The organism is Saccharothrix sp. S26 (assembly GCF_021390395.1).
Lineage (GTDB): Bacteria > Actinomycetota > Actinomycetes > Mycobacteriales > Pseudonocardiaceae > Actinosynnema.
On record NZ_JAJUWT010000014.1, the window covers coordinates 1 to 223,494 of the forward strand.

General features: G+C 72.0%; 223 protein-coding genes, 1 tRNA gene, 1 pseudogene and 1 riboswitch. Of the genes and pseudogenes, 102 read left to right on the top strand and 123 right to left on the bottom strand.

What is annotated here, in order from left to right:
* The first annotated feature begins 161 nt into the window (after positions 1-161).
* Both galE and LZG04_RS22795 read left to right on the top strand, forming a co-directional pair.
* Entirely contained in the window at positions 162-1,124 is a 963-nt protein-coding gene (gene galE, locus LZG04_RS22790; RefSeq protein ID WP_233819934.1) for a UDP-glucose 4-epimerase GalE, read from the top strand.
* Positions 1,124-3,175 (top strand): S9 family peptidase, encoded by a 2,052-nt coding sequence (locus LZG04_RS22795; protein WP_233819935.1) that lies wholly within the window; start codon positions 1,124-1,126, stop codon positions 3,173-3,175. The genes galE and LZG04_RS22795 overlap by 1 nt, the downstream gene beginning before the upstream one ends.
* 1,463 nt (positions 3,176-4,638) lie before the next feature.
* Here the strand turns inward: LZG04_RS22795 and LZG04_RS22805 are convergent.
* The 4 genes from LZG04_RS22805 to LZG04_RS22820 form a co-directional block, all read right to left on the bottom strand.
* Entirely contained in the window at positions 4,639-5,673 is a 1,035-nt protein-coding gene (locus LZG04_RS22805) for a DUF4192 domain-containing protein (protein ID WP_233819936.1), read from the bottom strand.
* Between the two features lie 115 nt (positions 5,674-5,788).
* Complete coding sequence (locus tag LZG04_RS22810; RefSeq protein ID WP_233819938.1) at positions 5,789-6,553, bottom strand: M23 family metallopeptidase; 765 nt, start codon at positions 6,551-6,553, stop codon at positions 5,789-5,791.
* Between the two features lie 129 nt (positions 6,554-6,682).
* Positions 6,683-7,195, bottom strand: coding sequence for a M23 family metallopeptidase (locus LZG04_RS22815; RefSeq protein ID WP_233819940.1), 513 nt, complete (start codon positions 7,193-7,195; stop codon positions 6,683-6,685).
* Positions 7,196-7,287: 92 nt separating this feature from the next.
* Complete coding sequence (locus LZG04_RS22820) at positions 7,288-9,129, bottom strand: Xaa-Pro dipeptidyl-peptidase (protein ID WP_233819941.1); 1,842 nt, start codon at positions 9,127-9,129, stop codon at positions 7,288-7,290.
* A gap of 159 nt (positions 9,130-9,288) precedes the next feature.
* Here LZG04_RS22820 and add point away from each other — a divergent pair, with 159 nt between their 5' ends.
* On the top strand, positions 9,289-10,290 hold the full coding sequence (add, locus tag LZG04_RS22825) for an adenosine deaminase (RefSeq protein ID WP_233820406.1): 1,002 nt from the start codon (positions 9,289-9,291) through the stop codon (positions 10,288-10,290).
* On the opposite strand, the gene LZG04_RS22830 is transcribed toward add, so the two are convergent.
* Both LZG04_RS22830 and LZG04_RS22835 read right to left on the bottom strand, forming a co-directional pair.
* Positions 10,247-11,410, bottom strand: a complete 1,164-nt coding sequence (locus LZG04_RS22830) for an MFS transporter (protein ID WP_233819942.1) — start codon at positions 11,408-11,410, stop codon at positions 10,247-10,249. The genes add and LZG04_RS22830 overlap by 44 nt on opposite strands.
* Positions 11,410-12,321 carry an alpha/beta hydrolase gene (locus LZG04_RS22835; protein WP_233819944.1) on the bottom strand — a complete coding sequence of 304 codons (912 nt, stop codon included), beginning with the start codon at positions 12,319-12,321 and terminating at the stop codon, positions 11,410-11,412. The genes LZG04_RS22830 and LZG04_RS22835 overlap by 1 nt, the downstream gene beginning before the upstream one ends.
* Before the next feature lie 71 nt (positions 12,322-12,392).
* Between LZG04_RS22835 and LZG04_RS22840 the strand changes: the two genes are divergently transcribed.
* A complete protein-coding gene (locus LZG04_RS22840; protein ID WP_233819947.1) occupies positions 12,393-13,259 on the top strand; it encodes a LysR family transcriptional regulator in 867 nt (288 codons plus the stop codon).
* Positions 13,256-14,476: a 6-phospho-beta-glucosidase gene (locus tag LZG04_RS22845; RefSeq protein WP_233819949.1), complete on the top strand. Its 1,221-nt coding sequence runs from the start codon at positions 13,256-13,258 to the stop codon at positions 14,474-14,476. Before LZG04_RS22840 ends, LZG04_RS22845 begins: the two co-directional genes overlap by 4 nt.
* Here LZG04_RS22845 and LZG04_RS22850 read toward each other — a convergent pair.
* The 3 genes from LZG04_RS22850 to LZG04_RS22860 all read right to left on the bottom strand — a co-directional run bounded on the left by LZG04_RS22850 (position 14,464) and on the right by LZG04_RS22860 (position 16,739).
* Positions 14,464-15,096 carry an endonuclease V gene (locus LZG04_RS22850; RefSeq protein WP_233819951.1) on the bottom strand — a complete coding sequence of 211 codons (633 nt, stop codon included), beginning with the start codon at positions 15,094-15,096 and terminating at the stop codon, positions 14,464-14,466. The two genes, LZG04_RS22845 and LZG04_RS22850, sit on opposite strands and share 13 nt — an antisense overlap.
* Positions 15,093-16,025, bottom strand: a complete 933-nt coding sequence (locus tag LZG04_RS22855) for a DUF3500 domain-containing protein (RefSeq protein WP_233819953.1) — start codon at positions 16,023-16,025, stop codon at positions 15,093-15,095. Before LZG04_RS22855 ends, LZG04_RS22850 begins: the two co-directional genes overlap by 4 nt.
* A 63-nt stretch (positions 16,026-16,088) precedes the next feature.
* On the bottom strand, positions 16,089-16,739 hold the full coding sequence (locus LZG04_RS22860; protein ID WP_233819954.1) for a maleylpyruvate isomerase family mycothiol-dependent enzyme: 651 nt from the start codon (positions 16,737-16,739) through the stop codon (positions 16,089-16,091).
* 62 nt (positions 16,740-16,801) lie between these two features.
* Here LZG04_RS22860 and LZG04_RS22865 point away from each other — a divergent pair, with 62 nt between their 5' ends.
* Positions 16,802-17,326 (top strand): ABATE domain-containing protein, encoded by a 525-nt coding sequence (locus LZG04_RS22865; protein ID WP_233819956.1) that lies wholly within the window; start codon positions 16,802-16,804, stop codon positions 17,324-17,326.
* A 40-nt stretch (positions 17,327-17,366) separates the two neighbouring features.
* On the opposite strand, the gene LZG04_RS22870 is transcribed toward LZG04_RS22865, so the two are convergent.
* From LZG04_RS22870 to LZG04_RS22890, 5 genes are all read right to left on the bottom strand, one after another.
* Positions 17,367-17,795 (bottom strand): CBS domain-containing protein, encoded by a 429-nt coding sequence (locus LZG04_RS22870; protein ID WP_233819958.1) that lies wholly within the window; start codon positions 17,793-17,795, stop codon positions 17,367-17,369.
* Positions 17,796-18,090: 295 nt separating this feature from the next.
* Complete coding sequence (locus LZG04_RS22875; protein WP_233819960.1) at positions 18,091-18,297, bottom strand: hypothetical protein; 207 nt, start codon at positions 18,295-18,297, stop codon at positions 18,091-18,093.
* 31 nt (positions 18,298-18,328) lie between these two features.
* Complete coding sequence (locus LZG04_RS22880) at positions 18,329-18,481, bottom strand: hypothetical protein (RefSeq protein WP_233819962.1); 153 nt, start codon at positions 18,479-18,481, stop codon at positions 18,329-18,331.
* 182 nt (positions 18,482-18,663) lie between these two features.
* A complete protein-coding gene (locus tag LZG04_RS22885) occupies positions 18,664-19,851 on the bottom strand; it encodes an MFS transporter (protein ID WP_233819964.1) in 1,188 nt (395 codons plus the stop codon).
* A 67-nt stretch (positions 19,852-19,918) separates the two neighbouring features.
* Positions 19,919-20,617: an EcsC family protein gene (locus tag LZG04_RS22890; protein WP_233819965.1), complete on the bottom strand. Its 699-nt coding sequence runs from the start codon at positions 20,615-20,617 to the stop codon at positions 19,919-19,921.
* Between the two features lie 48 nt (positions 20,618-20,665).
* On the opposite strand from LZG04_RS22890, the gene LZG04_RS22895 reads away from it, so the two are divergent.
* Positions 20,666-21,745 (top strand): Vms1/Ankzf1 family peptidyl-tRNA hydrolase, encoded by a 1,080-nt coding sequence (locus tag LZG04_RS22895; RefSeq protein ID WP_233819966.1) that lies wholly within the window; start codon positions 20,666-20,668, stop codon positions 21,743-21,745.
* A gap of 55 nt (positions 21,746-21,800) precedes the next feature.
* Here the strand turns inward: LZG04_RS22895 and LZG04_RS22900 are convergent, their stop codons facing one another.
* From LZG04_RS22900 to LZG04_RS22915, 4 genes are all read right to left on the bottom strand, one after another.
* Positions 21,801-22,649 carry an amino acid ABC transporter permease gene (locus tag LZG04_RS22900; RefSeq protein ID WP_233819967.1) on the bottom strand — a complete coding sequence of 283 codons (849 nt, stop codon included), beginning with the start codon at positions 22,647-22,649 and terminating at the stop codon, positions 21,801-21,803.
* The gene (locus LZG04_RS22905) at positions 22,646-23,320 is read right to left on the bottom strand and encodes an amino acid ABC transporter permease (RefSeq protein WP_233819968.1); all 675 of its coding nucleotides are present in this window, start codon (positions 23,318-23,320) and stop codon (positions 22,646-22,648) included. Before LZG04_RS22905 ends, LZG04_RS22900 begins: the two co-directional genes overlap by 4 nt.
* A gap of 79 nt (positions 23,321-23,399) precedes the next feature.
* Positions 23,400-24,284, bottom strand: coding sequence for a glutamate ABC transporter substrate-binding protein (locus LZG04_RS22910; protein ID WP_233819970.1), 885 nt, complete (start codon positions 24,282-24,284; stop codon positions 23,400-23,402).
* Between the two features lie 62 nt (positions 24,285-24,346).
* Positions 24,347-25,075, bottom strand: a complete 729-nt coding sequence (locus LZG04_RS22915) for an amino acid ABC transporter ATP-binding protein (protein WP_233820407.1) — start codon at positions 25,073-25,075, stop codon at positions 24,347-24,349.
* Positions 25,076-25,237: 162 nt separating this feature from the next.
* Here LZG04_RS22915 and LZG04_RS22920 point away from each other — a divergent pair, with 162 nt between their 5' ends.
* Both LZG04_RS22920 and LZG04_RS22925 read left to right on the top strand, forming a co-directional pair.
* On the top strand, positions 25,238-25,909 hold the full coding sequence (locus tag LZG04_RS22920; RefSeq protein WP_233819972.1) for a response regulator transcription factor: 672 nt from the start codon (positions 25,238-25,240) through the stop codon (positions 25,907-25,909).
* Entirely contained in the window at positions 25,910-27,289 is a 1,380-nt protein-coding gene (locus LZG04_RS22925) for a HAMP domain-containing sensor histidine kinase (protein WP_233819974.1), read from the top strand.
* 93 nt (positions 27,290-27,382) lie between these two features.
* Here the strand turns inward: LZG04_RS22925 and LZG04_RS22930 are convergent, their stop codons facing one another.
* Positions 27,383-28,396: a beta-propeller fold lactonase family protein gene (locus tag LZG04_RS22930; RefSeq protein ID WP_233819975.1), complete on the bottom strand. Its 1,014-nt coding sequence runs from the start codon at positions 28,394-28,396 to the stop codon at positions 27,383-27,385.
* Positions 28,397-28,570: 174 nt separating this feature from the next.
* Positions 28,571-29,518: a TAXI family TRAP transporter solute-binding subunit gene (locus LZG04_RS22935; RefSeq protein WP_233819976.1), complete on the bottom strand. Its 948-nt coding sequence runs from the start codon at positions 29,516-29,518 to the stop codon at positions 28,571-28,573.
* 57 nt (positions 29,519-29,575) lie between these two features.
* Between LZG04_RS22935 and miaB the strand changes: the two genes are divergently transcribed.
* Entirely contained in the window at positions 29,576-31,045 is a 1,470-nt protein-coding gene (gene miaB / locus LZG04_RS22940; RefSeq protein WP_233819982.1) for a tRNA (N6-isopentenyl adenosine(37)-C2)-methylthiotransferase MiaB, read from the top strand.
* Positions 31,042-31,518 carry a hypothetical protein gene (locus LZG04_RS22945; protein WP_233819985.1) on the top strand — a complete coding sequence of 159 codons (477 nt, stop codon included), beginning with the start codon at positions 31,042-31,044 and terminating at the stop codon, positions 31,516-31,518. The genes miaB and LZG04_RS22945 overlap by 4 nt, the downstream gene beginning before the upstream one ends.
* A 282-nt stretch (positions 31,519-31,800) precedes the next feature.
* On the opposite strand, the gene LZG04_RS22950 is transcribed toward LZG04_RS22945, so the two are convergent.
* Entirely contained in the window at positions 31,801-33,135 is a 1,335-nt protein-coding gene (locus LZG04_RS22950) for a DUF349 domain-containing protein (RefSeq protein ID WP_233819986.1), read from the bottom strand.
* A gap of 185 nt (positions 33,136-33,320) precedes the next feature.
* On the opposite strand from LZG04_RS22950, the gene LZG04_RS22955 reads away from it, so the two are divergent.
* The 3 genes from LZG04_RS22955 (at position 33,321) to dapF (ending at position 35,893) form a co-directional block, all read left to right on the top strand.
* Positions 33,321-34,022 carry a class III extradiol dioxygenase subunit B-like domain-containing protein gene (locus tag LZG04_RS22955; RefSeq protein ID WP_233819987.1) on the top strand — a complete coding sequence of 234 codons (702 nt, stop codon included), beginning with the start codon at positions 33,321-33,323 and terminating at the stop codon, positions 34,020-34,022.
* A 151-nt stretch (positions 34,023-34,173) separates the two neighbouring features.
* Positions 34,174-35,076: a tRNA (adenosine(37)-N6)-dimethylallyltransferase MiaA gene (gene miaA, locus LZG04_RS22960; protein ID WP_233819988.1), complete on the top strand. Its 903-nt coding sequence runs from the start codon at positions 34,174-34,176 to the stop codon at positions 35,074-35,076.
* Positions 35,077-35,086: 10 nt separating this feature from the next.
* Positions 35,087-35,893, top strand: a complete 807-nt coding sequence (gene dapF / locus LZG04_RS22965) for a diaminopimelate epimerase (protein WP_233819989.1) — start codon at positions 35,087-35,089, stop codon at positions 35,891-35,893.
* Here the strand turns inward: dapF and LZG04_RS22970 are convergent.
* Genes LZG04_RS22970 through LZG04_RS22980 form a run of 3 tightly spaced genes read right to left on the bottom strand, consistent with a single transcriptional unit; the run spans position 35,890 to position 39,171 of the window.
* Positions 35,890-36,747 (bottom strand): SMP-30/gluconolactonase/LRE family protein, encoded by an 858-nt coding sequence (locus LZG04_RS22970; protein ID WP_233819990.1) that lies wholly within the window; start codon positions 36,745-36,747, stop codon positions 35,890-35,892. The two genes, dapF and LZG04_RS22970, sit on opposite strands and share 4 nt — an antisense overlap.
* Before the next feature lie 11 nt (positions 36,748-36,758).
* The gene (locus LZG04_RS22975; protein WP_233819991.1) at positions 36,759-37,973 is read right to left on the bottom strand and encodes an MFS transporter; all 1,215 of its coding nucleotides are present in this window, start codon (positions 37,971-37,973) and stop codon (positions 36,759-36,761) included.
* Positions 37,954-39,171 carry an MFS transporter gene (locus LZG04_RS22980; RefSeq protein WP_233819996.1) on the bottom strand — a complete coding sequence of 406 codons (1,218 nt, stop codon included), beginning with the start codon at positions 39,169-39,171 and terminating at the stop codon, positions 37,954-37,956. Before LZG04_RS22980 ends, LZG04_RS22975 begins: the two co-directional genes overlap by 20 nt.
* 71 nt (positions 39,172-39,242) lie before the next feature.
* On the opposite strand from LZG04_RS22980, the gene LZG04_RS22985 reads away from it, so the two are divergent.
* The 3 genes from LZG04_RS22985 to LZG04_RS22995 are packed head-to-tail and all read left to right on the top strand — an operon-like array spanning position 39,243 to position 42,250.
* On the top strand, positions 39,243-39,731 hold the full coding sequence (locus LZG04_RS22985; RefSeq protein ID WP_233819998.1) for a transcriptional regulator: 489 nt from the start codon (positions 39,243-39,245) through the stop codon (positions 39,729-39,731).
* 43 nt (positions 39,732-39,774) lie between these two features.
* Complete coding sequence (gene hflX, locus LZG04_RS22990; protein WP_233820000.1) at positions 39,775-41,220, top strand: GTPase HflX; 1,446 nt, start codon at positions 39,775-39,777, stop codon at positions 41,218-41,220.
* Between the two features lie 4 nt (positions 41,221-41,224).
* Complete coding sequence (locus tag LZG04_RS22995) at positions 41,225-42,250, top strand: esterase-like activity of phytase family protein (RefSeq protein WP_233820001.1); 1,026 nt, start codon at positions 41,225-41,227, stop codon at positions 42,248-42,250.
* 6 nt (positions 42,251-42,256) lie between these two features.
* Here the strand turns inward: LZG04_RS22995 and lexA are convergent, their stop codons facing one another.
* Positions 42,257-42,934 carry a transcriptional repressor LexA gene (lexA, locus tag LZG04_RS23000; RefSeq protein WP_233820411.1) on the bottom strand — a complete coding sequence of 226 codons (678 nt, stop codon included), beginning with the start codon at positions 42,932-42,934 and terminating at the stop codon, positions 42,257-42,259.
* Positions 42,935-43,343: 409 nt separating this feature from the next.
* Here lexA and LZG04_RS23005 point away from each other — a divergent pair, with 409 nt between their 5' ends.
* From LZG04_RS23005 to LZG04_RS23040, 8 genes are all read left to right on the top strand, one after another.
* Positions 43,344-43,673 carry a LysM peptidoglycan-binding domain-containing protein gene (locus LZG04_RS23005; RefSeq protein ID WP_233820002.1) on the top strand — a complete coding sequence of 110 codons (330 nt, stop codon included), beginning with the start codon at positions 43,344-43,346 and terminating at the stop codon, positions 43,671-43,673.
* A 279-nt stretch (positions 43,674-43,952) separates the two neighbouring features.
* The gene (gene nrdR, locus LZG04_RS23010) at positions 43,953-44,411 is read left to right on the top strand and encodes a transcriptional regulator NrdR (protein ID WP_073886580.1); all 459 of its coding nucleotides are present in this window, start codon (positions 43,953-43,955) and stop codon (positions 44,409-44,411) included.
* Positions 44,412-44,515: 104 nt separating this feature from the next.
* Positions 44,516-47,365, top strand: coding sequence for a vitamin B12-dependent ribonucleotide reductase (locus LZG04_RS23015; RefSeq protein ID WP_233820003.1), 2,850 nt, complete (start codon positions 44,516-44,518; stop codon positions 47,363-47,365).
* A 177-nt stretch (positions 47,366-47,542) separates the two neighbouring features.
* Positions 47,543-47,959, top strand: a complete 417-nt coding sequence (locus LZG04_RS23020; protein ID WP_233820005.1) for a type II toxin-antitoxin system HicB family antitoxin — start codon at positions 47,543-47,545, stop codon at positions 47,957-47,959.
* Positions 47,956-48,384 carry a cytotoxic translational repressor of toxin-antitoxin stability system gene (locus LZG04_RS23025; protein WP_233820007.1) on the top strand — a complete coding sequence of 143 codons (429 nt, stop codon included), beginning with the start codon at positions 47,956-47,958 and terminating at the stop codon, positions 48,382-48,384. Before LZG04_RS23020 ends, LZG04_RS23025 begins: the two co-directional genes overlap by 4 nt.
* A 95-nt stretch (positions 48,385-48,479) precedes the next feature.
* Positions 48,480-49,040 (top strand): hypothetical protein, encoded by a 561-nt coding sequence (locus LZG04_RS23030; RefSeq protein ID WP_233820009.1) that lies wholly within the window; start codon positions 48,480-48,482, stop codon positions 49,038-49,040.
* Between the two features lie 29 nt (positions 49,041-49,069).
* Positions 49,070-49,660, top strand: coding sequence for a TetR/AcrR family transcriptional regulator (locus LZG04_RS23035; RefSeq protein WP_233820011.1), 591 nt, complete (start codon positions 49,070-49,072; stop codon positions 49,658-49,660).
* Between the two features lie 72 nt (positions 49,661-49,732).
* On the top strand, positions 49,733-50,896 hold the full coding sequence (locus LZG04_RS23040; protein ID WP_233820013.1) for an MFS transporter: 1,164 nt from the start codon (positions 49,733-49,735) through the stop codon (positions 50,894-50,896).
* 18 nt (positions 50,897-50,914) lie between these two features.
* On the opposite strand, the gene LZG04_RS23045 is transcribed toward LZG04_RS23040, so the two are convergent.
* The 4 genes from LZG04_RS23045 to LZG04_RS23060 all read right to left on the bottom strand — a co-directional run bounded on the left by LZG04_RS23045 (position 50,915) and on the right by LZG04_RS23060 (position 54,729).
* Positions 50,915-51,664, bottom strand: a complete 750-nt coding sequence (locus tag LZG04_RS23045; RefSeq protein ID WP_233820021.1) for a succinate dehydrogenase/fumarate reductase iron-sulfur subunit — start codon at positions 51,662-51,664, stop codon at positions 50,915-50,917.
* A gap of 1 nt (position 51,665) precedes the next feature.
* On the bottom strand, positions 51,666-53,543 hold the full coding sequence (locus tag LZG04_RS23050) for a fumarate reductase/succinate dehydrogenase flavoprotein subunit (RefSeq protein WP_233820023.1): 1,878 nt from the start codon (positions 53,541-53,543) through the stop codon (positions 51,666-51,668).
* Between the two features lie 9 nt (positions 53,544-53,552).
* Positions 53,553-54,314, bottom strand: coding sequence for a hypothetical protein (locus LZG04_RS23055; RefSeq protein ID WP_233820024.1), 762 nt, complete (start codon positions 54,312-54,314; stop codon positions 53,553-53,555).
* 118 nt (positions 54,315-54,432) lie between these two features.
* Positions 54,433-54,729 (bottom strand): hypothetical protein, encoded by a 297-nt coding sequence (locus tag LZG04_RS23060; protein ID WP_233820026.1) that lies wholly within the window; start codon positions 54,727-54,729, stop codon positions 54,433-54,435.
* A 225-nt stretch (positions 54,730-54,954) separates the two neighbouring features.
* On the opposite strand from LZG04_RS23060, the gene edd reads away from it, so the two are divergent.
* A complete protein-coding gene (gene edd / locus LZG04_RS23065; protein WP_233820027.1) occupies positions 54,955-56,820 on the top strand; it encodes a phosphogluconate dehydratase in 1,866 nt (621 codons plus the stop codon).
* Entirely contained in the window at positions 56,817-57,455 is a 639-nt protein-coding gene (gene eda, locus LZG04_RS23070) for a bifunctional 4-hydroxy-2-oxoglutarate aldolase/2-dehydro-3-deoxy-phosphogluconate aldolase (RefSeq protein ID WP_233820028.1), read from the top strand. The genes edd and eda overlap by 4 nt, the downstream gene beginning before the upstream one ends.
* A gap of 47 nt (positions 57,456-57,502) precedes the next feature.
* Here eda and LZG04_RS23075 read toward each other — a convergent pair whose 3' ends face one another.
* Positions 57,503-58,144 carry an HAD family hydrolase gene (locus LZG04_RS23075; RefSeq protein WP_233820029.1) on the bottom strand — a complete coding sequence of 214 codons (642 nt, stop codon included), beginning with the start codon at positions 58,142-58,144 and terminating at the stop codon, positions 57,503-57,505.
* A 54-nt stretch (positions 58,145-58,198) separates the two neighbouring features.
* On the opposite strand from LZG04_RS23075, the gene LZG04_RS23080 reads away from it, so the two are divergent.
* On the top strand, positions 58,199-58,888 hold the full coding sequence (locus tag LZG04_RS23080; protein ID WP_233820030.1) for a hypothetical protein: 690 nt from the start codon (positions 58,199-58,201) through the stop codon (positions 58,886-58,888).
* A 714-nt stretch (positions 58,889-59,602) separates the two neighbouring features.
* Here the strand turns inward: LZG04_RS23080 and LZG04_RS23085 are convergent.
* The 4 genes from LZG04_RS23085 to LZG04_RS23100 all read right to left on the bottom strand — a co-directional run bounded on the left by LZG04_RS23085 (position 59,603) and on the right by LZG04_RS23100 (position 62,068).
* Positions 59,603-60,073, bottom strand: coding sequence for a regulatory protein RecX (locus LZG04_RS23085; RefSeq protein WP_233820413.1), 471 nt, complete (start codon positions 60,071-60,073; stop codon positions 59,603-59,605).
* 114 nt (positions 60,074-60,187) lie between these two features.
* The gene (gene recA / locus LZG04_RS23090; protein WP_141978194.1) at positions 60,188-61,231 is read right to left on the bottom strand and encodes a recombinase RecA; all 1,044 of its coding nucleotides are present in this window, start codon (positions 61,229-61,231) and stop codon (positions 60,188-60,190) included.
* A gap of 170 nt (positions 61,232-61,401) precedes the next feature.
* The gene (locus LZG04_RS23095; RefSeq protein ID WP_233820031.1) at positions 61,402-61,596 is read right to left on the bottom strand and encodes a DUF3046 domain-containing protein; all 195 of its coding nucleotides are present in this window, start codon (positions 61,594-61,596) and stop codon (positions 61,402-61,404) included.
* A gap of 10 nt (positions 61,597-61,606) precedes the next feature.
* Entirely contained in the window at positions 61,607-62,068 is a 462-nt protein-coding gene (locus tag LZG04_RS23100; RefSeq protein WP_233820032.1) for a cupin domain-containing protein, read from the bottom strand.
* Between the two features lie 71 nt (positions 62,069-62,139).
* Here LZG04_RS23100 and LZG04_RS23105 point away from each other — a divergent pair, with 71 nt between their 5' ends.
* Both LZG04_RS23105 and LZG04_RS41930 read left to right on the top strand, forming a co-directional pair.
* Positions 62,140-62,979, top strand: a complete 840-nt coding sequence (locus tag LZG04_RS23105) for a LysR family transcriptional regulator (protein WP_233820033.1) — start codon at positions 62,140-62,142, stop codon at positions 62,977-62,979.
* Positions 62,980-62,988: 9 nt separating this feature from the next.
* Entirely contained in the window at positions 62,989-63,114 is a 126-nt protein-coding gene (locus LZG04_RS41930) for a hypothetical protein (RefSeq protein WP_267937654.1), read from the top strand.
* Positions 63,115-63,121: 7 nt separating this feature from the next.
* On the opposite strand, the gene LZG04_RS23110 is transcribed toward LZG04_RS41930, so the two are convergent.
* Both LZG04_RS23110 and LZG04_RS23115 read right to left on the bottom strand, forming a co-directional pair.
* On the bottom strand, positions 63,122-64,342 hold the full coding sequence (locus LZG04_RS23110; RefSeq protein WP_233820035.1) for an MFS transporter: 1,221 nt from the start codon (positions 64,340-64,342) through the stop codon (positions 63,122-63,124).
* 51 nt (positions 64,343-64,393) lie between these two features.
* Positions 64,394-66,289: an Hsp70 family protein gene (locus LZG04_RS23115; protein WP_233820037.1), complete on the bottom strand. Its 1,896-nt coding sequence runs from the start codon at positions 66,287-66,289 to the stop codon at positions 64,394-64,396.
* Positions 66,290-66,364: 75 nt separating this feature from the next.
* Between LZG04_RS23115 and LZG04_RS23120 the strand changes: the two genes are divergently transcribed.
* Positions 66,365-70,909 carry an ATP-dependent helicase gene (locus LZG04_RS23120; RefSeq protein WP_233820038.1) on the top strand — a complete coding sequence of 1,515 codons (4,545 nt, stop codon included), beginning with the start codon at positions 66,365-66,367 and terminating at the stop codon, positions 70,907-70,909.
* Positions 70,910-71,276: 367 nt separating this feature from the next.
* On the opposite strand, the gene LZG04_RS23125 is transcribed toward LZG04_RS23120, so the two are convergent.
* Entirely contained in the window at positions 71,277-72,272 is a 996-nt protein-coding gene (locus LZG04_RS23125) for a 1-aminocyclopropane-1-carboxylate deaminase (RefSeq protein ID WP_233820039.1), read from the bottom strand.
* A gap of 1 nt (position 72,273) precedes the next feature.
* Complete coding sequence (locus tag LZG04_RS23130) at positions 72,274-72,924, bottom strand: GntR family transcriptional regulator (protein ID WP_233820040.1); 651 nt, start codon at positions 72,922-72,924, stop codon at positions 72,274-72,276.
* Between the two features lie 87 nt (positions 72,925-73,011).
* On the opposite strand from LZG04_RS23130, the gene LZG04_RS23135 reads away from it, so the two are divergent.
* Positions 73,012-74,235 (top strand): epoxide hydrolase family protein, encoded by a 1,224-nt coding sequence (locus tag LZG04_RS23135; protein WP_233820041.1) that lies wholly within the window; start codon positions 73,012-73,014, stop codon positions 74,233-74,235.
* Positions 74,236-74,259: 24 nt separating this feature from the next.
* On the opposite strand, the gene LZG04_RS23140 is transcribed toward LZG04_RS23135, so the two are convergent.
* Both LZG04_RS23140 and LZG04_RS23145 read right to left on the bottom strand, forming a co-directional pair.
* Positions 74,260-75,387, bottom strand: coding sequence for a hypothetical protein (locus tag LZG04_RS23140; protein ID WP_233820042.1), 1,128 nt, complete (start codon positions 75,385-75,387; stop codon positions 74,260-74,262).
* 92 nt (positions 75,388-75,479) lie between these two features.
* Positions 75,480-76,190, bottom strand: a complete 711-nt coding sequence (locus tag LZG04_RS23145) for a VOC family protein (RefSeq protein ID WP_233820043.1) — start codon at positions 76,188-76,190, stop codon at positions 75,480-75,482.
* A gap of 23 nt (positions 76,191-76,213) precedes the next feature.
* Between LZG04_RS23145 and LZG04_RS23150 the strand changes: the two genes are divergently transcribed.
* Complete coding sequence (locus LZG04_RS23150; protein WP_233820044.1) at positions 76,214-77,788, top strand: alkaline phosphatase D family protein; 1,575 nt, start codon at positions 76,214-76,216, stop codon at positions 77,786-77,788.
* 50 nt (positions 77,789-77,838) lie between these two features.
* On the opposite strand, the gene LZG04_RS23155 is transcribed toward LZG04_RS23150, so the two are convergent.
* Together LZG04_RS23155 and LZG04_RS23160 are read right to left on the bottom strand one after the other, a co-directional pair.
* A complete protein-coding gene (locus LZG04_RS23155) occupies positions 77,839-78,606 on the bottom strand; it encodes a maleylpyruvate isomerase family mycothiol-dependent enzyme (RefSeq protein WP_233820046.1) in 768 nt (255 codons plus the stop codon).
* Positions 78,603-79,016 (bottom strand): SAV_6107 family HEPN domain-containing protein, encoded by a 414-nt coding sequence (locus tag LZG04_RS23160; protein ID WP_233820048.1) that lies wholly within the window; start codon positions 79,014-79,016, stop codon positions 78,603-78,605. Before LZG04_RS23160 ends, LZG04_RS23155 begins: the two co-directional genes overlap by 4 nt.
* A 182-nt stretch (positions 79,017-79,198) precedes the next feature.
* Here LZG04_RS23160 and LZG04_RS23165 point away from each other — a divergent pair, with 182 nt between their 5' ends.
* The gene (locus LZG04_RS23165; RefSeq protein ID WP_233820049.1) at positions 79,199-79,774 is read left to right on the top strand and encodes a YbaK/EbsC family protein; all 576 of its coding nucleotides are present in this window, start codon (positions 79,199-79,201) and stop codon (positions 79,772-79,774) included.
* A complete protein-coding gene (locus tag LZG04_RS23170; RefSeq protein WP_233820050.1) occupies positions 79,771-80,331 on the top strand; it encodes a GNAT family N-acetyltransferase in 561 nt (186 codons plus the stop codon). Before LZG04_RS23165 ends, LZG04_RS23170 begins: the two co-directional genes overlap by 4 nt.
* A 41-nt stretch (positions 80,332-80,372) precedes the next feature.
* On the opposite strand, the gene LZG04_RS23175 is transcribed toward LZG04_RS23170, so the two are convergent.
* Both LZG04_RS23175 and LZG04_RS23180 read right to left on the bottom strand, forming a co-directional pair.
* The gene (locus LZG04_RS23175; protein WP_233820051.1) at positions 80,373-80,999 is read right to left on the bottom strand and encodes a hypothetical protein; all 627 of its coding nucleotides are present in this window, start codon (positions 80,997-80,999) and stop codon (positions 80,373-80,375) included.
* Between the two features lie 82 nt (positions 81,000-81,081).
* Positions 81,082-82,761, bottom strand: coding sequence for a DUF885 domain-containing protein (locus LZG04_RS23180; protein WP_233820052.1), 1,680 nt, complete (start codon positions 82,759-82,761; stop codon positions 81,082-81,084).
* A gap of 105 nt (positions 82,762-82,866) precedes the next feature.
* Between LZG04_RS23180 and LZG04_RS23185 the strand changes: the two genes are divergently transcribed.
* A complete protein-coding gene (locus LZG04_RS23185) occupies positions 82,867-83,523 on the top strand; it encodes a DUF3153 domain-containing protein (RefSeq protein WP_233820054.1) in 657 nt (218 codons plus the stop codon).
* A 16-nt stretch (positions 83,524-83,539) separates the two neighbouring features.
* On the opposite strand, the gene LZG04_RS23190 is transcribed toward LZG04_RS23185, so the two are convergent.
* Positions 83,540-84,427 carry a methylenetetrahydrofolate reductase gene (locus LZG04_RS23190; protein ID WP_233820056.1) on the bottom strand — a complete coding sequence of 296 codons (888 nt, stop codon included), beginning with the start codon at positions 84,425-84,427 and terminating at the stop codon, positions 83,540-83,542.
* Between the two features lie 105 nt (positions 84,428-84,532).
* Between LZG04_RS23190 and LZG04_RS23195 the strand changes: the two genes are divergently transcribed.
* The 3 genes from LZG04_RS23195 (at position 84,533) to LZG04_RS23205 (ending at position 88,098) form a co-directional block, all read left to right on the top strand.
* Positions 84,533-85,600 (top strand): polyprenyl synthetase family protein, encoded by a 1,068-nt coding sequence (locus tag LZG04_RS23195; RefSeq protein ID WP_233820058.1) that lies wholly within the window; start codon positions 84,533-84,535, stop codon positions 85,598-85,600.
* Between the two features lie 2 nt (positions 85,601-85,602).
* Positions 85,603-87,096 (top strand): phytoene desaturase family protein, encoded by a 1,494-nt coding sequence (gene crtI / locus LZG04_RS23200; RefSeq protein WP_233820060.1) that lies wholly within the window; start codon positions 85,603-85,605, stop codon positions 87,094-87,096.
* Positions 87,097-87,210: 114 nt separating this feature from the next.
* Positions 87,211-88,098: a phytoene/squalene synthase family protein gene (locus tag LZG04_RS23205; protein WP_233820061.1), complete on the top strand. Its 888-nt coding sequence runs from the start codon at positions 87,211-87,213 to the stop codon at positions 88,096-88,098.
* Between the two features lie 84 nt (positions 88,099-88,182).
* Here LZG04_RS23205 and LZG04_RS23210 read toward each other — a convergent pair whose 3' ends face one another.
* Positions 88,183-88,548: an Rv2175c family DNA-binding protein gene (locus LZG04_RS23210; RefSeq protein WP_233820415.1), complete on the bottom strand. Its 366-nt coding sequence runs from the start codon at positions 88,546-88,548 to the stop codon at positions 88,183-88,185.
* A 184-nt stretch (positions 88,549-88,732) separates the two neighbouring features.
* Between LZG04_RS23210 and LZG04_RS23215 the strand changes: the two genes are divergently transcribed.
* Entirely contained in the window at positions 88,733-90,793 is a 2,061-nt protein-coding gene (locus tag LZG04_RS23215; protein ID WP_233820062.1) for a Stk1 family PASTA domain-containing Ser/Thr kinase, read from the top strand.
* Positions 90,794-90,865: 72 nt separating this feature from the next.
* Here LZG04_RS23215 and LZG04_RS23220 read toward each other — a convergent pair whose 3' ends face one another.
* The gene (locus tag LZG04_RS23220) at positions 90,866-92,254 is read right to left on the bottom strand and encodes a class II 3-deoxy-7-phosphoheptulonate synthase (protein WP_233820063.1); all 1,389 of its coding nucleotides are present in this window, start codon (positions 92,252-92,254) and stop codon (positions 90,866-90,868) included.
* 64 nt (positions 92,255-92,318) lie between these two features.
* Here LZG04_RS23220 and LZG04_RS23225 point away from each other — a divergent pair, with 64 nt between their 5' ends.
* Positions 92,319-93,335 carry a DUF2891 domain-containing protein gene (locus LZG04_RS23225; protein ID WP_233820064.1) on the top strand — a complete coding sequence of 339 codons (1,017 nt, stop codon included), beginning with the start codon at positions 92,319-92,321 and terminating at the stop codon, positions 93,333-93,335.
* Here the strand turns inward: LZG04_RS23225 and LZG04_RS23230 are convergent.
* Complete coding sequence (locus tag LZG04_RS23230) at positions 93,325-95,040, bottom strand: BTAD domain-containing putative transcriptional regulator (RefSeq protein ID WP_233820065.1); 1,716 nt, start codon at positions 95,038-95,040, stop codon at positions 93,325-93,327. The two genes, LZG04_RS23225 and LZG04_RS23230, sit on opposite strands and share 11 nt — an antisense overlap.
* Before the next feature lie 102 nt (positions 95,041-95,142).
* Here LZG04_RS23230 and LZG04_RS23235 point away from each other — a divergent pair, with 102 nt between their 5' ends.
* Both LZG04_RS23235 and LZG04_RS23240 read left to right on the top strand, forming a co-directional pair.
* Positions 95,143-95,391, top strand: a complete 249-nt coding sequence (locus tag LZG04_RS23235; RefSeq protein ID WP_233820066.1) for a DUF4242 domain-containing protein — start codon at positions 95,143-95,145, stop codon at positions 95,389-95,391.
* Between the two features lie 16 nt (positions 95,392-95,407).
* Complete coding sequence (locus LZG04_RS23240; RefSeq protein ID WP_233820067.1) at positions 95,408-95,770, top strand: cupin domain-containing protein; 363 nt, start codon at positions 95,408-95,410, stop codon at positions 95,768-95,770.
* A gap of 62 nt (positions 95,771-95,832) precedes the next feature.
* On the opposite strand, the gene LZG04_RS23245 is transcribed toward LZG04_RS23240, so the two are convergent.
* From LZG04_RS23245 to LZG04_RS23255, 3 genes are all read right to left on the bottom strand, one after another.
* Entirely contained in the window at positions 95,833-96,858 is a 1,026-nt protein-coding gene (locus tag LZG04_RS23245) for a 6-phosphofructokinase (protein WP_233820068.1), read from the bottom strand.
* An 80-nt stretch (positions 96,859-96,938) separates the two neighbouring features.
* On the bottom strand, positions 96,939-97,451 hold the full coding sequence (locus LZG04_RS23250) for a polyadenylate-specific 3'-exoribonuclease AS (RefSeq protein ID WP_233820070.1): 513 nt from the start codon (positions 97,449-97,451) through the stop codon (positions 96,939-96,941).
* 22 nt (positions 97,452-97,473) lie between these two features.
* Positions 97,474-98,208, bottom strand: a complete 735-nt coding sequence (locus tag LZG04_RS23255) for a 1-acyl-sn-glycerol-3-phosphate acyltransferase (protein WP_233820072.1) — start codon at positions 98,206-98,208, stop codon at positions 97,474-97,476.
* Positions 98,209-98,409: 201 nt separating this feature from the next.
* On the opposite strand from LZG04_RS23255, the gene LZG04_RS23260 reads away from it, so the two are divergent.
* Positions 98,410-98,892, top strand: a complete 483-nt coding sequence (locus LZG04_RS23260) for a hypothetical protein (RefSeq protein ID WP_233820074.1) — start codon at positions 98,410-98,412, stop codon at positions 98,890-98,892.
* A gap of 193 nt (positions 98,893-99,085) precedes the next feature.
* On the opposite strand, the gene LZG04_RS23265 is transcribed toward LZG04_RS23260, so the two are convergent.
* From LZG04_RS23265 to LZG04_RS23295, 7 genes are all read right to left on the bottom strand, one after another.
* Positions 99,086-100,018: a sensor histidine kinase gene (locus tag LZG04_RS23265; RefSeq protein ID WP_233820076.1), complete on the bottom strand. Its 933-nt coding sequence runs from the start codon at positions 100,016-100,018 to the stop codon at positions 99,086-99,088.
* Between the two features lie 97 nt (positions 100,019-100,115).
* Positions 100,116-101,087: an ROK family protein gene (locus LZG04_RS23270; RefSeq protein ID WP_233820078.1), complete on the bottom strand. Its 972-nt coding sequence runs from the start codon at positions 101,085-101,087 to the stop codon at positions 100,116-100,118.
* Complete coding sequence (locus LZG04_RS23275; RefSeq protein ID WP_233820080.1) at positions 101,081-101,419, bottom strand: hypothetical protein; 339 nt, start codon at positions 101,417-101,419, stop codon at positions 101,081-101,083. The genes LZG04_RS23270 and LZG04_RS23275 overlap by 7 nt, the downstream gene beginning before the upstream one ends.
* Positions 101,420-101,424: 5 nt before the next feature.
* On the bottom strand, positions 101,425-102,618 hold the full coding sequence (locus tag LZG04_RS23280) for an ArsA family ATPase (RefSeq protein ID WP_233820082.1): 1,194 nt from the start codon (positions 102,616-102,618) through the stop codon (positions 101,425-101,427).
* Positions 102,615-103,052, bottom strand: coding sequence for an SRPBCC family protein (locus LZG04_RS23285; RefSeq protein WP_233820084.1), 438 nt, complete (start codon positions 103,050-103,052; stop codon positions 102,615-102,617). Before LZG04_RS23285 ends, LZG04_RS23280 begins: the two co-directional genes overlap by 4 nt.
* A 27-nt stretch (positions 103,053-103,079) precedes the next feature.
* Positions 103,080-103,868, bottom strand: a complete 789-nt coding sequence (locus LZG04_RS23290) for a metallophosphoesterase (RefSeq protein WP_233820085.1) — start codon at positions 103,866-103,868, stop codon at positions 103,080-103,082.
* An 11-nt stretch (positions 103,869-103,879) separates the two neighbouring features.
* Positions 103,880-104,260 (bottom strand): polyketide cyclase / dehydrase and lipid transport, encoded by a 381-nt coding sequence (locus tag LZG04_RS23295; RefSeq protein WP_233820086.1) that lies wholly within the window; start codon positions 104,258-104,260, stop codon positions 103,880-103,882.
* A 111-nt stretch (positions 104,261-104,371) separates the two neighbouring features.
* Here LZG04_RS23295 and LZG04_RS23300 point away from each other — a divergent pair, with 111 nt between their 5' ends.
* Positions 104,372-106,180 carry a long-chain fatty acid--CoA ligase gene (locus LZG04_RS23300; protein ID WP_233820087.1) on the top strand — a complete coding sequence of 603 codons (1,809 nt, stop codon included), beginning with the start codon at positions 104,372-104,374 and terminating at the stop codon, positions 106,178-106,180.
* A 298-nt stretch (positions 106,181-106,478) separates the two neighbouring features.
* Positions 106,479-109,376: a BTAD domain-containing putative transcriptional regulator gene (locus LZG04_RS23305; protein WP_233820090.1), complete on the top strand. Its 2,898-nt coding sequence runs from the start codon at positions 106,479-106,481 to the stop codon at positions 109,374-109,376.
* Positions 109,377-109,486: 110 nt separating this feature from the next.
* Here the strand turns inward: LZG04_RS23305 and LZG04_RS23310 are convergent, their stop codons facing one another.
* The 4 genes from LZG04_RS23310 to LZG04_RS23325 all read right to left on the bottom strand — a co-directional run bounded on the left by LZG04_RS23310 (position 109,487) and on the right by LZG04_RS23325 (position 114,636).
* Positions 109,487-110,617: a glycosyltransferase family 4 protein gene (locus LZG04_RS23310; protein ID WP_233820093.1), complete on the bottom strand. Its 1,131-nt coding sequence runs from the start codon at positions 110,615-110,617 to the stop codon at positions 109,487-109,489.
* Between the two features lie 9 nt (positions 110,618-110,626).
* Complete coding sequence (locus tag LZG04_RS23315) at positions 110,627-111,880, bottom strand: basic secretory family protein (protein ID WP_233820094.1); 1,254 nt, start codon at positions 111,878-111,880, stop codon at positions 110,627-110,629.
* Positions 111,881-111,944: 64 nt separating this feature from the next.
* Entirely contained in the window at positions 111,945-112,988 is a 1,044-nt protein-coding gene (locus tag LZG04_RS23320; protein WP_233820096.1) for a C40 family peptidase, read from the bottom strand.
* A gap of 298 nt (positions 112,989-113,286) precedes the next feature.
* On the bottom strand, positions 113,287-114,636 hold the full coding sequence (locus tag LZG04_RS23325; RefSeq protein ID WP_374202855.1) for an NYN domain-containing protein: 1,350 nt from the start codon (positions 114,634-114,636) through the stop codon (positions 113,287-113,289).
* Between the two features lie 142 nt (positions 114,637-114,778).
* On the opposite strand from LZG04_RS23325, the gene LZG04_RS23330 reads away from it, so the two are divergent.
* A complete protein-coding gene (locus tag LZG04_RS23330) occupies positions 114,779-116,482 on the top strand; it encodes a DEDD exonuclease domain-containing protein (protein WP_233820098.1) in 1,704 nt (567 codons plus the stop codon).
* Between the two features lie 43 nt (positions 116,483-116,525).
* Positions 116,526-116,810 (top strand): Lrp/AsnC family transcriptional regulator, encoded by a 285-nt coding sequence (locus LZG04_RS23335; protein ID WP_053718754.1) that lies wholly within the window; start codon positions 116,526-116,528, stop codon positions 116,808-116,810.
* Positions 116,811-116,994: 184 nt separating this feature from the next.
* Here LZG04_RS23335 and LZG04_RS23340 read toward each other — a convergent pair whose 3' ends face one another.
* The 5 genes from LZG04_RS23340 to LZG04_RS23360 all read right to left on the bottom strand — a co-directional run bounded on the left by LZG04_RS23340 (position 116,995) and on the right by LZG04_RS23360 (position 121,812).
* Positions 116,995-117,486: an HAD domain-containing protein gene (locus LZG04_RS23340; RefSeq protein ID WP_233820101.1), complete on the bottom strand. Its 492-nt coding sequence runs from the start codon at positions 117,484-117,486 to the stop codon at positions 116,995-116,997.
* Between the two features lie 75 nt (positions 117,487-117,561).
* Positions 117,562-119,232 (bottom strand): cytochrome bc complex cytochrome b subunit, encoded by a 1,671-nt coding sequence (locus LZG04_RS23345; RefSeq protein ID WP_308199259.1) that lies wholly within the window; start codon positions 119,230-119,232, stop codon positions 117,562-117,564.
* Positions 119,229-120,353, bottom strand: a complete 1,125-nt coding sequence (locus LZG04_RS23350) for a ubiquinol-cytochrome c reductase iron-sulfur subunit (protein WP_233820103.1) — start codon at positions 120,351-120,353, stop codon at positions 119,229-119,231. The genes LZG04_RS23345 and LZG04_RS23350 overlap by 4 nt, the downstream gene beginning before the upstream one ends.
* Positions 120,350-121,159, bottom strand: a complete 810-nt coding sequence (locus LZG04_RS23355; RefSeq protein WP_141978295.1) for a c-type cytochrome — start codon at positions 121,157-121,159, stop codon at positions 120,350-120,352. The genes LZG04_RS23350 and LZG04_RS23355 overlap by 4 nt, the downstream gene beginning before the upstream one ends.
* A 44-nt stretch (positions 121,160-121,203) precedes the next feature.
* A complete protein-coding gene (locus tag LZG04_RS23360; protein WP_233820104.1) occupies positions 121,204-121,812 on the bottom strand; it encodes a heme-copper oxidase subunit III in 609 nt (202 codons plus the stop codon).
* 84 nt (positions 121,813-121,896) lie between these two features.
* Here LZG04_RS23360 and LZG04_RS23365 point away from each other — a divergent pair, with 84 nt between their 5' ends.
* The 4 genes from LZG04_RS23365 to LZG04_RS23380 all read left to right on the top strand — a co-directional run bounded on the left by LZG04_RS23365 (position 121,897) and on the right by LZG04_RS23380 (position 124,762).
* On the top strand, positions 121,897-122,289 hold the full coding sequence (locus tag LZG04_RS23365; protein ID WP_233820105.1) for a hypothetical protein: 393 nt from the start codon (positions 121,897-121,899) through the stop codon (positions 122,287-122,289).
* Between the two features lie 53 nt (positions 122,290-122,342).
* The gene (locus LZG04_RS23370; protein WP_233820106.1) at positions 122,343-122,753 is read left to right on the top strand and encodes a hypothetical protein; all 411 of its coding nucleotides are present in this window, start codon (positions 122,343-122,345) and stop codon (positions 122,751-122,753) included.
* Positions 122,754-122,760: 7 nt separating this feature from the next.
* Positions 122,761-123,813, top strand: coding sequence for an anthranilate phosphoribosyltransferase (trpD, locus tag LZG04_RS23375; protein ID WP_233820107.1), 1,053 nt, complete (start codon positions 122,761-122,763; stop codon positions 123,811-123,813).
* Between the two features lie 280 nt (positions 123,814-124,093).
* Complete coding sequence (locus LZG04_RS23380; RefSeq protein ID WP_233820108.1) at positions 124,094-124,762, top strand: 1-acyl-sn-glycerol-3-phosphate acyltransferase; 669 nt, start codon at positions 124,094-124,096, stop codon at positions 124,760-124,762.
* A 66-nt stretch (positions 124,763-124,828) separates the two neighbouring features.
* Here the strand turns inward: LZG04_RS23380 and LZG04_RS23385 are convergent, their stop codons facing one another.
* Both LZG04_RS23385 and coxB read right to left on the bottom strand, forming a co-directional pair.
* On the bottom strand, positions 124,829-125,245 hold the full coding sequence (locus LZG04_RS23385; RefSeq protein WP_233820109.1) for a cytochrome c oxidase subunit 4: 417 nt from the start codon (positions 125,243-125,245) through the stop codon (positions 124,829-124,831).
* A gap of 12 nt (positions 125,246-125,257) precedes the next feature.
* Complete coding sequence (coxB, locus tag LZG04_RS23390) at positions 125,258-126,190, bottom strand: cytochrome c oxidase subunit II (RefSeq protein WP_233820110.1); 933 nt, start codon at positions 126,188-126,190, stop codon at positions 125,258-125,260.
* A 206-nt stretch (positions 126,191-126,396) separates the two neighbouring features.
* Here coxB and asnB point away from each other — a divergent pair, with 206 nt between their 5' ends.
* Positions 126,397-128,325 carry an asparagine synthase (glutamine-hydrolyzing) gene (gene asnB / locus LZG04_RS23395; protein WP_233820111.1) on the top strand — a complete coding sequence of 643 codons (1,929 nt, stop codon included), beginning with the start codon at positions 126,397-126,399 and terminating at the stop codon, positions 128,323-128,325.
* A 51-nt stretch (positions 128,326-128,376) separates the two neighbouring features.
* Here the strand turns inward: asnB and LZG04_RS23400 are convergent, their stop codons facing one another.
* On the bottom strand, positions 128,377-128,805 hold the full coding sequence (locus LZG04_RS23400; RefSeq protein WP_233820113.1) for a MerR family transcriptional regulator: 429 nt from the start codon (positions 128,803-128,805) through the stop codon (positions 128,377-128,379).
* A gap of 81 nt (positions 128,806-128,886) precedes the next feature.
* Between LZG04_RS23400 and LZG04_RS23405 the strand changes: the two genes are divergently transcribed.
* Both LZG04_RS23405 and LZG04_RS23410 read left to right on the top strand, forming a co-directional pair.
* Positions 128,887-130,065 (top strand): MFS transporter, encoded by a 1,179-nt coding sequence (locus tag LZG04_RS23405; RefSeq protein WP_233820115.1) that lies wholly within the window; start codon positions 128,887-128,889, stop codon positions 130,063-130,065.
* Positions 130,066-130,137: 72 nt separating this feature from the next.
* The gene (locus tag LZG04_RS23410; RefSeq protein ID WP_233820117.1) at positions 130,138-130,311 is read left to right on the top strand and encodes a hypothetical protein; all 174 of its coding nucleotides are present in this window, start codon (positions 130,138-130,140) and stop codon (positions 130,309-130,311) included.
* On the opposite strand, the gene LZG04_RS23415 is transcribed toward LZG04_RS23410, so the two are convergent.
* From LZG04_RS23415 to LZG04_RS23425, 3 genes are all read right to left on the bottom strand, one after another.
* Positions 130,302-130,538: a PASTA domain-containing protein gene (locus tag LZG04_RS23415; RefSeq protein WP_233820119.1), complete on the bottom strand. Its 237-nt coding sequence runs from the start codon at positions 130,536-130,538 to the stop codon at positions 130,302-130,304. The two genes, LZG04_RS23410 and LZG04_RS23415, sit on opposite strands and share 10 nt — an antisense overlap.
* A gap of 82 nt (positions 130,539-130,620) precedes the next feature.
* A complete protein-coding gene (locus LZG04_RS23420) occupies positions 130,621-130,995 on the bottom strand; it encodes an iron-sulfur cluster assembly accessory protein (protein ID WP_233820120.1) in 375 nt (124 codons plus the stop codon).
* A gap of 91 nt (positions 130,996-131,086) precedes the next feature.
* On the bottom strand, positions 131,087-132,103 hold the full coding sequence (locus LZG04_RS23425; RefSeq protein WP_233820122.1) for a glycerate kinase: 1,017 nt from the start codon (positions 132,101-132,103) through the stop codon (positions 131,087-131,089).
* A gap of 42 nt (positions 132,104-132,145) precedes the next feature.
* Here LZG04_RS23425 and LZG04_RS23430 point away from each other — a divergent pair, with 42 nt between their 5' ends.
* Together LZG04_RS23430 and LZG04_RS23435 are read left to right on the top strand one after the other, a co-directional pair.
* Positions 132,146-132,781 carry a DUF3043 domain-containing protein gene (locus LZG04_RS23430; protein WP_233820124.1) on the top strand — a complete coding sequence of 212 codons (636 nt, stop codon included), beginning with the start codon at positions 132,146-132,148 and terminating at the stop codon, positions 132,779-132,781.
* 52 nt (positions 132,782-132,833) lie between these two features.
* Entirely contained in the window at positions 132,834-133,820 is a 987-nt protein-coding gene (locus LZG04_RS23435; protein WP_233820125.1) for an aldo/keto reductase family protein, read from the top strand.
* 60 nt (positions 133,821-133,880) lie between these two features.
* Here the strand turns inward: LZG04_RS23435 and LZG04_RS23440 are convergent, their stop codons facing one another.
* Entirely contained in the window at positions 133,881-134,633 is a 753-nt protein-coding gene (locus LZG04_RS23440) for a helix-turn-helix domain-containing protein (RefSeq protein WP_233820131.1), read from the bottom strand.
* A 333-nt stretch (positions 134,634-134,966) separates the two neighbouring features.
* Here LZG04_RS23440 and LZG04_RS23445 point away from each other — a divergent pair, with 333 nt between their 5' ends.
* Positions 134,967-135,191, top strand: coding sequence for a hypothetical protein (locus tag LZG04_RS23445; RefSeq protein WP_233820133.1), 225 nt, complete (start codon positions 134,967-134,969; stop codon positions 135,189-135,191).
* 88 nt (positions 135,192-135,279) lie between these two features.
* Here LZG04_RS23445 and LZG04_RS23450 read toward each other — a convergent pair whose 3' ends face one another.
* Positions 135,280-135,480 carry a hypothetical protein gene (locus LZG04_RS23450; protein WP_233820135.1) on the bottom strand — a complete coding sequence of 67 codons (201 nt, stop codon included), beginning with the start codon at positions 135,478-135,480 and terminating at the stop codon, positions 135,280-135,282.
* Positions 135,481-135,558: 78 nt separating this feature from the next.
* Between LZG04_RS23450 and cobU the strand changes: the two genes are divergently transcribed.
* Genes cobU through cobS form a run of 3 tightly spaced genes read left to right on the top strand, consistent with a single transcriptional unit; the run spans position 135,559 to position 137,854 of the window.
* Positions 135,559-136,116, top strand: coding sequence for a bifunctional adenosylcobinamide kinase/adenosylcobinamide-phosphate guanylyltransferase (gene cobU / locus LZG04_RS23455; protein WP_233820138.1), 558 nt, complete (start codon positions 135,559-135,561; stop codon positions 136,114-136,116).
* The gene (gene cobT / locus LZG04_RS23460; RefSeq protein WP_233820139.1) at positions 136,113-137,150 is read left to right on the top strand and encodes a nicotinate-nucleotide--dimethylbenzimidazole phosphoribosyltransferase; all 1,038 of its coding nucleotides are present in this window, start codon (positions 136,113-136,115) and stop codon (positions 137,148-137,150) included. The genes cobU and cobT overlap by 4 nt, the downstream gene beginning before the upstream one ends.
* Positions 137,150-137,854, top strand: a complete 705-nt coding sequence (gene cobS, locus LZG04_RS23465; RefSeq protein ID WP_233820141.1) for an adenosylcobinamide-GDP ribazoletransferase — start codon at positions 137,150-137,152, stop codon at positions 137,852-137,854. The genes cobT and cobS overlap by 1 nt, the downstream gene beginning before the upstream one ends.
* Positions 137,855-137,937: 83 nt before the next feature.
* On the opposite strand, the gene LZG04_RS23470 is transcribed toward cobS, so the two are convergent.
* Together LZG04_RS23470 and LZG04_RS23475 are read right to left on the bottom strand one after the other, a co-directional pair.
* A complete protein-coding gene (locus tag LZG04_RS23470; RefSeq protein ID WP_233820143.1) occupies positions 137,938-139,038 on the bottom strand; it encodes a branched-chain amino acid aminotransferase in 1,101 nt (366 codons plus the stop codon).
* Between the two features lie 166 nt (positions 139,039-139,204).
* Entirely contained in the window at positions 139,205-140,383 is a 1,179-nt protein-coding gene (locus LZG04_RS23475; RefSeq protein ID WP_233820145.1) for an APC family permease, read from the bottom strand.
* 222 nt (positions 140,384-140,605) lie between these two features.
* On the opposite strand from LZG04_RS23475, the gene LZG04_RS23480 reads away from it, so the two are divergent.
* Positions 140,606-142,102 carry a leucyl aminopeptidase gene (locus LZG04_RS23480; RefSeq protein ID WP_233820146.1) on the top strand — a complete coding sequence of 499 codons (1,497 nt, stop codon included), beginning with the start codon at positions 140,606-140,608 and terminating at the stop codon, positions 142,100-142,102.
* 289 nt (positions 142,103-142,391) lie between these two features.
* On the opposite strand, the gene LZG04_RS23485 is transcribed toward LZG04_RS23480, so the two are convergent.
* Positions 142,392-142,712 (bottom strand): oxidoreductase, encoded by a 321-nt coding sequence (locus tag LZG04_RS23485; RefSeq protein ID WP_233820147.1) that lies wholly within the window; start codon positions 142,710-142,712, stop codon positions 142,392-142,394.
* Between the two features lie 176 nt (positions 142,713-142,888).
* Between LZG04_RS23485 and lpdA the strand changes: the two genes are divergently transcribed.
* From lpdA to LZG04_RS23520, 7 genes are all read left to right on the top strand, one after another.
* Positions 142,889-144,259 carry a dihydrolipoyl dehydrogenase gene (gene lpdA, locus LZG04_RS23490; protein ID WP_233820148.1) on the top strand — a complete coding sequence of 457 codons (1,371 nt, stop codon included), beginning with the start codon at positions 142,889-142,891 and terminating at the stop codon, positions 144,257-144,259.
* 54 nt (positions 144,260-144,313) lie between these two features.
* Complete coding sequence (gene sucB, locus LZG04_RS23495) at positions 144,314-146,062, top strand: 2-oxoglutarate dehydrogenase, E2 component, dihydrolipoamide succinyltransferase (protein WP_233820149.1); 1,749 nt, start codon at positions 144,314-144,316, stop codon at positions 146,060-146,062.
* Between the two features lie 198 nt (positions 146,063-146,260).
* Positions 146,261-147,145 (top strand): TIGR01777 family oxidoreductase, encoded by an 885-nt coding sequence (locus tag LZG04_RS23500; RefSeq protein ID WP_233820150.1) that lies wholly within the window; start codon positions 146,261-146,263, stop codon positions 147,143-147,145.
* Positions 147,142-147,741: a phosphatase PAP2 family protein gene (locus LZG04_RS23505; RefSeq protein WP_233820151.1), complete on the top strand. Its 600-nt coding sequence runs from the start codon at positions 147,142-147,144 to the stop codon at positions 147,739-147,741. The genes LZG04_RS23500 and LZG04_RS23505 overlap by 4 nt, the downstream gene beginning before the upstream one ends.
* A complete protein-coding gene (gene lipB / locus LZG04_RS23510) occupies positions 147,728-148,471 on the top strand; it encodes a lipoyl(octanoyl) transferase LipB (RefSeq protein ID WP_233820153.1) in 744 nt (247 codons plus the stop codon). Before LZG04_RS23505 ends, lipB begins: the two co-directional genes overlap by 14 nt.
* Before the next feature lie 59 nt (positions 148,472-148,530).
* Complete coding sequence (locus tag LZG04_RS23515; RefSeq protein WP_233820155.1) at positions 148,531-149,382, top strand: hypothetical protein; 852 nt, start codon at positions 148,531-148,533, stop codon at positions 149,380-149,382.
* Between the two features lies 1 nt (position 149,383).
* Positions 149,384-149,860, top strand: a complete 477-nt coding sequence (locus LZG04_RS23520; RefSeq protein ID WP_233820157.1) for a helix-turn-helix transcriptional regulator — start codon at positions 149,384-149,386, stop codon at positions 149,858-149,860.
* On the opposite strand, the gene LZG04_RS23525 is transcribed toward LZG04_RS23520, so the two are convergent.
* Complete coding sequence (locus LZG04_RS23525; RefSeq protein WP_233820159.1) at positions 149,845-150,777, bottom strand: LLM class F420-dependent oxidoreductase; 933 nt, start codon at positions 150,775-150,777, stop codon at positions 149,845-149,847. The genes LZG04_RS23520 and LZG04_RS23525 overlap by 16 nt on opposite strands.
* 47 nt (positions 150,778-150,824) lie before the next feature.
* Positions 150,825-151,469: a TetR/AcrR family transcriptional regulator gene (locus LZG04_RS23530; protein ID WP_233820421.1), complete on the bottom strand. Its 645-nt coding sequence runs from the start codon at positions 151,467-151,469 to the stop codon at positions 150,825-150,827.
* A gap of 131 nt (positions 151,470-151,600) precedes the next feature.
* On the opposite strand from LZG04_RS23530, the gene LZG04_RS23535 reads away from it, so the two are divergent.
* The 3 genes from LZG04_RS23535 to lipA are packed head-to-tail and all read left to right on the top strand — an operon-like array spanning position 151,601 to position 154,042.
* Positions 151,601-152,059 (top strand): hypothetical protein, encoded by a 459-nt coding sequence (locus LZG04_RS23535; protein ID WP_233820161.1) that lies wholly within the window; start codon positions 151,601-151,603, stop codon positions 152,057-152,059.
* Between the two features lie 21 nt (positions 152,060-152,080).
* A complete protein-coding gene (locus LZG04_RS23540; RefSeq protein ID WP_233820163.1) occupies positions 152,081-153,022 on the top strand; it encodes an oxidoreductase in 942 nt (313 codons plus the stop codon).
* Between the two features lie 15 nt (positions 153,023-153,037).
* A complete protein-coding gene (gene lipA, locus LZG04_RS23545; RefSeq protein WP_233820164.1) occupies positions 153,038-154,042 on the top strand; it encodes a lipoyl synthase in 1,005 nt (334 codons plus the stop codon).
* On the opposite strand, the gene LZG04_RS23550 is transcribed toward lipA, so the two are convergent.
* Both LZG04_RS23550 and LZG04_RS23555 read right to left on the bottom strand, forming a co-directional pair.
* Entirely contained in the window at positions 154,017-155,048 is a 1,032-nt protein-coding gene (locus LZG04_RS23550; protein ID WP_233820165.1) for a trans-acting enoyl reductase family protein, read from the bottom strand. The genes lipA and LZG04_RS23550 overlap by 26 nt on opposite strands.
* 24 nt (positions 155,049-155,072) lie before the next feature.
* On the bottom strand, positions 155,073-155,363 hold the full coding sequence (locus tag LZG04_RS23555) for a hypothetical protein (protein ID WP_233820166.1): 291 nt from the start codon (positions 155,361-155,363) through the stop codon (positions 155,073-155,075).
* Positions 155,364-155,758: 395 nt separating this feature from the next.
* On the opposite strand from LZG04_RS23555, the gene LZG04_RS23560 reads away from it, so the two are divergent.
* The gene (locus tag LZG04_RS23560; protein WP_267937582.1) at positions 155,759-156,235 is read left to right on the top strand and encodes a DUF6119 family protein; all 477 of its coding nucleotides are present in this window, start codon (positions 155,759-155,761) and stop codon (positions 156,233-156,235) included.
* Positions 156,236-156,360: 125 nt separating this feature from the next.
* Positions 156,361-156,969, top strand: a complete 609-nt coding sequence (locus LZG04_RS23565) for a nucleoside monophosphate kinase (protein WP_233820168.1) — start codon at positions 156,361-156,363, stop codon at positions 156,967-156,969.
* On the opposite strand, the gene LZG04_RS23570 is transcribed toward LZG04_RS23565, so the two are convergent.
* The 4 genes from LZG04_RS23570 to LZG04_RS23585 form a co-directional block, all read right to left on the bottom strand.
* Positions 156,934-157,773 (bottom strand): hypothetical protein, encoded by an 840-nt coding sequence (locus LZG04_RS23570; protein WP_233820169.1) that lies wholly within the window; start codon positions 157,771-157,773, stop codon positions 156,934-156,936. The two genes, LZG04_RS23565 and LZG04_RS23570, sit on opposite strands and share 36 nt — an antisense overlap.
* A 12-nt stretch (positions 157,774-157,785) precedes the next feature.
* Positions 157,786-158,364, bottom strand: coding sequence for a hypothetical protein (locus tag LZG04_RS23575; protein WP_233820174.1), 579 nt, complete (start codon positions 158,362-158,364; stop codon positions 157,786-157,788).
* A gap of 16 nt (positions 158,365-158,380) precedes the next feature.
* Complete coding sequence (locus tag LZG04_RS23580) at positions 158,381-158,860, bottom strand: hypothetical protein (RefSeq protein ID WP_233820177.1); 480 nt, start codon at positions 158,858-158,860, stop codon at positions 158,381-158,383.
* A gap of 66 nt (positions 158,861-158,926) precedes the next feature.
* Entirely contained in the window at positions 158,927-159,496 is a 570-nt protein-coding gene (locus tag LZG04_RS23585; protein WP_233820179.1) for a hypothetical protein, read from the bottom strand.
* Between the two features lie 174 nt (positions 159,497-159,670).
* Between LZG04_RS23585 and LZG04_RS23590 the strand changes: the two genes are divergently transcribed.
* Positions 159,671-159,979, top strand: coding sequence for a hypothetical protein (locus LZG04_RS23590; protein ID WP_233820181.1), 309 nt, complete (start codon positions 159,671-159,673; stop codon positions 159,977-159,979).
* A gap of 5 nt (positions 159,980-159,984) precedes the next feature.
* Here the strand turns inward: LZG04_RS23590 and LZG04_RS23595 are convergent, their stop codons facing one another.
* On the bottom strand, positions 159,985-160,314 hold the full coding sequence (locus LZG04_RS23595) for an Lrp/AsnC family transcriptional regulator (RefSeq protein ID WP_233820183.1): 330 nt from the start codon (positions 160,312-160,314) through the stop codon (positions 159,985-159,987).
* A 105-nt stretch (positions 160,315-160,419) separates the two neighbouring features.
* On the opposite strand from LZG04_RS23595, the gene LZG04_RS23600 reads away from it, so the two are divergent.
* Positions 160,420-161,256, top strand: a complete 837-nt coding sequence (locus LZG04_RS23600; protein ID WP_233820185.1) for an MOSC domain-containing protein — start codon at positions 160,420-160,422, stop codon at positions 161,254-161,256.
* 7 nt (positions 161,257-161,263) lie between these two features.
* On the opposite strand, the gene LZG04_RS23605 is transcribed toward LZG04_RS23600, so the two are convergent.
* From LZG04_RS23605 to LZG04_RS23615, 3 genes are read right to left on the bottom strand one after another with little or no spacing between them, the layout of a single operon-like run.
* A complete protein-coding gene (locus LZG04_RS23605) occupies positions 161,264-161,791 on the bottom strand; it encodes a flavoprotein (RefSeq protein WP_233820186.1) in 528 nt (175 codons plus the stop codon).
* A 49-nt stretch (positions 161,792-161,840) separates the two neighbouring features.
* Entirely contained in the window at positions 161,841-162,755 is a 915-nt protein-coding gene (locus tag LZG04_RS23610) for a phosphotransferase (protein WP_233820187.1), read from the bottom strand.
* Complete coding sequence (locus LZG04_RS23615) at positions 162,755-163,978, bottom strand: helix-turn-helix domain-containing protein (RefSeq protein WP_233820188.1); 1,224 nt, start codon at positions 163,976-163,978, stop codon at positions 162,755-162,757. The genes LZG04_RS23610 and LZG04_RS23615 overlap by 1 nt, the downstream gene beginning before the upstream one ends.
* A gap of 168 nt (positions 163,979-164,146) precedes the next feature.
* On the opposite strand from LZG04_RS23615, the gene LZG04_RS23620 reads away from it, so the two are divergent.
* Together LZG04_RS23620 and LZG04_RS23625 are read left to right on the top strand one after the other, a co-directional pair.
* Positions 164,147-164,710 carry a bifunctional DNA primase/polymerase gene (locus LZG04_RS23620; protein WP_233820192.1) on the top strand — a complete coding sequence of 188 codons (564 nt, stop codon included), beginning with the start codon at positions 164,147-164,149 and terminating at the stop codon, positions 164,708-164,710.
* Positions 164,707-164,994: a hypothetical protein gene (locus tag LZG04_RS23625; protein WP_233820194.1), complete on the top strand. Its 288-nt coding sequence runs from the start codon at positions 164,707-164,709 to the stop codon at positions 164,992-164,994. The genes LZG04_RS23620 and LZG04_RS23625 overlap by 4 nt, the downstream gene beginning before the upstream one ends.
* Before the next feature lie 134 nt (positions 164,995-165,128).
* Here LZG04_RS23625 and LZG04_RS23630 read toward each other — a convergent pair.
* The 3 genes from LZG04_RS23630 to LZG04_RS23640 form a co-directional block, all read right to left on the bottom strand.
* A tRNA-Val gene (locus LZG04_RS23630) sits at positions 165,129-165,200 on the bottom strand.
* A gap of 39 nt (positions 165,201-165,239) precedes the next feature.
* Positions 165,240-165,698, bottom strand: coding sequence for a peroxiredoxin (locus tag LZG04_RS23635; RefSeq protein WP_233820196.1), 459 nt, complete (start codon positions 165,696-165,698; stop codon positions 165,240-165,242).
* A gap of 102 nt (positions 165,699-165,800) precedes the next feature.
* Positions 165,801-166,232 (bottom strand): DUF3052 domain-containing protein, encoded by a 432-nt coding sequence (locus LZG04_RS23640; protein WP_233820198.1) that lies wholly within the window; start codon positions 166,230-166,232, stop codon positions 165,801-165,803.
* Between the two features lie 295 nt (positions 166,233-166,527).
* Here LZG04_RS23640 and aceE point away from each other — a divergent pair, with 295 nt between their 5' ends.
* The 3 genes from aceE to LZG04_RS23660 all read left to right on the top strand — a co-directional run bounded on the left by aceE (position 166,528) and on the right by LZG04_RS23660 (position 172,678).
* Positions 166,528-169,278 (top strand): pyruvate dehydrogenase (acetyl-transferring), homodimeric type, encoded by a 2,751-nt coding sequence (gene aceE / locus LZG04_RS23645; protein WP_233820200.1) that lies wholly within the window; start codon positions 166,528-166,530, stop codon positions 169,276-169,278.
* Positions 169,279-169,433: 155 nt separating this feature from the next.
* Entirely contained in the window at positions 169,434-171,455 is a 2,022-nt protein-coding gene (locus tag LZG04_RS41935; protein WP_308199261.1) for a substrate-binding domain-containing protein, read from the top strand.
* A complete protein-coding gene (locus tag LZG04_RS23660; RefSeq protein WP_233820201.1) occupies positions 171,452-172,678 on the top strand; it encodes an extracellular solute-binding protein in 1,227 nt (408 codons plus the stop codon). Before LZG04_RS41935 ends, LZG04_RS23660 begins: the two co-directional genes overlap by 4 nt.
* On the opposite strand, the gene pnuC is transcribed toward LZG04_RS23660, so the two are convergent.
* Positions 172,675-173,307: a nicotinamide riboside transporter PnuC gene (pnuC, locus tag LZG04_RS23665; RefSeq protein ID WP_233820202.1), complete on the bottom strand. Its 633-nt coding sequence runs from the start codon at positions 173,305-173,307 to the stop codon at positions 172,675-172,677. The genes LZG04_RS23660 and pnuC overlap by 4 nt on opposite strands.
* Before the next feature lie 48 nt (positions 173,308-173,355).
* Positions 173,356-173,479: riboswitch (FMN riboswitch) on the bottom strand.
* Between the two features lie 143 nt (positions 173,480-173,622).
* Between pnuC and LZG04_RS23670 the strand changes: the two genes are divergently transcribed.
* Positions 173,623-174,870: a phytase gene (locus LZG04_RS23670; RefSeq protein WP_233820203.1), complete on the top strand. Its 1,248-nt coding sequence runs from the start codon at positions 173,623-173,625 to the stop codon at positions 174,868-174,870.
* 162 nt (positions 174,871-175,032) lie between these two features.
* Here the strand turns inward: LZG04_RS23670 and LZG04_RS23675 are convergent, their stop codons facing one another.
* Both LZG04_RS23675 and LZG04_RS23680 read right to left on the bottom strand, forming a co-directional pair.
* Positions 175,033-175,851 (bottom strand): hypothetical protein, encoded by an 819-nt coding sequence (locus LZG04_RS23675; protein WP_233820204.1) that lies wholly within the window; start codon positions 175,849-175,851, stop codon positions 175,033-175,035.
* Positions 175,852-176,066: 215 nt separating this feature from the next.
* Positions 176,067-177,578 (bottom strand): alpha/beta fold hydrolase, encoded by a 1,512-nt coding sequence (locus tag LZG04_RS23680; RefSeq protein ID WP_233820205.1) that lies wholly within the window; start codon positions 177,576-177,578, stop codon positions 176,067-176,069.
* Positions 177,579-177,694: 116 nt separating this feature from the next.
* Here LZG04_RS23680 and LZG04_RS23685 point away from each other — a divergent pair, with 116 nt between their 5' ends.
* From LZG04_RS23685 to LZG04_RS23710, 6 genes are all read left to right on the top strand, one after another.
* Positions 177,695-178,870, top strand: a complete 1,176-nt coding sequence (locus LZG04_RS23685; RefSeq protein WP_233820206.1) for a CdaR family transcriptional regulator — start codon at positions 177,695-177,697, stop codon at positions 178,868-178,870.
* A gap of 232 nt (positions 178,871-179,102) precedes the next feature.
* The gene (locus LZG04_RS23690; RefSeq protein WP_374202858.1) at positions 179,103-179,993 is read left to right on the top strand and encodes an ACP S-malonyltransferase; all 891 of its coding nucleotides are present in this window, start codon (positions 179,103-179,105) and stop codon (positions 179,991-179,993) included.
* Complete coding sequence (locus LZG04_RS23695; RefSeq protein ID WP_233820210.1) at positions 179,990-180,967, top strand: beta-ketoacyl-ACP synthase III; 978 nt, start codon at positions 179,990-179,992, stop codon at positions 180,965-180,967. The genes LZG04_RS23690 and LZG04_RS23695 overlap by 4 nt, the downstream gene beginning before the upstream one ends.
* Before the next feature lie 61 nt (positions 180,968-181,028).
* Positions 181,029-181,268, top strand: coding sequence for an acyl carrier protein (locus tag LZG04_RS23700; RefSeq protein ID WP_053720023.1), 240 nt, complete (start codon positions 181,029-181,031; stop codon positions 181,266-181,268).
* Positions 181,265-182,500, top strand: a complete 1,236-nt coding sequence (locus LZG04_RS23705; protein ID WP_233820212.1) for a beta-ketoacyl synthase — start codon at positions 181,265-181,267, stop codon at positions 182,498-182,500. Before LZG04_RS23700 ends, LZG04_RS23705 begins: the two co-directional genes overlap by 4 nt.
* A gap of 27 nt (positions 182,501-182,527) precedes the next feature.
* Positions 182,528-183,955 carry an acyl-CoA carboxylase subunit beta gene (locus tag LZG04_RS23710; RefSeq protein WP_233820213.1) on the top strand — a complete coding sequence of 476 codons (1,428 nt, stop codon included), beginning with the start codon at positions 182,528-182,530 and terminating at the stop codon, positions 183,953-183,955.
* Between the two features lie 132 nt (positions 183,956-184,087).
* Here the strand turns inward: LZG04_RS23710 and LZG04_RS23715 are convergent, their stop codons facing one another.
* Positions 184,088-184,666 (bottom strand): hypothetical protein, encoded by a 579-nt coding sequence (locus LZG04_RS23715; protein WP_233820214.1) that lies wholly within the window; start codon positions 184,664-184,666, stop codon positions 184,088-184,090.
* Between the two features lie 499 nt (positions 184,667-185,165).
* Between LZG04_RS23715 and lanKC the strand changes: the two genes are divergently transcribed.
* The 4 genes from lanKC to LZG04_RS23735 all read left to right on the top strand — a co-directional run bounded on the left by lanKC (position 185,166) and on the right by LZG04_RS23735 (position 191,347).
* Complete coding sequence (lanKC, locus tag LZG04_RS23720) at positions 185,166-187,697, top strand: class III lanthionine synthetase LanKC (RefSeq protein WP_233820215.1); 2,532 nt, start codon at positions 185,166-185,168, stop codon at positions 187,695-187,697.
* Between the two features lie 38 nt (positions 187,698-187,735).
* Positions 187,736-187,897 carry a SapB/AmfS family lanthipeptide gene (locus LZG04_RS23725; RefSeq protein ID WP_233820216.1) on the top strand — a complete coding sequence of 54 codons (162 nt, stop codon included), beginning with the start codon at positions 187,736-187,738 and terminating at the stop codon, positions 187,895-187,897.
* A 145-nt stretch (positions 187,898-188,042) separates the two neighbouring features.
* Complete coding sequence (locus LZG04_RS23730; protein ID WP_233820217.1) at positions 188,043-189,635, top strand: ABC transporter ATP-binding protein; 1,593 nt, start codon at positions 188,043-188,045, stop codon at positions 189,633-189,635.
* A complete protein-coding gene (locus tag LZG04_RS23735; RefSeq protein WP_233820219.1) occupies positions 189,635-191,347 on the top strand; it encodes an ABC transporter ATP-binding protein in 1,713 nt (570 codons plus the stop codon). Before LZG04_RS23730 ends, LZG04_RS23735 begins: the two co-directional genes overlap by 1 nt.
* A gap of 255 nt (positions 191,348-191,602) precedes the next feature.
* On the opposite strand, the gene LZG04_RS23740 is transcribed toward LZG04_RS23735, so the two are convergent.
* Positions 191,603-192,106, bottom strand: a complete 504-nt coding sequence (locus LZG04_RS23740; RefSeq protein ID WP_123743506.1) for a DUF3145 domain-containing protein — start codon at positions 192,104-192,106, stop codon at positions 191,603-191,605.
* A 300-nt stretch (positions 192,107-192,406) separates the two neighbouring features.
* Entirely contained in the window at positions 192,407-192,637 is a 231-nt protein-coding gene (locus tag LZG04_RS23745) for a hypothetical protein (RefSeq protein WP_233820220.1), read from the bottom strand.
* Between the two features lie 440 nt (positions 192,638-193,077).
* Between LZG04_RS23745 and LZG04_RS23750 the strand changes: the two genes are divergently transcribed.
* Positions 193,078-194,325, top strand: coding sequence for a hypothetical protein (locus tag LZG04_RS23750; RefSeq protein WP_233820222.1), 1,248 nt, complete (start codon positions 193,078-193,080; stop codon positions 194,323-194,325).
* A gap of 35 nt (positions 194,326-194,360) precedes the next feature.
* Here the strand turns inward: LZG04_RS23750 and LZG04_RS23755 are convergent, their stop codons facing one another.
* The 4 genes from LZG04_RS23755 to LZG04_RS23770 all read right to left on the bottom strand — a co-directional run bounded on the left by LZG04_RS23755 (position 194,361) and on the right by LZG04_RS23770 (position 197,738).
* Positions 194,361-194,732: a hypothetical protein gene (locus LZG04_RS23755; RefSeq protein WP_233820224.1), complete on the bottom strand. Its 372-nt coding sequence runs from the start codon at positions 194,730-194,732 to the stop codon at positions 194,361-194,363.
* Positions 194,733-194,850: 118 nt separating this feature from the next.
* On the bottom strand, positions 194,851-196,212 hold the full coding sequence (locus LZG04_RS23760; RefSeq protein ID WP_374202868.1) for an NAD(P)/FAD-dependent oxidoreductase: 1,362 nt from the start codon (positions 196,210-196,212) through the stop codon (positions 194,851-194,853).
* A gap of 54 nt (positions 196,213-196,266) precedes the next feature.
* Positions 196,267-196,833 (bottom strand): TetR/AcrR family transcriptional regulator, encoded by a 567-nt coding sequence (locus LZG04_RS23765; protein ID WP_233820228.1) that lies wholly within the window; start codon positions 196,831-196,833, stop codon positions 196,267-196,269.
* 218 nt (positions 196,834-197,051) lie between these two features.
* Complete coding sequence (locus LZG04_RS23770) at positions 197,052-197,738, bottom strand: hypothetical protein (protein WP_233820230.1); 687 nt, start codon at positions 197,736-197,738, stop codon at positions 197,052-197,054.
* 225 nt (positions 197,739-197,963) lie between these two features.
* Here LZG04_RS23770 and LZG04_RS23775 point away from each other — a divergent pair, with 225 nt between their 5' ends.
* On the top strand, positions 197,964-198,803 hold the full coding sequence (locus LZG04_RS23775; RefSeq protein ID WP_233820233.1) for an SGNH/GDSL hydrolase family protein: 840 nt from the start codon (positions 197,964-197,966) through the stop codon (positions 198,801-198,803).
* A 227-nt stretch (positions 198,804-199,030) separates the two neighbouring features.
* Positions 199,031-201,280 carry a UvrD-helicase domain-containing protein gene (locus LZG04_RS23780; RefSeq protein WP_374202861.1) on the top strand — a complete coding sequence of 750 codons (2,250 nt, stop codon included), beginning with the start codon at positions 199,031-199,033 and terminating at the stop codon, positions 201,278-201,280.
* Between the two features lie 68 nt (positions 201,281-201,348).
* Here LZG04_RS23780 and LZG04_RS23785 read toward each other — a convergent pair whose 3' ends face one another.
* The 6 genes from LZG04_RS23785 to LZG04_RS23805 all read right to left on the bottom strand — a co-directional run bounded on the left by LZG04_RS23785 (position 201,349) and on the right by LZG04_RS23805 (position 204,229).
* Complete coding sequence (locus tag LZG04_RS23785) at positions 201,349-202,053, bottom strand: hypothetical protein (RefSeq protein WP_233820235.1); 705 nt, start codon at positions 202,051-202,053, stop codon at positions 201,349-201,351.
* Positions 202,047-202,493, bottom strand: a complete 447-nt coding sequence (locus tag LZG04_RS43060; protein ID WP_374202862.1) for an ice-binding family protein — start codon at positions 202,491-202,493, stop codon at positions 202,047-202,049. The genes LZG04_RS23785 and LZG04_RS43060 overlap by 7 nt, the downstream gene beginning before the upstream one ends.
* 29 nt (positions 202,494-202,522) lie before the next feature.
* A complete protein-coding gene (locus tag LZG04_RS43065) occupies positions 202,523-202,801 on the bottom strand; it encodes a hypothetical protein (RefSeq protein WP_374202863.1) in 279 nt (92 codons plus the stop codon).
* A 318-nt stretch (positions 202,802-203,119) separates the two neighbouring features.
* A complete protein-coding gene (gene crcB, locus LZG04_RS23795) occupies positions 203,120-203,452 on the bottom strand; it encodes a fluoride efflux transporter CrcB (RefSeq protein ID WP_233820236.1) in 333 nt (110 codons plus the stop codon).
* Positions 203,449-203,802 carry a CrcB family protein gene (locus LZG04_RS23800; RefSeq protein WP_233820237.1) on the bottom strand — a complete coding sequence of 118 codons (354 nt, stop codon included), beginning with the start codon at positions 203,800-203,802 and terminating at the stop codon, positions 203,449-203,451. The genes crcB and LZG04_RS23800 overlap by 4 nt, the downstream gene beginning before the upstream one ends.
* Complete coding sequence (locus LZG04_RS23805; RefSeq protein WP_233820238.1) at positions 203,792-204,229, bottom strand: MarR family winged helix-turn-helix transcriptional regulator; 438 nt, start codon at positions 204,227-204,229, stop codon at positions 203,792-203,794. Before LZG04_RS23805 ends, LZG04_RS23800 begins: the two co-directional genes overlap by 11 nt.
* 53 nt (positions 204,230-204,282) lie before the next feature.
* Between LZG04_RS23805 and LZG04_RS23810 the strand changes: the two genes are divergently transcribed.
* From LZG04_RS23810 to LZG04_RS23820, 3 genes are read left to right on the top strand one after another with little or no spacing between them, the layout of a single operon-like run.
* Complete coding sequence (locus LZG04_RS23810; protein ID WP_233820239.1) at positions 204,283-205,635, top strand: MFS transporter; 1,353 nt, start codon at positions 204,283-204,285, stop codon at positions 205,633-205,635.
* Positions 205,620-206,426: an SAM-dependent methyltransferase gene (locus LZG04_RS23815; RefSeq protein WP_233820240.1), complete on the top strand. Its 807-nt coding sequence runs from the start codon at positions 205,620-205,622 to the stop codon at positions 206,424-206,426. The genes LZG04_RS23810 and LZG04_RS23815 overlap by 16 nt, the downstream gene beginning before the upstream one ends.
* Complete coding sequence (locus LZG04_RS23820) at positions 206,423-208,477, top strand: EAL domain-containing protein (RefSeq protein ID WP_233820241.1); 2,055 nt, start codon at positions 206,423-206,425, stop codon at positions 208,475-208,477. Before LZG04_RS23815 ends, LZG04_RS23820 begins: the two co-directional genes overlap by 4 nt.
* Here LZG04_RS23820 and LZG04_RS23825 read toward each other — a convergent pair.
* The 5 genes from LZG04_RS23825 to LZG04_RS23845 form a co-directional block, all read right to left on the bottom strand.
* Entirely contained in the window at positions 208,474-209,841 is a 1,368-nt protein-coding gene (locus LZG04_RS23825; protein ID WP_233820245.1) for an NAD(P)(+) transhydrogenase (Re/Si-specific) subunit beta, read from the bottom strand. The two genes, LZG04_RS23820 and LZG04_RS23825, sit on opposite strands and share 4 nt — an antisense overlap.
* Positions 209,838-210,200, bottom strand: a complete 363-nt coding sequence (locus tag LZG04_RS23830) for an NAD(P) transhydrogenase subunit alpha (RefSeq protein WP_233820425.1) — start codon at positions 210,198-210,200, stop codon at positions 209,838-209,840. The genes LZG04_RS23825 and LZG04_RS23830 overlap by 4 nt, the downstream gene beginning before the upstream one ends.
* Positions 210,158-211,255, bottom strand: a complete 1,098-nt coding sequence (locus LZG04_RS23835; RefSeq protein WP_233820254.1) for a Re/Si-specific NAD(P)(+) transhydrogenase subunit alpha — start codon at positions 211,253-211,255, stop codon at positions 210,158-210,160. Before LZG04_RS23835 ends, LZG04_RS23830 begins: the two co-directional genes overlap by 43 nt.
* An 83-nt stretch (positions 211,256-211,338) precedes the next feature.
* Positions 211,339-212,508: a nitric oxide synthase oxygenase gene (locus LZG04_RS23840; protein WP_233820255.1), complete on the bottom strand. Its 1,170-nt coding sequence runs from the start codon at positions 212,506-212,508 to the stop codon at positions 211,339-211,341.
* 201 nt (positions 212,509-212,709) lie between these two features.
* Entirely contained in the window at positions 212,710-213,813 is a 1,104-nt protein-coding gene (locus LZG04_RS23845; protein ID WP_233820256.1) for an FAD-dependent monooxygenase, read from the bottom strand.
* Positions 213,814-213,874: 61 nt separating this feature from the next.
* Here LZG04_RS23845 and LZG04_RS23850 point away from each other — a divergent pair, with 61 nt between their 5' ends.
* Both LZG04_RS23850 and LZG04_RS23855 read left to right on the top strand, forming a co-directional pair.
* A complete protein-coding gene (locus LZG04_RS23850; protein ID WP_233820258.1) occupies positions 213,875-214,459 on the top strand; it encodes a TetR/AcrR family transcriptional regulator in 585 nt (194 codons plus the stop codon).
* 121 nt (positions 214,460-214,580) lie between these two features.
* Positions 214,581-215,750 (top strand): macrolide family glycosyltransferase, encoded by a 1,170-nt coding sequence (locus LZG04_RS23855; RefSeq protein ID WP_374202869.1) that lies wholly within the window; start codon positions 214,581-214,583, stop codon positions 215,748-215,750.
* Positions 215,751-215,787: 37 nt separating this feature from the next.
* On the opposite strand, the gene LZG04_RS23860 is transcribed toward LZG04_RS23855, so the two are convergent.
* The 3 genes from LZG04_RS23860 to LZG04_RS23870 are packed head-to-tail and all read right to left on the bottom strand — an operon-like array spanning position 215,788 to position 217,744.
* Complete coding sequence (locus tag LZG04_RS23860; protein ID WP_033437276.1) at positions 215,788-216,027, bottom strand: helix-turn-helix transcriptional regulator; 240 nt, start codon at positions 216,025-216,027, stop codon at positions 215,788-215,790.
* Positions 216,024-216,875 (bottom strand): ABC transporter permease, encoded by an 852-nt coding sequence (locus LZG04_RS23865; RefSeq protein ID WP_233820260.1) that lies wholly within the window; start codon positions 216,873-216,875, stop codon positions 216,024-216,026. The genes LZG04_RS23860 and LZG04_RS23865 overlap by 4 nt, the downstream gene beginning before the upstream one ends.
* Positions 216,872-217,744 (bottom strand): ABC transporter ATP-binding protein, encoded by an 873-nt coding sequence (locus LZG04_RS23870; RefSeq protein WP_233820427.1) that lies wholly within the window; start codon positions 217,742-217,744, stop codon positions 216,872-216,874. Before LZG04_RS23870 ends, LZG04_RS23865 begins: the two co-directional genes overlap by 4 nt.
* Positions 217,745-217,931: 187 nt before the next feature.
* Between LZG04_RS23870 and LZG04_RS23875 the strand changes: the two genes are divergently transcribed.
* Both LZG04_RS23875 and LZG04_RS23880 read left to right on the top strand, forming a co-directional pair.
* Positions 217,932-219,131: a cytochrome P450 gene (locus tag LZG04_RS23875; protein WP_233820261.1), complete on the top strand. Its 1,200-nt coding sequence runs from the start codon at positions 217,932-217,934 to the stop codon at positions 219,129-219,131.
* Positions 219,128-219,322, top strand: coding sequence for a ferredoxin (locus LZG04_RS23880; RefSeq protein ID WP_233820262.1), 195 nt, complete (start codon positions 219,128-219,130; stop codon positions 219,320-219,322). Before LZG04_RS23875 ends, LZG04_RS23880 begins: the two co-directional genes overlap by 4 nt.
* A 42-nt stretch (positions 219,323-219,364) precedes the next feature.
* Here LZG04_RS23880 and LZG04_RS23885 read toward each other — a convergent pair whose 3' ends face one another.
* The 6 genes and pseudogenes from LZG04_RS23885 to LZG04_RS23910 all read right to left on the bottom strand — a co-directional run bounded on the left by LZG04_RS23885 (position 219,365) and on the right by LZG04_RS23910 (position 223,460).
* Positions 219,365-219,712 carry a type II toxin-antitoxin system PemK/MazF family toxin gene (locus tag LZG04_RS23885; protein WP_233820264.1) on the bottom strand — a complete coding sequence of 116 codons (348 nt, stop codon included), beginning with the start codon at positions 219,710-219,712 and terminating at the stop codon, positions 219,365-219,367.
* Positions 219,699-219,929, bottom strand: a complete 231-nt coding sequence (locus LZG04_RS23890) for a ribbon-helix-helix domain-containing protein (protein ID WP_073886438.1) — start codon at positions 219,927-219,929, stop codon at positions 219,699-219,701. Before LZG04_RS23890 ends, LZG04_RS23885 begins: the two co-directional genes overlap by 14 nt.
* A 92-nt stretch (positions 219,930-220,021) precedes the next feature.
* Positions 220,022-220,363, bottom strand: coding sequence for a hypothetical protein (locus LZG04_RS23895; protein ID WP_233820267.1), 342 nt, complete (start codon positions 220,361-220,363; stop codon positions 220,022-220,024).
* A 107-nt stretch (positions 220,364-220,470) separates the two neighbouring features.
* Positions 220,471-220,752, bottom strand: a pseudogene (locus tag LZG04_RS23900) (LLM class flavin-dependent oxidoreductase); the annotation flags it as partial.
* 23 nt (positions 220,753-220,775) lie between these two features.
* The gene (locus tag LZG04_RS23905; protein WP_233820271.1) at positions 220,776-222,227 is read right to left on the bottom strand and encodes an MFS transporter; all 1,452 of its coding nucleotides are present in this window, start codon (positions 222,225-222,227) and stop codon (positions 220,776-220,778) included.
* A gap of 159 nt (positions 222,228-222,386) precedes the next feature.
* A complete protein-coding gene (locus LZG04_RS23910) occupies positions 222,387-223,460 on the bottom strand; it encodes a sigma-70 family RNA polymerase sigma factor (RefSeq protein ID WP_233820273.1) in 1,074 nt (357 codons plus the stop codon).
* Positions 223,461-223,494 lie beyond the last annotated feature (34 nt).

Consider the following 223,494-nt stretch of genomic DNA (forward strand, 5'->3'; position numbering starts at 1 on the left):
CGATCGCGTTGGTGCCGGTGGAGCGGCATGACGAGGTGGTGCGGCGGGTGCTGGGTGCGTTCGCCGAACGCGGGTGGGCCACGCCCCGGACGTTCACGGCGGTGCCCTCCGCGGGCGCCGGCCAGGATCACTGACGATCTAGTCGAAAGCAGGGATGCAGGGTGAAGTTGCTCGTCACGGGCGGTGCCGGGTACGTGGGCAGCGTCTGCGCGGCCAGGCTGGTGGAGTCGGGGCACGAGGTGGTCGTGCTGGACGACCTGTCCACCGGGCACGCGGACGCGGTGCCCGACGGCGTGCGGCTGGTCGAGGCGGGCATCGACGACGCGATCGGCGGCGTGCTCGCGGAGGGCTTCGACGGCGTGCTGCACTTCGCGGCCAAGTCGCTGGTCGGCGAGTCCATGCAGGATCCGGCGAAGTACTGGCAGGGCAACGTGGTGACGTCGCTGCGGCTGCTCGACGCGATGCGCGAGCACGGCACGCCGCGGCTGGTGTTCTCCTCCACCGCCGCCACCTACGGCGAACCCGAGCAGGTGCCGATCGCGGAGACCGCGCCGACGCGGCCCACCAACACCTACGGCGCGACCAAGCTCGCCATCGACCACGCGATCACCTCCTACGCCGCCGCGCACGGCCTGGCCGCCGTGTCGCTGCGCTACTTCAACGTGGCCGGCGCGTACGGGCGGTTCGGCGAGCGGCACGGCGTGGAGACGCACCTGATCCCGATCGTGCTCCAGGTCGCGTCCGGCCGCCGGGACCGGGTGCAGGTGTACGGCGACGACTGGCCCACCGACGACGGCACGTGCATCCGCGACTACATCCACGTCGTGGACCTGGCCGACGCGCACCTGCGGGCGCTGGAGCACGCGACGGCCGGCGAGCATCGCATCTACAACCTGGGCAACGGCTTGGGCTTCTCGGTCAAGCAGGTCATCGACGCCTGCCGCGAGGTGACCGGCCACCCGATCCCCGCCGACGTGGCGCCGCGCCGGGCGGGCGACCCGGCGGTGCTCGTGGCCTCCAGCGAGAAGGCCCGCGCCGAGCTGGGCTGGAAGCCCGAGCGGGTCGACCTGGCCGGCATCGTGCGCGACGCGTGGGACTTCACCCGGTCACAACAGGGGGCGTGATGGCAGGCAAGATCACCGAGGCGGGGTTCGGGGACCTGACCTCGTTCACCGAGATGCCGCGGATCTCCGGGCTGGCGCTGTCGCCCGACGGCACGCGACTGGTCACCGTGGTGGCGACGCTCTCGCCGGACCGCAAGGCGTGGCAGGGCTCGCTGTGGGAGGTCGACCCGACCGGCGAGCGTCCCGCGCGGCGGTTGACGCGGGGTGCGAAGGGCGAGTCGGCTCCCGCGTTCACGCCGGACGGCTCGGTGCTGTTCCTCTCGTCGCGGCCCGACCCCGAGGCCAAGCCGGGCGACCGCGACGCCAAGGACAAGACCGCGCTGTGGCTGCTGCCGCCCGTGGGCGAGGCGCGTGAGCTGTACCGGCCCGCCGGTGGCGTGTCGGAGTTCGCGGTGGCGCGGGACGCGGGCACGGTGCTGCTCGCGGCGGGCGCGCACCCGACCGTGGAGTTCGGCGAGCAGGACGAGGAGCACCGCAAGGCCCGCGAGGACGCCGGCGTGACCGCGATCCTGCACGAGTCGTACCCGGTGCGGTACTGGGACGCCGACCTCGGGCCGAGCTTCCCCCGGCTGCTGGCCACCACGTCCCCGGTCGACGTGGACCGCGCGCGCATCGACCAGTCCTCGGACCTGGTGGACCTGACGCCCAACGCCGCCTCGCGCCTGGACGACTCGCCCGCGATCAGCCCGGACGGCCGGTGGGTCGTGCACACCGAGGGCGTCGCGGTGAGCGCGTCCTACGGCAAGCGGGTGCGGCTGCGGCTGACGTCGACCGACGGCACCGCCGACCGCGTGCTGGCCGACGCCGAGGGGCACTCGTTCCTGCAACCGGTGTTCCTGCCGGACTCGTCCGGGGTGATCGCGGTGCGGGCGCTGGACTCCACACCGGACCGGCCGTGGACGAACACGTTGGTGCGCATCGACCTCGAGTCCGGGTCGGTCGAGGAGCTGGCGGCGGACTTCGCCGAGGAGCCCGACCACCCGGTGGTGAGCCCGGCCGGTGACGCGGTGTACTTCACCAGCAGCCACCGGGGTCACCAGCCGATCTGGAAGCTCGACCTGGCGTCCGGCTCGGTGGTGAAGCTGACCGCGTCCGGTGCTTACACCGACGTGCGGGTCAGCCCCGACGGCGAGTCGGTGTACGCGCTGCGCAGCGCCTGGGACCACCCGCCGCAGCCGGTGCGGCTGTCGGCGTCCGGTGTGGACCAGCAGGCCGTGCCGCTGCCCGCGCCGGGTGCGGTCGAGTCCGTGCCGGGGACGTTGACCGAGGTCGAGACGGTGGTCGAGGACGGCCGGACCGTGCGGGCGTGGCTGGTGCTGCCTCGCGGCGCGTCGGCCTCCCGGCCCGCGCCGTTGCTGCTGTGGGTGCACGGCGGTCCGGTGATGAGCTGGAGCGGGTGGAGCTGGCGCTGGAACCCGTGGCTGATGGCGGCGCGCGGGTACGCCGTGCTGCTGCCGGACCCGGCGCTGTCCACCGGGTACGGGCACGACTTCGTGCGCGCCGGCTGGGCGTCGTGGGGCGCCAAGCCGTACACGGACCTGATGGCGATCACCGATGTGGCCGTGCGGCGGGACGACATCGACGACTCGCGGACGGCCGCCATGGGCGGGTCGTTCGGCGGGTACATGGCGAACTGGATCGCCACGCAGACCGACCGGTTCAAGGCGATCGTGACGCACGCGTCGCTGTGGCACCTGGACGCGTTCACCGGGACCACCGACGACTCGTACTACTGGATCCGGGAGATGGGCGACCCGCTGCGGCAGCAGGACACCGTGCGGGCGAACTCGCCGCACCTGCGGGTGGCGGACATCAAGACGCCGATGCTGGTGATCCACGGCGACAAGGACTACCGAGTCCCGATCGGCGAGGGCCAACGCCTCTACTTCGACCTCGTCCGGCACGGGGTGCCCGCGAAGTTCCTGTACTTCCCCACCGAGAACCACTGGATCCTGACGCCCGGCAACGCGAAGGTCTGGTACGAGACGGTCTTCGCCTTCCTCGCCGAACACGTTCTCGGCGACCCCTGGCGACGCCCGGACCTGATCTAGCGCTGCGCTGTCGCCACGGCTGATCGGTGAGGCGAGGGCTGCTTGGTGGTCCGGCGGGCTGCCCGACCCTGCGTTGCGCGGATGTCTGCCTCCGGGCGGATAACCGACTGCCCAGAGGCAGGGCGGTTGCGGTCGGGTGGGTCGGATGCGGAGAGGGCGGTGTCACGACACCTCCGTAGGCGGACTGCCCCGGCACGCGGGTCGTCCCTGATCGGGGGAAGTTGGCGGTCTTCGGCGTCGGCACGGGCCGGTTGGGGCCGGTGGGCGCGGGCCAGCGGCCGGGCGCCGGTCGGTGCAGGCCGGGAATACGGGCGGATACGCGTTGGCGGGTCGGCAGCGGATGTGAATCGGCGGTTTGTGGCTCGCGGGTGCGGGCGGTGGGGTCGGGGCCAGAGGTCGGTGGCCTCGGTCGGCGGTAAAGCGCGAACGGGCGCGCCCCCGTTGATGCGAGCGGGTGCGGTCCGAGATGGCGATCGGTGGGCGCGGGTTAGGTGGGCGTGGGCCAGCAAACGTGGGCGGGTTGGTCCGGCTGGCGATTGGTCGGGAGGTCGGTCAGCGGGCGAGGGTTGACGGGCGCGGGCGGATACGGGTTGGCGGGATGCGCGGGCGGGCGCGGAGCGCCGGGAGTCGACCTGGCTGGAGGTCGGTGGGCTCGGTCGGCTGGTGTGGGTCGGTGCGGATCGGCAGGCGCGGATCGGGAATATGCAAGCGGAAGCGCGGTGGGTTGATGAACACCGATCGGTGGGCGGTTGGTCGGTGACTGCGGGTGTCGGCCAGCAAGCGCTGGCGGGTTGGTCCAGCTGGCGGTTGGTCGGTGGGAGGGCGGTCGGTGGGAGGGCGGTCGGTGGGAGGGCGGTCGGTGGGAGGGCGGCCAGCAGGTGCGGGCCAGCGGGTGCGGGCGGATAGGGGGTTAGCGGGATGCGCTGGTGGGTGCGGAGCGCCGGACGTCGGATTGGCTGGGGGTCGGAGGGCTCGGTCGGCGGGGGTCGGTCAGCCAGGGCGGCGGGGGCGGGTCGGTGAGCGCGAAGGGTTGGGCTGGTTGGCGGTCGGTGCGGATTGGCAGGCGCGGATCGGGAAGAGGCAAGCGGGGGCGCGGTGTGGTGATGCACGCCGGTCGGTGGGCGGTGAGGTTCGGGCGGGCGATCACGGCGCGCCGAGTGGTGTGTGCGGGTCAGTGGCCATGGGTTTGAGCGGTGGGTTGGCCCAGGTCGGCAGGCGGTTGGTCGGCAGGCGGCGGTCGGCGGCGGTCGGTGGGAGGTTGGTTGGCGGGCGGGCGGTTGACCCAGGTCGGTGGGAGGTTGGTTGGCAGGCGGGCGGCGGGGTTTGGCCGAGCGATCACGCCCGCAGGTTGGTGGGTGTGGGGCGGTCGGTGAGGGGGCAGAGGTGGTGATGAGGTGGGCAGAGGTGGCGGTGAGGTGGGGAGAGGTGGCGGTGGGGTGGGGAGAGGTGCGGGGGTGAGGGGATCAGGGGGTGGTTGGGTCGGGGGGTGGGGTGGTCCAGTCGGTGGTGGCGGCTCGTTCGGCCAGTTGGCGGATTTCGGTTGGGGGGAGGCCCGCGTTCAGGGCGGCGCGCAGCAGCCTCGTCAGGCGGTGGCCCGGGTGGGATTGTTCGGCTCGGTCCAGGGCCATGTAGGTCAGTGCGCCGTTGCCTCGGATGTAGGCCGAGAACGCCAGCAGGGTGGCCGGTTCCGCGCGTTCCGGTGAGGGGCACGCCCTGGTCAGCTCCACCCACAGGGTCTCCGCGCTCGGGGCGTGGTCGCCGATGCAGTAGGCCAGGCTCGCGTCCCTGGTCAGGGGGTTGGCCAGGGCGTGGGCGAGGTCGGCGACCTCCTCGTCGGTCAGCGGGCGTTTGCGGGTGGCGGCGCGCAGCACCTCGGCTTGGATCAGGTCGAGGTGGCGGGTGGGCACGGTGTCGTCGTCGGGCAGGGGTTGGGTGGTGGCCAGGCGGTTGAGCAGGGCGGCCCGGCGGGACAGGGCTTCCGGTGGGTCCGGCCTCAGCAGGTCGCCCAGCGCCTCCCGACTCGGGTAGGTGACGTAGCCGTCGGCGGCCGAGGCGGCGGCGAACGCGGTGCTCGACGGGTCGGGCACGGTGCCCGAGGTGCCCACGTCGTGGTAGTCGAACCAGTGCTCGCCCTTGGCCGTCGCACGCGTCCACACCGCCAGCAGGAGCGGCACGTCGGCCGCGTGCAGGGCGTCGTCCAGCTCGTCCACCAACGCGTCGTGCGGCAGGTGCTCGGGCGGGTCGCTCGAACCTCCGCCGACCACCACGACCACCGCGTCGGCACCCCGGCACCCGGCCAGCGGCTCGACCAACCGGTCGGCCACGCCGTGCGGCACACCCGGCGGCGGCAGGTCGATGCGCAACGTCATCGTCACGTCGTGGTCGCGCACCACCAGCAGCACCACCGAGTCGGACGGGTGGAAGCCCAGCAGGTGCGGCACGGCGGCGATCAGGTCGCCCGGGTCGCGCAGACGGGTCGGGGGCAGCAGCTTCGTCATGGGTCCGACCCTGGCGCAGGGCGGGCCGGGACGCCGGCGGCGATCGCCGATCTGTGGACAACTCGGAAAAGGCCGCCCCCAGCGAACTGGGGACGGCCCGGCGACCTGGGGAAACTCAGCAGTCCGGTGCCACTTGACCGTCCGAGCCTGTGTACACGTACGCGTCGGAGATGTAACCCGACCCGATCTTGTCCCACAGGTTGGTGGTGCCGTACTTGCCGGTGATCGTCTGGCCCTGCGTCTGGCAGCTGATCGTCACGGTCGCGCCGTTGGCCACCGAGCCCACGGCCGCGTACTGCGTCCCGGGCCCCGACCGGATGGTCACCGACGCACCGCTGTCGGTGCCGACGGTGCCGGTAACGCCGGTGGTGCCGCACGAGTTGCGGCTGGTGTAGCTGCGCGTGCCCCAGTAGTAGATCTGCGTCCCGTTGAACGCGATCTTCTGGTCGACCCCGTTGAGCCTCTGCTCGTAGTGCAGGTGCGGTCCGGTCGACCCGCCGGTGGACCCCACGGTGCCGATCCGCTGGCCGATCCGCACGGCCTGCCCCACGGACACGGCCTGGGTGGACAGGTGCGCGTACCGGGTGCGCCAGCCACCGCCGTGGTCGATCTCGACCCACCGCCCGTAGCTCGTGCTGCCCTCGTTCGCGACCCGGGTGACGCTGCCCGCCGCCGACGCGACCACCGGGTCGCCGTCGTCGTTGGCCCGGTTGAAGTCGACCGAGTTCGCGGGGCTGTGGTTGGTGCGGGTCTGGCCCTCCCACACCTGGTTGCACGGGAACGGCAGCTGGAAGTTCGGCGCCGCCGCGGCCTCGCCCTGCGTGAGGACGAGGCCGATCAGCGGCGCCACCAAGGCCGTGACGAACACCCGTCGGCTCATCTGCCACCTCCTTGACGACTGGGGGTGATCATCCGACCACGCCCGGCCGCTTCAGTGGAAGACTTACCAGGTATTGACTTAGTGAATTACTTGCTAACCAACCGAACGGAGCAGTGAACGCCGGCCCGCTCAGCAGTTGCGGCTGGTGTAGCTGCGCGAGCCCCAGTAGAGGATCTGCGAGCCGTTGAACACGATCTTCTGCGCCACGCCGTCGAGCCGCTGCTCGAAGTGCAGGTGCGGACCGGTCGACCCGCCGGTCGAGCCGACGTCGCCGATGCGCTGCCCCCGCGTCACGGCCTGGCCGACGCTCACCCGCTGCACGGACAGGTGCGCGTACCGGGTGCGCCACCCGCCGCCGTGCCCGATCTCGATCCACCGCCCGTAGCTGGTGCTGCCGGTGTTCTCCACCCGCGTCACCGTGCCGCCCGCGGAGGCCACCACGGCGTCGCCGAGGTCGTCGGCGCGGTTGAGGTCCACCGCGTTGGCCGGGCTGTGACTGGTCCGGGTCTGCCCTTCCCACACCTGGCCGCACGGGAACGGCAACTGGAACGCGGGCGCCGCGACGGCCTCGCCCTGGGTGAGGGCGAGGCCGACCAGCGGCGCGACCAGTGCCGTGACGAAAGCGCGCCGGGTTCGGCTCATCTGCCACCTCCTTGACGACTGTGGCGCAGATCCGACCACAACCGCACCCGTCAGTGGAAGACTCCCGAAGTAGACGCTTCGTGAATTACTTTCTAACCAACCGATCGGCGCAACGCGGCGAGCCCGCCCACCACGGGGAGTTCCACCACCGTCCGGGTCAGGTCGACCGACAGCCCCGCGCCCGGCTTGGGCCGCAGCGTGTAGTCGTAGTCAGAAGAGATCAGCACGAACTCCACGCGGTGACCAGACGGGACCACGTAGTCGTTCGGCTCCAGCTCCACCTCGACCCGGTACTGCTTGCCCGGCTCGATCGGCTTGGTCCGCGACGGCGACACCCGGTTCTGCGGGTCGGTCCACCCCCGCGTGATCACGTGCGACGTGCCGTCGGGCGCGCGGTCCACCAGCAACGCGGTCACGTTGGCCGCGGGCCGGTCGAACGAGATCGCGAGGTCCACCCGGGCCGTGCCGGAGAACCGCACCGGCTCGGTGGTCGGCCGCGTCGCGTACGCGAGCCGGTTGCCGGAGCTGGGCAGGTCGACCAGGTCCTCGGCGCGCTTGGACGAGTCGTCGCGCAACGACTCCACCACCGCGTGGCCGGGCACGGGCTCGAACCGCAACGCGCCCTTGGCCGTGCCGCCCGCCCACGGGTGCACGCGAGCGGTCGACGTGCCGGGGGCGGGCCAGTCGGCCTCGTCCACCCACGTGGTCCTGTCCTCGCGCTGGATCGTCGCCTTGGGCTCGCGCTCGACGCCGTTGTCGACGCCGTAGAGGTAGTGGCTGAACCAGCGGTTGATCGTGCGCCGCCACTCGGCCGACCGCAGCGTGTCCGGGTCGGTGTGCCCGGACTGGTGCAGCCAGATCTTGTGCTCGACGCCGTGCCGCCGCAGCGCCTCGTACCACTGCGCGACGTGCTTGACCTTGACGTTCCAGTCGCTCAGCCCGTGCACGGCCAGCACCGCGGCCCGCACCTTCGACGCGTCCTTGACGTAGTTCCGCTCGTCCCAGAACTCGCTGTAGTCGCCGGTCACCCGGTCCTGCCGGGCCGCCACCTCGGCGATCACCGGCTTGCAGATCTCCCGGTCCTCGCGCGTGTAGACGTACTCGGCCAGCACGTCGAGGTCCTCGCCCTGGAACGTGCCGGGCGCGACCACCGCGCCGTCGGCCCGGTAGTAGTCGTACCAGCTGGAGATGGCCGCGATGGGCACGATGGCCTCCAGGCCCTCGACCCCGGTGGCGGCGACCGCGTTGGGCAGGGTGCCGTTGTAGGACACGCCCATCATGGCGACCTTGCCGGTGGTCCAGCCCGCCACGACCGGTGCGCCCGCCGCGTCACGCGCGGTGGTGCGGCCGTTGAGCCAGTCGACCACGGACTTGGAGCCGATGGTCTCGTTGCGCCCGCCGGAGGTGGGGCAGCCCGACGACTTGCCGGTGCCCAACGACTCGGCGTAGACCATCGCGAAGCCGCGCGAGATGAAGTAGTCCTCGTAGCGCCCGGACCGGATCGGCGCGGGGTTGGGCCCGACGGCGGCGGCGATCCGCTCGTCCGCCTGCGCCTTGAGCAGCGAGCCGTCGCGCTTGTCGTACCCGCCGCGGTGGTTGGGCACGTACAGCTCCACGTCCACGTCGTGGTTGGCCACGTCGTTGCCGCCGGAGAAGTACGGGCTGTTGAAGAACACGACCGGGACCTTGAGCCCGCGGTCGGTGGCCTGCTGGCGCACCACCTCGGTGTAGACCTCGTCGTCGTGCCCGTCGCGGTCGCTGTCGACCGGCGCGCGCACCCACACGCTCTCGCGCACCACGTCCTTCGGGTCGAAGACGGGTTGCGCCTCGCCACCGACGAACACCGGGCCCTCCGCCGCTGCCTCGGCCACGGCGGGCGTCAGCCCCAACGTGACCAGAGCGGCGAGCACCGCGGCTCTCCGTGCACCCTTCACCACCGAACCCCCATCATGTGTAGGACAGGTTTCGGGCTGACCATCCCCCGCCCCACAACGCCTGTCAAGGGTTCCCAAAGTCCACAGTGGACATAAACCGAAGACCCGACCATCGGCCCCTTGACCAGCGGCGGAGACCTGTGCAGACTCGCCCGGGCCATGCGTGATCTCATCGCCGCGCTGCCCAAAGTGGAACTGCACGTCCACCTCGTCGGGTCAGCCTCCCCCGCCACCGTCCTCACCCTCGCCCGCCGTCACCCGCAGCACGGGGTGCCGACCGACGAGGCCGACCTGCTCCGGTTCTACGAGTTCACCGACTTCGGCCACTTCATCGACGTCTACGCGGCGGTGAACGACCTGGTCACCACGGGCGACGACGTCGCGGCGCTGGTGCTGGGACTGGCCGAGGAGCAGGCGCGGCGCAACGTCCGCTACGCCGAGGTGACCGTGAGCGCGACCAGCCACCTGCGTGCCGGCATCGCGCCGGAGGAGCTGGACGAAGCCCTCGCCACGAGCCGCGCGCGGGCCAAGGCCGAGCACGGCGTCGAGCTGGCGTGGGTGTTCGACATCCCCGGCCTGTGGGACCGGGACTTCGGCCTGACCAGCGCGAAGTACGCCGTCACGCACCGGCCGGCGGGCACCGTCGGCTTCGGCCTCGGCGGGTTCGAGGCGGACGCGCCGAGGCGGGCGTTCCGCGAGGCGTTCGCCGTCGCCCGGGACGCGGGCCTGCACTGCGTGCCGCACGCGGGCGAGACCACCGGCCCGGACCAGGTCCGGGAGGCGCTCGACGAGCTGCACGCCGAGCGGATCGGGCACGGCATCAACGCGGTGGCCGACCCCGAGCTGCTGCGCCGGCTGGCCGCCGAGGGGATCACCCTGGAGGTCTGCCCGACCTCGAACCTGCGCACGGGCGCGGTGCGGGCCATCGAGGACCACCCGCTGCCCAGGCTGCTCGACGCGGGCGTGCCGGTCACCCTGGCCACGGACGACCCCGGCATGTTCCACACCGACCTGGACCGCGAGTACCTGCTGTGCCACGAGGTGTTCGGCCTGGGCGAGCCGGAGCTGGCCGAGCTGGCCCGCACCGGGGTGCGGGCCAGTTTCGCCCCGGACGAGCTCAAACGGTCACTGCTGGCCGAGATCGACGCGCTCGGTCACTGACCCCGCCCGCCACCGCCACGCCGAGCGCGGCCAGCGCCATGGCCGCGCCCACCCAGTTGGGAGAGGTGTAGCCCAACCCGGCGTCGATGGCGACTCCACCCAGCCACGCACCCGCCGCGTTGCCGAGGTTGAACGCGGCGATGTTCGCCGCCGACGCCAGCGCGGGCGCGCCCGACGCCTGTTCCAGCACCCTGGCCTGCAACGGCGCCACGGTCGCGAACCCGAACACCCCGAACACCGCGATCGTCACCGCCGCGGGCACGGCCCAGTGCGCGGTGACCGCGAACACCGCCAACACCACCACGAGAGCGCCGAGGAACGCGTACAGGCTGGGCATCAGGCGACGGTCCGCCGCACGGCCGCCGACCACGTTGCCCACGCAGAGCCCGACCCCGAACAGCACCAGCAGCCACGTCACCGCGCCCGGCGAGAACCCGGCCACCCGCGTCATCATCGGCGCGACGTAGGTGAACGACGCGAACACCGCGCCGAACCCGAGCGCCGTCGTCGCCAGGGCCAGCCACACGCCCGGCCGCCGGAACACCGCCAGCTCGCCGCGCAGCCCGGTCGAGGCGGGCTGCGGCGGCACCAGCGCCACGATCCCCACCAGCCCGGCCACGCCCAGCGCGGTCACCGCCCAGAACGTCGACCGCCAGCCGAGCTCCTGCCCCAGCGCCGTGCCGGCGGGCACGCCCAGCACGTTCGCCGCGGTCAGCCCGGTGAACATCATCGCGATCGCCCGCGCCCGCCGGTCCGGCGCGACCAACCCGGCCGCCACCACCGACCCGACGCCGAAGAACGCGCCGTGGCACAGCGCGGCGACGACCCGTCCCACCATCAACAACGCGTAGTCGTCGGCCACCGCGCACAGCAGGTTGCCCAGGATGAACAACGCCATCAGGCCGACCAGCAACCGCTTGCGCGGCAGCCGCGAGCCACCGGCCGTGATCAGGGGCGCGCCGACCACGACGCTGAGCGCGTAGCCGGAGACCAGCAGCCCGGCCGACGGGATCGAGACCCCGAGGTCACCCGCCACCTGCGGCAGCAGGCCCACGATGACGAACTCGGTGGTGCCGATGCCGAACGCGCCCACGGCCAGCGCGAGCAACGCGGGCGGCATCACCGGGCACCCAACCAGGTCCGCAGCTCGCCCAGCAGCACGCCGTACTCGTCCAGCACACCGTCCATCAACACGAACGGGTGGATCGTGCCCTCGAACTCGCGCAGCCGCACCGGCACACCGGCCGCCGCCAGCTTCGCCGCGTACCGCTCGCCGTCGTCGCGCACCGGGTCGTGCTCGGCGATGGCCACGAACGCGGGCGGCAGGCCGTCGACCGGGGCGCGCAGCGGCGCGGCCAGCTCGGAGACCTCCGAGATTTCGGACGAGCCGAGGTAGTGCGACCAGAACCACCGCATCGTCCCGGCGGACAACGCGTAACCCTCCTGGTGGTCCACGTAGGACCGCGTGGTGAAGTCGACGTCCAGCGCCGGGACCACCAGCACCTGGAACGCGAGGTCCAGCGTGCCGCGCGCCTTCAGCGCCACGGCGGCGGCGAGGTTGCCGCCCGCGCTGTCACCCATCACGCCGATCCGCGCCGGGTCCACGTCCACCGACGCGGCGTGCTCGAACAGCCACGCCGTGGCCGCGTACGAGTCGTCCAGCGGCACGGGGAACGGGTGCTCCGGCGCCTTCTGGTAGTTCACCGCGAACACCGCGTGCCCGGTGGCGTTGGCCAGCGCGCGCAGCGCCACGTCGTAGAGGTCGAGGTTGCACGTCACCCAGCCGCTGCCGTGCAGGAACACGATCGCGGGGAACGGCCCGTCGCCCTCGGGGTAGTAGATCCGCGCGGGCAGGTCGGCCGTCGGACCCGGCACGAAGAGGTGCGCGACGCGGGCCACGGGCTCCGGCGCGCCCTGGAACGCCAGGAACCCCCACTGCGCCCGCCGCGCCTCGAAGACGGTCGACTCCTCCAACGCGGGCGCGCCGGCCAGCTTCTCCAGCACCGCGCGCGCCTGTTCGTTCAATGCCATGAGCCGATCATCCGACCACCCGCCTTGATAAGTCCAAGGCATGTTCTTTCTGGTATCCATAAACTGACCTCATGAGCCTGAGGCAGTTCGAGTACCTCGTCACGGTCGTGGACGAGGGCTCCTTCACGCGCGCCGCCGAGCTGCTGCACGTCACGCAGCCCGCCCTGTCCCACCAGATCCAGGCCCTGGAACGGGCCGTGGGCGCACGGCTGCTCGACCGGCTCCCCCGCTCCGTCCGCCTCACGCCCGCCGGCCGTGCCTGGCTGCCCCACGCCCGCGCCGCCCTGGCCGAGGCCGAGCGTGCGCTCACCGCCGCACGGCGCACGGCGGGCGTGGAGTGCGGTGAGCTGCGCGTGGCCACGCTCTACTCGCTCACCCTCGGCGTGCTGCCGCCCGTGCTGCGGTGTTGGCGCGCGGAGCACCCGGACGTGCGCATCCGCCTGTTCGAGCACCGCCACGCCGACGAGCTGCGCGACGCGATGGCCGACGGGCAGGCCGACATCGCCCTCGGCCCCGAACCCGCGAATTGGGTCGGCTTCCGGCGCACGCTCGGCGTGGAGGAGTTCGTCGTCGTCCTGCCGCCCGACACGCACCACCGCGAGCCGATCGACCTGCGGGTCCTCGCCGACGTCGGCTGGGTGCACTACGCGCCGGGCAACGGCCTGGCCGACCTGGTCGACGCGGCGTGCGCGGCCCGGGGCTTCCAGCCGGGCGCGGCCGTGCGCACCGAGCAGACCGCGGCGGCCCCGGTGCTCGCCGCGTCCGGGCTGGGGCCCGCGCTCGTGCCGCGCAACATCGTGCCGGAGACGTTCGACGGCGCGGTCCTGCGCACCGATCCCCCGGTGCGCCGAACGCTCGTCGCGTACGCGCACAAAGCGCCCGACCCGCTCACGTCGGCCTTCGTGGCCTTGCTCGCCGAGGCAGGATGGGACGCATGAGGCTGGTCATCCTGGGCGGCGGGGGCTTCCGCGTGCCGCTGGTCCACAAGGCGTTGGACGAGCACATCACCGAACTGGTGCTGCACGACGTGGACCCGCGCCGGCTCGACGCGATCCGGCACGTCCTGCGGGACGGCCCGCCGGTCACCGCCACCACGGACCTGGACGAGGCGTTGCGCGGCGCGGACTTCGTGTTCTCCGCGATCCGGGTCGGCGGCCTGGCCGGGCGCGCGATCGACGAGGAGGTCGCCCACGCGCACGGCGTGCTGGGCCAGGAGACCGTCGGCGCGGGTGGCATCGCGTACGGCCTGCGCACCGCGCCCGTGGCCGACGCGATCGCCCGGCGCGTCGCCGAGCTCGCACCCCGGGCCTGGGTCGTCAACTTCACCAACCCGGCCGGGTTGGTCACCGAGGTCATGGCCCGGCACCTGGGCGAGCGCGTGATCGGGATCTGCGACTCGCCGCTGGGCCTGTGCCGCCGCGTCGCCAAGGCGCTCGACGTGGAGGATCCGACGTTCGACTACGCGGGCCTGAACCACCTGGGCTGGCTGCAAGGCGTCCACGCGGGCGCGGAGAACCTGTTGCCGACGCTGCTGGCCGACGACGAGGCGTTGACGAGCTTCGAGGAGGGGCGGCTGTTCGGCGCGGAGTGGTTGCGCGCGTTGGGCGTGATCCCCAACGAGTACCTGCACTACTACTACTCGACGCGGGAAGCGTCGGGTGACAGCCGGGGCGCTTTCCTGTTGGCCCAACAACAACGCTTCTACGACGGCGAGGTGGACTGGGAGACCACGCGGCTGGAGCGTGAAGCGACCTACATGGCGCAGGAGCGCGAACGCGACAGCCTCGAAGGCGGCGGGTACGAGCACGTCGCCATGGCGCTCATGCGGGCCATCGCGGACAACCGGACCGCGACGCTGATCCTGAACGTGCCCAACAGCTCCACGCTGTCCACACTGGACGACAGCGCGATCGTCGAGGTGCCGTGCGAGGTCGACGCGACCGGCGCGCGCCCCCTGCCGGTGAGCCCGCTCCCCGACCACGCGGCCGGTCTCGTCACGTCCGTCAAGGCCGTGGACCGGCTCATCATGGAAGGTACGCGTTCGGCCGCGCTCAAGGCGTTCGCCCTGCACCCGCTGGTCGACTCGGTCGCCACCGCCCGCAGCCTGCTGGACACCTACGCGCGACGGCACCCGGAGCTGGCCTACCTGAGGTGAGCCCGGCCCAACGCGTCGGCACGCCGCGTCGTCTCCGGCAGCCGCGTCACGCACAGCCGCAGCACCTCGGCGCACGCCCGGTCGAGGTCGACGCGGTGGCCCACGGACACGAACACCGGCTTCACGCCTTCCCGCGTCCGCAGCGCCCGCCCCACCACCTCGCCGTCGTCCACGAGGTCGGTGTGCGCGCCGCGCACGTCGTCCGGCACGTCGAACCGGCCCATCGGGGTCTTGGCCACGCCGACGCTCGGCAGGCCGGTCACCACCCCGAGGTGGCAGGCCAACCCGAACCGGCGCGGGTGCGCCAAGCCCTGCCCGTCGCAGACCAGCAGGTCCGGCGTCACGGTCAGCTCCTCCATCGCCGCCAGCAGCGACGGCAGCTCCCGGAACGCGAACAGCCCCGGCACGTACGGGAAGTCGGCCTGGCCCAGCACCACGGCGGAGTCCACCGTCCGCAACGACTCGGCGTCGAGCACCACGACCGCCGCGGCCACCCGGTCGTCGTCGGCGTAGGACACGTCGAGCCCGGCGACGTGGCGCACCACCCAGCCGGGATCGGTGCGGGTCGACACGAGCGGCCGCAGCCGTTCCTGCTCGGCGACCGCCTCCTCGGGCGTCACGGGTGCCGCACCGACGCGCGGTGCGCCGCCAGCAGGTCCTCGCCGAAGTCGCCGGAACGCCGCCGCCACACCGAGTGCGCGTGGTTGGCGTCGTTGTCGGTGTTGTCGTACTCGATGAGCAGGTCCGGGCCCTGGATCCGGTAGTAGTGGCCCGCGCCGCGCTTGTCCGAGCCCTCCCACGAGAAGTGCAGCCGGTCGAGGTCCAGCGCGTCGAACTCCTCGTCGGCCAGGTCGCTGGTGAGCCGGTCGAGGTAGTAGCGCACCAACCCGACGAGCAGGCCGCGCGACGCCCGGTCGAGCTGGGCGGGCGTCACGCCGACGGGTTCCAGGTCCCCGACCCGGCGCGCGTTGCCCGTCTTCAGGTCCGGCGGTGGCGTGTCGGCGACCACGGCCAACCCGCGGGCCGTGCGCCCCATCCGGTCCAGCAGCTCGCGCGCCAGCTCCTCCTCCAGCCGCAACGGCTGCAACACCGTGCGGCCGCGGTACGTGGTGCGGGCCGGGTGCGCGCCGAGGAAGAACGGGGTGGCCGACACGCGCCCGTCGGCCACCACCACGCTCACCGAGAGGTGGTGCCCCTCGACCCGCCAGCCCCACGGCTCGTCACCGGGCTCGCCGAGCAGCACGGTCCAGTAGTCGCCCTGGTGGCGGTCGCGGGTGCCGCCCTCGCGGTCGTCCAGCACGTCCTCCAGCGCCATGATCGCGGTCGTCTGCGCGTAGGCGTGCGGGCTGAGCACGCACGACAGCAACCGGTGCACGGCTTTGCGCTGGTCGCGGGTGAGGTCGCCGTACTCGACGCCCGGCCGCGGGCCCGGCGTGTACGCCCACCGCGTGCGCAGGTCGTCCGCCATGCTCCCCACCACCGCGGCGCGCTGCCCGTCGTCCAGCAGGTCGAGGAAGCCCTTGGTGGCTTCGGCGATCTCGTGCAGCATCACTCGAACCTATCCGCCCCCGGGGCGTGCGGCAGCAGGCGCACCGGTTCGGTGACCGTCGTACTACGGCCAGGGCTTGAGCTCGGGCTGCTGGCCGTCGACCGGACCGTGCGGCGCACGGCCGGCGAGCCACGCGGTCAGGTCGGTGTGCGAGCCGGTCAGCTCGACGTCCCGGCCCTCCCCGATGGTCCACTGGCGCCGCGGCGACCGCAGGGTGAGGCGGACGTCGTCGGGCACGCGCACGGACAGGAAGTCCACGACGTGGTCGCAGAACTCGAGCGACCACGTGACGGGCCCGAGGTCGAGGTCACGGGTGTGGATCTCGACCTCGCGCCACACGGCGTAGGCGGTGTCGGTGAGCGTGCCGTCGCGGTAGAAGACGGGGGTGTCCCAGTCGCGGACGTTCGCCCACGCCTTGGTGAGCCGGTCGACCGCGTCGGCGATCGCGGCCCGGTGCTCCGCGGCGGTGCGCCCGGCGGCCGCCTCGATCGCGGCGTCACGCGCGGGCCGCCCACCGGGGTAGACCTCGACCTTCGTGCCCTCGTGCTCGGCCTGGCCCGCGAGCCCCGCGGTACCGTTCGCCAGGTGGGCCAGCACGTGGCCGCGGGTCCAGCCGGGCAGCACGGACGGCTGCGCGACCTGCTCGTCGGTGAGGTCCGCGATCACGGCGGCCAGCCTGCGGTGGGCGTCCAGCGCGTTCGCCTGGATCGTCACAACTCTCCCTAATGGTCTATCGACTCATACGCGTTAGGGAACCTATCACTAGACTCGCCCGCGTGGCACTGGCGTTGGAGTTCGCGAGCACGGTCCGGCACGACGGGCACGGCGGCCTCGCGGACGACCTGGCCACGCCGGAGGGCCTCGCCGCCTGGGCCGGGGTACCGGCGGACGAGTCGTTGCGCCGGCGCGCGGTCGAGCTGCGCTGGGCCGTGCGATCGCTGTTCGCGCACGCGACCCGGGCCCACGAACGCACGGACACACCGCACCTGATGGACGTCGAGCGCGCGCTGGAGATCGTCAACGGGGCCGCCGCGCGAGTGCCCCGGGCGGCGCGGCTGGAGTGGGGCGAGCAGCCGACGTTGCGCTACGTCGACTCCGCGGACGAGGGCGACCGGCTGCTGGCCGGCCTGGCGACGGCGGCGATCGAGTTCCTGGCCGGCGCGGCGCGGGCGGACCTGCGCGCCTGCCCCGCGCCCCGATGCATCCGGTACTTCGTGAAGGCCCACCCCCGGCAGGAGTGGTGCAAGCCGTCGTGCGGCAACCGGGCCAGGGTCAGCCGCCACTACCACCGCGGCCGCTGACCCGCGCGGACGCCCGCGAGCGCCCGCGCGGACGGACCGGTCAGCCCTGGGAGATGTACGCGGTCAACTGGTCGTGGTCTTCCTGCAACTGGCTGATCCGGCTCTTCACCACGTCACCGATGCTGACGATGCCCACCAGCTCGCCACCGTCGAGCACCGGCACGTGCCGGATGCGTCGTTCGGTCATCAGCACCGTGAGGCTGTCCACCGAGTCGCGCGGCGTGCAGGTGAACACCTCGCTCGTCATGATCTCCGACACCGGCGCGGCCAGCAGCTCGCCACCCCGGTCGTGCAACCTGCGCACGACGTCGCGTTCGGACACGATCCCGGAGATGCCCTCGGGCCCGAGCACGACCATCGCGCCCACGTTGTGCTCGGCCAGCGCGGCGACGAGTTCCGCCACCGACGCCCCCGACTCGACCGTGGCCACGGCCGAACCCTTGTTGCGCAACACGTCAGCGATCCTCATGGGTGCCTCCCGATCTCCGCCAGACCCGGTTGCTACCCAGCTCAGGCTAGTTGGCCGGCCACGCGAGCGGCAGACCTCGCGCCCGATGGGAGCACCGGCCCCCCGGTCACCCGCTCGGCGCAACAGCGCGGTGCCAGGTGGCCGGTCGGTGCGGGAAAGCGTTGGCGGCAAAGGAGAAAGCACCACCGCGGGCGCGTGCTCGGACGCGCCCGCGACGGTGCTCGAGTTCGACCGGCTCCGGGTTCGCCAGGTGTGCGCTCATCGCGCACGGAGACCGGTCGGCGGCGCTGGTCGATCAGCCGCCGCTGGTGCGCCGGAACACGCGTCGTCCCACGAACGTGTTCTGGTGCGGCCGGCCCGGGATCTTGTTCACGCCGTCGTTCTTCTGCGCGTGACCGCGCCGGGCCGCGCGGTTGAGCGCGACGGCGGGCTGCTCGGACTCCACCTGTTCGGGCTGGTCCTGCTCGCCGCCGTCCGCCTGCGGAACGTCCTGATCGGTCATGTCTGCCTCCTGGGTGTGGCGATGTCGCTGGTCAGCGACGCCGCATGGCGTACTGGCGCGGGGTGACGGCAGCCCGACCGCCGCCGAAGCGCGGCTGCACCGCGCCGTTCGAGCGGGCGCCGCGGCGTGCGGCCCGGTTGGTCGGCTGACCGTCGTGTGGCGGTTCGTTGCGCATGGTGGGCATGCGATCGCCTCCTCGGTGTTCGAGGCGTGCAAGGAGCTACGACCCGTGGTTCGACGGGGTCGTGGGAGAGCCGCTGAGGCCACCAGGAGAAGGGCGCGGCACGGCCCGAGGCCGCTGCGGCGCTGGAGGAAGAGATCCTCAGAGGTAGATCTGGAAGAACATGGTCGAGACCGTAGCGCGGTTCACGCCGCGACGCCAACTGTTTTCGGGCGCGCCCGCCGCGACCACGCCACGGCGGGCGTCATGGCCAGCGCCGCGGCGAGGAACAGCGCGCCGAGCACGAGCCAGCCCACCGCTCCCCCGCCCAGCACCAGGGTGGTGAGCAGCAGCGGCCCGACCGTGCGCGCGACTGCCGTGCCCGTGCCGTAGAACCCCTGGTACTGGCCCTGCTTGTCGGCCGGCGCGAGACCGAACCCGATCTCCCACGAGCCCGCGCCGTGCAGCATCTCGCCGACGACCTGGACGCCCGCCGCACCCACGAGCACCACCACCGCCGCCCAATCGGGTACACCTGCCGACAACGCGAACACCGCGCAGGACGCGAGCAACAACACCCCACCGCGCCGCACCGAGCGCGTCGCCGTGCGCAGGTCGGTGACGCCGCGGGCCAGCCGCACCTGCCCGACCACCACCGCGCCCGTGTTGAGCGCGAAGAGCAGGCCGACGACCCACTTGGGTGCGGCGGTGCGTTCGGCGACCCACAGCGGCACGACCAGGCTCAGCATCGGCATGTAGAGCAGCAGGACCGAGTTCAGCAACGCCACCAGCGCGTACGGCCGGTCCCGCAGCACGCCGAGCCGACCCGTCCGGGCGACGCCCGCCACCTCCGGCACCCGGCCCAGCACCACCGCCGCGACCGCGAACCCGAGCGCGTCCACCGCGAACACCACCAGGTACGCCGCCGCCGTGTCCACGTGCAGCGCGAGCCCGCCCACCCCCGCACCCACGGCCAACCCGGCGTTGACCACGGACTGCAACGCGGCCCGCACCCGCGTCCGCCGCCCGGGCTCGACCAGCCCCGACAGCAACGCCTGCCGCGCCGCGGCCAACCCGCACTGGCCGCACGCGTACGCGCACGCGGCCGCCAGGAAGGCCCAGAACGACCGGACCACCAGGAACGACGCCAACGCGCCCGCCGTGACGACGGCCAACCCGACCGCCACGCGCCTCGGCCCGACCCGGTCGGCGAGGTGGCCCAACGCGACCCCGACCACCGCGCCGACCGCCCACGCCACCGTCAACGCCACCCCGACCCGCGTGGCCGACAGGCCCACGACCCGGGTGAAGTAGAGCGCCGAGCACACGTAGAACGCGCCGTCACCCACCGAGTTGGCCGCCTGGGCGATCGCCAGCACCTTCGTCGTCCCCATGGACGTCACGCTAGGTGGCCGATTGGCCCACGCTAAGGTCCAAGTTCAGGCCGATCCGTTGGGCCAATCAGTCGCTGACGTCGACGACCTCGCCCTCGATCACGGTGCCCTCCACGACCGCGGGCAGCTCTTCGCGCTCGGTGAAGAAGCGGGCGGCGAAAGCGCCCACCGCGCGGGTCGTGACGGCGTCGAACGTGCCGCCGATCACCCCGCCCACGATCGGTACGCCCTTGGCCAGCGTCACGGTCGCCTTGGTGGTGCCGTACTTGGCCAGCAGGGTGAAGCCGACGCGCTTGTTGATCTCGCGGATGAGCTGGGCGGGGATGCGCTCGATCAGGTTCATGGTGAGCTTGGCGCCCACCTTGATGCCCGCCTTCTTCAGCACCTCGGTCCCCGCGTTGCCCAGCAGGCACACCAGGATCGCCGTCTGCACCTCGTCGCTGTCGAGGTCGTGGCCGTGCACGGCGGCGATCGACGCGATCAGGTGGGTCTGCACGAGGTAGGAGGCGGTCAGGTTCGCCGGCAGCGTCACCGGCAACGTGATCAGGCCGCCGATGTTGGTGGCGAAACCCTGCACCCCGGCCGCCGCCACGTGCGTGCGGATCAGGTGCTTGATCGCCTCCTCCGGTGTCAGGCCCTTGTCCAGCGCCTCCGCGGCCATCTGCCGCGCGCCCTTGAACGGTCCGAACCCGTTGATCCCCACCTTGAGCAGGTGGTCAACGGCGTTCTGCTGCACCCTGGTGATCGCACCCGGTTCGTCCACCATGCCCCCGAGGTTACGCGGCGCGCGAGCGGGTAGCCGAGGCCAATGGACATGTCTTCGTTGGGAGAGCTGGTCAGGCAACGCGGCCCGTTCGCGTCGGTCTACCTGGACGCCTCGCACGACACCGAGGACGCGGCCAAGGCCATGGAGCTGCGCTGGCGCGGTGCGCGCGAGGAGCTGGCCCGGCAGGGCGCGGACGACGCGACGCTGGACGCGGTGCAGGAAGCGGTGTTGACGCCCGTGCCGGGCAAGTCCGGCCGGGCCTTGATCGCGGCGCACGGCAGGCTGCTGCTGGACCGGGTGCTGCCGCGCCCGCCCGCGGTGGAGGCGGTGCGCTGGTCGGACCTGCCGCTGCTGCTGCCGCTGGCCTCGTCATTGCAGGCGGACGTGCCCCACGTGGTCGTCCTGGCGGACAAGGTCGGCGCGGACCTGCACGGCTACGACGGCCAGGGCGAGGTCTCCGCAGAGGTGCGCGGCGAGGACCACCCGGTGCACAAGGTCCGCGGCGGCGGGTGGTCGCACCTGCGGATGCAGCACTCGGTCGAGGAGAACACCAAGCGCAACGCCGCCCTCGTCGCCGAGGAGGTCGACAAGCTGGTGACCCGCCTCAACGCCCGGCTGCTGATCCTGGGCGGCGAGGTGCAGGCGCGCAAGGGCGTGAAGGAGGAGCTGAGCACGCGGTGCCGTGACGTGCTGATCGAGGTCGAGGGCGCGAGCCTGGGCGGCGGCGCGGACGACGAGGCGTTCGACAACGCCGTGCAGGCGCTGGTCGCCCAGTACCAGGCCGACCTCGACAACGACGTGCTGGAGGAGTTCACCGCCGAGGCCAACCGCTCGGGCGGCCGGGCGGTGCAGGGCCTGCAGCCGGTGGTGGAGGCGCTGCGCGAGGCCAACGTGGCCGCGCTGCTGGTGGCCGACCCGGCGTTGGGCGACCGCACGGTGTGGTCCGGCGAGGACCCGGCCCAGGTGGCGCTGCGCGAGTCGGAGCTGCGCGGGCTGGGCATCGAACGGCCCGAGCGGCACCGGGCGGACGAGGCGCTGGCCATCGCCGCCGCCGCGACCGGCGCACAACTGCTGGTCACCGACAACGCCTCGCTGTTCGAGGGCGTCGGCGCGCTGCTGCGCCACTAGCCCGTGCCCACCGGTTCGCGCCGCGCTCGACGCAGGCGAGCGCGGCGCGAACCCGTCAGACGGCGGCGGCGACGACGTCCTCGGCCGGCTTCTGGGCCAGCTCGATGACCTTCTTGTCGCGCCGGTTGCGCTTCTCCAAGTAGGTAGCCAGCCACGTGAGCAGCAGGCACATCGCGATGTACATCGCGGCCACCACGATCGTGACGGGGACCAGCGGGCGGCCGAACTCGAAGATGCTGCCCACGTACCGGGCGTAGCGCAGCAGCTCCTCGTAGGTGATGAGGAAGCCGAGCGCGGTGTCCTTGAGCAGCACGACGAGCTGGCTGATGATCGCCGGCAGCATCGCCCGCACCGCCTGCGGCAGCAGCACGTAGTTCATGACCTGCGTCTTGCGCATCCCCACCGCGTAGGCGGCCTCGCTCTGCCCGCGGGGCAGCGACAGCACGCCGGCGCGGAACACCTCGGCCAGCACCGAGCCGTTGTAGAGGGTCAGGCCGAGCACCACCGAGTAGAACGGCGCGCCCAGGGACACGCCGTAGTGGAACACGAAGATCAGCACGACCAGCGGCACGGCCCGGAACAGCTCGACGACCACCATCGACGGCACGCGGATGACCTTGTGGTCCGACAACTGGCCCGCGGCGAAGATCGCGCCGAACAGCAGGGCCAGCACCGCGCCCGCGGCGAACGCCTTGATCGTGTTCAGCAACGCGTCGAGCAGGTCGATCTGGACCTTCTCGTACTGGATCCAGGTCCACTTCTGGCTGTCGAACTGACCGCTCTCGGCGAAGCGGTAGACCACGAAGGCGATCAGGGCGACGAGCACGGCGACGCCGAGGACGGCGTACAGGCGGTGGCGCAGCCGGGCCCGCGGCCCGGGGACGTCGAACAGGACCGAGCTCATCGGGCGATGCTCCACCGCTTCTCGAGGCTGCGTTGCAGCAGGGTCATGGGGATCACGAGCACCACGAAGAACGCCGCGACCCACAGCAGGCCGATCAGCTGGTTCTCGCCGCGCTCGGCCAGGTTGGCGCTGATGGAGCCCGCCTGGAACACCGAGAAGCCCGCCGCGATGGTGGTGTTCTTCAGCAGGGCGATCATCGTGCTCATCATCGGCGGGACGACCGCGCGGGTGGCCTGCGGCAGCACCACGGACGCGAGCATCTGGCCGAACGTCAGCCCCAGCGCGCGGGACGCCTCGGCCTGGCCCACCGGCACGGTGTTGATGCCCGACCGCACGACCTCGCAGACGAACGCCGCCGTGTAGAGGATCAGCGCGGCGAGCGCGGCGGTGAAGTAGTAGCCGGACGCGGAACCGCCGAACGTCTCCGCGTCCACGATCTTGAGCAGCGGGAACGCGAAGGCGAAGAAGAAGAACACCAGGGTCAGCGGGGTGTTGCGGACGATCGTCACGTACGCGGCGCCCATGGCCCGCATCACGGGGACCGGCGCGACCCGCAGCATCGCCAGGATCGTCCCCAACACCAGCGACCCGACCGCGGAGATCAGGAACAGCTCGACGGTGTTGAGGAACCCGGGCCCGTACAGGTCGAGGTTGTCGAGCAGGACGTCCATCGGCTTCCTCGGCTAGGTGGGGTGGTGCGGTGTGGTGCGGCCGGCCGCCGGAGCACCGACGGCCGGCCGCGACGCGCGATCAGTAGCGGTCGAGCACGGGCTTCTCGGCCGTGGAGCCCGACTTGCCCAGGGTGGCTTCGTAGGCCTTCTGCCAGTCACCGCCGTCGAGGGCGGCCTGCAGGATGTCGTTGACCTTGTCGCGCAGCGCCTTGTCGTCCTTCGGCAGGCCGATGCCGTACGGCTCGTTCGAGAACGGCTTGCCGACGACCTTCAGCGTGGTCGGCGACTGCGAGGCGTAGCCCTTCAGGATCGCGTCGTCGGTGGTGACGGCGTTGACGGCGCCCTGCTCCAGCTGCTCGACGCACTGCGAGTAGTTCTGCAGCTCGACGATGTTCTCCGGCTCGGTCAGGCCCTCCGACTTGACCTTCTGGATCGGCGTGGAGCCGGTCACCGAGCAGACCTTCTTGCCCTTGAGCGCGTCCTTGCCGGTGATCGAGTTGTCGTCCTTCTTCACCAGCAGGTCCTGGCCGGCGGTGAAGTACGGGCCGGCGAACGCGACCTGCTCCTTGCGCTTGGCGTTGATCGTGTAGGTGCCGACGTAGTAGTCCACGTCACCGTTGATCAGGGCCTGCTCGCGGCCGGCGGACGGGATCGCCTTGAAGTCGATCTTGTCGTCGCCGTAGCCGAGCTTGGCGGCGACCAGCTTCGCGATCTCGATGTCGAAGCCGGTGAACTTGCCGCTGGTCGGGTCCTTGTAGCCCAGGCCCGGCTGGTCCTCCTTGACGCCGATGACGACCCGACCGCGGGCCTTGATCTTGTCGAACGTCGGCGAACCGTCGACCTTCACGTCGGCGGCGACCTGCTGCGAGGGCGAACCGGTGTCGCCGGGGCCACCCTCCTTGCCGCATGCCGTCAGGGCGAGGCCGCCGGCCAGCAGCGCCACCGCAAGGGTGCGAACCCTCATCGTCCTTCTCCTGCTCTTGTTCGGTAGAGCGGCGCCAGGCTCAGCGCCGCGGTCGTGGGACTTCAGTGGGTCAGGATCTTGCCAAGGAAGTCCTTCGCGCGGTTGGACTTCGGCGCGGAGAAGAACGCCTCCGGCGTCGAGTCCTCGACGACCTCGCCGTCGGACATGAAGATGACCCGGTCCGCGGCCTTGCGGGCGAAGCCCATCTCGTGGGTCACCACGAGCATGGTCATGCCCTCCTTGGCCAGCGTCGTCATCACGTCCAGCACCTCCTGGACCATCTCGGGGTCCAGCGCGGAGGTCGGCTCGTCGAACAGCATCACCTTGGGCCGCATCGCCAGGGCGCGGGCGATCGCCGCGCGCTGCTGCTGCCCGCCCGAGAGCTGGGCGGGGTACTTCTCCGCCTGGTTCGCGATGCCGACCCGCTCCAGCAGCTCCATGGCCGTCTTGCGGGCCTGGGCCGCCGGGGTCTTGCGGACCTTCACCGGCGCCAGCATCACGTTGTCGACGATGCTCTTGTGGGCGAACAGGTTGAACGACTGGAACACCATGCCCACGTCGGCCCGCAGCCGGGCGAGCTCCTTGCCCTCGGCGGGCAGCGGCTGGCCGTCCACCTCGATGACACCGGACTCGATCGGCTCCAGGCGGTTGATCGTGCGGCACAGCGTGGACTTGCCCGAGCCCGACGGCCCGAGCACCACGACGACCTGCCCCTTCGGCACCTCCAGCGACACGTTCTTGAGCACGTGCAGGGGTCCGAAGAACTTGTCCACGCCCGCCATCCGGATCATCGGCGGAGCAGGAGTGGCGGCGGTCATCAGTCCTCCAGTAGGGGTTCCTGAGCGATGGCGGGAAACCTAGGTGTGAATCACCACACCAGTCCAGGCGGTTGAGCAAGACTTAGGGTCTCAACTCTGTCACAGGGTGGCGACACTTATCGGGGAGGCTCCACGGTGCGGGTGCTGTTGGTCGAGGACGACGACCGGGTGGCAGAAGCGCTGGTACCCGCGCTGACGCGGCGTGGATTCACGGTGGACCGGCAGGCGACCGGTCGGGGGACACTCGATCGGCTGACGGGGGTCGACGTCGTGTTGCTCGACCTGGGCCTGCCCGATGTGGACGGTGTCACGCTGTGCCGGCACATCCGCGCGGCCAGCGACGTGGCCATCATCGTCGTGTCGGCCCGCGGCGAGATCGACGACCGCATCCTCGGCCTGCACGCCGGGGCCGACGACTACCTGGTCAAGCCGTACGACGTGGGCGAGCTGGTGGCCCGCGTGCACGCGGTGCGGCGGCGGCGCGGCGACCCGGTCGGGGTCGGCGGCACGGGCACCGAGGTGTTCGAGGTCGCCGACGTGCGGGTCGACCTGGCCCGGCACGAGGTCACCGTGGCGGGTGAACCCGTGGCGCTCTCGCGCAAGGAGTTCCAGGTGCTGGCGCTGGTCGTGGCGGCGGGTGGCGCGGTGTGCACCCGGGAGCGCATCCTGGCCGAGGTGTGGGGGCGCACCTGGGCGGGGGCCAACCGGACCCTGGACGTGCACGTGGCCACGTTGCGGACCAAGCTCGGGCGCCCTTCGTTGTTGGAGACGGTGCGCGGTGTCGGGTACCGGTTGAGCGGGGGCTGAGTGCGGGCGCGGCTGCTGGGCATCGTGTTGACGTTGGTCGTGCTGGTGCTGCTCGGCCTCGGCGTCCCCTTGGGCCGGGGCATGGCCCAGGCCGAGCAGCAGGAGATGTTCCTCGACCGGCTCACCGACACCACCCGGTTCGCCTCGGTGGCGCAGCGGCCGTTCATCGACGACCAGCCCGAGGTGCTCAAGCCCGAGCTGCGCCGCTACTACGAGCTGTACGGCATCCGGGTGGCCCTGCTGGGGCGCGACGGACAGGTGGTCGCGGCCTCCTCGGACGACGTGGACGTGTCGGCACCCGAGGTGGCCGACCTGGTGCGCGGCGCGCTGGCGGGTCGTCAACCGGTCGCGCCGGAGCTGGTCATGCCGTGGGAGTCGACCGAGCTGGTGCTGGCCGAGCCGGTGCTGGAGGCGGGCGAGGTCCGGGGCGCGGTGGTGACGTTCTCGCCGACGTCGAAGACCCGCGGCGAGGTGCTGCTGTGGTGGTCGGTGCTGCTCGCGGGCAGCCTGCTGGTGCTCGCGCTGGGCGTGTTCGTGGCGCTGCCGCTGGTCCGGTGGACGTTGCGGCCCGTGCGCCGGTTGGACGACGCGACCGGGCGGCTGCTGGCGGCCGTGGTGTCGGGGCAGCCGGTGCAGCCGGTCGGCTCGTCCGACGGCCCGCCGGAGCTGCGCCAGCTGTCGCGGTCGTTCGACCAGATGGCGGCCAACGTGGGCGACGTGCTGGCCGCGCAGCGGGCGTTCGTCGCCGACGCCTCGCACCAGCTGCGCAACCCGTTGACCGCGCTGAAGCTGCGTCTGTCCAATTTGGAGGACCACGTGGTCGGCGAGGGCGCGGCCCACCAGGCGGCCGCGCTGGACGAGGCCAACCGGCTCAACCGGATCCTGGACGAGCTGCTGTCGATGGCGCGGGCCGGCGCCCCGTCGGTCGACCCGGTGCCGGTGGACGTCGACCGGGCCGTGGCCGGCCGCCTGTCGGCGTGGCAGCCCGCCGCCGCGGCCCGCGGGGTGCACCTCGTGCTCGACGGCGAGCCCGGCGGCACGGCGCTGGTGCCGCCGCGCGGCGTGGAGACCGTGCTCGACGCGCTGCTGGACAACGCGCTGAAGTTCACCTCCGACGGCACGCTCGTGCGCGTCGACGTGCGGCGGCGCGACGGCGTCGTGCGGCTGTCGGTGCAGGACGAGGGACCGGGCCTGGCCCCCGACGAGCTGGACCGCGCCACGGACCGGTTCTGGCGCAGCCCGGCCCACCAGAACGTGCAGGGCTCCGGCCTCGGGCTGGCGCTCGTGCGGCAGATCGTGGAACGGGTGGACGGCTCCGTGCGGCTGGAGTCGCCGGCGGAGGGCGGCCTGCGCGTGACCGTCGAGTTCCCCGCCGCCTGACCACCGGAATTCCCGACGCCGAATGCGACGAAAATCCGCATTTCCTCGCCGAGCCATTTCGCCTCACCCGGGCGGTGAATGGCGGCAACCCCATCACGACGTCACGGCCACTCCTTCGGGTTGCTTGCCGACCGCGAACGGGTCGGCCGGTTTCCCGCTCTTCGCGTCTATGACGGACACGGTCCCCGAGCCGGTGTTGGTCACGAACACGAAGCTGTCGTCCGGAGCCGCGGCGGAACCCTCCGGCAGGCGCTGCACCTTGACCACGTCGATCGGTTTGCCGCCCGGCCCGAGAATGCTCACCGTGCCGGAACCGGTGTTGGCCACGTGGACCCGACCACCGGGCGTGACCGAGACGCCCAGGGGCGCGTTGCCGACCCGGGTGGTCTCGATCGGTCGATTGCCGCCGGTGTCGATCACGGTCACGGTGTCGTCGCCGGTGTTCGCCACGTAGAGCCGGTTGCCGTCGACGGAGATCGCGATGCCCGACGGGAAGACCCCGACCGGGATGGTGGCGATCGGCGCGTTGGTCGCGGTGTCGATGACCGTGACGCTGTCCGCGCCGTTGTTGGTCACGTAGACCCGCGAGCCGTCCGGGTCGGCCACGGCGCTGTGCGGGAACTTCCCGACCGGGATGGTCGTCACCGGCGCGTTGGTCGCGGTGTCGACGACCGTGACGCTGTCCGAGCCGAAGTTCGTCACGTAGGCGTGCGTGGGGGTGACCGCGACGCCGAACGGATTGGCCCCGACGGGCACGGTGGCGACCACCGCGAGGGTCCGGGTGTCGATCACGGAAACGGTGTTCGAGGACTCGTTGGTGACGTAGACGCGGTGCCCCGAGGGGTGCGCGCCGACCCCGGCCGGGTAATCGCCCACACCGATGGTGGCGGTCACCTTGCCCAGGCGGGTGTCGTACACGGTGACGTTGTCGGAACCGCTGTTCGCGACGAATACCTGGACCCTGGTCGGCCATCGCGGTGAGGCGTCGAAACCGGTGCCCGCCACTACGGCGAGCACCACCACGACCACCCCGATCCGGGGGATTCGACTCGTTCGAGTGATGGGTGGAGAAAACGCTGCGCGAATGCGCGCGCGTACCGACTTCACGGACATGAGCTCCCCGCATCGGTGCTTGTGGATCGATCGCCGGCCGTCGCTGCTCAGCGCTTGTCATCACCGTAACGGCCCAGCGCCCGACAATGCGCCGGAAACGAGCCCTTGACCCCGACTTGGGCGAGCGTCCACGCGTGGGGTTTCCACCGTCGGAATGACGCGGAGAAGTCAAACCTTCACATCGCGGTAATAGCGCATCGCGCCGGGGTGCAGCTCGATCGGCGTCGTCTCGATCGCCGAGCGGACCTCTATCGACCTGGCCACCGGGCTCGCCGCGACCAGCGCCGGCTGCGCTTGGAACAGACCTCTGACCAGGGCCTCCGCCACGTCGTCCGACATCGTGTCGTTGACCAGGAGGAAGTTGCGCACCACGAGGGTGACGACCGGGCCGCCTTCGAGCCGGTAGGCCGACGCGGGCAGGGTCGCCGAGCCGTACACCGGGTAGCGCTCGCGCAGCTTCGGCAGCACGTCACCGAGGTCGAGCATCCGGACCTTCACCGTCGTGGCCAGGTCGGTGACCGCGTCCGTCGGCACACCGCCGGACCAGAAGAACGCGTCCAACGCGCCGGCCCGCATCGCCTCCACGCTGGTCGGCAGGTCCATGTACTGGACCTTGAGGTCCGCCTCCGGCGAGATCTCCGCCGACTCCAGCAGCCGTTGCGCGATGAGCCACACGCCGGAGTCACGCGCGCCCACGCTCACCCGAAGGCCCTTCAGGTCCGCGAGCTTGGTCGCCGGCAGGTCGTCCCGCACGATCAGCTGGAGGTAGTCGTCGTGCATCCGGGCCAGCGCGTACAGCTTGTGCCCGCCGTCGGCCTTCTGCTTCTCCTCCGCCGCGTCGGCCGCCGAGAACCCGACCTGCGCCTGGTTGGCCCGCAGCCGGTCGAGGTTGTCCACCGAGCCCGCCGTGTTCGCCACCTGCGGGCGGGGGATGCCCGGCTCCCGGGTCCAGGCGTCGGCCAGGGCCACGCCCAGCTTGTGGTAGACCCCGCCGGGGCTGCCCGCCGCCATGGTCAGCTTGACCTGGTCCAGGTCGTCGCCGCACGCCGTCAACGACAGGGTGGCCAGGGCCAATGCGGCCCCGACCGCGTGCAACCGCAGGAGCGTTCCCGACACCTGCGCATCGTCGCACGTCCACGCTCTACGCTGGACCCGACGGAAGGACTAGGTGCAGTGACTCGCAGTTACCAGATCCGCACGTTCGGCTGCCAGATGAACGTGCACGACTCCGAGCGCCTGGCCGGCATGTTGGAGGACGCGGGCTACACGCCCGCCGAAGGCGACGCCACGCCGGACGTCGTCGTGTTCAACACCTGCGCCGTGCGGGAGAACGCCGACAACAAGCTGTACGGCACGCTCGGCCACCTCGCGCCCGCCAAGTCCGCGAACCCCGACATGCAGATCGCCGTCGGCGGCTGCCTCGCGCAGAAGGACCAGGGCGAGATCGTCAAGCGCGCGCCGTGGGTGGACGTGGTCTTCGGCACGCACAACATCGGCTCGCTGCCGGTGCTGCTCGAACGCGCCCGGCACAACCGCGAGGCCCAGGTCGAGATCCTCGACTCGCTGGAGACCTTCCCCTCCACGCTGCCCGCCCGCCGCGACTCGGCCTACTCCGGCTGGGTGTCGGTGTCCGTCGGCTGCAACAACACGTGCACGTTCTGCATCGTCCCGTCGCTGCGCGGCAAGGAGAAGGACCGCCGTCCCGGCGAGGTGCTGGCCGAGGTCCAGGCGCTCGTCGACGAGGGCGTGCTGGAGGTGACCCTCCTCGGCCAGAACGTGAACTCCTACGGCGTCGAGTTCGGCGACCGCTACGCGTTCGGCAAGCTGCTGCGCGCCACGGGCGCCATCGAGGGCCTGGAACGCGTGCGCTTCACCTCGCCCCACCCGAAGGACTTCACCGACGACGTCATCGCCGCCATGGCCGAGACGCCCGCCGTGTGCCACTCCCTGCACATGCCGCTGCAGTCGGGCTCGGACCGCGTGCTCAAGGAGATGCGCCGCTCCTACCGGACCACCAAGTACCTGTCCATCCTGGACAACGTCCGCGCGGCCATGCCCGACGCGGCCATCACCACCGACATCATCGTGGGCTTCCCCGGCGAGACCGAGGAGGACTTCCAAGCCACTTTGGACGTCGTCCGCGAGGCCCGCTTCTCGTCGGCGTTCACGTTCCAGTACTCCAAGCGCCCCGGCACGCCCGCCGCCGACCTGCCCGACCAACTGCCCAAGCAGGTCGTCCAGGAGCGCTACGACCGCCTGGTCACCCTGGTCAACGAGATCGCCCACGAGCTGAACCGCGAGCAGGTGGGCCGCAAGGTCGAACTGCTGGTCGCCTCCGGCGAGGGCCGCAAGGACTTCGAGACCCACCGGATGACGGGCCGCGCCCGCGACGGCCGCCTGGTCCACTTCACCCCCGGCGACACCCACGTCCGCCCGGGCGACGTGGTGGAAACCGTCGTGACCTACGGCGCACCGCACAACCTGATCGCCGACGGCCCCCTGCTGTCCCACCGCCGAACCAAGGCAGGCGACCGCTCGGAGGCGGGCCTGAAGCCGAAGACACCGGGCGTCACCCTGGGCCTGCCGTCGTTCGGCAAGCCCACCCCCCTGCCCGCTCCGGTCGGCGGGTGCGCGGTCGGATGAGCGAGAACGACCCGGACGACCTCGCCGGCCTGCGCGAGGAGATCGACAACGTCGGCCGTTCGGCCGCCCGGCGCTTCGACCCGGGCGCGGGCGCGCTGACCATCGCCATCGCCGCCCTGGCGATCCTCGTGTCCCTGATCCTGCCGTGGGTCGACGGCATCCAGGGCCTGAACATCCTCTTCGGCCAAGGCCAGGGCCTACCCCGACTCTTCGCCTACGCCGCCGTCCTGGTGGGCGTCCTGCTCCCCGCCCTGACCCTCACCCTCCGCCGCTGGGCCCTGGCCTGGATCTGCGCCCTGGCCTCGTTCGCCACCTCGGTAGCCGGCGTCCTGTCCATCTGGACCACCCAAACGACCACGGGCCACCACCCGGGCCCAGGCCCGGGCCTCGGCCTCATCCTCGCCGTCATCGCCGCAGTGGTCCTCCTGATCAAGTGGATGAAACTGGCCGCCTCCCGCCCCCCAATGCAGTAAGAGGCCCACCCACCCACAACGGACCCGCCACCCCACCGCAGAGGCCCGATTTGACATGGGTTCGGGTGCTTTAGGCTGGTCGAAGCCAGCAGGCCTGGCGGGACGCTTTTCCCCGCCGGGCCTGCCGGCTTTGGCCTGCCTGGAGTGCCCGTAAGGGCCCCATGTCAAATCGAGCCGTACTCTCCCCCCGGCCTTCACCTCAGCACTTGACCTGGAAACGAGTCAGGGCGGACCCGGAACCACCCGACCCCGCCCTGCCCGAACCACCAGCCCTACCGGCTGTTACCGGCTGGCCACCGCCTGCTCGGCCGCCGCCAACCACTCACGCCACTGCTTGGCCTGCGCCTCCGCCTGCTCGGCCCGCCGCTTGTCCCCGGCCGACCTCGCCTTCGCGGCCTGGGCCTCGAACTGCTCCACCCGCTCGCGGAACTGCGCGACCCGTGCCTCGGCCTCGGGGTCCGACCGACGCCACTGCGCGTCCACCGCCCCGCGCACCCGCTCCTCGATCGAGCGGAGCTTTCCCTCCAGCTCCCGGACCCGCTCGCGCGGCACCTTGCCGATCGCGTCCCACCGCTCCTGGATCTTGTACAGCTGCTGCCGCGCAGCCTCCAGGTCCACCGACGGGTCGATCCGCTCGGCCTCGGCGAGCAGTTCCTCCTTCAGCTTCGCGTTGGCCGCGAACTCGGCGTCACGCTCGCTGAACGCCTCCGACCGCTTGGCGAAGAACGCGTCCTGCGCGGCGCGGAACCGCTGCCACAACGCGTCGTCGGCCTCCTTGGGCGCACGCCCGGCGGCCTTCCACTCGACCATCAGCTCCTTGTACCGACCGGCCGTGGGACCCCAGTCGTCGGACTCGACGAGCTTCTCGGCCTCTTCGACCAGCTCCTGCTTGCGGTTCTTGGCGACGCTGCGCTGCCGGTCGAGGTCCGCGAAGTGCGACCCGCGCCGGCGGTTGAACGCGTCACGCGCCTTGGAGAACCGCCGCCACAGCTGCTCGTCGGTCTTGCGGTCGACGCCCCGGATGGTCTTCCACTCGTCCAGGATGGCCCGCAGCCGGTCGCCCGCCGCCTTCCACTGCGTCGACTCGTTGGCCAGCACCTCGGCTTCCTCGACCAGCTCGAGCTTGCGCGCGCCCGCCGCCGCCCGTGCCTCGTCCTTGGCGGCCTTGGCGGCCTCCAGGCCCTTCTCGGCCAGCGCCAGCACGTACTCGACGCGCGCGGCCAGCGCGGCGAGGTCGCCGACCACCGCCGCGTCGGCGAGGCTCTCCTGGACGTGCTTCGCGCTGGTCAGCGCGTGCTTGGGGTCGCCCGCGCCGGAGGACAGCCGCGTCACCAGCAGCTCGACCTCGGTGCGGATGTCGTCGAACCGGCGCGCGAAGTGCGCCAGGCCCTCGGCGGGCTCGCCCGCCTGCCAGGAACCGACGACCCGCTCGCCGTCGGCCGTCTTGACGTAGACGGTGCCGTCCTCGTCCACGCGCCCCCAGCGGTCAGGGTGGTCCGACGCCACGGGGACCGCCGGTGGCGCCACGACCGGCGTCGTTTCCACCAGGGTCTCCTCGACCACCGCCCCCGCACCACTGTCGCCAGTGGTTCCCGGTGTCGTCTCGTGCTCCGTCATCGCCGGCTTCCTCCTCGCCTGCCCACTTCGTGGTGCCCGTGCCGACCACGGGCGCCCCGCCTACGACGGGGCCCAGCACCCGAGTACCGCGACGCTCCCTAAGAGTGCCCAGTACCTCGCGCGCATTCAAACAGGTCAAGGCTCGCATCGGTACCGGTGGTGGCCGATGAGTAGCGTGGACTGCCATGATCTCGCGCCTGGTGGTCGTGCCGCACCCTCCGCTGCTGGTGCCCGAACTGGTCTCCGGAGCCGTCACGGACACCGAGCCGGTGCGCTCGGCGTGCCTGGCCGCGGCCCGGGACCTGGCCTCCCACTCCCCGGACTGGGTGGCCGTCGCCGTCGACCCGTCCGGTCCGCGGCTGGTCGAGGGCGTCACGGGCACGTTCCGCGGCTTCGGGGTGGACGTGCGGGTCTCCCTGACCGACCACGCCTCACCAGCGGCCCCCGCCTCACCGGCAGCGGACGACCTGCCCCTCCCCGTCCTGATCGCCGCGTGGCTGCGCGAACAGGCCGGCGCACGCTCCGTCCGCGTCCACCTCGTCCCACCGGACCTGCCGACCTCCGCCTGCGCCGCCCTCGGCGGACGACTGGCCGGTTCACCCGCGCTGCTGGTCCTCGGCGACGGCTCCCACCGGCACGGCGACCAGGCCGTGGGCCGCCCCGACGACCGCGCCGAACCGTTCGACTCCGACGTCCACAAGGCCCTGGCCACCGCCGACACCGCCGCCCTGAGCGCCCTCGACCCCGCCCTGGCCGCCGAGCTGGGCGCGCAGGGCCGGGCCGCCTGGCAGGTCGCCGCCGCCGTCCCCGGCGCGTGGCGCTGCACTCGATCGACCTTCCTCGCCCCCTTCGGCGTCGGCTACCACGTCGCCGTCTGGGACGCCTGACCGGCAGCCAGGCCGCTCGACGGGGCAGCCGGGCCCTTCAGCACGCGACCGGACCCCCCACCACGCAGCCAGACCCCCACCACGCAGCCGGCCCTCTTGACAAGCAGCCGGCCCGCCCGAACCGCGACCCGCGTCTGGAAGGCTTGCGCACGTGAACACCCCCATCGCCGTCGTCGGCCCCACCGCCACCGGCAAGTCGGACCTGGCCGTGCGCCTGGCCGTCGAACTGAACGGCGAGGTGGTCAACGCCGACGCGATGCAGCTCTACCGGGGCATGGACATCGGCACGGCCAAGATCACCGAACCCGAGCGCCACGGCATCCCCCACCACCTGCTCGACGTCCTCGACGTGACCGAGACCGCCTCCGTCGCCGCCTACCAGCGCGAAGCGCGGGCCACCGTCGAACGGCTCCTCGCCGCCGACCGCACCCCGGTCCTGGTGGGCGGCTCGGGCCTGTACGTGCAGGCCGTGCTGGACGACCTGGTGTTCCCCGGCACGGACGAGAAGATCCGCACCCAGCTCGAGCACGAGCTGTCGATCTTCGGCTCGGAGACCCTGCACGGCAGGCTGGCGCAGCTCGACCCGGCCGCCGCCCTGGCGATCCTGCCCAGCAACGGCCGTCGCGTGGTCCGCGCGCTGGAAGTGATCGAGCTGACCGGGCAGCCGTTCTCCGCCACCCTGCCCAAACCCGGCCCCGCCCGCTACGGCACGGTGCTCATCGGCCTGGACCGGGACGTGCCCGAACTGGACGAGCGCGTCGACGCCCGCGTCACGCGCATGTTCGACCAGGGCCTGGTGGACGAGGTGCGCGACCTGGAAGCACGCGGCCTGCGCGACGGCCGCACGGCGTCCCGCGCGCTGGGCTACCAGCAGGTGCTGGCCGCGTTCGACGGCGAGTGCTCGATCGAGGAGGCCGCGGCGGCGACCGCGCAGGCCACCCGCCGGTTCGTCCGCAAGCAGCGGTCGTGGTTCCGGCGCGACCGGCGCGTGACGTGGTTCGACGCCGGCTCGCCCACCCTGGCCGACGAGGTGCTCGCGCTGGTCGCACCGTAGCCTGGTGCCCGTGGGAGTCGAGTTTCTGAAGGGCCACGGCACCGAGAACGACTTCGTGGTGCTGCCCGACCCGGACGGCGTGCTGGACCTGACCGAGTCGCGGGTGCGCGCGCTGTGCGACCGGCGGCGCGGCCTGGGCGCGGACGGCGTGCTGCGGGTCGTGCGGCCCGACTTCGGCCCGTGGTTCATGGACTACCGCAACGCCGACGGCTCGATCGCCGAGATGTGCGGCAACGGCGTGCGCGTGTTCGCGAAGTACCTGGTCGAGGCCGAGCTGATGCCCGCGGGCGAGTTCACCGTGGGCACGCGGGCGGGCGAACGCCCGGTCGTCGTGCACGACGACGGCTCGGTGACCGTGGACATGGGCCGCGTGCTGGTCACCGGCACGGGCACGGCCACGGTCGGCGGCAGCGCGTTCGGCGGTGTCGCGGTGGACGTCGGCAACCCGCACCTGGCCTGCGTGACCGACGTGCCGGTCTCGGAGCTCGACCTGAAGCTGCCGCCCGGCCACGACCCGGTGCAGTTCCCGCACGGCGTGAACGTCGAGTTCATCAACGTCGTGGACGAGGGCGCCCTGCGCATGCGCGTGCACGAGCGCGGCGTGGGCGAGACCCGCTCGTGCGGCACGGGCACCGTCGCCTCGGTGGCGTCGTGGCTGTACGGGGCGGGCCGGCGCACCGGCAAGGCCACTGTGGACGTCCTGGGTGGACAGGTGTCCGTGGTGATCGAGGAGGACGGCTCCACGCTCACCGGCCCGGCCGTGCTGCTGGCCCGCGGCGAGCTCGACCAGACCTGGTGGGACGCGCTCGGGGACTAGAGCCCGAACACCTCCAGCTTCCCCAGCCGCGCCCGCGACACCACCTCGGGCTGCGACGACGGCGCGGTGCAGCACACCAACTGGTCGTCCACGATCGCGACGGCGAAGCAGTTCTGGCTGGTCTCGACCTTCCGGGTGATCTCGCCGCCCTCCTCCACCCGGAACACGAACGGCTGGAGCGCGGGCGCGACCCACACGCCGCCGTCGGCGTCCACCGCGATGCCGTCCGGTGCGATGAAGTGCTCGCGCAGCGACGCGAACACCCGCCGGCCGGACAACGTGCCGTCGTCGGCCACGTCGAACGCCGTCAACCCGAACGCCAGCGTCTCGGCGATCACCAGCCGCCCGTCGGGCAGCAGCCCGGTGCCGTTCGGGAACCTCAGGTCCTGCGCCGCCACCTCGACCGATCCGTCCGGCCTGACCAGCGCCAACGGCGTGGTGGGCGCGACCCAGTCCGGCTGGAGCATCGGCGCCTCGCCGCCCGCCGCGATGGCCGCGTGCAGGTCGAAGCCGAAGTTGCCGACGTACGCGCGGCCGTGCGGGTCGACCAGCATGTCGTTGGCGTGGAAGGTCGCGATCCCGCCCAGGTCGGCGTGCTCGACCAGTGCGCCGTCCTCCTGCCGGAGCACCTTGCGGTCCCGCATCGACACCACGAGCAGCCGCCCGTCGGGCAGCCAGCCCAGCCCGGACGGCTGCTGCGGCACCTCGCAGACGACCTCCTGCTCACCCGTGCCCAGGTCGAGCGCGCGAACCTCGTGGTCGTAGAAGTCGGAGTACCACAGCCGCCCGTCGGGGCCCTGCCGCGGACCTTCGCCGAACCGGAGACCTTCGCGCAGCACGGTCGTGTCAGCCATGCCGGTCGAGGCTAGTGATCCACCGGCAGGTCCCGCATCGACCGCAGCGGTGACAGGACGACCCAAAGGACGGACAGCACCATCCCGGCCGAGGCGACCCACACCGTGGTCCGCACGCCCACCCACTCGGCCAGCGCGCCGCCCGCCACCGCGCCCACCGGCATCGCGCCCCACGCGACGAACCGGACGCCCGCGTTCATCCGGCCGAGCAGCCGGTCCGGGCACAGCGACTGCCGCAGGCTGACCTGGGCGACGTTGTAGACCACCACCCCCGCGGCCGTGACCAGCGTGCCGATCGCGAACAACGCCACCCGCCCACCCGGTCCGGCCACCGCGACCAGCACCCACGCCGGCTGCGTGACCAGCATCGACAGCCACACCAGCCGCACCCGCCCGAGCCGTGCCAGCCGACCGGCGACCAGGCCGGCCACCGCGCCACCGGCGCTGCCGACGCCCAGCAGCACCGCCGCGGCCGTCGTGGTCACCTCCAGGTCGCGCAGCAGGAACAGCACGGTGACCGCACCCCACACCGCGTTGGTCAGGTTGAACGACGCCGTGCACAGCACCACCGGCCGCAGCAACGGGTGCCCGAACACGAACCGCAGCCCTTCCGCCATGTCCGCCCACAACGCGCGCTCACGTCGCTCCACGGCCCGTTCAGGGGTGCGCACGCCCCACAGCAGCACCGCGGACACCACGAACGACGCGCTGATCGCCAGCACGGCGTTCACGCTCCCGACCACCTGCACCAACGGCCCGCTCACCGGCCGGCCGGACAGCCGCGCCACCTGCTGCGTCGACTGGAGCCGCCCGTTCGCGCCGGTCAGCCCCTCCCGGTCGACCAGCGTCGGCAGGTACGCCTGGGACGCCACCTCGAAGAACACCGTCAGCACACCCGCGCCCAACGCCACCACCAGCAGGTGGGCGAACGCCACCCCGCCCAACCACCCCGCCACCGGCACCGTGGCCAGCAGCACCGCGCGCCCGACCGTGCTCCACGCCAGCAACGGCCGCTTGCGCGCCCGGTCCACGTAGACGCCCACCGGCAGCCCGATGAGCAGGAACGGGGCCGTGCCCGCGGCGGTCAGCAGGCCCACCTGGAACGCCGACGCGTCCAGCGCCTCGATCGCCACCACGGGCAGCACGAACGTGTAGACCGCCGTGCCGAACTGGTTGGCCGCGTCACTGCCCCAGAACAGCCGGAAGTCACGCCGTGACGGCGTCACGGTTCCTCAGCGGCGACAGCACCACCCACAGCACGGACGCCGCCTGGCACCCCATGCCCACCGCCAGCGTGGCCGTGACGCCGATGCCGCCGCCGAGCACACCGCCGACCAGCGCGCCCAGCGGCATCGCGCCCCACACGACGAACCGGATGCTCGCGTTCATCCGGCCCAGCAGGTGGTCCGGGCACAGCGACTGCCGGTAGCTGACCTGGGCGATGTTGTAGACCGTCGCCCCGTACGCCACCGCCGCCTCGCCGACCAGCACGAACACGATCCGCCAGTCCGCCGCGCCGAGCGGCACGAGCAGCCCGAGCGGCCACGTGACCAGGCCCGACAGCCAGATCACGGTGGTCTGGCCGAAGCGGGCGTTCCACCGGTTCACCGTCAGCGCGCCCAGCACGCCGCCGATGCCCGCCGAGCTGAGCACCAGGCCCACCACGCCCTCGGTCAGGCCCAGGTCGCGGACCAGGAACAGCACCAGCACGGCCCCCGCCATGCCGCCGAAGAAGTTGGCGGTGCCCGTGCAGCCCACGATCGCGCGCAGCGACCGGTGGCCGAAGACGAACCTCAGCCCCTCGGCGATCTCGTGGACCAGGCCGGGCCGGTCGGGCTTGCGGGGCGGTGGCTCCACCGTGCGGATGCGCAGCAGGAACAACGCCGAGACCAGGTAGCCGACCGCGGTGGCCAGCACGCCGAGGGCCGCGCCGACGGCCTGCGCCACCCCGCCCGCCGCGGCCGGGCCCGACACCTCCGCCACGGCCCGGCTGGCCTCCAGCTTCGAGTTGCCGTCGACGAGCTGGTCCCGGCCGACCAGGGCGGGCAGGTACGACTGGTAGGCGATGTCGAACAGGACCGTGGCCGCGCCCACCAGCAGGGCGACCACGACGAGCTGGGTGAGCGTGAGCACGCCCAGCCACCACGCCAGCGGCACGGAGAGCAGCAGCGCGGCGCGGGTGAAGTCGGCGACGAGCATCACCGGGCGGCGGCTCAGCCGGTCCACCCACACCCCGGCGGGCAGCCCGATCAGCAGGAACGCCGCCGTGCCCGCCGCCGAGAGCACGCCCATCTCGACCGGCGTGGCGGCCAGCGCGCCCACCGCGAGCAGCGGCAACACCGTGCGGCCGATCGTGGAGCCGAACTGGCTGACGGTGTCGCCCACCCACAGCAGGCGGAAGTCGCGATGAGACCAGAGGGACACGACGTGAGTCTCTCGGGAGTGATTGGAAAGTGTCAATCACTTCGTCGGGAGCCGGTCTTTATGCTGGGTCGGTGCACCGACGCCCGGCCACCGAAGCCGAAGCCGCCGCCCTGGCCTCGGCCGTGCGGCTGCGCATCATCCGGCTCACCTACGATCGCGCGCTGACCAACAAGGAGATCGCCGAACGGCTGGGCAAGGATCCCGCGACCACCCTGCACCACGTGCGCAAACTCGTCGCGACGGGCTTCCTGGAGGCCCAGGAGGCGCGCGCCGGCAACCGGGGTGCGCGGGAGATCCCGTACAAGTCCACGGGCCTGTCCTGGCAGCTCACCAAGACCCGGTACGCGGAAGAGACCAGCGAGGCGGTGTTCCAGGCGTTCCTGAGCGAGGTCGCCGAGGTGGGCCCGGCCGCCATGAACCAGTTCCGGCTGGTGGCCCGGGTCGACCGCGCGGAACTAAAACGACGCCTCCAGACGTTGTTGGATGAGCTGGCAGCCGAGCCGGCCCACCCCGACGGGGAACGCGTGGCGATCTACCTGGCGCTCTACCCAGGCGATTAACCACTCGGTCCGGCCAGGGGTGCCGTGGGACGATGAAGGGCAAATGACGGAAAACACGTACAACAGCAACGACTGGCTCGACCACGAGGACGAGCTGTCCACCGGAGACATGGCGCTCGAGGAGCGTGCCGCGCTGCGCCGCGTAGCCGGGTTGTCCACCGAGCTCGAGGACGTCACCGAGGTCGAGTACCGCCAGCTCCGGCTGGAGCGGGTCGTGCTGGTCGGCGTGTGGACCGAGGGCACGGCGGCCGATTCGGACGCCTCCCTGGCGGAACTGGCCCTGCTCGCCGAGACCGCGGGCTCCGAGGTGCTGGAAGGCCTCGTGCAGCGGCGCGACCGGCCCGACCCGGCCACCTACATCGGTTCCGGCAAGGTCCACGAGCTGCGCGACATCGTGATCGCGACCGGCGCGGACACGGTGATCTGCGACGGCGAGCTCTCCCCCGGCCAGCTCCGGCAGCTGGAGGAGAAGCTCAAGGTCAAGGTCGTCGACCGCACCGCGCTGATCCTCGACATCTTCGCCCAGCACGCGTCCACGCGCGAGGGCAAGGCGCAGGTCGAGATGGCCCAGCTCCAGTACCTGCTGCCGCGGCTGCGCGGTTGGGGTGAGTCGCTGTCCCGGCAGGCCGGTGGTCGCGCCGGCGGCGGCAACGGCGGCGTGGGCCTGCGCGGTCCCGGTGAGACCAAGCTCGAGACCGACCGCAGGCGCATCCGCGCGCGCATCGCCAAGCTGCGCCGCGAGATCGCCGCGATGAGCGTCATCCGGGAGACCAAGCGGCACCGCCGCGTGGCCAACGCGGTGCCGAACGTGGCCATCGCCGGGTACACGAACGCGGGCAAGTCCAGCCTGCTCAACGCGCTGACCGGCGCGGGGGTGCTGGTGCAGGACGCCCTGTTCGCGACCCTCGACCCGACCACGCGGCGCACCGAGACGCCCGAGGGCCTGCCCTACACGCTGACCGACACGGTCGGCTTCGTGCGGCACCTGCCGCACCAGCTGGTCGAGGCGTTCCGGTCGACGTTGGAGGAGGTCGCCGACGCGGACCTGCTGGTCCACGTGGTCGACGGGTCCGACGCGATGCCGGAGAAGCAGGTCGTGGCGGTGCGCGAGGTGATCAGCGAGATCTCCGCGCGGCGGGACGACCCGATGCCGACCGAGCTGCTCGTGGTCAACAAGATCGACGCGGTGGGCGAGCTGGGCCTGGCCCGGCTGCGGCACCTGTTCCCGTCGGCGGTGTTCGTGTCCGCGCACACCGGCGAGGGCATCCCCGAGCTGCGCGAGCGCATCGCGGCCATGACGCCGCGGCCGGAGGTCGTGGTCGACGCGCTGGTGCCGTACGCGCGGGGTGAGCTGGTCGCGCGCGTGCACCGCGAGGGCGAGGTGCTCAAGGAGCGGCACACCGAGGAGGGCACGGAGCTGTCCGCCCGGGTCCGGCCGGACCTGGCCGGTGTGCTCGGCGAGTTCGCCGTGAACGGAAGCCGCGCCTGAGCCGTTGCGCGCGCTCCTGGCAGTCCTGGGCTTGGTGGTGACGGCCGGTTCCGCTTCGGCGGAGCCGGCCGTCGTCGACGTGTGCGCGGTGACCGACCAGCGGCTGGAGGAGCTGTCCGGGCTCGCGTCCGACGGCGGCCGGTGGTTCGCGGTGAACGACAGCGACAACGGCCGGCTCGAGATCCAGGTGCTCGACCGGACTTGCGCGATCACGCGCACGATCACCGCGCCGACCAATCCGTTCGACGTCGAAGACCTCGCCCTGGCCCCTGACGGAACGTTGTGGGCGGCGGACACCGGGGACAACGGAAAAACACGCGAAACCGTGGCGCTGCATGCTGTTTCGCCGGACGGCAGCACCCGTTTGCACCGACTCACGTATCCTGACGGAAAGCACGATGCCGAAGCATTGTTGATCGACGGTTCCGGTATTCCGCACATCGTCACGAAGGAAACGATCGGATCGGCGTTGGTGTACCGGCCCGCGGCCGCGTTGAACGAGGGCGCGCCGACGCCGCTGGAACAGGTGGCGCGCGTGTCGATCAGCACGACGACCACCACCGGCGGCCCGCTGTCGAACTCCGTGGTGACGCGCCTGGTCACGGGTGGCGCGATGTCCCGGGACGGCCGGGTGGCGGCGTTGCGGACCTACACCGACGCCTACCTGTTCCCGGTGCCGGACGGCGACCTGGCCAAGGCGCTGGAGTCCGACCCGGTGCGCGTGCCGCTGCCCGGCGAGCCGCAGGGCGAGGCCATCGCGTTCGACCCGGACGGCACGCTGCTGTCGGCGTCGGAGTTCGGCCGCGACGGCACGTCGTCCACCGTGCGCGCGGTGGCGGGTGCGGCGGCGTTGACCGTGCCGCCCCCGCCGACGACGACCACGACGACCGATGCGCCGGCGGCAGCCTCGGGTGAGCCCGCTCCCCCGGCGGACGAGCCGGGGTCGCCGTGGCCCGTGGTGGGCGGCGGCGCGGTGGCGTTGGTGCTGGTGGGAGCACTCGTGCGCCGGTCGCGCCGCCGTCGGCCGTGACGGGGCCTACAGCCTGCGCAGGACCGCCACGACCTTGCCCAGGATCGACGCGTCGTCACCGGGGATGGGCTGGTAGGCCTCGTTGTGCGGCATCAGCCACACGTGCCCGTCTTCCTTGCGCTTGAACGTCTTCACGGTGGCCTCGCCGTCGATCATCGCGGCGACCACCTCGCCGTTGTCCGCCGTCGGCTGCTGGCGGACGACGACCCAGTCGCCGTCGGTGATGGCGGCGTCCACCATCGAGTCACCCACGACCTTGAGCAGGAACACGTCGCCCTCGCCGACGATCTCGCGCGGCAGCGGGAACACGTCCTCGATCGACTCCTCGGCCAGGATCGGCCCACCGGCCGCGATGCGGCCCAGCATGGGCACGTACGCGGGCGTCGGCTTGGACGCCGGGTCCAGGCCGGTGACGATCTCCGCGGGCAGCACGCCCACCGCGCGCGGCCGGTTCGGGTCGCGACGCAGGTACCCCTTCCGCTCCAGCGCGCGCAGCTGGTGGGCGACCGAGGAGGTGGAGGTCAGGCCGACCGCCTCCCCGATCTCACGCACGCTGGGCGGGTAGCCGAACCGGTCCAACCAGTCGCGGATCACGTCGAGCACCTTGCGCTGGCGCAGGGTGAGCCCGGCGTTGCCCGCGATGTCCGCCGGTTCGGGCGCGGAGGGCACATCGGCGGTGCGCAGGTCTTCACTGGTCTTGCGTGCCACGGTGCTTCCTCCTCACCGGTCCCGATTGCCCAGGCCGGCTCTCCGACGATCTTCACTTGTGGACGGTAGTCGCGTTCCGTGTCCAGATCAAACACCTGTTCGAAGTAAACCTCGGCGTGTCCTAGCGATTTCGCCCGGCGAAGTGGTACACATTCGCACGGACGTTCGATCGAACACAGGTTCGATCATGATCGGATGACCTGCGTTGGAGGACATCATGGCGGTGGTCATTGGCACCCGGAACAGCTTCGAACTGGTGGACGGTGCCGGTGTCGAGGATGTCGCCCTCGGCGCGGGATTGCGACCTGGACCACGGGTCCTTCGCCGGTTCGAAGTACACGACAAGGACAATCGCCGGCCGTCGACCCGCCCCCGCCCGCTCAGCGTGCGCCAGACCGCGCCCGAGCCGGTCGCCTGCGAGGTCCGGCCGCGACGCCACCCGGTCGTCCAGTTCGTCGCCTACGCGGCGACCGCGGCGGCCTTCGCCGCCCTGTTGAGCCTGCTGTTCCTGTACACCTCCGGCGCGACCACCGTCCCCGAACGCACCAACGTCGTGCACGTCCAGGTGGGCGAGACCCTGCGGGACGTCGCCGAGCGCAGCGCACCCGCCAGCGACCCGGACGCCGTCGTCGAGCGCATCCTCGAGCTGAACTCCCTGCCGTCCTCCGACGTCGTCCCCGGCCAGTCCCTCGTCGTCCCCCACGGCGCCCCCTGACCACCCTGGCGGCGCCTCCCGAGCGCCCGCCGCCCAGCCCTGCCGAACCGCGCTCCCGGGTCTCCGCGAGCGCGGTTCGCGCGCTTGGGGGAGACTCGCCCGGTTCCTCCGTCCGAGTGACGGGACACGCCCTGTTTCAACTTGCCTCCCCGTGGGCCTTGGGCATAGGTTGACCCCTACATCTAGTGGTTACACCGTTGTAGTTAGTCCACAGGTTGGGGTTTTCCCCACGACGAGGGCTAACGCGATGGATGCTGCGCGGAGGAGGGGAGACCAGCCGTGCGATGCCCGTTCTGCCGCAACGCCGACTCTCGTGTGGTCGACTCGCGCGAGGTCGACGAGGGTCAGGTGATCCGCCGCCGGCGCTCCTGCTCGAGCTGCGGCCGCCGGTTCACCACCGTGGAGGAAGCCGTGCTCGCGGTGGTCAAGCGCTCCGGCGTCACCGAGCCGTTCAGCCGCGACAAGGTCGTCAACGGCGTGCGCCGCGCCTGCCAGGGCCGCCCGGTCGACGAGGACGCCCTCCAGCAGCTCGCGCACCGCGTCGAGGAGTCGATCCGCTCGGGCGGCAACGCCGAGATCCCCAGCCACGAGGTGGGCCTGGCCATCCTCGGCCCGCTGCGCGACCTGGACGAGGTGGCCTACCTGCGGTTCGCCTCCGTCTACCGCTCCTTCTCCTCCGTCGAGGACTTCGAGAAGGAGATCGCCGATCTTCGCACCGCCCAGCGCACTGACGACTGAGCGGACGCGACGCAGGACAACGCGCGACCGCCTCGGACGGGGGGAGCCCGGACGTGGTCGCGTGCGAGAAATTTCCAAGACGAGCAAGACGAGAGGGACCCGGGATGACGGAGACCGTCGGTGGCTCCAGCAAGAGGACGGCCACCCGCAACGGCGCGGGGGACAAGAACGCCAAGCTGAAGGTGGAGCGCGTCTACACCACCGCGGGCAAGCACCCCTATGACGAGGTCACCTGGGAGCACCGCGACGTCGTGATGACGAACTGGCGCGACGGCTCGGTGAACTTCGAGCAGCGGGGCGTCGAGTTCCCCGACTTCTGGTCGGTCAACGCCACCAACATCGTCACCAGCAAGTACTTCCGCGGCGCGGTGGGCACGCCGCAGCGCGAGCACAGCCTCAAGCAGCTCATCGACCGCGTGGTGAAGACCTACGTCGAGGCGGGCGTCAAGCACGGGTACTTCGCCACCGAGGACGACGCCGAGATCTACGAGCACGAGCTGACCTGGATGCTGCTGCACCAGGTGTTCAGCTTCAACTCGCCGGTGTGGTTCAACGTCGGCACGAGCTCGCCGCAGCAGGTCAGCGCCTGCTTCATCCTGTCGGTCGACGACACGATGGAGTCGATCCTGAACTGGTACCGCGAGGAGGGCCTGATCTTCAAGGGCGGCTCCGGCGCGGGCCTGAACCTCTCGCGCATCCGCTCGTCCAAGGAGCTGCTGTCCTCCGGCGGCACGGCGTCGGGCCCGGTGTCGTTCATGCGCGGCGCGGACGCCTCCGCGGGCACCATCAAGTCCGGTGGCGCGACCCGCCGCGCGGCGAAGATGGTCGTGCTGGACGTCGACCACCCCGACGTCGAGGAGTTCATCCAGACCAAGGCGCGCGAAGAGGACAAGGTCCGCGCGCTGCGCGACGCCGGGTTCGACATGGACCTGGGCGGCAAGGACATCGTGTCCGTGCAGTACCAGAACGCGAACAACTCGGTCCGCGTGTCCGACGAGTTCATGCACGCCTACGAGAACGGCGGGCAGTTCGGCCTGCGCGCCCGCCAGACCGGCGAGGTCATCGAGCACGTCGACGCCAAGGACCTGTTCCGCAAGCTGGCGCAGGCCGCGTGGGAGTGCGCCGACCCGGGCATCCAGTACGACGGCACGATCAACGACTGGCACACCACGCCGGAGTCGGGCCGCATCACGGCCTCGAACCCGTGCTCGGAGTACATGCACCTGGACAACTCCAGCTGCAACCTGGCGTCGTTGAACCTGATGAAGTTCCTGTCCGACGACGGCACGTTCAACGCGGAGCTGTTCGCCAAGTCGGTCGAGCTGATCATCACCGCGATGGACATCTCGATCTGCTTCGCGGACTTCCCGACCCCCGCGATCGGCGAGACGACCCGCGCGTTCCGCCAGCTGGGCATCGGCTACGCCAACCTGGGCGCGCTGCTCATGGCGACCGGCCACGCGTACGACTCCGAGGGCGGCCGCGCGCTGGCCGCCTCGATCACGTCGCTGATGCAGGCCGTGGCGTACAAGCGGTCCGCCGAGCTGGCGGGCATCGTCGGCCCGTACGACGGCTACGCCCGCAACGCCGAGGCGCACCAGCGGGTCATCCGCAAGCACTCGGCCGCGAACGACATGCTGCGCACCTACCACGCGAACGACGCGGCGGTGCAGAAGGTCGCGACCAAGGCGTGGCAGGAGTGCCAGAAGATCGGCGCCCGCAACGGCTGGCGCAACGCGCAGGCCAGCGTGCTCGCACCCACCGGCACCATCGGCCTGATGATGGACTGCGACACGACCGGCATCGAGCCGGACCTGGCGCTGGTGAAGTTCAAGAAGCTGGTCGGCGGCGGCTCGATGCAGATCGTCAACCAGACCGTGCCGCGCGCGCTGAAGTCGCTGGGCTACCAGCAGGAGCAGATCGAGGCGATCGTCGAGTTCATCGGCGAGCACGGCCACGTGGTGGACGCGCCGGGCCTCAAGCTCGAGCACTACGAGGTGTTCGACTGCGCGATGGGCGAGCGCTCCATCGCGCCGATGGGCCACGTGCGGATGATGGCCGCGGTGCAGCCGTTCATCTCGGGCGCGATCTCCAAGACGGTGAACATGCCGGAGACGGCGACCGTCGAGGACGTCGAGGAGATCTACTACCAGGGTTGGAAGCTGGGCCTGAAGGCGCTGGCGATCTACCGCGACAACTGCAAGGTCGGCCAGCCGCTGTCGGCGGGCAAGTCGGCCAAGTCGTCGTCGGTCGCGTCGTCGGAGGCCAAGACCGAGACGGTCGTGGAGTACCGCCCGGTGCGCAAGCGGCTGCCGAAGAAGCGCCCGTCGCAGACGGTGTCGTTCACGGTCGGCGGCGCGGAGGGCTACCTGCACGCCGGTTCGTACCCCGACGACGGCCTGGGCGAGATCTTCGTCAAGCTGGGCAAGCAGGGCTCGACGCTGGCCGGCGTGATGGACGCGTTCTCCATGTCGATCTCGGTCGGCCTGCAGTACGGCATCCCGTTGGAGTTCTACGTCTCGAAGTTCCAGAACCTGCGCTTCGAGCCGGCGGGCATGACCGACGACCCGGACGTCCGCATCGCGACCAGCGTCCTGGACTACCTGTTCCGCCGGCTGGCGCTCGACTACCTGCCGTTCGAGAAGCGGGCCCAGCTCGGCATCTTCACCGCCGACGAGCGCACCGCGCAGGTCTCGTCCGACTACGGCAACGGTGACGTGGACCTGGAGGGCCTGCGCACGTCGGTCGACGCCACCCCGACCGCCGACCCGGCTCCCGCGGAGAAGACCTCCAAGCCGCAGGACATCAAGGTGGGCAGCTCCACGGAACTGCTCGAGCTGCACCTGGGCAAGGCCGCCGACGCGCCGCTGTGCATGACGTGCGGCACGAAGATGCGCCCGGCCGGCTCGTGCTACCTGTGCGAGGGCTGCGGCTCCACCTCGGGCTGCAGCTGAGCCTGAGCGCCTCTAGCGGGTGAATTACCTGGTCAGAGCCGGGGCAACGGGTTGCCCCGGCTCTGCCATGCTCGCTCGCGGTTGCATCCGACGCAACACCTCCACCTAAGTACGTCACGTACTTGACGTACTTAGCCCTCAGGGACATCCTGGTGAGGACCACCCTGGGAGGCCGGCATGTCTGCTGTTCACTACGACAGCTACACCGAGGCTCGCGCACATCTGAAGGACTTGCTGGATGCCGCAGAGCAGGGGCGAGTCGCCACGGTTCGACGTGACTCCGCCACGACGGCCGTCGTGGACGTCAAGCGGCTGCGCCACTTCCTCGCATCGATCGTTCCTTCGCGCGCCCAGGTCGTCCCGGAGGCCGGCGGCTGGTCGGTGTTCATCCCAGGACTGCCAGTGGCGGCTGACGGCGCGTCGTTCGACGAAGCGATCGCCGAGATGATCGACGCTCTGCGCGAGTACGCGGAAGACTGGCAGGAGCGCCTGCTCAACGCTCCGAACCACCGTGACAACTGGGGATTGGTGCAGCTGATCAGCTTCAGCGACGACGAGCAGCTGCGCGACTGGCTCGTCGGTGCCGCGCGGTGACTTCCTGGCCGGAGCCGACGCGCGAGGATCACGAGGCGTTCTGCCAGGTCGAGGAATGGCGCCGAGTGCGCGACGCCCGCGGCCGAACCGGAACGCATCACGTCACGTACGAACTCGATCTTGTCGACGGCAGGGTCCTGCGCACCCGCATCTCGCACCCGGTAGACCGCACCGGCTACGGGCAGGGCATCTGGAAGCACATCCTCCGCGATCAACTCGACGTCGACGATCCGGCGTTCTGGTCATGCGTGCAGGATGGCGTCAAACCTGCTCGCGGGACGCCCGAGCCGCCGGTGGCAGCCCTGCCCGCCGACCTCGTGCACCTGCTGATCACGCGTGTCGGCCTCGACGAGTCCGAGGTGGCCGGGATGAGCAGGGACGAAGCGGTCGCCAGGCTCCAGCGCTACTGGACCGAGGGCAGCTGATCGCGTGACAGCCGGATGAACAGCGCACGGCAGGAACAAGTGCACTCCACCAGCATCGCTCGACGCGCGGGCGGGACGCCCCGGAGGTGGCACTGATGGCGCACGTCCTGGCCGGTTACCGCGTGGTCGCGCGGGAGGGGCGGCGGGATTGGCAGGATGTCGGGCTGCCGTCGGGTGAGCTGGTGTCGATGAGCGGCTGCGTCACGACGTTGGTGCCTCGGGTCGACTGGGACGAGTGGTTCGGTGACCGGGAGTCCGCCGAGGCGGCGCGGGCCGGACGGGACGACTTGCACGTGCTGGAGGTCGGGATCGCCGGCCAAGACGTCGAGCCCCTGCTGGCGGACGTGCGCGAGGGCGGTTGGGACGTGTCGGCGGGCAGCCTGCCGGAACGCCTGGCCCGCGCCGAGCCCGTCACCGCGACCGACGTGCTCGGGTTCGAGCTGGTCGGCTACGACAGCGGGACCTGGCACACCTGGACCTGCCTCGGCGGCCTGGTCGACGACGTGCGGCGGGCGACCGGCGTCCGTCCGGGTCGCTGGGGGCTCGTCCAGGACGAGTCTCAGGCGCGGGTCGCGGCCGACTGGCTCACCGCCTCCGGGCTGGGTGACCCGAAGGTGTTCTTCTGGGTGGCGGCCCGGCTCGCCTATTCTGGATAGGTCGGTCCAAAACCTGCTACGGTGACCTCGTGCCCCGACCCAAGGAGTTCGACGAGGAGCAGGCGCTCGACGCCGCCATGCGCACGTTCTGGGTGAACGGCTACGAGGCCACGTCCACCGAGGACCTGTGCCGCGCCACCGGGCTGGGGCGCAGCAGCATCTACAACACGTTCAGCAGCAAGCACGAGCTCTTCAAGCGCTCCCTCGTCCGCTACACCGAGCTCATGACCACCAACCAGCTCGCCCTGCTCGACGACGAGACGCGGACGGCGCGGGACCGGGTGCACGCCCTGTTCGACGCGATCATCGCGGGCGAGGTGGAGAACCGGCGCGACGAGCGCGGGATCGGCTGCCTGACCGTCAACACGACCGTGGAGCTGGCCGCGCGCGACCCGGAGGCCGCCGCCCTGGTGGCCCGTGACCAGCAACGCAGGCTGGACTCGCTCGAAGCGGTCATCCGCGTCGGTCAACGCGACGGCCAGTTCACCTCGCGGAGGAGTCCCGCGGAGCTGGCGCGCTTCCTCAACGCGGTCATCGCGGGCCTGCGCGTCGCCGGGCAGGGTGGCGCGGACATCCCGACGTTGAAGGCCATCGCGGACACCGCGCTCGAAGCCCTCTGACCACACCTCAAGAACGACGCCCTTTCTGCCGCCCAGGTTTTGGACAGATCAATACAAAACAGGAGCACCACCATGCCCCGAGTCGTCCACCTGCTCGCCCTCGGCATCTTCGCCATGGTGACCAGCGAGTTCGTCGTCGCCGGCCTCATGCCGCAGATGGCCGCCGGCCTGCACGTCACCATCCCCGAGATCGGCTACCTGATCACGGCGTTCGCCGCCGCGATGGCCGTCGGCGGCCCCCTGCTCACCGTGCTGATGCTGCGCCTGCGCCCCAAGCCCGCGCTGATGGCGCTGTTCGCCGTCTTCCTCGTCGGCAACGTCCTGGCCGCCACCGCCACCGGCTACGACGTGATGCTGGCCGCCCGCGTCATCACCGGCGCGGCGTCCCAGGCGTTCTTCGGCGTGGCGCTCTCGGTCACCTCCGCCGTGGTCGCGCCGGACCTGCGCGGCCGCGCCACCGCGACCGTGCTGAACGGGCTCATGCTCGGCACGCTGCTGGGCCTGCCGCTGGCCACGTTCATCGGCGAGCACCTGGGGTGGCGGGCGGCGTTCTGGGGCATCGCGGCGCTCACCGTCGTGGCCGCTGCCGGCACGGTCGCGGGCGTGCCGCGGCTCGACCGCGTCAACGGCGACGGGGGCGTGCGCGCCGAACTGCGTTCCGTCGCCCGGCCGAAGCTGTGGCTGGTGCTGTCCACCAGCACGTTCGCCATCGGCGCCACGTTCGCCATGTTCAGCTACGTCAACCCGATCCTCACCGAGGTCACCGGCTTCGCCCCCACCACGGTGCCGTTGCTGCTGATCGCCTACGGCGTCGCCACGCTCGTCGGCAACCACGTCGTCGGCCAGTTCGCCGACCGGCACGCGCTCCCGGCGCTGGTCGTCGGCCTGGGCCTCAACGCCCTGTTCCTCACCGGCTTCGCCCTGTTCGCCCACGTCGACGTGCTCGCAGTGGCCGGCCTGCTCGGCATCGGCCTGGTCGGTGTCACGATGAACCCGGCCCTGGTCACGCGGGTCCAGCGGGCGGGTGACACGGGCCCGCTGGTCAACACCGTGCACGGCTCGTTCATCACGCTCGGGATCATCATCGGCTCGTGGCTGGGCGGCCTGCTCATCACCGACCACGGCCTGCGCGCGCCGCTGTGGCTGGGTGCGGGGCTCGCGGTGCTCGGCCTCGTCAGCCTGGTCCCCGACCTGCGGCGGGTCGCCCGCCGTCCCGCGTTGCGCCACCGGGTGTGACGCAACGCGGGTCGGCCGTCAGGACCGCCGGAACAGCTTGTTGCCCAGCCACACGATCGGGTCGTAGCGGCGGTCGGCCACGCGTTCCTTCATGGGGATCAGGGCGTTGTCGGTGATCTTGATGTGCTCCGGGCACACCTCGGTGCAGCACTTGGTGATGTTGCACAGCCCCAGGCCGTGCGAGGACTGCGCCTGCTGCACCCGGTCCGCCTCGTCCAGCGGGTGCATCTCCAGCTCCGCCACCCGCATGAGGAACCGGGGCCCGGCGAACGACTCCTTGTTCTCCTCGTGGTCGCGGATGACGTGGCACGTGTTGTTGCACAGGAAGCACTCGATGCACTTGCGGAACTCCTGCGAGCGCTCCACGTCGACCTGCTGCATCCGGTACTCCCCCGGCGCCACGCCCTCCGGCGGCTTGAACGCGGGGATTTCACGCGCTTTCCGGTAGTTGTACGAGACGTCCGTGACCAGGTCACGGATCACCGGGAACGTGCGCATCGGCGTCACGGTCACCGTCTCGTCCTCCGCGAACACCGACATCCGCGTCATGCACAGCAGCCTGGGCTTGCCGTTGATCTCCGCCGAGCACGAGCCGCACTTGCCCGCCTTGCAGTTCCACCGCACGGCCAGGTCGGGCGTCTGCGTGGCCTGCAACCGGTGGATCACGTCGAGCACGACCTCGCCCTCGTTGACCTCGACGGTGAAGTCCTCCAGGCCACCGCCCTCGGCCGAGCCGCGCCACACCCGGAAGTGCCCCTGGTACCCCATGTCAGCCCTCCAGCTCGTCGGCGGTCAGGTACTTCTGCAACTCGCTGTGCTCGAACAGCTCCAGCAGGTCGGGCCGGATCGGGACCTGCGGCTCCTCCACCACCTCGACCGACGAGCCGGACAGCGTGCAGACCAGCAGCTTGCGCCGCCACTCGGCGTCCATGCTCGGGTAGTCGTCACGGGTGTGACCCCCGCGGCTCTCCGTGCGCAGCAGCGCGGCCCGCGCCACGCACTCGCTGACCAGCAGCATGTTGCGCAGGTCCAGCGCCAGGTGCCAGCCGGGGTTGAACTGCCGGTGCCCCTCGACCACCACGGTCGCGGCCCGCCGCTTCAGCTCCTCCAGCCGCTCGACGGCCTGCTCCATCTCCTCGGCCCGCCGGATGATGCCGACCAGGTCGTTCATCGCCTGCTGCAACTCCATGTGCAGCGTGTACGGGTTCTCCCCGCCCGCGTCGGAACCGGAGAACGGGGCCACGGCGGTCCGTTCCGCCTCGGCCACCGCCTCGTCCGAGCACACCGGCCGGGCCGACAGCCCTGCCACGTAGTCCGACGCGCCGGCGCCCGCGCGGCGGCCGAACACCAGCAGGTCGGACAACGAGTTGCCGCCCAGCCGGTTGGAGCCGTGCATCCCGCCGGACACCTCGCCCGCCGCGAACAGCCCCGGCACCGACGACGCGCCCGTGTCCGGGTCGACCCGCACCCCGCCCATCACGTAGTGGCAGGTCGGCCCGACCTCCATCGGCTGCGCGGTGATGTCGACGTCGGCCAGCTCCTTGAACTGGTGGTGCATCGACGGCAGCCGCCGCATGATCTCCTCGGCGGGCAGGCGCGTGGACACGTCCAGGAACACGCCGCCGTGCTCGGAGCCGCGCCCGGCCTTGACCTCGGAGTTGATGGCGCGGGCCACCTCGTCGCGGGGCAGCAGCTCCGGCGGCCGCCGGTTGTTGCCCGGGTCGGTGTACCAGCGGTCGGCCTCGGCCTCGTTGTCGGCGTACTTGTCCTTGAACACCTCGGGGATGTAGTCGAACATGAACCGCTTGCCGTCGGAGTTGCGCAGCACCCCGCCGTCACCGCGGACCGACTCGGTGACCAGGATGCCCTTCACCGACGGCGGCCAGACCATGCCGGTCGGGTGGAACTGCACGAACTCCATGTTGATCAGGGACGCGCCCGCGCGCAGGGCCAGGGCGTGGCCGTCGCCGGTGTACTCCCAGGAGTTCGACGTCACCTTGAACGACTTGCCGATGCCGCCGGTGGCGAGCACCACGGCGGGCGCCTCGAACAGCACGAATCGGCCCGACTCGCGCCAGTAGCCGAACGCGCCGGCCACCCGGCCGTCGTCCAGGACCAGGTCGGTGACGGTGAACTCCTGGAACACCCGCAGCCGCGACTCGTAGTCGCCGGTCTCGGCGAAGTCGTCCTGCTGGAGGGACACGACCTTCTGCTGGAGGCTGCGGATCAGCTCCAACCCGGTGCGGTCGCCGACGTGCGCCAGGCGCGGGTACTCGTGGCCGCCGAAGTTGCGCTGGCTGATCCGACCGTCCTTGGTGCGGTCGAACAGCGCGCCGTAGGTCTCCAGCTCCCACACCCGGTCCGGGGCCTCCTTGGCGTGCAGCTCGGCCATCCGCCAGTTGTTCAGGAACTTCCCGCCGCGCATGGTGTCGCGGAAGTGCACCTGCCAGTTGTCGTTCGAGTTCACGTTCCCCATGGCCGCCGCGATGCCGCCCTCGGCCATCACCGTGTGCGCCTTGCCGAACAACGACTTGCACAGCACCGCCGTGCGCATCCCGTGCTCGCGCGCCTCGATCGCGGCGCGCAACCCCGCACCGCCGGCGCCGATCACGAGCACGTCGAACGAATGCCGTTCCAGCTCGGGCAAAACCACTCCTCAGTTGACGAATCGGAGGTCGGCGATCGTCCCGGAGGCGACCAGCGCGACGTAGAGGTCCGTGACGCAGACGAAGATGAGCGAGGCCCACGCCAACTGCATGTGCCTGGCGTTGAGCTTGGAGATCTGCGTCCACGCCCAGTACCGGACCGGGTGCTTGGAGAAGTGCTTGAGCCGCCCGCCCGCGATGTGGCGGCACGAGTGGCACGACAGCGTGTACGCGGCCAGGAGCCCGACGTTGACCAGCAGCACGATGTTGCCCAGGCCGATGCCGGTGGTGAAGGCGTAGAACGCGTCGTAGATGTTGATCAGCAGCAGCAGTGAGGCCGCGTAGAAGAAGTAGCGGTGCAGGTTCTGCGCGATCAGCGGGAAGCGGGTCTCACCGGTGTACTTGGCGTGCGGCTCGGCCACCGCGCACGCGGGCGGGGACATCCACGCCGCCCGGTAGTACGCCTTGCGGTAGTAGTAGCAGGTCACCCGGAAGCCGAGCAGGAACGGGATGATCACCACCGGCGGCGTGAGGAAACCCGGCAGCTCGGGCAGCGGCCGGCCGAAGTGCGCCGCGTTCGGCAGGCACTCCTGGCTCAGGCAGGGCGAGTACATGGGCGTCAGGTAGCGGTAGTCGTCCACCCAGTAGTAGTCGCCCATGAAGGTCCGCACGGCCGCGTAGATCGAAATCAGGAGCAGGCCCGCGAACGTCGCCAACGGCGGCAGCCACCACCGGTCCGTGCGCAACGTGCGCTGGGCTATCTGCGCCCTCATACCTCACCTCGTTCCACGTCGTTGTGGTGCGGGACACAATGTGGTTTGGAACACACAACCGGGCCTGAAACGGGAGCGGCCCCCGCGTTCTCACGCGGGGGCCGGTCTCCGGGTCGGGTCAGGTTCGGTGGCTGCGGTAGCCGCCGAGCCCTTCGTCGTCGGCGTCGTGCCACAGCTTCGGGTCGTACGGCGTGTCCGGGACGACGACGACCTCCCGTTCGACCCGAGGCGCTTCGCGCGGTCGGGGCGTGCGGTCCAGGTCCATCAGCTCGGTCGCGTCGATGTCCAGCCGCTCGACGTCGTTGGCGAGCCTCTGCACCGCGGCCACGTCGCCGTATCGTGCGCGCAGGCTGCCGACGCAGTGGCGCAGTTGGCCAAGCGCCCGGCGCAGCTCCACGATCTCGGAGGACGTCATGGTCAGCACCTCCCTCGGGTCGGTCCGTGTGCCGACTCTGCCAAGTGGAAGGCGCTGTGACAAGCACCACAAGCGTCCGAGTCGCGTCTCAGGATCTGAATCGTTTTTGTCACGATCATGTGTCGTGACATAGTGTGCTTGCTGTCACGTCCGTCCGTGCGACGCCAGCGCTGTCGTCCCACCGGGCCCACCACGGCCCGTGATCATCACCGGAGACAGCGAACCATGAGCGTGCATCCCGTCGTCGCCGAAGTGACGGCTCGAATCGCCGCCCGCAGCGCCGCCGGCCGGTCCGCCTACCTCGAACGCATCGCCGCGGCCCACCAGGAGGGCCCCGCCCGCCGCGACATGGCGTGCAGCAACCTGGCGCACGGTTTCGCCGGGATCACGGGCGGTGACAAAGACCTCCTTCGGGCACTTCGTCGCCCCAACGTGGCGATCGTGTCCGCTTACAACGACATGCTGTCGGCCCATCAGCCGATGCACGAGTACCCGGCGTGGATCAAGGACGCGGCGCGGGCCGTCGGCGGCGTGGCGCAGTTCGCGGGCGGCGTGCCCGCCATGTGCGACGGCATCACCCAGGGCCGCGCGGGCATGGAGCTGTCCCTGTTCAGCCGGGAGGTCATCGCCATGGCCACCGGCATCGCCCTGTCGCACGAGATGTTCGACTCGGCGCTGCTGCTCGGCGTGTGCGACAAGATCGTGCCCGGCCTGCTGATCGGCGCGCTGTCGTTCGGCCACCTGCCCGCGATCCTGGTGCCCGCGGGCCCCATGCACTCCGGCCTGCCCAACTCGGAGAAGGCCCGGGTCCGGCAGCTGTTCGCGGAGAACAAGGCCACCCGCGAGGACCTGCTCGAAGCCGAGGCGCAGTCCTACCACAGCCCCGGGACCTGCACGTTCTACGGCACGGCGAACTCCAACCAGCTCGTCGTGGAGGTCATGGGCCTGCACCTGCCCGGCGCGAGCTTCGTGCCGCCGGGCACCAAGCTGCGCAAGGCGCTGACCGAGGAGGCCGCCCGGCGCGCGGTGGAGATCAGCCGGGGCGCGGACTACACCCCGGTCGGGCACGTGGTGGACGTGAAGTCCGTGGTCAACGGCGTGATCGCGCTGCTGGCCACCGGCGGGTCGACCAACCACACGATGCACCTGGTCGCCATCGCGTCGGCCGCGGGCATCGAGCTGAGCTGGGACGACTTCTCCGAGCTGTCCTCGGTGGTGCCGCTGCTGGCCCGCGTCTACCCGAACGGCTCGGCCGACATCAACCACTTCCAGGCCGCGGGCGGCGTGTCGTTCCTGGTGTCGACGCTGCTGGACGCGGGCCTGCTGCACGCCGACGTGAAGACCGTGGCCGGTGACGGGCTGCACCGCTACCGGCAGGAGCCGGTGCTGGTCGAGGGCGTGCTCCAGTGGCGGCCGGGCCCGCCGCACTCGCTGGACACCGACGTGCTGCGGCCCGCGACCGACCCGTTCGCGGCCGACGGCGGCCTGCGCATGCTGTCGGGCAACCTGGGCCGCGCGGTGATCAAGGTGTCGGCGGTCAAGCCGGAGCACCGGGTCGTCGAGGCCCCCGCGCGGGTGTTCACCTCGCAGGAGGCGTTCAGCGCCGCGTTCCAGGCCGGTGAGCTGGAGCGGGACGTGGTCGTGGTGGTGCGGCAGCAGGGCCCGCAGGCCAACGGGATGCCCGAGCTGCACAAGCTGACGCCCGCGCTGGGCGTGCTGATGGACCGGGGCTTCAAGGTCGCGCTGGTCACCGACGGGCGGATGTCCGGCGCGTCGGGCAAGATCCCGGCCGCCATCCAGCTCACCCCGGAGGCGGCCGTCGGCGGCCCGCTGGCCCGCGTGCGCGACGGCGACGTGCTGCGGCTGGACGCCGAGACCGGCACGCTGGAGGCGTTCGTGGACCCGGCGGAGCTGGCCGCGCGCGATCTGGTGGACTTCCCGCCGGACGCGCAGGCGTGGACCGGCACGGGCCGGGAGCTGTTCGCCGCGCTGCGCCGGGCGGTCGGGCCCGCCGACCGGGGCGCGAGCGTGTTCGGACCGATCGCGGCCTCGCACTTCGAAGGCCAGTTCAACCAGGAGGTGTCCCGGTGACCAACGCCCCGGCTCACGCGACGGCGGCGGATCTGCTGGCGCTGTCCCCCGTCATCCCGGTCGTCGTCGTGGACGACGCCGAGCACGCCGTGCCGCTGGCGGAGGCGTTGCTGCGCGGCGGTGTGCGCGTGATCGAGCTGACGCTGCGCACGCCCGCGGCGCTGGCCGCGATCGAGCGGGTCGCGGCGGAGGTGCCGGGCATCGTGATCGGCGCGGGCACCGTGACCGCGCCGGAGCACGCCGAGCAGGCGGCCAAGGCCGGTGCGGCGTTCCTCGTGACGCCGGGGTCCACGGACCGGGTGCTGAACGCGGCCGAGGACACCGGGCTGCCGTTCCTGCCGGGCGCGGCGACCGTGTCCGAGGCGATGCGGCTGGCCGAGCGCGGGCTGACGTCGCTGAAGTTCTTCCCGGCCGAGGCCGCGGGCGGTGTGGACTACCTCAAGTCGATCGGTGGCCCGCTGCCCGGCCTGCGGTTCTGCCCGACCGGCGGCATCACGCCCGCGACCGCGCCGAACTACCTGGCGCTGCCGAACGTCGGGTGCGTGGGCGGGTCGTGGCTCGCGCCCAAGGACGCGCTGGCGTCGGGCGACTGGGCCCGGATCGAGGAGCTGGCGCGGGCCGCGTCGGCGCTGTAGTGCTCGACCGAGGGCGTCTTCCCCTTCGCGGTGGGAGGCGCCCTCCGTCATGCCAGGTGGGCGAGCGCTTCCGGGATCGAGTCGGCGACCGGCGCGCCGGTCCGCTCGAGGGCGGCGCGCGAGCTGGTGCCGGTGGCGACCAGGACGACCTGGGCGCCCACGTGCCGGGCGGCTTCCGCGTCGTCGGCCACGTCGCCGATCAGGACGACGTCACGCGGGCGCAGGTCGAGGGCGTCCAGGTGCTCGGCGAGGTGCTCGGCCTTCGAGCCGCCGTCGCCAGCGGACTTGAGGCCGTCCACGCGGCGGAACAGCTCGTGCAGGCCGAAGCGGGTGACCAGCGGGACCAGCTCGTCGTGGAACCACATCGACAGCAGCGACTGGGTGTGGCGCAGCGCGGCGAGGTGGCCGGGCACGCCGACCGCCAGCCCGCAGCGGTCCATCGACGCCCGGTACTCGGCGTGGTAGACGAGGTCGACGCGGGCCCAGTCGGCGGCGCTGAGCGGACGGCCGAACAGCCGCTCGTAGCAGTCCTTGATCGGTCGGCTGAACACCTCGCGCCAGTGCTCCAGCGTGACGGCGCCGTGGCCGAAGTCGGCGCAGACCCGGTTGACCGCGGCGAGCACGGCGTCGTTGTCGGCGAACAGGGTCCCGTTCCAGTCCCACACCACGTGCTCGGCCCTGATCCCCACCGCCACAGGCTACGGCGATAAGTTGAGGGCTCACTTCTGGGGAGGTAGTGGGGGATGGACGCGCGACGAACCACAGTGGTCGCCGAGCCGCGTGGCCAGGTGGCCGTGGTGTCGGTCGGGTTCCCGGTGCTGGGCGCGCTGGTGGTGTGGGGCCTGAAGTCGATCGCCGGGTGGGTGGCCGACCTGTCGTGGGCCCCGATGCAGGGGCCGTTCCGGCTGGTGGCCTCCATCCCGGAGCCGTGGGCGACGATCGGTTCGGTGGCCGTGGGCGCGGTGCTCGGGTTGCTGGTGGCCGGGATCGCCGCGCACGAGCGGCTGGTGGTCGAGGTGTTCAACGAGGGCGTCGAGCTGCTGAGGGGCGGCCGGCACCGCAGCTTCGACCGGACGTTGGTGTCCGGGGTGTTCCTCGACGGCAAGAAGCTCGTGCTGCTCGGTGTGGACACCGGCGAGCTGGCGCGGGAGACGCACGACCTGAAGCCGGAGGCGCTGGCCGAGGCGTTCCAGACGCACGGCTACCAGTGGCTGGACGGCGACCCGTACCACGAGGACTACCGGCGGTGGGTCGACGGGACGCCGGACCTCCCGCCGGGGGCGAACGCGTTGCTGAAGGTGCGGGCCGAGGCGTTGCGCAAGGGCGACCAGGACGACGCGCACGAGCTGCGCGAAGAACTGAGCCGCCTCGGTGTCGTGGTGCGCGAGGAGAAGAAGCGCCAGTACTGGCGCCTGACCCGCGCGCTGTCCTGAGGTGAGCGCTGGTGGCGGGTGCAGCAGCCCGCGCCGGCCCCAGCGCACACCGGCCCAACTCCAACCCGCACCGAGTCCAACGACACCAGCCGCAACGGCGTGCCCTCCAACCGGCCACAGCCCCAGCGCACGCCGGTCAACGCAGCGTGCCGCAGCCGCAGCCGCGTTCCCGCCCGTCCGCGCTGGCCCATCCCGACTCCAACCCGCGCCAGCCCAGCCCGCGCCAGCCCAGCTCCACCCCGCGCCGGCTCCAGCGAGCACCAGCCGCAGCCGCGTTCCCGGCTGCCCGCTCCAGCCCACGCTAACTCCAGCCCACACCTGGGCTTGGCCGGCCCGCCTCAGCCCAAGCCCGGCTCCAGCGCACGCCAGCCAACCGGCCTGCACCAGCCGCAGCCGCGTGCCCGCCAGTCCGACTCCACCCCGCGCCAGCCGAGCCCACCCTCACCCCGCGCCGGCTCCAGCGAGCACCAGCCGCAACCGCGTTCCCGCCTGCCCACTCCAGCCCTCGCTAGCTTCAGCCCGCACCTGGGCTTGGCCGGCCCGCATCAGCCAAGCCCGGCTCTCGCGCAGCCTGGCCCACGCGACCCGCCGGTCGGACCGCAGCCCGCCAACCCGTCCGGCACCCAGCCGATGTGCCCCGCGCCGGCTCACCCCGAACTCAGCCCAACCCTGCCGCCGCCACTCCCCCGGAGGTCGCGGCGGACGGTGGTGGGGCTAGAGCAGGTCGTCCAGAGCCGTGGTCTCGTCGCCCGCGCGGCGCAGTTCGTCGCGGACCACGCGGTAGGCCAGGCCCTCGCCGTAGCCCTTGCGGGCCAGGGCGGCGACCAGGCGGCGGATCTTGGTGGTGTCGTCCAAGGTCGCCATGGCGCGCAACTTCTTGCGCACCAGGTCGCGCGCCCGGTCTTCCTCGGCCTCGTCGTCCACCGCGGCGACGGCCTCGGCCGCCACCTCGTCCGCCACGCCCTTGCGGCGCAGTTCCATGGCCAGGGCACGCCGGGCCAGGCCCTGGTGGGTGTGCCGGGAGCGGACCCAGACCTCGGCGAAGGCGGCGTCGTCGATCAGGCCCGCCCGGTCGAACTTGGCCAGCACCAGCTCGGCCGTCTGCTCGCTGATGCCCTTGCGCAGCAGCGCGTCCTTCAGCTCCACGCGGGTGCGGGCCCGTGCGGTGAGCAGCGCGTAACAGATGTCCGCGGCCTTGCGCTGCTCCTTCGCCGGGTCGACCGGGCGCGGCTCCTCCTCGTCGGCCGAACGGTCGCGGGACGGCCCGCGACCACGGCCACCTCGTCCAGCCACGCCCGCTTAGAACTCGACCGGCGCCGGTGCGGTCTCGTCCGCGTCGAGGGTGGCGCCGATGCCCAGCTTGTCCTTGATCCGCTTCTCGATCTCGTTGGCCACGTCCGGGTTCTCGCGCAGGAACTTCCGCGCGTTCTCCTTGCCCTGGCCCAGCTGGTCGCCCTCGTAGGTGTACCAAGCACCCGACTTGCGCAGGATGCCCTGGTCGACACCCATGTCGATGAGCGAACCCTCACGGCTGATGCCCACGCCGTAGAGGATGTCGAACTCGGCCTGCTTGAACGGCGGGGCCACCTTGTTCTTCACGACCTTGACCCTGGTGCGGTTGCCGACCGGCTCGCCGCCGTCCTTCAGGGTCTCGATGCGCCGCACGTCCAGCCGCACCGACGCGTAGAACTTCAGCGCCTTGCCACCGGTCGTGGTCTCGGGCGAGCCGAACATCACGCCGATCTTCTCGCGCAGCTGGTTGATGAAGATCGCGGTCGTGTTGGACGAGCTGAGCGCGCCGGTGATCTTGCGCAGCGCCTGGCTCATCAGGCGGGCCTGCAGACCCACGTGGTTGTCACCCATCTCGCCCTCGATCTCGGCGCGGGGCACCAGGGCCGCCACCGAGTCGATGACCAGGATGTCGAGCGCGCCGGAGCGGACCAGCATGTCCGCGATCTCCAGCGCCTGCTCGCCGGTGTCGGGCTGCGAGACCAGCAGCGCGTCGGTGTCGACGCCCAGCTTGCGCGCGTAGTCCGGGTCGAGCGCGTGCTCGGCGTCGATGAACGCCGCGATGCCGCCGTTGCGCTGCGCGTTGGCCACGGAGTGCAGCGCGACCGTCGTCTTACCGGAGGACTCCGGCCCGTAGATCTCGACCACGCGGCCGCGGGGCAGGCCGCCGATGCCGAGCGCCACGTCGAGCGCGATCGCGCCGGTGGGGATCACCTCGATCGGGGCGCGGCCTTCCTCGCCGAGCCGCATGACCGAGCCCTTGCCGAACTGCTTGTCGATCTGGGCCAGGGCCAGCTCGAGGGCCTTGTCCCGGTCGGGTGCCTGGGGTGCCATCTGGAGTCCACCTCGGAGTGTCTTGGAGTCGCGGTGCGATGTCGGGGCCGACGTTACGGGTGGGGTCCGACATTTTTCGGTGGGGACCAGGTCACCTGCGGGGTGTTGTCACCCGGTCGTGTCGGGAGTGTAGCCGAACAGGTGTTCGACCACCTGGTCGACACACCGGGTCACCGCCGCTGTTCGGGCACGTCGAACGCGTCGCAGACGGCCAGCCAGATCTCCTTGGCCGGCAACCCCGCCTCCAACGCCTGGTCGGGAGTCCGGCCGCCGAGGGCGGACAGCACGTGGTCCCGGGCCACCATCTCCGCCCTGACCTGGCCGAACTCGCCCGCCATCAGCTTGCGGAACATCGTGATGCGCATCGGGTCCAGGCTAGCGCGCCGCCTTCCACGCCGGGCTGTCGACGTAGTGGTTGTCGAACCGGTCCTGCGAGTCGCGGATCTCCTGGGGGCTCGCCTCACCGCGCTGCACGCGGTCGAGCAGGCGGTAGTAGTCGAAGCGGCCCATGCCCGGCGTGAAGACGAACAGGGCGTCCGCGTCCGCGCCCTTGAGCGCGCCGAAGGCGTGCGGCACGCGTGGCGGCACGACGAGGAAGTCGCCGCGCTCCAAGGTCACCACGTCGGTGTCCAACAGCACTTGCAGCGTGCCGTCGAGCACGAAGAACAGCTCCGACGCACGGGTGTGGAAGTGCGGCGGCGCGCCGTCGGAGCCGTCGCGGAACGTGGAGCGGTTGCTGGTCAGGCCGTCGAGGTCGGCGAGGAGGGTGACCACGGCGGCGGGGTCGGCGTCGAGCTTTTCGGCCTGGGCGGCGCGGACGAGCAGCGGGTTTTCCATGACGTCGAGACTCGTCGCCGGGCCGGGCCCGAACAACGGCGGAGATCGCATGGAACGATAACCTGACGGTTATGGAACGCCGTGACCTGGAGGTCTTCCTGGCGCTGGCCGAGGAGCTGCACTTCAGCCGCACCGCCGAGCGGCTCCACGTCTCCCAGGCGCGCGTCAGCCAATCCGTCAAGCAGCTGGAACGCCGCATCGGCGCGCCGCTGTTCGAGCGGACCAGCCGCCGGGTCGCGCTCACGCCCATCGGCCGACGCCTGCGCGACGACCTGGCACCGGCCTACCAGCAGATCGTGGACGGCATAGCGCGCGCTGTGGAGTCCGCACGCGGCACGTCGCTGCTGCGCGTCGGCTTCGAAGCACCTGCCGTCGCCGATCTCGTCGGCCACGTCCTCGACACGTTCCGCGCCCGTCACCCGGACAGCGAGGTGCGCGTGCGCGAAGCGCCGTTCACCGACCCGTTCTCACTGCTCAGGGCTGACGAGGTGGACGTGCTGGTGACGTTGTTCCCGGTCGACGAGCCGGACCTGACGCCCGGCCCGGTCGTCCTCGAAGAGCCGCTGGTGCTCGCCGTGGCCGACACGCACCCGTTCACGCGGCAGGAGGTCGTGACGCTGGAGGACCTGGCCCGCGACACTGTCTTCCGCGCCGCCTACTGGCGTGACACGACCCCCGAGGGCGCGCCGATCAAGCGCGGCCGGGACGTCACGACCTTCCAGGAACTTCTCACCGCGATCGCCGACGGCGAGGGCGTCAGCCCGCTGGGCGCGCACGCGGCCGGCTACTTCGCCCGCCCCAGGGTCGCGTTCCTGCCGCTGGTGGGCGCGCCCCGGCTGGCGTGGGGCATGGTCTGGCGCACGGCGGGCGAGACGGTCCGGGTGCGCGAGTTCGCGGCGGCCGCGCGCTAACCTCGACCCGTGCTGTTGTTGCAGGAAGACCCCACGGGCATGTCGTCGCCGATCGCCACGGTCGCGGTGATCGCCGGGCTCGTCGCGGCGATCGTGGTCGGCCTGCGCGCGCTCTGGCACAACCGCAAGCGCTGACCACCCGTCAGCGCACCCGCTGCAACGACGCGAACAGGCACGTCACCAGCAGGGGCAGCGCGGTGAACCCGATGACCAGGCCCAGCGCGGCGTAGGACCACGCGGTCACCACGATGCCCGCCGTGACGCCGCCGAGCGCGCCGCCCGCGTTCATGCACAGGTCGGACAGGCCCTGCGCGGCCGGCCGGTCCACCACGTCCACCGACTCGGTGAGCAGCGCCGAACCCGCCACCACGCCCGCCGACCAGCCGAACGCCAGCAGCGCCAGCCCGGCGGCCAGCTGCGGCGCGTCGTGCGACGGCGCCATGCCCGCGATGCCGGACGCGGCGACCACGAGCGCCGCGCCGATCGCCAGCACCGGCACCCGGCCGAGCCGGTCGGCCATCCACCCGAACAGCGGGCTGGCCGCGTACATCGCGGCGACGTGCAGGCTGATCACCACGCCCACGACCCGCAACGACGAGCCCGCGTGGTCCATGTGCACGGGGGTCATCGACATCAGGCCCACCATCGCGGTGTGGCACAGCGTCACGCCGCCCAGCGCGAGCTTCCCGGCGGGCGGCAGGGACCGCCACACCGCCACCGACCGCTTGGTGACGGCCGGAGGCGCGACGACGGCGGACTTCGCCAGCGCCAGCGGGTCGGGCCGCAGGAACCGCAGGACGACCAGCGCGGCCAGGCCGAACAGCGCGGCCGACAGCAGGTACGGCCCCGCGCCCACGGGCAGCCCCAGCCGCACGGCCGCCTGCCCCGCCGGGTCGGCCAGGTTCGGCCCGGCCACCGCGCCGATCGTGGCCGCCCACACCACCAGCGCCAGCGAGCGCGCTCGGCGGTGCGGTGGGGCCAGGTCCGCGCCCGCGTACCGGGCGGCGAGGTTCGCGCTGGACGCCGCACCGAACAGCACGAGCGCGACCAGCAGCACCTGCCAGGAGCCGAGCACCACGGCGCACGCCGCCACCGCCGCGCCGCCCGCGCCCGCGCCGTAGCCCAGGACCAGCGCGGGACGGCGTCCGCTGCGGGCCGCCAACCGCGCCGCGGGCAGCGCGAACGCGGCCGCGCCGAGCACCGCGGCGGTCTGCGCCATCCCGCCGACCGCGTCGGAGTCGGCGAGCACGGCCGCGATCAGCGTGCTCACCGCCAGGCCGATGGTGACGCCGGCCGCGCCGAGGACCTGGGTCACCGCCAGCACCCGCAGGACCCTGCGCTGCACGACGTCGACCCCGGTCATGATCTTGACTGTGCCAGGCGGGACCGGGCCCTACCAGCCACCGTCCGGGTCTCAGGTGCCGGGTTGGACCGCAGCCTCGAAGAAGTCGGCCACCTGGTCGGCGGTCAGCTCCTCGCCACCGCTCCTGGTCACGATGCCCAGCAGCGGCAGGTCGTCGGCGGTGAACACGAGCAGCCCCAGCCCGCCGTCCGCGGCGGCCCGGTACTTGCCGGTCAGGCCGTTGCCCGCCCACCGCGCCTCGACCATGTCTGCCTTGAGCGAGCGCACCACGGCCTCCGCGCCGTGCTGCGCGCCGATCACCGTCTCGGTGAGGACGTACTGGACCGAGTAGTCGTCCTTCACCGCGCAGCTGACCACGGTGCCCTTGATGCCGTCGACGCCGCCCACGCCGGGCGTGCCGCCGGCCTTGCACGTGCTGGTGTCCGGGACCGTGCCCGCGAGCAGGCGCAGGCACTCGGTGAAGCCCTTGTCGTCCTGCTGGGTGTCGCTCTTGCACTCCTGCGCGCTGGGCACGTCCACCCCGCTGAACGCGAAGATCCCGCCGACCACGGCCGCCACGAGCACCACCACCGCGCCCGCCGCGATCAGCAGCGTCTTGCGGTCGGGCTTCTTCTTCGACCCGGCCCGCGGGCGCGTGCCGACGGACGGGAAGTTGAACTGCTGCGGCCCGGTCTGCGGGTAGACCTGGTAGGGCCCGCTGACCGCCGGGTTGACCTGGTACGCGCCGCTCGCGCTCGGGTTGACCTGGTAGGGGCCGCTGACCGCCGGGTTCACCGGGTGCGCGCCGCTGACCGCGGGGTTGGCCTGGTACCCGGCGGGCGGGGTCACCGGCTTGGTGACGACCGTGTCGGGCTCCCTGGGCCTGGTCGGCTCCTGGGAGCGCGGCGTCACGCCGTTCTTGGGCACGTGGTGCGCGCCCAGAGCGACCGCCGTCTCGGGCTGGTCCAGGCTCGTCGGCACGATCCGCACCTGCTCGGCGATCATGTTCGCGACCAGCGGGATCCGGCTCGCCCCGCCCACCAGGTAGATGCCCGCGAGCTGGTTGGGCGCCATGCCGGTGGAGCGGATCGTGGACTCCAGCAGCTCCACGCTGCGCATCATGCTCGGCCGGACCAGCGCTTCCAGGTCGGAGCGGTTGACCAGCACGTCCTCGAACGGCTCCGGCATCGGCACCTCGGTGTGCGCGTGCCGCGACAGCGACTCCTTGGCCGCGCGCACGTCCTCCTGCAACGTGCGGCGGGCCCGGCGGTCGGCGGTCGACTCGGGGCGCAGCAGCCGCTGCCAGGCCGCCGGGTCGCGGTGCGAGACCTGCCGGCCGACGTGCTCCAGCAGCGCCTGGTCGACGTCCAGGCCGCCCAGGTCGGGCAGGCCGTCCTCGGCGAGCACGGTGAAGCCGCTCTGGGTCGCGCCGACGATGGCCACGTCGAACGTGCCCGCGCCCAGGTCGTAGACCGCCAGCGCCTGGCCGACGGACAGCGAGGCGTAGTGCGAGGCGGCGGCGACCGGCTCGGGCACCAGCACGACCTCGGCGTTCACGCCCGCCAGGCGGGCCGCGGACAGCAGCACGTTGCGGCGCGTCGGGCCCCACTGCGCGGGGTGGGTGAGGCGGACCTCGTCCAGCGGCTCGCCGCCGAGCTGGCGGGTGGTCTCGTCCAGCACGCGGCGCAGCACGGCGGCCAGCGCGTCGGTGACCGGGACCACGTTGTCGCCCAGGAGCAGCACGCCGTCGTCCACCCGGCGCTTGGGGTTGGGCTCGAAGCGGGCGGGGTCGAGGCGGGCGCGGCGCTCGGCGTCGCGGCCGACGACCAGCGTGCCGTCCTCCTCGCAGTAGACGGCCGACGGCATGGTGGCCGAGCCGTCGACCTCCACGACCCGGGGCGGCCGCCCGTGCGCGGCGAGCACCGCGACGGTGTTGGAAGTGCCCAGGTCGACGGACAGGACGCGCACGGTGACCCCTTCGGTTCGAACGGAGTGATCGTGCCACAACCGAAAAATGTCGGACCCCTGGTTCAGTATGTGGGGGTGGATGTTCTGGCCTCGTTCTCCCCCGCGACCCGGCAGTGGTTCGCCGGGGCCTTCGCCGCGCCCACGGCGGCGCAGGCGGGCGCGTGGGAGGCGGCGGCCGCGGGTGAGCACGCGCTGGTCATCGCGCCCACCGGGTCGGGCAAGACGCTGGCCGCGTTCCTCTGGGCGCTGGACCGGCTGGCGTCGGAGCCCAAGCCCGCCGAGCCCAGGCGCCGGTGCCGGGTGCTGTACGTCTCGCCGCTGAAGGCGCTGGCGGTGGACGTGGAGCGCAACCTCCGCGCACCGCTGGCGGGCATCCGGCAGGCCTCGCACCGGCTGTCGCTGCCCGAACCGGACATCACCGTCGGCATGCGCACGGGCGACACCCCCGCGGACGCCCGGCGCGCGTTCGCCCGCACACCGCCGGACGTGCTGGTCACCACGCCCGAGTCGCTGTTCCTGGTGCTCACCTCGGCCGCGCGCGACTCGTTGCGCGGTGTCGAGACGGTGATCGTCGACGAGGTGCACGCGGTCGCGGGCACGAAGCGCGGCGCGCACCTGGCGCTGTCGCTGGAACGGCTGGACGCGCTGCTGGAGCGGCCCGCCCAGCGGATCGGGCTGTCCGCGACCGTGCGGCCGGTCGAGGAGGTGGGCGCGTTCCTCGCGGGCGGTCGTCCGGTGCGGGTCGTGCAGCCGAAGACGGCCAAGACGATCGAGGTGCGCGTCGAGGTGCCGGTCGAGGACATGTCGACGCTCGGCGAGCCGACCGGCGAGGTGTCGGGGTCGGCGGCGGGCGCGGAGCAGCGGACGTCGATCTGGCCCTCGGTGGAGCAGCGGGTGCTGGAGCTGGTCCGGCAGCACCGGTCGACCATCGTGTTCGCCAACTCGCGGCGGCTGGCCGAGCGGCTCACCGCGCGGCTCAACGAGCTCGCCGAGGAGGCCGCGGAGCTGGAGCGGTTCCCGGCCGAGGCACCCGGCCAGTCCGGCGTCACCACCCAGCGCTCGGCCGCGATCGCCCGCGCCCACCACGGCTCCATGTCGCGCGAGCAGCGGGTGGTGGTCGAGGAGGAGCTGAAGTCCGGCCGGCTGCCGTGCGTGGTGGCCACGTCGTCGCTGGAACTGGGCATCGACATGGGCGCGGTCGACCTGGTGGTGCAGGTGGAGGCACCGCCCACGGTGGCGTCCGGCCTGCAACGCGTCGGCCGCGCCGGGCACCAGGTGGGCGCGGTGTCGCGCGGGGTGATGTTCCCCAAGTTCCGGGGCGACCTGGTGTCGTGCGCGGTGGTGGCCGAGCGGATGCGCGACGGCGCGATCGAGGCCGTCCGGTACCCGCGCAACCCGCTGGACGTGCTGGCGCAGCACGTCGTGGCGATGGTGGCGATGGAGACGTGGACGGTCGAGTCGCTGTCCGGGCTGGTCCGGCGGGCCGCGCCGTTCGCCGCGCTGCCGGAGTCGGCGTTGCAGGCGGTGCTGGACATGCTCGCGGGCCGGTACCCGAGCGAGGAGTTCGGCGAGCTGAGGCCCCGCATCACGTGGGACCGGATCACGGGCGAGCTGCGCGGCAGGCCGGGTGCACAGCGGCTGGCGGTGACCTCCGGCGGCACGATCCCCGACCGCGGCCTGTTCGCGGTGATGACGCCGCCGTCCGAGCGCGGCCCCGGCTCGCGGGTCGGCGAGCTGGACGAGGAGATGGTCTACGAGTCGCGGGTCGGCGACACGTTCCTGCTGGGCACGTCGTCGTGGCGGGTCGAGGACATCACCCACGACCGGGTGATCGTGGTGCCCGCGCCGGGTCAGCCCGCGCGGATGCCGTTCTGGAAGGGCGACGCGCCGGGCCGTCCGCTGGAGCTGGGGCGGGCGTTGGGGAAGTTCCTGCGCGAGGTGTCCACGATGGAGGACGCGAAGGCCGCCGAGCGGACCGCGTCGGCCGGGCTGGACGCGTGGGCGACCTCGAACCTGCTGGCCTACCTGGGCGAGCAGCGTGAGGCGACCAGGCACGTGCCCAACGACCGGGTCGTGCTGGTGGAGCGGTTCCGCGACGAGCTGGGCGACTGGCGGCTGGTGGTGCACTCGCCGTTCGGCGCGCAGGTCAACGCGCCGTGGGCGCTGGCGATCGCGGCCCGGCTGCGGGAACGGCGCGGCATCGAGGTGCAGGCGGCGCACTCGGACGACGGGATCGTGATCCGGCTGCCCGACGCGGTCGACCTGGACGGCGCGCAGGTCGTGGCCGGTGCGGACGACGTGCTGCTCGACCCGGAAGAGGTCGAGCAGGTCGTGGTGGCCGAGGTCGGCGGCTCGGCGTTGTTCGCGGCCCGGTTCCGGGAGTGCGCGGCGCGGTCGCTGCTGCTGCCCCGGCGTGATCCGCGCAAGCGCTCGCCGTTGTGGCAGCAGCGGCAGCGGGCGGCGCAGCTGCTGTCGGTGGCGGCGAAGTACGAGAGCTTCCCGGTCGTGCTGGAGGCCATGCGCGAGGTCCTGCAGGACGTGTACGACGTGCCGGGGCTGCGGGAGCTGATGACCGACATCCGGGCCCGGCGGGTGCGCGTGGTGGAGGTGGAGACCCCGTCGCCGTCGCCGTTCGCGCGCAGCCTGCTGTTCGGCTACGTCGGCATGTTCCTCTACGAGGCGGACGCGCCGCTGGCCGAGCGGCGGGCGGCGGCGTTGTCGCTGGACTCGGCGTTGCTGGCGGAGCTGCTGGGGTCGGAGGCGATCCGGGAGCTGCTCGACCCGGAGGTGGTCGAGGAGGTCGAGCGCAACCTCCAGCGCCTCGCGCCCGACCGGCACGCGCGTGACGTCGAGGGTGCGGCGGACCTGCTGCGGTTCCTGGGCGACCTGTCCGAGGCCGAGGCGCTGGCCCGGGGCGTGCGGCCGGAGTGGCTGGCCGACCTGGTGGCGCAACGGCGCGCGATCCGGGTGCGCATCGCGGGCGAGGACCGGGTGATCACGATCGAGGACGCGGGCCGGGTGCGTGACGCGTTGGGCGTGGCGCTGCCGGTGGGCGTGCCGGAGGTGTTCACCGAGCCGGTGGCCGACCCGTTGGGCGACCTGCTGTCGCGGTACGCGCGGACGCACGGGCCGTTCCCCGCGGTGGAGGCGGCGGAGCGGTTCGGGCTGGGCGTGGCCGTGGTGACCGGCGTGCTGGAGCGGATGGCGGCAACCGGGCGGCTGGTGCGCGGCGAGCTCAGACCCGGTGGCACGCACACCGAGTACTGCGACGCCGAGGTGCTGCGGCGGTTGCGGCGGGCGTCGCTGGCCCGGTTGCGGGCCGAGGTGGAGCCCGTGGAGCCCGCCGCGCTGGGCCGGTTCCTGCCGTCCTGGCACGGGGTGGGTCGGCGGCTGCGGTCCGCGCCGACCGTGGACGACGTGTACTCGGTGGTCGAGCAGCTCGCGGGCGCGCCGTTGCCCGCGAGCGCGGTGGAGTCGCTGGTGCTGCCCGCGCGGCTGCCCGGCTACCGCCCCGCGCTGCTGGACGAGCTGACCGCGTCCGGTGAGGTGACGTGGACCGGGTGCGGCTCGCTGGCCGGTGGTGACGGCTGGATCGCGTTGGCGCCGACGGACGTGGCCGACCTGCTGCTGCCCGACCTGGTGCCGGAGGCGATGCCGGACTCGTCGCTGCACACCGCCGTGGTGGAGGCGTTGGGCGGCGGCGCGTTGTTCTTCCGGCAACTGGTCGACCGGGTGTCGTTGCACGGTCCGACGACCGACACCGAGGTCGTCGGCGCGCTGTGGGACCTGGTGTGGGCGGGTGTCGTCACGAACGACACCCTCGCGCCGCTGCGGGCGCTGGTCGCGGGTGGCGGCACCGCGCACAAACCCCGGCGGACCGCGCCACGCGGCCGGTACGCGCGGATGCGTGCGGCCAGACCGGACCTGCCCAGCCGCACCGGGCCGCCGACCGTGGCGGGCCGGTGGTCGCTGGCCGTCGTGCCGGTCACCGACGCGACCCGGCGGGCACACGCGCGGGCCGAGGCGTTCCTGGAACGGCACGGCGTGCTGACGCGGGGCGCGTTGGACACCGAGCGGGTGACCGGCGGGTTCAGCGCCGTGTACCGGGTGCTGCGGGCGATGGAGGAGTCCGGGCAGGTGGTGCGCGGTTACGTGGTCGAGGGGCTGGGCGCGGCGCAGTTCGCGGCCCGGGGCGCGGTGGACCGGCTGCGCGCGTCGTCCCGCCCGCCCGGCCAGGAGCACACCGCCACACCGGAAGCCGTGGTCCTGGCCGCCGCCGACCCGGCCCAGCCCTACGGCGCCGCGCTGCCGTGGCCGGACCTGTCGGGCGAGGGCAAGCACCGGCCGGGCCGCAAGTCCGGCGCACTGGTCGTGCTGGTGGACGGCCAGGCCACGCTCTACGTGGAGCGGGGCGGCCGGTCGCTGCTGTCGTTCACCGAGCAGGAGGACGCCCTGCGCGCCGCCGCCCAAGCCCTGAGCCGAGCCGTGCGCGACGGCTGGCTGGGCCAACTGGCCGTGCAGCGGGCGGACGGCGAAGTGGCCCTGGGTTCCCACCTGGCCGGCATCCTCCAAGAAGCAGGCTTCCGCGCCACCCCCAAGGGCCTGCGACTACGCGCATGACCGAAAGATCAAAGACCCACCATCCCCCGACCCGAGATCACCCGAAAGAGCACCGCCCCCCGGGAACTTTCGACCACACCATTCAAGTTGCCGGAATGAAAGGAGGCGGCAGCGCACGGCGACCCAATCACCCGACGAACCACGACCCCCGCCACCGACCACAACGCCCTCCCGCGCCCCGCAGCCAACCTCCCGCGCCCCGCACCGGGCTCACGCGACTTGCGCCGGGCTCACGCGACTTGCGCGAACAGCGGGTGCGACCTCCGCGAGCAAGCACACGCGACCTGCCAGAGCGGCTTCGGGCGACCGGCGGCGGGCTAAGCGGTCACCCGTCGCCCGAAGCCCGTCGCCTGAAGCCCGTCGCCCCTCAGCGGAACAGGGAGCTGTAGGCGTTGAGGGCCGGTTGGCCGCCCAGGTGGGCGTACAGGACCGTGGCGTCGCGCGGGATCTCGCCGGTCGAGACCAGCTCCACCAAGCCCGCCAACGACTTGCCCTCGTACACCGGGTCGGTGATCATGCCCTCCAGTCGGGCGCCGAGCTTCATCGCGTCCAGGGTGGACTCCCCCGGCACGCCGTAGATGCCCTCGTGGAACCGGTCGTCGAGGATGACGTCGTCGTCGGTCACCTCGACGCCCAGCAGGCCCGCCGTGTTCTTGGCGATGCGCGTGACCTGGTCGCGCGTGTCGCACGGCTCGGCGGAGGCGTCGATGCCGATCACCCGCCGGTCGCTGCCCGCGAACCCGGCCACCATGCCCGCCTGCGTGCTGCCGGTCACCGAGCACACGACGATCGTGTCGAACCGCACGCCCAACTCGGCCTCCTGCCGCTCGACCTCGGCCGCCCAGCCGGCGAACCCGAGGCCGCCCAGCGGGTGGTCCGACGCGCCCGCCGGGATGGCGTAGGGCTTGCCGCCCGCGGCGCGCACGTCCTCGATGGCCTGCTCCCACGCGGGTTTGACGCCGATGCCGAAGCCCGCTTCCACCAGCCTCACCTCGGCGCCCATCAGGCGGCTGAGCAGGATGTTGCCCACCCGGTCGTAGACGGCGTCCGGCCAGTCGACCCAGCTCTCCTGCACCAGCACGCACTTCAGCCCGGCGCGCGCCGCGGCGGCGGCGACTTGGCGCGTGTGGTTGGACTGCACCCCGCCGATGGACACCAACGTGTCGCACCCCGTGGCCAGCGCCTCGGCCACCAGGTACTCCAGCTTGCGCGTCTTGTTGCCGCCGTAGGCCAACCCGGAGTTGCAGTCCTCGCGCTTGGCCCACACCCGCGCGCCACCGAGGTGCCTGGTCAGCCGTTCCAGCTCGTGCACCGGGGACGGGCCGAAGGTCAGCGGGAAGCGGTCGAAATCGGCCAGTGCCATGTCAGTTCTCCTCAACCGGGACCGACAGCAGGTCGGCCAACGTCGCCCAGTTCCGCTCGACCAGCCGCGCCGCGAGGTCGGCGTCGGCCGCGGCGAAAGCGGTGATGATCTCGTCGTGCATGGCCACCGAGTGGCGGCCGGTCGGCGCGGCGAACCGCAGCCGTTCCAGGCGGCGGACGAGCGGGGTGTACCGCTCGATGGTGGCCGTCACGGCGAAGTTGCCGGCCCGCCGCACGGCCACCGCGTGGAACTCGTCGTCCGCGGCCAGCGCGGCGGGCACGTCACCGGTGGCCAAGGCGCGGGCGAACGTCGTGTTCGCGGCACGCATGGCGTCGAGGTCGGCCTCCACGACGCTCGGCACGGCCAGCCGGGCGGCGAGCGCGTGCATGGACTGCACGACCACGTGCGCGTCCCGCACCGCCGCCGTGTCCAACGGCGTGACGCGCGTGTAGCTGTGCGGCTTGCTCTCGACCAACCCCTCGTCGGTCAGCCGGGCCAACGCCTCGCGCACCGGCGTCCGGGACAACCCCAGCCGTTCGGCCAGTTCCACGTCCTTGATCGGCACGCCCGGCGCCAGGTCGCCGCCCAGGATCGCCTCGCGGATCGCGCGCAGCGCCTGATCCCGGAACAACGCCCGACTAATATATTGCATACTGCCGGACTGTAGACCGATGTCCCCGTGATCGCCAGGCCGGGCGGTGTCCGGGCTCAGTTGAAGCGATCAGGTAAGGAAGTAGGCATGACCACGCCGCTGGAGCCCACCCCGATCCACGTGCCCGACGAGGTCCTCGACGACCTGCGCGCCCGGCTCGCGTCGACCCGGCCGCCCCTGGACGAGGGGAACGAGGACTGGTCCTACGGCGTGCCAAATGGTTACCTGCGCGAGCTGCTGGCCTACTGGCGCGACGGCTACGACTGGCGCAAGGCCGAGGCCGCCATCAACGCCTACGCGCACTACGAGGTGGACGTCGCCGGCGTCCCGGTGCACTTCATGCGCAAGCCCGGCCGCGGCCCCCGGCCGATCCCGTTGATCCTCACGCACGGCTGGCCGTGGACGTTCTGGCACTGGTCGAAGGTGATCGACCCGCTGGCCGACCCGGCCGCGTTCGGCGGCGACCCGGCGGACGCGTTCGACGTCATCGTGCCGTCCCTGCCCGGCTTCGGCTTCCCCGGCCCGCTCACCGGCTTCCCGGACGTGAACTTCTGGAAGGTCGCCGACCTCTGGCACACCCTGATGACCGAGATCCTCGGTCACGACAAGTACGCCGCCGGTGGCTGCGACATCGGCGGGATCGTCTCCAGCCAGCTCGGTCACAAGTACGCCGACGAGCTGTACGGCATCCACATCGGCTCGGGGCTGCCGCTGGACTTCTTCACCGGTCCCCGCGCCTGGGACTTCGCCCGGAACCGGCCGCTCACCGCCGACCAGCCCGCCGACGTCCGCGCCCGCACCATCGAGCTGGACCGCCGCTGGGCGTCCCACCTCACGGTGCACATGCTCGACGGGGCCACCCTCGCCCACGGGTTGAGCGACTCGCCCGCCGGACTGCTCGCCTGGCTGCTGGAGCGCTGGAACGCGTGGAGCGACAACGGCGGCGACGTCGAGTCCGTCTTCACCAAGGACGACCTGCTCACGCACGCCACGATCTACTGGGCGAACAACTCCATCGCCACCTCGATGCGCTACTACGCCAACGCCAACCGCTACCCCTGGACGCCGTCGCACGACCGCACCCCGGTCGTGCAGGCCCCGGTCGGCCTGACGTTCGTCACGTTCGAGAACCCGCCGGGCGTCCACACCGCCGAGGAGCGCGTGCGGGCGTTCGAGAACGGGCCGCTGGCCGGGTGGTTCAACCACGTCAACGTCAACGCCCACGACCGCGGCGGGCACTTCATCCCCTGGGAGAACCCCGACGCGTGGGTGGACGACCTGCGCCGCACCTTCCGGGGCCGCAGGCCCTGACCGGCGGGGCCGTTGGACCAGGGATCAGCCGCGCAGTGCCGGCACGCCGCCCCACGACGGTTCGAGCACGTGCAGCAGCCACGGCTGCGGGGAGTCCTCCGGCACGTCACGGTCCGGGTGGACCATCGCGAGCATGAGCGCGGGCACGCGCGGCAGGCCCACGGCGACGACCTCGCCGTCACCCGCCAGCCACGTCGTCCCCGTGTCGGCGATGTTGGCGATCAGGTCCGGGTTGGGCAGCGGGAACCGCACCACGGCCGTGCCGCCCGGCAGTTGGGCGAGACCGGCCACCTCGTGGCCGGACTCCCAGGGGAAGAGGGTGATCGGAACCGGGGTCCACCCGGTGGCGGACTCGGCGGCCGCCACCGCTTCGCGGTAGAGCTTGTCGATGAGCAGCGTGCTCGGCGTCATCAGGCCGGCGGCGACGATCAGGAGCCCACCGACCACCAGCCCGGCCGGCGTCAGCGGCCACAGGCTCAACGCCACGAGCACCGCGCCGACCGCGCCGCCGGCCGCGCACCACACCCAGGCGCGCGTGCCCCACCGGAAACCGCGCAACGCCCGTGCCACGGCCGGGTCGTCCAGCGGTCGGCCGATCAGGTGCGGTTCGCGTTCGCGGGGGCGTGCCTCGCCCTCGCCGGTGTCCACCCGCAGCGGGAACAGCCGGCACAGGCCCGCGACCCGCACCACCGCCCGGCCGTGCTCGTCCGGCCCGCACAGGAACACCTCCTGCCGGTCGAGCACCAGGTCCAGCCCGTCGGGCAGCGCACCGCGCAGGACGGTCGTCCCCTCCTCGGCGAAGATCAGGATCCGGTCCTCGTCCCACGTGCCGCCGCCGGCGACGACGGTCGCGGGGACGCGACGCCACGGTCGGTCGAGCAGCCCCCGCCGGCGTGGCGCGGTCTCGATCCGGTGCGCCAGCGGCAGCATGGCGAAGATCAGGCTGAACAGCAGGAGCACCACGACGGTCGCCACCGTGCCGGGGGTGGCATCGGGGAAGACGAGGAGGCTCACCGCGACGGCCAGGAGTCCCACGGCGACCGCGGCGGACCCGCGCGCGTAGGGGCGGAACTGGTCGAGGACCAGGCCGGTGGACCAGTCCTCGACCGCCGGGACGTCCGTGCGAGGTTCCAGGTACGCGGGTCGCACCACCGTTGCCCACCCCCAGACAGACCGGATCCTGGTCGCGCAGAGTACCCAATCGGCACGAATCGGACCGCGGATTTCGGCGACGCGGTGGGCGGTCAGCGCGGGGTGAGGACGCAGAACTCGTTGCCCTCCGGGTCGGCCAGCACCACCCACGGCACGTCGACCTGGCCCACGTCCGCCCGCACCGCGCCCCACGCCTCCAGCCGGGCCACCTCGGTGCGCAGGTCGCCGTCGGCGGGCGGCGCGAGGTCGAGGTGCAGCCGGTTCTTCACCGACTTCGGCTCGGCCACCTTCACGAACTCCAGCGACGGCCCGGCCTGTTGGGTCAACGACGCGAAGTCGTCGTGCTCGCGCGTCACCGGCAGCCCGGTCAGCCCGGCCCAGAACGCCACCTGCGCCCGCGGGTCGCGCGCGTCCACCACGACCGCCGCCACCGGTCCGGTGTGCGAGTACTCGTCACGCTGCTCCAGCACGCAGAACTCGTTGCCCTCCGGGTCGGCCAGCACCACCCACGGCACGTCGCCCTGCCCGATGTCGGCCGGTCGCGCGCCCAGGTCCACCGCCCGCGTCACGATCGCCTCCTGGTCCTGCGGCGAGGTCGACGCCAGGTCCAGGTGGACCCGGTTCTTCACCACCTTGGGGTCCTGGACGGGCACGAACACCAGCTGCTGCCCGTCGGCCAGCGCCACGTCCACCTCGTCGGAGTTCTCGTCGGTGATGGGCGTGCCCAGCAGTTCCGCGTAGAACCGGCCCAGCGCGGCGGGATCGGCTGAATCGACCACGACGTCGTGCCACCTCGTTGCCATGGTCCGAAGGTAACGTCTGCCCAATGGCTCAGCTGGTTCTCGGTCCGGTGCTGCGGCACGTCGACTCCACCTCGGCGACGGTGTGGGTCGAAACGGACGCCGCGTGCGAGGTCGCCGTCGCGGACCACCGGGCGGAGACGTTCCAGGTCGGCGAGCAGCACTTCGCCCTGGTGGTGGTGGAAGGGCTCACGCCCGGCACGACGACGCACTACGACGTGCGCATCGACGGTGACGTGGTGTGGCCGCGGCCGGACTCGCCGTTCCCGTCACCGCGCATCCGGACCACGCCGGTGCGGCGGCTGCTGTTCGGGTCGTGCCGCGCGGCCAAGGGCGAGGGCACGCCGGACAAGCTCGGACCGGACGCGCTGGACGCGTACGCGTTGCGGATGAAGGACGAGCCGGAGGACCGGTGGCCGGAAGCGCTGGTGCTGCTCGGCGACCAGGTCTACGCCGACGAGCCGACGCCGCGCATCCGGGAGTGGCTGGCCGAGCGCAGGCCGGAGCCGGCGGGCGAGGTGGTGTCGTTCCGGGAGTACGCGGAGCTGTACCACGAGTCGTGGGCCGACCCGGAGATCCGCTGGCTGATGTCCGTGGTGCCGACGTCGATGATCTTCGACGACCACGACGTGCGCGACGACTGGAACACCTCGCGGACGTGGCGCGAGCAGATGGCGGCCAAGCGCTGGTGGCCGGAGCGCATCCGGGCCGGGCTCGCGTCGTACTGGGTCTACCAGCACCTGGGCAACCTCAGCCCGCAGGAGCTGGCGGCCGACGAGCTGTACGCGAAGGTGCGGTCCACCGGCGGTGACGTGCAGGCGCTGCTGGAGGACTTCGCCGAGCGGGCCGACCAGGAGGTCGACGGCGGCAAGTCGACGCGGTGGAGCTACCGGCGCGACTTCGGCCGGGTGCGGCTGCTGGTGATCGACACGCGCAGCGGGCGCATCCTGTCCGGGCCGCGCCGGCTCATGGTCGGCGACGGCGAGTTCGACTGGATCGAGGCCAACGCGGTCGGTGACTTCGACCACCTGCTGATCGGCTCGTCGCTGCCGTGGCTGATGCCGCACGGGTTGAGCCACTTCCAGTCGTTGAACGAGCGGATGGCCGGCCTGCCGGGGTGGCGCGGCCGGGTGGGCGAGAAGGTGCGGCAGGTCGCGGACCTGGAGCACTGGCCCGCGTTCCGGGCGTCGTTCGAGCGGCTGGCCCGGCTGCTGGAGCGGATCTCGAAGTCCGACGACGCGCCCGGCACGGTGTGCGTGCTGTCGGGGGACGTGCACCACAGCTACGCGGCGCGGGCGACGTTCGCCACGTCGGTGGACGCGAAGGTGTACCAGCTCGTGTGCTCGCCGGTGCACAACGATCCGCCGTGGGTGTTCCGGCCCGCGTTCCGCCTGTCGTGGTCGAAGCCGATCGCGCGGGTGCTGCGGTGGTGGGCCGACCGGCGGGGCATCTCGCCGGACCCGGTGGCGTGGCACAAGCTCAGCGGCCCGCACTTCGGCAACTCGGTGGGCGTGCTGGAGATCGACGGTCGCGCGGCCCGGTTCCGGTTGGAGACGGCGACCGGTGACGGGTTGGCGGAAGTCGCCTCGTTGGCGCTGTGAGGGGTGCGCCCGCCGCCGGACGGGGTCGGGGACCGGCGGCGGGCGCACGTCTACTTGGTGGCCAGCCTCAGCAGCGCCCACAGCTGCGCGATCGCGTCGTGGTCGCCCGTGGTCGGGGGCAGGTCGCGGTCCGGGATGCGGCCCCACAGCCAGCGGTAGACCTGCATCGGCGTGCCGCTCACCCCGCCGTTCGCCGACGCGGCCTCCTCGTCGTCGGCGACGAGCCGGGCCACCGCCGGGTCGGGGCCGGTGGTGGCCAGCCACACCTTCCCGCCCGCGCGGATCGCCACCGTCCCCTCACGCGTGCCGCGCACGCCCAGGATGTCCAGCCGGTGCCCGAGCCACAGCGTGAGGATCTCGTCCACGCCGTCCTCGGCCACGTCGTCGTCCACGGGGTCGACCGGCAGCCCGGCCGCGGCCTGCACGTCCATCCGGTGCACGGTCGACTCGTGCGCCAGCCGCCGCGCCCAGAAGTTGTGGTTGCGCTCGGCGGGCCACCACGTCTCGCACGGGTCGTCCGGCCCGTGCGCCCGCAACGCGCGCACCAGCGGCGGCACGCCCGCGCGGACGTACTCCGACAGCTCCTGCCCCGGCTCCGGGTCCTGCTGCCACACCAAGGGCTGGCTGCCTTCCCTCAGCCACGTCGACACCATCCGGTACGTGCTGCCCACGTGCCGGGCCGTCTCCCCGAGGTTGAGCCCGGGGCACGCGGGCACCTGGCGTTCCGGGCGCTGTCCCTCGGCCGACGCCGCCAGGCGCTCGGCTTCGGCCTCCAGCACGTCGATCAGGCGGTCGTAGGCGAGAAGTCCCCTGCTCACAGTCCGTCCTCGTACATGATCTCGTCGACCAGCTCGGTGAACTGCGCCGCTTGGCGCACCAGGTCGTCGGCTGCGCGCTGGGTGACCTGCCTGGTGATGCCCGCCAGCACGGCCGCGCGCGTCGCCGAGCACTCGGCGAAGAACGCGGCCCACTCGCGCAGCTCCGGCGCGAGGGAGGGCAGCAGGACCCACACGCTGGTCGGCTTGGCCCGGCCCCGGTGGGGTCGGCCCCTAGCCGCCAGCACGGCCGCCGCGGCCCGCATCGCGGCCAGGTAGGCCGTGGCGAAGCGGGTGGGCGGGCTCGGGTCGCGTTCGGCCTCGGCCAGGCACTCGCGGGCTTGGCCGAGCAGGGTCACCGCCGACGCCGGTGGCAGGGGGAGGGGAATGCGGCGGGGGAAGGTCTGAGTCATCTCGCGGCCTCCTCGCGGCGTCGGGACAGCGACGACCGCCGCGGGGAGACGGCGGCACTTGGTGGTGGGGCGCTTCCCCCGCCCCACCACCAAGGCATTGCTCGAACAAACGTTCGAGCCAGACCAGACTATCCTGCCGGCCCGGAACTCCTCAAGCCGACCGTCCGTGGTCTCATGAACGGGTGAGCGCACTCGACCACCCCGGCATCCGCAAGGTGGCCACCGCCCTGTCCGAGGCCGGCCACCACGAAGCGGCGAACGGGATCCGCGTGTTGGCCGACGCCGTCCGCACCGCCGCCGCGGCGGCCGAGGCGGTGGGCGTGCCGGTCGGCGCGATCGCCAACAGCCTGCTGTTCGCCGCGGTCCGCGACGGTGTGGCCGCACCCCTGCTCGTGCTCACCTCCGGCGCGCACCGCGCGGACACGGCCAAGCTGGCCGTGCTGGCGGGCGCCGACTCGATCGAACGCGCCACGCCCGCGTTCGTGCGCGAGCACACCGGGCAGGTCATCGGCGGCGTCTCCCCCGTGGGGCACCCCGCGCCGATCACGACGTTCGTCGACGTGGCGTTGGCGCGGTACGAGGTGGTGTGGGCCGCGGCCGGGCACCCGCACGCCGTCTACCCGACGACGTACGCGGGGCTGCTCGACCTGACCGGCGGCACGCCCGCCGAGGTCGCCCAGTCCGAGGCCACCCAGTCCGCAAGCGCCCAGTCCGCAAGCGCCCAGTCCGCAAGCGCCCGGGCCGAGGTCGCCCGGTGACCGCCGCGCCGTCGCAGCGGATCGTCGCGTTGTCCAGCCGGGAGTTGAACTCGCGGCTGGACGAGGCGCTCGCGCTCTACGTCAGCGCGATGGAGTACCCGCCCGGCACGGCCGAGCAGCGCGCGCCCATGTGGTTGGCGCACATGCTGCGGGAAGGCTGGCGGTGCGTCGTGGCGCTCGGCGAGCAGGACGAGCTGATCGGCATCGGGTACGGCTACCGCGGTTCGATCGGCCAGTGGTGGCACGAGCAGGTGCGCCACGGGCTGACCCTGGTGTCCGGGCCGAAGGCCGTCGAGGAGTGGATGCGCGACTACTTCGAGCTGACCGAGCTGCACGTGCTGCCGAGCGCGCAGGGACGCGGGGTCGGTGAGCAGTTGCTGCGCAACCTGGTCGAGGGCGTGCCCAGCTCACGGGTGCTGCTGTCCACCCCGGAGGGCCCGAGCAAGGCGTGGCGGCTGTACCGGCGGATGGGTTTCGTGGACGTGCTGCGGCACTACCAGTTCACCGGCGACCCCCGGCCGTTCGCCGTGCTGGGTCGCACGCTGCCGATCACCTGACCGGCAGTCCCTTCCTCCCGGGGGAGGAAGGGACCCGGCCGCTAGAACGGTGAGACGAAGCCGGATGCCTGGAGGTACTTGCCGGCGTTGAGGCCCTCGATCTTGCGCAGCTTCGAGTAGACGACCCGGTCGCCGAAGTTGCCCTCGACGGTCCGCACGTGGGTCGCCTTGCGGCCGGTCCGGTCGTACTTGACCTCGACCACCAGGCCGACGTGCGCGTGCATGTCCGGGTAGTTGCCGTAGACCACGGCGTCACCGGGGGCGACATCGCGCTCGGCGATGTCCTTCCACCGGCCGTTGAGCTTGCCCCACTTCTGCCAGTAGGTGGCCCAGTGGCCCTGGTCCAGCACGGACGCGCCGGGGGCGGGGCGCATCGAGGGCCGGTCCGGCACGCCGCCGGTCGTCCACGCCCAGTTGACGAACACCCCGCACCACTCCGCCGGGCGCAGCACGCCCTGGCCGGGCAGCTGGTACTGCGGCGGGTAGTAGTTGCCGTTGCCCTCGCGCCGGCCGACCTCGCGCAGGGCGTGGTCGACGATGTCCTGCCGGATGCGCCACTCGGCCTGGTCGCCGAGCGACTGCTCCTGGGCGTACGCCGGTGCACCACCGGCGAGCAGCGCACCGGCCAGCAGCGCGCCGAGCGCGGCCCGCTTCGCACGTCCGGTCATCAGGTCCCCCCTACGGTCGTTCGCCCACCATCCAACACCGGCGACGGTGACCTCGGCGTGAAACCGAGGTCACCGGGACGGGTCAGAGCTCCGCGAGCCGTTCACGAAGAGTGTCCAACCCCATGGCGCCCATCTCCAAGGCATCGCGGTGGAACGCCTTCAGGTCGAACGCGTCGCCGTGGCGGGCGCGGGCGTCGTCGCGGGCGGCCAGCCACAGGCGCTCACCGAGCTTGTACGACGGCGCCTGGCCGGGCCAGCCCAGGTAGCGGTCGATCTCGTCGTGCACGTGGGCCGGGTCGGTGATGGTGCGGGTGAGCATGAACTCCAGGCCGAGGTCGGGGGTCCAGCGCTCGCCCTCGTGGAAGCCGGTGCCCTTGGGGATCTCCAGCTCCAGGTGCATGCCGATGTCGACGATGACGCGGGCCGCGCGGAACAGGTGCGCGTCGAGCATGCCCAGCAGGTCGCCGTCGTCCTCGAGGTAGCCGAGCTCGCGCATCAGCCGCTCCGCGTACAGCGCCCAGCCCTCGCCGTGCCCGGACACCCAGCACATCAGGCGCTGGAACTCGTTGAGCTTGTCCGCCTGGTAGACGGCCGTGGCGACCTGGAGGTGGTGCCCCGGCACGCCCTCGTGGTAGACGGTCGTGACCTCGCGCCAGGTGGGGAACTCCTCCTTGTCGTCCGGCACGGACCACCACATGCGGCCGGGCCGGGAGAAGTCCGGCGTGGGGCTGCTGTAGTACGCGCCGACACCGCCGCCGGGCGGCGCGATCCGGCACTCCAGCTTCATCAGCTCGTCCGGCAGGTCGAAGTGCACGCCGCGCACGTCCTGGAGCGCCTTGTCGGACAGCTCCTGCATCCACGACCGCAGGCCGTCCTTGCCGTGCACCAGGTAGCGGGGGTCGGCGTCCAGCGCGGCGGCGGCCTCGGCCAGGGTCGCGCCCGGCTTGATCCGGTTCGCGACCTGCTTCATCTCGGTCTCGACGCGGGTGAACTCCTCCCAGCCCCACTCGTAGGCCTCGGCGAGGTCGAGCCGGGAGCCGGTGAAGTAGCGGGACTGCAACCGGTAGACGTCCTCGCCGACCGCGTCCTTCCTCGGGGCCTTGGGCGCGAGGTCGGCGCGCAGGAACGCGGCCAGGTCGCCGTAGGCCTCGGCGGCGGCCTTGGCGCCCGCCTCCAGCTCGGTGCGCAGCGCGCCGTCCGCGGGAGCGTCGGCGATCAGGGCGGCGAAGAACGACTTGCCGCCGGCCCGACCCGCCCACGTGTCGCACTGCTCGGCGACCTTGGCGACCTGCCGCAACGCCGACACGTGCCCCTTGTCGGCGGCGTGGGCCAGGCCCGCGCGCAGGTTCGCCACCGCTTCCGGCACGGCGATGAGCCGCTTGGCGATCACGGCCCAGTCGTCGGCGGTCTCGGCGGGCATCTGGTCGAACACCTCGCGCATCGACTGCACGGGGCTCGCGATGACGTTGAGGTTGCCCTCCATCTGGCCGGCCTCGTGCAGCTCGACCTCCAGGCCGACCCGCTCCAGGAACACCGCCTTCGCGTCGGCCTCCGACTTGTCCGCGGGCTCGGCGGCGCCGATCGCGGCCAGCGCGCGGCGCGCGAGCTCCTCTCGGGCGGCGTGGCCCTCCGGCGAGTAGTCGGTCAGCCGGTCGTCGTGGCCGGGCTTGCCGATGAACGTCGCGGCCACCGGGTCCGCCGCCGCGTAGTCGGCTACGAACTGGTTGCTGATGCCGTGCACGCCGGCGGAGGAGGTTGACATGAGCCGCACGTTACCGGCGGGCCGTGTCCCTCCAACAGGTAATTAGCCACGCTCACGATCGTGTGGTTGCGGTCAACTTTTGACCGTGGCCGGCAGGATGGCCGGGTGTCCAGGGCCCCCGCGCTGCTCGTGCCGGTCTTCCTCCTCGCGCTGTTCTCGCTGACGGGGTGCGTCCGGCTGCACGCCGCCATGGCGTTGTCCACCGACGACCGCGTGTCCGGTGAGATCGTCGCCGCCACCCCGCCGACCGCGGACAACGACCCCGGTCCGCAGCTCAAGGTGCCGAACGAGCTGGCCAGCAGGGTCAGCACCAAGCCGTACAAGGTCGACGACTACGTCGGCACGCAGCTGTCGTTCAGCGGGCTGACCTTCGACGAGGTGCGGTCGCTGTCCGCGGCGACCAGCGCGTCGTCCAGCCGGTACCAGCTGACGTTCCGGCGGTCCGGCGACCTGGTGACGTTGTCGGGCTCGGTCGACCTGACCCAGGTGCCGCCCGAACGCGCCGACATCCAGGTCAAGATCAGCTTTCCGGGTGAGATCGTGGACACGAACGGGTTGGAGGAGGACAACGCGACCATCTCCTGGGCCCCGAAGCCCGGCCAAGCCTCGATGCTGAACGCGACCGTCCGCTACCCGGGCGCGAACTCGGTGTCGTACTTCGGCTGGACCATGCTGGTGGCCGTCCTGACCGGCGCGGCCGCCCTGATCGTGGTCATCCTGGCCATCGTCGCCCACCGCCGCCACCAGGTGGAGAGCGCTTGACGACGGCGGCGCGGGGCTAGACGGCGCGGGCCGGGACCAGGCCCAGGCGTCCGACGATCTCCCTGGTCGCCTTCGACCGGTTGAACGTGTAGAAGTGCAGGCACGGCACGCCCTCGGCGAGCAGCCGCTGCCCCATCTCGGTCACCAGGTCGATGCCCGCCTTGCGGAAGCCCGCCGGGTCGTCGGCGTACGGGTCGAGGCGGCGCGCCACCACGTCCGGCACCGAGGAGCCCGACAGCTCGATCGTCTTGGCCAGCGTCCGCGGCGTCGTCAACGGCATCAGGCCCGGGATCAGGACGGTGTCGCAGCCGCGGGCGGCCACCCGGTCGCGCAGGCGCAGGAAGTCCTCCGGCTGGAAGAACAGCTGGGCGATCGCGAAGTCGGCGCCGGCGCGCAGCTTGCGCACCAGGTACTCGGTGTCGGAGTCGAGGTCCGCCGACCGCGGGTGCCCGTACGGGGACGCGGCCACGCCCACGCAGAAGTCGCCCAGCTCACGGCACAGCCGGACCAGCTCCTCGGCGTAGGTCAGCCCCTCCGGGTGGGCCACCCACTCGCCGTTCGGGTCGCCGGGCGGGTCGCCGCGCACGGCCAGGATGTTGCGCACGCCGACGGCGGCGTACCAGCCGATCACGTTGCGCAGCTCGGCCACCGAGTGGTTGACCAGCGTGAGGTGCGCCATCGGCAGCAGGGTCGTCTCCTGCGCGACCCGGCCGGTGGTGCGGATGGTCCGGTCGCGCGACGAGCCGCCCGCGCCGTAGGTGATGGACACGAACGCCGGGTCGAAGGGCTCCAGCTCGCGGATCGCCCGCCAGAGGATGGTCTCCTCGGCCTCGTCGCGCGGGGGGAAGAACTCGACGGAGAACACGGGTGAACCCGTGCGCAAGCGTTCGACCACCGACGTCATGCCGCACAGCCTAGAGGTAGGTCCGAGGCGTGGAAGATGGCTGTCACCAGATGGGACCAGCCCCCCGGTTGGGCAACCCGAAGCGGCAGAGGTGACGATAGACGGGTGCCGCCCCACCCGTTGGACCTCGAACTGCCCAAGCACGTCGACGAAGCGCTGGCCGCTTATCTGGCCGACCGCCGGGCACTGGGTGAGCGCATGGAGGAGAACTTCACCAGCGCCGTCGACGCGCTGGCCGACTTCGTCCTCGGCGGCGGCAAGCGGATCCGGCCCACGTTCGCGTGGTGGGGCTGGCGGGCCGCGGGCGGCGACCCCGACGGCGAGTTGGCCGAGTCCGTGCTCACGGCGGTCAGCTCGCTGGAGCTGATCCAGGCGTGCGCGCTCGTGCACGACGACCTGATGGACGCCTCCGAGACCCGTCGCGGCATGCCGACCGTGCACGTCCGGTTCGCCCGCAGGCACCGCGACCAGGGCTGGCTCGGCGAGCCCGAGCGGTTCGGGCTGGCCGCGTCCGTGCTGATCGGCGACGTGGCGCTGGCCTGGGCCGACGACATGCTCTTCGCCGCGGGCCTGCCCACCGACGCCCTGCAACGGCTGAGCCTGCCGTGGCGGGACATGCGCACCGAGATGCTCGCCGGCCAGTACCTCGACGTGCTCACGCAGGCGCGCGGTGACGCCTCGCCGGACGCGGCGCTGCGCATCGACCGGCTCAAGACCGCCGCCTACACCGTCGAACGGCCGCTGCACATGGGCGCGGCGATCGGTGGGGCGTCACCCGAGCTGGTGGACGGCCTGCGGTCGTTCGGCACCGACATCGGGGTGGCGTTCCAGCTGCGCGACGACCTGCTCGGCGTGTTCGGCGACCCGGCGGTGACCGGCAAGCCCGCCGGTGACGACCTGCGCGAGGGTAAGCGGACGCTGCTGGTCGCGCTGGGCATGCAGTTCGGTGCGGACGTGCTGCACGAGGCGCTGGGCAGGCCCGACCTGGACGTGGCCACGGTCGACGAGGTGCGCGCGCGGTTGCGCGAGGTCGGCGCGGTGGACGCGGTCGAGGAGCGGATCGCCGAGCTGACCGAGTCCGCGCTGCGGGCGCTGGACCGGTCGCCGATCGCCGAACCGGCCGGTGAGCGGCTCGCGGAGCTGGCCATCAGCGCCACGAAGCGGACCTCCTGACGATGCGCACGGTCACCGGCCGCACGGACCACGTCGTCGTGGTCGGCGCGGGGCTGGCGGGGCTCTCCGCGACGTTGCACCTGCTCGGCGCGGGACGCCGGGTCACCGTGGTCGAGCGCGACGCCGTGCCCGGCGGTCGGGCCGGGCGGCTGGACCTGGGCGGCTACCGGTTCGACACCGGGCCGACCGTGCTGACCATGCCGGAGCTGGTGGACGAGGCGCTGGGCGCGGTCGGCGAGTCGCTGGCCGACCGGCTGACCCTGCGGCCCCTGCACCCCGCGTACCGGGCCCGCTTCGCCGACGGCAGCACGCTGGACGTGCACTCCGACGCCGAGGCGATGGAGGCCGAGGTGCGCCGGTTCGCCGGTCCGCGCGAGGCCGCCGGGTACCGGGCGCTGCGCCGGTGGCTGACCGAGCTGTACCGGGTGGAGCGGGAGCGGTTCATCGGGTCGAACTTCGACTCGCCGTTGTCGCTGCTCACGCCGGAGCTGGCGAAGCTGGCCGCGTTGCGCGGGTTCGCCCGGCTGGGGCCGTCGGTGGCGCGGTTCGTGCGCGACGAGCGGTTGCAGCGGGTGTTCTCGTTCCAGTCGCTGTACGCGGGCGTGCCGCCGCGCAAGGCCCTCGCCGCGTACGCCGTCATCGCGTACATGGACACGATCGCGGGCGTGCACCACCCCGAGGGCGGGATGCGGGCGTTGCCGGACGCGTTGGCCGCGGCCGCCCGGGACGCGGGCGCGGACCTGCGGTTCCAGACGCCGGTGGCGTGGCTGGAGCGCATCGGCGGCCGGGTCACGGCGGTGCGCACCGCGCACGGTGAGCGCATCCCGTGCGACGCGGTGGTGCTCACGCCGGACCTGCCGATGTCGTACCGCCTGCTGGGCCACCGCCCGCGCCGACCCGTGCCGGTCACGTGGTCGCCGTCGGCGGTCGTGCTGCACGCGGGCGTGGACCGGACGTGGCCGGAGCTGGCGCACCACACGCTGCTGTTCGGCCGGGAGTGGGACCGCACGTTCGACGAGCTGACCCGCCGCGGCACGTTGATGAGCGACCCGTCGTTGCTGGTCACCGCGCCGCCGGGGCAGGGGATGTTCGTGCTCGCGCCCGTGCCGAACCTGCGCGTCGGCCCGATCGACTGGGAGCGCGTGGGCCCGGCCTACCGCGACGAGCTGGTGGGCGTGCTGGAGCGGCGCGGGCTCACCGGGTTCGGCGCGGCGATCGAGGTCGAGCAGCTCGTCACGCCGAAGGACTGGGCCGCGATGGGCCTGGCCGCGGGCACGCCCTTCTCGGCCGCGCACACGTTCGCCCAGACGGGGCCGTTCCGGCCGCGCAACCTCGTGCTGGACAACGCGGTGCTGGCCGGGTGCGGCACCACGCCGGGCGTCGGCGTGCCGCCGGTGCTGATCTCGGGTCGGCTGGCCGCCCAGCGGATCACGGGGACCGCCGCGGCGCGGTCGCGACGGCAGTCGCAGCCGCGGCGGGCGCACACCCGGCGCTGACGTGCTGTGCGACGATGTGGCCGCGATGTCCGCGACCCCGCCCCCGCCCAGATCGAGCGCCGCACGTGTCGACCCGGTGCGGCCGCGGGCTGCCCACCCGCCCGGCAGGCACGCGTGACCGACCTGGCCGCGGCCTACGCCCGGTGCCGGGAGCTCAACGCCCGCCACGGCCGCACGTTCTTCCTCGCCACCCGCCTGCTCACGCCCGCGCAGCGGCCCGCCGTGCACGCCCTGTACGGGTTCGCGCGGTGGGCGGACGAGATCGTGGACAGCGGCGCCTCCACCGACCCCGCCGGTGACCTGGAACGGCTGGAGGCCCAGCTCGGCGACGAGCTGGCGGGGCGGCCCACGGGCCACCCGGTGCTCGCCGCCCTGGTCGACACCGTGCGCCGCCACGCGATCGACCCGGCGCTGTTCAGCGACTTCCTGGCGTCGATGCGGATGGACCTGACCGTCACCTCGTACCCGGACTTCGCCGCGCTGGAGCGGTACATGCACGGCTCGGCGGCGGTGATCGGGCTGCAACTGCTGCCCGTGTTCGGCACGGTCGTGCCGCGGGCGCTGGCCGAACCACCGGCCGCCGCGCTGGGCCGGGCGTTCCAGTTGACGAACTTCCTGCGCGACGTGGGCGAGGACCTCGACCGGGGCCGGGTCTACCTGCCGCAGGACGTGCTGGCGGCCTACGGCGTGGACCGGGAATTGCTGGTGTGGTGCCGGCGGACCGGGAAGGCCGACCAACGGGTGCGGCGGGTGATGGGGCACCTGGTCGCGCGCACGCTGGCCGAGTACCGGGAGGCCGAGACGGGCGTGCCGATGCTGCGCCCCGTGTCCCGACCGTGCGTGCGCACCGCGCTCACCCTGTACCGGGGGATCCTGGACGAGATCGCGGCGGCCGACTACCAGGTCCTGGACCACCGGGTCGTGGTGCCGACCTCGCGTCGGCTGGCGGTGGCCGTGCCGGGTTTCGCCCGAGCCCTGCTGGCCCGCGCCACCGGGCGCTGAGGCGGAGAACACGACGTCCGGACGACTCCCCGGCTGGGGGAGCCGCCCGGACGCGGTTCGGTCGTCAGGGTGGTGCGGTGCTCGTCAGAAGCCCAGGGCCTGTGCCCGCCGCTTCACCTCGCGGCCTCGGTCGCCGCGCAGCGCCTCGATGGGCGTGCCGGGCAGGGTCTCGTCCTCGGTGAACAGCCACCGCAGGATCTCTTCGGTCGAGAAGCCGGAGTCGCGCAGCACCGTGATGGTGCCGGGCAGCCCCTTCACCACGCCTCCGGCGGCGAGGAACTGGGCGGGGACGACGAGGACACCGTCACGGCGCTCGGCGAGCAGTTGACCGTCGCGCAGCAACTGGTGGACTCGGTTGATCGGCAGGCCAAGACGCTCGGCGACCTCGGGGAGGGGCAGGACCTCCAGGTCGGGAGCCAGCACATCCGCAGCGGCAGGAATCGCACTCACGTGCGTCACGATGCCACAACGACGTGAACGATGCCCTGCGCCAACCGGGTGGTGGCGGTACACCCACGGGTCGGCTTGCGGACACCCCCTGTTTCACCGCACTTTGACACGGATCCCACACGCGCGCGTGGGATGCTCCAGCGCACAGCATCGGTCGGCACCACCCACCGTACGATCCACGGCTGTGGAAAGGTCGGCGACGAACGTGATCGGCGGGCTGCTCGAACAACGCTACCGGGTTGGCGCCCTGGTGGCGCGCGGCGGCATGTCCACCGTCTACCGCGGTGTGGACACCCGCTTGGAGCGGACCGTGGCCATCAAGGTCATGGACCCCCGGTTCTCCGCCGACCCGCAGTTCGTCGCGCGGTTCGAGCGGGAGGCGCGCGCCGCGGCGAAGCTGCACCACCCCGGTGTGGTGCAGGTGCACGACCAGGGCGTGGACGAGGACCGCGTCTACCTGGTGATGGAGCTGGTCGAGGGCGGCACGCTGCGCGACCTGCTCAACGCGCGCGGCAAGCTGGACGTGCCGCTGGCCCTCAGCGTCATCGAGAAGGTGCTCTCGCCGCTGGCCGCCGCGCACCGCGCCGACCTCGTGCATCGGGACGTGAAGCCGGAGAACGTGCTCATCGGACCCGGCGGCACGGTGAAGGTGGCCGATTTCGGCCTGGTCCGCGCCGTGTCCACGGCCGGGGTGACCAGCGACACCATGATCCTGGGCACGGTCGCCTACCTGTCACCCGAGCAGGTCACCACGGGCACCACGGACGCGCGCAGCGACGTGTACTCGGCGGGAGTGCTGCTGTACGAGATGCTGACCGGCACGCCGCCGTACGTGGGCGACAACGCCATCTCGGTGGCCTACCGGCACGTGAACGACGAGGTGCCGGCGGTGCCGGACGTGCCCGCCGAGGTGGCGGAGCTGGTGCGCCGGGCGACCCGCAAGGAGCCGTTCCTGCGGCCGGCGGACGCCGAGTCGTTCCTGTCCGAGGTGGAGACCGCGCGCGCCAAGCTCGGCATCGCCGCCGTGGACGTGCCGCTGCCGATCGGCGCGGCGCCCGCGGAAGAGGCCACCGAGCACGTGCCGGCGCCGGTGAGCCCGGCCGAGCAGACCGTGCGGGTCGAGCCGGTGCGGGTGGGCGCGGGCGCGCCGTTCGCCGACCCGACCGTGCCGGTGCACCGGCCGAACCCGCTGGTGCCGCCGGTGTCCGGCCCGCAGGGCACGAGGGCGATCCCCCGCGCGGCACTGCTCGCGCCGCCCGAGCCGAAGCCGGTGGGGCCGCCGCCGCCCGGGAGCAGACCGCGTCCCAAGAGACCGCCGAAGAAGAAGACGCCCGAGCAGCTCTACGAGGAGATGCGGGCGCGCAGCAAGCGGCAGTTCATCACCTGGCTCAGCGTGGTCGTGGTGGCCGCCCTCCTCATCGGCATCACCAGCTGGTGGCTGGTCATCGGCCGGGTCACCACCGTGCCGGACCTGGTCGGCAAGGACGAGGCCGCGGCCACGTCGATGCTGGACGAGGCGTCGTTGACCAAGACCGTGCGCCGGGAGAACCACGACACCGTGCCCAGCGGGCAGGTGATCAGCAGCGACCCGCCGTCCGGGACCAAGGCGCACAACGGCGACCTGGTGCGGTTGGTCGTGTCCGCGGGCAGGCCGGTGGTGCCCCAGGTCAACGCGGGCGTCGAGGTGGCCGCCGCCGAGCAGGAGATCACGTCGGTCGGGCTGAAACCGCAGCTCAACCCCGCCGAGGACGCGTTCAGCGACCGCGTGCCCAAGGGCAAGGTCGTCACGTTGAAGCCCACCCCGGGCACGCCGGTGCCGATCGGCTCGGCGGTGACGATCGTGCTGAGCAAGGGCTCGCAGCCCAAGCCGGTGCCCAGCGTCACGGGCAAGACGAAGGACGAGGCGTTCGCCGAGCTCAACGCGGCCGGGTTCGACCCGGTCGAGGGCCCGAGGGAGTTCTCCGACAAGGTCGAGGGCGGCCGCGTCATCCGCACCGACCCGCCGGCGGGCACGAACATGCCGCCGGGCAACCGGCAGGTGACCGTGGTGCTGTCGGCCGACTCGGTGACGGTGCCGCAGGTCGAGGGCAAGTCGGTCAAGGAAGCGAAGAAGATCCTGGAGGACGCGGGCCTGAAGGTCGACGTCCAGTTCAACAACCGGGACCGGGCGCGCGTGGTGAACCAGTCCATCCGGGCCGGTGAGCGCGTGCCGAAGGACACCAAGATCACGATCATCGGCGTGTAGACGGCGGTGGCCCCCGACTCGTGGGAGTCGGGGGCCACCGGTCGCTTCACGCGACCCGCGCACGCGGGCGGTTCAGCTGCGGAGCATCTCCGCGACCAGGAACGCCAGCTCCAGCGACTGCTGCGTGTTCAGCCGCGGGTCGCAGGCGGTCTCGTAGCGGCCGGCCAGGTCGAGGTCGGAGATCTCCTGGGCGCCGCCCAGGCACTCCGTGACGTCCTCGCCGGTCAGCTCGATGTGGATGCCGCCGGGGTGGGTGCCCAGGCGACGGTGCACCTCGAAGAAGCCCTGCACCTCGTCGACGATCCGGTCGAAGTGGCGGGTCTTGTAGCCGGTGGACGACTCGTGCGTGTTGCCGTGCATCGGGTCGCACTGCCAGATGACCTGGTGGCCGGAGGCGGTGACCTTCTCGATGATCGGCGGCAGCACGTCGCGCACCTTGCCGTTGCCCATGCGGCTGATCAGCGTCAACCGGCCGGCCTGGTTGTGCGGGTCGAGCCGCTCGACGTACTCGACGGCCATCTCCGGCGTGGTCGACGGGCCGATCTTCAACCCGATCGGGTTGGCCAGCAGCTCGGCGAACGCGATGTGCGCGCCGTCCAGCTGCCGGGTCCGCTCGCCGATCCACAGGAAGTGCGACGACAGGTCGTACAGCTTCGGCTGGTCACCGGAGGTGTCCAGGCGCAGCAACGCCCGCTCGTAGTCCAGCAGCAGCGCCTCGTGCGAGGCGAAGATCTCGGTGCTGTGCAGCGACGCGTCGTTCACGCCGCACGCCGACATGAACCGCAGGCCCCGGTCGATCTCGCCGGCCAGCGCCTCGTACCGCTCGCCGGCGGGCGACTGGCGGACGAAGTCCTTGTTCCAGTCGTGCAGCCGGTGCAGGTCGGCCATGCCCGCGGTGGTCATGGCGCGCAGCAGGTTCATCGCCGCGCCCGCGTTGGCGTAGGCGCGGATCATCCGCGACGGGTCCGGCACGCGCGCCTCGGGCGTGGCGACCAGCGAGTTCACGATGTCGCCGCGGTAGGACGGCAGGCCGAGCGCGTCGATGCCCGACGAGCGCGGCTTGGCGTACTGGCCCGCGATGCGGCCGATCTTCACCACCGGCAGGCTCGCGCCGTAGGTGAGCACGACGGCCATCTGCAGCAGGGTCCGGACGTTCGCGCGGATGTGCGGCTCGGTGTTGTCCGCGAACGTCTCCGCGCAGTCGCCGCCCTGCAGCAGAAACGCCTCGCCGCGGGCGACCTCGGCCAGGTTGTCGCGCAGCCGGTCGATCTCGGCCGGCACGGTGATCGGCGGCACGCTCTCCAGCACGGTGCGCACGCGGCGCACCTGCTCGGCATCCGGCCACTCCGGCTGCTGGGCGGCAGGCCGGCCCAGCGCGTCGTCGAGCCGGTCGCGCAGCTCCGGCGGCAGGGGCGGAAGCTCGGGAAGCGTGTCCACGGGCACGTCCACGGTCCAGTTCACGTGTTAAAGATAGCCGTCCACACTCAGAGACGGACTCGGGTCCGACCTGTGCATTATGTGGACCATGCCGGACACCCGATTGGATGACGACACGGCGGCCAGGCTGCTGTCGACCGCCGTGGAGAACGTCCGGCGGGACTACCCGGCGCACTGGTCGCACGTCGTGAGCGGCGAGGCCGACCTGGTGCCGCTGCGCGTGCTGCACCCGATCTTCGCCGGGTCGTTCGACTGGCACTCGTGCGTGCATCAGACCTGGTTGGCGGTCCGGCTGCTGCGGGTGCGGCCCCGGATCGAGGGCGCGGAGCAGGCACGCCGGGTGCTCGACGCGCTGATCACGCCGGAGCACGCGCGGACCGAGGCGGCGTTCTTCGACGGCCCGAGCGGCGGGTTCTGGGAGCGCCCGTACGGGTGGGCGTGGCTGCTGGTGCTCGATGCGGAACTCCGCACCTGGGACTCGCCGTGGGCGGCGGCGCTGCGGCCGTTGAGCGAGGTGCTGCGTGACCGGTATCTCGCCAAGGTGGCCGGTGCGCGGCTGCCGGTGCGCACCGGCACGCACGGCAACACCGCGTTCGCGACCGGGCTGGTGCTCGACGCGGCACGGGCGGTCGGTGACCAGGAGCTGGCGGCCGCGTGCGAGCGGGCCGCGTTGCGGTGGCACCGGGAGGACGTCGGGTACGGCGGGTTCGAGCCGGACGCGGCGGACTTCCTCTCCCCCGCGCTGACCGAGGCGGACCTGGTGCGGCGGGTGCTGCCGCCGGAGGAGTTCACCGGGTGGTTCGAGGCGTTCCTCCCCCACTTGGAGGACTCGCGCTGGAAGGTGCTGCGCGAGCCCGTGCCCGTGGACGACCCGGGTGACGCGTACGGCTCCCACCTGGTCGGGTTGGCGTTGTCGCGGGCGTGGCAGTGGCGGTCCGTCGCCGCCGCGCTGCCCGCGGACCACCGGTACGCCGACCTGGCCCGCACGGCGGCCGAGGCGCACCGCGAAGCCGGCCTGCGGTACGTGTTTGGGCACGGCTACTACGCCGAGCACTGGCTGGGCACGTTCGCCGCCTACCTGCACCTCGGCGCGTTCACGGGCTGAGGCAGGCGGCCGCGGCGGCCCGGCACCGGCCCTCCTCCAGCGGTCGGCGCATCGCCGCGAACCGCTCGGCGGCTTCCAGGAACAACGCCGCCGCCTGCCCGCGCTGCCCCTCCGCGCGCCGCACCTCGGCCCGCACCTCCCACAGCGCCGCCGTCCACGGGCCGCCCTGCCACAGGCCGCTGATCCGCTCGGCCTCCGCCAGGTGCGGCCGGGCGCGGCTCGGGCTGCCCGCGTGCGCGCACGCCGTCGCCGCCGCGATCCGGAAGCCCATCGAGCACGGGTCGCACACGTGCGACGCCCGGGCGAGCCACCGTTCCGCCTCACGGATCGCGCCGAGCGCACCGCCGAGGGTGTCGGCGGCGAGCACGCGCACCCCGTGCACCCGGATGACCAGGTGCGACGGGATGCGTGAGGCGTGGGCCAGGGGCAGCGCCGCGTCGAGGTCGGCGCGCGCCGCGGCACGGTCGCCGAGCCGGACCCGGGCCTCCGCCCGCCGTTCCAGCGCCAGGGACCGGGCCGAGACGCACCCGGCGCGTCCGGCCTCGGCCAGGGACTCGCCCAACGTGGCCACGGCGGTGTCGAGGTGCCCGGACAGCAGCGCGAACTCGCCCAGCAGCAGGCACGCCAGCGCCCGTCCCGCCGCGGAACCGGCCCGTGACGCGATGGCGAGCAGGTCGCGGCCGAACGACTCCGCGCCCTCGTGCCCCTCCGGCCCGTACAGGTAGAACTCCTGGAAGCACAGGTGCGCGTCGTAGACCTCGGGCCGCGGCGGGTGCCGCACGGAGTCGGCGAACTCCTCCCGGAACAGCCGGTGCCACGTGCCGCGGGCGTGCGCGACGAGCGCGAGCAGGGTCGAGGCCTCACCCAGCTCGTGGCCGAGGTCGGCGTCCAGCGCCAGCAGGCGCGCCTGCCTGGCCAGCCGTTCGGCTTCGGCGAGGCGCCGCCGCCCGAACGCGACCAGGCCGTTCGCCAGCGCGACCGCCGCCCGCTGCGCCGGTGACGGCGGCTCGGCCGCGTCGAGGGCCAGCGCCGACTCGTACAGCGCGACGGTCTCCGCGTCCGGGCCGACCCCGATCCGCTCCCGCAACGTGCGCCGCAGCCGTTCGAACTGGCGCAACGCCTCACGGCGACGACCCGCGGCCAGGTGCTGCCGCATCACCGCGCGGTGCGCCTGCTCGTCGGTCTCGTCCAGCTCCAGCAGGCGCTCCCAGTCGCCGGCGGCCCGCAGCAGCGCGACGTAGCGGCCCTCGACCTTCTCGTGCGGTTCGGCGACCCAGCACTCGTAGCGGTCGTCCACGAGCAGGCCACCGCGGTACTCGGCGGCGGCTCGCGCGCACTGGGCCGCGTCACCCGAGGCCAGCGCCTCGTCCGCGGCCCGGTCGAACCGGTCCAGGTCCACGTCGAGGGCGCCGCCGGGCCACAACGTCAGCAGCCGCCCCTCGCAGCGGACCGCGTCGGCACGGCCCAGCGCGCGCCGCGCGTAGTACACGGCCTTGCGCAGGTTCGCCCCGGCCGCGTCGGCGGGCAGGTCGGGCCACAGCCGGTCCATCACCTGCTCGCGGTGCAGCCGGTGGTCGGGCGCGACGGCCAGCAGCTTCACCACGTCGGCCGCGCGGCGGTTGCGCCACACGTCACCGGGGACGGGCTTGCCGTCGACGGTGACGGTGAACCTGCCCAGCACTCGCACCTGGCAGGTGGCCGGCATGGCGGCACCCTACGTCCGGTCCGGCGATGCCGCCGTGGGAACGGTTTGGGAACGCCACGCCGCCTAGCGTGTCCCGATCCACTGCGAGTCGGGAGGTCACCCATGTTGTTCATGGACGTGCACAACCACCTGCCGGAGGGCGCCGGTCCCGGCGACGTGGCCGAGGCGCACGCCGCCGACCTGCGCACCCAGGACCGGTACGGCGTGCGGTACCTCAACTACTGGGTCGACGAGCAGGCCGGGAAGGTCTTCTGCCTGGTCGACGCGCCCGACGCGGAGTCCGCGCACCGGGTGCACCGCGAGGCGCACGGGCTCGTGGCGGACGAGATCTACCCGGTGGTGCAGGGCTGAGGCACGAGGAGAGGTGATGACGATGTCCGTCCTGGCGTCGAAGAGCTTCACGGAGCCGGACGAGGTGCGGGAGTTCCCGCACGGCCACGTGGACCTGGTCACCGTCGGTGACACGACGGTCGGCAGAGCGGAGTTCGAGCCGGGCTGGCGGTGGTCGCAGGACGTCAAGCCCATCGCCGGCACCGACTCCTGCCAGGCCGCCCACACCGGCTACATCCTGTCCGGCCGGATGCACGTCGTCATGGACGACGGCGCGGAAGGCGAGGCGGGACCGGGTGAGGCGATGACGGTGGAGCCGGGCCACGACGCCTGGGTCGTCGGCAACGAGCCGTGCGTGATGGTCGACTTCACCGGCCTGAACGACTACGCCAAGAAGTAGCCGCGCGAACGCGGGAGCGCCCCCGGACCGCGGTCCGGGGGCGCTCGTCGTGCGGGTCCGGCTCAGCCGAAGAAGACCTCGGCCTCCTGGTAGCGCTCCAGCGGGACGGTCTTCAGCTCCGCGGTGGCCTCGGCCAGCTTGACCCGGACGATGTCCGTGCCGCGCAGCGCGACCATGACGCCGAAGTCGCCCTCGGCGACCGCGTCCACCGCGTGCAGGCCGAACCGGGTGGCGAGCACGCGGTCGTAGGCGGTGGGGATGCCGCCGCGCTGGACGTGGCCCAGCACGACCGCGCGGGACTCCTTGCCGGTCCGCTCGGCGATCTCCTCGGCCAGCCAGGTGCCGACGCCGCCCAGCCGGACGTGGCCGAACGCGTCCTTCTCGCCGGAGTGCAGCACCTCGCCGCCGCCCTCGGGGATCGCGCCCTCGGCGACCACGATGATCGGGGCGAACTGGCGCTCGAAGCGCCGCTCCACCCACTCGACCACCTTGTCGACGCTGAACTTGCGCTCCGGCACGAGGATCACGTTCGCGCCGCCGGCCAGGCCCGAGTGCAGCGCGATCCAGCCCGCGTGGCGGCCCATGACCTCGACGACCAGCGCGCGGTGGTGCGACTCGGCGGTCGTGCGCAGCCGGTCGATCGCCTCGGTGGCGATGTGCACGGCGGTGTCGAAGCCGAACGTGTAGTCGGTCGCACCCAGGTCGTTGTCGATGGTCTTCGGCACGCCCACGACGCCGATGCCGTCGTCGGTCAGCCGCTTGGCGACACCGAGGGTGTCCTCGCCGCCGATGGCGATCAACGCGTCGACCTTGTTCGCGGCGAGGGTCTCGCGGATGCGGTCGACGCCGCCGTCGACCTTGTACGGGTTGGTGCGCGACGAGCCGAGGATGGTGCCGCCCCTGGTGAGGATGTCCTCGACGTCATCGAGCCCGATCGGCTTGGTCAGGTTCTCGATCGGACCCTGCCAGCCGTTCCGGAAGCCCACGATCTCCCAGCCGTGTGCCTCGATGCCCTTGCGGACCACACCGCGGATGACCGCGTTGAGGCCGGGGCAGTCGCCACCGCCGGTGAGCACACCAATGCGCATTTGCTTAGCCAATCTCTTCTCGTGGCGTTGGTCACCCAAGCCTGACACGTGCTGGATCGGTGCAGCAAGCGAGGGTCCACCTACCGGACCGCGAAACCCTTCCGCAGGCGCTCGTTCTCGATCACCTTCCAGCGGGCGAGGTTGTGCCGCGCGTCGGCCAGCGCGTCGTGCGCGTCGGCGGGTGCCTGCGGCAGGCGCGGCTTGCCCACGTCCTCCCAGCGTTGGCGCAGGTCGCGGGTGAACCGGGGCAGGCAGCGCGGCAGCGCGGGCATCGGGCCCCACAGCTGCGCCAGCGCCACGTGGTCGTAGGCGGCGAACCACGCCCACAGCTCGATGTCGTCCCGGTTGGCCTTGGGCCCGCCGAGGAAGTCGAGCAGGTCGGCGCGGATCCGCTCGCGGCTGCGCCACGCCCGGTCGGCGGGCGGCGGCAGCTGGTTCAGCACGTTCGCGCGCACCCACGGACCGGCCTTGGCGGGGTCGAACTCGGTGGACACGGCGTAGAACTCGCGGCCTTCCTCGTCGACCACCCCGATGGAGACGAGGTCGATCGTGACCCCGTCCTCGATGAACTCACAGTCGTAGAAGAACCGCACCCCACCAGCCTAGGGGTGCCGATCAGCCCGCCTTCGCCTCGGGCAGCCGATCGACGGCTTTCGCCTGCTTCTCCTCGCCCTTGGGCGCTTCCTTGGCCTTGGCCGCGTACACGTCGACGTACTCCTGGCCGGACAGCTCCATCAGGGCGTACATGATCTCGTCGGTGATCGACCGCAGCACGAACCGGTCGCCGGACAGGCCCTCGTAGCGGGAGAAGTCCAGCGGCTTGCCGATCTTGATCCGGATCGGGTACGGCTTCCACATCTTCGAGCCGATGGGGTTGGCCTTGTCGGTGCCGAACATCGCCACCGGGATCACCGGCGCGCCGGACTCCAGCGCGATCCACGCGACGCCGACCTTGCCCTTGTACAGGCGGCCGTCGGGCGAGCGGGTGCCCTCGGGGTAGATGCCGAGCAGCTTGCCCTCGCGCACGATCCGCACGCCGGTGTCGAGCGCGCCCTGGGCGGCCGACGCGCTGGACCGGTCGATCGGCACCTGGCCGACGCCGTAGAAGAACCAGCGCTGGAGCTTGCCCTTGAGGCCCCTGCCGGTGAAGTACTCGATCTTGGCCGGGAAGGTGACCCGGCGTGACAGCTTCAGCGGCAGGAAGAACGAGTCGGAGACCGCGAGGTGGTTGCTCGCCAGGATCGCGCCACCCTCCTTGGGGATGTTCTCCGCGCCCTCGATGATCCGGGGTCGGAAGAACAGCTTCAGGAGCGGCCCGAGAAAGATGTGTTTCATCAACCAGTAGAGCACCGCTGGGAGCGCCTCCTCGACGTGCTTGATCCCCGACGCCAGCCTACGGAGCCGACCGCGAAAGGCACAACGAACCCGCGCGGTGAAGCGGTACGGTCCCAAGGTCCACCGGCTGCCGTAATCCGCAACACAACGGGCTCGTGGGACGATGGACACTGGCAGAGGATTGGCCTTCACGACCCGGAGGGCTGGAGCACGCCGATGAACTCCCGACGCGACTCGACCGACGGCCCGGAGGACGTCGACGCGACCTTCGCCGAGATCGTGGCGGGTCTGGAACGCGAAGGCGTGGGCAAGCAGGCCTTCCTCGACGAGGTCGAACCGGACGAGGGCGACGAGGCCGAGCCGTCCCGCCCCGTGCGGCCGGAGGGCCAGCCCGCCGTGGCCACGGCGGACGACGACCCCGACGCGTACCCGGACTCGGACTCGGACGACCCGAACGACCACTACGTGCCGCCGGACCCGCCGCCGCTGCCCGCGTTGCGGCCGGGCACGATCGCGGCCCTGCTGCTGATCCTGCTGGGCGTGGTGCTGCTGCTGTTCCCGGGCCTGTTCGGCCTGACCGGCGCGATCGGCACCCCGCTGGCCCTGATCGTGATGTGCTCGGGCGCGGGCTGGCTGATCCTGCGCATGCGCAACACCCCACCCCCGGACTCGGGCTGGGACGACGGCGCCGTCCTCTAACCCCTCGCGCGAGTCCTACCTCCAGAACGCGAGAGTCCTACGTTCAGAACGCGAGAGTCCTACGTTCGCGCACCCCGAGTTGAACGCTCAGAACAGTCGATCTTGTTCTGAGCGTTCAACTCGGGGGTTCTGAACGTAGGACACGCGTGACGCGAACGTAGGACTCACGCGGGGTGGAGGTAGGACTCTCGGGTCAGGCGGTGGTCAGGAGGCGGATCGTGTAGCCCTCGGCGTCACGGCTCATGGTCACGTCGCGGCACGTCCGGTGCGTCAGCCACAGGCCCACGCCGGCGGTCGCGGTGCGGTCGGTCGGGACCAGGCCCGCCAGCGGTGACGTCGGCCCCTCGCCCCGATCCGTCACGGCCACCAGCACGTGCGCCGGCCCCGTCCACGCCCGCAGCCGCACGGGCGGCCGGCCGTGCGAGTGGGCGTTGGTCACGGCCTCGCTCGCCGCGTACACGATGTCGTCCACCTCGTCGCGCCCCAACCGCGCCCCGCCGCACGCCGCCGTCACCGCGCGCCGGGCCTGCGCCGGGGTCGGGTCGGTCAGCTCCACCACCGGCCGCCCCGCCTCGTACGCCGTCGGCCCGGAGGACGGCAACGCCCACGACGACCGGTACCGCGCGTTCGGCAGGTGAGACCCGTCCGTCCCGGCCGTCCACGGGTGCGTCCGCACCACGTCCGCCAGCACCCGCGCCGGCGTGGTCCGCAGGTCGTACGGGCACAGACCCCACAGCGGGTACTCGTCGAACACCTCGTTCACCGCCGCCTCGTACCGCGCCCACCAGTCCCACGCCGCCCCGACGCCGGGGTGCGGCACGTCGCCCACCACCCGGATCTGCGCCGCGCCCGCGTACTCGGCGAACAGCTTCCGGTAGCCCAGGATCGCCTCGGTCGGCCGGTCGTACTGGTCGCCGCCGGGCAGGAACACGACGCCGGACGGATCGGCCACCGCGTCGCGGATCAGCCGCTCGTTCGCGTCACGGCACGCCACCACCACCGGCTCGCACGCCGCCACGCCCTCGTCCACGAACGGCACGACGACCGACCGGTAGTCGTCGTCGCTGCCGTAGAACGCGGTCTCGTGGAAGTACCCGACGTGCCCGTACGCCGCACCGGTCCTCATCGGCGCGCCACGGGTTCGACGCGGGACTCGCGGACGTGGTGGTCTCGCGGTCCCCTGGTGGCGGTCCGCATCCCGCGATGCTACGCGGACGGTGAGGTCAACGGGGTCTGCCGTTGCGGGCTGTGCTCGCCGCCACGTCCCGGGCGAGCGTGGCCACCCCGACAATCCCGGCGTCGTCACCGAGCTGCGCGGTCCGGATGCGGGCCAGCGGCCGGTGCCCCGCGCCGGTCACCACGGCCGCGTACCGCTCCCGCGCGTCGTCCAGGAACAGCGGCGCGGACTCCGACACCCCGCCGCCGATCACCACGACCTCCGGGTCGTACACGTCGGCGACCAGCGCCAACCCGTCACCCAGCCACCGCGCCAGGTCGGCCATCGCGCGTTGCGCCAAGGGGTCGCCGTCCCGCGCCGCGCCCGCCACCCGACGCCCGGTGACCGCACGCGGGTCGCCCATCGCCTCCCGCGCCAGCACGGTCGACTGGCCGGGGTGGCGGGCCAGCAGCTCGACCGCCGTCGTGCTCAGCGCCGTGCCGCTGCAGTACCGCTCCCAGCAGCCGTTCTTGCCGCACGGGCACGGCCGCCCGTCGGGCACGAGCCGCAGGTGACCGAGCTCGGGCGCCACGCCGTGCGCGCCGCGGAACACCTGCCCGTCCAGCAGCAGCGCGCCGCCGATCCCGGTGCCGATGGCGACCAGCGCCGCGATCTTCGCCCCGCGCGCCGCGCCGAACCGGTGCTCGGCCAGCGCGGCGGCGTTCGCGTCGTGCTCCAGCACCACGGGCATGCCGACGCGCTGCGAGATCCGCTCCGCCACGGGTGCCTGCCGCCACGCCAGGTGCGGCGCGAACCGCACGGTGCGCAGGTCGGAGGCCACGAACCCGGCCACGGCCAGGCCGACGCCCGCGATCCGGTGCCGGGACGCGAGCTCCGCGACGGCCGAGCCGATCGCCTCCTCCAGCGCCTCTTCACCGCTGGGCGTGGCCGCACGCGCCGTGTCGAGCACCGCGCCGTCGCCGTCGACCACGCCCGCGCGCACGCTGGTCCCGCCGACGTCGACGCCGACAGTCAGCACTGCGACCCCTGGTCGCGCCGCACCACCGGGATGTGCTGGACGCGCGGCTTGTCCGGCCTCGGCGACTCCTCCGCCGGGGCGGGCGGCGACGCGGGCTCGGCCAGCGCCGCCCGCAGCACCGCGATCAGCCCGGCCACGTGCTCGGCCGCCTTGGCGGCCAGCTCGGACCGGTCGCCGCGGGCCAGCGCCACCGCGTTGCACAACGGGCACCAGCCGCACGTCCTGGTGTCGTGGTCGCCCTCGGCGGCGGCCACCCGGTGCAGCCACGGCTGCGCGCGCTCGGCGGCGGCGTCGAGCAGCAGGCGCAGCTCTTCGGCGAGCTTGGAGTCCACGGGCCTCACCGCATCCACAGATCGGGGTCGGGTGCGAACCGCACCGCCAACCCGGTGTCGTCCAGCTCCGCGCCGGTCACCAGGCAGCGCCTGAGCAGCGACGGCAGCGCGATCAACCGGCGCCTGCCGTCCACGGTGACGGCCAGGTCGTCGCCCACCCGCGCCAGGTCGAGCGACGAGTCGCCGATCGGCAGCGCGATGCGCAACGCGTACTCCTGCTCGCCGGTCCGCTCGACCGACAGCAGCGGTTCGTCGGCGGCGACGCCGTCCAGCGGGTCGCGGCCCTGGTAGAGACCTTCGGCGAGGTCCAGCAACGCGGCCGGGCCGACCGGTTCGGCGGCCCGGTGCGCCACGGTGGACACCGACCCCAGGTCGGCCAGCTCGGCGAGCACCGCGTCCTGCTCGGCACGGCGGGTGCGCAGCCAGTCGGCGGCCGGGCCTCGGTCCGCGCCGGGGTCCGGCACGACCCGGTTGGCCACCACGCCGTCGACCCGGATGCCCTGCAACGCGAGCGCCGTCACGGTCCGCCGGGTCTCCGCCGCGACCACTCGTTCGGGGGTCAGCACCAGCCGCACGGTGGTCGTGGGCGAGGTCAGCAGGCCGCGCAGGTGCTCCAGGTCCTCCGCCAGCCGGCCGAGCGCGTCGGCGGTGGCGTCCCACTTCTCGACCGCGCCGCTGCCCGCGACGCCGGCCAGCAGCCCGCGCACCACCCGGCGGTGGGTGGGGAACAGCCGTTCCAGGTAGGAGGCGAACGCCTCGGGCAGCGCCAGCAGCCGCAACGTCTCGGCGGTCGGACCGCAGTCGACGACCACCACGTCCCACGGCCCGCTGCCGGCCAGCCGCTGCACCTCCGACAGCGCGAGCAGCTCCTCGATGCCGGGCAGCACGGTCAGCTCCTCGGCGTCCAGCTCGTCCACGCCCGCGCCCGCGAGCACGGTCCGCAGGTGTCCGCGCAGGTCGCGCCACGCGTGGTCGACGAGCGCGCGGGGGTCGATCTGGGCCGCGTGCAGGCCCCCTTCGACCTCGCCGACGTGCCCGGACAGCGGCACGCCCAGCGCGTCGCCGAGCGAGTGGGCCGGGTCGGTGGACACGACCAGCGCCTTGCGCCCTCCCGCGGCGAGCGCGGTGGCGGTGGCGGCGGCCAAGGTCGTCTTGCCGACCCCGCCCTTACCGGTGAAGAGCAGCAGGCGGGCGCTCATCCAGCGTTTTCCACCCGGCGCTTGAGCTCCTTGAGCGCGGTGTCCATGATCATCTTCTCGGCCTTGCGGCGGAACAGGCCGATCATGGGGACGACCAGTTGCACCGACAGCGTGTAGGTCACCTCGGTCGAGCCGTCCTTGGGGGTCAGCCGGTAGCTGCCCTCCTGCGACTTCTGCATCTGGCCCTTGACCAGGTGCCACGAGATGCGGTCCGGCGACCACTCGTCGTAGGCGAGCACGTACTCGTCCTTGATCGGGCCCTGGTCGATGTTGAACCTGACCTGCGCCGCGCGCCCGTCCGCCCCGGTCTCCAGCACCTCGGTGCGCTTGATCCCGTTGGCCCACTCGGGGTAGGCGTCGAAATCGGCGATGACCGCCGCGATCTCCTCGGGCGTCGCGTCGATGACGATGGACTGGGTGGACTCGTCGGCCATGTCGGGCAGGCTACCCGGTGGTTCGGCTCACCAGCGCAGCACGTGGGGCGTGCCGGTGCGCTGGAAGTGGCCGACGTTGACGCACTCGGTCCAGCCCACCCGCACCCGGCGCGCCATCGGCTGGTGCACGTGCCCGAACACCGACCACCGGGGTCGGTCGCGCTCGATCACCTTCAGCAACGACGTCGAGCCCAGCTCGGGACGGCGGGCCACCACGTCGTAGGTCAGCTCGGCCACCGCGGGCGGCACGTGGGTGCACAGCACGTCGACCTCGCCCAGCCCGGCCAGCGCCGCGCCGAACTCCTCCTCCGTGCGCAGGTAGGGCCGCCACGGGCCGCGCCGGTTGGGCACGAAGCCGGGGTGCAGCAGCGCGCCGCCCGCGAACCCGAACCGCAGCCCGCCGATCTCGGCCACCTGGCCGTCCAGCACGTGCACGCCGTCGCGGGCGAACAGCGGCCACAGCTCGGGGCTGTCGACGTTGCCGGGGGTGGCGTAGGTCGGCGCGCTCATCACCGCGAACATGGCGGCGTACTGCTCCATGATCGCCTCTTGGACGACGTCGGCGGCGTTGTCCAGGCTGTCCCACAGCGACCGCATGTAGCGGACCGTCTCCGCGCCGAACCGGCCGCGCCGCAGCCGGGCGAACACCTCGACCTTCTCCGCGCCGAACACCCGGCCCAGGATGCCCTTGCCGTGGTCGTAGTAGTCGACGAAGTCGACCAGGTCACCGAGCACGACCAGCGCGTCGGCGCCGTCACCGGCGCGGGCGAGGGCCTCCGCGTTGCCGTGGACATCCGAGACGACGTGAACGCGCACAAGACCCAAATCTACGGCAGCGCGGGCGGCACCCCGGGCGGCCTGCCGTCCTCCAGGAGCAGTTTGAGGCCGAGCGACACCTGCTTGGCGGCCAACTGGCGGCGGCGCACCTCACGGCGTATCCGCTTGTCGGAGGCATCGCCCGGCAAGTCGGCACGCAGGAAGTAGTGCAGCACGGTGCCGTCCAGGACCGGCTCCAGCCACACCTCCATCGTTCCGACCAACGCGCCGCCGACCGTCCAGCGCAACCCCTCAGTGCCCCGATCGGCGTACACCTCGAGGGACAGGTCGGGCCAGAACCGGGCCCACGCGGCGGGCGGCGCGAAGGCGTCGGCGAGGACCGCCGGGGGCACTGCGAGGAAGGTCTCGTCCACCACGTCGACACTGGGCACGGATCGGAAGAGTGCCACGACACGGTTACGGAAACAGGGGCCGGCCTGGTGTATCGCCGGAATCACAGGCTAGGTTTCCCCACCGGTAACAAACAACGTCCGGAGGTCGACGTGCGCGAGTTCAGCGTCCCCGCCACCGCCACTGTGGCTGCCGAGGAGAACCTCACCGACATGGTGTGGGCGAACGCGGAGCGCTTCGGCAACGCCGTCAGCTTCCGCCGCCGCGTCGACGGGACGTGGGTGGACGTCACCGCCCGCGACTTCGCCGCGCAGGTCCTCGCGGTCGCCAAGGGCCTGGTCGCGGCCGGGTTGCAGCCAGGCGAGCGCGTCGGCCTGATGTCCAAGACCCGCTACGAGTGGACCCTCCTCGACTTCGCCATCTGGCACGCGGGCGGGGTCGTGGTCCCGATCTACGAGACGTCCTCGGCCGAGCAGGTCGAGTGGATCCTGTCCGACTCCTCGGCCAAGGCCGTGTTCGTGGAGACCTCCGAGCACCGCGCCACGGTCGACTCCGTGGTGGCGGGCCTGCCCGAGGTGCGGCACGTGTGGCAGATCGACGGGCCGTCCGGTGACGCGGCGGGCGCGATCGACGAGCTGACCGCGCTGGGCGCGTCGGTGTCCGACGACGACGCGCGCGCCCGGCGCAAGGTGGTCGGCGCGGACGACACCGCGACCATCGTCTACACCTCCGGCACCACCGGCAGGCCGAAGGGCTGCGAGCTGACCCACCGCAACCTGCTGTCCGAGGTACGCGGCGGCATCACCGCGTTCCCGCAGCTCATGCAGGCGGGCAACTCGCTGCTGGTGTTCCTGCCGCTGGCGCACATCCTGGCCCGCGCCCTGGCGGTGTGCGGTGTGTACACCCGCGTCACGATGGGCCACACGGCCGACGTGAAGAACCTGGTCGCGGACCTGCAGTCGTTCCGGCCCACGTTCGTGGTGGCCGTGCCGCGCGTGTTCGAGAAGGTCTACAACGGCGCGAAGCAGAAGGCGCACGCGGCGGGCAAGGGCAAGATCTTCGACGCCGCCGAGGCGACCGCGGTGGCCTACAGCCAGGCGCTGGACGCGGGCGGCCCGGGGCTGGGCCTCAAGCTCAAGCACGCGCTGTTCGCCAAGCTCGTCTACAGCAAGCTCCAGGCGGCGCTGGGCGGCCGGTGCACCAACGCGGTGTCCGGCGGCGCGCCCCTCGGCGAGCGGCTGGCGCACTTCTTCCGCGGCATCGGCGTGCCGGTGCTGGAGGGTTACGGCCTGACCGAGACGAGCGCGGCGGCGTGCGTGAACACGGCGGCGGCGTTCCGGGTGGGCACGGTGGGCCGTCCGGTGATCGGCACCTCGGTCCGCATCGCCGAGGACGGCGAGATCCTGATCAAGGGCGACATCGTGTTCCGCAGCTACTGGAACAACGAGCAGGCCACCGCGGAGGCGCTGGAGGACGGCTGGTTCCACTCCGGCGACATCGGCGAGCTGGACGACGACGGCTTCCTCCGGATCACCGGCCGCAAGAAGGAGATCATCGTCACCGCCGGCGGCAAGAACGTCTCGCCGGCCGTGCTGGAGGACCGCCTGCGCGCCCACCCGCTGATCAGCCAGTGCATGGTCGTGGGCGACGCGCAGCCGTTCATCGGCGCGCTGATCACGATCGACCCCGAGTTCTTCCCGGCGTGGAAGGAGCAGAACGGCAAGCCCGCGTCGGCGACCGTGGCCGAGCTGGTGGACGACGAGACGCTGCGCGCCGAGATCCAGTCGGCCGTCGACGAGGCCAACCAGGCGGTGTCCAAGGCGGAGGCGATCAAGAAGTTCCGCATCCTGCCGGTGGACTTCACCGAGGCGGGCGGCGAGATGACCCCGAGCCTGAAGCTGCGCCGCGCGGTCGTGGCGAGCACCTACAAGCAGGACATCGAGGCGATCTACGCGGGCTGAGGCGGCGCGACCCGACACAGACGAGTGGCCCGCACCGAAGTGCGGGCCACTCGACCCCCAGTGATCGCGTATCCGCTGACGCGGACCCGAGAAGTTCTGTTGTCCCGGTCCCCCAACCGGGACTTCCATAGAGTGCCGGAGCGCGCTGTCGTATCGCTGACGCGACGATGACTCGTGCCGTCAGCGGCCGCTTTAGGCTGTGCCGCGGCGAGGCGGAACGAGGGGACGCAAACGGATGGGCGCTGGGCCGTGGTTCGGTCTTCTCGGCCCGCTTGAAGTGCGCATACAGGGTCGACCGGTGCCCGTTCGGGCGGGCAAGCACCGGGCGTTGCTGGCCGCCCTGTCGCTGCGCGCCGGCCGGGTCGTCTCAATTGGCGAGCTGGTGTCCTTCCTGTGGGGCGGCGACCCGCCCGCGCGCACGCGCGGCACGTTGCAGACCTACGTCATGCGGCTGCGGCAGCTGCTGGGCGACCCGTCGCTGATCCGGACCACTTCGGACGGCTACCGGTTGGTGGTGCCGCCGGAGCAGGTGGACGTGCACCGGTTCACCACCACGGCGGGCCTGGCGCGGCAGGCGGCGCAGTCCGGGCACCTGGCCGATGCCGCCGAGCTGTACGCCGAGGCGGTGGCGCTGTGGCGGGGGCCGGCGCTGTCGGACGTGCCGTCGGCGGTGTTGCGCGACGACGAGGTGCCGCGGCTGGCCGAACGGCTGCTGGTCGTGCACGAGGAGCGCAACGACGTCGAGCTGGCGCTGGGCAACCACGAGCGGCTGGTGCCGGTGCTGCGGTCGTTGACCACGGACCACCCGTTGCGGGAGCGGTTCTGGGCGCAGCTGATGGTGGCGCTGTACCGGGGCAGCAGGCAGGCGGAGGCGCTGGAGGCGTTCCGGGTGGTCGACCGGCTGCTGGGCGAGCAGCTCGGCATCGAGCCGGGCCCCGCGCTGCGCGAGCTGCACCAGGCGATCCTGGTCGGCGACCCGAGCCTGGCCGCGCCGACCGAGCGGGCCGACCCGGACGTGCCGGACCAGTTGCCGCCGGACGTGCCGGGGTTCGTGGGGCGGGCCGAGCTGGTGGACCGGATCTCCCGGCTGATCGCACCGGACGGGCCGCGCACGGCGGTGCCGATCGTGGCGCTGACCGGCGTGTCCGGGGTGGGCAAGACGGCGTTGGCGGTGCACGTGGCGCACCGGCTGCGCGACCGGTTCCCGGACGGTCGGCTGTACGTGGACCTGCGCGGGTACGCGCCCGGCCCGGCCACCCCGGTGGTGGAGGTGCTGACCCGGTTCCTGCGGGCGCTGGGCGTGCCGCCGGAGCAGATCCCGGTGGACTCCGACGAGCAGAGCACCCTGTTCCGGTCCCTGCTGACCGGGCGGCGGATGCTGCTGGTGCTGGACAACGCCGCCGCGCCGGACCAGGTGCGCCCGCTGCTGCCCGGCGCGGCGAGCTGCCCGGTGCTGGTGACCAGCCGGGACGACCTGCGCGGGCTGATCGCCGTGGACGGCGCCCGGCGGGTCGGGCTCGACGTGTTCGAGCCGCACGAGTCGCTGGCCCTGCTGCGCACGTCCGGCGAGGCGGCGCGGGAGCTGGCGCGGCGGTGCGGGCACCTGCCGTTGACGCTGCGCATCGCGTCGGCGTCGGTGGCGGGCGGCTCGGTGACGCGGTACCTGGAGAAGCTGGGCGACCGCCATCCGCTCGACCTGGCGCACGCCGCCCTCACGCCGGGCGCACGGCGGCTGTTCGCGCTGCTCAGCGTGGTGCCGGGGCCGGACTTCAGCACCGAGGCGGCGGCGAACGCGGCCGAGCTGACCGTGCCGGAGGCCGCCGCGCTGCTCGGGCAGCTCACCGCGGCACGGCTGGTGAGCGCCGACGGCGGCCGGTACGCGTTCCACGACGAGCTGGCGCGGTACGCCGCCGAGAGGGCGGAGGCCGGGCACGAGGACGTGGCGGCGGCGCGGGTGCGGCTGCTGGAGTTCTACGTGCGGGCCGTGGACCAGTGCGCCGAGCTGCTGTACCCGGACCTGATGCGGTTGCCGACGCCCGCGGGCCGGGCGGTGCGGCTGCCGCGGCTGGAGACGGCGGCGCAGGCGCGGGCGTGGCTGGACGCGGAACGGGCGAACCTGACCGCGGCGATCCGGTCGGCGGCCGAGCGGGGTCCGGCCGCGATGTCGTGGCGGCTGGCCGACGGGCTGCGCGGCTACCTGTGGATCGGCAAGCACGTCACCGAGTGGCTGTCGACCGCGCAGTACGGGCTGGACGCCGCGCACGAGCAGCGTGACGTGGCCGGTGAGGCGGCGATGCACCAGAACCTGGGCACGTTGCACTGGCGGCTGGGCGACTTCGACACGTCCGTGGCGCACTACACGCGTGCGGTCGAGCTGCACCGGATGCGCGGCGACCTGGCGTCGGAGGCGGAGGTGCGCGGCAACCTCGGCGTGGTGCGGCTGGAGGCGGGCGACCTCGGGTCGGCGCGTGACGACCTGGAGACGTGCCTGGCGTTGAAGCGCGAGTCCGGCGGGCCGCGCTCGGGTGAGACGGGCGTGCTGACCGGGTTGGGCGTGCTGGCGATCGAGACCGGTGAGCTGGCCGAGGCGGTGGACCTGCTGGGCGAGGCGCTGGTCATCAGCGTGGAGCACGGGTTGCGGGGCAGCGAGATCACCGCGTTGACGCTCCTGGGCGTGGCGTCGCAGCTCATGGGTGAGCCGCAGCGCGCGCTCACGCACCTGTCCGAGGCGTTGCGCCTGGCGACGGAGGCGGGGTTCCGCGAGGCCGCGGCACGGGTGCTGGAGAGCACCGCGTCGGTGCGGTTGGACCTGGGTGAGCACGCCGAGGCACTGCGGCTGGCCGATCGGGCGTTGGCGGAGTTGAGGGAGGACGGCGATCAGCGGATCACGACGAACGTGCTGGTCGTGATGGCCTCGGCCAACTGCGGCCTCGGTTCGCCGCGCACGGCCGACGAGCAGTTCCAGCAGGCGTTGTCCAAGGCCCGGCGGATCGGCTACCTGCCCGGCGAGGCCCGTGCCCTGGTCGGTCTGGCGGGCGTGCGCCGGCTGCTGGGCCAGACCGCCGAGGCCAAGGCCCTGGCCGCCCAGGCGGTGGACCTGACGTCCCGCCTGGGCCTGCGCATCACCGAACGCCACGCCCGCGCCGAACTGGCCGCCGTCGACCTCGCCCTGGGCGACGACCCGGCCCGAACGTAGAACTCACGTGTCCCGAACGTAGGACTCTCGCGTTCCGAACGTAGGACTCGCGCGAGAGTCCTACGTTCAGGTCGCGAGAGTCCTACGTTCAGGACCGGTGAGTTCAACGCTCAGGTGTTGATCAAGGCGGCCAGGCGGTCGGCCAGGTCGTCCCAGCGCCAGTTCGCGGTCACCCACTCACGGCCCGCCGCACCCATCTTCGCGGCCGTACCCGGGTCGGCCAGCAGGGCGGCGACGGCGTCGGCCACCTCCGCCACCTCACGCCCGTCCACCACGCGCCCCGTCACGCCGTCGCGCACGGTCTCCGGCGCGCCGCCCGAACGCCCCGCCACGACAGGCAGCCCGGTCGCCGACGCCTCCAGGTACACGATCCCCAGCCCCTCGACGTCCAGCCCGCGACCGCGCGTCCGGCACGGCATGGCGAACACGTCACCGGCGTTGTAGTGCGCGGGCAGCTCCTCCCACGGCACGGACCCGGTCAGCACCACGTGCTCCGACACGCCGACCGACGCCGCCAACCGCTCCAGCGCACCCCGGTGGGGACCACCGCCCACCAGCAGCAACGCCGCACCCGGCACCTGCCGCCGGATCTCCGGCAACGCCCGCACCAGCACGTCCTGCCCCTTGCGCGGCACGAGCCGCGACACGCACACCACCACCGGCCGGTCGCCCAACCCGTACCGGGCCCGCAGCTCGGACCGCGCGGCCGCGTCGGGCGCGAACACCGACGTGTCGACCCCGGACGGCAGGTGCTCCAACGCCGCCATGGGCCCGAACGCCGCCGCGAACCGCGACCGCGTGTACCGGCTCACGAACGTCACCACGTCCACGTCCGACCCGATGCGCCGCAGCGCCTGCCGCGCGCCCGGCAGCATCGACCACCCGACCTCGTGCCCGTGCGTCGACGCCACCACGCGGGACGCCCCGGCGGCACGCAGCCGTGACGTCATCAACGCCAACGGCGCCGCCGCCCCGAACCACACGGCGTCACAGCGCGCTCCACGCAGGATGTCCGACGCCCGCCGCACGACGTCCGGCGTGGGCAGCATCAACGTCCCGGGATGCCGCACCACCTCGAACGGCTGCACGGCGTCGAACTCGGGGTGCGAGCCGGACGACGCCCGCCACGACGGCGCGTACACCACCAGCTCGGGCAGCCGCACGGCCAACGCGTGCAGGTAGGACTGGATTCCGCCGGGCCGTGGCGGGAAGTCATTGGTCACCAGCAAGGTCCGACGCACGCGACCACGTTACGGGAACGTGCGCCGCAGGAAGTCCTGCCACCCGCGCACCAGCGCCGCGGTGTCCCCGCCGGTGGCCTCCAGCAGCACGCCGTCCACTTCGGACGCCCGTACCCGCGCCAGCCGCCGGTGCAGCGCCACCAGCCCCGGCTCGCCCAGCGTCGACGCCAGGTACAGGTTCACCGACCACGCCTGCTGGTAGGCCAGCTCCATCGCGTCACCGCGGAAGTCGGCGTCCGAAGGCAGCGCGGTCGGCAACGCCCGCCGCACCCGCGCGGCCAGGTGCGGCGCGGCCTTCTCCGGCGGCACGTCGCTGCGCCGGTAGCCCACGTAGTCCGCGAACCCCTCCAGCACCCACATCGGCGCGCCGTCCACGGTGTCGCCGCGCGTGGCGACGTGGGTGATCTCGTGCCGCAGCAGCACCCGCAACGCCAGCGGGGACAACGCGCCCGCGCTGTCCGGGTTGAGCACCACCCGCTGGCCGCGTGCCGTGCGCGTGTCGGGGTCGACCCGGTCGGCCACCGCGACGCCCGCGATAGCGCCCGTGGCGAACCCGGGCCCGACCAGCGCGACCATCTCGTCCGGGCTCGCGGGGACCAGCACGGCCACCTGGCGCGCCCACGCCTGGCCCCACACCTCGGTCACCGCCGTCACGGCGCCGTCCAACTCGGCGAGCGCCCGTGACGCCAACGCCTCGCCGCCGGGGTGGCTGAGCACGAACCCGCCGGTGCCGGCGCGCACCTGGCACGGCCCGAAGTCCCACGGCCCGCGCCACGTGCGCTTGCCCAGCGGCTCCAGCGCCGTGTCGGAGTTGAGGTACCAGCGGCCGTCGTGCCGGGTGAACAGGTAGGCCATGACCTGGCTGCTCGGCTCCACGTCCACGCCGCCGAGCCGGTACGACAGCCGCACGTCCGGTGCCCACACCTCGTCCGCGGCGGGCAGCTCCAGCCCGGTCGGGGCGTCGGCGGCACCGTCGAGCCGGTACTCCCACTCGGCCAGCGGCACGCCGGCGAGGTTGCGGAACAGGTCGAGCTGCCGTTGCCGGAACCCGGCGTCGGCCCGCGGGTCGAGGTCGGCGGCGAACGCGGCCTCGTCGCGCTCCAGCACCGCCCGCGCGCGCCGGTCGAGCAGCGCCCGGACGGCGTCGGGCCGGGAGGTGGCGGCCGAGGCGGCGGGCGGGGTCGCCGGGACGACGGCCGTGACCAGTCCGGCGAGGAACGTCACGGCCACCACCACGGCCAGCACGACCCTGATGCGGCTCACGGGCCTCCAAAGTCATCGGCAGGGCCACCCCTGTGTCAAGGATGGCCCTGCCGGATGAAGGTTGTCAGCCCGCGATGCGGCGCATCGCGTAGATGCTGCCGGGGCTCTCCAGCGGCACGACCTTGACCGGGACGCCGTCGGTGGACGCGTGCACGACCCGCGCGTTGTCCACCGCCATGGCCACGTGGTTGCCGCCGTTGTAGATGATCAGGTCGCCCGCCGTGACCTCGCCGCGGCTCACCGGCCGCCCGGCACCCGCCTGGCCGCCGGAGGTGCGCGGGATCGTCACGCCCGCGTAGGCGTAGGCCTTCGACGTCAGGCCGGAGCAGTCCCAGCGGTCCGGGCCGGTCGCGCCGTACAGGTACATGTCGCCCTGCTGCTCCAGCGCGAACTGCAACGCGACACCCGCCGCACCCGCGGGCACGTTGGTGGCGGTGACCTTCGGGCCGGTGCTGGTCAGCGTGGTGCGCTCGGCGGCGGTCAGCCGGTTGAGCTGGTCCTTGACCTCGGTGATCTGGCCCTGGAGCTCGGTCTGCCGCTTCTTGATGTCGTCGGCGATCCGGTTCGCCTCGTCGGTGGCGGCCTGGGCGCGGCTCTGGGCGTCCGCCGCCTTCTGCCGGGCGTCCTCGGCGGCGTCGACCGCGCCGGAGAGCCGTTCGAGGGACTCGTTGTTGTCCGACGCGAGCACGCCGAGCGCGGACATGCGGTTCAGGAAGTCCTGCTGGGAGTCCGACACCAGCAGCGCCGACAGCTGGTTGAACCGCGCGCCCTCGAACGACGCCTCGGTCAGCTTGTCGACCTGGACCCGGAAGGTCTCCTCGTCCGCCTTGGCCTGGTCGCCCGCCTGGGTCGCCTGCGCCAGGTCGGCGTTGGCCTTGTCCAGTTCGGCCTGGTTGGCGTTGCGCTGCTCTTCGGCGCGCAGGAGCTCTTCGTTGAGCTTGGTCGCCTGCTCGGCGAGCTCGTTGTACTTCTTCAGCGCCTCGGAGGCGTTCGCGGGGGTGTTCGGCTGAGCTCCGGCGGGTACGGGCATGACGCCCACCGCGGCAGCGGCCACCGCCGTGGCCGCCATCGCCCCGCGCAGGCCGCGCTTGAGTCGTTGCGACGCCACAGTCGCGTGTGTCTCCTTCGTCTGAACCCGCCTGGCCGGTCGGGCGCGTGACGCGACCCGACACACCTCTGGTGAGAGATTCCGGCTCGGCTCCCCGACAGGCCGATTCGGCGGTGAACCCGCGTCGCGGCCCAGGATGGACCACTGCCCGCCGCGAGATCTCGGCTAGGTTACGAAAAGTGAGTCCCGGCGTCCACTAGCAGGGCACGGAAATCACTCATAGTTCACTTTTCTTCACGATCGGCCTAGCTGTGACCTGGTCGTGTAACCCCCGGTGGTGTTAAAAACACGATCTGCGTCACACCCGCCCCAAACGAGCCAGGAGCACGGCGGACGGCACCGGGTGCGCGCCCCGCCGTCGGACGGAATCGGCCACCGCCCGGTCGGACGTCACCACGACCACCGGACGGCCCTCGGGCTCGGCGGTCACCAGCGCCCGGATCACGTCGTCGGCCAGCACGCCGGGATCGCTGAACAGCACCCGCACCCCGCGCGGCGCGGACGTCGGCACGGCCACCACGCCCGCGCCGTCGAACACCAGCGTCACCTCCGCGCCGGTGCGCGCCGCCAGCACCGCCAACTGGTGCACCAGCCGGTCCCGCTGGTCCGACAGCGACAGCTCCGGGTAGCCGGTCTTGGTGACGTTGTAGCCGTCCACGATCAAGTGCACGGCGGGCAGCGCCAGCAGCCGGTCCAACGCCGCCGGGTCCTCCACCCGGCCGACCGCGCCCTGCGCCGCGCTCGCACCGCGCACCAGGTCCGCCGGCCGGGGGCCCGCGCCACCCAGGGCCAGCTCGCGGCGCAGGCCGTTCACCGCGCCGTCCAGCGTGTCCACCAGCAGGGCCAGCCGCACCTCGTCGGCCTGCCGCGCCTCCTTGGCGGACTGGCGGGCCACCTCGGCGTCCGACTCGGCCCGCTGCGCCTTGGCGCGCTCGTGCTCGGCGCGCTCGCGTTCGCGGTCCCGTTCGGCGGTCAACCGGCGCAACGCGGCCTCGGCCTCGGCGCGCACCCGTTCCACCTCGGCCGCCGCCGACTCGGCCCGGTCCTTGGCCTCGCGCAACCGCACGCCCTGCTCGCGCAACCGTTTGCGCAGCCGTTCCAGCTCCGCTTCGGACGCCTCGCGGATCTTGTCCACCGCGCCGCCCGCCTCGGCCCGCTCGGCCTTGAGCCGCTCCAGCTCGACCTCGAGCCGTTCCGCCCGCTGCACGGCCAGGTCGCGCTCGGAGCGCAGCGCCGCGTCCGCCGCGCGCCTGCCGACCAGCTCGATGAAGTGGGACGCGACCTCCTCGCCCTGCAGGATCGCCGCCGCACCCGCCGCCACCGGGTCGGGCGCGGTCACCTCCAGCACCGCCGGCCGGTTGCGCCGCAGCCACTCGACCACGGCGGCCCGGAAGTTCGTCGACGACTTCAACCCGCCGATGAGGGCGGGCGCACCCAACCGGGCCCGCTTGGTCGGCGCGAACCGCGCCACCGCCCGCAGCGACTGCGGGACGTCCACCTTCGGCAAGTCCCCCAACGCGTCCGCGCTCAACTCGGCGAGCCGCGCGCGCAGCGGCTCGGGCAGGGCGGACCAGTCCACAGTGGACTCGACGGCCTGGTCGGACGCCAGGTCGTCGTCGCCGGCCGGTGGCTCGATCGGGTCTTGCACCCGTACAGGCTAGCTGTGCTAATGGCCGCTGCTCCGCGGACGGCGGGTCGGTCGCCGGGAAGTCGTCCGCACGTGGTCTCAGGGTGGGTGTGGAGCGGCGACCGATCAACACTGTCGGTGCGTCCCGTTAACGTGCCGCCCGATGACTACTCAGCTCACGTTCGACGAACTGGGCACACCGCTGCGCGAGACCACGTTCGTCGTGTTCGACCTCGAGACCACCGGTGGCCGGGCCGACGAGGACGCGATCACCGAGATCGGCGCGGTCAAGGTGCGCGGCGGGCGGGTGATCGGCGAGTTCGGCACCCTCGTCGACCCCGAGCGGGGCATCCCGCCGCAGGTGGTGGCGTTGACCGGGATCACCCAGCTGATGGTGACCGGCGCGCCCCGGCTGACCACGGTGCTGCCCGCGTTCCTGGAGTTCGCCGCCGGCGCGGTGCTCGTGGCGCACAACTCGGGCTTCGACGTGGGGTTCATCAAGGCCGCCTGCGCCCGGCTCGGCTACACCTGGCCCAAGCCGACGGTCGTCTGCACGGTGAAGCTGGCGCGCCGGGTGCTCAGCCGCGAGGAGGCCCCGAGCTGTCGGCTGTCGGCGCTGGCCCACCTGTTCGGCGTGTCCGTGCAGCCCAACCACCGGGCGCTGATCGACGCCCGCGCGACCGTCGAGGTGCTGCACCACCTGCTGGAACGCGTCGGCTCGGTCGGCGTGCACTCGCTGGAGGAGCTGGTCGCCTACCTGCCCGAGGTGACGCCGGCGCAGCGGCGCAAGCGGACGCTGGCCGCCCACCTGCCCTCCACGCCGGGCGTGTACCTGTTCCGCGGGCCGTCGGAGGAGGTGCTGTACGTCGGCACGGCGTCCGACCTGCGCCGGCGGGTGCGGCAGTACTTCACCGCGAGCGAGGGGCGCAAGCGGCTGCGGGAGATGGTGTCGCTGGCCGTGCGGGTGGACGCGGTGGAGTGCGCGCACTCGTTGGAGGCGGAGGTGCGGGAGCTGCGGCTGCTGACCGCGCACAAGCCCGCCTACAACCGCCGGTCCAAGAACCAGGGGCAGGCGTGGTGGCTCGTGCTGACGGACGAGGCCTTCCCACGCCTCTCGGTGGTCCGCACGCCGCGTGAGGGGGCACTCGGCCCGTTCCGGTCCCGGCGGCTGGCCGAGACGGCCCTGGAGGCGATGCTGGAGGCCGTGCCGCTGAGGGCGTGCTCGATCCGGATCCCGGCGCGCAACGCCTCCGCCACGCCGTGCGCGCTGTTCGAGCTGGGCCGGTGCAAGGCGCCGTGCGCGGGACGGCAGTCGGTGGACGACTACTCCCCCGCCGTCTCGGCCTTCCGGCGGCTCGTGGCCGGGGCGGACGTGGCCCCGCTGCGGGGGCTGACCGAGCAGATCGACGCGCTCGCCCTGGCTCACCGGTTCGAGGACGCCGCCACCCGCCGTGACCGGATGTCGTCGTTGGTGCGGTCGTTGGACCGGGCGCAGCGGCTCGCGGGTCTGGCGGCGTTGCCGGAGGTGGTGGCCGCCCGTCCGGACGGCTCGGGCGGGTGGGAGTTCGCCGTGGTGCGGCACGGCCGGTTGGCGTCGGCGGGGGTGGCGCGGCGGGGCACGCGGCCGATGCCGGTGGTCGACGCGCTGGTGGCGTCGGCGGAGACCGTCGTCCCGGGTGAGGGCCCGCTGTTCGGCGCGCCCGCCGAGGAGGTCGCCGTGGTGCTGCGGTGGATCGACCGACCGGGCACCCGGCTGGTCTACTGCGACCGCCCGTGGACCTCGCCCGCGCACGCCGCCGGCGCGTGGCGGGACTGGGTGGCCCGCGCCGAGGCCGGTCGAGACCAGTACCGGGTGGCGGGCCACTAGCATGTTGGTCGGTCGATACCCCGACGACTTGTGGAGGACCGCTGTGATCACCGCGATCGTGCTGATCCAGGCCGCCGCCGAGACCATCCCGGACGCGGCGCAGGCGATCGCCGACATCGAGGGCGTCACCGAGGTCTACTCGTGCGCCGGCGACGTCGACCTGATCGCCCTGGTCAAGGTCGCCCGGCACGAGGACCTGGCCGACCTGGTGCCCGGCCACATCTCCAAGGTGCCCGGCGTGCTGAACACGGACACCCACATCTCGTTCCGGTCGTACTCGAAGCGCGACACGGACGCGGCCTTCGCCATCGGCCTGGAAGACGCCTGACCGCACCGGGCTCGCCCCGCTTCGCCACCACACCGGACGACCTCGTGGTCAGCCTCGACGTCACGGTGTGGTGCCCGCGCTCTCACCGCACGTCCCAGTGGCCCGACGAACCGACCGACCAGGCCCAGCACCGCCTGTTGGACACCGTGGCGCGTTCACTGAGATGGACCGTCGACCGGAACTCCTAGGCGCTGCGCAACCACTCCTCCAACGCCAGGAAGTCGGCGTCCGCCAACCCCTGCCGGTGGTCGACCCGGAGCAGCAGGGCTCGTCCCCGGTGGTACTCGGCCACCCAGACCCGGTCGACGTCGGTGATCTCGTCGTCGACCCACGCGAACGGACGCCCCGCCGCCCAGTCGACCAGGGCCGGCGTCTTCCAGTGCAGCCCGGCACGCCCGTCCCGCTCGTCCGCCTCGGACGGTTCGGGCCATACCACCACGGCGAGTTCCGGCAGCCCGAGCCGCGGTGCGACGACGTCGTTCGCCTCTCCCCTCCACGTCGTCGCCCAGACCACCTCACAGGGCAACGCGGCCAACCGCGGTCCGTGTGCCGGGTCGACCCTGGTCAGCAGCGGGTTGTCGCCGGTCGAGGCGCCGTAGGTCGGGTACCGGTCCGCGCCGAACGGGATCAGCGGCCCGTCCACGTCGAGGAAGAGCAGCGGTCGGGAATCGGGCACGGGGGTGACGGTAGCGCCGCGGGCATGGGAAGGCCCCGCACCCGATCGGGTGCGGGGCCTTCCGGCGTCCAACGGTCAGTCCTCCGGCTGGGACGGCTTCCCGGCCAGTTCGCCCGCCGGCTTGTTCTCGGCGGTCAGGGAGTCCGCGGCGACACCGCGCTCGGCCCGCGCACGGCCCAGGGCGGCGGTCTCCTCCGGCGGGTCCGGGGTCAGGAAGCTGCCCGGCACCGGGTGCCCGGCCGAGCCCAGCTTGTTCATCTTCTTCGGCACCGACGCGCCCTGGTAGGCCAGCGGCAGCGGGTGGCCGTGGTCGTCCACCGGGCCCAGCGGCTGGTGGACCTCGATGAACTCGCCGTGCGGCAGGCGCTTGATGATGCCCGTCTCGACACCGTGCTCCAGCACCTCGCGGTCCGCGCGCTGCAACCCGATGCAGATGCGGTAGGTGATGAAGTACGCCACCGGCGGGACGAGGAGCATGCCGATGCGGCCGATCCACGTCATCGCGTTCAGCGAGATGTCGAACTTCATCGCGATGATGTCGTTGCCGCCCGAGAGCAGCAGCACCATGAAGTACGAGATCGCCATGACACCCAGCGACGTGCGGACCGGCACGTCGCGCGGGCGCTGGAGCAGGTTGTGGTGCGCGTAGTCCTTGGTCATCTTGCGCTCGATCCACGGGTACACCGCGGCCAGGCCGGTCAGCAGCGGCAGACCGAGCATGAACGGCATGAACGGCGCCGGGATCGTGTAGTTGCCCAGGTAGAGCTCCCACGCGGGCCACAGGCGGATCAGGCCGTCGGTCCACCCCATGTACCAGTCGGGCTGCACGCCGGCCGACACCTGGGCCGCGTTGTACGGGCCGAAGTTCCAGATCGGGTTGATCTGGAAGACGCCGCCCATGATCGCCGTGACGGCCACGACCACGGCGAAGAACCCGCCGCCCTTGGCCGCGAACACCGGCATGATGCGCACGCCGACGACGTTGGTCTCCTTGCGGCCCACGCCCGGGAACTGCGTGTGCTTCTGGTACCAGACCAGGCCGACGTGCACCGCGATCAGCGCCAGGATGATGCCCGGGATGACCAGGATGTGCAGCGTGTAGAGCCGCGGGATGATCTCCGTGCCGGGGAACTCGCCGCCGAACGCGAGCCAGTTGATCCACGTGCCGACCACCGGGAACGAGATCAGCAGCGCCGCCATCACCCGCAGGCCCGTGCCGGACAGCAGGTCGTCGGGCAGCGAGTAGCCGAGGAAGCCCTCGATCGCGCCCAGCATGAACAGCACGATGCCGATGACCCAGTTGATCTCACGCGGGCGCCGGAACGCGCCGGTGAAGAAGATCCGGAACATGTGCACGACGATCGCGCCCATGAACAGCAGCGCCGACCAGTGGTGGACCTGGCGGACGAACAGGCCGCCGCGCACCTCGAACGAGATCTGCAGGGTCGACTCGAACGCCCGGGACATCTCGATGCCCTGGAGGTTGACGAAGCTGCCGTTGTAGACGACCTCCTCCATGGAGGGGTCGAAGAACAGGGCCAGGTACGTGCCCGACAGCAGCAGGACGATGAAGCTGTACAGCGCGATCTCGCCGAGCAGGAACGACCAGTGGGTCGGGAAGACCTTGTTCAACTGCTTCCGCATGCCGGAAGCCATGTGGAACCGGTCGTCAGCCCACTTGGCGGCGCCACCCGCCACCCGGGCGCCCGCGCCCTGCCGTTTCGTCGGCGTGGTGATGCCGCTCATGACTTACGCTCCCAGAACGCCGGACCCACGGCCTCGATGAAGTCGCCGCGGGCAATCAAGTATCCGTCCTCGTCAACCGTGATCGGAAGCTGCGGCAGGGCGCGGGTCGCCGGACCGAACCGGGGCTTGCCGTAGTGGAAGACGTCGAACTGCGACTGGTGGCAGGGGCACAGGAGCAAGCCGGTCTGCTGCTCGTACAGCGAAGTGGGGCACCCGAGGTGGGTGCAGATCTTCGAGTACGCGTAGAAGTCGCCGTAGTTGAAGTCCTCCTGGCCGGCGCGCTTGACCACCGACTGGCCGGGGCGCAGGCGGATGAGCATGACCGGGCTGTCGGCCCGCTTCAACGCGTGGACCAGGGCTTCTTCGTCGTCACGCTCCGACTCGCGGAACGGGAACACCGTTTCGAAACCACCGGCGTCGAGGTCTTCCGGGCGCACCAGCGCGACCTCGTGGAAGTTGCCCGTGTGCCGGCGCAGGTACACCTTCTCGCCGTTCTCGGACTTCCACGCGGTGTGCCAGAGCGAGTCCTTGGAGTCGCTGTGCGCCCACGGGTTCCTGATCAGACCGCCCAGCGGCACGGCCAGCACGCCGAGGCCGAACACGCCGGCGCCCAAGCCCGCGGTGCGCTTGATCAGCGACCGGCGGCCGATGGTGGAGCGGTCGCCCGCGTCGGCCAGCTGGGCCACGACCGTGGCCTTGTCGACCTCGGTCGACCCGCCGTCGTGGCGCTGCTGGACGGCCAGCTCCTCGGGGATGAACTTCTTCGTGTACAGCAGCGCGCCGATGCCGAGGCCGAGGATGGACAGGCCCAGCGTGAGGCCGATGACCGGCGTGTACAGGCTGTAGAGGAAGTGCTCGTCGTTGTGCGGAGCCTCGTACTTCCACGGCCACCAGATGAACGCCACGAGGAACGCGATGCCGGACAGCGCGGCGATGGTGAACCACAGGGCCACCAGGCGCTCGGCGCGCTTCTCCGCGCGGGTGCCCTTGACGGGCCACCGGTCCTCGTAGTGGACGAGATCCACGCCGTCCATGGCGGTACCGAGCTTGACCAGCTCGTCCCGGCTCATCCCGGCGAGTTCCGCCTCGTCGGGCAGCTCGTTCGGCTTCACGCCGCTCATGCCTTGGCTCCGATCCAGAGGGTCACGCCGATCAGGGCGGCGATACCCACGATGAACGCGATCAGACCCTCCGATACCGGCCCGAGGCCGCCGAGGGGGGCGCCGCCGGGGTTGTTGTTCCCGTCGGTCACCGACTTGATGTAAGCGATGATGTCTTCCTTCTCCTCCGGCGTGAGCTGCCGGTCGGAGAACTTCGGCATGTTCTGCGGGCCCGTGAGCATCGCGGTGTAGAGCTGCTCCTCGGTCACCCCGTCGAGCTCGGGCGCGAACTTGCCGGACGACAGCGCCCCGCCGCGGCCGGTGAAGTTGTGGCACGCCGAGCAGTTGAGCCGGAACAGCTCGCCGCCGCGGGCCGGGTCGTCGCCGCGCAGCGCCTCACCGCGCTCCTCGGGGGTCTGCGGGCCGCCGCCGCGGGACTGGATGAACGCGCCGATCGCGTCCACCTCCTCCGGCGTGAACTTGGCGGGCTTGCGCTGGGCCTGCGCCTCCTGGCGGGCCATCGGCATGCGACCGGAGGAGACCTGGAAGTAGACGGCCGCCTCGCCCACGCCGATCAGGCTGGGGCCGCGGTCCTCGACGCCGTCGAGGTTCTTGCCGTGGCAGCTGATGCAGGTGTTGTTGTAGAGCTGCTCGCCCAGTCGCACCTGCGCCGGGTCGTCCTGCGCCTGCGCGGTCTGCGGCTGCGGCGCGAGGGCGCTGAACAGGAAGCCCGCGGCCAGCAGCGCGAAGCCCAGCGCGAGCAGGCCCGAGATCCGCCTGCGCAGCTTGGTGCTGCGCTTCCGGGCCCGTGTGGTGTTGGTGGTCATGTGTGCGGCAACCCTTGCTGGTGTGAGTTCGGGGTTCGAGCTGGTCAGGGCACGATGTAGATGACGGCGAACAAGCCGATCCAGACGACGTCGACGAAGTGCCAGTAGTACGACACGACGATCGCGGAGGTCGCCTGCGCGGGCGTGAACTTGCTCAGCTTCGTGCGGACCAGCAGGTAGCCGAACGCGATCAGGCCACCGATCACGTGCAGCCCGTGGAAGCCGGTCGTCAGGAAGAACACCGTGCCGTAGGCCGAGCTGGGGATCGTGGTGCCCTCGTGCACGAGGGTGACGTACTCACCGGCCTGACCCGCCACGAAGATCGCGCCCATGATCAGCGTCACGACGTACCAGCGGCGCAGGCCGAACACGTCACCGCGCTCGGCGGCGAACACGCCCCACTGGCACGTGAACGAGGACGCCACCAGGATGATCGTGAAGAACAGTGCGTAGGGCACGTTCAGCTCGGTCGGCTCTGGTGGCCAGTGCCCTTCGTTCTGGGCCTTCACCGTGAAGAACATGGCGAAGAGCCCCGCGAAGAACATGAGCTCACTGGACAGCCAGACGATCGTGCCGACGCTGACCATGTTCGGGCGGTTCAGCGAGTGCACGCGCTGGCCGATTGAGGGCGCTGCCGTTGTCACACGACGCATTATTGCTTGCAGGTTTTCGCCCCGCCCATCGGGTCCGGGGCACGTACGCAGGTCATCTGGGTCACACGCACGGTGAGGACGGTCATGGGGTTGTTGAGCCGGTTGCGTGATCGACGCGCGCGCAGGGGTGTACCCGCACTGGAGATCGATTCACCCGGCCTGTCGGTCGTGGTCGAGGCGTTCGACATCGCCGAGGCCGACTCGGCCGCGCTGGCCAGGTCGCCGCGGTGGCGACCGGAGGAGCCCGCGGTGCTGCGCCACCACCTCGACCTGCCGCCTGACCAGGTGGAACGGGCGCGCGAGCTGCTCGCACCGGACGGGTGGGAGCTTCGTCACGACGGCCGCTGGCACGCGCTGCGGGTGCAACGGCTGGACGCGTTGCACTGCGCTCAGGAGCGGGCCCGGATGGCGGGGCTGGCCCAGCGCCTGGGCGGCGACTGGATCGGGTGGGACGCACTTCAGGTCACGCATAGTTAGCCGGATAACATCTGGACCCACCTGGCACCCCGACCCGCCGGAGGATCGCGCCGATGAGCACGCAGACGACCAGGATCCTGGTGTTCAGCCACCGCCCCGAGGTGCGTGAGACGATCATCACTGCGGTGGGTCGCCGTCCCGCCCCTGACCTGGGCCGCGTCGAGTACGTCGAGGTGGGCGGGATCGCCGACGTCCTGTACGAGATGGACAAGGGCGGCGTCGACCTGGCGATCCTGGACGGCGAGGCGCAGCCGACCGGGGGCATGGGCCTGTCCCGGCAGCTGAAGAACGAGATCGCCGACTGTCCCCCGATCGTGGTCGCGGTGCGCCGCAAGGACGACCGGTGGCTGGCGACGTGGTCGCAGGCGGACGCGGTGCTGGTGCACCCGCTCGACCCGCTGGCGGCCGCCGAGACCGTGGCCGAGGTGCTGCGCTCGACGGCGTTGCCCGTGGTCCGGGGCTGATGTCGCCGTGGAGCGCACCTGGCCGTTACTGCTGAACCAGCTCGTCGACCGGGTCGACCTGTCGCAGGACGACACTGCGTGGGCCATGGACCAAGTGATGTCCGGCGCGGCCACCCCCGCGCAGATCGCCGCGTTCGCGGTGGCGCTGCGGGCCAAGGGCGAGACGCCGGAAGAGGTCGACGGCATCGCCACGATGATGCTCAGCCACGCCCGGCGGTTCACCGTGGACGTGCGCGCGGCGGACATCGTGGGCACGGGCGGTGACAGCTCCGGCTCGGTGAACATCTCGACCATGGCGGCGATCGTCACGGCCGCGGCCGGCGTGCCGGTGGTCAAGCACGGCAACCGCGCGGCGTCGTCCAAGTGCGGCACCGCGGACGTGCTCGAAGCGCTGGGCGTGGCCATCGACCTGCCGCCGCTGGGCGTGCAGCAGACGGTGGAGGAGCTGGGCATCGGGTTCTGCTTCGCGCCGGTGTTCCACCCCGGTTTCCGGCACGCGGGCGCGCCGCGGCGCGAGATCGGCATCCCGACCTCGTTCAACCTGCTCGGCCCGCTGACCAACCCGGCGCAGCCGAAGACCGGCCTGGTGGGGTGCGCGCGGGTGGCGTTCGCGCCGCTGATCGCGGGCGTCTTCGCGCGGCGGGGCAACACCACGCTGGTCGTGCGCGGTGACGACGGCATGGACGAGATCACCACGACCACCACGACGTCGGTGTGGGTGGCCGACGGCGGGCAGGTGCGGACCGACCGGATCGACCCGTCGGCGCTGGGCATCGCGCCGGCGCTGCCCGAAGACCTCAAGGGCGGTGACGCCTCGGTGAACGCCGAGGTCGTGCGCGACCTGGTGGCCGGGAAGCCGGGTGCGGTGCGCGACGCCGTGCTGCTCAACGCGGCGGGCGCGATCGCGGCGCACAGCGGGCTGTCGGGCGACCTGAACGCCGACCTCGCGGGCGCGCTGGGCCGGGCGGCCGAGGCGATCGACTCCGGCGCGGCGGCGGACCTGCTGCGGCGGTGGGCGGCGCGGTCCTCGGAGCTGAAGACGGCCCTCGCGGACGCCTGAGCCCTCGGATCGGTCGGGCTCCTCGGCCGGGAGATCGCCGTAGCGGCCCCTGGCGAGCCGTGGACGACCTCTGGTGCCTGAGGTCACGTCGTGCGTCCCGTGGACGGCTGCGGCGATCCTGGTGAACGAGCGGTGGCGGCGTTGGGGCATCGGTCTCGAACGGCCGGGCGGGGTCCGCGGTGGACCGGGTTGCATGAACGAACCGACCTGCCGGTGCGACCGACCGAGACGACGGCCACCTTTTCACCGCCGCGCAACAGGGGCGGGTCATGCTGTTCCCATGCTCTACACGGTGATGAAACGAGTGGTGGCGCCCACGGCGCGGCTGGTCTACCGGCCGACGGTCGAAGGGCTGGAGAACGTGCCCGCCGACGGTCCGGTGATCCTCGCGCCGAACCACCTGTCGTTCATCGACAGCATCGTCATCCCGATGGTGGTGCCGCGCCGCGTCTCGTTCCTCGCCAAGGCCGAGTACTTCGAGGGCAAGGGCGTCAAGGGCGCCCTCTCCCGCTACTTCTTCGGCTCGCTGGGCCACGTCCCCGTGCGCCGGGGCCTCGGCCGGGCCGCCAGGGCCTCGCTGGACACCGCCAAGGACATCCTGGACCGCGGCGGCGCGTTCGCCATCTACCCGGAAGGCACGCGCTCGCTGGACGGCCGGCTGCACCGCGGCCGCACCGGCGTGGCCCGGATGGCGCTGGAGTCCGGCGCGCCGGTCGTCCCGGTCGGGCTCATCGGCACCGACCAGGTGCAGCCGGTGGACCGCAAGCTGCCCCGAGTGCGCCCCATCACGGTCCGGTTCGGGGAGCCGCTGCGCTTCGACCGGTACGCGGGCATGCAGGAGTCGCTGCCGGTGCTGCGCTCGGTCACCGACGAGATCGTCTACCGCATCCTGGAGCTGTCCGGGCAGGAGTACGTCGACAGCTACCAGAACTCGTCCGCCGCGGCCTGACGCCCGACGACGAAGGGGCCCACCTCGCCGCGGCGAGGTGGGCCCCTTCGTTCAGCGTCGGGACGCTCAGTCGTGGCTCGGACCGGTGTGGTACTCGAACACCAGACCGCCCACGGCGATCAGCACCATCGCGATGGCGATCACCAGCAGCCACACGTGCCAGAACGCCAGCGCCACGCCCGCGGTCGCGGCGGCCGCCGCCAGGCCGATCGGCCAGTAGCTGCCGGGGCTGAAGAAGCCCAGCTCACCGGCACCGTCGCTGACCTCGGCATCCGCGTTGTCCTCCGGGCGCACCTCGATGCGCCGGGCGACGAAGCGGAAGTAGGTGCCGACGATCAGCGCCAGGCCGCCGGTCAGCGCGAGCGCCACCGTGCCGGTCGGCTCGACGTGCCCGGTGTCGGCCCAGGTCCAGTAGCCGTACACGACGGCCATCAGGAACGAGAACCCCATCACCAAGTCGAAAATGCGGGCTTCGACCTTCATCGCAGCGTCCTCCTACTTCCCACCGTCGGACGCCTCGCGGACAGTCCGGTCGGTGTCGAAGGGCTTGGTCGTCACGGCGTGCGGCGTGCACAGCTCACCGCAGTTCAACTCGGTCAGCGCCTCGGCGGCCGTGTAGGGCTGCCCGGTGTCGGGGTTGGTCTGCACGCGCAGGTCCATGTACCGGTCGTAGTCGGCCGACTCCAGCGCCCTGACCTCGAAGTTCATCACGGCGTGGTAGACGCCGCACAGCTCGGCGCAGCGGCCGACGAACGACCCGGTCCGGTCGATCTGGTCGATCTGGAACGCGTTGTCCTGGTTGTTCTTCTCCGGCTCGGGGAAGACGTCCCGCTTGAAGTGGAACTCCGGCACGTAGAACGAGTGGATGACGTCGGTCGACCGCAGGTTGAAGCGGATCGACTTGCCCTGCGGCACCACCAGGAGCGGGATCTCGCCGGACGTGCCGACGGTGCTCACCGGCAGGCCCGAGGCCTCGGTCTTGTGCTGGGGGTACTGGAACTCCCAGTTCCACTGGAACGCGATCACGTCGACCGTGACGTCGGGCGTCTTGCTCTTGTCCGTGACGTAGTTCTGCGTCACGGCGGTGAAGTAGAACAAGACCGCGACGATGATCGTCGGCACGACCAGCAGCACGAGCTCCAGCGGCAGGTTGTAGGCGACCTGTCGGGGCAGCTCTTCGCTCTTCTTGCGGTGGAACGCGACCGACCAGAGGATCAGGCCCCACACGATCACGCCGACCGCCAGCGCGGCGACGACCGACCAGGTCCACAGCTCGCGCATCGCCTCGGCCTGCGGCGTCACGGCCACCGGCCAACCGAAGCGCAGCACCTCTTCCGTGGAGCAACCCGTGGCCCCGACGCCGACCAGGCCGACCAGCCCGCCGACCTTCGCCAGCCGGGCTGCCCTGGTGCCCTCCTTCAGGCCCACTGCTCGCCGCCTCCTCGCGCCACTCAACGTCAAAAAGCTCGCAGGCAGGGGTGGAAGTCCGCCCCATGCCGGATCATGCGGGAGCGTAGCTCAGCGCACGGCACGTCACCCGTCGGGGGCTGCCCCCGTGGAGTGCAGTTTCGGTCACACACCGGCCCCCCGGCATACTGGGGTCTTCTCCACACGACACGAAGGGTGTTTACGGCGTGTGCGGCCTGGTAGGACTGGTTTGCCCTGGCGAGAACGAGGCCGAGCGGGCGCGCTCGGCGGTGGCGGGGGCATTGCGCTGCATGCGCCACCGCGGCCCCGACGAGAGTGGCACCTGGCAGGGCGGTGAGGTCGTCTTCGGCTTCAACCGGCTGTCCATCATCGACATCGAGCACTCGCACCAACCCCTGCACTGGGGTCCGCCCGACCAGCAGGGCCGGTACGCGATCCTGTTCAACGGCGAGATCTACAACTACGTGGAGCTGCGCGCGGAGCTGACCAAGCAGTTCGGCGCGGTCTTCGCCACCGACGGCGACACCGAGACCATCGTGGCCGCCTACCACTACTGGGGCCCGGCCGCGGTGGCCCGGTTGCGCGGCATGTTCGCGTTCCTGATCTGGGACAAGGCGCGGCGCGTGGTGTTCGGCGCGCGCGACCCGTTCGGCATCAAGCCCCTGTACTACGCGGCGGGCCCGGGCGGGGTGGCGTTCTCCAGCGAGAAGAAGTCGGTGCTGGAGCTGGCGCCGGCGATCGGCATCCGGCCGAAGGTGGACGAGAAGGCCCTCCAGCACTACCTGATCCTGCAGTACGTGCCGGAGCCGGAGTCGCTGCAGAGCGAGATCCACCGCATCGAGTCCGGCACGTCGTTCACGCTCACGCCGGGCGGCAAGCCCGTGGTCGAGCGGTACTTCCCGGCCACGTTCCGGCCGCGGGTCGTGCGCGGCGAGGCGGACGAGAACCGGCTGTACGACGAGATCACCGAGGCGTTGCGCGACTCGGTGGCCAAGCACATGCGGGCGGACGTGACGGTCGGCTCGTTCCTGTCCGGCGGCATCGACTCGACCGTGGTCGCGGCGCTGGCCAAGGAGCACAACCCGGACCTGATCACGTTCACCACGGGGTTCGAGCGGCAGGGCTACTCCGAGATCGACGTGGCCGCCGAGTCGGCCGCCGCGATCGGGGTCAAGCACGTGGTGCGGGCGGTGACGGCGCAGGAGATGATGGACGCGCTGCCGCTGATCACGTGGTACCTGGACGACCCGGTGGCCGACCCGGCGCTGGTGCCGCTGTGGTTCATCGCCCGCGAGGCGCGCGAGCACGTGAAGGTCGTGCTGTCGGGCGAGGGCGCGGACGAGCTGTTCGGCGGCTACACGATCTACCGCGAGCCGCTGTCGCTGGCGCCGTTCGAGAAGGTGCCCGGCGCGTTGCGCAAGGCCATGGGCAAGGTGTCGACCAAGATCCCGCAGGGCGTGCGCGGCAAGGACCTGCTGCGGCGTGGCGCGCTCACGCTGGAGGAGCGCTACTACGGCAACGCCCGGATCTTCATGGACGACCAGCTGCGGCAGGTGCTGCGCACGTACAACCCGAACGTGTCGCACAAGGACGTGACCGCGCAGCCGTACCGCGAGTCGGAGGGCTGGGACCCGGTGACGCGGATGCAGCACGTGGACCTGTTCACGTGGCTGCGGGGCGACATCCTGGTCAAGGCCGACAAGATGACGATGGCGAACTCGTTGGAGCTGCGGGTGCCGTTCCTGGACCCCGAGGTGTTCCGGATCGCGTCGCAGGTGCCGTCGGAGCTGAAGCTGACCAAGGAGACGACCAAGCACGCGCTGCGGCGGGCGATCCGCGACATCGTGCCCGCGCACGTGCTCAACCGGCGCAAGCTGGGCTTCCCGGTGCCGATCCGGCACTGGCTGAAGGACGAGATGCACGACTGGGCGGTGGACCACGTGCGCCAGTCGCAGACCGACCAGTACCTGGACAAGGGCGCGGTGCTGCGGGTCATCGAGGAGCACCGGTCGGGCGTGGCGGACAACAGCCGCCGCATCTGGGCGCTGCTGGTGTTCATGATCTGGCACGGGATCTTCGTGGAGGGCCGGATCCGCCCGGTCGTGCCCGAGCCGCACTACCCCGTCAAGCTCTAGTCGTCACGGCGGAGGCCCCCGGCACGCGCGGTGCCGGGGGCCTTCGCGGTCTCAGCCCACCCGCTCGACCTGCTCGACCGGTTCGGCCCGGCACGTGCCGCCGGACTTCTCGGCCATGATGCGGGTGACGTCGACGACCAGCCTGCCCAGGTGCTCCTTGCTGCGGGTCAGCTGCTCGATGCGGGTGTCGATGGAGGCCAGCTCGTCGTTGAGCATGCGCAGCAGGGGCACGCAGCCCGCTTCGTCCTCGGGCAGCTCGACGTCCTGGTCGAACGCGTGCGCGAGCACGAGCCGGACCAAGCGGACGTTCAGGCCCGAGCTGATGAGGCAGCGGACGCTGCGGACGCGTTCGACGTCGGATTCGTCGTAGACGCGGTAGCGCGAGTCCGTGCGCTGGGGCGTCAGCAGGCCCTGCTGGTCGTAGTAGCGCAGCATGCGCACCGTGGCGCCGGTCTTCTCCGCGAGTTCACCGATCAGCACTTATTCCCACCCCTGTCGAAAAGAGCGCTCGATCACGCAACCTTGACCCTTACGTCAGTGTCACACTTTAGCGTCGTCGTCGTGATCGCCTTCATCCTGATGCTCAGCGCATTCGCTGTGGGGACATCCGAGTTCATCATCGTCGGCGTGCTGCCCGAGGTCGCCGCCGACCTCGGTGTGGACGTGCCGACCGCAGGCCTGCTGGTGACCGCGTACGCCGTCTCGGTCGCCCTGGGCGGCCCGGTGCTCACCGTGCTGACCGGGCGCATCGCGCGCCGCACGCTCCTGATCTCCGTCATGGCGCTGGCCCTGGCCGCCTCCCTGGGCAGCGCCCTCGCCGACGACTACACCCTGCTCATGGTCGCGCGCATGGTGGCCGCGCTCGCCCAGGGCCTGTTCTTCGCGGTGGCGTCCCAGGTCGCCATCGCCGCCGTGCCGCCGGAGAAGCAGACCGCGGCCATCGCCAAGGTCGTCAACGGCGTCGCGCTGTCGACCATCCTGGGCATCCCGCTGGGCACCCTGATCGGCCAGAACTACGGCTGGCGCGCGTCGTTCGTGCTGGTCAGCGCGTTGACCGCGATCGGCCTGGTCGGGGTCGTGCTGGGCACGCCGAAGGTCGCGCACGAGCCGGACCCGGGTGTGCGGGCCAGCCTGTTCGCGTTCGGCAGGCGGACCGTGCTGCTGGGGCTGGCCACCACGATCCTGTCCTTCACCGGTCTGATCACCGCGTTCACCTACGTCGCGCCCGCGTTGCGCGAGGTGAGCGGGTTCGAGCCGGGTTGGGTGACCGGCGTGCTGCTCGTGTACGGCGTCGGCACGCTGATCGGCAGCACGGTGGCGGGCAAGGTGCCGCCGGACCGGATCGCCCGCGTCCTGCCCGTGCCGCTGGCCGTGCTCGGCGTGGGGCTGCTGGCGCAGGGGCTGATGCTGGAGAGCAAGGTGGCGGCCGTGGTGAGCGTGTTCGTGCTGGGCGCGAGCGCGTTCACGGCGGGCCCGCTGATCCACACCTACCTGATGGGGCAGGCCGGGTCGGCGGCCGGGCTGGTCGCCTCGGTGAACATCTCCGCGTTCAACGTGGCCGCCGCGCTGGGCCCGATGCTCGGCGGCGCGGTGCTGACGAGCGGGCTCGGCCTGCGGTGGGTCGGGACCGTGGGCGGCCTGTCGACCGTCCTCGGCGTGGGGGTGGCCCTGGTCGTCGGCCGGGTGACCGCCCGTCCCGCGACGTCCACCGCGCACACCCCGCTGGCCGCGCACGTGTGAACCGGCCCTACCGGGCGGTACTACCGTCCGGTAGGGCTTTTGTCAAGACCCCGGCCCGCATACGGTCGCCGTGTGAGGAACACCGAGGCGAACACGCTGGCCGAGCTGATCGAGGACTGCACCGACCTGCCGCAGGAGCTGCGCGGCACGGCGGGCGGGCAGCACCAGGAACCGGGCGACGTGACGCCGTGGCAGGTGGACGACGCCAACTACGCCCAGGTCGCGGACCTGGAGGTCTACGTCTGACCGTCCGGCGCGCGCTCGAAGTCGATCATCACGACCGAGCCGCGCCGCACCCGGGCGCCGGGACGCGGCTCCTGATCGGTGACCACCCACGTGCCCGGCCAGGTCAGCACACCCAACGGCGGACCGTCGACGTCACGTGAGGTGACCACGACGCCCGCCTCGTCGCCCCTCCTGCGGGCCTCGGGCACCGTCAGGCCCACCAGGCGCGGCACAGCGGTGTCCGTCACGAACCCCACCCTCCCAGCAGACGCCGAAGGGCCCCCGCCACGCGGCGGGGGCCCTTCGGTGAACCGACGTCCCGGCGATCGATCAGTGGAACGAGTCGCCGCAGGCGCAGGAACCGCCGGCGTTCGGGTTGTCGATGGTGAAACCCTGCTTCTCGATCGTGTCGACGAAGTCGATCACAGCGCCCTCGACGTAGGGGGCGCTCATGCGGTCCACGGCCACCTTCAGGCCGCCGAAGTCGCGCAGCGCGTCACCGTCGAGCGTCCGCTCGTCGAAGAACAGCTGGTAACGCAGCCCCGCACAACCACCGGGCTGGACGGCGATGCGCAGGTGCATGTCGTCGCGCCCCTCCTGGTCCAGCAGCGCCTTCGCCTTCACGGCAGCCGCGTCGGTGAGCGTCACGCCGTGGGTGGGCGGGGCGTCAGGAGTCGGGGTGACTGCGTCCTGAGCGGTCGTCATGGCTCTCCCTCAGAGGTCCTTTGCGGGCATCTATTCCGGGCAACACGGGAAGTACCCGCTTTGTTCCTCCCCCATGGTCGCACAGACGTCACTACCCGGAGTGTGACCACTGCCTCGCCACGTGCGCGGCGAGGTCGGCCAGCGTGCCGGCCGGGTCGGCGAGACTTCGTTGCACCGAACCGGCGTGCTCGGCCACCGCGTACGACTCCTGCACGCCCGCCGCCGCAGCCTCGCGCTTACCCACCGTGACCTGGCCAGCGAGCACCACGCAGGGCAGGCCGCGTTCGGCCGCGCCACCGGCCACGGCGGTCACCAGCTTCCCGCGCAGCGACTGCCAGTCGAAGCTCCCCTCGCCGGTCACGGCCAGGTCGGCGTCGTCCAGCGCCTCGTCCAACCGGGTCAGCGCGCGCACCATGCCCGCCCCGGACTCCACGGTGGCCCCGAGCGCCATCAGCGCTGCTCCGAGCCCTCCCGCGGCGCCCGCGCCGGGCCGGTCGCGGACGTCGGCCAGCTCGTCCATCGCGGCCAGCCGCGCCTCCAGCCGCGCCACCGCTTCGGGTGACGCGCCCTTCTGCGGGCCGAACGTGCGCGCCGCGCCGTGCGGTCCCAGCAGCGGGTTCTCCACGTCGGCGGCGGCGACCAGCCGGGCGGTCACGGGCCGGACCGTCTCGCGCAGCCCCGCGCCGCCGTCCGTGGTCCCGGAACCGCCCAGACCGACCACGATCGTGTGAACGCCGACCTCGCCGGCGGCGTTGACCAGCTCGCCGACGCCCCTGGTCGTGGCGGTCTCGGCGGCCCGCGCGCGCTCGTCGGCGGGCACGAGGTGCAGGCCACACGCCTGGGCGGACTCGATGTAGGCGTGCCCGTCGTGCTCCAGCCACACCGCCCGCACGGGCGTGCCCAGCGGCCCGGTGACGGTCGCCGCGTGCAGCGTGCCGCCCAGCGCGGCGTGCAGGACGTCCACGAAACCCGGCCCGCCGTCGGCCAGGGGGCGCAGCCGCAGGTCGTCGTCGGGAGCGGTGCGTCGCCAGCCATCGGCCACGGCTTCGGCGACTTCCCGCGCGGTCAGCGTTCCGCCGAAGCAGTCCGGCGCAATAACAACTCGCACCTCGCGAACAGTACTTATCGGGGCATCTCCTACTCTGGTGTGGTGAGGTTCCTGCGCCGCAACGCCGACGAAGCCGCCGAGACCACCACCGCCGAGGACGCCCCCGCGGAGGTGACCCCGGCCGACCCGTCGCGCACGCCCGGCAAGGGGCGGCCCACGCCGAAGCGCCGCGAGGCCGAGGGCAAGCGGCGCGGACCGGTTCCGCCGCCGCCCCGCACGCAGCGCGAGGCGTTGAAGCGGGCGCGCGGGAGCAAGGTGTCCAAGGAGGAGCGGCGCGCGGCGGCCGTCGAGCGGCGGCAGCGGATGATGGCGGGCGAGGACAAGTACCTCCTGCCCCGCGACCGCGGCCCGGTGAAGGCCTACATCCGCGACGTGGTCGACTCGCGGCGCAACCTGATGGGCCTGTTCATGCCGCTGGCCATCCTGGTGTTCGTGGCGCTGCTCGTGCCCGCGCCGGCGATCCAGCAGTACGCGACGCTGCTGACCACGTTCATGCTGCTGGCGATGATCGTCGAGGGCTTCGTGCTCGGCCGGCTGGTGAACCGCCGGGTGCGGCTGAAGTTCCCCAACGACACCACCCGCGGCCTGTCCATCGGCTGGTACTCGTTCATCCGGGCCAGCCAGCTGCGCCGGCTGCGCGTGCCCAAGCCCCGGGTGAGCCCCGGCGACAAGGTCTGAGCACCCGACAGTTCATTAGCTACCCGAACGATCTGGTACTAGGCTTGGCCGCATGGAGTTCCGACGCCTCGGCCGCAGTGGCCTGAACATCAGCGAGATCTCGTACGGCAACTGGCTCACCCACGGGTCCCAGGTCGAAGAGGACCAGGCGACCGCGTGCGTCCGGGCTGCCCTGGACGCCGGCGTGACCACCTTCGACACTGCTGACGTCTACGCCAACACCAAGGCCGAGTCCGTGCTGGGCCGTGCGCTGGCGGGTCAGCGCCGCGAGTCGTTGGAGATCTTCACCAAGGTCTTCTGGCCGACGGGTCCCGGCGGCCCCAACGACAAGGGTCTCGGCCGCAAACACATCATGGAGTCGATCAACGGCTCGCTCAAGCGGCTGCAGACCGACTACGTCGACCTCTACCAGGCGCACCGCTACGACAAGTCGGTGCCGCTGGAGGAGACGATGCTCGCCTTCGCCGACCTCGTGCGGCAGGGCAAGGTGCTCTACATCGGCGTCTCGGAGTGGAACGCCGACCAGATCGCCCGGGGCGCGGCGCTGGCCCGTGAGCTGAACGTGCCGTTCATCTCCAACCAGCCGCAGTACTCGATGCTGTGGCGCGTCATCGAGTCCCAGGTGATCCCGACCTCCGAGCGCGAGGGCATCAGCCAGATCGTGTGGTCGCCCATCGCCCAGGGCGTGCTGACCGGCAAGTACCTGCCGGGCCGGCCGGTGCCCGAGGGTTCGCGGGCCACCGACGAGAACGGCTCGAAGTTCATCCAGCGCTTCCTGCGCGACGAGGTGCTGACCAAGGTCCAGCAGCTCAAGCCGCTCGCCGAGGAGGCCGGCCTGTCGCTGGCCCAGCTCGCGGTCGCGTGGACCCTGCAGAACCCGAACGTGGCCAGCGCGATCATCGGCGCCTCCCGCCCGGAGCAGGTGCACGAGAACGTCAAGGCCGCCGGCGTCAAGCTGGAGGACGAGCTGCTGAAGAAGATCGACGACGTGCTCGAGGGCGTCGTCGAAACCGACCCGCGGTTCACCATCACCCCCTGACCCGCCCTCGGACAGCCCCGCTCGGACTCCCGTCCCGAGCGGGGCTTCCGCGTGCCGGGGTCAGCTGTCCGGACCGAGGATCGCCGCCATGCGTTGCAGGAGGTAACCCGCGCACCAGCGGGCTTCGGTGTCCCTCGGGTCGACCGCTTCCTTCGCCAACTTCGCGGCGAGCCTTCGGGGTTCCGGCGCGCCGGCGGGGTCGTCCGCGACGGCGAGGGCGACGTCCCAACCGCACTGGATCAGCCGGGACACTTCGGATGCCAGGCACAGTCGCCGGACGGCGTCGTCGTTGTCCAGCACGCTGACGACCACGTCCGCGTTCTCCCTGCCGGGCAGGAACCCCAAGATGCTCACCGCGTTGGCCCTGAGCGTCGAGGTCCGACCGCTGACGGCCCACTGCCGGAAGTTCTCGATGGCCTTCGGCCCCAGCACCGGAGCCACCGCCGCGTCGATGGAACTGGACGTCGGCCCCTGGGCGAAGATGTCCGGGTCTCCGGATTCCACCGCTTCCCGAATGTGTTGCAGGTGTTCGGGATCGTCGATCTTCTTCAGTCGCGGGTGATTGATGTCCGATCGGTACACGCCGGCCCCTAATGCTCGTTCGTACGCCGCTACCACCTCTAGGGTAACCGGGTTCACGCCCGTCTCAACCAGCCCTAGATATGACTTCGAGTAGTTGGTCGCCTGGGCCATGCGGGTGAGCGAGAACCCGGCGTACTCCCGAGCAGCCCTCAACCGCGCACCGCTCACTTCGAGTGCCTGCGACACAGTCACCCCCTTGCTCGCGTCCGGCGATACCAGACGGTTCTGCACTCATACCAGACACCCGCACGACCACGCCACCAGACAGCGCCAGACCAGCGATCAGACCTCACCAGACGCGTCGATCGACGGAACCGCTCAACCACACCGGTAAGAACGACTGCACCGGCCATCCGGCAACGGGAGGGGCGATGTGGGCAGCTCTGACACTGATCGCTCCAGCGATCGGCGCCGTCGTGCTCGTGCGGTATCACCGGTGTTTTCGGTGCGACTGCGGCCATTGCCGGAGTCAGTTCACGTTTCTGCGCCGCTTGCACGAACGCGTGACGCGACGGGGCGGGGGCGGGAACACACGTCAATCGCAGACAAGGAGAGTTGGCACAAATGGTGATGCGACCTTCGGACGCGGTCGAGCAGACGTCGTACGTCCGGATCATGAGCGAGGCGAAGTTCGAGGAATCCGTTACTGCTGACGGCGACTACGAGGTCACCTTCGACATGACGGCGACCGTCGCCCTGACGCCCGACGCGGCGGAGAAGCTGCACTGGATGCTCGGCGCGAAGATCCCGGAGCTGCGGCGGCTGGCCGCCGCGATGAGCCTGGACTAGCTCACCCGTGTCCCAGGCGGACGGGCAGTGGTGCACCCGGACTGCCCGTTCCCTGGACGTCGGCCGGCCCCCAAGACCCGACCGACGGCTACTCGGCCGGTGCGAGGGACATCGGGCCGTAGACCTCCGACTCGCTGCGCAGCAACGTCACCTGGGCCACGCCCGACTCCCGCAGCTCGACCCACGCGGAGGAGAACCAGTCCTCGGCCGCGGTCTGGTCGGGGAACGCGACCGCCGGACCGTCGACCTCGTGCCCCTGCTCGTCCTGGTACCGCCACCGGTACTCCATGACGGACCTCCTCGCGTTGCTCCGTACGGGTAACGTTCCCGGTCAGGCTATGTCCTCCCGGAACGGTTGGAGTGCGGTGTGACGCGTCGGACACTGGTGCTGGGTGGCGCGCGTTCGGGGAAGTCGGCGCACGCCGAGGGGTTGCTCACCGAAGACGTGGTGACCTACGTCGCCACCGCGCGCCGCTACCCCGACGACGCCGACTGGGAGCTGCGGATCGCCCAGCACGTGGCCCGCCGCCCCAGCACGTGGACCACGGTGGAAGCGCCCGCCCCCAACGACCTGATCGCCCTGCTCACGGCCACCAGCGAGGTCGACCCGCCGATCCTGGTGGACGACGTGGCGACCTGGCTCAACGGCGTGCTGGACGACGCGGGCGCGTGGGAGGGCCACGGCATGGGGCAGGTCGAGGCCGAGTGCACGGCACTGGTCCGAGCGGTCGCCGGGACCCGCGCCCGGTTGGTCCTCGTCTCGGCGGAGGTCGGCCTCGGCGTCGTGCCCAGCACGCACTCTGGCAGGCTCTTCCGCGATCACCTCGGCTCGCTCAACGCGCGGCTGGCCGAGGTCTGCGACGAGGTGCTGCTGGTCGTCGCCGGAATCCCACTGCGACTGCGCGAACCCGGAGGTAGTCGGTGACCATCGAGTTCCCGTCCGTCGAGCCGCCGAGCGAGCACGTGCGCTTGCAGGCGCTGGCCAGGCACGGTGTGCTGACCAAGCCCGTCGGGTCGCTCGGCCGGCTCGAAGAGCTCGGCGCCTGGGTGGCCGCCTGCCAGGGCGACTGCCCGCCCCGCCCGTTCACCCGTCCCCGCGTGGTGGTCTTCGCGGGCGACCACGGCATCGCCCGGCACGGCGTCTCGGCCTACCCGCCGGAGGTCACGGGCCAGATGGTCGCGAACTTCCTCGCCGGCGGCGCGGCGGTGAACGTGCTGGCCAACGTCGCTGGCGCGACCGTCCGCGTGGTGGACGTGGCCGTCGACGCCGACACCGCCGTGGGCGACACCAAGGTCCGCCGCGGCTCCGGTTCCATCGACCGCGAGGACGCGCTGACCCGCGAAGAGGCCGAGCAGGCGATCGAGACCGGCCGCAAGCTCGTGGACGACGAGGTCGACGGTGGCGCGGACCTGCTCATCGCGGGCGACATGGGCATCGGCAACACCACCCCGGCCGCCGTCCTCATCGCCGCCCTCACCGGGTCCGAGCCGGTCGCCGTGGTGGGCCGCGGCACGGGCATCGACGACCAGGGCTGGATGCGCAAGACCGCCGCCATCCGCGACGCCCTGCGCCGCGCCCGCCCGGTGATCAGCGACCCGGTGGCCCTGCTGGCCGCGTCCTCGGGCGCGGACATCGCCGCCATGACGGGCTTCCTGGTGCAGGCCGCCGTGCGCAAGACCCCGGTCATCCTCGACGGCGTGGTGGTCGGCGCGGCCGCCGTGGTCGCCGAGGAGATCGCACCCGGCGCGCGTGACTGGTGGGTCGCGGGCCACCGCTCGGCCGAGCCCGCCCACGCCCTGGCCCTGGGCCACCTCGGCCTCGAACCGCTGCTCGAGTTCGACATGCGCCTGGGCGAGGGCTCCGGCGCGGTCGCGGCGCTGCCGCTGGTCGTGATGGCGACGCGCATCCTGGCCGAGATGGCGACCTTCGACAGCGCGGGCATCTCCGGACCAGCCTGATGCGCCTGGCGCTGTCCTGGCTGACCGTCCTGCCCGTCCGCGTCGGCTCCGACGAGGTCGACGCGCGGGCGGCACGGCGGGCCATCGCGTGCGCGCCGTTGGTCGGGCTGCTGCTGGGCGCGGCCGTCGTGGCGCTGCTCCTGCTGCCGTTGCCCGGCCTGGTGGCCGGTTTCCTCGTCGTGGGCTTCCTGGCGCTGGCCACGCGCGGCATGCACCTGGACGGGCTGGCCGACACCGCCGACGGCCTGGGCTGCTACGGACCGCCCGAACGGGCGCTCGCGGTGATGAAGGACGGCGGCGCGGGCCCGTTCGCGGTGGTCGCGCTCATCGTGGTGCTGGGCGCGCAGGCCGCCGCGTTCCCCGCCGTGACGTGGCCGGCGGTGCTCCTGGCGCTGACCGCCGGGCGGGCCGCGTTCGTGCTGTGCTGCCTGCGTGGCGTGCCGGCCGCCCGGCCGGAGGGCCTGGGCGCGCTGGTGGCCGGCACCCAGCCGCTCCGGGTCGCCCTGACCTGGTGGATCGCGCTGGCCGTGGCCGGGTTCTTCGTGCACCCGTGGCACGGTCCCCTGGCCGTCGCCGTGGCCGCGGCCCTGGTGCTGCTGCTGATCAGGCACACGCGCAAGCGGTTCGGCGGCATCACCGGCGACGTCCTGGGCGCGGCTTGCGAGACCGCCACGGTCACCGTCCTGGCCATCACCGCCCTGTGAAGGTCGGTCAGTCCACTGCGGAAGCCGCGTGAGCACCTGTGCCCGTCTTCCGGAGGAGGCGGGCACAGAGCGGGCGCCCACCGTCAGTTGATCTTGGCCATCCACCCGTGCGGGTCGGCGACCAGGCCCTGCTGGATCCCGGTCAGGTGGTTGCGCAGCCGCATGGTCACCTCACCCGTGCGGCCGCCGGAGACGGAGAACTCGCCCTCCGCGTGCTTCACGTGCCCGACCGGCGTGATCACGGCCGCCGTGCCGCACGCGAACACCTCGGTCAGCTCGCCGGACTCGGCCTTCTTCTCCCACTCCTCCGTGGAGAACCGCCGCTCCTCCACCGCGTACCCGAAGTCGGCGGCCAGCCGCAGCAGCGAGTCGCGCGTGATGCCGGGCAGCAGCGCGCCGGACAGCTCGGGCGTCACGACCCGCGCCTGCTCGCCCGTGCCGAGGACGAAGAACAGGTTCATGCCACCCATCTCCTCGACCCACCGGCGCTCCACCGCGTCCAGCCACACGACCTGGTCGCAGCCCTGCTCGGCGGCCTGCGCCTGCGCCACCAACGACGCCGCGTAGTTGCCCGCGAACTTCGCCGCGCCGGTCCCGCCGGGTGCCGCGCGCACGTACTCGGTCGACAACCACACCGTCACCGGCTTCAACCCGCCCGCGAAGTACGACCCGGCGGGCGAGGCGATGAGCACGTACAGGTACTCCTTCGCCGGCCGCACGCCCAGCCCCTTCTCGGTGGCGAACAGGTACGGCCGCAGGTACAGCGACTCCTCGGGGATGGCGGGCACCCAGCGCTCGTCGACGGCCAGCAGCTCCCGGATCGACTCCAGGAACAGCTCGTCGGGCAGCTCGGGCATCGCCAACCGGCGGGCCGACGCGCGGAAGCGCTCGGCGTTCGCCTCGGGGCGGAAGGACGCGATCGAACCGTCGGGCTGGCGGTAGGCCTTGAGCCCTTCGAAGATCGCCTGGCCGTAGTGCAGCACCATGGCCGCCGGGTCCAGCTCCAGCGAGTGGTAGGGCTCGACGACGGCGTCGTGCCAGCCCTGCTCCTGGTTCCAGCGGATCGTCACCATGTGGTCGGTGAAGTGCTGCCCGAAGCCCGGCTTGGCGAGTACCTCCGCAACGCGCTCCGGGGTCGCCGGCTGCGGGTTGGGGGTCCGGGTGAAAGGCAACGCGGTCGTCATGACAGCACGATAGCCGCCACTTCTACGTCAGAAAATCGCTGTCCCGATGCTCGGACATCCAACCTTCAGCGGGAGCCGGTCGAAGGGTGGTCTACGAGTGGGCCGCGGGTGCGGCGACAGGCGGTCGGCGGGTGGGGCGAGGGGGCGGTCGGCAAGGGCCGGCGGTTCACCCGACCGGTTGTCGCGCCCGGCCCAGTCCGAGCAATCCGGTGCCCACCACGAGCCCCACCCCGGTGATCGCCAACGCCTCGGCGGGCGCGCTCATCGCCAGCAGCACCGACAGCCCCAGCCCCAGGCACGCCGTGCGCATCGGCCACGTCCGGTCCTCTTGGAGCAGCACGCGGGCCGAAGCGTTCGTGAAGCCGTAGTAGAACGCCGTCCCGCACGCGCCCACCGCCAGCGCCGTCGCCGGCGGCAGCGCCACCACCGCGCCGATCGCCAGCGCCGCGCTCACCACCTCCAGCGGCCAGCCCGCCCGGATCCGCGGCAGGTCACCCGTCTCGGTCAACCCGACCAGGGTCCGGCGCGCCGACGCGAGCACGAAGAACAACGACGACACCGCCGCCACCGCCGCACCGACCGAGAGCACGGGCAGCAGCCACCGCCCGTCGGCCACGACCAACGCGTCACGCAGCGGCGCGGGCGACAGCGCCAACCTCGCCGACCCGAGCTGCCGCAGCACTGCCGCACCGACCCCGACGCCCATCAGCAGCACCGCACCGATCGCCACCGGCACCGCGAAGTGCAGCACCCGGGCGGAGAACACCTGGTCACCGGCCCGGGGCGCGGTCACCCGCTCGAAACCGACGAACGCCGCGAACAACACCAGCGACGCGCCCATGACCCCGTCGAACCCGGGACCGCCCGCACCCGTCGAGGGGTTCTCCGGCGGTGCTACCGAGAAGCACACCAACACCACGAGCGCCAGCACGCCGAGCACGACACCGACCGCCGCCACGCTCAGCCCGGTGCTCCACCGGACCCCGGCCGCGCCCAACGCCGCCGTCACCGCGATCAGCCCCACGGCCGCCACCACCCGGTGCTCGGGCACGACGTACGCCCCGAACATCCCGGCCAGCGCCGCGGCCACGCCCGCTCTGCCCACCAGGTGCGCGCTGGCCCCGACGCGGGCGGGCCAGGGCCCGAGCTGGTTGCGGATGTAGGCGTACCCGCCTGGTGCGTCCGGGTACGCGCGGTGCTGGTCCGCGGTCGAGAACGCGCAGCACAGCGCGGCCACCGCGGCTAAGACCAGACCGGGGAGGAACCACGGACCCGCGACGGCGGCGGCGGGGGCGAAACCGGTGAAGACACCGGCCCCCAGCGTCGCGCCGAGTGCGAGCGCCACGGCCCCTGCACGGGGCGTGATTGTCACCGGTACACAGTCCCATATCAACCAGGTGACGACGACCGCCCGCCTGGTCGACCCCCATTCGTGTTAATTGTTACTCATTGCGATCGAAGGTGCGGCCGCCCTGGGTCTGAACGAGACCTTTAGCATTCGTCACGATCAACCCCCATCCCGCCGCACGACCAGGAAGTGCCGGGAGGACCCCGTCAAGGAGCCGCAGTGACCGCGCCGAAGCTGGCCATCACCGACAGTGACCCGAGCAGCACCGCCGCCGACGCCGTTGTGGTGGGCACAGTCCAGGGACCGGACGGCCTCGCCCTGGCCGCCGGCTCGGAGGCGGTGAACGCCGCGTTCGACGGCGCGCTGCTGGACGTGCTCGACGCCGTCGGCGCGAGCGGCAAGGCCGACGAGGTCGTCACCGTGCCCACGCTGGGCAAGCTCGCCGCGCGCGCCGTGCTCGCCGTGGGCCTGGGCAAGCCCGCCGAGGACGGCTCGGTCACCGAGGAGCAGGTGCGCCGCGCGTCCGGTGCCGCCGCCCGCGCGCTCGCCGGCCGCAAGCGCGCCGTCACCACGCTGTCCACCCTGCACCTGGGCCCCGCGGTCGAGGGCACGGTGCTGGGCGCGTACGCGTTCACCGCCTACAAGTCGAACAAGGGCGACGGCCCGGTCGCCCGCGTCGACCTCGTCGCGCCGGCCGAGGGCACCATCCGGGCGCACCGCGCGACGCTCAAGGCGTCCACCGCGATCGCCGAGGCCGTCACCGCGACCCGCGACCTGGTCAACACCCCGCCGAACGACCTGTTCCCCGCGTCGTTCGCGGAGCGGGCCGCCGCGCTGGCCAAGGCCGAGGGCCTCGAGGTCGAGGTGCTGGACGAGAAGGCGCTGCGCAAGCAGGGCTTCGGCGGCATCCTCGGCGTCGGCGGCGGCTCCAGCCGTCCCCCGCGCCTGGTGCGCATCACCTACCGCGGCCCTAAGGCGGGCAAGAAGGTCGCGCTGGTCGGCAAGGGCATCACGTTCGACACCGGCGGCATCTCCATCAAGCCCGCCGCGGGCATGGACGAGATGACCTCGGACATGGGCGGCGCGGCGGCCGTGATCGCCACCGTCGTGCTGGCGGCGAAGCTGAAGTATCCGCTGGAGGTCACCGCGTGGGCCCCGATGGCGGAGAACATGCCGTCGGGCACCGCCTACCGGCCCGGCGACGTTCTGACCATGTACGGCGGCAAGACCGTCGAGGTGCTCAACACCGACGCCGAGGGCAGGCTCATCCTGTCCGACGCGATCGTGCGCGCCTGCGAGGACGGCCCGGACTACCTGATCGAGACGTCCACGCTGACCGGCGCGCAGGTCGTGTCGCTGGGCAAGCGGACCGCCGGCGTCATGGGCACCGACGAGTTCCGCGACCGGGTGGCCGCGCTCGGCCGCGCCGTGGGCGAGCAGGCGTGGGCCATGCCGCTGCCGGACGAGCTGCGCGGCGACCTGGACTCGAAGGTCGCCGACATCGCGAACGTCGCCGGGCACCGGTTCGGCGGGATGCTGGCGGCGGGCGTGTTCCTGCGCGAGTTCGTGGCCGAGGGCGTGACCTGGGCGCACATCGACGTGGCCGGCCCGTCGTTCCACACGGGGGCCCCGTACGGGTACACGACCAAGGGCGGCACCGGCGTCCCGGTGCGCACCCTGGCGGCGGTGCTCGCCGACATCGCGGCGAACGGCTGACCTCCGCGAGGCGGTCGTCCAGTTCGCCACGCTGATCGCTTGGTGGACGGTTCCCGGGTCGGTCGGGCAGCGCAGCACCAGCGCCGCCAGGTCGGCCCGGGACACCCGCACGCCCCGCGCACGTCGGTGTCCACGGCGGTGCGGCAGGCGTCGGTGCGCGGACCGTCGGTGAGCCGCGGCGGGCGGACGGTGGTCCGCTCCAGACCGCCGGTGCGCACGATCCCGCTGGCCTCGTGGCCGGCCCCCCTGGCCGGCTCGACGACCTTCGCGCCGGCGCGGTCCGGGCTGGTCAGGCCCCGCGGTTCTGGCGCCGCGAGTACTCGCGCATCCGCTTCGGGTAGCCCACGATCCCCGCGTCGTAGATCGGGATCCCCAGCTTCTTGGCCAGCTTCTTCGCGCCCTCGGTGCCGTCGATGCGGCGGCGCGTCCACTCGCCGTCGTGCGCGACGAGCACGATCGTGGTGTCCGTCACGGTCGTCTTCGGCTCGACGTACGCCTCCACGCCCCGGCGCGCGGCCGCCCACTGCTCCAGGTGACCGGTGTCCGAGGACGTGGCCGATCGCAGCACCCCCGGGCGCTGCTTCCTGCGAAAACGGTCGAACAGCCCCACCGGGCCACCTCCTGCGCGGACCTCTGCGGACCATGGTGCCGGCGCACGTGTGAAGGTGGGGGCAAATCGCCCCAAGACCGACACCGCGTCGCGGGCGTTCGCGCGGTAGTGACAAGATGGCAACTACACGCGCGCACCCGCGCGGAGTAAGGCATCAAGCTCTCCAGGGAGAATCCGTGACCGACACCTCCGCCGACCTTGTGATCCTCGGTGGCGGCTCGGGCGGCTACGCCTGCGCGTTCCGCGCGGCCGAGCTCGGCCTGTCCGTCATCCTGGTCGAGAAGGACAAGCTGGGGGGCACGTGCCTGCACCGCGGCTGCATCCCCACCAAGGCGCTGCTGCACGCGGCGGAGGTCGCGGACAACGCGCGCGAGGGTGACCAGTTCGGCGTGAAGTCCTCGCTGGAGGGCATCGACATCGCGGGCGTCAACTCCTACAAGGACGGCGTGGTCAGCCGGCTCTACAAGGGACTCCAGGGCCTGGTCAAGGCCAACAAGGTGACCTTGGTCGAGGGCGCGGGCACGTTCGTCGGCCCGAACACCGTCGAGGTGGACGGGCAGCGCTACACCGGCAAGAACGTGGTCCTGGCGACCGGCTCGTACGCGCGCAGCCTGCCCGGCCTGGAGATCGGCGGCCGGGTCATCACCAGCGACCAGGCGCTCAACCTGGACTTCATCCCGGAGAAGGTCGTCGTGCTCGGCGGCGGCGTGATCGGCGTCGAGTTCGCCAGCGTGTGGTCCTCCTTCGGCGCGGACGTCACCATCGTCGAGGCGCTGCCCCGCCTGGTACCGGCCGAGGACGAGTACGCGTCCAAGCAGCTGGAGCGCGCGTTCCGCCGGCGCGGGATCAAGTTCAAGACCGGCGTGAAGTTCACCGGCGCGACCCAGGACGAGTCGGGCGTGTCGGTCACGCTCGAGTCCGGTGACGTGCTGGAGGCCGACCTGCTGCTGGTGGCCGTCGGCCGCGGCCCGAACACGGCCGGCCACGGCTACGAGGAAGCCGGCGTGAAGATGGAGCGCGGCTTCGTCATCACCGACGAGCGGCTGCGCACGAGTGTCCCGGGCGTGTACGCCGTCGGCGACATCGTGCCCGGCCTCCAGCTCGCGCACCGCGGCTTCCAGCAGGGCATCTTCGTCGCCGAGGACATCGCCGGGCAGAACCCCAAGGTCATCGACGAGGCGGGCATCCCGCGCGTCACCTACTGCAAGCCCGAGGTCGCGTCCGTCGGCCTGACCGAGGCCGCGGCCAAGGAGAAGTACGGTTCCGCGGAGACGTTCGTCTACGACCTCGCGGGCAACGGCAAGAGCCAGATCCTGAAGACCGCCGGCGGTGTCAAGCTCGTGAAGGCACCCGACGGCCCGGTGGTCGGTGTCACCATGGTCGGCGAGCGGGTCGGCGAGCTGATCGGTGAGGCCCAGCTCATCTACAGCTGGGAGGCCTACCCCGAGGACGTGGCTCCGCTGATCCACGCCCACCCGACCCAGACAGAAGCCCTCGGCGAGGCCTTCCTCGCCCTGGCCGGCAAGCCGCTGCACGTGCACGGCTGACCGTCGCACCCCAGTCAGCCGATCCCCGACCCACGCACGAGGAGTCAGCGAACGATGGCCTTCTCCGTCCAAATGCCCGCACTCGGCGAGAGCGTCACCGAGGGCACGGTCACCCGCTGGTTGAAGCAGGAGGGTGACCGCGTCGAGGTCGACGAGCCCTTGCTGGAGGTGTCCACCGACAAGGTCGACACCGAGATCCCGTCGCCCGCGGCGGGCGTGCTCCAGAAGATCGTCGCCCAGGAGGACGAGACCGTCGAGGTCGGCGCTGAGCTCGCCGTCATCGGCGACGGTTCGGACTCCGGGGCGTCGTCCGACACCTCCGACTCGACGGCCGGCGAGGCCGCCGCGCCGGCCGAGGAGGCGCAGCCGGAGCCGCAGTCCGCGCCCGAGCCCGAGGCCCAGCCGCAGGCGGAGGCTCCCGCCGCCCAGTCCGGTGGCTCCGCCGAGGGCACCCCGGTGACCATGCCCGCGTTGGGCGAGAGCGTCACCGAGGGCACCGTGACCCGGTGGCTCAAGGCCGTCGGCGACTCGGTCGAGGTCGACGAGCCGCTGCTGGAGGTGTCGACCGACAAGGTCGACACCGAGATCCCGTCGCCGGTGGCGGGCACCCTGCTGGAGATCACCGCCGGTGAGGACGAGACCGTCGAGGTCGGCGGCCGGCTCGCGGTGATCGGGTCGGGTTCGCCCGCGCCCAAGGCGCAGGAAGCGCCCAAGCCCGAGCCCCAGCGGGAAGCCCCGCAGCAGGAAGCCCCCAAGCAGGAGGCTCCCCAGCAGGAGGCCCCCAAGCCGGAGCCGAAGCAGGAGGCCCCGAAGCCCGAGCCGAAGCAGGAGGCGCCGAAGGAGGAGGAGTCCGCCAACGGTGCGCCGTACGTGACGCCGCTGGTGCGCAAGCTCGCCTCGGAGAACGGCATCGACCTGGGCACGCTCAAGGGCACTGGCGTCGGCGGCCGGATCCGCAAGCAGGACGTCCTCGCGGCGGTCGAGGCCAAGAAGGCCCCGAAGCAGGAGGAGGCCCCCAAGCCGGCGGCGTCGTCCGCGCCGGCCCAGCGGGTCGCGTCGGCCCCGGCCGACACCAGCGGCAAGCGCGGCACGGTGCAGAAGCTGCCCCGGCTGCGGCAGATCGTCGCCCAGCGCACCCGTGAGTCGCTCCAGGTCTCGGCCCAGCTCACGCAGGTGTTCGAGGTGGACGTCACCAAGATCGCCCGGCTGCGGAACAAGGCCAAGGCCGCGTTCGAGCAGCGCGAGGGCACGAAGCTGACGTTCCTGCCGTTCTTCGCCAAGGCGGCGGTCGAGGCGCTCAAGCAGCACCCGGTGCTGAACGCGTCGATCGACGAGGAGAAGAAGGAGGTCGTGTACCACGGTGCCGAGCACCTGGGTATCGCGATCGACACCGAGCGCGGCCTGCTCAACGCGGTCATCGCGAACGCGGGCGACTTGAACCTGGCCGGCCTGTCGCACAAGATCGGCGACCTGGCGGCGCGGGCGCGGGCCAACAAGCTCACGCCCGACGAGCTGACCGGCGGCACGTTCTCGCTGACCAACCTGGGCAGCAACGGCGCGCTGTTCGACACCCCGATCATCCAGCAGCCGCAGGTCGGCATCCTGGGCGTGGGCGTGGTCAAGAAGCGGCCGGTGGTGATCACGGACGAGAACGGCGACGACACCATCGCCATCCGGTCCATGGCGTACCTGGCGCTCACCTACGACCACCGGTTGGTGGACGGTGCGGACGCCGGTCGCTTCCTCACCACGGTGAAGAACCGGCTCGAAGAAGGGGCGTTCGAGGCGGACCTCGGGCTCTGACCGATTGACCGAAAGCCGCTCCCGGGGTTTCGCCTGGGAGCGGCTTTCGGTTTCAACGGAGAAAGCGCCTCACCCCAGTTGCCGCACGCGTCAAGGGGAGCCAGGTCGGCGGGACACGAAGCCCTTCTATTGGGTGAGTGGTGGGGGTGACAGGTCGGCCGCTGTGCAACCGGTGGGCCGCTGCGAGACGATCAACGCATGCGTGTTGTGGTCGCGGGATCGTCGGGCTTGATCGGCACCAGTCTGGTGGCCGCGTTGCGCGGTGGCGGGCACGAGGTCTTGCGGTTGGTTCGGCGACGGCCCTCCGCGCCCGATGAGCGTGGTTGGGATCCGCCGGCGGGGCGCATCGACGGTGGTGCGCTCGACGGGGTGGACGCGGTGGTCAACCTGTGCGGCGCGGGGGTCGGGGACAAGCGGTGGAGTGACGCGCGCAAGCAGGTGTTGTTGGACAGCCGCACGGTGCCCACCGAGGTGTTGGCGGCGGCGGTGGCCGAGGGCGGGGTGCCGGCGCTGGTCAACGCCAGTGCGATCGGGTACTACGGCGACACCGGTGACGAGGTCGTGGACGAGAACAGCCCGTCGGGGACCGGGTTCCTGGCGGGGTTGTGCCGTCAGTGGGAGGCGGCGACGGCGGCCGCCGAGGGGCGTGCGCGGGTGGTGCGGTTGCGGACGGGGCTGGTGATCGGTCCTTCGGGCGGGTTGTTCGGGAAGATCAGGCCGTTGTTCGAGTTCTTCCTGGGTGGGCGGCTCGGTGACGGGCGGCAGTACATGCCGTGGATCTCGTTGGACGACGCGGTCGCGGCCATCCGGTTCGTGGTGGAGCACGACGTGTCGGGGCCGGTGAACGTCACGTCGCCGAGCCCCGTGACGAACGCGGAGTTCACCCGGACGGTCGGGCACGCGTTGCACCGGCCCACGCCGTGGGTGGCGCCGGCGTTCGCGTTGAAGGCCGTGTTGGGCGACATGGCCGAGGAGGGGTTGCTGGCCGGTCAGCGGGCCGTGCCGCGGGTGCTGGAGCAGCGGGGGTTCCGGTTCCTGCACCCGGCGCTCGGTGCGGCCGTGGCGGCGGCCGTCGAGCGGTGATCGGTGTGCTGGTCGGCGTCGCGCTGGCGGTGGCGTCGATGGTCTTGGGGCTCACGGTCAGGCATCAGCCGCCGGCGTTGGACGAAGCGCTGCGTGAGGGCGCGATGGGCCTCGGGCCGGGGTTCGCGCACGCGTCGGCGGTGGTGAGCTTCGTGCTCAGCCCGGGGTTGGCGACGATCGCGTTGGTGTCGTTGGCGTTGCGGGCGTTCCTGGCGAAGGACCCGCTGCCGGCGCGGTGCGCGGTGTTGCTGGCGGTGTGCTGGTCGACGGTGTTCGCGCGGTACTGGTACCAGCGGGTCCGGCCGATCGACTTCCCGAAGTGGGCGTACCCGAGCGGGCACGTCACGGCGGTCACGGCGGTGGCGTTCACGGGGGTGGTGCTGTGCGCGTGGTTGGCGCGGCGGTACCTGCGGTTGGCCGTGGTGCTGGCATGCACGGCGGTGGTGGTGACGGGGGCCAGTCGGGTCGTGCTGGAGATGCACTGGTTCACCGACACGGTCGGCGCGGTGCTGGCGGTGGTCGGGGTGGGGCTGGTCGCCGCCCGTGCCCTTCGGCTCGTGCCCGCGGGCGTAGTGTCGAGACGTGAGCAGTCCTGACCTTTCCTGCCGCGCCTCGACGGACCCGATCGAGGTGCGTGAGCTGGGCACCATCGACTACCTGGCCGCGTGGGACCTGCAACGGGAGCTGGCCGAGGCACGCGCGGGTGGCGCGATCGGCGACACGATGTTGCTGCTGGAGCACCCACCCGTCTACACGTGCGGTCGGCGCACCGAGGCCGAGGAGCGGCCCAAGGGCGGTGACGTGCCGGTCATCGACGTGGACCGGGGCGGGAAGATCACCTGGCACGGGCCGGGCCAGTTGGTGGGTTACCCGATCGTGGGGTTGGCCGAGCCGTTGGACGTGGTGCAGTACGTGCGGCGGTTGGAGCAGGCGTTGATCCACGTGTGCGACCAGCTGGGCGTGCGCACGGGGCGGGTCGAGGGTCGCAGCGGGGTGTGGGTCCCGGCCGACGAGCGGGGTGTGGAGCGCAAGGTCGCGGCGATCGGGATCCGGGTGCAGCGGGGCGTGACCATGCACGGGTTCGAGATCAACTGCAACGCGGACCTGTCGGCGTTCGGCGACATCATCCCGTGCGGCATCCGGGACGCCGGGGTGGCGTCGTTGTCGCACGAGCTGGGGCGGGACGTGACCGTGGCCGAGGTGCTGCCGTTGGCGCGGCGGGCGGTGATCGACGCGTTGAACGGCGACCTGCCGGTGACCGAGCGGACGCTGGAGCGGGCGCGGCCGGTCGCCGCTGGGGTGACGTTCGCGGTTCAGACGGGCTGACAGGGGGCGATCTCCCTCCCTAGGATTCCGGAATTACGGATTGCTGGAGGGAGATCGTCGTGCTCCTGACTCGACGGCACCTGTTCCGGGCGTGCGGGATGGCCGGTGCCGCCACGTTGGTGTCCGGGGCGGGGTGGCCGGACGACTGGTTCGGCTGGTTGCGCGCCCACCGGCAGCACGTGGCCGTGGTGTTCGACGGCAGGTTCGCGCACCGGGCGCACGAGCGGCAGCCGTTGGCGGCGTTGCGGCACGTGGTGCACCGGGCGGCGTACGCGGAGGGGCGCGTCGAGCCCGACGAGCGGGTGCGCGTCGGGGAGTGGGAGCAGTACCACGTCGGTATGGACGGTGGCGCGCACCTGGCGGCGTTGAAGGCGTTGGGCCTGCGGTGCTCGAACGGTGTCAAGGCGGACGACCCGCGGGGGTCCGTGACGGCGGGCGAGTTGGTGTCGGTGATGCTGCGGCACGGGGACTTCGCGGCCGGGGACTGGCTGGCGCGGCGGCTGGGGCTGGCGGTGCCCTCGTTCGCCGGCGAGGTGTTGCGGCTCGTGCTCGGGCGGGCGGTGGAGGTCGAGCGGTACCTGGACGACCCGCGGCTCCGGTTGGAGGTGCTCGGGCGGATGACCGACGTGCCCCGGACCTACGAGGGACGGCGTTCGTGGGCGCGGGGGACGTGGGCGGGCACGGCGGCGGAGGTGAGCCGGGCGTTGGCCGGGACGCCGGGCGGTCCGGTCGTCGGGGTGCTGCCGGGGGTCGTCACGGTGGGCGTCAGCACGCGGGAGGGCACCGCGGTGGTGTTGGCGCGGGAGGTGGACGAGGCGTGGTCCGCGCGGGTGGGTGAGCTGGTCGAGCTGGTGCGAACGGCGCTGGTGGAGCCCGCCGCGCTCCGGGAATTCCACGTCAGCCTCTCGTAGGATGACCGCGGTGGACCTGGTGCAGCGACTTGCCGAGCTGGAACAGCGCGTGGCCGCGCTGGAGGGCGACGAGCGCGAGGCGCTCCCGTTGCCCGAGGGCGGCGGCGCGTTCGGCTACGGCGGGCAGGTCTCGGTGGGCGACGGGCGGGCGTCCTGGCGGATCGACGTGACGCCGGAGCGCGCGTTGTCGTTGCCGGACCGGCCCCGGATCGAGGTGTTGGCCGCGTTGGCACACCCGGTGCGGGTGCAGCTCGTGCGGACCCTGCTCGCGCGGGGCGGGCAGCCCGCGACGGCCTTGCAGGAGGCGGCCGGGCTGGGGTCGACCGGGCAGCTCTACCACCACTTGAAGGCGTTGACGGCGTCCGGCGTGGTGGAGCAGGACAAGCGCGGGAGCTACCGGTTGCGGCAGGCCGCGACCGTGCCCGTGCTCGTCCTGCTCACCGCCGCGTCGGACGTCGCGGGTCAGCTGCGCAGCTGAGGCGCGACGGCGGCCGCGATGAACTCCACGTGGTCGAGGTCGGCCAGGTCGAGGACCTGCAGGTAGGCCCGGCTGATGCCGGTCCGCTCGCGCCACGAGCCCAGCTTGTCGACGACCTCGTCGGGGGTGCCGGCCAGGCCGTTCTTGCGCAGTTCGGCCACCTCGCGGCCGATGGAGGCGGCCCGGCGGGCGACCTCGGCGTCGTCCCGGCCCACGCACACGACCAGCGCGGCGGACCGGGTGATCTCCGCCGGGTCGCGGCCGATCTCGGCGCACGCGGCGTCGACGCGGTCCAGCACCTCGACGGCGGTCTCGACGGGCTGGAACGGGAGGTTGAACTCGTCGGCGAACTTCGCGGCCAACGCGGGCGTGCGCTTGCGGCCCGTGCCGCCGACCAGCACCGGGATGTGCCCGGCGGGCTTGGGCAGGGCCGGCGAGTCGGTGAGGGTGTAGTGCTTGCCGGCGAAGTCGTAGGTCTGGCCGGCGGGCGTGTTCCACAGGCCGGTGATGATCTCCAACTGCTCCTCGTACCGCTCGAAGCGCTCGAGGGTGGCGGGGAACGGCAGGCCGTACGCGGTGTGCTCGGCCTCGTACCAGCCCGCGCCGAAGCCGAACTCCACCCGGCCGCCGGACATCCGGTCCACCTGGGCCACGGAGATGGCCAGCGGGCCGGGGTGGCGGAAGGTGGCGGCGGTCATCAGCGTCCCGAGCCGGATCGTGCTGGTGTCGCGGGCCAGGCCGGCGAGCGTGATCCAGGCGTCGGTCGGGCCGGGCAGGCCGTCGACGTCGCCCATCTTGAGGTAGTGGTCGGAGCGGAAGAACGCGTCGTAGCCCGCGGCCTCGGCGGTGCGCGCCACCGCCAGCAGGTCGTCGTAGGAGGCCCCTTGCTGCGGTTCGGTGAAGATGCGGAGTTCCACCCGTTCGACGCTAGTCGGACGGGTGGGCAGGTCGCGATTCGAGTGGCCTAGCGGCGGCGCGACCGCGAGCGCTTGTCCTCGGTGGGCGCGTCGGTCGGGCGGGGCGTGATCCGGAGCCCTTCGACGACGCGGACGATCGTGCGTTCGACCTCGGCGCTGGCCTTGCGGGGGTCGGACGAGCCGGCGATGGTGCTCGCGCCCGCGGACAGCGCGCCGAAGAGCAGCCGGCTCATGGTCTCGACGGGCAGTTGTTCGAGCTCGCCGGAGGTGACCAGGACCTCGATCGTGGAGCGCAGCAGGCCGTAGCTGAAGTGCTCCTCGGCTTCGCGCCAGCGCTCCCAGCCCATCACGACCGGGGCTTCGTGGATGACGATCCGCTGGTAGGCGGGCTCCAAGCAGACCCGCACGTACGCGCGCAGGCCCGCGATGGCGGTCTCCCACGGGTCGCCGGGCGCGCTGACGATCTCGCCGAGCTTCTCGATGAACTTCGTCTCGATCGAGTCGAAGGCCGCCTCGAACAACGCCTGCTTGCCGCTGAAGTGGTGGTAGAGCGCGCCCTTGGTCAGCCGCGCCCGCTTGGCCACCTCGTCCAGCGAGGTGCCCGCGTACCCGCGTTTGGTGAACAGCTCCACGGCGCTGTCCACCAACGCCTGCCGCGTCGACTCCGAGTAGTCCAACCGCCTCGACCGCACTGTCACCACGTTCACAACCGTACGACATACCGACGGTACGTACTCGTGGTATGTTCGCCTCATCGGCCATACCGGCGGTATGCGAAAGACCTGAGGTATGACGCCGGTCACCACGAGAGGAGGGCGTGATCATGAGTTGGTCCGACTTCTACCGACGGCGCGACGCTCTGGACGCCGTGCTCCGCGCCGCGGCGGGGAACCCCGCGGCACCCCTGACCTTCGACCGCGACGCGTTCGCCACCGAGGACGAGCTGATCCTGGCGCTGCACTACCGCTGGATGCAGCAGCTCACCGGACGGCTCGGCGCGGCCCTGGAGGACAGCGACGACGACCGGGTCGAGACCGTCGCCCGCACGTGGCGCGCGCTCGCCGCCGAGCAGCCGGTGCTGCGCGCGGTGCTCGACGCGCACCTGACCGACACCGAGGCCATCGAGCGCGAGCAGCGGATGCTGGCGCTGACGGCGGGCCTGGCGGAGCTGTCCGAGCCGAGCGCGGAGATCGCCCGCGTCGGCGCGGCGTTCGCGAACCTGGTCCGCACCCGGCCGGGTGTCGTGCCGGGCAGGCACCGCAGGCTCGCCAAGAGCGCCTGATCGCCTGGTAGGTATTGACCCATGCCGAAGTGGATCGCCCGGAAGTGGGACACCGCGGACATCCTCGACCAGAGCGGGCGCACCGCGCTGGTCACCGGGGCCAACTCGGGCCTGGGCCTGCGCACCGCGCAGGTGTTGGCCGACAAGGGCGCGCACGTCCTGCTGGCCTGCCGCTCCCCGGAACGCGGGCAGCGGGCGCTGGACAGCGTGCTCGCCACCGGCGGCAAGGCCGAGCTGGTGCGGCTGGACCTGGCCGACCTGTCGTCGGTGCGGGAGGCCGCGGCACGGGTGCGTGACCGCACCGGTGACGCGCTGGACGTGCTGGTCAACAACGCGGGCGTGATGGCGGTGCCGCTGGGGCGCACCGCCGACGGCTTCGAGCTGCAGTTCGGCACCAACCACCTCGGCCACGCCGCGCTGACGTGGCTGCTGATGCCCGCCTTGCGCACGCGGCCGGGCGCGCGGGTGGTCACCGTGTCGAGCCTGCTCCACCAGATCGGCCGGGTGGACCTGGCCGACCCGAACTACGAGGTGCGCCGGTACTCGGCCTGGGGCGCGTACGGGCAGTCCAAGCTGGCGAACCTGCTGTTCGCCAGGGAGCTGGCCCGGCGCACGCGGACCGCGGGCGTGGACGTGACGTCCGTCGCCGCCCACCCCGGCGCGACCGCCACCGAGCTGAGCGCCAACATGGCCCGGGCCAGGCGCAACCCGCTGCTCGGGCTCGGCACGAGGATCAGCGACCTGTTCTCGCAGTCGGTCGAGGTCGGGGCGTTGCCGCAGCTCTACGCGGCCACGTCGCCGGACGTCGAACCGGGCGGCTACTACGGGCCGGACGGGTTCCGCGAGACGCGCGGCCACCCCGCGCCGGCGAAGTCCACCGCGGCCTCCCGCGACCAGCTCGCGGCCAGCCGGTTGTGGGACTTGACGGCCGAGCTCACGGGCGTCGCGCCCAACCCCTCGTGACGTAGGGTTGAGGTCGTGACCGTCGTACCTGAAGGTCGGAAGCTGCTGCGGCTGGAAGTCCGCAACAGCCAAACGCCCATCGAGAAGAAGCCCTCGTGGATCAAGACCAAGGCGAAGATGGGCCCCGAGTACCGGGAGCTCAAGGGCCTGGTCAAACGCGAGGGCCTGCACACGGTGTGCGAAGAGGCCGGTTGTCCCAACATCTACGAGTGCTGGGAAGACCGGGAGGCCACCTTCCTGATCGGTGGCGAGCAGTGCACCCGACGCTGCGACTTCTGCCAGATCGACACCGGCAAGCCCGCCGACCTCGACCGCGATGAACCGCGTCGGGTGGCGGAGTCGGTGCAGGCCATGGGCCTGCGCTACTCGACCGTGACCGGCGTGGCCCGCGACGACCTGGAGGACGGCGGCGCGTGGCTGTACGCCGAGACCGTCCGCCAGATCCACGCGATGAACCCGGGCACCGGCGTCGAGCTGCTGATCCCCGACTTCAACGCGGTGCCCGAGCAGTTGGCCGAGGTGTTCTCGTCGCGGCCCGAGGTGCTGGCGCACAACCTGGAGACCGTGCCGCGCATCTTCAAGCGCATCCGGCCGGCGTTCCGCTACGAGCGGTCGCTGGAGGTCATCACCGCCGCCCGCGAGGCCGGGCTGGTGACCAAGTCCAACCTGATCCTGGGCATGGGCGAGACGCCGGACGAGGTCACCGAGGCGTTGAGCGACCTGCACGACGCGGGCTGCGAGATCATCACCATCACGCAGTACCTGCGGCCCTCGCCCCGGCACCACCCCGTGGAGCGCTGGGTCAAGCCGGAGGAGTTCGTGACGCACAAGGAGACCGCCGAGCGGATCGGCTTCTCCGGCGTCATGGCCGGTCCCCTGGTCCGCTCGTCCTACCGCGCCGGCCGGCTGTACGCGCAGGCCGTGCAGAAGCGCGGCGACGTGCTGCCGGAAGAGCTGCGCCACCTGCTGGAGGCCGGCGGCGCGGCGCAGGAGATCACCTCGCTGCTGTCGGCTCGCTGACCACCACGCCGTCCAGCGCACGGACGTAGTCGGCTCCGAAGGCGCTGGACGGCGTGTGCGCGCCCGGCGCCGTGTCGGCCAGGCGTTGGACGGCCTTGACGACGGAGTCGGCGGTGAGGTCGTAGGCGTTGGGTCCGGTGAGCGCGGCCCGCATCCGGTTGCCGTCGTCGTCCCATGCCTCGCCGAAGACCTCGCAGCGGGTCTTGGCCCTGGTCGCGGCGCTCGGGCCGCCGATGCGCCGGGCCAGCGCCTTGCCGAGCCGTTGGGCGGATTTGGTGCGCAGGATCGGCGCGGTGAGCGGTTGGAGGCGGCCCAGCGCGCCCGGGATCGTGGTGAACGTCGTGACGTTCGGGATGCCGGTGGACCGGTAGGCGGTGCTCACGTCGCCCCACGGGATCGCGCCGACGTCCCTCGGGCGGTCGCGGAAGTGCGCCGTGCGCCGGCGGTGGCCGAGCGGGACGGCGCGGATCCGGCCGTCCACGCGTGCCCGTCCCCCGCCGCCCGAGCCCTCGACGGCCGTGAGCGCCGTGCCCGCGCTGGCGCCGCCCTGGACCACGAACGCGAGGTCGAGGTGCGTGGCCGTGGGCAGGGCGGCGTGCAGCATGGCGGCGAGGCAGTCGGTCGGCACGACGTCGAACCCGGCCCCGGGCAGGAGCACCACGCCCGCGCGCCGCGCGTCCTCGTCCCGCCGGCTGACGGCCTCGAAGACGTCGATCTCGCCGGTGATGTCGACGTAGTGCGTCCCCGACGCCAGGCAGGCGTCCACCATCGGCCCCGAGGTCGACGAGAACGGCCCGGCGCAGTGGGCGACCGCGTCCACGTCCGCCAGCGCGTCCGTCGCGTCTTGGAGCCCGAAGACCCGGTGCTCCAGGCCCAGCCGTTCGGCCAGGGGACGCACCTTCGCCGCGTCACGCCCGGCGAGCACCGGCCGCAGCCCGCGCCGCACCGCCAGTTCCGCGACGAGCGTGCCGGTGTACCCGTAAGCGCCGTAGACCATCCACCTCATGGGGTAGAAGCTACTCGCAGGTAGCTACCTGGACGACCTGCGCCGCACCACGACGCTCGCGGCCACGCACAGCAGGCCCACGACGGTGACCGGAGCGGCCCACGCCAACCGCTCCATCCGCAACCGGCCGCAGATCTCGACGAACGCGGCGCCCTCCGCCTCGACGGTCACCTCGTCGAACCCCATGCCGACGCTGTTCCCGCAGGGCACCGCGACGCCCTCCGGCGAGTCCGCGGACAGGGGCAGCAACATGATCAGCAACCCGGCCAGGAAGAACGCGACACCGACCACCGCGGCGACCGTCCTGGGCGACATGCGAGGAAGTTACGTCTTCGACCGGTCCGGGCATAGGGGGATGTCACATACGGGGATCCGGTTAGCAGCCCCTAATGGGCCATCCGGACTACTCGGGGTGAGCGGACGCCCTTGTGCGCCGAGCGGTCCGCCTGCCGTCCACTCCGACCAGCCGCCCTGGTCAGGCCCCGTGCCGCGCGGCCCGTTCCGGGAACGGCGAGCAGCCGGACAACGCGACAACCACTCGATCGAGCGACTTGCTACCGGGTGACCGCCACCCGATCCGCGCAACGCCGCACCCGAGCGTGCCGGGATCGACGTCTTCGCACCTCGTCGAGGCCGCCCGCCGCTGGGCTCAGGCCGTCCTCCGCTCGCCGACCGACCGGGCCGCACCGGCTGCGCGCGCGCCATGATCACTGCACCGACCAGGGCCCCGCCACCCGCAGAAGGAGTTCGAGTCCGTCGTGGACACCATCGAAGACGATTGCCTGCTCAACGCCCTGGACCGTCGACTGGCGGCAGCCCTCGGCGGCAGCACCCGGTTCGGCGCGCTGGCCCTGCGCTGGCCCGCCGCCGCCGCGCCCCGGGCCGCCGAGACGGTCGCGTTCCGCACCAACGACGTCGGCGGACACGGCCCGATCACCCTCGACCGGACCCTGGACGTCGAGGTCGTCACCGCCCGCTTCGCCAAGATCCCCGAGTTCGCCCGCACCGACGAGCTGAAGCAGTCCCGCCTGATCCCGTGCGCCGACCACGACCTCGAAGTGCTGCTCACCCCACCGATCCCGATGGACCGCTGGATCGCGTTCGAGATCACCGTCGCCGGCCACACCTACCGCCTGCACGAGGGCCGTTGGCGCGAACTGCGCGAGAACTGCGGCCACGCCGCCTGACCACCACCCGCCGGTGGCTCTACGGCGAGCACGACGTCGTGAGCGCGAAACGTGCCGGCCGGCGTTGATCGCGAACACCTGATCAGGCGACGGACTTCACCACCCGCCGGTGATTCGATGGCATCGTGCGATCAGCCGACCCCGTGCCGCTCGTCGTGTTCGTCGTCGGAGCGCCGGGAACGGGCAAGAGCACGGTGGTCCGACATCTCGCCGAGCACCTGCGGTGCGTGGAGTTCCTGAGCGGCGAAGTGCTGCGGCGCACCGCCGAGGAGGACACCGAGATCGGACGTGCCGTCGCCGACCGGTTGTCCCGCGACGAGACGATGCCGGTGGCGCTGTACTGCCGGATCGTGCGGCGCGAACTCGGCCGCGGTCGGCACGCCGGCCTCGTCTTCGACGGGTTCCCCCGCACGCTCGAGCAGTGCCTGGCCATCCCCGCCGTGCTCGACGCCGCCGGGATGCCGGGTGCGGAGGTGCTCGGCTTGAGCCTGCACGTGCCGCCGGCGGTGTCGATCGACCGCATCCGCCGCCGCAACGAGCGCGCCGAGGACACGGCGCACGAGGCCCGGACGCGGTTGAGGACGCACGCCCGGCGTGCGGCCGACATCGCGACGGCCTTCGCCGAGCGGTGGCCCTATGTCGAGGTGGACGCGACCGCCCGCGTCGATCGCGTGGTCCGAGCCGCCTTGGTTGCGCTCTCAAGGCAGGTCGAGCGTGTCGCGGAACGCGGCTGACTCACGCGCGAGCGAGCCGAGGTCGTCCGGTTCGCGGGCGAACGAGAACTCCGGGCTGTCCAACAAGCCGTGCGCGTGCGCTTCGAGCCAGGACAGCTCCCGGTATTTGTCCGGAGCCATGAACTGCGCGCCGAAGTCCCAACCGACGCCCGACACCTGCCGGTCACCGTAGAGCCGCCGTGCCCGATCGCGGTAGGCGTCCGAGGTGACGGTGTCGGGGTGGTTGAACGACAGGTCGAACCCGTTGGAGCCCAAGCCGAACACGGCCAGGCCGTACAGGATCGTGCACTCGATCCCCAATCGGGCGCAGAACTCGGTGACCCTCCGCGCGCCCACCCCGCTGCCCGCGTACGACAGCAGGAACAGCCGCTCCAGCCGGTGCACCTGCCGGTACGCCTCGACAGCCGCGACCACCGTGGCACCGGACGCGACGGTGTCACCGACGACGAGGCACGGCTTGCCGGCGTCGAACCGGGCGTACGAGACGTCGACCTTGGCGTCGTCCGCCACGACTTCGACCCTCGACGTGGCGACGAGGTTCGTCGGCAGGTTGATCTCGACGGAGTCGGCCGCGGCGCCGAGTTGGTACGCCAGTCCCTTGCTCAGGATCACGAGTTCGGCGGCGTCGGCGAGTTCGTCGGCCAAGTGGGCGAGGAACAGCCGGCTGGCCGCGAAGCAGGCCCTCCGGTAGGGCAGGCCGATCAACCCGCGTTCGAAGAGGATCCGCTCCAACGGCTCGTTCTCCACGATGTGGAGGCCGGGCCCGACCGGGCGGGCCCGGCTCTCCCCCACGTCAGGGCGCATCGCGGCGCGCCGTCACCGGTGGACGCCGAGCCGGTGCAGGGCGTCCAGCATGGGCTGGTCGCCGCCCAGCACGTGGTACCGGTACTCGTCGATCGACGCCCGCAGCCACGCCGGGGTGACGACGGGGTCGGGCGGGGCGGCCGGAAGCACGCGCAGCACCTCGCCCGCCTGGCTGAAGTCGTCCACGACCGCCAGCGCCAGCGAAGCGACGTGCGGGTGCACGTAGTCGCTGACCCGTGCCCCGCGGTACTCCAGGTGGTCCCGGCGGTACTTCGAGTTGCGCGGCGCCACCACGATCACCGGCGTCCGCAGCGCGGCCGCGGCGGCCATCTCCACACCGATGCCCAGGCCACGACGTTCACGCGCGTCGACGACCACGGCGGACGCCAGGAGGACCTGGTACATGTCCCGCCCGAACTGCCCCAGCACGTTGGTCGGGTCGGTGATCGGGTCGTCCGGGTTGAGGAACACCACCTCCAGCGGGTGTGCCCCCTCCTGGACCTGCTTGCGCTCCACGTCGGTCCAGCACAGCTTCCGCTCGTCGCCCTCGCCCTTCGCGATGGAGCCCGAGCAGTACACCGAAATGATCATCGATCTCCGGTTCCGGTCATTCGTACAGCGAATCCGCCGCGCTTCGGACCGCGGCCTCGGCCTGAGCCAGGGACTCCACCCGGGCCGGCCGGGAGGCGCGTGAGCGAACCACCGCCCGGCGCAGTCCTTCCATCCGGTCCGAGGACTGACTCGCCACGGCCACGGAGCCGAACTCGGGGTTGGACCGCAGGTGCACGAGCTCGGCCCACGAGGCGGTGACGTGCACGAACTCGGCCAACCCGAGCCAGTGGAGTGCGAGGTCCAACGCCCGCGCGGACACGGCGGAAACGCCCGGTTCCCGCTCCACGCCGCAGGACAGCCCGCCGAAGGGGAAGTCCCGCAGGATGAGGGCGTCGAGGTCGCGCAGGTAGCTCGACAGGTAGGAGCGCGAGACGAACCAGCCGATGCGGGCCAGTTCCTCGGGGTGCGGTCGGGCCGGGATCACCTGTGCCACGAACCTGGTGACGAACGCCTGCTCCCTCAGCCTCTCGGGCACAGCTCGCAGCTCGCGCTCCGGCTCGCGGTGGCCGGACGGCCAGTGCCCGGCCAGGCTGGCCGCCAGTCAGGCCAGTTCACCGTCCCGGCTCAAGGCCGCGTCCCACCGGTGGGCGATGTGGTCGGCGGTGCAGCCCGCCCCTCGAGGGCTCCAGACCAGGTCTTGGGCCATCGCGAGCGACGTCGGCGTCACGTACGGGTTCTGCGGGTCCGCGCGGTACTCGGCGGCTTTCCGCTCGCCGTACCGCATCACGTCCTGCATCGGTGCGCAGTAGGCGACTTGCCGCAGCGAGACCAGTCCGCGCAGCCGCTCCAGGAGGCGGGGGATGCCCGGCACCTCGAACAGGTACGAGGCCGGCATGACCAGGTTCGCGTCGGTCGCGAGCACGGCGAGGCGCGTCGCGTACAACGCCTGCTCGGTGGTCAACTGCGGTTCGCCGCACCGGGCTCGGAACCCGTAGCAGTGCAAGATCTCCGGGTTGAGGTACTGCACGAAAACCGGCCGATTCCGATCGTAGGCGGGACCGGCCGGCCGAACGCCGTTCAGGTGGATGTCTCGCCCCGCCACGTAGGCGTCGTGAAAACTCGCCACGACTTGCGTCTGCTTGTCGGACATCGACACCACCGAGGCGGCCACCACTCACCTCGGCACGATTCCCTGCGCGGACCAGAACCCCACGCCCCACCCCCGACCTGCTTGAACCGCGAGGTTAGCGACGCGACCGACCCAGAACTCCCGCAATTATGGTGGAACCGCTACCACGCCACCCGAAAGAGTGCATCCATTCGACTAGACCGCGCCCGAGCCGCGATGGCCCGCGGAAAGGGAATTCCAGGCAATGGAGCGACGGACTCGCACGAGGCCGCGGGCACGGAACGGCTCGCCGGTCACCTCCACACCCCCGACACGGCCTGCTCGCGGCCGCCGAGCAGGCGCCTGCTCCAGGTCGTCGGCAGCCGCGCCGTCACCTCCTGGATGGCCGTCGAGGTCCACCAGCGTGCGGCGGGCCCCAAGCAACTCCGCTGGATCGAGGGCGCGAGCCACGTCGACCTGTACGACCGCAAGCAGTACGTCGAGGAGTTGATGGGCTTCTGCACCGCCCACCTCACCGGCTCCTGACCGCGTCACGGCTCGTGCTTGATGGTCTTCATGGTCAAGTGGGAGTCGACGCGGCCGATGCCGGGCGTCGCCTCGAGCCGGTCGGTGACGAACCGCTCGAACGACCCCAGGTCCGCGGTCGCGATGCGGAGGAAGTAGTCGGGCAGGCCGAACATGCGGCGGAACTCGATCACCTCCGGGTAGCCGCGGACCGCCTCCTCGAACCGGGTGACCGTGGCGCGGTCCTTGACGGCCAGGTCGACGTTGACGATCACCTCGAACGCCCGGCCGACCCGGGCCGGGTCCACGCGGGCGTGGTAGCCGGTGATGACGCCGTCCTGTTCGAGGCGGCGCACGCACGGTGCCGGGGCCAGGCCCACCCGGTCGGCGAGCTCTGTACTGGCCGTGCGGGACGATTTTCGGCGATCGGATCACCCTGCGCCCTGGCTAGTGTTGCCGCCATGGCGACGATCTCCGAGCTGTACCACTACCCGGTGAAGGGCTGCGCCGGCGTCCGCGTCCGGGCCGCCGTCCTGGGTTTTGCGGGCCTCGGCCACGACCGCCGCTTCCTCGTCACCGACCTGGCCGGCAACCACCGGTCCCAGCGCCGCGATCCCCTGCTGGCCACGATCCAACCGGCCGTCGACGACGACCACCTGACCCTCTCCGCCCCCGACGCGGGCACGATCCACGTCCCGATCGACCCGACCGGGCCGCGGCGCCCGGTCAGCCTCTTCGGCTCGCCTTACACCGGGATCGACCAGGGCTCGGACGTCGCCGCCTGGCTGACCGCCGTCCTGGGCAAGCCGAGCAGGCTCGTCCTGGCCCCACCCGACCACCACCGCGTCACCGACGGCCTCACCGCCGGCACGTCGTACTACGCCGACAGCTGCCCGGTGCACCTGATCTCGGCAACGTCATTGCGCGCCCTGAACGCCCGCATCACCGCCAACGGCGGCCACCCCGTCCCGGCCGCCCGCTTCCGCCCGAACATCGTGGTCGACGACTGGCCGGCCCACGAAGAAGACCACGCCCTCCGGCTGGCCACGGGCGCGGTCGACCTGGCCTACGCCAAACCGGCGATCCGCTGCGCCGTCACCACCGTCGACCAACCAACCGGCACCCGAACCGGCCCGGAACCACTGCGCACCCTGGCCACCTACCGGCGAACCCCCGACGGCCTCGCGTTCGGCTCGAAACACGCCGTCCTCCACCCGGGCCACCTCTCCACCGGCGACCACCTGACCACCACCGACCGCTCGAACACCGACCTCTCCGGCGTCACTGAAACCCCCTAACCGGCACCTACTCGACGGCGTCGAGCGCCGCGGACCACGGATAAGTGGCCATCGCGCGGCTCCCGGTTCGCGGCGGGTGCGGCTGGAAGCCACCCTTGCCGAACAGCACCTGCACGCCGGACGACCGCAGTACGTCGATGCTGCGGTGCAGGACGGGGTTGGCGGCGAGAGCCGTGTTGACAAAGGGGAGCACGGCGATCGGCACGCCGAGACCGGTGAGCTCCGCGAGCTGCGTCAGCACGTAGGTGTCGGCGATGCCGGCCGCCCACTTGTTGATCGTGTTGTAGGTGGCGGGCGCGACCACCACGGCATCGGCCTTCGGCAACGGCGGCTGCCCTTGGCGCTGGTAGCCCGTGCGGACGGCGTGACCGGTGAGCTGTTCGACCGCGGCGGGCTCGAGGAAGTGCTCGACCGCGGCCGGGGTGGCTACGCAGTGGACCGACCAACCCCTGTCCTGGGCGAGACCGATGGCGACATCGACGTGGTCGGCCGGGCCGGCACCGCAGACCATCAGGTACAGGACTCGTTCGTTCACGCTGGGACTCCGGCTCGTAGGGCCATCTGACAGAATGCACGCCTTCGCTCTACAAGATCGTCCAGCCGATCTCGTCACCGGCCTCCAGCGCCGTGATCCGCCGACGCACCTCGTCGGCCTGGGGCGACCCGTCGGCCGCCTTCCTCGCATTGGTCGTGACCATGCGCAGCTCGCGGAGATCCCGCACAGTGGCGAAGCCGTCCCACTCGCGGATGTCACGTCCGTAGCGGGAGCAGAAGGACTGGTACTCCCGCTCGGGGAAGCCGAAGCGGCGGCAGTGGACCTCGATCGTCACCAGGTCCCACTCCACCGGGCCGATCACGGCACTGTCCCAGTCGCACAGCACCGGCCGGTCCTCCGCGTCGTCCCACAAGGTGTTCCGGTGCTGCGGGTCGCCGTGGATCAGGCGCGGAGGGCCGTCGTAACGCAGTCGCGGGACCATGTCGACCAGCCGGCTCCAACGCCGCAACAGGACACCGCGCTCTGGTGGGGAGAGGATCGTGCTCGCCTGGATCGAGTGGTGGATGGCACCCAGCGCGTCGAGTTCCGGCAGCGGGAACGGTGGAAGCGGCGCGTCGTGCAGGGCGCGAAGCGGGACCGCGATGTCGTCTGCCGCGATCGGGCGCGTTGGCGGCAGGTACCGCCAGAAAGTCACTCCGCAGCCGGCCACCTCCAGTGGCTGCGGGACGTCAGGCAACAGGGGCACCGTCGGCACACCGTGGTCGACAACCCATCCGATCAGCGACACCACCGCCGCGGTGTGCCGGATGTTCGGCCGCGCCACCTTCACGATGACCGGGACGGTGGCGAGCCGGAAGACGGCATTCGTCTGGTGCCGGAGAAGTTCGGCCCCCCTGGCGTCGAGACCCGCCCGTTCGCAGGCGGCCCGCAGGACCGACCGGGTGCGTTCCGGAGTGAAGGTGGCTTCCGTGAGTCGGGGAAGGCTGTGACCAGCGAGCGCCATCAGTGGGGACTTTCGCGTCGGGTGACCAGTTCACGCAGCTCCACGGCGGCGGGCCGCTGCTGGTGGGCGGCGGGGATGGCCGCCACGACATCGAGGGCACGGGTGAGCACGATCCGGGTGCGGTGTTCCGGTGGCAGCAGTTCGATGGTCCTCACCGCCAGCTCGCAGACTTCTTCGGCCTCACCGCGAACCGCCGCGCCGACCGCTTGGTCCAACTGGATCAGCGCGGGGTCGATCGCGATCGATGGCTCTTGGCCGTAGCGCTCAAGCGCTTGCGCTTGGACGTGACCCGCGCTTTTTGTCTCACCCAGGTAGGTGAAAGTCGCGGACAGGTACAAGAGCAGTCGCTTGTCGTTGAACTGGAAAGCCGCGTCGGTCGTCGGCTCGTCCAGTTCATCGACCATCCGTTGCGCCCTGCGCATGGCGTGGTCGGCACCTTCCCGGTCGCCGAGTCGGGCGAGCGCACGCCCTTCAGCGGCGGACGCCAAGGCAGTGGCACTACAGGCGGTTCTCGGCAGCAATGCCTGCGCGGATCGTGCAAGACCGACGGATTGTTCCAACCGACCGTAGTAGTAGGGCAGCATGGCTTCCTGGGCACGCACCTGTGCCTGCAAGCGGGGGTTGGCCGTGTCGTCGGCCGCGAGTCGCGCGGTGCCGTACCAGTACCGAGCGCGGTTGATCTCGCCGAGCTTCATCAGGGCGTCGGCGCTCAAGAGCCCGAGGACGGCGGTGGCTTCGGACAGCCGAGCCTGCACGCCTGCCGGCTGTCGCTCCGCCGCCATCGACCCGACCTCGACGAGGTCGGGCACCACCGCTCGAAGCACCGCCACCGGTGCCGTGCGGGTGTACGTCAGCACGTGCTCCGCCACCCGCTCCTCGATCAGGGCCACTCGCGTGATGGAGGCCGAACCCGTGGACAGCGTCTGGTCGACCAGCAGCCGGGCGCGGTCGAGCACGGTCATGAGCGCGGGTTCACCCGAGGCGTCCAGGTCGACAACCGAAGCCACCAGCCGACTGTCCGCCTCCAGCAGGTGTGCGAGCTCGCTCGCCGACACGCCCAGCAGCTCCACGAGCTTCGGCCGCACGTGAGGCAACGGCTCGCTGTCCCCGGCTTCCCAGCGCCGAACCGTGGACGAGTCGACGCCCAACACTTCGGCCAACCGTTCCTGGGTGTAGCCCGCCATGCGACGGGTCTGGGCGAACCGTGCTCGTTTCGCTGCCATCGGCCGACCTCCGGAAGATTCCGCTCCCACCGTAGCGGACGGCCATTTCCCCCACGCCGCACGTTCACGCGCGGTCGATGCGCGGTCAATGGGCCCTTCATGCGCTGTTCGTCCGGCTTCCGGTGCGGTTCGCTTTCCATCGAGTCGACGCCGACTGGAAGGAGACACATGCCGAAAATCATGGATTCATCAACCTTGCGAGCAGCCTTGGACTACGCCGAAATGGGTTGGCCGGTGCTTCCGGGGGCTATTTGGCATGACGGGCACTTCGCCGATCAGGCCGACGGATCCCCGGTCACCGACCCTTGTCTGCGACCGCCCGGAGACGCGACTTCGGACACCGGCCGTGTGCGCGAGTGGTGGTCGGGGCCCGGACTGCGCCGGCCCAACGTCCTCACGGTCACCGGCTCTCGCCTGGGGGCGTTCATGGTGGCCGAGAACCTGGTGATGAAGTTGGCCGACGACCCGCGGTTCGCCGCCTCACCCACGCCGGTCTTGGCGTTCCCGAACATGCCGATCGCCTACTTCCTCATCCAGCCACCGTTGCCATCGGTGCTGCTGAGCCGCGACGCCCGGGTGGTGGACGCCGGATTGCCCCTTCCGCTCCCGCCGAGCGTCCTGGACACCACGCCGGTGATGTGGCTGATAGCACCTGAGCAAGCGGGGAACCGCCTGGTCTCCGGCGACGCACTGGCGGATTTGATCCACGAGCACGAGAGGAAGACCGCGTGAACAGGGCGATGCACGAACTGGCGATCGGTGCAGCCCCTCGGCTGTTCGCCATCGTCGAGCAGTACGACGACCCGAAGGAGATTCGCGTCGCGGGCTACGGCCTGGCCTACGAGGACCGAGCCGAAGTCAACTCGGTCGAAGGCGACTTCCGGCTCACCTCCGACAGCTCCGACCACGCACGAACCGTGTTCGAGATCAGCTCCAAATCCGCCGGGGTGCGGCGAGCACACGTGATCTGGCTGGACGGCACCCGGAGCACGCAGCCGAACCACCGGCAGCCTTGACGGGCGAAGCGAAGGCGCGCAGCGCCAAAGCGAAGCCCTCACAACGTGGGGGCCAGGGGCGAGGAGCCCCGGCGGGGGTCCGGGGGCGGAGCCCGCCGGGCGGGGTCTGGGGGTTGCACCCCCAGGGGACGCAGTGGGCGCGGCAGGATTCGAACCTGCGACCGCTCGGGTGTAAACCGAGTGCTCTTCCGCTGAGCTACGCGCCCGGAGGAGCGCCGCGGTGGTGAGGCGGCGCTGGGAAAGTATCAGGACAGGGCGGCCACGGCCTTCTTCCAGGCTTCCTGGTCGCGGGGTTCGCCGGGGGCGTTGACCTCGGCGTAGCGGACCACGCCGGTGGTGTCGATCAGGAACGTGCCGCGGTTGGCAAGGCCGGCCTGCTCGTTGAACACGCCGTAGGCCTGGGCGACCTGCCCGTGCGGCCAGAAGTCGGACAGCAGCGGGAACTGGTAGCCCTCTTGGGCGGCCCACGCCTTCAGGCTGAACGGGGTGTCCACGGACACGCCGATGACCTGCACGTTCTCGTCCTCGTAGGCGGCCAGTTCGTCGCGCACCTGGCACAGCTCGCCGGTGCAGATGCCGCTGAACGCGAACGGGTAGAACACCAGCAGCACGTTGCGCTCCCCGCGGAACGAGGACAGCGTCACGGGCTGCTTGTTGTAGTCGTTGAGCGTGAAGTCAGGGGCCTGAGCGCCGACCTCGACCATGCAATCCTCCACCGCATCGCGAGCAACCCGAAGAACGGGCTCCACCCGATCGGGGAGCCCGCCGTCGAGCCTAGGGCATGGCGGCGGCGTGCCTCGCCGCGGTCAGCGCTTCGTCTTGGCCGACTTCGGGGAGACGAGCCTGGTCGCGGACCAGTCCCCGCTCACCGTGATGTTGGAGGTCTGGGCGAGCCCCGCGGTGGACACGGCCTCGGCGATGTCACTCGGCTCGACGTGACCGGCGCGGCCCGTCTTGGGCGTCAACACCCAGATCACGCCGTCGTCGGCCAGGGCCGTGGTGGCGTTGATCAAGGCGTCGGCGAGGTCGCCGTCCTCCTCGCGCCACCACAGCAGGACCACGTCCATGACTTCGTCGGAGTCCTCATCGAGCAGATCACCGCCCACCCGCTCCTCGATCGCGGCACGCAGGTCGTCGTCGACGTCCTCGTCCCAGCCGATCTCCTGGACCACGCTGCCCGGGTCGATCCCGAGCCTGTCGGCGACACCGATCTTGCCGGCGTCTTCCGCGGCGACCACGGCTTCCACTCCTCCAAGTACACAAGAGCGGCAGCCGGGGTACGACTGCCGCGCGATGTCACTACCAGTCGCGGCTAGCGAACACTGTCAGCCCCGCCACGCGCAACCGTAACGGCCAAGACACGCCGCATCGGGTACCCCCGAGTGCGGTCCCCCGACCGGATGAGGCACGCTCTACATACCTCCTATTCGCGCGCGCGAGGGAACGATCCAGAGTTACTCACCGGTAGAGGTGACGGGACCGTCCCTGTCGAGCGACGATGGAGCCGAGAAGACCCCGGAACGAGGAGATCCCTTGGCCCCGCAGAACACCCCCGAGCGGGTACGCGTCATCCGTGACGGTCTGGCCGCCCACCTCCCCGACATCGACCCGGAGGAGACCGCGGAGTGGCTGGAGTCGTTCGACGCCGCGCTCAAGGGCGGCGGGCAGCAGCGCGCCCGCTACCTGATGCTGCGGCTGCTCGAGCGGGCCAGGGAGAGCCACGTCGCCGTCCCGTCGCTGACCAGCACGGACTACGTGAACACCATTCCCACCGAGCGTGAGCCGTGGTTCCCCGGCGACGAGGAGGTGGAGCGCCGCTACCGGGCCTGGATCCGGTGGAACGCGGCGATGACGGTGCACCGCGCGCAGCGGCCCGGCGTCGGCGTCGGCGGGCACATCTCGACCTACGCGTCGTCGGCGAGCCTGTACGAGGTCGGCTTCAACCACTTCTTCCGGGGCAAGGACCACCCCGGCGGCGGTGACCACGTGTTCATCCAGGGCCACGCCTCCCCCGGCGTGTACGCCCGCGCGTTCCTCGAGGGACGCCTGAGCGCCGAGCAGCTCGACGGCTTCCGCCAGGAGTTCTCGCACGCCGGGCCGGGCGGCGGCCTGCCGTCGTACCCGCACCCCCGGCTGATGCCGGACTTCTGGGAGTTCCCGACGGTGTCCATGGGCCTCGGCCCGATGAACGCGATCTACCAGGCGCGGTTCAACCGCTACCTGCACGACCGCGGCATCAAGGACACGTCCGACCAGCACGTTTGGGCGTTCCTGGGCGACGGCGAGATGGACGAGCCGGAGTCGCGGGGCCTGTTGCAGGTCGCGGCGAACGAGCAGCTGGACAACCTGACCTTCGTGGTGAACTGCAACCTGCAGCGCCTCGACGGCCCGGTGCGCGGCAACGGCAAGATCATCCAGGAGCTGGAGTCGTTCTTCCGCGGCGCGGGCTGGAACGTCATCAAGGTCATCTGGGGCCGCGAGTGGGACGCCCTGCTGCACGCCGACCGCGACGGCGCGCTGGTCAACCTGATGAACACCACGCCGGACGGCGACTACCAGACGTACAAGGCCAATGACGGCGCGTACGTCCGCGAGCACTTCTTCGGCCGCGACCCGCGGACGAAGGACCTGGTCACGCCGATGACCGACGACGAGGTGTGGAACCTCAAGCGCGGCGGCCACGACTACCGCAAGGTCTACGCGGCGTACAAGGCGGCGTCCGAGCACGTCGGCCAGCCGACGGTCATCCTCGCCAAGACCATCAAGGGCTACGGCCTGGGCCCGCACTTCGCGGCGCGCAACGCCACGCACCAGATGAAGAAGATGACCCACGAGGACCTCAAGCTCTTCCGGGACAGCCTGCGCATCCCGATCGAGGACAAGGACCTCGACCCGTACCTGCCGCCGTACTACCACCCCGGCAAGGACGCCCCGGAGATCCAGTACCTGCTGGAGCGGCGCAAGCAGCTCGGCGGGTTCGTGCCGGAGCGGCGGACGAAGTCCAAGGCGCTGGTGCTGCCCGGCGACAAGGTCTACGACGTGATCCGCAAGGGCTCGGGCAAGCAGGAGGTCGCCACCACGATGGCGTTCGTCCGGCTGGTCCGCGACCTGGCCAAGGACCCGGAGATCGGTGGCCGGATCGTGCCGATCATCCCGGACGAGGCGCGCACGTTCGGCATGGACTCGATGTTCCCGGCGCAGAAGATCTACAACCCGAACGGCCAGATGTACACCTCCGTGGACGCGCAGCTGATGCTGGCGTACAAGGAGAGCGAGCAGGGCCAGATCCTGCACGAGGGCATCAACGAGGCCGGGTCGACGGCGTCGTTCACGGCGGCGGGCACGTCCTACGCCACGCACGGCGAGCCGATGATCCCGATCTACATCTTCTACTCGATGTTCGGGTTCCAGCGGACCGGCGACGGCCTGTGGGCGGCGGCGGACCAGATGGCGCGCGGTTTCGTGCTCGGCGCCACGGCCGGTCGCACCACGTTGACCGGTGAGGGCCTCCAGCACGCCGACGGGCACTCGTTGCTGCTGGCGCACACCAACCCGGCCGTGGTGGCGTACGACCCGGCGTGGTCGTTCGAGGTGGCGCACATCGTCAAGGACGGCCTGCGGCGGATGTACGGCGAGAACGCCGAGAACATCTTCTACTACATCACCGTCTACAACGAGCCGTACCAGCAGCCGGCCGAGCCGGAGGGCTTGGACGTCGAGGGCCTGCTCAAGGGCCTGTACCGGTACCAGGTGGCGCCGGCTCAGGCCGGTCCGCGGGCGCAGCTGCTCGCGTCGGGCGTGGCGATGCCGTGGGCGGTCAAGGCGCAGCAGGTGCTGGCCGAGGAGTGGGGCGTGCAGGCCGACCTGTGGTCGGCGACGTCGTACTCGGAGCTGCGCCGTGAGGCGGTCGAGGTCGACCGGCACAACCTGCTGCACCCCGACCAGGAGCCGCGCGTGCCGTACGTCACGCAGGCGCTGGCGGACGCGGCCGGCCCGGTCGTGGCGGTGTCGGACTGGATGCGCGCGGTGCCGGACCTGATCCGCCCGTACGTGCCGACCGACATGACCACCCTGGGCACGGACGGGTTCGGCTTCTCCGACACCCGGCCGGCGGCGCGGCGGCACTTCCTGGTCGACGCCGAGTCGATCGTGGTGGCCACGCTGGCGGCGCTGGCCAAGCGCGGCGAGATCCAGCAGTCGCTGGTCGTGCAGGCGGCCCGCAAGTACAAGATCGACGACGTGAGCGCGGCGGGCCCGTCCACCTCGGACGCCGGCCTGGCCTGATCGGCACGGTCCTCGGGGGCGGCACGCGCACGTGCCGCCCCCGAGGCGTTTCCGCACTATTGCGGCCGACCAGCGGAATCTTCGGTTTCCCGCTGCGGGTTGTGATCCACCCCATAGACTTGCCGCACGAACCGGCGTTCCAACGAGGGGTCGGGGTGGGCACGCAACCGCAGCACGCGGTGCACCGCACGATCGTGGTCGTCGACGTGTCCGCGTTCGGGCAGCGCCTGCGCGCGCCGCAGGAGGAGATCCGGCGCGGGCTGTACGCGGCGCTGGAGTCGGCGTTCGACGACAGCGGGCTGGACTGGTCCGCGACGCACCACGAGGACCGCGGCGACGGCGTGTTCGTGCTGGTGCCGCCGGACGTGCCCAAGAGCCGGGTGGTCGGCGGGCTGCCGCACGCGCTGCTGGGCGAGGTGCGCCGCTACAACGCGACCCGCACCGAAGACGCCCGGATCCGGCTGCGGATGGCGGTCACGGCGGGCGAGGTGCAGCACGACGAGCACGGCGTGGTCGGCGACGAGGTGACGCTGGCGTTCCGGCTGCTCGACTCCCGGCCGCTGCGGGAGGCGCTGGGTCGCTCGACCGCGGTGTTGGCGCTGATCGTCTCGGACCGGTTCTACGACGACGTCGTCCGGCCCGACCCGGCGATGGCCCCGGAGTCGTTCCGGCGCGTGGCCGTGGACGTCAAGGAGGTCCGCGGGCACGCCTGGCTGCACGTGCCGGAAGCCGGCGTGCCGCGGCCGAAGCCCGGCAAGCGGCGCGGGAGGCGTCGCCGCCGGTCCAAGCCGCCGTGGGCGCGTCTCGGGCTGGCCGCGCTGCTGGTCCTGGCGGGCACGGCGAACGCGTTCGGCGCCACGCCGCCCGCCGTGCCGCCCTGCCCTCCCCCGGTCCAGCTCAACGTGCTGGTGTCGGCCGAGAAGGAGCAGGTCGTCCGCTCGCTCGCGCTGGAGCTGGAGAACGACTCGGGCAGGCACAACCCGCTGGGCTGCCGGGAGTTCAACGCCCTGGTGTACACCGGCTCGTCCGACCAGGCGGCGGCCGAGGCGCTGGGCCGGGGCTGGCAGCCGGGCGACCTGACGGAGGTCGGCGCCGAGCCGCACGTGTGGCTGCCGGATACCACCGCCGAGGTCCGCGCGGTCGAGACGGCGTTGCGGCAACGGGCGGACGTGCGGCTGCACCGCCGCGAGGGCGTGGCGATCTCGCCGGTGGTGCTGGGCGCGTCGGCGGAGCTGGCCGCGCAGATCGCGCCGCAGGACGGCGAGTTCCGGTGGCGGGACGTGCGTCGGCCGGCGGTAGTGGACACGTCGTCGGGCGTGGGGCTGGCCGCGGCGACGGCGTTGGCGCACGCCGAGCTGGGCGGGCTGTACCTGGAAGCGCCCAACGTGCCGCGCCTGCTGCACGGGATCACCGCCCGCACGACCGCGGGGCGGCCGTGCGCGGGCGACGTGGCGCTGGTCGCCTCGGAGCAGGCGGTGGCGGACGTCGAGGGCTGCCGGGTGCTGTACCCGGGCGACGGCGCGCTGGTGCTGGACCACCCGTTCGTCGAGGTGGAGCGGCCGAACCGGCCGAACCCGCGCCGGCAGCGGATCGTGGACCGGTTCCTGGCGCACCTGCTCTCCCCCTACGCGCAGGACGAGTTCAAGCGGGCGGGCTTCCGGGACGTGGCCTGGAACGTCGGGCCGCGCACCGGTCCCGGGGTGCGACCCGGCCGGCCGCGGCCGCTGCCCGTCGAGCCGGACGCGCGGGCGGTGCGGGAGGCGTGGGAGGCGGCGAGCAGGCCTCGGGTGATCGCGGTGGCCCGGGACGGCTCGGCGGAGGCGAACCTGTTCGCGACCCGCGTGCGGGCGTTGGCCGGTCCGCGCGACCGGGTGGTGGACGTGCCGTTGACGGAGGGCGCGGTCCAGGCAGGCGTGGAGCAGGGCGCGCACGTCGTGGTGCTGGTGTCGGCGGCACCGGCCCCGCCGATCCCGGTGGACGTCAGCGGTCCCGTCCGGGTGGTGGCCGTCGGCTTCACGGAGGGCGCGTGCGCGGCCTCAGCGCCGCTCTCCGAGGCCGCACGCGCTTACGAAGGTCAATGCCACGAGATCGTGGCCCGCAACGGTTCCGGGACGACTCAGCGCCAGGAAGACGCTCTGGACGCGATAGCGCGCGCTGCATGGGGGAGGACGACGTGATCCGCTTTCTGGTGCCGCTGATGGTGCTCCTGGCGGCGTGCACGACCCCGGTGCGAGACGACGCGAGGGAGGGCACCGGGCCGATCACCTTCGTGGACGGCCGCGACACCACCGCGGACGGGCGGGTCCGCGAGCTGGTCGACCGCTGGAACGCGCAGGCCAGCAGGCGCCAGCAGGTCGTGTTCGTGGAGATGCCGACGTCCACCGACGCCCACCGCGCCCAGCTGACCGCGCGGGCGCAGGACCTGGCGGGCGGGCGCGGCAGCCCGGACTGCTACGACGTGATGGCCGTGGACATGGTGTGGACGGCCCCGTTCGCCGCGGCCGGGCACCTGGAGCCGCTGGACCCGGCCGAGTTCGACGTGGGCCGGATGCTGCCGAAGATGGTGCGGGCGGCCAAGTCGCCCGATGGCAGGCAGCTGTGGGCGATCCCGTGGCGCGGCGACGCCGGGTTGCTCTACTACCGCAAGGACGTGCTCGAAGCGGAGGGGGTGGAGCCGCCGAAGACGTGGAACGAGATGCGGCAGCAGGCGATCACGATCGCGCGGCGCCGCGGCCTGCACGGCTACGTGGGCCAGTTCCGGCGCTACGAGGGCCTGATCGTGAACATGGCCGAGGCGGTCTGGGCGCACGGCGGCGACCTGGAGCGGTTGGACGCCCCCGAGACGAAGGCGGGCGTGCGCGCCGTCGTCGACGGCTTCGCGGAGGGGTGGATCCCGCGCGAGGCCCGTGACTACGACGAACAGGCCTCGCTGGAGGCGTTCCGGTCCGGCGGGGCGCTGTTCCTGCGCAACTGGCCGTACGCCGGCCCGGTGCTGGACACGCCGGGGTCGCAGGTGATCGACAAGTGGGGCGTGGTCGCGCTGCCGTGGCCCAGCGCGTTGGGCGGCTGGAACCTGGCCGTGTCGCGGTGCTCGGCGAACCAGAAGACCGCCCGCGCGTTCATCCAGTTCCTCACCCGCGACGACAACCAGCGGCGCATGGAACAGCTCGCCGGGTGGGCGCCGACGTCCGAGGCGCTGTACGAGGAGCCGAACCTGGTGCCGCGCCCGCTGCGCGACAGCCTGCTCGACGCCCGGGTCCGGCGCCCCTCACCGCACTACGACGAGCTGACCGGCGTGATGCAGGAGAGCCTGCACCACGTGCTGGAGAACCCGGGTTCGGTCGACCAGTCGCTGGAGCAGCTCGCGGACGACCTCGCCAGGGCCGCGCAGGGGCGTTAGGCGGTGGCCGGTTCGACCCGGGCGGTGGTCTGCTTCGCGGCGCGGTTCCAGTCGATCCAGCCTCGGATCACCAGGACGGCGAAGACGGTGTAGACCGCGGCGCTGAACCAGAGGCCGGACTGGATCTGCAACGGCACGCCGATCGCGTCCACCACGAGCCACACCAGCCAGAACTCGACCAGGCCGAAGCCCTGGAGGGTGAAGGCGAGGACGGTGCCGACGAAGATGGCGGCGTCGGGCCACGGCGCCCACGAGGCGTCGAGCGCGTCCAGCAGCAGGGCGAACCCGACCGTGCCGACGACGAACGCGCCCACCACGGCGAGGCGTTCCTTCGCGGTGCCCTTGCGCACGACCACGCCGAACACCGGGTCGCGCCGCCGCGTCCACGCCCACCAGCCGTAGAGGGTGATCAGGGCGATCACCACCTGGCGCGCGGCCGTGCCGCCGAGCTGGGCGGACACGTAGACCACGAACAGCAGCGAGACCGAGACCAGCTGCACGGGCCACGTCCAGAGCGAGCGCTTCTGCGCCAGGTACACCACCACCAGCGCGAAGACCTGACCGATGAACTCGGCCCAGGACACCTTCTGCCCGAACACCGTGAAGCCCTGCTCCATCAAGACGTGCACCGCGTCCTCCATCCCCGACAGGCGTTCCGGGGCATGGCAGGCCAACGGCATGCGCACCTCTCATCCGGACTTTCACCGTCGGCCCCGGAATCCCACCGGGTCAACCGCCCTGGTGGGCGGGTCGCGGGCTGTCACCGCCGGTTCGGATTTCCACCGAGCCCCGGAGCGCATGTCTCTCATCGCTTCGCAACATCATGGCGCGCGGAACTGTTCCTGGGGTGATCGACAGCACACTGGGCGCGATCCGAGAACCGCCCTCCTCGTGGTCACCTGGACTTCAGGCCCGGTACACCGGCGGCCGGTAGCTTCCGCCGAATGCGAATCCTGCTCATGGCCGCGGTGGTGCCGCTGCTGATCGCCTCCTCCCCCGGCCCGGCCGTGGTCGTGCCGGTCACCCAGACCGGCGCGTTCGTCGACGACCCGTCCGGGTCGCCCGCCGACGCCGACGCCGACGACCCGGCGATCTGGGTGAACCCGCGCTCGGCCCGGCAGAGCGTCGTGCTCGGCACCTTGAAGGAGGGTGGCCTGGCCGCGTTCGACCTGGCCGGTCGGACCCTGGGCACCTACCCTGCCCCCGCGCCGCCGACGCCGGACGCCAAGCCGGGCCGGTACAACAACGTCGACGTGCTCGGCGGCGCGCGGGTCGGCGGGCGGTCGCGGGACCTCGCGTTCGTCAGCGACCGCGGCCGGGACCGCGTCCGGGTCTACGAGCTGGACGCGCGGGGCGCGGCGGCGGGGTCGTCCGTCGTGCGGGACGTGACCGATCCGGGCGCGCGGCCGGTGTTCTCCTCGTCGGAGCAGGAGGTGGACGACCAGCGCACCGCGTACGGGCTGGCCGCCGGGTTCGTCGGCCGCACGCCGGTGGTCGTGACGAACCGGCGCAACGAGGCCAGGGTGGCGCTGCTGCGCGTCACGCCCGGTCCGGCGGGTTCGGTCGGCACGGCGGTGGTGTCCACGCTCGACCTGCCGTCGTCGTTCCCGTTGCCGGACGGCACCACTTGGACGCCGTGCGGCGAGCCGGGTGAACGGCCCCAGTTGGAGGGCATGGTGGTCGACTCCGAGCACGGCGTGCTGTACGCGGCGCAGGAGGACGTCGGCATCTGGCGCGTGCCGCTGCGGGCGACCGGGTTCGGCACGCCCGTGCTCGTCGACAAGGTTCGCTCGTTCGGGGTACCGCAGACCTACGACCCGGAGACCGAGGAGTGCTCGGTGTCGGGCACGGACCCCGGTTTCGGCGGCGCGCACCTGACCGCCGACGCCGAGGGGCTGGCCATCGGTGACGGGTACCTGATCGCGTCCAGCCAGGGCGACTCGCGGTTCGTGGCCTACGAGCGGACCGGCCGCAACCGCTACGTCGGCGAGTTCGTGGTCGGCAGCGGGCGGGGCGTCGACTCGGTCGAGCACTCCGACGGCGCGCACCTGGTGACCGCCGACCTCGGGCCGCGCTACCGGAAGGGCCTGCTGGTCGTGCACGACGGCGAGCGCACCCCGGCGGTCGGCGACCTGCCGACCACCGGCTTCGCCTACGTGAGCTGGGCGGACGTGCTGGAGGAGCTGGACTGACCCCGGGACGCCGACCGGCCCCCGACCGCTGGTGGGCGGATCGGGGGCCGGTCGGCGGTCGCGATGGATGTCGTCGGGGGTGTTGAGCGGCCTCGGGCGGGGTCGTGGTCGCGCGCTCGGCTCGCGGGTCGGAGCGGCCCTCGGGCGGGCCGGTCCCCCGGGTCAGGGTCCGTCGGTGCGCGGCGGCAGCGGCATGCCGGCGGGCGGGGTCGGGGGGTCCACCGGGTTCTGCCGGGCCGCTCGGGCGGCGGCCGACACCGGCTCCTGCGCCCGGCCCGTCAGGGTGTCCTGGGACTGGCGCGGCGCGGGCGCGATGGAGGACGTCTCCTCCTGGATGCGGTTGAGCCAGCCCTCCCAGCGCTGCTGCATCGGGCGCACCAGGCCGCCGCCCACGCCGATCACGATCACGCCCGCGACCGTGGCCAGCACCGTGATGAGCACCGGCATGGTGACCGCGACGGCGATGCCGAGCTGGTTCAGCGCGGCGATGACGCCGAGCGCGACGATGAAGCCGTACGTGATGCCGCCGAGCATCCGGGTGTACGGGCGGTTGCCCAGCGCGCCGGTGACCAGGCCGCGCAGGGCCTTGCCGATCGCCGCGGCGACCAGCACCAGCACGATGGCCACGGCGATGCGCGGCAGGTACGCGATGACGTCGTTGAGCAGGGCGCTCACCGCGTTGCCGGTGCCGAACACGCCGAACGCGAGCTGGAGGGCGATCAGCAGCACGAAGTAGTAGACCAGCTTCACGATGAGGCCGGAGGCGTCGATCGGGGACCGCGACATCGCGCCGGACAGCCCGGAGCGCTCCACGAGGCGGTCGAAGCCCACCCGCTTGAGCAGGAAGCCGACGGCCTTGCTCAGCGCCTTCGCGATGATCCACCCGATGAGCAGGACGACGAGGAAGCCGAGGAGTTTCGGCACGAACGTGGCCACCATCGTCCACGCCTGCCCGAGCCCATCGGTGATCTGGGTACCCACGACGACCCTCCTTCGCGTTTTCGCTTGTGCCGAGATCGTTTCTCAGCCCGCATCACCCGGCAACCTGAAGTGGTGGCACGAAAGGGTGACTGACGTGGCGGTTCTCGCGTCGGCAGTCCAGAGTGGAATCACCGGTGGGGACCGGGGAGAGGGAAACGCCCGGCGCGAGGTTCTCGCGCCGGGCGTTTTCGCATCCGGGATCGGTCGGGTGGGCGTCAGAACCGGGCCGAGAGGCCCCGGCTGTCCAAGTACGTCCGCACGTGCTCGGCCGAGGTCGCCTGGTTCACGTCGGGCCTGGGGTCGCCGGGGCAGTACGAGCTGCTGGGCGGCAGGATGCCCTGGATCAGGTACCGGTTGACGGCCCGGTCCACGCACGCGTTGCCGCCGCCGTAGAGGCCGTGCTTGCCCTCGTCCCGCACGGTGACGAGGTTGTGCCCCAGCCGTTCCGCCATGGCCGGGCCGCTCTCGTACTGCGTCTGGGTGTCGCCCTCCGCCTGCACGACCACCCCGACGGGGTAACCCTCCCGCTTCAGCGCCACCGCGGGCTCCGGCGGGGTGAAGCTGCGGAACGCGCACGTGGTCGGGGCCGCGCGCATGACGCCGAAGCCGTACGGGTAGCGGTCGCGGAACACCCGCATGTCCTCGTAGTAGGTCTCCATGTCGGTGGGCCAGTCGACCTCGCACGTCACCGTGTTGAACACGCCGGAGATCAGCTCGTCCTGCGCCTCACCGGACATCAGCGCGCCCGCCGCGGACGGCGAGCCCGCCTTCAGCTCGGTCACCGCCACCGCGAGGTCCGCCCACAGTGGACGGTAGCGCGCGCCGACGCCCACGGCCGCGTCGAAGCGCGTGCGGGTCGCCTCGCCCACCGGCTTCGTCGCGAGTGCCGTGGCGACCGACTCGACCGTCTCCATCACCGCATCGGGTGTCGCGCCGAGCTTGAACCGGTCGTGGTGCGCGGCGACCCAGTTCGACCACGTCTCGACGTTGCGCCGGTACGCCACCGCCTGCGCGCGGAACTGCTCGCGCCAGATCCACTCCGGGTGCACGGCCGAGTCGAGCACGCTGCGGTCCAGCCGGTCCGGGAACAGGCTGCCGTACACCGCGCCCAGGTACGTGCCGTAGGAGTAGCCCAGGTAGTTGAGCTTCTCCTCGCGCAGCGCGGCCCGCACCACGTCGAGGTCGCGCGCGGTGTTGGCGGTGTTGACGAACGGCCGGATGCCACCGGCGGCGCGGTGGCACGCGTCCTCGGCGGCCTGCGCCTCGGCGGCCCACTTCGGGAACTCCGAATCAGCCGGTCGGGTGTCGGCCGTGGCCAGTTCGGGGACCGTGCGGCAGGTCAGCGCGGTGGAACCGCCGACACCGCGCGGGTCGAACCCGATCAGGTCGTAGACCTTGGCCAGCTCGCTGCCCGCCAGGAACGTCGGCATGCCCAGGCCAGAGCCGCCCGGTCCACCGGGGTTGAGCACCAGGATGCCGCGCCTGCGCGCCGGCTCCGTGGCCTTCTTGCGGCTGATGACCAGTGATATCCGCTCCGCGGCCGGTCGCGCGTAGTCCAGCGGCAGGACGAGTTCGGCGCACTCCAGCGACTGCTTGCACGGCGACCAGGTGAGCTGCTGCGAGTGGAACTCGGCCAGCGGATCGCTGCGCGCCGACCCGAACGACGGCGCGACCGCCGTCGCCAGCACGGCGGCGACCACCACGGCGACTGACATGTACCTGCGCACGAGACCCTCCCAGACGAGCCGGTCACAACGCCACCGACGGTAAGGGGATCGGCGCGGAGCGTCAGTGGGTGTCACTCGTTGGTGTCGAGGGGGTGCGCCCGTGCGATCGTGTGGGTGTGACCAGCTCAACCGCGTTGTCGCGGGCCACCTTGCGGACCCTGCAACGGGCGTCGGGCGACCTGGCCGCGGCGAGCGTGGCCGAGATGGAGGAACGCCTGCCGTGGTTCCGGCGGATGCCCGCCGACCAGCGGGCCGGGGTGCTGCTGCTGATCCAGAACGGCGTCGCCGGGTTCGTGTCCTGGCTGCACGACCCGCAGCAGGCGATCCGGTTGACCGCCGAGGCGTTCCGCTCCGCGCCCAAGGACATCTCGCGGTGGGTGAGCCTGCGCCAGACCGTGGAGCTGGTGCGCATCGCGTTGGAGCTGTTCGAGCAACTGCTGCCGAAGCTGGCCGAGAACGACGCCGAGCGGGCGTTGCTGACCGAGGGCGTGCTGCGGTACGGCCGGGAGATCGCGTTCTCCGCGGCCACGTCGTACGCGGCGGCGGCCGAGGCGCGCGGTGCGTGGGACGCCCGGCTGGAGGCGCTGGTCGTGGACGGCATCGTGCGTGGTGACGCGGAGGAGTCGTTGCTGTCGCGGGCCACCGCGCTGGGCTGGGACCCGGCGGCGGAGGCGACCGTGCTGGTGGGCAACCCGCCGTCGGACGACCCGCCCGCGGTGGTGTTCGAGGTGCGCAGCCGGGCGGCCCGGGTCGGGCGGCCGGTGCTGCTGAGCGTGCAGGGCTCGCGGCTGGTCGTGGTGCTGGGCGGGGAGACGGAGCGGGGAGAGTCGCTGGTCCGGGTCTCCGACGCGTTCGGGCCCGGCGCGGTGGTGGCCGGCCCGACCGTGACCAGCCTGGCCGAGGCGCACCGCAGCGCGAGCGACGCGTTGTCCGGGCTGCGCGCGGTGGTGGGGTGGCCCGCCGCGCCGCGGCCGGTGCGGTCGCTGGACCTGCTGCCGGAACGGGCGCTGGCGGGCGACCCGGAGGCCGAGTGGCAGTTGGTGGACCGGGTGGCCCGGCCGCTGGAGGACGCGGGCGGCTCGCTGCTGGAGACCGTGGACGCGTTCCTGGAGGTCGGGGGCGTGCTGGAGGCGTGCGCGCGGAAGCTGTTCGTGCACCCGAACACGGTCCGCTACCGGCTCAAGCGCGCGACCGAGCTCACCGGGCGCAACGCCAACGACCCCCGTGACGCTCTGGTGCTGCGGATCGCACTGTCCGTGGGCAGGCTGGCCCGTGCCCGCGGTTTGTGGTGACCCTGGCGGGCGACGCTCGTCCGAGTGTGACCGACGACGCATGTCCGTTTGGGCCGGGTCCGACAACACGCGACGTCGTTCTACGTTCATCTCCGAGTCACTTTTGTAGAGACCCTACAACGCACGGTCCCGTGTTTCGTCTGTGGCGGCATCACCGGAAACCGCCGCGAACGTGTTCAGTGAGCGGGTGATCGCGCTCCTCGCCCCCGGACAGGGGTCCCAGACACCCGGCATGCTGACCCCCTGGCTCGACGTCGAGGGGGCCGGCGAGCGCGTCGCCGCGTGGTCCGAGGCGACCGGTCTCGACCTGGTCCGGCTGGGCACCACGGCGGACGCGGACGAGATCAAGGACACCGCCGTCACGCAGCCGCTCGTGGTCGCGCTGGCGCTGCTGGCCTACGAGGAGCTGCGCCGCCGGGTCGAGCTGCCCAGCGATACGGTCGTCGCCGGTCACTCCGTCGGCGAGCTGGCCGCCGCGGCGATCGCGGGCGTGCTGAGCACCGACGACGCGGTGGCGCTGGCCGCCGTGCGCGGCGCCGAGATGGCCGCCGCCTGCGCGTTGACGCCGACCGGCATGGCCGCGGTGCTCGGCGGCGAGGAGGACGAGGTGCTGGCCCGGCTCGACGAACTCGGCCTGGTCGGCGCGAACCGCAACGGCGCGGGCCAGATCGTGGCCGCCGGTCCGCTGGACGCGCTGGAGCGGCTGGTCGAGGAGCCACCCGGACGGGCGAAGATCCGCACGTTGAAGGTCGCGGGCGCGTTCCACACCCGGTTCATGGCGCCCGCCGAGGAGGCGTTGCGCGCCCGTGCCGCCGGGATCGTGGTGAAGGACGCCGCGCTGCCGCTGCTGTCCAACGCCGACGGTGGCGTCGTCTCCGACGGCGACGAGGTGCTGAACCGACTGATCTCCCAGGTGACCCGCCCCGTGCGGTGGGACGCCTGCCAGGCAACCCTGGCCGGGCGCGGCGTGAGCGCGGTGGTCGAACTGCCGCCCGCGGGCGCGTTGACCGGCCTGGCCAAGCGCGAACTGAAGGGCACACCCACCTTGGGCCTCAAGACCCCCGACCAGCTCGACCAGGTCGTCGAGATGATCACCGCGACCCCCGCGGAGGTGGCCGAGTGACCACCTTCTCGGTCCCCACCGGCCCGGTCGGCAGCCGCATCATCGGCTTGGGCAGCTACCAGCCCGAGACGATCGTGAGCAACCACGACCTCAGCCTGCGCATGGACACCTCCGACGAGTGGATCCGCGACCGGGTCGGCATCGTCAACCGCCGCGTGGCCAAGCCGGACGAACTGCTGGTCGACATGGCGGTCGAGGCGGGCGCCAAGGCCGTCGCCGACGCCGGGCTCGCCCCGTCGGACATCGGCGCGGTCATCGTGGCCACCTGCACCATGCCGTCCCAGATCCCCAACGCGGCGGCGCAGGTCGCCGACCGGATCGGGGTCAAGGGCGCGCCCGCGTTCGACCTGAACGCCGCGTGCGCCGGGTTCTGCTACGCCCTGGGCACCGCCTCGGACCTGGTCCGGGCGGGCACGGCCCGGCACGTGCTGGTCATCGGCGCGGAGAAGCTGACCGACTGGGTCGACGGCGACGACCGGTCGACCGCGATCATCTTCGCCGACGGCGCCGGCGCGGCGGTCGTCGGGCCGTCCGACGAGCCGGGCATCGGCCCGGTGTCGTGGGGCAGCGCGGGCGACCTCGTGGACATGATCCACGTCAAGGACCGGGCGTCGTTCATCTTCCAGGAGGGCCAGGCGGTCTTCCGGTGGGCGACCACGCAGATCGCGCCGATCGCGCTCAACGCGATCGAGCTGGCCGGCCTGCAGGTGTCCGATGTGGACGTCTTCGTGCCGCACCAGGCGAACCTGCGCATCGTCGAGGCCATCGCGAAGCGGTTGCGCGCCAAGGGTGCGCGTGAAGACCTCGTGATCGCTCGTGACATCGTGGACTCCGGCAACACCTCGTCCGCTTCGATCCCGCTCGCGCTGGACCACATGCGCGCGGCGGGAGAGGTGCGCAGCGGTGACGTGGCGCTGCTCGTCGGCTTCGGGGCGGGCCTGTCCTACGCGGGACAGGTCGTCCGGCTGCCGTGACCGCTATTCCAGACTCCGGTGGGACGACCCAGCCGGCGAAGCAAGAAGGAAGGGATTTTCAGTGAGCAACGAGGACATCCAGAAGGGGCTCGCCGAGATCGTCGAGGAGGTCGCCGGTGTCGAGGCGGCCGACGTGACGGCTGACAAGTCCTTTGTGGACGACCTGGACATCGACTCGCTGTCCATGGTGGAGATCGCCGTGCAGGCCGAGGACAAGTTCGGCGTGAAGATCCCGGACGACGAGCTGGCCAACCTCAAGACCGTGGGCGATGCGGTCAACTACATCGCCAGCAACGCATGACCAGTAACAACGACGTCGTCGTCACCGGGCTGGGTGCCACCACCCCGCTCGGTGGCGATGTCGCCTCCACCTGGGACGCCCTCCTGGCCGGCCGCAGCGGCGTGCGCACGCTGACGGCCGACTTCGTGGAGCGCTTCGACCTGCCGGTGAAGATCGGCGCGCCGCTCGCGGTCGAGCCGACCGAGGTGCTGCCGCGGGTCGAGGCGCGCCGGCTGGACCGCTGCGAGCAGGTCGCGGTGGTCGCCGCCCGCCAAGCGTGGGCGGACGCCGGGTTCGGTGACGACGACGTCGACCCCGAGCGGCTCGGCGTCGTGGTGGGCACCGGCATCGGCGGCGCGATGACGCTGCTGGACCAGGACGACCTCATCGAGGCGTCCGGCCTGCGCAAGGTCTCGCCGCTGACCGTGCCGATGCTCATGCCCAACGGCCCGGCCGCGCACGTCGGCCTGGACCTCAAGGCACGCGCGGGCGTGCACGCGCCGGTGTCGGCCTGCGCGTCCGGCGCGGAGGCGCTGGCCTGGGCGTACCGGATGCTGAAGTCGGGCGAGGCGGACGTGGTCGTGGCCGGTGGCGCGGAAGCGTGCATCACCACCATCACCATGGCGGGCTTCATCCAGGCCCGGACCATGAGCACCCGCAACGACGACCCGGAACGCGCGTCGCGCCCGTTCGACGTCAACCGGGACGGGTTCGTGCTCGGCGAGGGCGCGGGGATCATGGTGCTGGAGCGCGAGGACTTCGCCCGCGCCCGCGGCGCCCGGATCTACGGCAGGCTCGCGGGCATCGGCACCAGCTCCGACGGCCACCACATCACCGCGGCCGACCCGGAGGGCATCGGCCAGTCGCGGGCCATCGCCAAGGCGATCCGCGCGGCGGGTGTCGACCCGGCCGACATCGGCCACGTCAACTGCCACGCGACGTCCACCCAGGTGGGCGACGTGATCGAGCCGCAGGCCGTGCGCCGCGCGATCGGCGACCACCCGGTGCTGACCGCGCCCAAGGGCAACCACGGCCACCTGCTCGGCGCGTCCGGCGCGGTGGAGGCGATCACCACGCTGCTGTCGGTCCGCGACGGCATCGTGCCGCCGACGTTGAACCTGGAGAACCAGGACCCGAAGGTGCAGTTGGAGGTCGTCACCGGCGAGCCGCGCAAGATCGACCTCGTCGCCGCGGTCAACAACTCGTTCGGGTTCGGCGGGCACAACGTCTCGCTCGTCTTCACCCAGGTCTGACGTCCACGTCCCACGAGGAGCTTCCCGATGACCGCCCTTGCGCCCCCGCCGGTGCACCCGGAAGCGGACGGCGACACCGATCCGCGCGACCCGGAGGTCCGGCTGGCGCAGTTGCTCGACCCGGGGTCCGTGGTGCCGTTGCGCCCCCGTGACGGCAGCGGCATGTTCGCCGTGCGCGGCCGGGTCGACGGCGCGAAGGTCGTCGCGTACTGCAGCGACGCCACGCGGATGGGTGGGGCGCTGGGTGCGGAGGGGTGCGGGCACATCGTGGAGGCGATCGAGACGGCGGTGCGGGAGCGCATACCCGTGATCGGCGTCTGGCACTCGGGTGGTGCGCGGCTGCCGGAGGGCGTGGAGTCGCTGGACGGCATGGGTCGGATGTTCGCGGCGATGATCCGGGCGTCCGGTCGGGTGCCGCAGATCTCCGTGGTGGTCGGTCCGGCGGCGGGTGGCGGCGCGTACGGGCCGGCGTTGACCGACGTGGTGATCATGGCCCCGGCCGGCAAGGTCTTCGTGACCGGGCCGGACGTGGTCCGGTCGGTGACCGGCGAGCGGATCGACATGGACGGGCTGGGCGGTGCGGAGGCGCACGGGCGCAGGTCCGGTGTCGTGCACGTGATCGCGGACGACGAGCCGGACGCCTACCTGCGTGCGCGGCGGATCACCGGGCTGTTCGCGCGGCCCGGTGTGTTCGACCTGCACTCGGTGCCCGACGGCGAGGATCTGCGGGCGTTGCTGCCGGAGCGGCCGCGGCGGGCCTACGACGTCAGGCCGCTGGTGCGGGCGATCGTGGACGACGACTCGTTCGAGGAGTTGCAGGCGAGGTGGGCGGCCAACGTCGTGGTCGGTCTCGGTCGGCTCGGTGGGCGCACGGTCGGTGTAGTCGCGAACAACCCGATCCGCAAGGGCGGGTGCCTGGACTCGTTGTCGGCGGAGAAGGCGGCGCGGTTCGTGCGGATGTGCGACGCGTTCGGCGTGCCGCTGCTGGTGCTGGTGGACGTGCCGGGGTATCTGCCGGGGGTCGGGCAGGAGTGGGACGGCGTGGTGCGGCGGGGCGCGAAGCTGCTGCACGCGTTCGGTGAGGCCGTGGTGCCGCGGGTGACGTTGGTGACGCGCAAGGCGTACGGCGGCGCGTACATCGCGATGAACTCGCGCTCGCTGGGTGCGACGGCGGTGTTCGCGTGGCCGATGGCCGAGGTGGCCGTGATGGGGGCCGGGGCGGCGGTCGGCATCCTGCACCGCAGGAGGCTGGCGGCCGTGCCGGACGAGGAGCGGGAGGCGTTGCACGCCCGTCTCGTCGAGGAGCACGAGCGCGTCGCGGGTGGCGTGGACCGGGCGATCGCGATCGGCGTGGTGGACGAGGTCGTGGAGCCGACGAAGACGCGGCGGAAGCTGGCGCAGGCCCTCGCGGCGGCGCCGGCGGGCCGGGGCGCGCACGGCAACATCCCGTTGTAAGGGGGCCGGCGTCGTCGGTGGGGTCGCTGAGGTCGGGGGGCGACCCCACCGTCGTGTCCTGAGCGTTGAACTCGGGGGTCCTGAACGTAGGACTCACGCGTTCCGAACGTAGGACTCACGCGTTACGCGGGGTCAGCAGGGGGTGAACTGGGAGGTCGAGCCCTCGGTGCCCAGGTCGACGCGCAGCACGCCCCGTTCCACCTGCAACGGGTAGACCACGCGCCAGTGGATGCAGTCGGACTGCAGCTCGGCCGGCGCCTTGGCGACGTCCTGCGTGCTGGTGAACGTCATCAGCACCCGTAGCCGCTCCGGCGTGACCGATTCGATCCGGTGCACCAGGATCGACCCGTCCCGCGAGCTCTCGTAGTCCGACAACCACCGCGTCCTGGGCGTCTGCCCGACCCGGTGCGCGGTGACGGTCTTGGCCCACTGCTCGTAGTCGTGGGCGTTGATCGCGTCGAAGAACTGCTGGAGCACCTCGCGCACGCGCTGGCCGTCGGGGTGCTGCGCCGCGTCGACGCTGAGCTGCACCGTGCCGGGGCCCGGCTGGGCGCTGCGCGGCACCGAGCTGGACGGCCCCGAGCCGGGCGCCGCGACCTGGTCGCCCTGGGCCACCAGCGGCCGCTGGTAGACCTCCCGCGCCAGCACGCCGACGCCCGCGGTGGCGGCGGCGACGAGGAGCACGGCGGGCAGCAGCAGGCGCGCGGACACCCCTGGAGGGTGCCACAGCGTCCGTTCGTGCGGATAATCACCCGGACGGTGCAGCGGAAAGCCCGCAGAGTGCGGTTTGAACGTCCTGCCATAACCACTCACAATGACTTCACCACACCATTGCGCCCACGTTCTCGAGATATCGGGTCCACCCCGTCCCGAAAACGGGCCGAGGAACACCTGCCCGGCCCTTTCGACACGGTCCGTGACGATCACCGCATATCAGCGGGCAGCCGAAAAAACCGCAGGTGGGGACACCCGAAAGCGAAGAACGATCGCGTTTCGTTTAGCCGCTCCACGTAGCCGCTCTCCGCACGTCCGTGCGCTTAAACATCGCGATCGGGTGACGTCAGGCATCTTATACCCACTAGCAGTACCAATTCGAGGAAAGCTCATGCACACGAATGGACGCCCACACCCCCGAAATGGTGGATTGGCTTCTCAGCCGGTGGCGTGCGGGAATTAGCCGGTCGGATAAATCGCGAGGAGGCGAAATCCCGTGGACCTCCGCTATGAGGCCTACTGCTTCGCGGACCGTCTGTTCTACGACGTGCAAAGCCACGCGGAAACCGCCGAAGACGATTTCTCGCAGGTGCTGCCGGCGTTGCCGGACGGCTGGACGCAGGGTGACCGCAACATCTGGCGACACATCCACCCGGACGGGGTGGTGCTGCCCAAGCAGGGCTGGAAGGTGCACGTCTCGGCCACCGTGCGCAACGCGGGCGAGGTGCTGCTGAAGTCCTACGAGTACCTGATCGCGCGCCGCATCCCGTTCAAGTACCTGCGCACCCGGTCGATCGTGCTGGCGCGCAACTCGAAGTACGCACCGCGCGAGGGCAGCGGGAAACTGATCACCATTTACCCGGCCGACGAGGCGCAGCTGGAAACGACGCTCGCCGAGTTGTCGGAGATCCTCGACGGCCAGCCGGGCGCGTACATCCTCAGCGACCTCCGCTACGGCGCCGGCCCCCTGTTCGTCCGCTACGGCGGGTTCGTGGAGCAGTGGCTGGAGCGGGACGGCAAGCGCGTGCTGGCGATCGAGGGTCCGGACGGCGCGCTCGTGCCCGACCAGCGCAAACCGACGTTCTGGGTGCCGGACTGGGTGAAGCTGCCCGCGTGCCTGGAAGAGCACCTGGCCGCGCGGCGCGCCGGTGACGCCGACGCGTTCCCGTACCGGGTGGTGCAGTCGCTGCACTTCTCCAACGGCGGCGGCGTGTACGAGGCGGTGCGCAAGGCCGACGACAGACAGGTCGTGCTCAAGGAGGCCAGACCGCACGCCGGGCTCGACCGCGAGAACATCGACGCGGTGGCCCGGTTGCGCCGCGAGCACGCGATGCTGACCAGGGTGGCCGGTGTGCCCGGCGTGCCCGAGGTCTACGAGCACTTCACCGCCTGGGAGCACGAGTTCGTGGCCATGGCCCGGGTCACGGGCCGCCCGCTGGGCCAGTGGCTGGGCAACAACTACCCGCTGACCCACCACGAGGTCACCGACGAGGCGGTCACCGCCTACACCGCGCGGGCGTTGAAGCTGGTCGCCGACGTCGAGCGGATCGTGGCCGCCGTGCACGAGCGCGGTGTCGTGTTCAGCGACCTGCACCCGCTCAACGTCCTGGTGGACGACGACGACGCGGTGTCGCTGATCGACTTCGAGCTGGCGTTCGGCATCGAGGAGAACGGCAGGCCCACGCTCGGCGCGCCGGGGTTCCAGGCGCCGCCGGACCGCACCGGCTTCGAGATCGACGAGCACGCGCTGGCCGCGTTGCGCCTCTACGTCTTCCTGCCGCTCAACGCCGTGATCGAGCTGGCCCCCGTGAAGCTGCGCGCGCACGTGGACTTCATCCAGCGGCGGTTCGGCCTGCCCGACGAGTACTGCGCGAAGATCCTCGACGTCCTGACGCCCCGCGACGGGCAGCCGGGCCCCGCCACCACCGCGCTGGACGTGCCGGAGCCGGACTGGCAGCTGGTGCGCAAGTCGATCGCGGCGGGCATCCTGGCCAGCGCCACGCCCCAGCGCGCGGACCGGCTGTTCCCCGGTGACGTGGAGCAGTTCGAGATCGGTGGCGCGGGCTTCGGCTACGGCGCGGCGGGCGTGCTGCACGCGTTGCACGTGACCGGCATGGGCCGCTACCCCGAGCACGAGCAGTGGTTGCTGGACGCGGTGCGCCGCGAACCGCCGAAGGAGCCCGGCTTCTTCACCGGCGCGCACGGCATCGCGCACGTGCTGGAGAACTTCGGCCACCACGACCTGGCCGAGGAGCTGGTCCGCTCCTACGCGCAGATGGTGCCGGACACCCGTGACCACGGCCTGAGCGCGGGCCTGGCGGGCATCGGGCTGAACCTCCTGCACTTCGCCGGCACCCGTGACGACGAGACCTACGTCGCCCAGGCGCTGGAGCTGGGCGAACGGCTCGACACCGCGCTCGCCGACGCCGAGCCGCCCGGCTCGAAGGCCCGCGCGGGCTTCGAGCACGGCTGGTCGGGCCCGGCGCTGCTGTTCCTGCGCCTGTTCCAGCACACCGACGACCGCCGCTGGCTCGACCTCGGCGTGCGCGCCCTGGAGCGGGACCTGGCCGAGACGATGACCGCGTTGGACGGCTCGACGCAGGTCCGCGACGGCAACTTCCGCACCCTGCCGTACGTCGGCGTCGGCAGCGCGGGCATCGCCCTCGTGCTCAACGAGTTCCGCCTGGCCGCGCCCGACCTGCCCGTGGTCGAACGGCTGCCGGAGCTCGTGGGCAGCACGACCGGCGAGTTCGTGATCCAGCCGGCGCTGATGCTCGGCCGGGCCGGCCTGCTGGCCACCCTGGCCCACGCGGGCGGTCCCCGGCAGGCGATCGACCGGCACCTGGCCGCGCTGTCCTGGCACGCCGTGCCCTACCAAGAGGGCCTGGCGTTCCCCGGGATCCAGTTGCGGCGGCTCTCGATGGACGTCGACACCGGCGGCGCGGGCGTGCTGCTGGCGCTCGGCGCGGTCCTGGACGGCACACCCGTGCTGCCGTTCCTCACAGCCCCGGCCCTCACCGGCCGGTAGCAGTAACCCTTTCCAATCCCCCGAATTGAGGAGTCACGATGGACTTCATCCTCGACCTGCAGGACCTCGAGACCCCCGAGGCCCAGTCCAACGCCATGGCGAGCGGCGGCAGCAGCGGCGGTGGCGGCAGCACGACGGCGTCCAACGCCTCCCTGCTGCTGCCGTGCAGCCACTCCACCGTCAGCCTCGTCCTCTGCTGACACCCGCCACGCGGGTCCGGGTGAGCGGCGCAGTCGAAGTGCGCCGCTCACCCGGCTTTTTCCCACGTCGCGGGATCGCCTGGCAACCGACCTCGCGCGTCACATGATGCGCCCACCGCGGCGATCGACCTAGGAGTCCCAGATCGTGGTGCTGTCCACCGTCGTCCGGCGCGACCTCCGGTGGGTGCTGCTGGCGTTGAACGCACTGCTCGCCACGGCCGCCGGCCTGCTGCTGCCGACCGCCCTCGCCTCCGCCGTGGACATGGCGCTGGACGGCCGGTTGGCCGCCGGCACGGTGTGGTGGCTGGTCGGGCTCGCGGGCGTGGAGGTGGTCGGCGACGCGATCGGCGTGGTGCTGGCGGCGGCGATCACCGCACGTGGCGCGGCCCGGCTGCGCCACCGGCTGACCGCCCACCTGCTCGCGCTGGGCCACCCGGCGCGGTTCGAGGCCGGTGACGCGGTGAGCAGGCTGACCGGCGACAGCGCGATCGCGGGCGGTGTCTCGGTGCTCGCGGTGAACCTGGGCATCTCGGTGGTCACGGCGGTCGGCGCGATCACCGCGCTGGCGCTGCTGGACTGGCGGCTGGCCGTGGTGTTCCTGCTGAGCGTGCCGCTGGCCGCGTTGCTGGTGCGGTCGCACCTGCGCCTGACGGCCGCGGACGTGGCGACCTACCAGGAGGTGTCCGGCGAGCTGTCGGCGAGGTTGGTCGACGCCGTCGGCGGCCTGCGCACCATCGCCGCCTCCGGTCGTGCCGACCAGGAGGCCGAACGAGTCCTGCGGCCGCTGCCCCGCCTGACCGCCGCCGGCGTCGGGATGTGGCGCACGCAGGCCCGGATGATCTGGCGGGCCGGCCTCCTGCTGCCCGCCGTGGAGCTGGCCGTGCTGACCGCCGCGGGTTTCGGCGTGGTCGCGGGCCGGCTGAGCGTCGGCGACGTCCTCGCCACCCTCGGCTACGTGGCCCTGGGCATGACGGTGGTGGGGCAGACGACCCTGCTCACGGCCCTCCAACGCGCACGCGCGTCCGCCCACCGCCTCGAAGAAGTCCTCACCACACCCCTGCCCCCGCAGGACCAACCGGGTCACGCCCCACCCGGCGAGATCACGCTGACCGGCGTCACCGTCCCCGACGCGCTGCACGACGTCGATTTGACCGTGCCCGCCGGGACGTTCGTCGCCGTGGTGGGCCGGTCGGGCTCCGGCAAGTCCGCGCTGGCCTCCGTCATCGGCGGGCTGGTGCGGCCGTCGTCGGGTGACGTCCGGCGCGGCGGCTCCGTCGGCTACGCCTTCGAACGGCCCGCCCTCGTCGGCACGACGGTCGCCGACGCCGTCCGCTACGGCACCTCCCGCGAGCGGACCGACGTCGAAGCCGCCTGCCGCGCCGCCCAGGTGCACGACGTGGTCGTCCGCCTCCCGCAGGGCTACGACACCCCGATGTCGGCCGCCCCGATGTCCGGCGGCGAGGCGCAACGACTGGGCCTGGCCAGGGCGTTCGTCCGCGACCCGGCCGTCCTGGTGCTCGACGACGCGACCGCGAGCCTCGACATGGTCACCGAGTCCACAGTGGAACGCGCGGTCGAGTCCGCGTTGCCCGGCCGGACCAGGGTGGTCGTCACGCACCGCGCCGCGACCGCCCGCCGCGCCGACGTCGTCGTCTGGCTGGACGACGGCCGGGTCCGCGCCACCGGCACCCACTCCGACCTCTGGGACGACGACGAGTACCGGGCGGTGTTCGGCTGATGACCTACCTGCGGGCGTTGCGCGACCAACGGCGCGGCATCGCCGTCCTGCTCGGCTGGTCGGTGCTGGAAGGCGTGCCCGCCCTGCTGTCCGGCCGCCTGGTCGGCCTGGCCGTGGACCGGGGCTTCGCCGCCGGCCGCCCGTGGACCGGCGTGGCCTGGCTGTTGGTGTTCGCCGCGGTCGCGGTCCTGGGCGGCTTCGGCCTGCGCCAGGTCTTCACGCGCCTGGGCGCGGTCGTCGAACCGCTCCGCGACGCCCTCGTCCGCCAGGTCGTGCGGGGCGTCCTGCACGCCGGCACCCACACCCGCCAACCGGACGCGAGCGCCGTCGCGAGGATCACCCGCCACGTCGAAGTCGTCCGCGACGCCACCGCCGGCGTCCTCGTCCAGGCCAGGGCACTGCTGGTCACCACGACCGCCGCCCTGGTCGGCCTCGCCGCGACCGTCTCCTCCTTGGCCTGGCTGGTGATCCTGCCCGTCCTGGCGGCCTTGCTCCTCTTCGGCCTGCTCCTGCCCTCCCTGGCCCGCGGCCAACGCCGCCTCGTCCTGGCCGACGAGCAGGCGGCCTCGGTCGCCGGCACGGTCTTCCTCGGCGTCCGCGACGTGACCGCCGTGCACGGGGCCGACCACGCCCTGCGCGACGTCATGACCCAGGTCGATCACCAGGCCGCCGCCACCGTCCGGATGGCCTTCGCCACCGCGCTGCGCGGCGTCGTCATCGCCTTGGGCGGCTTCGCCCCGCTGGTGCTGTTGCTGCTCATGGCACCGGGCATGGTCCGAGCCGGCACGCTGACCACCGGCGAGGTGCTCGGCGCGGTGGTCTACCTGAGCACCAGCGTCCAACCCGCGCTGCGCCGCCTCGCCGACACCACGAGCACCATCGTGCTCCGCCTCGTCATCGCCCTGCGCCGCCTGGCCGAGGCCGCCCCGCCGATCGACGTCCCGACCGGCGACGCCGTCCCGAAGAACTCCGAGATCGAACTGCGCGCCGTCACCTTCGGCTGGAGCCCCACCGCCGAACCGATCGTGCGCGACCTGGACCTGACCCTCCCACCGGGCTCCCACCTGGCCGTCGTGGGCCCCAGCGGCATCGGCAAGTCCACCCTGGCGGGCCTGCTCACCGGCCTGGTCGAACCCCAAGCCGGCGAAGTGCGCTTCGGCGGCGTGCCGGTGCGCTCGACCACCCCGCAACTGCGCCACCAGCGCATCGCCCTGGTGCCCCAGGAGACCTACCTCTTCACCGGCACCGTCCGCGAGAACCTGGCCCTGCTCGACCCGACCGCCCCCGACGCCGCGCTCCTCGAAGCCGCCGCCGCCGTCGGCGCATCCGACCTGATCACCAAGCTGGGTGGCCTCTCGGGCACCATCGGCCACTCCGCCACGGGCCTCTCCGCCGGCGAAGCCCAACTCCTCTCCGCCGCCCGCGTCTACACCTCGTCCGCCGACGTCGTGATCCTCGACGAAGCCACCTCAGCCCTCGACCCGGCCGCCGAAGCCATCGTCGAACAAGCCTTCGCCTCCCGAGGCGGCACCCTGATCGTCATCGCCCACCGACTCTCCTCAGCCCTCCGAGCCGACCGAGTCCTCCTGATGGACGGCGGCCCCCCACTCTTGGGCAACCACCAGGACCTGCTGGCCACCTCCCCGCTCTACCGCGACCTGATGGCCGCCTGGCAAGCCCCCACCACCACCGACCCCCAGCCCACCCACTGAACAACGAAGCCCAACCAGCCCCAACGGACCCGGCACCAACCCACCGAGGCCCGATTTGACATGGGTTCGGGTGCTTGAGGCTGGTCGAAGCCGGCAGGCCCGGCGGGACGCTCTTCCCCGCCGGGCCTGCCGGCTTTGGCCTGCCTGGAGTGCCCGTACGGGCCCCATGTCAAATCGAGCCGGGCTCAACCACCGAGCCGCCCGAACTACAAGGAGCGCGGCCAGAAGCAAGCCACCCCAACCAGGACCGGGACCTCAGCCAACCCGGTGCAACCACGTCACCGGCGCACCATCACCAGCCCGCCGGAACGGCTCCAACGCGTCGTCCCACGCCGCCCCGAGGATCTCGTCCACCCCGTGCGCGAACGACTCGCCGCCTCTGCTGCGCGCCGCCAACGCCCGGAGTTGGTCCTCTGAAACAACTATGTCGCCGTTCGCGCTCGTGCGCGCGTGCCACAACCCCAACACGGGCGCGAAGCAGTACCGCACGCCGTCCACGCCCGGACTCGGGTCTTCCGTCACCTCGAACCTGAGCATCGGCCACGCCCTGAGCGCGGACACGAGTCGGGCACCGGTGCCGGCGTCGCCGGTCCAGTTGCATTCGGCGCGCAACTGACCTGGCGCCGCGGGTTGCGCCGCCCACTTCAGGTCCGCTCGCTCACCGAGGGTGCCCGAGATCGCCCACTCGACGTGCGGACAGACCGCAGACGGCGACGAGTGGACGTAGACCACGCCACTGCTGCTGCCACGGGTGCTCACAGCTGACCTCCGCTACTCGACGAGGGACGTCTTCCCCTACGACCTCTCGATGACGCGGACGATCTTGCGAATTCCCGACTTGGTCATTCTGCCCGCTACGGCAGCAGTCCGCCATAAGAACCATCCCGTTCCTCACCCGGGCGGGTCAGATACAGGACTTTCGACCCTAAATCGGTGACCTGACGGCCGGAGACCGCGCCGCGAGGTCACTTTCCGAGATCACCCGGGAGCCGACCGCGATCATCACCGATCACCACCCGACCACCTCCCGATCACCGACCCACGATCACCAACCGATGATCACATCGCGCCGACCACCGCCACCTTGTGCCGGTGACGTGCGGTGCCGCCACGGACGTGCCGCTGATCGTGTTGAACGTCCACGTCCAGCAACCCCAGCCGGTTGCGCGGCTGCGACCCGGTGGCGCAGATCACCACGCCGGACGGCCCGCAGGAGTTGTCGACCACCTTGATCGGTGGGCGCACCGACGTCGGCCCGCCCGCGCCGCACGCGGTGGTTCTCCAGCACACAGTTCAGCACCGCGCCGGTGGAGATCACCGCGACCGTGACGCCGCTGCCGTCGGGCACCAGCCCGTTCGCGCTGGTTCGCCTCGACGTGCATCATCCCGCGTGCGGTGATCCGGGCGAGCCCGGACTCCCGCACCTGCGGGCACACCGCCGGACAACTGACCGGCGAGCAACATCCAGACGGGTGCGAGTGGACCGGCCGAGGCGGGCGGGACGACCGCCGCGGACAGTGCCGGCGTGCCCGCCGCGAGCAGGGCGGCTTTGCGCAGCACGGACGAACCTCCAAGGCAGGGGCAACCACCCCCACCACAACTCACGCCCGCTCAGGTGATGGTCGTCACGCGCTGTCATGACCCGCGATGCGCGCGGCAGACCGCGACCCGGCGGCGCTACCGTGTCCGACCGTGTGGAACGCCGACCAGCGCGACCTTGTGGTGATCCCGTGCGGCTGATCCGACTCGGGACCGAGCCGTCCGCGGTGGGCGCCGACGTGCGCGCCGCGTTGAGCACGTGGGGCGTCGGCGACGCCGTGCTCGGCGGTGTCGCGCTGCTCGGGGTGCGCCCGCCGGACTGCCCCCGCGAGCTGGACGCGGTCATCGTGCTGCCCCGAGGCGTGCTCGTGGTCGTCGGCGTGGACCTGCCCGACCCGGCCATGCGGCTGGAGGCACCGCTCAACGGGCAGTGGAAGATCGACGGCTGGCCGCTGACCCGCCCGGACGGCGCGACGAGCCCGGCCGCCGAGGCGCTCGCGGCCGCCACCGCCGTCGCCCGGCGCATCCAGGACATGCGCGGCGAGCCGCTGCCGGTGACCACCGTCGTGGCGGTCGGCCCGTACGTCGGCCAGGTCGTGCAGCCGACCGTGGACCTCAACCGCGGCGTGCGCGTCCTGCACCCCAAGCCGACCTCGCTGCTGGCCGCCGCACGGGAGCTGGCCACCAGCGACCGGCCGTGCTCGGCCGAGCACGCCGCCAAGCTGGTCGCCGTGCTCGCGCCGACCGGCGCGCCGCCCGCCCGACCGCACCTGGTCGCCGAGGGCTTCTCCGACACCGCGGCCGACCTGGCGTCGGCGAGCACGATGCTGCTGCCGAAGATCGCCCCGCCGCCGACCAAGCGGCAACTGCTGCCCTACGTGGGTGGCGTGGTCGTCGCCGTGCTGCTGATCGTCGCCCTGGTGATCTCGCTGAGCCCGAGCGACTCCGCCGACAGCTCCACCTCACCCAGCCCGACCCCGCAACCGACCACCGTCGTCGTGGACGGCCGCAGCTTCACGCCCCGCGGCGCGGACCGCACCGACGACTGCGCCGGCCATGCGTTCGGCGACGTGCAGGTGTGGCTGTCGCAGCACGTCTGCATGCAGCTGCGGCGCGCCCAGTACGAGACCACTGTGGACGGTCGCAGGGCCGGTGTCGCGATCGCCGAGCTGAGCCTGCCCGACGCGACGAGGGCGGGCGAGCTGCACGCGATCGCTTCCGTGGCGGGCGCGGGCGGCGTCACCCCGCTGGTCGCCGAAGGTCGGACGTGGCCGGGCGGCCCGGCGTCGTTCGACCGGTCGGCCATCGACGTCTCGGCGAAGGGCGCGCAGGTCCGCATCACGCAGGTGGTGTGGGCCGAGGGCGAGCGGGACCCGGCCGACCCGGCGCTGGCCGAGCTCACCGACCAGGCCCTGCGCCTGCCCGCCTCGCAGCAGTAGCCGACCGCCGACGGCACCGACGCGCGCCGGGATCGTCACCGTCCGGCGCGCACCATCCCGACGCCGATCAACCCGAACGCCACGTGCAGCACGATCACCAACCCGGCCACCGCGCACAACGTCTCGGTGCCCGGTTTGCCCGTGATCGCCCCGAAGGAGAACAACCACCCGCCGACCGCGATCGCGAATCCGGTGAACATCACCCATTTCGGCACGTGCGCCAGGCAGAGCAACGCGTGCGAACGCGCCCGGAACAACGTGTGTAGCACGACCGGCACGACCAGGAACCCCGGCAGGTGCACCGCGACCGGTGGCCAGGAAGGCCCGCCGGGCAGGAACGTGGACGCGATCACGAAGGCGCACCACACCACCGCGCCGATCGCGAGAGCCACTGTTCCCCTGGTCACACCGGCAGTGTAATGAGCTGAAGCCGCATTTTGCGGTTAAGAGTCTTTATGGCCCCACCACTGGTACGGCACTCGGTGGAAAGTGTGCACGATGGGCTGACGCGCGGTCTACGCAGCGTCAGAGACCATAGGCCTCGAGCAGCCTCAACCACACCTCACTGATGGTGGGGTACGCCGGAACGGCGTGCCACAACCGGTCCACGGTCACCTCGCCGACGATCGCGATCGTCGCCGCGTGGATCAGCTCGGCCACGTCCGGGCCCGCGAACGTGACGCCGACGAGCGTGCGCCTGCCCTCGTCCACGATCATCCGCGCCTTGCCCCGGTACCCGTCCGCGTGCAGCGACGACCCGGCCACCGCGATGTCGAGGTCGACGACCCGGATGTCCAGCCCCGCCTCACGGGCCTGCGCCTCGGTCCACCCGACCGACGCCACCTCGGGGTCGGTGAAGACGACCTGCGGCACGGCGGTGTGGTCCGCCGTCGCGACCGGGGCGGTCCACGGTCGCGGGTCGGTGGCACCGGTGACGATCGCCGTGCCGACCGCCCGTGCGGCGTACTTGCCCTGGTGGGTCAGCAACGCGCGACCGGTGACGTCACCCGCCGCGTACAGCCAGTCCACTCCGGACACCCGGCCGGTGTCGTCGACGTCGAGCGCCTTGCCCGCCGTGAAGCCGAACCGCTCCACGCCGAGGTCGAACGTCGCCGGCTGCCGGCCGGTCGTGATCAGCAGGTGCGCGCCGCCGACCGACGACCCGTCGGACAACCGCAGCTCGACGCGTCCGTCCGAACCGGACACGCCGACGGCCTTCGCCCCGGTGACCAACCGGACCCGGTCCTCCCGCAACCCCTCGGCGACCAGGTCGCCCGCGAACGCCTCGAACTTCGGCAACGGCCGCTCGCCGGAGACGACGAGCGTGACGTCGGAGCCCAGCCGGGCCCACGCCTGCGCCATCTCCACGCCGACCACGCCACCGCCGAGCACCACCAACGACTCGGGCACCTCCTGCGCGGAGGTCGCCTCGCGGGACGTCCAGTACGGCACGTCCGACAGGCCGGGCAGCGACGGGATGCGCGGCACGCTGCCCGTGCACACCACGACCGCCTTGGTCGCGGTCAGCACCCGGCCGTCCACGTCGACCCGGCGCTCGCCGGCCAGCCTGCCGCGCCCGCGCACGACGGTCAGCCCCGCGCCCTCGGCCCACTCGACCTGGCCCGAGTCGTCCCAGTCGGAGGTGAAGCTGTTGCGCCGCTTCAGCACCTCCACCGGGTCCAGGCGCGCCCCGACCGGCACGCCCGGCACCCGGCGGGCGGCGGCGAGCGCGTGGCCGGGGCGCAGCAACGCCTTGCTCGGCATGCACGCCCAGTACGAGCACTCACCGCCGACGCGTTCGGCTTCCACCAACGCGGTCCGCAGCCCACCGGCGGCGGTCCGGGCGGCGGCGTTCTCGCCCACCGGGCCGCCGCCGATCACGATCACGTCGAAGTCGTCGCTCACCGGTCCACCCCACACCACCTGGACCGGCGCGGCAAGTCACGCGGGGTCGAACACCCCGGACAGCATCCTCAAGATCACGCCGTCGGCGGTGCGCAGCACCACCGGGCGCTCGTCCGGCTCCACCCGTTCGGCCAACTTGAACATCGCGTCGGCGGTCTGGGCGGCCATCCGGAACGTCAACGTGACCGGCGCGTCGCCGCGCACCGCGAAGCGACCCAGGAACAGGTCGCGCAACCGTTCGGCCATCAGCTCGTACTGGTCGACGGAGGAGTCGAGGCGGTGGCCGTCGAGCAGGTCGCTGAACCGCACCCGGCCGAAACCGGGTATCTCGACCAGCATCCGCAGGTAGACGCCGACGACCTGTTGGACCGCCTGGCGCCAGTCGTCGGCGAGCCGGCCCTCGGTGAACAGCGCTTCGACCCGGCTCAGGTACTCCTCCATGCCGCGCAGCGCCAACGCGTGCACCACCGAGCGCTTGTCCGGGAAGTATTGGTAGAACGATCCAATTGGCACGCCGGCTAGCTCGACGATCCGGGCGGTGGTGATGTCGTCGTAGTCGTAGTCGTTCAGCAGCGTCGCGCAGGCATCGACAATCGCGGACACCGTCGCGGCGCCGCGCTGCTGAACGGGCTGACGACGCATCACCCTGGCTAAGCGGTTTTCGGCGGGATTTTCTGGCACGGGCACATCTTGATGGATACGGACCGGTAAGCCCAAACAGACGATTCCGGAATGTGATGTGAGGTGGGCTCAGCTTTCGTGTTCGGATTGTTGGGGTGCAAAACTATTTGGATACCCTCACTGAAATCGCCGCACACCCCTCATCGCGATCCGCGCTGCGCCGGGACCGGTTTCGGCAGTTCACCGGGTGTGCCGCCGGTCCCGCCGACCGACCGGGGCCGTTCGGTGCAAGCCCCGCCGACGATCGGCGTCCCCGGCCGGCGGCGCGGTGGCCGAGTCACGTAGGGGCCGACCAGCCGGGCCAGCAGCAGCCCCGGCGCGAGCAGCGGCACCACCGCCGACAGCGCCACCGCGGTCGCGCCGGCGCGGGCCACGTCCTTCGGAATGACCGCCACCCGGTCGACCACGAACGCCCGCCGCCCGGTCAGCGACACCAACCCCATCACCGCCAGGAACACCGCGAGCGCCACCAACGCCCAGCGCACCGCGACGTAGCCGACGTCCTCGGCCGCCGCCATCACCGCGAGCCAGCCGACCAGCGCCGAGACCTGCCTGCCGGGGCTCGTCATCGCCCACAGCAGGCCGCCCGCCGCGGCCAGGAAAGCCGTGCGGCCGTCGAACCACGCCCGCGTCGCGTCCAGCCACCCCGTCGGCAGGCCCGCCCAGCGCACCGGCAGCACCTCCAGCGGGCTCGGCGCGCCGAAGGGCTGCCCCACCACCCACGCCAGCGACCACGTCGACACGACCGCCGCGAACCCGAGCTGCCACCTCGGCCGGTCGACCGCGATGCGGCACAGCCTGGCCAACTCCCGGCGCTTCTCCTTCACACGCCCCAGCGTGCCGGAGTGATCATGGCCCGTGAGCCGGTTTCACCCGCGTGCCTTCGTAGAGCCGCTCATCGGGTGGTGGGGCCCTCACGCCGCGTGCCGGCGACCCCGGGCACGCCGCCGCCACCCCTCCTGGGTGATCTACCCGCGCTCACCGGCGCACCGGGCCCGCGCAGGCCACATCATGTCGAGCGGACACGACCCGATCACCGAGAGGAGGCGCTCGTGCGCAGGCTGCTACCGGCACTGCTGGCGGTGCTGTCGATCACCTGGGGCACCGGCGCGGCGACCGCCGAGCCGGACGTCGAGTACGTCGCGCTGGGCGACTCGGCCGCCGCGGGCCCGCTCATCCCCCAGCAGGACCCGGTCGACCCGGGCTGCCTGCGCTCCACGCGCAACTGGCCGTCCGTGCTGGCCGAGCTGATCGGGGCCCGGCTCACCGACGTCACGTGCTCGGGCGCCGTCACGGAAAACCTCACCTCGGCGCAGGCGACCGTCAAGGGGACGCACGAGCCGCAGGCGCAGGCGCTGAGCCCGTCGACCGACCTGGTCACGCTCACCATCGGCGGCAACGACGTCGGCTTCGTGGAGGCGGCGCTGGGCTGCGTGAACCTGCTGCCGGAGCCCGCGGGCACGTCGTGCCGCGACCGGCTCACCGCGAACGGGCGGGACGAGCTGGCCGAGCGGGTCGACGCCTACGCCGCCGAGTTCGCCGCCGCGCTGGACCTGATCGCCGCCCGCGCGCCCTCGGCACGGGTCGTGGTCGTCGGCTACGGCACCTACATCCGCCCGGGCGGCTGCTACCCGGACCAGCCGGTCTGGGGCCGTGACGCGGACTACCTCCAGGGCGCCGTGCACCGGTTGAACGAGGTGTTCGCCCGCGAGGCGGCCGCGCACGGGGCGCAGTTCGTCGACATCGCGCCGCCCAGCGTGGGCCGTGACGCGTGCGCGCCGGCGCGGAGCAGGTGGTTCGAAGGGGTGGTGGCGACCGGGCCGGCCGCGCCGCTGCACCCGAACGCGGACGGCATGGCGGCCATCGGCGCGATCGTCGCCGGTCGGTTGTAGCGCCGGGGCACCGGGCGACCAGGCCGCCGTCGAGCACCCGCTCGATGGCGGCCTTCGCACGTCACGGGGTCGGGCAGCGGGGCGGGGTTTTCCGGCACGGGCGCCAAGAACGTGTAGTAGATTAGACGTTCTGCGCCGGACGGTGCGCAGGTCTGCAAGCCCGCAAGAAACCGTCAGCCGCATTGCGACACAGGCTGATATACCACGCTATCCAGAAATGAGGCACGTTGTCAAGCCCCTCCGATGACCTCCGGCTCGCGGAAACCGAGTCGGAGCAGGAATACGTGTCGATGCTGTACGGCAGGCTGGACGACCTCCGCGAACAGAGCTCGAAGCGCCTGGCCGGCGCCCTGCGGCAAACCGGCGGGACGCACCAGATGCGGTCCGAGCGGGACACCTCGGTGGCCATGTACTCCGACCAGTTGGCGCAGTACAGCGCGGTGGAGAACGGGCTGTGCTTCGGCCGGCTCGACTTCCACACCGACGAACGGTTCTACATCGGCCGGATCGGCTTGTTCGACGAGGACAAGGAGTACGAGCCGCTGCTGATGGACTGGCGCGCGCCCGCCGCCCGCCCGTTCTACCTGGCCACCGCCGCCGCGCCGGACGGCGTGCGCAGGCGCAGGCACCTGCGCACCAAGCAGCGCAAGGTCGTCGGCTTCGACGACGAGCTGCTGGACATCAACTCGGTCGACCCGAACCGCCCGTCCGAGGGCCTGACCGGCGAGGCCACCCTGCTGGCCGCGGTGAACGCGAGCCGCACCGGCCAGATGGGCGACATCGTCGCGACCATCCAGGCCGAGCAGGACAAGATCATCCGCACCGAGCTGAACGGCGTGGTCGTCGTGCAGGGCGGTCCGGGCACGGGCAAGACCGCGGTCGCGCTGCACCGCGCCGCCTACCTGCTCTACACGCACCGGCGGCAGCTGGCCAAGCGCGGCGTGCTGGTGGTCGGGCCCAACTCGACGTTCCTGCGCTACATCGGGCAGGTGCTGCCGTCGCTGGGTGAGACGGGCGTGCTGCTGTCGACCGTGGGCGAGCTGTTCCCCGGCCTCACCGCCGTGGGCCGCGAGCCCGCCGAGGTGGCCGCGCTCAAGGGCCGCATCGAGATGGCCGACGTGGTGGCGCACGCGATCCGCGACCGGCAGGAGGCGCCGAGCCTGGTCGAGGTCCCGTTCGACCAGGACGTGCTGCGGCTGGACCGGCGGGCGATCAGCGACGCGCGCGGCCGGGCGCGGCGGACCCGGCGACCGCACAACGAGGCGCGGCGCACGTTCCAGCGCGAGATCATCTCCACGCTGGCCTCGCAGGCGGTGGCCCGGCTCGGCAGGCACCTGCTCGACCAGGCCGACATCGACGACATCCGGCGCGAGCTGCGCGAGGACCCCGCCGTGCAGGCCGCGATCGAGAAGCTGTGGCCGACGTTGACGCCGCAGCGGCTGCTGGAGGACCTGTACGCGTCGCCGAAGCTGATCGCCAAGGCCACGCCGAAGTTCACGCCCGCCGAGCGCGAGCTGCTGGTGCGCCCGCGCGGCTCGGAGTGGACGCCCGCCGACGTGCCGCTGCTGGACGAGGCGGCTGAGCTGCTCGGCGAGGACGACACCGAGGCCAAGGCGCGGGCCGAGCGGCAGCGGCGGCAGGCGATCGACTACGCCCAGGGCGTGCTGGACATCCTCGACCTGGAGGACGACGCCGACCCGGACATCCTGATGGCGACCGACCTGGTCGACGCCTACCGGCTGGCCGAGCGGCACGGCGCGGAGCGCTACGAGACGGCGGCCGAGCGCGCGGCGGCGGACCGCACGTGGACGTTCGGGCACGTCATCGTGGACGAGGCGCAGGAGCTGTCGCCGATGGCGTGGCGGACGCTGATGCGCCGCTGCCCGTCGAAGTCGATGACCGTGGTGGGCGACATCGCGCAGACCGGCGACATCGCGGGCGCGTCGTCCTGGCACGAGGTGCTGTCGCCCTACGTCATGGACCGCTGGAAGCTGACCGAGCTGACGGTGAACTACCGGACGCCGTCGGAGATCATGGCCGTGGCGGCGGACGTGCTGAAGTCGGTCGACCCGGACCTGGTGCCGCCGACATCGGTGCGCGACAGCGGTTTCGAGCCGTGGAGCCTGCGGGTGCCTTCGGTGCCCGAGGCGCTGCCGTCGCTGGTGGACAAGGAGGTCGCCGCGATCGGGGACGGCAAGCTGGCCGTGATCGTGCCCGCCGCGTCGGTGGCGTCGCTGCGCGAGACCGTGCCGGGTGCTTCGGACGACCTCGACGCGCAGGTGGTCGTGCTCGGCGTGACCGACGCCAAGGGCCTGGAGTTCGACTCGGTGCTGGTGGTCGACCCGGCGGGCATCCTGGCCGAGTCGCCGCGCGGGGCCAGCGACCTGTACGTGGCGCTGACCCGGGCCACCCAGCGGCTGGGTGTCGTGCACGCCGGCGACCTGCCGGAGGTGCTGGGCCGGTTGGCTACCGCGTGATCGGTTGGGCGGTGAGCGGGGCGCCCCGGTCGGTGCGCTTGCGCGGCACCGACCGGGCCCTCACCGCCTCATACCGCTACTTGTTCCACCGCGCTCGCTGACGTCCGACGCCGATGAGCGCCGCGCCCAGCGCCAGGAACAGCGCTCCGACGCTCACCAGCAGGCCGAGCGGGGTGGTCGACCCGGTGTCGGCGAGTTCGCTCGGGTGGTGTGGAACGTGCCCCGGTGGCACCGGGCCTCCCGGGTGGGGAGTCGTACCGGGCACCCCGACACCGCTCGTCGTCGTGGTGGTCGTCGGGGAGCCAGTGGTCGTCGTGCTGGTGGGTGCGCCCGTCGTCGTGGTGGTCGCGCCTGTCGTCGTGGTCGTCGGTGCCGTGGTCGTGGAACCCGTCGTCGTCGTGGTCGGCGCGGTCGTCGTCGTGCCGGTCGTCGTAGTCGTCGTACCCGTCGTCGTCGTAGTGGTCGGTGCCGTGGTCGTCGTCGTGGTCGTCGTACCCGTCGTCGTCGTGGTCGGCGCGGTCGTCGTCGTGGTGGTCGTAGTCGGCGCGGTGGTCGTTGTGGTCGTCGTCGGCGTGGTGGTCGTCGTGTCCGTCGTCGTGGTCGTCGTCGGCGTGGTGGTCGTCGTGGTCGTCGTCGGCGTCGTAGTCGTCGTGTCCGTCGTCGTGGTGGTGGTCGTCGGCGTGGTGGTCGTCGTGTCTGTCGTCGTGGTCGTCGTCGGCGTCGTGGTCGTCGTGTCCGTCGTCGTGGTGGTGGTCGTCGGAACGGGCTAGCACACGTCCGTGGTGAACGTGTTGTCGTCCAGGGTGACCGAGCCGTTGCGCGCCAGTGCGCGTCCCTGGACGTCCGCACCCGTGTTCACCGTGATCGACGTCAACGCCATGATCGTGCCGACGAAGTCGGAGTTCGTGCCGAGCGTCGCGGAACTGCCCACCTGCCAGAAGACGTTGCACGCCCTGGCGCCGTTGATCAGGCTGACGACGCTCGCCGAGCCGGTGATCAAGGTCGAGGGGATCTGGAAGATCCAGACCGTGTTCGGGTCGCCCTGGCCGTCGAGGGTGAGCGTCCCGTTCAGCTCGGTGGCCCCGGATGCCCGGTACACGCCGCCTACCAGCGTCAGCCCGACGAGGTCCGCGGGTAGCGCCTGCCCGGTGGGGGCCCGTCCCGCGGCGTCGTCATACGCGACTGTCAGGTCGGCTTGTGCTTGAGCCGCCACCGCATCGGTCTGGTGCGTGGTCCCATTGACTACGCCCGGGGGAAGCCTGTGATGGAAGTGCCGGGACTCACGCCGAGGTCTCCGCTCAGCACGGTCTCGCCGGTGTTCGTGACCGACTGACCGCCCAGCACCGAGAAGCTCTCCGCCACGCCGAGCTCGACGGGCGCCTCGACCGCGTGCGCCGCCGGTGGTCTCGCCAACGCGGCGATCAAGGTCACGGTGCTCACCATCGCACCGAGCGCCACTGCCGCGACCCAGCGGCGGTGCCAGGTCTCCCCGAAGACCGCCCTCACCGGATTGCCGTCCATCCGTATCGCCTTCCCGTCGATCGGTCGACCGGGCCGGTACGACTCGGCCGGTGCGCTCGGGCGGTCCGGGTCTGCTGCGTGGGCACGGACGCGTGACCCACTTGGCCAGTCCACAGTGGACTGAAGATCGACCGGCTTACCGCCCCGATCACTGTCGGGAGACGTTATGGGCGGGCCCCGGAGCCCGCCACGCGGAGCCGCCGTTTCCACCTGACGGTGCGAATGACCACCCGAACGAGGTGTCTGTCCAGGTTCCGTTGGCTTGAAGACGTGCTCAGCCGGGCGGCGCGACTTCCCGGGTGAACGACGACCTTCCTGTCATCGAGCGAGCGCGTAGCCGAGGGCGGCGGCGGCCACGCCGGCGGTCAGGCTCGCGGCGACGTTGGCGAACGCCTGCCGGTAGCGGCCGTCCTCGGTCAGCCGGACCGTCTCGTAGCTGAACGTGCTGTAGGTCGTGAGGCCGCCGCACAGGCCCGTCCCGACCAGCGCGACCAGGTCCGGTGACGCGCCCGCGACGCAGCCGAGCACGAACGAGCCGACGACGTTGACCGCGAGCGTGGCCCAGGGGAACGTCCGCCGCACCAGCCGACCGGCCGCGTACCGCAGGGTCGCGCCCACCGCCGCGCCGACGAAGACCAGCAGCGCGGTCACGGCGCCACCTTGCGGGTCACGGCCATGGCGGCGAAGGTCGCGCCCAGCGCCAGCACCAGCGTGGCGAGCAGGTACGCGAACGCGGTGAGGCCGCCGAGCCGCACCGCGTCCAGCGCGTAGCCCGAGAACGTGGTGAAGCCGCCCAGCACGCCGATGCCGAGGAACGGCCGCGCCAGCGGGTGCAGGCGCGGCACCAGGACCATCAGCACGCCGATCAACGCGCAGCCGACGACGTTGACCAGGAGCGTGGCCCACGGGCCGGGCGCGACCGCGGTCAGGCCGTACCGGGCCAGACCGCCGATCCCGCCGCCCAGCGCCACGACCGCGACGGTCCGGGCCTCAGTGCGCACGCAGGTGGTCCACCAGGTGGTCCAGGGCGGCCAGGGCGCGCACCACGTCGGCGCGCTCGCCCGGGTCGAGCTTGTCCAGCGCCGAGCCGATGCGCTTCTCGTGCGCGGACTGCCACACGGCGAGCTGCTCGTGGCCTTGCGGCGTCACGGAAAGCCGGGCCACGCGCCGGTCGGTGGGGTCACCCGCGCGTTCCACCAGGCCGTTCTCGATGAGCTGGCCGACGAGTCCGCTGACCGTGTTCGGCGCCAGCCGCAACTCGGCCGCGAGGTCGCCCACGCGCATCGGAGGACGCTCGGCGAGCGTCTGGAGCAACTCGACCTGCGCCATCGGCAGGGAGTCCCACGGCCATTCCGACCGGATGCTCGTGCGCAGTGCCCGGCGGAGCCTCGTGACCACGTCGGTGAGCGAGCGTGCCTCGTCTGACATGCGCGAATGGTACTGGCTCGCGATATGTCGGACACCGAGATACTCTGGTGGCGATGAATCGCTCGTTGCACTGGTTCGTCGCGGAGTCCCCCCGGCCGCGGCGGGTCGCCACCTGGGGCGGCGCGCCCTGGCTGGCCGTCGCGACGGTGTGCCTGGGCGCCTTCCTGGGGCAGTTCGACGCGAGCGTCGTCACACTCGCGCTGCCCGCATTGCGGGACGACTTCGGCGGATCACCGGAATGGGTGTCGCTGGCCTACCTGTTGACGCTGGCCGCGTTCGTCGCGCCGATCGGCAAGTGGTCGGACCGGCGCGGGCGCAAGCTCGTCTACCTGTACGGGTTCGTGGTGTTCACCGGCGCGTCGGTGGCGTGCGCGCTGGCGCCGAGCCTGGACGTGCTGATCGCGTTCCGCGTGGTGCAGGCGCTGGGCGCGGCGATGTTGCAGGCCAACAGCGTGGCGCTGGTGGTGGCGGCCGTGCCGCGGGAGCGGATGCGCCGGGCGCTGGGCGTGCAGGCCACCGCGCAGGCGTTGGGGCTGGCGCTGGGCCCGACGGTCGGCGGGCTGCTGGTCGAGGCGTTCGGCTGGCAGTGGGTGTTCCTGGTCAACGCGCCGGTGGGCGTGCTCGCCCTGGTCGCGGGCCACTTCCTGTTGCCGCGCACGCGCGAGCGCGGCGCCGGTCCGGTCGACGGGCTCGCCGTCGTGCTGCTCGCCACGGCCACCACCGCGCTGCTGCTGGTGCTGTCGGGTGCGAGCCCGTGGCTGCTGCTGCTCGCGCTGCCCGCGGGCGCCGGCTACGCGTGGCGCGAACCGCTGGTGCGCCGGGTCAAGGGCGGCCTGCTCGGCGCGACGTGCGGCTACCTGGTGCTGTTCGGGCCGCTGGTGCTGGTGCCGTTCACGTCCGACCGCGGCCCGCTCGCGACCGGCCTGCTGCTCACCGCCTTGCCGGCGGGCTTCGCGCTGGGTGCGGCGTCGCCGTGGAAGGCGCCCCGGACCGGGGCGGCGCTGTCCACAGTGGCCTGTGCGGTCCTCGCCTGGCAGGTCGGCCCGGTCGCCCTGGTCGCGCTGGGGATCGGACTCGGCCTGTTCATCCCGGCCAACAACGCGGCCGTGCTCGGCGCGCTCCCCCGAGGTGACGCCGGATCGGGTGGCGGCCTGGTGAACCTGGCGCGGGCAATCGGCACCGCGTTCGGGGTCGCCGTCCCGCTGTTCGTCCACGCGCACTGGGGACCGAGCGTGGCATTCGGAGCACTCACCGTGATCGCTTTGCTCACCGTTTGTACGCCGATCGGGGACAAGCGTCCCCGTCCCCTGCCCCCTGGTCCCGCCGGATCAGTAACCTCGCCCCGGTGGGGCGAAGGGCTCGGGCTGGCACACACACGGGTGAGGAAGCGGTGGCGGAACGGCTGAGCTGGGTCCCCGACGACGTCGACACCGGACTGCCCAGCGCCGCGCGCCTCTACGACTACCTGCTCGGCGGCGGGCACAACTTCGCGGCCGACCGCGAGCTCGCGGAGAAGTTCCTCCGCGCCCAGCCCAACGCCCGCACGATCGCCCGCCTCAACCGCGCGTTCCTGCGCCGGGCCGTGCTGCACCTGGTCGACGCGGGCGTGCGGCAGTTCCTCGACCTGGGCTCCGGCATCCCGACCGTCGGCAACGTGCACGAGATCGCCCAGAAGGCCGCGCCCGAGTCACGCGTGGTGTACGTCGACTACGAAGACGTCGCCGTGGCGCACAGCCGGATGATCCTGGCGGACGACGAGCGGTCCACCATCCTGCAAGAGGACATGACCGACCCGGACGCGGTGCTCGCGGGCGTGCGCGCCACGGGCCTGATCGACTTCGCCGAGCCGGTCGGCGTGCTCACCGTGGGTGTGTTCCACTTCGTGCCGCCCGAACGCGACCCGGCCGGCGTGGTCGCGGCCTACCGCGACGCCGTGCCGCCCGGCAGCCACCTCGCGCTGTCCCAGTTCACCTCCGACCTGCAACCGGAGGAGATGTCCGGTGTCGTGGAGGTCATGCGCGACAGCGCGAACCCGATGTTCCCGCGCACCCACGCGGAGATCACCGCCCTGTTCGACGGCTTCGAGCTGGTCGAGCCCGGCGTGGTGCCGCTGCCGTGGTGGCGGCCCGAGCAAGGCGCCCTCGAGGAGGACGCCGACCGGGCGGGGATCTTCGCCGGGGTGGGGCGCAAGGCGTGAACGACGTGTCGCCACCCGCCAGGACGCGGCGGCAGGACATCGCACGCGAGTGGATGCGCGCGGTGTACCCCACCGCGTACGTGCCGATGTCCCCGCTCGAGATCGAGCTGTTCCTGCTCGACCTCGTGGACGTGATCGCCGACGCGGTGCAGGCCGAGCCGTTCGCCGTCGACCCGGTCGACGTGGTCGGCCACCGGCTGGTCCAGGCCCACTTCACCGGCCCGGACACGTTGCAGCGCACGGTGGGCGTGCTCGGGCACGCGCTGCTGTTCAGCCCGGAGTTGCGGGACGTGCCGCGGTTGGCGGAGAAGGTCGTCGCCATCCTCGGCAGCGTGAGCGCCGGCTTCGCCACCGCGATGCGGCTCGACGCGTTCGACCAGCAGGAGGAGATCAAGCGCGCCCTGATGGCGGCCAAGCTGCGCGCCGAACGCGTGCTCAAGGTCAGCGAGGCCAGGTTCCGCGAGGTGTTCGACTCCTCCGCGTTCGGCATCGCGATCACCGACCTGCTCGGCCGGTGCGTCGAGGTGAACCGGGCGCTGGCCGAGATGACCGGCCGCGACCGCGGCGAGCTGACCGGTCGGCGGCTGGTCGAGCTGTTCGACCCGGCGGACGCCGAGGCGATGACCCGCTCGTACCGGGCGGTCGGCGAGGGCCGGGTGGCCCGCATCCGCGAGCAGCGGCGGCTGCTGCGCGAGGACGGCGAGCCGGTGTGGGTGCACCTGGCGGTGTCGTTGCTGCGCGACGCGGACGGCGACCCCGCCTACCACGTGACCATGGTCGAGGACGTCAGCGAGCTGCACCTGTTGCAGAAGAACCTCGACTTCCAGCTGCTGCACGACTCGCTCACCGGCCTGTCCAACCGGCAGCGCTTCGCCACCCGGCTGGAGGCACTGCACGGCACGTCCCGCGCCGGGATCACGCTCTACCACCTGGGACTGGACGCGTTCTCGCTGGTGAACAACGGCCTGGGGCACGCGGTCGGCGACCGGCTGCTCACCGAGGTCGGCCGCCGGCTCGAAGCCGCGGTGGCCGACCAGGACGCGCTGGTCGCGCGGATGGGCGGCGACGAGTTCGCCATCGTGGTGGACAACTCGCCGGCCACGCCGAGCGTGCCCGCCATGGTCGACCGGATCAACGAGGCGCTGCTCCAGCCGATGGACAACGGCGTGGCGCTGTCGGCGACCATCGGCGTGGTCGACCGGCCGCCCGCCGGGTGGGACGTCGCGGAGATCCTGCGCGCGGGTGACGCCACCCTGCGCCGGGCCAAGGCCGGTGGCAAGCGGCAGTGGCAGACCTACGACAAGCACGTCGACCAGCAGGTGCGGCACCGGCAGGCGCGGGCCGCGCGGATGCCCGGCGCGCTGGCCGAACGGGAGCTGGAGGTCGAGTACCAGCCCGTGGTCGACCTGGCCGGCGGCCGCGTGCTCGGGCACGTGGCCCGGCTGCGGTGGGACGAGGTCGGGCACGACGAGTGCGTGGAGCTGGCCGAGGAGACCGGGCTGTCGCTGGCGCTGGGCCAGTGGGCGCTGCGCGAGGCCGCGGCCGACGCGGTGCCCGAGTCGTTCGGGCACCTGTACTTCGAGCTGTCGCCGATGCAGTCCCGCGACGAGGACCTGGTCCGCACGGTGAAGCGCACCGTGGAGGAGACCGGGTTGCCCGCGTCGCGGCTGCGGATCTTCCTGGACACCCGGGCCATGCTCGACGGCGTGGGCGAGGACAACGCGCAGGTGTTGCGGGACAACGGGATCGCCACCGGGCTGACCCGGTTCAACGGCGGGCAGGCCGAGCTGGCGCTGCTCGACGAGCTGCCGGTGGACGCGCTGGTGCTCGACCCGTCGGTGGTGCGGCGGCTCGCGGAGCGGCCCGAGTCGTTGCTGCACACCGCGGTCGAGCGGATGGTCGCCCTGATCCGGTCCTCCGGCGTGGCGGTGCTGGTGCCGGACCTGTCGACCGAGCACCAGGCCGCGTGGTGGGCCGGCGTCGAGGTGGACGCCGCGTTCGGCGACCACCTCGCGCCCGCCGTGCCGTCCTACGAGCTGTCCGGCACCTAGACCTGCTTGACCGCGGCCAGCAGCTTGGTCAGCGACTCCTTGGCGTCGCCGAACAGCATGGTGGTCTTGGGGTGGTAGAGCAGGCTGTTGTCCACGCCCGCGAAACCGGGTCGCATCGAGCGCTTCATGAACACCACGGCCCTCGCCCGGTCCACGTCGAAGATCGGCATGCCGTAGATCGGGCTGCTCGGCTCGTCCCGCGCGCCCGGGTTCACCACGTCGTTGGCGCCGACCACGAGCACCACGTCGACGCTGCCGATGCCGGGGTTGACGTCGTCGAGCTCCTTGAGGTGCTCGTACGGCACGTCCGCCTCGGCCAGCAGCACGTTCATGTGGCCCGGCATCCGGCCCGCGACCGGGTGGATGCCGTAGTGGACGGTGACGCCGCGCTGCTCCAACACCTGCGCCAGCTCGCGCGCCGCGTGCTGGCCCTGCGCCACGGCGAGGCCGTAGCCGGGGACGACCAGCACCGAGTGGGCGTAGCCGAGCATGATCGCCACGTCCTCGACCGTCCCGGCGCGCACGGTGCGCTGCTCGTCCGTCCGGGCGGTCGCCGCGGTCGTCTGGAACGCGCCGAACAGGATGTTGGTCAGCGGCCGGCCCATGGCCTGGGCCATCAGCCGGGTCAGGATCGTGCCGGACGCGCCGACGAGCGTGCCGGAGACGATCAGCAGCGTGTTCGCCAGCACGTAGCCGGACGCGGCCACGGCCAGGCCGGTGAACGCGTTGAGCAGCGAGATCGCGATCGGCACGTCCGCGCCGCCCACGGGCAGCACGAACAGCACGCCCAGCGCGAGGCCCGCCAGCGCCAGCAGCACCAGCAGCACGCTGTTCCCGGTCAGAACCACCGCCAGCGCGAGCACCGCGCACGCCACCGCCACGCCGATGCCCAGCAGCCGGCCCGCGGGCAGCAGCACGGGCCGGGTGGTCATGACCTCCTGGAGCTTGAGGAACGTGACCACGCTGCCGGAGAAGCTGACCGAGCCGATCAGCACGGTGAGCGCGGTGGCGGCCTGGAACAGCACCGAGCCGTGCGGCACGGCCAGGAACTCGGTCAACGCCACCAGCGCCGCCGCCGCGCCGCCCACGCCGTTGAACAGCGCGACCATCTGCGGGATGGCGGTCATCTTCACCGACCGCGCGGCCGGGATGCCCACGGCCACGCCCGCCGCCACGGCGAGCGCGATCAGCAGTCCGTTGTGGACCGCGCCGTGGACGTAGGCCGTGACGACGGCCAGCGCCATGCCCGCCGCGCCGAGCAGGTTGCCCGCGCGGGCGTGCCTCGGCGTGCTCAGGCCCTTGAGCGCCAGCACGAAGCACAGCGCGGCGACCAGGTACGCGAGCTGGACCCAGGTGGGGCTCACTCCCCCACCTCCCTGTGCCCGTTGGTCGCGCTCTTCACCGGCTTGCCCGCCTTGTGGCCCTTGAACATCTCCAGCATCCGGTCGGTCACCACGAACCCGCCGACCACGTTGACCGTGGCCAGGAAGACCGCGGCCAGGCCGAGCGCGATCTCCAGCGCGTGCTCGGCGCGGCCGGTGATGAGGATCGCGCCGACCAGGATCACGCCGTGGATCGCGTTCGCGCCGGACATCAGCGGCGTGTGCAGGATCGTGGACACCTTCGACACGACCTCGAAGCCGACGAACACGGCCAGCACGAAGATCGTCAACAGGTCGATCACGGCAGCTCCCTCGTCAGCTCGCCCGCGTGCGTGAGGCAGCACCCGGCCAGCACCTCGTCGGTGAGGTCGGGGACGACCCGGCCGTCCTCGGTCATCATCAGCAGGAGGTTGGCCACGTTGCGCGCGTAGAGCCTGCTGGCGTGCACGGGCATGCTGCTGGGCATGTTCTTCGCGCCGTAGACCAGCACGTCGCCGACCCAGGTCTGTTCGCCGGGGCTGCTGGCGGTGACGTTGCCGCCGGACTCGGCGGCCAGGTCGACCACCACCGAGCCGGGCGCCATCGCCTTGAGCATGTCGTGGGTGACCAGCACGGGCGCCTTGCGGCCCGGGACGACGGCGGTGGAGATCACCACGTCGGAGGCGGCGACCCGGTCGGCGATCAGCTCGCGCTGGCGTTCCAGGAACGTCTCCGACTGAGCCTGGGCGTACACGCCCTGCTGCGTCTCCAGGTCCAGTTCGAGGAACCGCGCGCCGAGGCTCTTGACCTCCTCCTTGGCGGCGGCGCGCACGTCGTACGCCTCGACCACCGCGCCGAGGCGGCGGGCCGTGGCGATGGCCTGCAACCCGGCCACGCCCGCGCCGAGGACGAGCACCTTGGCGGGCGGGATCGTGCCCGCCGCCGTGGTGAACATGGGCAGGAACCTGGGCAGCCGGGCGGCCGCCTCCATCACCGCGCGGTAGCCCGCCACCAGCGCCTGCGACGAGAGGGCGTCGGCGGACTGCGCCCTGGTGACCCTCGGCAGCAGGTCGAGGCTGAACGCGGTCACCTTGTTGGCCTTGAGCACCTCGATGAGCTCGGGTTCGCCGGCGGGTTGCAGGAAGCTGATCGTGATGTCGCCCTCGCGCAGGGCGGCGGCCTGCTCGGGTGTCGGTGGTTGGACGGAGACGATCACGTCGGATCGCCCGGCCGGGTGGTCGGCGATGACGTTCGCACCGGCTGCGCGGTAGGCGTCGTCGGAGGCGTGGGCGTGTCTGCCCGCTCCGGCTTGCACGTCCACCGTGAGTCCGGCACCGATCAGCGTGGTCACCGTTTCCGGTAGACCGGCTACGCGGCGCTCGGCGGGCCGCGCCTCGGCGGGTATGCCCACTCTCACGGAGAGTCACCCTAGACCGCTGAAGGTGATCTACGCCACACGTGAACTTTAACGTTGACCGTACATACGTCTTGCTGAGACCTTCAGTGGATCACCGGGCAGACGCCCTTGGTGTCGCCGGGGAAGAAGTTCGGCACCAGCTCGCGCTTGTCGTAGTAGCGGTGGAAGACGCTGGTGATGCCGCTCGACATCGGCGGCACGATCCACGTCCAGTCCGCCGGGCACGAGCGGCCCGCCGCCTCCTCCTTCTTGAGGTGCGTGAGGAACCGGTCGGACTCGGTGTGGTGGTCGGTGATCGTCACGCCCGCCCGGTTGAACGAGTGCAGCACCGCGCGGTTCAGCTCGACCAGCACGCGGTCCTTCCACAGCGTCTGCACCGACGAGGTGTCCAGCCCCATCCGCCTGCCCAGGTAGGGCAGCAGGTCGTAGCGGTCCACGTCGGCGAAGTTGCGGGCGCCGATCTCGGTGCCCATGTACCAGCCGTTGAACGGCGCGGCCGGGTAGTCGATCCCGCCGATGCGCAGCCGCATGTTGCTGATCGCGGGCACGGCGTGCCAGCGCAGGCCGAGGTCGGCCAGCCAGGGCAGCTCGGGGTGGCCGATCGGCACCTCGAGCACCGCGTCGGGCGGCAGCTCCACCAGGGCGGGCTCGGCGTCGTCCCGCTCCACGATCAGCGGCAGCACGTCGAACGGGCCGCGCCGGGCGGGCGGCCGCCAGCCCATCTCGACGGCCTTCGCGGTCAGCTCGACGTTGCGCCGGTCGCCCAGCACGCCGCCGTCCGAGCCGGGGTAGCCCGCGTACCGGATCAGCTGCTCGTTGCGGATGCGCGGCGCGGGCCTGCCGGGCTCGTCGGGGGCGAACACGCTGATCACCGGGCGGACCTTGCCGCCGTTGCCGGCGAGCTTGAGGTGCTCGACGCACTCGTCCGCGATCTCCTTGGGGTCGCGCAGGTCGCGCAGGTCGCGCACCTTGAGGCTGCGCCAGTACAACCGGCCGATGCAGCGCGCGCTGTTGCGCCACGCGACCCGTGCGCCGAACGTCAGCTCGTCGGGGGTGTGGCGGTAGGTGCCGGTGGCGGCCACCTCGGCGTGCACCTCGGCGAGGCGGTGTTCGATGGGACCGAGCTCGGGGTGCTCGGCGTGGTGCAGTCGGAGGAACTCCTCGGCCTCGGCGAGGTCGACGGTGGGGTCGGCGGGGTCGGTGGTGTCGTGCAAGGGGATGGCTTCAGCCGGACACGAGGGGACGGGGGCCATGGCGCGACACCGTAGTTGGCCTTTCGTGGTGGCCGCACCGCCGCGCCGGGCGCGGCGGGGGCGTGGGGAGAGGCTGATGGTGTCACAGCGTAAGTGCTTGATCGCGCAGAAGAGTGACCCATCCTGCGAAAACGAGTGATATTCGATCGTTATCCGCCCGCATCACGGCGGTTACTTGTGATTTACCTCACAGGTAATATTTCACCTATCGGGTGATAGCGACGGTGGCGTCCAGGCGAGGAACTTCGCCATCCCGCGCAGGGCGAGTGACGGCGGGACGGCTCGCATCGCGGCGTCGCGCACGCGCGCCAGCACCGGGTTGCGCACCCGGTGGCCCACCCGCCCGAGCATCCGCGACGCCCGCGCCATCGACTGGGTGCGCGGACGGCGTTGCCGGTCGTAGTCCGCGAGGGCGCTCGGCACGTCGTCGGCACGGGCGCACGCCGAGGCGAGCACCACGGCGTCCTCGATCGCCATGCACGCCCCTTGACCCAGGTAGGGCGTCATCGCGTGGGCCGCGTCACCGAGCAGCGCCACCCGGCCGCGCACGTAGGTCGGCAGCGGCGCGGCCAGCTCGTGGATGTCGTGCCGCAGCACGGCGTCGGGCGGCGTGGCGTCCAGCAGGTCGGGGATCGGGTCGTGCCAGCCCCCCACGAGCCGGCGCACCTCGCCCAGCTCGTCGGCCGACCGGCCGCCGGCGGGCGCGATCGTGGCCGCGTACCAGCAGACCCGGCCGTCACCCAGCGGGAGGACGCCGAACTCCGTGCCGGGGCCGAGCGTCTGGCTGATGGCGAGGTCGCGCGGGAACACGGCCGTCGTCACGCTGCGCCACGCCGTGGTGCCCGCGTACACCGGCTGGGGCAACCCTGGGAACAGCGCCTGCCGGGCCCGGCTGCGGATGCCGTCCGCCGCCACCACCAGGTCGGCGTCCAGGTCGTCCAGCGACGTCACCTCGGTGTCGGTGACCAGGCACGCCGGCGGCAGCGCCGAGCGCAGCACCCGGTGCAGGTCGGCCCGGTGCACGGCGACCACCCGGTCCTCGTGCGACGCGTCGACGCGCGTCAGCGCCCGCCCCCTCGGGTCGAGGATCCCGCCGGCCACGCGGGGCGTGCCGATCCGCCGCACGTCGTCGGCCAGCCCGAGCGCCGCCAAGGCCCGCATCGCGTTCGGCATCACGCCGACGCCCGCGCCGACCTCCCCGAACTCCTGCGCGCGCTCCAGCACCGCGACTTCCCACCCGACCTGCCGCAACGCCACCGCCGCCGTGACGCCGCCGAGGCCACCGCCCACCACGATCGCCTTCATCCCCGACTCCTTCTACACCTGTAGAGGCCCGTACTCTACAGGTGTAGAAGGAGGACGCACCGTGACGGAGCGCATGGCGGCCCTCGCCGACGCGGCCATCCACGTGGTCGCCACCAAGGGCATGCGCGGCCTGACCCACCGCGCGGTGGACGCGCAGGCGGGCGTGCCCACCGGCTCGACCTCGGCCTACTTCCGCACCCGCAAGGCGCTCGTGGAGGCCGTCGTGCAGCGGCTCGCCGACCTCGACGACGCCGAGGTGGCGGAGGCGAGGCTGCACGTCCCGCTCGACCCCGACCTGCTCGCCGAGGCGATCGCGCACGTGCTGGACCGGTGGATGACCACCGGGCGCGAGCGCACGCTGGCCCGGTACGCGTGCCTGCTGGAGGCCACCCACCACCACGAGCTGCGCGGCATCCTGGCCCACGGCGAACGGCCGCGCGCGCAGGCGCGGGAGCTGCTGTCGGCGTTGGGCGCGCGGGACCCGGAGCGGCAGAGCCGGGAGCTGGTGGCGTTCGTGGACGGCCTGGTGTTCGACCGGCTGGTCGGTGCCGGCGCGCTCGGCGCACCCGCGCCCGGGACGCCGGAGAGCGTGTCCGAGCTGACCACCGCGATCCGCGCGGCACTGCGCGGCGTGCTGGGAAAATGAGTCGCGCCCGCCGCTAGTGTTGGTCGCATGTGGATGTTCCGGGTCCTCTACCTCTGAGTGAAGGCAGCCGTCCACCCCCACGCGTGCCGCGTGACGGGGTTCTCGAGCCGTCCCTTCACTCATCGCGGAGATTCCCGTGTCCCACATCGCTTTCTTCAACATCCCCGGCCACGGCCACGTCAACCCGACGCTGCCCGTCGTCACCGAACTGGTGAACCGGGGCCACCGGGTCAGCTACGCCGTCGACCCCGGTTTCGCGGACGTCGTCGAGCGGGCCGGTGCCAAGCCGGTCGTCCACCCCACGACCCTGCCCTCCGACGACCAGCGGTGGCCGACCGAACTGGCACCGGCCATGCACCTGTTCCTGGCCGAGGCCAAGGTGGTGCTGCCGGTGCTGGAGGCCGCGTACGACGACGACCGGCCGGACGTCGTCGTCTACGACATCGGCGCGTGGACCGCGCGCCTGTTGGCGGGTCGGTGGGGCGTGCCGGCCGTCCAGTTCTCCCCCACCTTCGTCACCTACGAGGGTTGGGAGGAGGAGATGGGCGCCATGGTCGACCAGCCCGAGGTGCGCGCGTTCTACGAGGAGCTGGACGAGTGGTTGGCCGCGGAGGGCGTGGCGATCCCCGGCCCGGCCTACGTCGCCGACCCGGACCGGGCGGTGGTGAGCATCGCGCGGTCGTTCCAGCCCAACGAGGCGTCCGTGCACCCGAAGTACGCGTTCGTGGGACCGTGCCTGAACGACCGGTCGTCGTTCCAGGGCACGTGGGAGCGTCCCGCGGACGACCGGCCGGTGCTGCTGATCTCGCTCGGGTCGGCCTACACCGACGAGCCGGAGGTCTACCGGCGGTGCTTCGAGGCGTTCGGCGACCTCGACTGGCACGTGGTGATGAGCATCGGCAAGCACGTCGACCCGGCCGAGCTGGGCGAGCCGCCGGCCAACGTGGAGTTGCACCGGTGGGTGCCGCAGCTGGAGATCCTGTCGCACGCCAAGGTGTTCATCACGCACTGCGGCATGGGCGGCACCATGGAAGGGCTCTACCACGGCGTGCCGATGGTCGGGCTGCCCGCGCTCGGCGAGCAGGCCATGAACGCGATGCGCCTGGTCGACCTCGGCGTCGGCAGGCACTTCCAACGGGACGAGGTCACCGCCGCGGACCTGCGCGCCGCCGTGCTGGAGCTGGCCGACGACCCGAAGGTGGCCCGGCGGCTGGCCGCGATCAAGGCCGCGATCCGGGCGGCGGGCGGCACGGCCGCGGCGGCCGACGTGATCGAAGCCGAGCTGAGGTAGCGCGAAGGGGGCGGTGCGAGCCCGCACCGCCCCCCGTCTACGCGGATCGCTCGGAGCTGCCCAACCGGGGGAACGGGTCGGTGGAGAACACGACCTCCACCGGCACCTCGAAGTACTGGGCGATGCGCAACGCCAAGTACAGGCTGGGGCTGTACTCGCCCCGTTCGAGGTAGCCCACGGTCTGGTAGTGGATGCCCAACGCCTCGGAGAGCTGCCGGCGTGACACACCCCGTTCCGCGCGCAGCATCGCGATCCGGTTGTAGACGCTTTCGCTCATCGCACCCTCTGCAACGCCGCCTGCCGGCGCTGCTCCATATCCGATCCGGACTCCCGGCGAGCCATCCGACGCAGGATCGTAGGCGCAACCAGGAACCCGACCACCGCCCACACCCCGAGCACGCCCGTCATCTCCAGGATCCGCCAGGAGCCGCCGAGCTCCGCGGCCGCCGCCGCGTCCGGCAGCAGCGCCGCCCTGGCCCCGTGCCCCGCCCAGTACACCGGGAACACCTGCGCCACGCCCTGCAACCAGCCGGGCAGCGCGGTGATCGGGTAGAAGATGCCCGAGATCGCGATGATGCCCATCATCGGCAGCATGGTCATGCCCATCGCGCCGCCGGGGCTCTTGGTGATCGACCCGGCGACCGCACCCCAGGGCAGCATCGACACCATGCCCAGGGCCAGCACGGCGACCAGGCCGAGCACGCCGCCCACGCCCGCGTCCGCCGGCACGTTCACCAGGAGCAGGCCCGGCACCAGCACGACCAGCAGGCCGGTCAGGGAGTCCAGCGACGTCTGCACGGTCCGGCCGACCACGTAGCCGAGCATCCCGTGCGGCACCGCCTTGGCGCGCAGCAGCGTGCCGTCCTCCCGGTTGATCGAGAGCTGGCCCGCGGGCCCGACCAGGCTGCCGAACACGATCCCCATGCCGAGCAGGCTGGGCAGGGTCAGCGCGGCGAGCGTGAGGCCGGAGCCCTCGACCGGCGAGTCGCGCTGGAACCACAGCACGGTCAGCGCGGCGAGCCCGGTGAACAGGTTGTAGAGCTGGTCCGAGCTGCCCATGGAGTGGCGGAACTCGCGCACGCCGCGGTCCACGCCGAGCCGGATCGCCTGCGCCTTGGTGTTCACCGCAGCGCCACCTCCTCCTCTTCCGCCTGGCCGGTCTCGTGCCGCTGCACGAGTGCCATGTAGGTGTCCTCCAACGTGCTGCGGCGCACCTCCAGCTCGGAGACGCCCGTCGCGTGCTGGCGGAACAGGTCGCGCACGAACGCCGTCGCGTCGTCGGTCGTGTGCACGTGCCGCAGGCCGTCGTGCGTCCAGCGGACCTCGGACTTGCCCGCGACCTGGCGGCTGAGCTGGTCGGGGCTGCCGTCGGCGATGATCCGGCCGCCCGCGAGCACCAGGATCCGGTCGGCCAGCTTCTCCGCCTCGGCCAGGTCGTGCGTGGTGAGCAGGATCGTCATGCCCTCCAGGTCGGACAGCCGGTGCACCAGGTCGTGGAAGTCGCGGCGCGCGTGCGGGTCGAACCCGGCCGTCGGCTCGTCGAGGAAGAGCAGGTCCGGCTTGCCGACGATGCCGATCGCCACGTCCAGCCGCCGCCGCTGGCCGCCGGACAGGCTGCTGATCTTCTTGTGCGCGTGCCCGGTCAAGCCGACGGTCTCGATCAGCTCGTCGGTGTCGAACGGCCGCACCTGCCGCGACGTGCTGTAGGGCGCGTAGTAGCGGCCGAGGTGGTGCAACAGCTCGCGCACCTTCCAGCGACCGTGGTCGCGCCACGACTGCAACACCACGCCGAGCCGGGCCCGCCACGCCTCGTCGCCCGAGGCGGGGTCGACGCCCAGCACCCGGACGTGGCCGTCGGAGGGCAGCCGGAAACCCTCCAGGATCTCGATCGTCGTGGTCTTCCCCGCGCCGTTGGGCCCGAGCAGGGCGACCACCTCGCCCGCGTCCGCGGTGAAGTCGACCCCGTGCAGCACGTCCGTCGTGCCGTAGCGCATCCGCAGGTCGCGCACCTCGATGACCAAGGACCCTCACCTCCCCCTTGTCAGAGTTCTCGGTCAGTTTGTAGCACACCTGCTATCAGGCGTACTACAGCCGTTCCCTTACGGCTTATTTACTTCATGGGTTCGTGAATCTTCTGTATGTTGCGAAGGAGGTTTCTTAACGCACTGGGAGGTGTGCGAGATGACCGAAACGCTGTACTCCGAGCTGCCCACGCAACGCACCACGGCCTTCGACCCGCCCGCGGAGTTGGGGTTGCTCCGCGAACGGGCCCCGATCAGCCGGATGAGGTTCCCCGACGGCCACCTGGGCTGGCTCGTGACGAGCTACGAGCTCGCCCGGGAGGTGCACGCGGACCGGCGGTTCAGCAGCCGGGCCGAGCTCCAGCACTCGCCGCGCACGGTGGGGGGCAAGCCGGTGACGCAACGGCCGCCGGCCAAGCCGGGCATGTTCATCGCCATGGACGCGCCCGACCACACCCGCTACCGCAAGCTGCTGACCGGGCAGTTCACCGTGCGGCGGATGAACCAGCTGATGCCGCGCATCGAGCAGATCGTGGCCGAGCACCTGGCCGGGCTGCGCGCGTCCGGGTCGCCCGCGGACCTGGTGGCCGGCTTCGCGCTGCCGGTGCCGTCCATGGTGATCTGCGAGCTGCTGGGGGTGCCGTACGACGAGCGGGAGTCGTTCCAGCGGGACACCGCCAAGCTGTTGAGCCTGGACTCCACGATGGAGGAGGTCATGGCGGCGTTCGAGCGGCTGGAGGAGTTCGTGCTCCAGCTGACGCGGCGCAAGCACGTCGAGCCGGGTGACGACATGCTGTCCGGGCTGGTCGCCACCGGCGAGCTGACCGACTCCGAAGTGGCCAACATGGGGCTGCTGCTGCTCGTCGCGGGTCACGAGACCACGGCGAACATGCTCGGCCTGGGCACGTTGCTGCTGTTGCAGCGGCCCGACCAGTTGGCGGCGCTGCGGGCCGACCCGTCGTTGATGGACAACGCGGTCGAGGAGATGATGCGGTACCTGAGCATCATCCAGTTCGGCACGCTGCGCACCGCGCTGGAGGACGTCGAGGTCGGCGGCGTGGTGGTGAAGGCCGGTGAGTCGGTCTCGATCTCCGTGTCGGCCGCCAACCGCGACCCGGCGCGGTTCGAGCGGCCGGACGAGTTCGACGTCCGGCGGCCCGCGTCCGGGCACCTGGGGTTCGGCCACGGCGTGCACCAGTGCCTGGGCCAGCAGCTGGCGCGGATCGAGATGAGGGTCGGGTTCAGCGCGTTGTTCCGGGAGTTCCCGGACCTGCGGCTGGCGGTGCCCGCGGAGGATGTCAAACTGCGCACCGACATGGCGATCTACGGGGTGCACGAACTGCCGGTGGAGTTCTCGTGAAGGTCGAAGTCGATCCGGACCGGTGCGTGGGGTCGGGCATGTGCGCGTTGACCGACCCGGCGGTGTTCGACCAGGACGAGGTGGACGGGACGGTCGTGCTGCTGGAGCCGTCCCCGACGGGCGGGCACGAGAAGGCGGCGCGTGAAGCGGCGCACCTGTGCCCGGCCGGCGCGATCCGCGTCGTGGAGTAGGCGGAGGGGTTGCCGGGGCCGTCCACGGGCGGTCCCGGCGGCTCACAGCGCCAGGTGCACGCGCAGGGCCTCGTCGAGCTGCTTGAGCACCGCGGGCGGCAGGCCGCCGATCCTGGCGCGGAGCCTGGCCGCGGCGACCGTGCGCACCTGCTCGGCCTGGGCCTTCGAGTCCGCGCCGAGCCCGCAGTCCTTGGCGGGCAGCAGCACCTGGAACGGGTACACCTTCGCGGTGTTTGAGGTGATGGGGACCACGGTCACCACACCCCGGCCGCCCCGTCCGGCGGCCCGGTTCGCCGCGTCGTTGCTCACGACCACGGCCGGGCGGATCTTGTTCGCCTCGGCGCCCCGCGCCGGCTCCAGGTCCACCCAGTAGATGTCACCTCGCCGCATCGTGGACACCGTCTGGTGCGGTCACGTCCCACATGTCGGCGTCCCCTCCGGCTTCCCACTCTTCCCACGCGCTCGCGTAGGCGTTCTCCAGACCCGCCTCGCGGAGCAACGTGATCGCCTGGTGGATCACCGACGATCGCGAGGCGCTCCGGTGTTGCCGCAGGTAGCGATCAACGAACTCTACGTCCTCCTCGGGGAGGCTCACACTGATTTTCATACCACCGATGCTACCTCCGGTCCTACCAGGTAGGAACCGCCGGGGCACGACGTCAGCCCACCTCGATCCCGTGGATGGCGGGGACCACGTTCTCACCGATCACGCGCAGCATGTCGTCGTAGTCGGTGAACGTGTCGATGCGCAGGATGATGCCGGCAGCCCGCCTCGACGAACTCGCGCAGGTGCTCGACCAGGCCCTTCTCCGTGCCGCCGTAGTAGTTCTGGTAGTTCGACATGGTGGCCTGCGGCAGCTGGTAGTACCGCGTCGTGTAGCCGTTGAGCGCCGCCTCGCCGGACGCGGTGTCCTGACCGATGTTCACGTTGATGTACATCGTCGGGAGGATGTCGTCGGGGTTGCGGCCGAAGTTCACCCCGTGCTCGCGGATCTGGCCCGGCGAGTGGCGGTAGCCCTCCGCGTCGATGTGCACCGGCATTTGAGGTCGCCGTCGCGGCCTTCCCACACGGTCTCGAACGCCCGGACCATCTCGTCGACGCGGGCGATCCGCTCGGTGTAGGTCATCCGTTGTTCACGGGCAGCGGCTCACCCATGCCCAGGCCCATCTTCAGCCGCCCGTCGCTGAGCTGGTCCAGCGTCGTGATCGCGTGCGCCAGCGAACTTCGGCTCGCGCAGCACGGCCGTCAGCGCCGCCGTGCCGATGGTCACGTGCCCGGTCACCATCGCGATCGCGCCCAGCAGTGCCAGCGGCTCCGGGCGGGGCCGGGTGACGAACGAGTCGCCCACCCACACCGAGTCGAACCCCAGCTCCTCCACCTTCTTCGCCAAACCGATCAGCGGGGCCGCCGCGTCGGTCGGGATTGTTGTCGTGCCTTGATTCGACCCCGTTGTTACGCCTTCTCGGGGGCGGGGACGGCGGCGGGTGCGGGCGGCGCGGCGACGGCGGCGGCCGGTGCGGCCCCGGGACGTCGCTTGGGCATCGCGAGACCGATCAGCATGCCGACGAACGCCAGGACGGCGACGGCGGTCATCGAGGCCGAGAAGCCCTCGCTGAACTCCGTGGCCGTGGCGTACCCGCCGACGGCGCCGAAGACGGCGACCGACACCGAGGTGCCGAACACGCCACCGAACATGCGCAGCATCATGAAGACACCGGACGCCTGGCCGATCTGCTGCGGCTGCACCGCGCTGACGACCGTCTTCTGCGCGGCGGGCATCGCCGCGGTGATGCCGACCGAGCCGATCACCAGCGCGGGCAGGATCTGCAGGTAGGGCGTGTCGGCATCGATGGCGATGGCGATCCACGCCATGCTGACCGCCTGCAGGAACAGGCCGCCGACGACGAACTTGCGCTCGCCGACCTTGTCGACCAGCCGGCCCGCGATCGGCGCGCACACCATCAGCGTGCCGGTCCACGGCATCAGCATCAGGCCCGCGACCAGCGGACCGTGCCCCTTGACGAGCTGGAAGTACTGCGCGAGGAAGAACATCGTGCCGTACAGCGAGGCGAACACCAGGAAGTTCGCCGGGTTGGCGGTGGCGAACGCGCGCAGCTTGAACAGCGCCATCGGCACCATCGGCCGCGGCGTGCGCTTCTCGTAGAACACGAACGCGACCATCAGCACGACGCCGATCACGATCGACGCGATGACCTCGGCACTGCCCCAGCCGGCCGCGTTGCCGCGCACCAGCGCCCAGATGATGCCGAACGCGCCCAACGTCACCAGGGCGAGGCCGCCCAGGTCGAGCTTGTTGTTCGGGCCGGTGCTCTCGTCGACCTTGCGGCCGGCGAGCGCGACCGCGACGATGCCGATCGGCAGGTTCAGCCAGAAGATCCACTGCCAGGCCAGGCCCTGCGCGATCGCGCCGCCGATGAACGGGCCGCTGAACGTGGCCAGACCCGTGAGGCCGAGGTAGAGGCCCATCGCCTTGCCGCGCGTCTGCGGCGGGAAGACCGCGCTGATCAACGTGAGCGACAACGGCAGCACCATTGCCGCGCCCGCGCCTTGGAATGCTCGGGAGATGATCAGGAAGACGATGTTCGGGGCCAGCGCACAGGCCGCCGACGCGACCGTGAACAGCGCCAGACCGGTGTTGAACATCTTGCGCCGACCGAACCGGTCACCCAGTGCCGCGCCGGTCAGCAGCAATACCGCGAACGTCAGGTTGTACGCGTTGACAACCCATTCGAGCTGTTCGATGGACGCCGTCAGATCCGCGCGGATCGTGCTCAGCGTGGTAGTCACGACCAGGCTGTCCAGGGCCATCATGAACGATGCCAGTGAGGCGAGCCCCAATGTCCATGCCTGCTTGGACGTCATCCGTCCTGTTTCGGTGTTCACCGTTCTCCTTCGGTTCACTTCGTCGATAAAAGTGCAGGCAGGGGCCGTGGGCGAACGCCACCGCCGTGCCGTTTCATGCCAGGCATGACCGTCGCAGGAATGTCCTGGACGTGCTGTCGGAACAATTGCGCATCGGACTCGCGGTCAGCCGCCGCCGGTTCAGGCGCGCAGCGAACGTGGAAGTCCGAAGATGGGGAGCAGAGAGTTGTCGTGGAATCTGGTGAGGCCGGTGATCCGGGCTCCGGTCAGGGTCAGCACCAGCACGCCGTGGGCGTGCAGGATCGGCGTCCGCGGGTCGCGCAGGTAGCAGCCGAAGGCCGGTTGGCCGTTGGCGCGGGTGGGGATCAGCACGTGCCGCATCCCGTCGCGCAGCGCCACGGTGGCTAGGAAGCGGCGGATGACGTCCAATCCCTGGTATTCCAGCGGCAGGGGCGGCATGGTGAGCCGCGCGTCGTTGGTCAGCAGGTGCACGATCGCGTCGACGTCACCGGCTTGGAAGGCACGGGTGAAATCGTCCACGATGCGGCGTTCCTGCGGTGAGTTCGGCAGCGGCGCGCTTTCCCAGTCGGGGCCCGGCAGTTCCTGTGCGAGCGCTCCCCGGGCCCTTTTCAACGCGCTGGTGACCGCGTTCTCGGTGGTGTCGAGGATGGTGGCGACTTCGGCGGCCCGGAAACCCAGCACGTCCCGCAGCACCAGCACCGCCCGCTGCTTGGGCGGCAATTGCTGCAAGGCGGTCAGGAAGGCCAGCGACACGGATTCCCGGACTTCGTACCGCGCTTCCGGCCCCGGCAGGTGGTCGGCGATCTCGTCGAGCAGCGCGTCGGGGTACGGCTCCAGCCAGCTCGGCTCCGCGCGGCGGTGAGATGGCTCGGGCAACGGGACCTCCGGTTGGTAGGCCGCATAGTCGTTCGGACGACGGGTGCCGGCCCGCAGCGCGTTGAGACAGCGGTTGGTGGCGATTCGGTAGAGCCACGTCCGCACCGACGCCCGCTCCTCGTACCCGCCGATCCCGCGCCACGCCGCCAGCAACGTCTCCTGCAACAGGTCCTCGGCGTCCTGCACCGACCCGAGGATGCGGTAGCAGTGGACCTGCAACTCCCGCCGATAGGGCTCCACGAGCCCCCGGAACGCCTCCCCGTCCCCACCACGCGCCAACCCGAGCAGGTCGTCGGCCGAACGCCGGGCGGCACGTGCCGAGGCGTCGGTTCCGCTGGCCGGCGGGATCCCTCGCATGGTGGCTCCTTCTCCTCCTGTGGTCGCCGCCGCG

What these genes read in the sequence shown, in the direction of transcription:
- LZG04_RS22915 (WP_233820407.1), bottom strand. Translation starts at nt 25,075, where the DNA reads ATGATCCGGATGGCGGGCGTGGACAAGTTCTTCGGACCCCTGCACGTG.
- LZG04_RS23870 (WP_233820427.1), bottom strand. Translation starts at nt 217,744, where the DNA reads ATGCGCTACGGCACGACGGACGTGCTGCACGGGGTCGACTTCACCGCG.
- LZG04_RS23125 (WP_233820039.1), bottom strand. Translation starts at nt 72,272, where the DNA reads ATGGCACTGGCCGATTTCGACCGCTTCCCGCTGACCTTCGGCCCGTCC.
- LZG04_RS22815 (WP_233819940.1), bottom strand. Translation starts at nt 7,195, where the DNA reads ATGAGCCGAACCCGGCGCGCTTTCGTCACGGCACTGGTCGCGCCGCTG.
- LZG04_RS23845 (WP_233820256.1), bottom strand. Translation starts at nt 213,813, where the DNA reads ATGAAGGCGATCGTGGTGGGCGGTGGCCTCGGCGGCGTCACGGCGGCG.
- LZG04_RS23135 (WP_233820041.1), top strand. Translation starts at nt 73,012, where the DNA reads ATGACCACGCCGCTGGAGCCCACCCCGATCCACGTGCCCGACGAGGTC.
- LZG04_RS22945 (WP_233819985.1), top strand. Translation starts at nt 31,042, where the DNA reads ATGAGCGAGAACGACCCGGACGACCTCGCCGGCCTGCGCGAGGAGATC.
- LZG04_RS23230 (WP_233820065.1), bottom strand. Translation starts at nt 95,040, where the DNA reads ATGCCGGCCACCTGCCAGGTGCGAGTGCTGGGCAGGTTCACCGTCACC.
- LZG04_RS23285 (WP_233820084.1), bottom strand. Translation starts at nt 103,052, where the DNA reads ATGGCCGACGAGTCCACCCAGTCCATCGTCATCGACGCGACGCCCGAG.
- LZG04_RS22955 (WP_233819987.1), top strand. Translation starts at nt 33,321, where the DNA reads ATGATCTCGCGCCTGGTGGTCGTGCCGCACCCTCCGCTGCTGGTGCCC.
- LZG04_RS23150 (WP_233820044.1), top strand. Translation starts at nt 76,214, where the DNA reads ATGGCTCAGCTGGTTCTCGGTCCGGTGCTGCGGCACGTCGACTCCACC.
- LZG04_RS23110 (WP_233820035.1), bottom strand. Translation starts at nt 64,342, where the DNA reads ATGACCGGGGTCGACGTCGTGCAGCGCAGGGTCCTGCGGGTGCTGGCG.
- LZG04_RS23535 (WP_233820161.1), top strand. Translation starts at nt 151,601, where the DNA reads ATGAGTTGGTCCGACTTCTACCGACGGCGCGACGCTCTGGACGCCGTG.
- LZG04_RS23190 (WP_233820056.1), bottom strand. Translation starts at nt 84,427, where the DNA reads ATGACGTCGGTGGTCGAACGCTTGCGCACGGGTTCACCCGTGTTCTCC.
- LZG04_RS23895 (WP_233820267.1), bottom strand. Translation starts at nt 220,363, where the DNA reads ATGCCGGTGCACATCGACGCGGAGGGCTACCGCCACTCGCCGGGCCAG.
- LZG04_RS23015 (WP_233820003.1), top strand. Translation starts at nt 44,516, where the DNA reads ATGACGGAGACCGTCGGTGGCTCCAGCAAGAGGACGGCCACCCGCAAC.
- LZG04_RS23540 (WP_233820163.1), top strand. Translation starts at nt 152,081, where the DNA reads ATGCCGAAGTGGATCGCCCGGAAGTGGGACACCGCGGACATCCTCGAC.
- LZG04_RS23810 (WP_233820239.1), top strand. Translation starts at nt 204,283, where the DNA reads ATGAATCGCTCGTTGCACTGGTTCGTCGCGGAGTCCCCCCGGCCGCGG.
- LZG04_RS22910 (WP_233819970.1), bottom strand. Translation starts at nt 24,284, where the DNA reads ATGAGGGTTCGCACCCTTGCGGTGGCGCTGCTGGCCGGCGGCCTCGCC.
- LZG04_RS23860 (WP_033437276.1), bottom strand. Translation starts at nt 216,027, where the DNA reads ATGAGCGAAAGCGTCTACAACCGGATCGCGATGCTGCGCGCGGAACGG.
- LZG04_RS23105 (WP_233820033.1), top strand. Translation starts at nt 62,140, where the DNA reads ATGGAACGCCGTGACCTGGAGGTCTTCCTGGCGCTGGCCGAGGAGCTG.
- LZG04_RS22835 (WP_233819944.1), bottom strand. Translation starts at nt 12,321, where the DNA reads ATGGCATTGAACGAACAGGCGCGCGCGGTGCTGGAGAAGCTGGCCGGC.
- LZG04_RS22875 (WP_233819960.1), bottom strand. Translation starts at nt 18,297, where the DNA reads ATGACCGATCAGGACGTTCCGCAGGCGGACGGCGGCGAGCAGGACCAG.
- LZG04_RS23100 (WP_233820032.1), bottom strand. Translation starts at nt 62,068, where the DNA reads ATGGAAAACCCGCTGCTCGTCCGCGCCGCCCAGGCCGAAAAGCTCGAC.
- LZG04_RS23805 (WP_233820238.1), bottom strand. Translation starts at nt 204,229, where the DNA reads ATGTCAGACGAGGCACGCTCGCTCACCGACGTGGTCACGAGGCTCCGC.
- LZG04_RS23080 (WP_233820030.1), top strand. Translation starts at nt 58,199, where the DNA reads ATGGACGCGCGACGAACCACAGTGGTCGCCGAGCCGCGTGGCCAGGTG.
- LZG04_RS23225 (WP_233820064.1), top strand. Translation starts at nt 92,319, where the DNA reads ATGCCGGACACCCGATTGGATGACGACACGGCGGCCAGGCTGCTGTCG.
- LZG04_RS23175 (WP_233820051.1), bottom strand. Translation starts at nt 80,999, where the DNA reads ATGACCGGACGTGCGAAGCGGGCCGCGCTCGGCGCGCTGCTGGCCGGT.
- LZG04_RS22885 (WP_233819964.1), bottom strand. Translation starts at nt 19,851, where the DNA reads ATGGGGACGACGAAGGTGCTGGCGATCGCCCAGGCGGCCAACTCGGTG.
- LZG04_RS23500 (WP_233820150.1), top strand. Translation starts at nt 146,261, where the DNA reads ATGCGTGTTGTGGTCGCGGGATCGTCGGGCTTGATCGGCACCAGTCTG.
- LZG04_RS23890 (WP_073886438.1), bottom strand. Translation starts at nt 219,929, where the DNA reads ATGAAAATCAGTGTGAGCCTCCCCGAGGAGGACGTAGAGTTCGTTGAT.
- LZG04_RS23145 (WP_233820043.1), bottom strand. Translation starts at nt 76,190, where the DNA reads ATGGCAACGAGGTGGCACGACGTCGTGGTCGATTCAGCCGATCCCGCC.
- LZG04_RS23240 (WP_233820067.1), top strand. Translation starts at nt 95,408, where the DNA reads ATGACGATGTCCGTCCTGGCGTCGAAGAGCTTCACGGAGCCGGACGAG.
- recA (WP_141978194.1), bottom strand. Translation starts at nt 61,231, where the DNA reads ATGGCACCCCAGGCACCCGACCGGGACAAGGCCCTCGAGCTGGCCCTG.
- LZG04_RS23590 (WP_233820181.1), top strand. Translation starts at nt 159,671, where the DNA reads ATGGCCCGCGGAAAGGGAATTCCAGGCAATGGAGCGACGGACTCGCAC.
- LZG04_RS23435 (WP_233820125.1), top strand. Translation starts at nt 132,834, where the DNA reads ATGGAGTTCCGACGCCTCGGCCGCAGTGGCCTGAACATCAGCGAGATC.
- LZG04_RS23040 (WP_233820013.1), top strand. Translation starts at nt 49,733, where the DNA reads ATGCCCCGAGTCGTCCACCTGCTCGCCCTCGGCATCTTCGCCATGGTG.
- LZG04_RS23690 (WP_374202858.1), top strand. Translation starts at nt 179,103, where the DNA reads ATGCTGACCCCCTGGCTCGACGTCGAGGGGGCCGGCGAGCGCGTCGCC.
- LZG04_RS22950 (WP_233819986.1), bottom strand. Translation starts at nt 33,135, where the DNA reads ATGACGGAGCACGAGACGACACCGGGAACCACTGGCGACAGTGGTGCG.
- LZG04_RS22855 (WP_233819953.1), bottom strand. Translation starts at nt 16,025, where the DNA reads ATGCTGCACGAGATCGCCGAAGCCACCAAGGGCTTCCTCGACCTGCTG.
- LZG04_RS23575 (WP_233820174.1), bottom strand. Translation starts at nt 158,364, where the DNA reads ATGATCATTTCGGTGTACTGCTCGGGCTCCATCGCGAAGGGCGAGGGC.
- LZG04_RS23555 (WP_233820166.1), bottom strand. Translation starts at nt 155,363, where the DNA reads ATGTCGCCCAGGACGGTCGCCGCGGTGGTCGGTGTCGCGTTCTTCCTG.
- LZG04_RS23330 (WP_233820098.1), top strand. Translation starts at nt 114,779, where the DNA reads ATGACTACTCAGCTCACGTTCGACGAACTGGGCACACCGCTGCGCGAG.
- LZG04_RS23385 (WP_233820109.1), bottom strand. Translation starts at nt 125,245, where the DNA reads ATGAAGGTCGAAGCCCGCATTTTCGACTTGGTGATGGGGTTCTCGTTC.
- LZG04_RS23705 (WP_233820212.1), top strand. Translation starts at nt 181,265, where the DNA reads ATGACCAGTAACAACGACGTCGTCGTCACCGGGCTGGGTGCCACCACC.
- LZG04_RS23045 (WP_233820021.1), bottom strand. Translation starts at nt 51,664, where the DNA reads ATGGGGTACCAGGGGCACTTCCGGGTGTGGCGCGGCTCGGCCGAGGGC.
- crtI (WP_233820060.1), top strand. Translation starts at nt 85,603, where the DNA reads ATGCGCACGGTCACCGGCCGCACGGACCACGTCGTCGTGGTCGGCGCG.
- LZG04_RS23875 (WP_233820261.1), top strand. Translation starts at nt 217,932, where the DNA reads ATGACCGAAACGCTGTACTCCGAGCTGCCCACGCAACGCACCACGGCC.
- LZG04_RS22880 (WP_233819962.1), bottom strand. Translation starts at nt 18,481, where the DNA reads ATGCCCACCATGCGCAACGAACCGCCACACGACGGTCAGCCGACCAAC.
- LZG04_RS22810 (WP_233819938.1), bottom strand. Translation starts at nt 6,553, where the DNA reads ATGAGCCGACGGGTGTTCGTCACGGCCTTGGTGGCGCCGCTGATCGGC.
- LZG04_RS23445 (WP_233820133.1), top strand. Translation starts at nt 134,967, where the DNA reads ATGGTGATGCGACCTTCGGACGCGGTCGAGCAGACGTCGTACGTCCGG.
- LZG04_RS23355 (WP_141978295.1), bottom strand. Translation starts at nt 121,159, where the DNA reads ATGACCACCAACACCACACGGGCCCGGAAGCGCAGCACCAAGCTGCGC.
- LZG04_RS22905 (WP_233819968.1), bottom strand. Translation starts at nt 23,320, where the DNA reads ATGGACGTCCTGCTCGACAACCTCGACCTGTACGGGCCCGGGTTCCTC.
- LZG04_RS23735 (WP_233820219.1), top strand. Translation starts at nt 189,635, where the DNA reads ATGACCTACCTGCGGGCGTTGCGCGACCAACGGCGCGGCATCGCCGTC.
- LZG04_RS23365 (WP_233820105.1), top strand. Translation starts at nt 121,897, where the DNA reads ATGGGGTTGTTGAGCCGGTTGCGTGATCGACGCGCGCGCAGGGGTGTA.
- LZG04_RS23260 (WP_233820074.1), top strand. Translation starts at nt 98,410, where the DNA reads ATGAACTCCCGACGCGACTCGACCGACGGCCCGGAGGACGTCGACGCG.
- cobS (WP_233820141.1), top strand. Translation starts at nt 137,150, where the DNA reads ATGCGCCTGGCGCTGTCCTGGCTGACCGTCCTGCCCGTCCGCGTCGGC.
- LZG04_RS22895 (WP_233819966.1), top strand. Translation starts at nt 20,666, where the DNA reads ATGTCTTCGTTGGGAGAGCTGGTCAGGCAACGCGGCCCGTTCGCGTCG.
- LZG04_RS23280 (WP_233820082.1), bottom strand. Translation starts at nt 102,618, where the DNA reads ATGAGCGCCCGCCTGCTGCTCTTCACCGGTAAGGGCGGGGTCGGCAAG.
- LZG04_RS22890 (WP_233819965.1), bottom strand. Translation starts at nt 20,617, where the DNA reads ATGGTGGACGAACCGGGTGCGATCACCAGGGTGCAGCAGAACGCCGTT.
- LZG04_RS23610 (WP_233820187.1), bottom strand. Translation starts at nt 162,755, where the DNA reads ATGGCGCTCGCTGGTCACAGCCTTCCCCGACTCACGGAAGCCACCTTC.
- LZG04_RS23885 (WP_233820264.1), bottom strand. Translation starts at nt 219,712, where the DNA reads ATGCGGCGAGGTGACATCTACTGGGTGGACCTGGAGCCGGCGCGGGGC.
- LZG04_RS23450 (WP_233820135.1), bottom strand. Translation starts at nt 135,480, where the DNA reads ATGGAGTACCGGTGGCGGTACCAGGACGAGCAGGGGCACGAGGTCGAC.
- edd (WP_233820027.1), top strand. Translation starts at nt 54,955, where the DNA reads ATGAGCGTGCATCCCGTCGTCGCCGAAGTGACGGCTCGAATCGCCGCC.
- LZG04_RS23380 (WP_233820108.1), top strand. Translation starts at nt 124,094, where the DNA reads ATGCTCTACACGGTGATGAAACGAGTGGTGGCGCCCACGGCGCGGCTG.
- LZG04_RS23670 (WP_233820203.1), top strand. Translation starts at nt 173,623, where the DNA reads ATGCGAATCCTGCTCATGGCCGCGGTGGTGCCGCTGCTGATCGCCTCC.
- LZG04_RS23060 (WP_233820026.1), bottom strand. Translation starts at nt 54,729, where the DNA reads ATGACGTCCTCCGAGATCGTGGAGCTGCGCCGGGCGCTTGGCCAACTG.
- LZG04_RS23350 (WP_233820103.1), bottom strand. Translation starts at nt 120,353, where the DNA reads ATGAGCGGCGTGAAGCCGAACGAGCTGCCCGACGAGGCGGAACTCGCC.
- LZG04_RS23840 (WP_233820255.1), bottom strand. Translation starts at nt 212,508, where the DNA reads ATGGCCCCCGTCCCCTCGTGTCCGGCTGAAGCCATCCCCTTGCACGAC.
- LZG04_RS22900 (WP_233819967.1), bottom strand. Translation starts at nt 22,649, where the DNA reads ATGAGCTCGGTCCTGTTCGACGTCCCCGGGCCGCGGGCCCGGCTGCGC.
- LZG04_RS43065 (WP_374202863.1), bottom strand. Translation starts at nt 202,801, where the DNA reads ATGGACGGCAATCCGGTGAGGGCGGTCTTCGGGGAGACCTGGCACCGC.
- LZG04_RS22845 (WP_233819949.1), top strand. Translation starts at nt 13,256, where the DNA reads ATGAGGCTGGTCATCCTGGGCGGCGGGGGCTTCCGCGTGCCGCTGGTC.
- LZG04_RS22830 (WP_233819942.1), bottom strand. Translation starts at nt 11,410, where the DNA reads ATGCCGCCCGCGTTGCTCGCGCTGGCCGTGGGCGCGTTCGGCATCGGC.
- LZG04_RS23055 (WP_233820024.1), bottom strand. Translation starts at nt 54,314, where the DNA reads ATGAGGGCGCAGATAGCCCAGCGCACGTTGCGCACGGACCGGTGGTGG.
- LZG04_RS23180 (WP_233820052.1), bottom strand. Translation starts at nt 82,761, where the DNA reads ATGTCAACCTCCTCCGCCGGCGTGCACGGCATCAGCAACCAGTTCGTA.
- LZG04_RS23600 (WP_233820185.1), top strand. Translation starts at nt 160,420, where the DNA reads ATGGCGACGATCTCCGAGCTGTACCACTACCCGGTGAAGGGCTGCGCC.
- LZG04_RS23030 (WP_233820009.1), top strand. Translation starts at nt 48,480, where the DNA reads ATGGCGCACGTCCTGGCCGGTTACCGCGTGGTCGCGCGGGAGGGGCGG.
- LZG04_RS23020 (WP_233820005.1), top strand. Translation starts at nt 47,543, where the DNA reads ATGTCTGCTGTTCACTACGACAGCTACACCGAGGCTCGCGCACATCTG.
- LZG04_RS23615 (WP_233820188.1), bottom strand. Translation starts at nt 163,978, where the DNA reads ATGGCAGCGAAACGAGCACGGTTCGCCCAGACCCGTCGCATGGCGGGC.
- LZG04_RS23570 (WP_233820169.1), bottom strand. Translation starts at nt 157,773, where the DNA reads ATGCGCCCTGACGTGGGGGAGAGCCGGGCCCGCCCGGTCGGGCCCGGC.
- LZG04_RS22840 (WP_233819947.1), top strand. Translation starts at nt 12,393, where the DNA reads ATGAGCCTGAGGCAGTTCGAGTACCTCGTCACGGTCGTGGACGAGGGC.
- LZG04_RS23235 (WP_233820066.1), top strand. Translation starts at nt 95,143, where the DNA reads ATGTTGTTCATGGACGTGCACAACCACCTGCCGGAGGGCGCCGGTCCC.
- LZG04_RS23635 (WP_233820196.1), bottom strand. Translation starts at nt 165,698, where the DNA reads ATGGTCGAGGTCGGCGCTCAGGCCCCTGACTTCACGCTCAACGACTAC.
- LZG04_RS23245 (WP_233820068.1), bottom strand. Translation starts at nt 96,858, where the DNA reads ATGCGCATTGGTGTGCTCACCGGCGGTGGCGACTGCCCCGGCCTCAAC.
- LZG04_RS23370 (WP_233820106.1), top strand. Translation starts at nt 122,343, where the DNA reads ATGAGCACGCAGACGACCAGGATCCTGGTGTTCAGCCACCGCCCCGAG.
- LZG04_RS22805 (WP_233819936.1), bottom strand. Translation starts at nt 5,673, where the DNA reads ATGACGAAGCTGCTGCCCCCGACCCGTCTGCGCGACCCGGGCGACCTG.
- LZG04_RS23470 (WP_233820143.1), bottom strand. Translation starts at nt 139,038, where the DNA reads ATGACGACCGCGTTGCCTTTCACCCGGACCCCCAACCCGCAGCCGGCG.
- hflX (WP_233820000.1), top strand. Translation starts at nt 39,775, where the DNA reads ATGACGGAAAACACGTACAACAGCAACGACTGGCTCGACCACGAGGAC.
- LZG04_RS23620 (WP_233820192.1), top strand. Translation starts at nt 164,147, where the DNA reads ATGCCGAAAATCATGGATTCATCAACCTTGCGAGCAGCCTTGGACTAC.
- LZG04_RS22870 (WP_233819958.1), bottom strand. Translation starts at nt 17,795, where the DNA reads ATGAGGATCGCTGACGTGTTGCGCAACAAGGGTTCGGCCGTGGCCACG.
- LZG04_RS22795 (WP_233819935.1), top strand. Translation starts at nt 1,124, where the DNA reads ATGGCAGGCAAGATCACCGAGGCGGGGTTCGGGGACCTGACCTCGTTC.
- LZG04_RS23160 (WP_233820048.1), bottom strand. Translation starts at nt 79,016, where the DNA reads ATGACTCAGACCTTCCCCCGCCGCATTCCCCTCCCCCTGCCACCGGCG.
- LZG04_RS23550 (WP_233820165.1), bottom strand. Translation starts at nt 155,048, where the DNA reads ATGAGGTGGATGGTCTACGGCGCTTACGGGTACACCGGCACGCTCGTC.
- LZG04_RS23520 (WP_233820157.1), top strand. Translation starts at nt 149,384, where the DNA reads ATGACCGCGGTGGACCTGGTGCAGCGACTTGCCGAGCTGGAACAGCGC.
- add (WP_233820406.1), top strand. Translation starts at nt 9,289, where the DNA reads ATGCGTGATCTCATCGCCGCGCTGCCCAAAGTGGAACTGCACGTCCAC.
- LZG04_RS23095 (WP_233820031.1), bottom strand. Translation starts at nt 61,596, where the DNA reads ATGCGCATCACGATGTTCCGCAAGCTGATGGCGGGCGAGTTCGGCCAG.
- sucB (WP_233820149.1), top strand. Translation starts at nt 144,314, where the DNA reads ATGGCCTTCTCCGTCCAAATGCCCGCACTCGGCGAGAGCGTCACCGAG.
- LZG04_RS23360 (WP_233820104.1), bottom strand. Translation starts at nt 121,812, where the DNA reads ATGCGTCGTGTGACAACGGCAGCGCCCTCAATCGGCCAGCGCGTGCAC.
- LZG04_RS23910 (WP_233820273.1), bottom strand. Translation starts at nt 223,460, where the DNA reads ATGCGAGGGATCCCGCCGGCCAGCGGAACCGACGCCTCGGCACGTGCC.
- LZG04_RS23725 (WP_233820216.1), top strand. Translation starts at nt 187,736, where the DNA reads ATGGACTTCATCCTCGACCTGCAGGACCTCGAGACCCCCGAGGCCCAG.
- LZG04_RS23265 (WP_233820076.1), bottom strand. Translation starts at nt 100,018, where the DNA reads ATGAGGACCGGTGCGGCGTACGGGCACGTCGGGTACTTCCACGAGACC.
- LZG04_RS23420 (WP_233820120.1), bottom strand. Translation starts at nt 130,995, where the DNA reads ATGACGACCGCTCAGGACGCAGTCACCCCGACTCCTGACGCCCCGCCC.
- LZG04_RS23130 (WP_233820040.1), bottom strand. Translation starts at nt 72,924, where the DNA reads ATGCAATATATTAGTCGGGCGTTGTTCCGGGATCAGGCGCTGCGCGCG.
- LZG04_RS22970 (WP_233819990.1), bottom strand. Translation starts at nt 36,747, where the DNA reads ATGGCTGACACGACCGTGCTGCGCGAAGGTCTCCGGTTCGGCGAAGGT.
- LZG04_RS23345 (WP_308199259.1), bottom strand. Translation starts at nt 119,232, where the DNA reads ATGAGCGGCATCACCACGCCGACGAAACGGCAGGGCGCGGGCGCCCGG.
- LZG04_RS23710 (WP_233820213.1), top strand. Translation starts at nt 182,528, where the DNA reads ATGACCGCCCTTGCGCCCCCGCCGGTGCACCCGGAAGCGGACGGCGAC.